The sequence below is a fragment of the Paenibacillus sp. Lou8.1 genome (genome assembly GCF_024213565.1).
In the GTDB taxonomy this organism is placed as follows: Bacteria; Bacillota; Bacilli; order Paenibacillales; family Paenibacillaceae; genus Paenibacillus; species Paenibacillus polymyxa_B.
In genome coordinates this window covers 1-230,686 of record NZ_JANAVN010000006.1, presented here as the reverse complement: position 1 = coordinate 230,686, position 230,686 = coordinate 1, and the positions used below count along the sequence as shown (strand labels likewise).

The following is a 230,686-nucleotide window of genomic DNA, read 5'->3' as shown; positions in this document are numbered from 1 at the left end:
CAACATGGGCAGACACTTTAAGATTTTTAAGAAAACTCGATGGAGATAAATTTACATTAGTCTTTTTTGAGGTATCAGACACAGATTCAGCATTAGTTGGAGGCGGACCTGAATATTTCATAGCGTCTATTACAATTGATGGTAATATATATACTCTTATGAACAATAAACAGGTAAACAGAGAAATTCTTCTGGTTGTTGGTGGTCAGTTAGGAAATTATTGCGATAACATTTGTATAGAATTAATTCCTATGCTTGAAGTAATAAAGTATTACTATGAAACTAGAAAACTACTCGAAACACATAAATGGAAACAAGAATAATAATTACTTTGAACGCAACTCGAAGAAGTAGGTTGCATCATCTAACATCGAATTAAACGCATCGGAGCAGGACAAGCTCTACGCTTGGTCTGGAAGAGGCATTTCGGAGGAGCGGATTCACCGGACACATTCGACCTGTTAAGTCTGACGAGTATTCCCGATGGTCACCTTAAATTGCTTGAACTTCGAGAATACCCAAACGCTATGTGAAATCAACGAAATTAGTTAAGAGGTAAACATGGGTGTGACCGTTTGGCGCTTTTCTTACTCCACGTGCAAGTTGCAATAAAATGAACATGAAGTAGACGGAGCTAGTGTCTACTTCATGTTCGCTTAAATTTTTAAAAACTGAATTACAGATGGATCAATGGATCTTTGGAGGTTCAGAATTCATCATATCGTTAAGCTGGGTCACAAAAACACCTTCGTTCGGGCCAGGGTTATTTCGAAACATTTTCGCTTCTTCCACCAGAACTTCGTCTGTATCCGTGCCAAGTATCTTTATTGTTGCATCAATGAATGAATCAAGTGGCATCGCACGCGGTTCATCGTTGTTGCTTTGAACCCATGGGGGTACAATTTCTATTACTTTTACCGATGTGTCTTTAAGCATGTACCTTTGGGACAGCGTATAGGTATGAAGTGCTGCCTTCGTCGCGGAGTATACAGCAGTTGTCGCTAATGGTACAAATCCAAGTATCGAAGTCGTGTTGATGACAACCGCTTCTTCTTTGGATTTCAAATGCTCGATGAATGCAGAAGTCAACCGAATGGGACCTAGCAAGTTTGTAGTGACAGTCGAAATCAAAACATCCTCATCGATCACGCCCGCCGCGTCATCGGGCTGTATGATGCCGGCGTTGTTAATCAAGACATTAACATCCGGGTATTCTTCGATTAACTGCTTGGTGGTCGCTTCTATGCTGGCAGGATCTTGTACATTCAATTCCACTGCGGACATGCCGGGATTCGCCTTGATTGTCTCCTCCAGACGCTCTTTACGTCGACCGGAGATAATAACTTTATTTCCAAGATTGTGGAGAGCTTCTGCTAACGCACGTCCAATTCCCGAACCGCCGCCTGTAATAAAAATCGTGTTTCCTGTAAGTTTCAATTTTTAAACCCTCCTAATTCAATGTAAATTAAATTATCCAAACATTGTAAAACAATAGATTTCATGATTACAGCTCCTCTAAAATTGAACATATGTTGAATCATCAACATAAATTTTATAAAGTAAATGTATCAGAGCGGTATATGGGGTTCAATGGTTAAAACAAGCGTGGTTGTTGATTTTTCAACAGAGGACTTCGAAATGTTCATTTTTTCGGATGGTGCAAAGGGGAGAAGGATATGGACAGGCGTATTCAAAAATCGAGGCAAGCCATTATTGATGCTTTTATGAGGCTGATGTCAGAAAAGGAATTCGAGAGAATTACGATCAATCAAATTGCGGAGGAAGCGAATGTCAATCGCGGAACGGTTTATTTGCATTTCTCTGACAAGTATGATCTGCGCGATCAATGCATGGAAGCTCAAATTAACGAGTTACTACGCAATTGTATGTCTGAAGATAACTTCTTTCATCTCCCTTCCAAAACCGCACTACTGCGCACGTTTGAATATTTGGAGCAGCATGCTTCATTCTACTCTAGAATGCTAACGAACAAGGGAAGTACGGTTTTTCGGAACCAAATGGAGACCATGTTTCGGCAAAGTCTGAGCGAGCATCTGGATTCGATCAACCTCGATCAGGAAATGAACAGGGACATTACGGTGCAATTTTTAATTTCAGCGGCAGTGGGGGTATTGGAATGGTGGATTACCCGTTCGATGCCATATCCGGCATCGGTCATGGTTGAACAATTTTGGAATTTGCTGAACTGTGGTGTCGAGGGACATGAACGAACATCGTCCATATGAGCCTCTAATTTAGAGGCTTTATACACAAACGTTATCAGAAATTCTTGAATTACTAAAACATAATAATAAGTTCTCAAAAGTACTAAAAGCTATAGTATAAAGAACGCAAAAGATCTGGAGGTCATTTTATGGATATACTCTTTGCCAAGTATGGGATTAATATAATCCGAAGAGATGGGGGAATATTCATTAGTTTTGATGCTGGTGGAATAGTGGTTCAAATGATAGAAATAGAAATAACAGAAGAAGAGTCACTAAAAGCTCAGAAAAGTGAAAGAGATGCATATGAACTAATAATCAAACTACAAAATGAAAAAAGACCATATAAGAAAATTCGCTGATAAAAAAATTTGCAGATTCATTTTGAATGCATAGTGAAGAAGTTAGGTAACTTCTGATAACATAATATTCAAGCATCGAATCTTCACGGAGCTTTGGCCTGTTGGGATGGAGTTCGAGGAGGGGTTTCAGCAGACAACCCCAGAAAAAATAAAAAGACAATGGAGGTATGTTTGGTGCTGACATTAGAAAAAGCTAGAAAAAATGATGCACAAAAACTTGCTGAAATACAAAAGGCCAGTTTTGAGGATGGATCAAAGCATTTTAAGAATAACGAAACCGTTGGGCCAATAGGATATGACTCCATAAGTTGGCAAGAAGAGATGATGCAAAATTGCGAATATTTCAAGGTACTCTTTAATGGAGAAATAATCGGGGGAGCAATGATATTCGTAGAATGTAATCAAGTGCATAATCTAGGAAGAATCTTTATTGATCCAAATTTTAAAAATCAAGGAATCGGAACGAAGGTGATGGAGAAAATTGAAAGTAAATTTCCAGACAGCACTGAATGGTGGCTGGATACTCCTAGCTGGAGTGTGAAGAATCATCACTTCTATTCAAAGTGTGGGTTTACTAAAGTTAGAGAAGAAGGTGACTTATACATTTTTGAAAAGACTTTATAAACTTATGTAATGTACAAACGTTATGAGACATCAGTGCTAAGTGTTACCAAGAAGATATTTAATGAAAAGAGTGAAAGGGAGGATTTACAATGAAGATTGATTTTGCGATTGAATCAGATTATGAGTATATCTCGTTAAGAGACAAGCACATACATAAGACACTGATAAGACCAAAAATAAAAGAAAATGAAATTCTAATAATTAGAGAATCCAATCAAGAAATAGGTTGGATGAGATACGGATTTTTTTGGGACAACACACCATTTATGAATATGATATGGATAGATGAGGAGTATAGAGGAACAGGTATTGGTAAAAAAGTTGTCCACTATTGGGAAGAATTGATGAAACAAAAAGGATTTGAAATGGTCATGACCTCAACACTTTCAAATGAAGGAGCCCAACATTTTTATAGAAATCTTGGATATAGAGATGCTGGATGTTTAATGCTTGAGAATGAACCTCTGGAAATAATACTGACAAAGGATTTAAACAAAAATTGACGTTGAGTAAATCAAGGCAGGTACTGACATCTGACAACATAATATTCAAGCTGCGTCTCCAATGGAGCCTAGGTCTGGTTGGATTTCGAAGAGGGTTTTTGCAGACAACCCCTGCCGGAGCTCATGAATACAAGCGTTATAGAAAAGGGACGCAAACCAAAAAAAGAAGGTGTTTAAGTTGTTTGGTTTATTTAAGAAGAAGAAAATAATATTTGAAGATCAACTAAACAAACTTTCTGAATTGGGCATCTTCATGAGTGCAGAATTAAAGAAAGAATTACTTTTGGAAGAATTTTCGAGAAATGAATATGAAGAAGATCCCTACAACTTGCTACTACTTACTTTAGGTGGAGAAGTTGAAGTGAATGGTGAATTTATAAATGTATCTGAGGAAATTTGGTATTTAGATACTGAATGTATTGAGGACCATGGAGACTATGCAAGAATAATAATACGATTAGAGAATATGACAAAACTTAATTTAAATAATATAACGGATTACGTAGATATTCAGAATGGTACTGCATGGGTCTCTTTTGAATATATGAATGAACTTATCAGATGGGAAATGAAAGTAGATGATGATTGGTTGGATATGGAGATATTCAAGAAATTTAACGAACTAATAAAGACTGAACAATCCATGAAATTGTATATTTCAATTTTAGATCAAGGGTGCCTAATGGGCTATTTTAATAAAGAACAAGTAATTGAAATAAATAAATTAACAAAATATAAATTTGAAGAATATTAGTAAGTATATCAGTAGGCGTCCCTATCCTATAACAACATATTCAACGTTGTGTGGCTATGACTTCTTGGTCCGGACCGAAGTTTAAAGTAGCGGTTTCGAAGAAGTAGATTCATTAGCAGGAGAGTATATTCAGCCGGATAACCTTTTACTGCCTAACTGCGTCGCAGCCGCTCCTTTCGGTTGGTTGAGGCAGTGAAGGCTCGTGAATACATGACGTTATATGACAGTATGATGAATAACTCTCAAGGAGATGCTTCATAGATGATAAACAATGATTATAAAATTCAAGTCGAAAAAGAACATGGGAAAATACTTAAAGAAATAATGTATTTTGAAAGTAGTCCAAAGTACCGTCATATAACATCATATTCAAACAGCGGCTCCGCTACAGCCTTGGTCTACGAGAAGGATTTTGGAGAGGTGTTTTCAGCAGACAACCCCTTTGGGGTTCATGAATGCGGAAACGTTATGAGAAATTGCGAAGGACATTAAATACGGTATGGAAGTGAATTGTATGGAGAGACCAATCATAACTTGTATAAGTATAGGCGTTTATGCTCATGCACTTACAAGGGGCAATAAATACATCGTAAAAAAAGAAGATGGGGACAAGTATAGAATTATTGGAAACCATGGAAAAGCAGTTTGGATATCAAAAGCTCATTTTATTGAAGGAAATATAGAAGTGCCTTTTTTAGAAAGATGGAAGTTTGATGATGATCCAAAGGAGTTTGATTTGGTGGAGGTGACCCTTACTTTTTCGGATGGAAGTGAACGATGGAGTTTGGTGACAACCCCTCAAAAATTAGTAAATCACTTTAAAAAAGAAATGGAACCACCAGGATTTAATATTAAACATCTTATTATAACGAAAACAATGGACCACGACGATATTGAAAAAACATTAAAATATTTAGAGGCAAATGATGAATTAACAGAAGCAAGCCAAGCTTTGGAATGTAGATTTGGAGAGGATGGAGGAATTGCATAACATAATATTCAAGCTACGGCTCTTATGGAAAATATAGAAACGTTATGTGAAACCTTTGAGAATCTAGAAATGAGGTAACTTCAATGATGCAATACAGAATCCGACCAATAATAAAAGATGATGTGTTTTTTTTATGGGAGATGTTATATGAATCATTATTTGTCCCAGAAGGTCAAGAGCCATTCGATAAAGCGATAATAAAAGACCCTTATATATCAAAGTATATTGAAGGTTGGGGAAGAGATGGGGATTTTGGATTTATAGCAATGAACCATGAGGGTGAACCCGTCGGATCAATAACAGTTCGATATTTTAACGAGGATAATAAGGGATTTGGATTTATTGATAATGATGTACCCGAACTAGGAATGGCTTTGTTAAAAGAATACAGGGGAAGAAAAATCGGAATGGCCTTAATGGATGAATTATTTAAAGAAGCTAGGAAAAGGAATATAAAAAAATTATCCCTCAGTGTTGATCCGAGCAATGCAGCGGCAATGAAGCTCTACGAGAGATTCGGATTTAAAGAAGTTGGGAAAGTTGATTCATCAATCACGATGGTTGTCGATTTGAGAAGTTAAAATACAGTAGTAATAGGGATTATTTTAAGGAACTCAAAAGAGATCAAGGGTATCGTCTAACATCATATTCAAGCAGCGGCTCCTTACGGAGTCTGGGTCTGCGAGGTGGATTTCGGAGAGGAATTTCAGCAGACAACCCCTTAGGGGTTCATGAATAAAAGAACGTTAGCTGAAATATGACTAAAGAAACAAAAAGGGGCAAAACAATGAGTGAATTGACTTCAGGATGCTTATCACTATTGAAATATAAAGAAGCAATTCTTGAGCATGATCCTATATACGCGGAGGATTTAAATGACAAATGGTTTGTTTTCGTAACCAAAGATACAGAAGAAAGTGAAGAAATTCCAGAAAGTCTATTTCAAATTTCAGAAAAAATCCCAGTGTTATATTTTTATAATTTTGAAGATCACTGTTGGGGATACCGTGTAGTTTACAATTCACAAGAGATAGCAAGTCTTCATATATCATACGTGTTATTAGATACTTCAATTATTAAGCTTGCAGAAGAAAGATATCCAGAGGAAGATCACATTGAATTTTTATATGTCGACCCTAGAGGGGACAAAATCAGAACTGAATTAATTGAAGAAGTTCTGAGATCTAATGAATACAATGAGAAAATAGCAAAACAGTTTACAAATTGCAATCTAAAAACATTTAGATTTTTTGAACTAGATAATGAGCGAATAAAACAATTAGACGATATTTTGAATAATAATTACTATACACAACTGGAATCTGAGCATCAGTTAGTAGAAGAGTTTAAAGAATTATTAAACATTGAGGAAATGAGCTGGATACGAGCAGATAGAATGAATGAAGAAGGGTTTAAATGATCGGTAAAAGTAATTCAGGCAAAGGCTAAATAAACGTATCAGAGGCGATAATTATTAAGAGAAAACAATAAAATGATAGGACACATTTATTTTAATCAAACCGTATCGTTTGAGTTTTTAACATGGGAAATAGGATACATATTCAACCCAAGATACTATGGAAATGGATATGCTACTGAGGCAAGTAGAAGAGTATTGCAATATGGATTTGAAGAGTTAAAGGCTCATCGGATTATTGCGATGTGTAATCCAGAAAACGCTTCATCGTTTGGAGCGCTTGTTGATGCGAAAAGAAGGTCACCATATCAAGAAAGCATTTTTCTATAAAACGGAAGAAGGACAACCCATTTGGCATAATGCATATCAATATGCGATTTTGGCAGATGAATGGCAAAGGAGCAATGAATAATTTGAAAAAAGGAGCGTGAAACCATGAATGAGAAGTCGAGGTTACTAGAGGAGTTCAAAGAATGGATCCGTTTTGTTTCTGAGATTCGTGACATGGATTGGCAAATAACGATTGCTGAAGGTAAATGGTCAGTTCAGGATATCGTAAGTCATATACTGCTGTGGGATAAATACTTTTTTGAAGCAGCAATAAATCCGATATTAAACAATAAACCTTTGACATTAACACATATGGATTTTGAACAATTTAATCAGGATGCTATTGAATATGGAAAAACAAAAACGAAAGAAGAATTAATTAAAATGACTATTCAGTATCGTAACATGATATTGGAGAGTATAGAGAGTTTTGAAGACGATAAGTTTACTAAAGAATATGCTGACGGGAAGTTTACTGTAATATCATATTTAAGAGATTTTATCTGGCATGATCAACATCATATCAGACAGATTGATGAGCTTAAAAGAAGAGCTATGTGAGTATATAGGCGGGTGAATCATATGGGGGATTATTGGAACAAAAGATTTACTGAAGAAGGGGTGATTTGGGGTTGTGAACCAAGTCAAACTGTAACCCAAGCTATAGATTTGTTCAAAAAGAATCATGTATATGATATTTTGGTTCCTGGTGCTGGATATGGAAGAAATACGAAGGCGTTCTCTTCTTATTTTCAGGTTGATGGAATTGAGATATCTAGTTCAGCTATAAATCTAGCAAAAGAATGGGATTTAAAAACGAATTTTATTCAAGAATCGGTATTAGAGTTTACTACAAGCCAAAGGTATGATGGAATATATTGTTATGATTTATTGCATTTATTTTTGTTAGAAGACCGAAAAAAACTGATACAGAACTGCGTGAATCATTTGAAGAAATTGGGAGTAATGTATTTCACATGTTTTTCTAATTGTGATTTTAATAATAGTGTGGGTAGGGAAATTGAAGAAGGAACATATGAATACAAGGAAGGGAAATATGCTCACTTCTTTACTGAAGAAGATTTAATAGAACATTTTAATGATTTGAATATATTAGAAACGGGTTCCATAAGAGAAACTCTGATATATGCAGAAAAACAACAGAAAAAATATGAATTAAGATATATATTTGTTCAAAAGATTAGATAGCTATTCAAAAAAGCAAGCAACTTCAACTACATCGTTTTATTTCTTCACTCAGCTCAAGTTGTTTTTTTAAACAAAGACAAATACACTGCCGTAAGCCTAATCGCTAGGACAGTGTATTTGTCTTTAGAACCTGTATATCCGTTGAAAACTTTTTATTCCTCTCCGGTCGCCACCGGATTCTCCTCATAACTGATCCAGTCGCTCCAGCTTCCCGGATATAAACGGACCTTACTAAATCCAGCTTCATTCAGGGCCAGTACATTGGGACAGGCGGATACGCCGGAACCGCAATACACGATAATTTCTGCATGTGGGTCAAGGTCGGCAAAGTGCTGCTGCAATTGTTCCGCATTTTTAAAGCTGCCTTGTTCGTCCAATACTTCTTTCCAAAAGAAATTCACCGCACCAGGGATATGCCCCGCTGCTTGATCAATGGGCTCCTCCAGCCCCAGGTAGCGAGGCCGCTCTCTCGAATCAATCAATATGGAAGAGCCACCAGAAAGCGAATCTTTGGATACACGGTGCACCTCTTGCATACTTGTGAGCATTTGCGGCTGTACATTCGGTGTGAATGTACTTGGAATGCGAATTGGCTGGTCTGACGTCACCGGGAACTTCGCTTCTTTCCAAGCGCTGTAGCCTTCTTCCAACACATATACCTGCTCATGCCCGAGATAGCGCAGGAGCCACCAGAAGCGGGAAGCCATCATACCGCCTTGATCATCATAAGCGACGATGCGTGAAGATGCGTTGATCCCGGCACGACTTAGACGTGCGGCAAGTGTATTCACATCAGGTAAGGGATGGCGACCACCATGCTCACCAAGAGGAGCGGTAAGGTCTTCTTCCAAATCGAAGTGAACTGCCCCTGGAATATGGTCTTCATTAAATTGAGTCCGTCCAGCCCCGGCTTGTCCGAGCAGGGAACGGCAGTCGGCAATGATGATGTCCGGCTCATACAATCGGGCCAGCAGCCAGCGTTTGGATACGATGGATTTCATAGAGGATTCCGCCTTCCTTTATTTAACAGTAAATTTAATCCATTGAGTATGGTTTATGAAAATGGGGTAAATAAGTTATGAGCTGGCCTTCAGGGGGTGCTCAGTGTCGGGCAACTCACTTTGATGGATGACTTTCTTTTTAAAATCCGCTCCGTATCGGATAAAAATCCATACCCCGAATAGGATAAAAAAGCCTGCACCAAATTGTAAGGCAGACAGCCTTTCCCCGAGCAGCACCCAAGCTAGCAGGGAAGAAATAACAGGTTCGCCGAGTACCGCCATCGATACCGCAGTGGCGTTAATGTATTTGAGCAGCCAGTTAAACAGGTAATGTCCGAACAGCGTAGGCACAATGGCAAGCAGCAGGAACAGTCCCCATTCCCGTGGAGCATATCCCGTAAAAGGAATGGCATTGACCATATTATACAGCGCAAGTGATGTGGCTGCGATGGCGAAAACCCAAAAATTATAGACAAACGCGCTCAAATGCTCGCGTAGATGCTTACCCATCAGCATATGGATGGACACGGCTACCATACCCAAGAAGGACAGTGCGTCCCCGAGCAGGGCTTGTCCCGAGACATGAAAGTCTCCAGCTCCGATGGCCAGTGAGCCGATAAAAGCTATACCCATTCCGATGAGCATAGCGCGATTCGTGCCCGTCCGGAAAAACAAAAAAGAACCGAGCATGACAAGGATCGGCTCCAATGTCATAATAACGGTAGAGCTTGCAACGGTGGTCAGTCGCAGTGAGCCCATCCAGAGCAAGAAATGCAGCCCCAGCGCAATACCGGACCAGAGGATCAGCATCCACTGCTTGCGGGTCAGGCTAAACAGCTCGGTGCGGTATTTCCAGACCAAAGGCAGCATGATCAGATTGGTTAGGTACAAACGGTACATAGCGATGACGGACACCTCGGCTTCAGACCATCTTACGAAGATCGAGGAGAACGAAATAGCGATAATACCTATGATGTACAATAATTCAAAGGAAAACGACGGTTTATGTGCTTGATTCATGTGGCAGCTCCATCCGTATGGAGGAAAATAAATACGTTGATGTTCCTTCCAAGCGGTATCTCGAAAATTGGGTTTAATACAGCCCATTATACCGTACCTGACATTCCCGTGGTATTAGGATTTTGCAAAATCCTGAGAATATAATAAACGGGAGCAGGAGGTAGGGTTTTAAGTGAGATGCTGCGTAGAACTTTTGCTGCACAAGCTCGTCTATCATAGTGGAGGTGGATTTTATGAAAAAACAAAACACATTTTCAATCATACTACTGACTGTAGTGGCAGTGCTGGCTCTGTCAGCCTGTGGAACGAAACCGCAAACCAATAACACCGCACCTCAAGGGTCAGACCAACCGCAAACGCAACAGCAGCCGCAAGTTAAACCGGAGCCAATCGCTGAGCCGGAGGTTAAAAAAGGCACAGGTGTATACAATGGAGCTGCTGACCCGCATACGGTAGAGATTGAAACCAATGGCGAAGCCCAATCCTTCCAATTGGGGGAGGGACTGGACACGGTAATAGCTGGACTTAAAGAAGGCGATACAGTAGCGTTTGAATACAACGAAAAAGCAGTAGAGGGCGACGCGACGGCGAAGCAACTGACTTTAACGAAAATACAAAAAACAGAAGCTGCAACAGATGGCAATCAAAACGGAAGTTCTGGTCAAGCAGTAGGCGGAGAACGCTCGAAAACTCAAACTTTTGAGCTTACCCTTGAAGGGAAAAAGGAAAAGCAGACAGCAACATTGGCAAAAGGAGAGGGATATTCACTGTATGTGTTTGATCCGATGTCCCTGTTTCCCGATCAAAACCGTGTTGCCTTGGCTGTAGATGATAACTATTATGCTGAAATTACGAAGCTGCCCTCCGACTTTAATCTGGATGAGCTTCAAAAAGAAGGCGAAAAGGACCTAGCTTCCATCGGCAAGGTGCAAAAGCTGGACAAAGCAGCCGTACCTCAAGCGCTGTCCAGTAGCCGTCTGTTCTTACAAGCGAGCGGTTCGAAGATGACACAGCAATATATTGTTGTAGAAAATAAAACAGGTGGTTTCATCGTGAAAGTGAACATTCCACAAGGTGAACCTGCTGAAGGATTCGAATCCTTCATTTATACATCGCTGGAGAGCCTGCAAGCTAATAAATAACCCTACTTTGATGTGGGATGGTCGGCGGCTTACAATTATGAATTTAAGGCAGTCATGCCGCTGGAAATTGTTATTTTAAGGGTTAGGTTAGAGCTATAAGGGTCTAATCTATAATTGCGAGACCTGCACTTTTGTGCTATAAAGGATGAGAGAATAAGATCATTCCGGCTTGCGAAGTCGTATGAAGCGATGAAGGAGTTGTTAGATTTACTATGTCCATCGAAATGAATACACAAGAAGTCATCAACGTGATTAAAAACAGCAAGAAAAAGACGCCTGTTAAAGTATATGTAAAAGGAGCTTTGGCTTCCGCATCTTTTGGCGAGAATGTTCAAGCTTTTATTTCTGGAGACAGTGGTGTTGTATTTGGGGATTGGGCTGATATCAAGCCTGTACTGGATAGCGCAAACGCTAAAGAAGAAGACTATGTGGTGGAAAATGACCGCCGTAACTCTGCTGTTCCTATGCTCGATCTGAAAGGCATCAATGCCCGCATTGAGCCAGGCGCATATATTCGTGATATGGTTGGCATCGGTAACAACGCAGTCATCATGATGGGTGCAGTGATTAACATCGGCGTTACGATTGGTGAAGGCACGATGATTGATATGAATGCTGTGCTGGGCGGTCGTGTGAAAGTAGGTAACATGTGTCACATCGGTGCAGGCGTTGTCCTGGCGGGTGTCATTGAACCACCATCTGCACAGCCAGTTGTAGTAGAAGACGATGTATTGATCGGTGCAAACTCGGTTGTATTGGAAGGCGTGCGAATTGGTAAAGGTGCAGTTGTTGCAGCCGGAGCTGTCGTAACTGAAGATGTGCCTGAATACTCCGTAGTGGCGGGTACACCTGCACGTGTGATCAAACAGGTCGACGATAAGACCAAATCTAAAACTGAGATTTTGAAAGAACTGCGCGTTCTGTAAGAAGGCAAAAGTTTTTTAATGTACCAAAGGTGAACGATTCCTTGTCAGAAGCATGATGCACTGACAGCATAACTTAGGGACGAAGCACAACGGACAAGGCTCGGCGGCTGCGCCGGGCTTTTGTTCTTTTGCCAGATAAGAGCTGATGAGCTATAAAGAGGAGGCGTAGCAGCAATGAGTACGGTCGACTATCGTTCTTTTGTCCAAATACGAAGGGATTTACACCAAATTCCCGAACCGGGTTTTGAGGAATACAAAACACAACAATATTTGCTGGATTATTTGGAAACGCTCCCTCAGGAGCGGTTGGACATTCGTACATGGCGTACGGGCGTGTTAGTGTTCATTCATGGAACAGCTCCTGAACGCCGCTATGGATATCGTTGTGATATGGACGGTTTGCCGATTGAAGAAGAGACAGGGTACGATTTCCGTTCGACCCATCCCGGCTATATGCATGCTTGTGGACACGATTTACATATGACGATTGGATTGGGAATTGTTACTCACTTTGCAAGCCATCCGATTAAGGATGACCTGGTTGTGCTGTTTCAACCGGCTGAGGAAGGGCCGGGCGGAGCCTTGCCTATGCGGGACAGCACGGAGCTGGCAGACTGGATACCCGATGAAATTGTCGCACTGCATGTTGCGCCCGAATATCCTGTTGGCACAATTGCGACTCGCCCGGGCATCCTATTTGCCAATACGTCGGAGCTTTTCATCGACCTGAAGGGTATGGGTGGGCATGCTGCGTATCCACACAAGGCGAATGATATGGTAGTGGCTGCTTGTCAGCTGGTGGGACAATTACAGACGGTTGTAGCCCGTAATGTGAATCCACTCGATGCAGCGGTCATTACCGTGGGTAAGGTTAGCGGAGGCACGAAGCAAAATATTATCGCGGAAACCGCCCGTTTGGAGGGTACGATCCGAACGTTGTCAGCCGATACGATGAAGCTGGTTAAATCACGGATTGAAGCACTAGTGCGCGGTGTGGAGACTGGATTTGAATGTCATGCCGAGATTCATTATGGCTCCAATTATTTGCAAGTGTACAATGAAGCTCAGGTAACCCAGGAATTCATGAACTGGGTCCGTAATCGGCAAGATGTGCAGCTTATTGAATGCGGAGAAGCGATGACCGGAGAAGACTTCGGGTATTTTCTGGAGCGAATTCCCGGTCTGATGTTCTGGCTTGGTGTTGATACGCCTTATGGTTTGCATCATGCCAAGCTGGAGCCTGCGGAGGAAGCGATTGGTGTAGCCATTCGTGTGCTGACAGACTATTTTACATGGAAGTCTCAAGGGTAAATGATACGCCCTGAATAAATAGGTTTAATGAAAAGAATGAAATGGAATGAAGTCGAATTTTTTGAAGGAGGGTGTTATGGGAGAGCAAACCATCATCCGATTTGAACGGGTGACCAAGCAATATGACAACGATCCCCCAGTGCTGGCGGACGTCAGCTTTGAGATTGAGCGTGGTAAATTTTACACACTGCTGGGGCCTTCCGGCTGTGGTAAAACGACGATTCTGCGTATGATTGCAGGTTTTGCGGAGCCGACAGAAGGCTCTATTTATTTAAATGGAAAACTCATTAATCGTGTTCCAGCCAATGAGCGGCAGGTCAATACGGTTTTTCAGGATTATGCGCTATTTCCGCATCTGAATGTGTTTGAAAATGTAGCTTTCGGCCTGCGAATCAAAAAGATGAACAAAAAGGACATTCAGGAGAAGGTGACACAGGCGTTGTCCTTTGTCAATCTGGAAGGCTACGGCGAGCGGGAAATTTCTGAGATGTCCGGTGGACAGCGTCAGCGTGTAGCCATCGCACGGGCTATCGTCAATGAACCTGATGTTCTCTTGTTGGATGAGCCATTGTCTGCACTGGATTTAAAGCTGCGTACTGAAATGCAGTACATTTTGCGCGAAATGCAGCAGCGCCTTGGAATTACTTTTATTTTCGTTACGCATGATCAGGAGGAAGCGCTGGCCATGTCGGACGAAATTTTTGTTATGAACAAAGGTAAGATTGAGCAGAGTGGTACGCCTAATGATATTTATGATGAGCCGATCAATCGGTTTGTTGCTGATTTCATCGGCGAATCTAACATTGTCCCAGGACGGATGATTGCGGATTATCAAGTGGAATTTAACGGTCGACAGTTTGAATGTGTCGACGGAGGATTACGTCCGAACGAACCCATTGAAATTGTGATCCGGCCAGAGGACTTGGAGATTACGAATGTAATTGAAGGCAAGCTGCGTGTGAAGGTAGATACCCAATTGTTCCGTGGTGTTCACTATGAAATAAGCTGCTATGATGATTCGGGTCAGGAGTGGCTCGTGCATTCTACCAAAAAGGCGGAGCTGGGCAGTGAAATCGGTCTGCGATTTGATCCGGAAGCGATCCATGTGATGCGGTTTGGGGAAACAGAGGAAGAGTTTGATCGGCGCCTGGAAGCCTATGAAGAGGTGGATCAGCATGTCCGGTAATACAAGAGCAGCGTATCTGCTGCCTTACTATTTATGGATTGTGCTGTTCGTGGCAGCTCCGGTTGTACTTGTGTTTTACTATTCACTATTTGATGTGGATGGTCATCTCACATTCAGCAACTATGCTCAGTTTCTGACACCCGTTTATTTGAGCATGACGCTCAGCTCGTTTTGGTATGCATTTCTGATCACTGTATTTTCACTATTAGTTGCTTACCCGGCAGCATATTTGCTTACACGTACCAAACATAAGCAGCTGTGGCTGCTGCTCATTATTTTGCCGACCTGGATTAACTTGCTGCTCAAAACGTATGCTTTTATCGGGATATTTGGTACCTATGGCCCGGTGAATGCGGTGTTAGGTATGGTTGGGTTGGGAGGTCAGCAATTATTGTTTACCAGCTCCAGCTTTGTGTTTGTATCGGTTTATATTTTTGTGCCTTTTATGATTTTGCCCATCTATAACGCGCTGGAAGGGTTAAACCCTTCATTGCTGGACGCTGCCCGAGATTTGGGAGCCTCCAAGTGGACCGCGTTTCGTAGGGTTATTTTCCCGTTAACGCTTGCGGGTGTGCGATCCGGTTGCATGGCTGTGTTTATTCCAGCGTTGTCGCTGTTTATGATTACCCGCCTGATTGCAGGTAACCGTGTGATTACACTGGGGACGGCGATAGAGCAGCATTTTCTGGTTACTCAGGATTGGGGGATGGGCTCTACGGTTGCCGTGTTCCTGATTTTGGCGATGGGGATCATTATGCTGCTCACCTCGGGAACGAAACGGAGGGTGCGGCATGGTAAATAAAAACCGGTTCGGAAATATTTATTTGGTGATTGTTTTTCTCGTGTTGTACGCACCTATTTTGTATTTGATGTACTATTCCTTCAACAGCGGCGGGACGATGCATGAGTTTGAAGGTTTTACACTCCAATATTACAAAGAGGTGTTTGCAGACACTCGCTTGATCATTATTGTCATTAACACCTTGGTGATTGCTTTGCTGTCGTCTGCGTTGGCTACGATTATTGGCATCATGGGTGCGCTGGCTATTCATCAGATGCAAAACCGTCGAGTCAAAAATACGCTGCTATCGCTCAATAATGTATTGATCGTGAACCCGGACGTCATTATTGGCGCTTCCTTCCTCATTTTGTTCACGATGGTCGGGATTAAGCTGGGTTTCTACTCCGTTTTATTATCCCATATTGCATTTAGTGTGCCGATTGCGGTCATTATGATTTTGCCGCGGTTGCAGGAAATGAGTCCATCTCTGGTCGATGCCGCGCGTGATTTGGGTGCCAGTCGAATGGATGTGCTGACCAAGGTGATTCTACCCTTTATCAAGCCAGGGATTTATGCGGGCTTCTTTATGGCGTTAACGTACTCGCTGGATGATTTTGCGGTGACCTTTTTTGTGACAGGCAGTGGCTATTCGACCTTATCGGTGGAAATATACTCACGTGCCCGTCAAGGGGTTTCCTTGTCCATCAATGCGCTATCCACGCTCATTTTCCTGTTTACTGTGCTGCTGGTGGTGGGTTACTACTTTATTATGCGCAAGGCGAATCGTAATGGTAAAAAAGAGCCTGCGGCAGAAATGGGGGTGCCTAGATGAAGTCACTTGTGCGCGTGTTTCTGTCGATTTTCATCATCTCGTTTGGGCTGATGGGGGTGGCCGCATGGTTGAATTCCAGTCAAGGCTACTCTGGTGGCAACACACTGACGGTGTACAACTGGGGAGACTACATTGATCCTGAGCTGCTGGAACGGTTTCAGAAGGAGACAGGGATTACTGTCATTTATCAGACATTTGATTCCAATGAGGCGATGCTGACGAAAATCGAACAGGGAGGAACTTCGTTTGATGTAGCGGTTCCCTCGGAATATGCTTTGGCTAAAATGAAGCAGGAGCACTTGTTGCTCCCGTTGGACCACAGCAAGCTGCCGAATTTGAAGCATGTGGATTCTCATTTTCTAAACCTTTCGTTTGACCCAAATAACCAATACTCGGTCCCGTATTTTTGGGGTACGGTCGGGATTGTGTTTAACCCGGAGCTGACGAAAGGCATTGATTTTCATAGCTGGAACGGTCTGTGGAATCCAAAGCTGCGTAATAACCTACTGTTGGTTGATGGTGCGAGGGAAGTCGTAGGGATGTCACTGAACAGCCTTCACTATTCCTTGAACGATACGAATGAGGCACATTTGCAGCAGGCTTTGACGAAGTTGGAGAAATTAGCGCCCAATGTCAAAGCGGTTGTCGGTGACGAGATTAAAATGCTGCTGGCAAACGAGGAAGCCGCTGCCGGGGTTGTATGGTCCGGTGATGCTTCTGAAATCATGGATGAGAACGAGGAGCTCGATTACATCGTACCAGATGAAGGCTCCAACTTGTGGTTTGATAATATGGTTATTCCAAAAACCGCTACCCATGTGGATGCGGCCCATAAGTTCATCAATTTCATGATGCAGCCCGATGTAGCCGCTCAAAATGCCGAATTTGTAGGATACTCCACACCCAACGAGGATGGAAAGAAGTTGTTGCCTGAAGATATCTCTGGTGACGAGCGTTTTTACCCTCCGTCCGAAATTACAGACAAGCTGGAAGTATACAACAATCTAGGCAAGCGCATGCTCGCTCATTACAATGAATTGTTCCTGCAATTCAAAATGCATTTAAAGTAGGGGAGTGGCGTGAGGATTAGGGGGTGGTGCTTTAAAGGTCGCTGCGGTGGCGGATGGTGCTTACCATCGCTGTTAAATTCCGATTTTTTTGATTAAATACTTAAAGGTTAAAATCGGAATTTAAAGGCGACCGCTTTGCTTGTCCAGCACCATTCCGCCCCCTCCGCTGCGCCGTGCTTAAAGCTAGTCACCCATGAATCCCACACCCAGGTGAGGGAGTAGAGGAAGAACGAACAGGCCCTTGAACCACCCGTGTAGGTGGTTCAAGGGCCTGTTTTGTTTATTCACCGTGTAAAGCAGTGAGTATTGTACTTCTTTTCCCCATGCTTCACACACGTTAGAGAATCGTGGGACTTTGAGGCGTGCAGTGAGCGAAGCGGGCCATTTGAATCTGGAGAAGCGGTAGCGTTCGCCTTTGCTGAGGGATTCTTACCTATAAATGTTTTATCCAATCCAAGAATCCCCCAGCAACAGCGATCGGAAGATCAAATGGACTGCGTAGCGCCTCTCCCGCCTTAACTCCTCACAATTCCCCTAACAAACCTCTCTATTTTATCCAACCCTTGCTCCAGCACATCCTGTCCGTAAGCATAGGACAAGCGAATGTATCCTTCGCCATAGGAAGAAAAAGCATCTCCAGGTACGACAGCCACTCCATGCTCTTCCAGCAGCTTCAAGGTAAAATCCATCGAGCTTAATCCAAAATGGGCGATGGAAGGGAAAAGGTAAAAGGCTCCCTCGGGTTTCTCCAGCGGGATGCCCATGTCTGTCAGCCTACCATGTACATAATCACGACGCTTGCGGTATTCCTCACGCATCGGGAGTGCATCATCGACACCAACAGTCAAGGCTTCCAGGGCAGCATATTGGCTAATCGAGCTAGCACAGGTTACGTTGTACTGATGGACTTTGACCATGTGCTGTGTAATTTCAGCGGGTGCAAGTGTAAAACCAATGCGCCATCCCGTCATGGAATGTGATTTGGACAGACCGTTAATGACGATGGTGCGCTCCCGCATACCTGGTAGAGCTGCAATGGACACGTGGGGTGTTTCGTAAATAAGTTCACTGTATATTTCATCCGAAATGATAAACAGATCGCGCTCCTTCAGTAAATCCGCGACCGCTTCCAATTCTTCGCGACTCATTACTCGTCCGGTTGGATTCGAAGGATATCCGAGAATGACTGCTTTTGTCTGTTCGGTCAGATAAGGCTCCAGCACCTCGGCCGTGAGCTTGAAGCCGCTGTTGCGGGTGTCAGCAAACACTGGAATGCCGCCTGACAAGCGGATCAATGGCTCGTACCCTGGGTAGATCGGCACTGGCAGGATGACTTCATCGCCCGGTGACAAAATCGTGCGTAAGGTAATATCCAGCGCTTCACTGGCTCCGTTCGTTACGATCACCTCATCCTGTCCAAGGTAATTCAGGCCGTATTTACGAGCTACAAACGCCGCTGCGGCTTCTCGTAATTCCGGCAGTCCCGGATTAGGTGTATAGGAGGTGCGTCCTTCGTTAATCGCCCGATGGGCAGCTTCCATAATATGCGCAGGGGTAGGGAAATCCGGTTGTCCGATCGTTAATGACAGGGTTCCGGGTAATGCGGCAACTTTGTTGGCGATTTTGCGGATGCCGCTGATTTGAATGTTTTTAACCTGATCGTTAAGCAAATGCTCCATAGCGTATGTGCCACCTTTTTCTGTATTAGAACAAGTTTACAATAATTTGATCTGAATATGCTACGGCAAGAAGAATTCATTTTACATAATTCAGGTACTAAATTGACTAATTTATGGTATCTTAAAAGATGAATATATTTGTAAGCGTAATCATAGTAAAAATGGGGAGGGGAGTATCTTTTGATGAAACAAGAATACATAGAAAAAATATTACCTACGAAATTAAAAAGGTTCGGGATCACATGGCTCAGTGCTATACTGCTGCTTTCAGCTGGAGGGCCGGCAGGGTTGTCCAGTGGAAAAGCTTCGGCAGAGCCTGCATCTTTTGCAGGAAAAGAGGTGCAACCTTCACCCGTAACTGTAGGGGCAAGTGTATATGCAGATGTCTATTTTCCTAAAAAGCTTCGCATCCACGATGTACAGGGGGCAGCACACCGTTCTCCATATGAAGGACAAAAAGTAGCGGATATTGAAGGCGTTGTCACGATGGTGAAGGGGAGCAGTTTCTATATCCAAGAGTTGGATGCTCAAGTGGATCAGGATGAAAAAACATCCGAGGCCATTTTAGTGTACAAGCCTAGTCACGGTGCACAGGTAGGGGATGAGGTAAGGGTTAGCGGTTCGGTAAAGGAATACACGGAAAGAACATATGCAAGCAAGCCAATCGACTTGACGACCACAGAAATTGTGGCTTCTTCGGTTAAGGTAATTGCCAATGACCGTCCATTGCCAGCTCCAATTTTGCTAGGTGAACAGGGACGTGTGATGCCGACATCTGTTGTGGATCATGACGGAATGACGGTGTTTGATCCACAGGAGGATGGCTTGGACTTTTTCGAAAGCCTGGAAGGCATGCGTGTAGAGTTGAAGGATGCCACTGTGATTGGTCCCTATGGCTATGAAATTCCAGTCCGAATTGTTAACGGTCCAAACACAGGTGAGGTTGTAACGGAGGCAGGCGGACTCATGCTGACAGAAAGAAGTCTGAACCCGCAACGGATTCTGATTGATGCGAAGCCTTCGACACCGTTGAAAACAGGCGATCGTTTTGCGGGTTCTATCACAGGTGTGGTGAGCTATAGCTTTAGCAATTATAAGCTGCTGCCAGAGCGTATGCCGGATGTTGTACCTGGCGGCCTCCAGCCAGCCAATACGCGTTTGATAGGGGATGATCGTAAGCTGACAGTAGCTTCTTTTAATGTGGAAAACTTTGATCCCGGTGATGGAAAACGGATAGATCAGCTGGGGCAGACTATCGCTGTAAATTTGAATCATCCGGATATCATAGGATTGCTGGAAGTACAGGATAATAACGGTGAGAAAGATGATGGCACCACAGACGCTTCCGAAAGCTTCCGTGTGCTCATAGAGGCGATTCGTGCTCATGGAGGCCCGGAATACAATTTTACAGATATTGGCCCTGAAAATAATAAGGATGGCGGTGCCCCCGGTGGCAACATCCGTGTTGGCTTCTTGTACAATCCGCAACGTGTTACGCTGACCGACAAGCCCAAGGGGGATTCAGTTACGTCTGTCACTTATGGAGTGCAGGGACTTTCCCTCAACCCGGGTCGGATTGATCCCCTGAATGCGTCATTTGAAGACTCGCGCAAGCCGTTGGCCGCTGAATTTGAGTTTGAAGGCCAGCAGGTGATTGTGGTCGCTAACCATTTTAATTCCAAAGGGGGCGATCAAGCGCCATTTGGTGGAATTCAGCCACCTGTGCGAAGCAGCGAAATACAGCGTGCGAAGATTGCAGCGATTGTGAATGGCTTTGTAAAGTCGGTACTGCAAGTAAACCCTAAGGCCAATATGGTGGTGCTCGGTGACCTGAATGATTTTCAATTTTCGGAAACGCTGGCTTTGCTACGGGGGCAGGAATTGACCAATCTGATTGACCATTTGGATGAAAAGGAACGGTACTCCTATATTTATGAAGGTAACTCGCAAACATTGGATCATATGCTGGTCAGCCCGTCACTGAGCAAAACATCCGTGCTGGATATCGTTCATATGAATGCAGACTTTAGTGCGGCGGATGGGCGGGTCAGCGATCATGATCCGTTGGTTGCACAAATAGATTTGCCGCGCAAAGCGGAAGAACCACCAACAGATAGTGGGAGTGGCCGAAATGACGATGATGAGGAGGATCAGCAGGATAACGAGGGAAACGCCAACGCTGGAAATGGCAGTAGCGGTAACGCGAATGGAACGGTAAATGGGCAGGGTCAGACCGCCAGTGGTGAACCCAATGGAAGCAGCCTGTCTGGTACAAATGTGGTGCAAGTCAGGTCTGTAGTGACCGGAGTGGAGCAAAATGGCTTGAAAAAGGCAGTCGCTCAAGTAACGACTGCTGAAATACAAAAGGCCATTCAAAATGGTGTGAAGGGTACGCTTGTGATTCGTGCAGGGGAGCAAGTAGAAGCGGGGACGTACGAGGTTCATTTAAACGGGGAAGCTTTGGGAGCCGTCTTGAACGACCGTATTCGTACCCTTCGAGTGGAAACGCCACAGGGTGGATATGAAGTAACAACAAGTCGCTTGTCTCTTCAGAAACTGGCTGATACCTGGCAGGTGCCTGTAAAACAAATTTCTTTGAATTTTTCCATCGCTTCGAACGAAGAGCTGGCTAAACGCTTGGATGTTCCAACAGGGCGTACACTGTTACAGGCTTTGGATATCGCCGCTGAGCTGAGAAGCGAGGATGGACGGAAACAGCTTTTGGTAGGTAACGGAGACTCTGGTAGAGGGTATGAACGTTATCTGTTACGTGTTCCTGCAATGGTCGATACAGACCAGCTTGCTGTAGTGAAGGTATCATCGACCAACCAAGTCGGACAGCTGTCCTATCAACCCGTTCCTTTTCACACTTCGAGTGAGGAAATAACCGTGTATGGACGTTCGGGAGGGACTTACGCTGTGCTTGATGGCGGGTCTTCTGGTGAAGTCAGATCGTTCATGGATATATCCGGCCATTGGGCGCAGCAGGACATTACACGGCTGGCAACTCGCCTGCTTGTGACGGGGACCCATTCAACAGCGTCTACAGCTACTGCGACTCGTGAAAGGGACTTAGCGAACGTGCATTTTGAGCCTGAAGGCCAGGTACGACGCTCTGAACTGGTAGCGATGCTGGTTCGTGTGCTTGGACTGGAGCGTACTGATCGCACGCTGACGAGCTTTGACGACGTTCAACCCGAATCGTGGTATGCGGATTCCGTACGTACCGCAGCAGCAGCTGGGCTGATCAACGGCTATACTGACGGAAGCTTCCGTCCTGATACCCCGGTATCGAGGGAGGAACTGGCTGTGATCATAGAGAGAGCCTTGCGCTTCGCTGGGAACACAGAAGAAAATACAAGAGAAGTGAGTGAAAGTATATCCGTATCATTGTCGGATGCGCAGGAGATTTCTACATGGGCAGCTCCGGCTGTGAAGACTTTGTCTGGACTAGGTATTCTGAGGGGAGACGAGAAAGGCCGTTTTGGCCCGGCTACATCCGTGACGAGGGCAGAAGCTGCGGCTGTATTATCTCGCACGCTGGATAAGCTACATTGGGAATAGGAGATTTCCCTATACAAATGTCAGATTGATTGACTTTATACGATAGTTAAGTTATCTTTTGTGGAGAGGTAGTATGATAAATTAGAATGAATGACAAATGAAGAGGTGAAATGTCGTGGGAGTAAAAGCTAAACAAATTTTTGTGAATTTGCCAGTTAAAAATCTGCAACAGTCCATTGATTTTTTCACTACCATCGGATTTGAATTCAGTGCTCAGTTCACTGATGAACATGCAACCTGTATGGTTGTTAGTGAGCATATTTTTGTCATGTTATTGGTTGAAGAACGTTTTAAAGCGTTCACGACAAAGGAAATTTCAGATGCCACAAAAAGCACAGAAGCAATTGTTGCCTTATCGGTGGAGAGTCGAGAAAAGGTAGACGAGATCGTCCACAAGGCTTTGGAAGCGGGCGGCAAGCCCTCAAACGAACCTCAAGATCATGGTTTTATGTATGGATGGAGCTTTCAGGATTTGGATGGTCATCTGTGGGAGTTCTTTTATATGGCAGAGCAGTAATGGAAATGAGAATGATGAAGTAAGCGAAGTATTATGGAAAGTAAACTATCCTAAAAAGATAGTTTGCTTTCTTTATTGTATATTATCGAACCCATCGGGAGGAATCACAATGTCTAACGAAATGAGAGTCTACCCTGTTCAAGCTCTGGATGAAGCCCTGGTAGATTCGCTAAGTCGACTGTTAATCGACGTGGTTGCAGACGGTGCATCTATAGGTTTCTTACCCCCATTAGGTTATCAGGAAGCAGCAACTTATTGGAACAATGTACTTGAGGACGGCGTAGTTCTGTGGATTGCCGAGAAGGACGGAGTACCTGTAGGGACGGTCCAGCTTCATTTGGCTCAAAAAGCTAACGCTATTCATCGTGCGGAAATTGCAAAGCTTATGGTACATCCGTCCGGTCGCAGACTGGGGATCGCACGACAGTTAATGAAGGCAGCGGAAGAAGAGGCACTAAGTCAGGATAGAACGTTACTGGTGCTAGATACGCGGGTGGGTGATCCCTCCAATGGACTATACGAGGCGATCGGGTTTGTAGAAGCTGGTGTTATTCCGGGTTATGCTCAATCAGCCGATGGTCAGCTTCATGCCACTCGATATTATTATAAGTCATTAAATCCGTATTCAAGTCATAGCTGAGCATTTACCGAATAAGTGTGGTATATAGGGGTAATCATAACTTGTCATAGGATTACATAGCTTTTTCCGCGTTTATTCAACTGGAAAAGCACGGGAATAGAAACGTATAATGAAGAGGGGATCAGAGAAGGTCTTTTTATGTCAATTTGGCTGTACTGAATTGAAGAAACGTAGCAAACACAGCGGAGGAATCAGAGAATATGAGGTTGGAGCATGATTTTTTAGGTACCAAGGAAGTGCCATCAGATGCCTATTATGGTGTACAAACGCTGAGGGCAAAAGAAAATTTTCCAATTACAGGCCAAAGACTGCACCCTGAGTTGATTAAAGCCATGGCGATCGTGAAAAAGGGAGCAGCGACGGTGAATATGGAACTAACCCGTTTACACCGCCCCAAAGCAGAGGCCATTATTCAGGCTGCTGATGAGATTATACAAGGACAGTTGCATGATCATTTCATCGTCGATCCGATTCAGGGCGGCGCAGGCACGTCCATTAATATGAATACAAATGAAGTGATTGCGAACCGCGCGTTGGAGCTGATTGGCAAGCAACGCGGAGATTACCAGGAGATCAGTCCTAATAATCATGTTAATATGGCGCAATCGACGAATGATGCTTTTCCTACAGCCGTACACTTGGCTGTATTAAGTATGATTGATAAGCTGTTAGCTACCATGAGTGAGCTTCAGGAAGCATTTTCCCGCAAGGCAAATGAGTTTGATAGTGTGATTAAAATGGGGCGAACTCACTTGCAGGATGCAGTGCCGATTCGATTAGGGCAGGAGTTTCAGGCTTATGCGCGTGTGTTGGGTCGTGATATCGGACGCGTCCGTGCGACCAAGCAGCACCTGCTAACGATTAATATGGGCGCAACTGCGGTGGGTACTGGCCTGAACGCAGACCGTCGTTATATTCAGCGTGTCGCAGAGGTGCTGGCAGACGTCAGTGGCTTCCCTGTGGAAGCTGACGAAAATCTTGTAGATGCTACACAAAATACGGATGCTTATACTGAAGTGTCTGCTGCCTTGAAAATTTGTATGATGAATATGTCTAAGGTGGCAAATGACATCCGTTTGATGGCTTCTGGACCACGTGCGGGTCTGGGGGAACTGAGTCTGCCTGCCCGCCAGCCAGGGTCATCCATTATGCCGGGCAAGGTAAATCCGGTGATGTGTGAGGTCATTAACCAAATTGCTTTTCAGGTCATTGGTAATGATCATACAATCTGCTTGGCTTCAGAGGCTGGTCAGCTCGAGCTGAATGTAATGGAACCCGTACTGGTGTACAACCTACTGCAATCGCTGGAAATTATGAAGCAGGGCTTCCACGTCTTCCGCATTCATTGTGTGGAAGGAATTGAAGCGAATGTGGAGCGTTGTCGTGAATATGTAGAGAACAGTGTAGGCATTATTACAGCGCTTAATCCGCACCTTGGATATGAGGTGGTATCACGCATTGCTCGCGAAGCAATTACGACTGGGAAATCGGTGCGCGAGCTGTGCTTGCTGTACAATGTACTGACCGAGGAGGAGCTGGACATTATATTGGACCCGTACCAAATGACTCAGCCTGGTATTGCCGGAGAATCTTTGCTGAATCGCGAATAATGATGCGGAGTATGGAGTTTAGACAGCTTTGAGGCAAGACGAAGATAGCCCCGTCGAATCTGGCGGGGCTATTGTTATGTGATAAAGAGAGATGTAATACGGGAGCCAGCGTGCATAGAAAAGTTCCCTGTTAAGGATGATACGGCTACGCTTATGGTAGAAAAGGGAGAGTTGGATGTTGCTAGAGAAATTATTGGCATACAAGGAATTAGGAATAGGACTCATTGTACTTTTAGTGTTGTTTGCGCTCATCATCAGAGGATTGATACGTGGTCGCAGAAATCGGATTTTACGTGATCTGGACCCGCGCAAAATTGGAATTCAGGATATAGATCGTATGGAGGATGGGTCGGAATTTGAGCTTTATTTGCAGCGGCTATTATCCGCGCTTGGCTATAAGGATATCTATAAAACAACCAGTAGCCGGGATTTTGGAGCGGATCTGGTTTTTACAGACCGTGAAGGCGTCAGAGTTGTCATACAGGCCAAACGTTATGGGGTACAACATCCGGTAGGTTTGGGAGCAGTGCAGGAGATCTATACCTCTATGCGTTATTATGCGGCCGACAAGTCTGTCGTCATCACCTCCGGCCGTTATACGGAATCCTGTAAAACACTTGCTGCTGTCAACGGGGTTAAATTATTAGACCGCAATGATTTGATGGATATGATTGACCTGTTCAAAGCCAAACGTCGTGAGGAGGTCATGGAACGAATAGAAAGTAAAACTGACGTGGTTGCTTCCAAATGGAGTAAAACCAAATAGGAGTACACGGGGAGTGAAACGGGGATTAGGGACAGGTGTTCCTGTCCCTTTTCTAATACTCTTAACTATATGGCTAGATACATATAAATAAATGGGTTTGAATGGTGTGGACAACAAAGAGAGGAGGGGATCAAGTAATGTGCTTAGAATTAGAAAGCTTTAAGCTATATATTTATAAGAATGAAAATTGATATAAATGTATTTTGTTCTTAATAAATTCAAAAGATATAATAATGTGCAAAATTCACTTTTCATTCCTTAGGCATAGGGTTATATATTTTTGTTTGTATATAAATTATATACAAATTTTACAGAAGTTTAGGTTATGGTTTTTACATAAGTAACTAGCAGTTGATAGCCTAAACAAGCATAAAAGTAAATATGTATATGAGAATATTCCAACAGATGACGATCAGTTGGGATATTGTTCATATAAATTAACTTCTAAGAGATAGCAGAAAGAAATCATTAGTGATAATCATCACATCTATGAAAACAAGTTGAACGAGAGGAGGAAAATGACATGGCAAACGATGCTTTTGATTTGGATGTACAAGTGAATAAGTCTAAGGGATCTGTTGAACCACAAGTTCTTACAAGCATAGCGGCGTGTTCTGCTGTTGCATGCGGGGGGCAGCGCACGGAGAATTGTGGTAAAACCTACGGGAATTGTGTATCAAACATTGGAGATTGGTGCTGAGATATTATATCTTTGGGATGCATTCATCATTCAGAGTATTTGGTTGACTGCGGAACAGAAAAATGGAAGGAAAAGGGGCTTTTAAGTCCCTTTTTTCTTCTATTGTAAGGTGAATTATCCTTTGAAAGTGCATATATACAAGATAGTCCGGGGGCGAGGAATAATGAAGCGTCAGCGATATGCATACAAAGCACTCGATTTTTTTTTACTGCGAACTCCTGTAATTTCTTTTGATAGGTATAAGTCTTTTTTTCCTGAAAAATGTGAAAACAAGGAATATCTCAAATCATACACTGTGCAACGTATGATTGAGTTATCCAACGATCCCGCAATCAAGGAAGCAATTGCCGTTTCCAGTCCGAGCTTACACGAATCCTTATTTCGTCTGCAAGATGTAGATGATCCGCGCAAGCAAGAGCAGGTACTTAAAGGGTTCATGCGGTATTTACTAAGAATGATGACCCGTCCGACGCCATTTGGTTTATTCTCAGGCGTTTCCGTGGGACACTTCGGTGAGTCTTCTCAATTGTATCTCAAGAATACGCATGCTCATCGCAAACGCGCGAGACCCGATATGGAATGGACTTTAAAAATTATTGAAAAGATAGAAAGCATTCCAGAAGTGTTATGCCAGCTTCGTCTCCAGAGCAATCCTTTAATCTATCGGCAAGGAAACCGGGCAAAAATTCCTTACACTACCAGATACGGAAAATTAGTAAACGGGGAGAACGATAGCGTATCTGTGAAGGCATCCGCTGTATTTGATTATATTATGGAGGTCTGCGCACAACCGGTATTATTTTCAACATTGGTTAAGCTTGTTATGCAGCGTTTTTCGGAAGCGGGTGAAGAAAGAGTTGATCCCTATATTCGGCAGCTTTTTGAGCAAGAGTTTCTTATTTCAGAGCTACGACCCTCGACTATAAAATCAGATCCTTTTGTCCAAATTTTGGCGATTATCAATCCGTTATACGGTATGGAGGATCTAAAGTTGCAGTTGCAAAGTATTCACCAGGATATCCGTCTGTACAATGAGCTTCCTATTGGGGAAGGTGAGGAGCGCCTAAAGCTGCTGCGACAAGTGATGAGTGAAGTTTCGGACATTGAAATGTCCACTTTACAGGTCGATTTATCGGTGGAGGACCATTCTATCGTTCTGAATGAATATATCCGTAAGGATGTTGAACGGGTGGCCGAATTATTTTCCCAGCTCACTTCCCAAACGGATGCTCATCTCAAGGAATATACTGACGAGTTTTTAGAAAAGTATGGATATGGCCGGGAGGTACCGTTGCTTGAACTGTTAGATGAAGAAATGGGTTTAGGTGCGCCTGCGACCTACCGTCATCCGCAGAGCCGACGCAGATCCTTAAAAACAGGGAAAATTGCCAAAACGCAAGCCAATCGGGAACAGCTTCTTTTTCAATGGTTTGTATCCTCCATACATAAAGGCAATTATGAAATGAATCTTACGGATGAAATGATTGGGCAGCTTACACATACTGAGGACTCCATAACCCGTCCGACATTGCCTTCTATGGAATTATACTTCTTATTGAATACCCGCGACCAGCAGGCGCTTGATCGAGGAGAATACACATTGCTCCTCGGACCAAACCCTGGTTCGAATGGTGCGGGAAAAACGTTTGGACGTTTTATGGATTTGCTCGGTACACCGTTTAAAAAGGAATTCCAAGCTATTCATCTGGAGGAGCAAAGTCTGTACCCTGAGAAAATTTGGGCTGAAGTATCCTATTTACCCAGCTCTGGAAGAACAACGAATGTTATTCTTGTTGAAAATTTTCGAGACTATGAGATTGCGATCGGGACCAATCAGGCTCTGCCGGATGATCGGCAAATTCAAGTATCGGATTTAGTTGTGGGGCTACGTGGCGATCATTTCTACTTAAAATCACGCAAGCACAATCGAGAAGTCATACCGACAACCGGACATATGCTCAACTACCACCAAGCTCCTAATGTATACCGGTTCTTGATTGAGGTCGGTCTAGCTGGATTCGGACAATGGAACACAGTAAACTGGGGAATCATGACGCAGGCTCCGTTTACCCCTCGTTTGCGGTACAATAATATCATTTTTGCTCCGGCGACATGGAGAATGTGGTTTCGTCAGGACAAAGACAAACCACTAGGTACGGAAGCCCTGAAAAAAGCGGTTACCCAATTCTGTTTAGAATGGAAGGTACCTCGGCACGTCTACCTGATTCAATCTGATCATCGTATTTTGTTAGATTTGGAGCACCCCTTACACATCGAAGAGCTATGTAAAGAATTAAAATCTGGCAACTCAATTGTACTTATTGAACTTACTGGTGGATTTGAACAATTACCTATTTATTGTAGTGAAGGTAGACTGACAGCGGAATTCGTATTTCCTCTGGTTCGACGGCCAGTTACTTCTTCGGGTACTCTGCAGGAGGTTGCGGCAGCTTCAGAAGATGTAGGATCAGCTACTTCTATGCAGACAGTAAGTTTGGCTCAACGTGTACATTTTCCAGGTGGTGTATGGTTCTATGCAAAGCTGTACGGAATGGAAAGCAGACAAAATGAGTTTATTGGTTTGTATTGGGATGAGTGTATTCGGCAAGCAAAGGAGACGGGTATAGTTGAATATGGCTATTATATTCGTTATGCGGATCCAGAATCCCATATTCGTGTAAGATTCAAAATGTCTAGTGAGAAATTTGTTCCTGATTTTTTTACCATGTTTCATGATTGGGCAAAAGTATGGATACGAGAAGGATTGATGACTAAATTTGTTATTGATACCTATGAACCGGAAATTGAGCGCTATGGAGGGCCAGAATTAATGGGGTTAGCGGAGTCCATGTTCGCTGATGATAGCGAGATTGCCGCTAGACTTATTCGTTTGAACCGTTTTAAACAAAATAAATTAGATTTAGATATTGTAGCTGTTTTGAGTGTAATCCATTTGTTGCGTCAATTAGGTTTTAACGAAGCCGAAAGTTACGACGTTCTCAATCAAAAATATAACGTAAAGGAGTTTCTAAGTGAATTTCGCAAAGAACGAAGGCTTTATTTGCAGTTTTTGGATAAAACATTTACACAAGAGGAAGGTCAATCTCAGAATCAAATCAATGATATTCTAGATTTATTTAAAATCAGGGAATCAACAGCTTTTTGTTATCAACAAAAAATTTTAGAACAAGAGAAGCAGAGTTCTTTAATGAATACTAAAGATGATATTTTATTTAGTATCATTCACATGCATTTGAATCGCTTACTTGGAATTGATCGATATAGAGAACGGAAAATCATGATCATGGCTCGTCATGCAATGAATAGCCTCGTTCACTATCACAGGAAAGTAAAATGAAAGATATGGTTAATAAAAATAATGGATTGCACTCTGCTTGGAAATCAGTGAAGAGTGGTCTTAAGCTGCTTCGGCTAATTTCTAGTGCTAATAAACGTTATCTCGTTCTTAGTATTATGTTCTATTTTATTCAAGGGATTACGCCGATTTTCACCCTGGCTGTTATGCAGAATGTACTAAACAAAGTTTCAGTTGCTTTGCAACAAGGAGCTGGTTTAGTAATCGTACCGTTTGGATGGTTTGTGCTGGTTTATGTTGTGAAAAATATAGTAAATGCCGCACAGGGTTATGTGGAAGGAACTTTGGAAGCTGTACTTTCCAAATCATTAAATATTATGATTTGTGAAAAATCAACTCGCTTGGGATTAGCTGATTATGAAAATGCGACTATTAATGACCAGTTGAAACGTGCCTCTCAAGAGGCTTCTTATCGTCCGTATCAACTTTACACTCAAATGGCGGGAATTGTATCAAGCCTCATTACTATGATATCCTCTGCAATTTGGTTGATTTTATGGAAATGGTGGATTGTTCTTATTCTATTAATTGTATCAGTGGTATCTTTATATTCCTTATTCAAAATTAATCGTGAACAGTTCCAAATATACATGGAGCGGACTCCACAGTATCGACAATCTTGGTATATGACTTATTTATTAACGAATGATCGTGCGGTAAAAGAAGTGAAAATTTTTCAATTAGGCCCATATCTATTGGAACGTTACTCCAACTTACTGGAAAGTTTTTTTAAGGTCGACCGTCGAATGTTAGGTAGGCTTACCCGGTTTACTTTGATGTATAACTTGCTTGAGCTTGGAGTAATGTTATGGTTTGTATGGCTGGCAATGAAGGAAACCCTGCTTACTAACATAATGATTGGTAGCTTATACGGGTATATTCAAGCCATAATGTTAACGCAGAGCCAAATTCAGATGATGATGCGTGGTATTTTACAATTTTCGCAGAATAATCTTTATATTGAACAACTGTTTTTATTTTTGAAATTACCCACCTCAGATCCTGTATATCACCAAAAAAAACTAAATTACATGCAACCTTCAGGAGCAGGACATGATTTCCGTATTGAACAGATTTCATTTGAAGGGGTTTCTTTCAAGTATCCAGGACAGTCCAGATATGCATTACACAATGTTAGATTGTCATTGTCCAAAGGTGAGACAGTTGCAATTGTAGGCAAAAACGGATCTGGTAAGACGACTTTAATGAAAATCTTGATGCAATTGTATGCAGATTACAGCGGAACGATTAGTGTAAATGGTTGTAATATTAAGGACTATGAACTAGCGGACATTCAACGAAAAATAGGAGCAGTATTTCAGGATTTTATGCAGTATGAAATGTCTGCTCGCCATAATATAGGTTTTGGAGATTTGGAACAACTTGAGGATGATAGGACATTAATGGATGCCGCGAGGTATGTTGCTATGGATGATGTGATCCAAAAGCTATCGCATGGTCTAAATACTCAACTAGGTAAATGGTTTGAAGAAGGACATCAGCTTTCAGGGGGGCAATGGCAGCGGCTGGCAATAGCGCGTGCTTTTGTTAGGAAGGCGGATGTGTATATCTTGGACGAGCCGAGCTCTTTTTTGGATCCTGTAGCCGAACGTGATTTGCTTGAACTCTTTTTGGATTTAATGAAGGAGAGAATTGGAATTTTTATTACACATCGTATTTCGTCTGCAAGACTTGCTCATCACATTGTTGTTATGGAGGATGGCCAAATCATAGAGCAGGGAACCCATGAGTACCTTGTTAGATTAGGTGGTGTCTATTCAGAAATGTATCAGGTACAAGCCAGTTCATTTGCTGCTGGTACTGTGACGAACAAAGGAGGTGTCTTTCAGTCATGACATCTGCTCAATTGCCATTTAGTTCATGGCGTCCCTTGTCAGGTGAAATAAGAGAACGAGTGGTCAAGGTACTAGATTCCATCGGAGAGCGGTACAAAAATCCGGAAGAGGTTTGTTTACGTTCTAAAAGCATGCCTATACTAGAAGTGGATGGATTTGAAATAGAAAGATGGAATGATGGGACTTTAAGTAATGGTTATCCAGGAATTTGTTTATTATTGGCGCAGTTGGATCTGTTATATCCGGAGAATGGATGGGATCGGATAGGGCATATGTATTTAGAAAAGCTTCAAAAACAGATGGAAGAAATGGGGATGTATGATCTATCCCTATATAGTGGATTAGCAGGTGTGCTAATAGGTATTCGGGCGTTATCACGGGATGGAACACGATACCAGTCTATGTTGAATCAAGTGGCCTCATGGTTTGAAGAATTAGCAGCTGAAAGAATACCATTATATATGAAACAATGGCATTCGGGGTACCTGAAAATGAGTGATTATGATACAATTTTAGGCTTTACAGGTATCGGTCGTATTGTTCTTCTTTTTTACGAACGGCCAAAAATGAAAGAGCTATGGGAGCAAATTGTTGTATGGTTTCAGCTTTTTTGCGGAGATAAAAATTGGGAGGGACAATGTATTCCCGCTTGGCATATTCGTGCAGAGAATCAGTTTTTACAGGATGAGAAGAGGCAATATCCTAAAGGTAATTTTAATCTAAGCTTATCCCATGGTATAGCAGGACCACTAGCATTAATGAGTATATCCGTCTTACAGGGGATTACAACTGAACAAGTAAAAAAGGAAATAGCCACGTTGGCGGAATGGCTCGCTAAATGGCAGTTTGAAAGTCAGGTAGGAACGATATGGCCTGGAAAGGTATCCTTTGAAGAATGGGAACAATCTGAATTATCCGTTGAAAACACTGAATATCAAAGGGATTCTTGGTGCTATGGTGCTCCGGGAATTGCGCGCTCAATTTGGTTAGCTGGACAGGCTTTACAGAATGATGAATGGATATCCTTGGGATTGAAGGCTTATCTGGACATCGAAAATCGAATAGAGCGAAATGGTGGGATGGTTTCTGCTACGGTATGCCACGGTATTGGAGGCTTGCTCCATCTTCTTCAACGAATGTACTCCGATACAGGCAACGAACGGCTAGGAGCACTGCGTGATTTGCTTGTGGAGCGAGTATTGGATTTATTTGAGCCATCTTCCCTATTTGGTTATTACGATATAAATTTTCTGAATGGAGATTATAGAAACATAGATGAAGCGGGTTTTTTAACTGGGACTGCAGGTGTTGCTCTTGTCCTCGCCTCATTAATTAGCGATAGAAGTCCAGAATGGGATGCTGTATTAATGATTCGTTAACTATTATTATTTAGGTAAACTGACACGAAAAACGTGTCAGTCAGGCTGTCGAGAAACCCCCTGTTTTTTTGCAGGGGGTTTAAAACTGTCTTAGTGGTCTAAAAACTAGGGTCCTCAGATCGTTTTAAATCGATTTTTGTTTTAAAAGATGCGTCTCCCCATATAAAAATAGAATTGTCGAAAAGTCCTCTGGACTTTCTCGACACTCTGACTGACACGAAAAACGTGTCAGTTTTTTTGATTTCTGCATAGTGAAAGAGAGACAAAAGAATGATGGGCACACTGTTTCTTTCCCGCGTCTTCTCTTCCTTTTACAATGAATTTACAGAAACTCTTATGAAAAAATATGCTTCTATAACCGATATAAAGATGTTGGGGATTTCCAAATTATGCTGAGGTGATATGTCATGAAGAAGCGAGCTGTATTATTAAATTTTAGGTGGATTCCCATTGTCACAATCTTTGCATTATTGCTAAGTGCATGTGGGCAATCGGCAGCACAAACCAAGGCTCAGCCCATTAAGGTGGGAATCGTACTGTCAGATATTGGTCTGGGTGACCAATCTTACAGCGACGCTGCTTTCCGAGGTTTGGTCAAAGCACGGGATGAGGGGAAAATTGTTTTTGAATACCGAGAAATAACGGAGACCAAGACGTATGATGCGGCTTTTGAACAGCTTGCTCAAGAAAAGGCTGATTTAATCATTGGGCTGGGTTACATGGTGAAGGACAGTTTGGAATCCATTGCTAAAAAATATCCAGACCGTAAATTTTTAATCGTGGATGAGAAATCAGATTTACCGAATGTGGCCTCTATTAGCTTCAAAGCAGAAGAGGGCAGTTTTATGGCTGGAGTCGTTGCGGGTTTGACGAGTCGCACCGAACAGGTGGGTTTTCTCGGAGGTGCGGAATCTCCTCTGTTGAAAAAATTTGAAATTGGGTATCGCGCAGGAGTGCAATCAGTCAAGCCTAATGCCAAAGTTACTGCAACGTATGCAGGAGATTTTGGAAAGCCGGAACTGGGTACGGAAATTGCAGATGACATGATTAATCAGGATCAGATTGATGTCATCTTTGCAGCCGCAGGTCTTACGGGCGTAGGTGCGCTGCAGGAAGCGCAAAAGCAGCATAAATTCGCCATCGGGGTCGATAGCGACCAGTTTTTTATTGCGGAAAAAGCGGTAGTGACCTCGATGTTTAAAAATGTAGACATTGCAATTTATACAGCAGTCAAAGGATTTGCAGATCATCAAAGAAAATTTACGGAGAAGGATATGGTGTTTGGTCTTGCGGAAGATGGTGTAGGTTTGGCGCCTATTCGTGTCGTGACACTGAGTCCGGATCAGCAAAAGTTGTTGGATGATTTAAAGGAAAAAATCAAATCCGGCACACTGACTGTTCCCACCCAATAAATTTTCGCAAACGGAGGATGAAAGCTGATGAAACTGCAAGGTAAACTGGTGCTGAACGCGATGATTTCCTTGATTGCTTGCCTAGCTTTAGTGGCTTATATCATTTTTGAATTAATTCGTATTAACTCGCAAAGTAGTAATCTGGTTCCGGCTATGTTGAATGTACAGCAGCTCAATGCCTATTTGATTCAGTCAGGGCAGGCACTGCAAAATTATTCAGCTTCCATGACGGAGAGCAACAAAGCCGATGTGCAAAATCAACTGACTCAGTCTGAAAAGACGATTGCTTTGCTTTCACAGGGCATGATGCAAACCGAAGCGCAGCAAAAGCGACTGAATACGATTAAAACAAAATTCAGCCAATTGAAAGTAGCAACGGAGAAAGCCATGAGTACCCAAAACAGCCCGGAGTCCAAGCGGGAGGCCATGCGTGCCCAAGGGATTCAGAACGATGTATTTATGCTGGATCTGCTGACCAAGGCACGTTATGACCAATACACAGAAGATTTGACCAAGAGCATTCGTTTTACATGGCAATTGGCCTTGGCAGGTGCAGTTATACTTCTGGTGGCGGTTGGGCTATATAATACATATACATCCAGGCAGCTTGCCCTTAGAACACGCAAATTAACGGATGCCGCAAAGCAAATTGCTGAGGGAAATCTGACAGTGCAGCTTGCCCAAACCAAGGGACGCGATGAGCTGGACGAGCTCAATGAATCTTTCCGGGTGATGATCGGGAACTTGCGCAGCATTGTACTCTCCATTGATCAGGCGGGTAATCGTGTCGATCTGATGGCTCGGGATATTGATCAGCATAATGAGGCCATGAAGGAAATTGTGACACAAGTCAGCACGTCAACAGAGGAACTGGCAATAGGCAGTCAGAAAATTGCTGAGGATCTGTCGTCGACAGTTGGCGTTGTGGACGAGATGCAGCAGAAGTTTGAATCGAATCTACTGGAGACCACACAATCGACCGCGTATAGTGAGGATGCTTTGCGTGTCATTGAGCAGGGTACGCGGGTCATGAGCGATCAACTGCGTATTGTTGCAGAAAATCGTTCAGCCATGTCCGAAGTGGAGCAGACGGTCAAGGAGCTGGAGGCGAATGCAGCCGAGATTACAACCATGACTGGATACGTATCCGAAATTGCCAGCCAAACATCGCTGTTGTCCTTGAATGCTTCTATTGAGGCTGCACGTGCAGGTGAAGCAGGAAAAGGTTTTGCTGTTGTTGCCAATGAAGTGAAAAAGCTGGCGAATCAGTCAGAGTCTGCTGTAAAGAAAATTTATACTGCTGTTGACAGTATCACGCAGGCTATGGATAAGGTGAAGACTTCTGTGGCGCAAAGTCAGGAGCTGTTCCGTGAGCAGGAGAAGGTAACCTCCTCGACTGGAGAATCGTTTACAGAGATTAGTGGCAAAGTGCAGCAAATTGCCAGCCAAGTCAGCAAGCTATCAACGGACATGAATGTATCGCGAGAACTGAGCGTACAGGTGCAGCAAGCTATTGAAAATATCAGCGCAATCACTCAGCAGTCCGCCGCAGGCAGTGAAGAGATTACAGCTTCCACGGTGGAGCAGAAGCGTTCATTTGAGGAATCGGCTGAGAAGGTAAAAGAGCTTCGTCAGATTCGCGAAGAGATGCAGCGGGAGCTGGATCGTTTTCAGGTGGAATAGACAAGCTAAAACCTGTGCAGCGAGTATCTGTTTTTGCTGAATAATGATACAAGCAGTGCCAAAGAAGGAGTTCTACCTTGTACAGTACAGGGAGGCTTCTTCTTTTTTATATGAATCCTTATATTAAGTTTGATATACATAGGCAGGGAATTCCAACTCTTACGTCAAATAGATTTAGGGAGAATATGTCACCACATATATTGGCAAGAGGAAGATGGACAACCAAGTCCGGAAGGATGAAGTTACGGGAATGTTGCGACTTAAGCTTCGATTGATACTGAAAAATAAACAGACAAGATTGATTCTACTGCTCACTCTGTGCGTGTCGCTTGTAATTAGCATGATCGGCTTGCTATCGTATTCACGATACCGTGAAGGTTTGGATACCGAGCTGAACACACCCAATATAGAATTGCTGCAAATCAATCTGGATGTGACCAATCGGGCTTTTCGTGAGTCTGATAACAAGGCGCTGGACGCAGCATATCATCCAGACGTAGAGGCCTTTGTACGTGTCCAAACAGATGGGGAATCGCTGGAAGACAAGGCCTCCGTCATAGATCGGCTTCACAAATACTTGAAAACCCTTTCTTCGCACGAAGAAATTTACTCGGTTGAAGTTATTTCTTTGGACAATCATGCTCTCGTATCCAGCAATTATGGTTACAGGCCTGATTGGAAACAGGCACCGGATACCACATGGGTTCCCTGGATTCAGGACATTGAAAAAAAGCCGTTGTTGATTAAGCGGAGATGGTACGGCACCGATCATGAGCAGGGGGCGGTAGAGCTGCTTTCGCTGGCCAGGCCCATAGTAGAGAATGGTCAGGTCATGGGTGCGGTGCTAATCAATCTGGATTATGACCGTTTTTTCTCCAAACTCTATATTCATTTATCCAACTCGCAATACGTGTATGATCTGGAGGGCGAGTTGATCTATCCCAAGCTGAGATCGTCCTTACCCTTAAATGATATGGGCAGGATTTTAAAAGAACTGGATGTGAGTCCCTATGCTTATGTAGAGATAGGGGACATGGAATATATGGCGAACCAAACCTTTTCTGATGTAACGGGCTGGCGTCTAGTATCGCTCGTTCCGATGGACAAGCTGCTGAAAAATGTAAAGCTGGCGCGCAATATGATGCTGTGGCTGGCCTTTGTCTCCATACTGGCTGGGTGCTCAGCAGTTTACTATTATAATTATGCAGCTTTTCGTCCCATGAAAAAAATTAATAGCCTATTGAATTCGGGCAATAAGGGAACGCGCCAAGGAGGATTGTATGACCTGGAACCTGTAATTAGAAAACTGGTTGGAGAGTTTCACCGCAAATCATTGGTGGTAGAGCGAAGCCTGCCGGAGCTGCGTTCCAAATATATGGAAGATGTCATCCAGCGTAGAATGGGCATACAGGAAATGCGTATGAAATGGGAACAGTATTTTTCCGATTGGGACGGCCATTCTTTGTTTGTCATGATCGTGTCCATTGACCGGTATTCTGCGTGGGCCGCAAGCTTTCCAGAAGAAGATAAAATGCTGCTCAAGTATGCTCTGAACAATATTTTGCTAGAGATGCTCGAACCTCACTGGAAAGCAGTATGCTCGCCGGAGGAGGAAAGTGGTTTTATTGTGCTGCTACAGTTCAGCGAGAGTTCGAATGAAGTTGGTACAGAGACTGACCTCCAAGAGAGCATTTTGCTTCAAAAAAGCGTGGATAGGCTTATTCAGGTTGTCGGTGAGTATCTTCCTTTGACTATTTCTATAGGGATTGGTCATATGGTCACGGATATTCGAGAGGTACGGGCGTCTTTTATAAAAGGAAAAGAGGCCCTTAATTTGCGTTTGTATGAGGGGTATGGACGTTCATATACGAATATAGACAGCAGTATAAGTGTGAAAAAGGATAATACGGTGGATAAACAGTCAAAGGAGCAGATTCAGGATTCAACATTGCTGGACAATCGGCGTGTGGAAATGATCCGTGCCCTGGAGTCACAGGAACCTGGTGCAAGTGTAAAGCTAATCAGCCACTGGGTAGAAGAACTTCGACTCCACAGAACATCCCCAGCTCAGGTCTACTTGTTTGTTCATGAATTGCTGGAAGATTTGCTAAAATGGTGTGCCACTCAGAGTGTGACGCCGCCGGATCAGCTTGCTGATTACCACTGGAATCAGATTCTGACGCTAGACCTTCAAGACATGGAGGTATTGCTGGTCATTATGTTGACTGATATTGAAGAAAAATGGAATGGACGCATCCAGTCCAAAGATTTTGTGCGTGTACAAGAGATGATCGAGTATATGGAACATCATTTACATTTGAACATCGGGCTTCAGGAAATTGCGGATCATGTTCACATGAGCGTGTCCTCGGTGAGTAGCATGTTCAAGGAAGAAACGGGGACCACCGTTTACGATTATTTGACTGGATTACGCGTAAAAAAGGCATGCACATTACTATGTGAAACCCATTTGAAAATCGGTGAAATTGCAGAACAGGTCGGATACCGAAATGAGAACAGCTTTATCCGGGTATTCCGCAAGCACAAACAAGTGACCCCAGGGAAATTCAGACAAATCAGCAAATCTTCCAATGAATATGCAGATCGGTCAAAAGGTCGATACTTTGGCGAAATAGAAGATAAATACGAAGATTAAGCGATAGCTGTAGCCCTCCACGTTGCGGTACATTGACTTCATGTAAACGTAAACAACAAGACCGAAAACGTTGGAGGTGAAAACGGGCGCATGACGGGCCCAGTTCATTTTTGGAGAAGAGGAAACGTAATGAAGAAAAAGCCATGGCAAAAATATGTGCTGGTTGCGGCGGGAGTAGCTATGCTTTCTGCCTTGAGTATCAGTGAATATGTGGATCACCGCACCCTGCAGGATCACAGCCGTATATTTCCTACGAAGCCAATAACACTCGTCGTTCCTTACGCAGCCGGAGGCGGTACAGATATTACCGCTAGAGCGTTGGCGAAAGCCGCCGAAAAGCATCTCGGTCAGCCGATCATCGTCGTTAATCGAACGGGAGGAGGCGGTTCTGTCGGGCTAATGGAAGGGGCTGAGGCGCAGGCGGATGGTTATACCGTAACGTATCTGGTCGCTGAGCTGACTACGTTGCCTCATTTGGGACTGCTACCGCTCACCTATGAGCGATTTAAGCCGCTGCTTCAAACCAATATGGACCCTTCCGCCATTACGGTCCGGGCGGATGCACCATGGAAGACAGCGGAGGCATTTCTGGAGGATGCTGGCGCCCATCCCGGCAAGCTTAAAATGGGGAATGCAGGCACAGGGAGCATATGGCACCTTGCTGCCGCGATGCTGGAGCAGAAAAGCGGAGTTCGCTTTACCCATATCCCTTATGAGGGAGCAGGCCCAGCCGTCTCCGCTTTAATGAGCGGATTTGTGGATGCTGTACCCGTCAGTCCCGCAGAAGTGAAGAAATACGTGGACGAAGGGAAACTTCGCATACTGGCGATCCAGGCAGACACTATTTCGGAAGCGTTTCCAAAAGTGCCGACACTACAGCAATCCACTGGGCTGCGTGTACATTTTATCGGCACTTGGAGAGGGCTGGCTGTACCCAAGGATACACCGGATGAAGTTGCTCAAACGCTGACGGATGCACTGATCAAGGGGACGAAAGACGAGGAATTCAGGGAGGAAATGCGTAAGCATGGGTTGGGATTGCGTGTACAGGATGCAGAGGCATTCGCGCGGCAACTGAAGGAGAGTCACGATACCTTCGCGAGACTGATTCCCGAGCTCGGCTTGAGCCGCAAGTAACACGGCCTTGTTTTTGCATTGGCAAAAACGAAAGGGTTGAACGAAGTTATGAAAATCAAACAAAACATTGATAAAATTCCAGGGGGCATTATGCTGGTGCCGCTGTTTATTGGCGCACTTTTTCATACATTTACTCCATGGGCAGGCGACTATTTTGGATCTTTTACCAAGGGGCTGATGACAGGTACGGTACCCATCTTGGCAGTGTGGTTTTTTTGTATGGGTGCTTCTATAGATGTGCGAGCGACGGGTACTGTATTGCGTAAATCAGGAACGCTCGTATTGACTAAAATCGCGGTCGCGTGGGTAGTGGCGATCATTGCATCCAGATTGCTGCCTGTTGGTGGTATAGAAAGTGGGCTATTTGCAGGTTTGTCGGTGCTTGCGCTGATCTCGGCTATGGATATGACGAACGGCGGGTTATATGCCTCTATTATGCAGCAGTATGGCTCCAAGGAAGAGGCAGGAGCATTTGTACTGATGTCACTGGAATCGGGTCCGTTGGTGACCATGATTATTTTGGGTAGCACCGGGCTGGCCGTTTTTGAACCGCAAACATTTGTGGGAGCGGTATTACCATTTTTGGTCGGATTTATGTTGGGCAATCTGGATCATGATTTCCGAAAATATTTTGGGAACGCAACGCAAGCTTTGATTCCATTTTTCGGTTTTGCACTTGGTTGTTCCATTGACCTGAGTGTCATTGTCCAGACAGGCATGCTTGGTATTTTATTGGGCATTTTTGTCATTATCGTTACAGGTATTCCGCTGATTTTGGCTGATAAATATATCGGTGGTGGCAACGGTACAGCAGGGATTGCAGCCTCCAGTACAGCAGGTGCAGCAGTAGCCAATCCAGTCATTGTCGCCAACATCAAGCCTGAGTTTCTGCCTGTAGCGCAATCTGCAACGGCCTTAGTTGCTGCTTCGGTCATTGTGACCTCGATTTTAGTACCTATTCTGACGGCATACTGGGCCAATTATATGAAACGTAAGGGAAAATCCCAAGGAGCAGGACCTGTAAAACCAGGGGTGAATGTGCCTAAATAAAGTTTGGATGATGATGGCTCAAACTCATGGAACTTTCCATTACCCGGGAAATGCTTTTGCAGTTGTACCTTTAATCCTAACATCACAAAACTTGTCCTAAAACGCTTCTGCAAACATACATATGTAAGCAGAGGAGCGTGATGGGATTGGAAAACAAGGTGCGTCGCTACTACCAGTTAAAGCAAAAGCAAAAAGAAATTGAAGGTGAACTGACTGATTTGCGTAATGACATTACCGCACATTGTGCACAGCAGGAAGTATCAGATTGGGAAATTGGCAACTTCCGAGTCAAGATTATACAGCAGCACCGCAAGGAATATGATCATACAAAGCTGTATGATTCACTGCCTGATCCGCAGCTATGGCGCTTGTTTTCCAAGCCGGATACGTCGAAGATTGCCAGTTTGCTTAAGCTCAAGGTCATCGCAGAGGAGCAAATAAAAGATGCCGTTTCTCTTAAAACGGTGACGCTATTACAGGTGGATAAAAAATAAATAAAAAGAGCTGTCCCCGTTTTCGGAGCCAGCTCTTTTTATTGTCTGTTGTTACTAGTCTTCCATCTTCACGCTCTATGAGCTATTTATCAGACAAACTTTTTCCCACTCCTTTGAGAAAATGAATGCCAAATCCCATTGCCCGGTTTACATCTGGATCATTCATCGCCTTCATAAGATCGCGCAGACGAGTCTTTTTATTCTGCTTTAGATGTTTATCGGCTTCGTTCAGGCCATTAGTAACACTGTTTGCCAGCTTTTTCATCAGCTCGGGGTCTACCTCAGACAGCATCCCTGCTGCTCCCATGAGATTATTGATGATGTTCGTCACAGGCTTACGCGTTGCTTGTCCTACAGCGATTTTGGCGATGCTTTCTTTAGCCTTTAGCATAGACTGAGCTGCTTCGAGAAGACCACTATCGTGCAGTTCACGTACGATTTCAAGTGTCTTCTGCAATGCCGCCCCATTGTCCGCCAGATCAGCAGTAAGCTGATCCAGCGATTGTTTTTGCCGTTCTTCTTCTGTCAAAATGCGTTTTCTCACAATTGAAATAGGCTTAGCCACGGCTTGACCTCCTTATTTTTGATCCACTAAATCGACGTAACCAGGACGATTCCACTTACGGTCCACTTCAACCCCATTTTGCGGATGACGCTTTTTGTAACGCGGATTGATACGTGGTAGTGGATTTTGACCGTCTACCTCCAAAATTTGCATCCGTACTTTGGCTTGTTTATAGGCCGGTGTACGGGTGACCACATCGAACGCTCCACCAGTTAACAGATTGACCGCACCATCATGGCTGGTAGAGTGCATCGGCACATAAATTTCAGTTCCCTGCACCCGGTCTGTAACCAGAACGCGTAGCTTGACCGCACCATAAGGGGATTCCAATCGAACCAGCGATCCATTATGGATTCCGCGTTCTTCAGCCAATTCAGGGGACACTTCTACAAATACTTTTGGAAGTTTCAGCTGAATGCCTGCCGATTTGGTCGTCATATTTCCTTCATGAAACTGTTCGAGCAGTCGACCATTATTTAAGGTCAGATCGAATTCAACAGGGTACTCTTTCGGTGGCACATATTCGAAAAGTCCCAAACGCGCTTTTTTATCCGGAAAGTTAAAGCCGTTGGTGTGCAGTAGCGGTGTATTGCTACCATCCGGCGATCCCCAGTGGAAGCTGTTCCAGCCTTCCAATACGTCATAATTACATTGGGAGAAAAATGGAGTGAGCGACGCCATTTCCTCAAAAATTTCACTTGGATGGCTGTAATCCCAATCAAATCCCATGTACTTGGCAAATTGGCTGAAAATCCACCAATCCGGCTTACTGTCTCCCATAGGGAGGAGAGCTTCATATAAACGCTGGACACGACGTTCGGTGTTCGTAAAGGTTCCGTCTTTTTCGAGTGAAGGTACGGCTGGCAAAATAACGTCAGCGAATTCAGCTGTTTTGCTCAGAAATACATCCTGAACGACAAGGAAATCCAAGTTCGCCAGCATTTCTTGGGTATGGTTGGAGTCGGCATCCACCCATGCCATCTCTTCTCCAGCGATATACATCGCTTTGAGCTTACCTGTTTCAATGGCTTCCAGCATCTGAATGTTGTCTAGTCCGCGTTGACCTGGAATTTGTACGCCGTAGGCCGCTTCGAACTTGGCACGAACGATATCGTTCGTCACGGGCTGATAGCCCGGGAAAATATCCGGCATTGTACCCATATCGGCAGCACCCTGAACATTGTTATGTCCGCGAAGCGGATATGCGCCTGCACCCGGACGCATAAAGTTTCCAGTCACCAGCAGTAGGTTGGCAATTGCAATCGAAGTGTAAGAGCCTGCGATGTTTTGCGTCACACCCATGCCCCAGCAAATGGCAGTGCCGTCGGCTTCGTGAATCATAGTCGCTACCTGAATCAGTGTCTCTTTGGAAATACCAGTTTCCTGTTCGGCAAATTCCAGGGTGAAACGATCTAGCAACTTCAAATATTCAGGATAGAAGTTTACATGCTCTTCAATGAATTTTGCATCATGCCAGTTTTGCTCAATGATGTATTTGGCTACAGCGGATAACCATACATAATCCGTACCTTGCTTCGGACGAATGAACAGATCTGCGCGTTCTGCCATTTCATGCTTGCGCAGGTCGACCGAGATCAACTTTTGACCGTGCAGCTTATGCGCACGTTTGATACGAGTAGCCAGCACTGGATGTCCTTCTCCCGGCGCGCAACCGACCAGCATGACCAAACCTGCTTTGGCAATGTCTTTAATTGTACCGCTGTCCCCACCGATGCCTCCGGTGTATTGCAGCCCCCATGACGCAGGAGATTGGCAATACCGTGAGCAATTATCGACGTTATTCGTTTGGAAGACCTGACGAGCCAACTTCTGCATCAAATAGTTTTCTTCATTGGTAAATTTGGACGAAGAAATAAAGCCGAGTGCCTCACCGCCGTAAGTTTCTTGAATAGCTCCCATTTTGCTGGCCATCAGGCTCAAGGCTTCTTCCCAGGTAGCTTCCACAAATTCGTCACCTTGACGAATTAAAGGGGAGGTCAAACGCTGATCGCTGTTCACAAAATCCCAGCCAAATTTCCCTTTTACGCATGTCGAGATACCGTTAACAGGTCCCTCAGAGGTAGGTTGTACCTTCAAAATTTTGCGGCCTTTGGTCCAAACCTCAAAGCTGCAACCTACACCGCAAAACGTACAGACGGTTTTCGTTTTTTTCGTACGGGTTTCACGCATTGCTGCTTCGACTTCGGAAATAGCAAAAATCCCACTATAGCCCGGCTCCACTTCCTTTATTAAATCTACCATCGGATTTAATAAATCCTTCTTCATGCCACTCATGAAGCCTGCTTCTCCCAGCATGGATTTCTCCATCAAGGCATTGCATGGGCAGACGGTTACACACTGACCGCAGCTGACGCAGGAAGAATCGTTAATTGCAACCCTGTCATCCCATATGACGCGAGGGCGTTCCGCTTCCCAGTCGAGGGACAGCGTTTCATTGACCTGAAGGTTTTGGCATACCTCTACGCATTGGCCGCATGCAATACATTGATTGGGGTCATATCGATAGAAGGGATGAGACATATCTACTTCTGTCGGGTCAACTTTCGGTTGATACGGATATTTTTGATGTTCAATCTCCATAAGCTCTGCTGTATTATGCAAAGTACAATTACCGTTGTTGTTATCGCACACTGTGCAGTAGAGGAGATGATTTTCTAGCAATCGGTCCATAGCCTCGGTTTGAGCTGCTTTCGCGCGATCCGAGTGTAAATGAATATTCATTCCATCCGAAGCCAGTGTTGAGCAGGAACGCATAAGTTTTCCGTCCACTTCCACGATACATGTGTCACAGGTGCGGATCGGATCGACTTCGGGAACGTAACACAGCTGGGGATGGGCGATGTTGTTTTCGTTAATCACTTCAAGAATCGTTGCGCTGTTCTTCGTTTTCAGTTCCTGTCCGTTTAATGTAATTTTGATCGTACTATCAGTCACGGTTCAGGCTCCTTTCAGATTTTAAATTTAAAAATTAGGAATAAAAAAACTCCACCATAAACACAAGTGCTCGTGTTCCAGCACTTGTGTTTATGGTGGAGTAGTGACCAAGCTCTAGGTCCTGGAGGCCAATCCGCCATTTGAATATGTATTAATAACAAACAGTACGCACCGTCTGTATATCAATAACTTCTGAATAACTTAGATATGTCATTTTCTGCATGTCATCTCGTGTAACTATAACGTAAAATTTAAGATAGTTCAACGGTACATTATTAATTTTTTAATTAATAATGATTATCGTTTGAGAAATCGAAAAATCATTGACAAACGTTCCAGGATTGCTAACAATAGGAATGTAATCTATTTCAGAGCAATCGTAAATGGAGTGTGCGTGGGAACCGCGTATATTTTATTTGTCGCAGCGCTTGTTAGTTTGATTTTTCTATATCACATGAAGTGGGATTCGTAAAATCCTGATGTAGATAAATTAACCGGCATTTAGCAGATTCTTCGATATTCATAAGCGAAGAAGTTGTTGTGATGCCGGTTTTTTGGTTCAGTATAAAATGAATGGAAATACCGTTCCAATTTAGAGTGTAAAGAGTTTTATTAATAAAGACGGATTGAGGTGAACAGGATGGCGAACCGGAGCGACGATCAATGGAATCGTCCGTTACGGGACTTAAGAATATCCGTCATAGACCGATGTAATTTTCGGTGCCGATATTGTATGCCGGAAGAAATATTTGGCCAGGACTATCCGTTTTTGCCAAAAGAAAAAATATTGACCTTTGAGGAAATTACGCGCCTTTCCCGTATTTTTGTCTCGCTGGGCGTTACGAAGTTGCGTATTACTGGTGGTGAGCCGTTGCTGAGGAAAAATTTGTCCTTGCTTATTCATTCGTTAACTCAACTCGATGGCGTTGAAGATATTGCAATGACGACAAACGGCGTATTTTTGCCTAAATATGCTGTAGCACTGCGAGAGGCGGGACTGAAAAGAGTGACGGTTAGTCTGGATTCGCTCGATGATGATCGGTTCCGCCAAATGAACGGGGGCAGAAGCAGTGTAAAGGCGGTGCTGGATGGTATTGAGGCTGCCGCTCAAGCAGGGATGCAGGTGAAAATAAATATGGTCGTGCAAAAGGGCTTTAACGATCAGGATATTGTTCCCATGGCTGACTATTTCCAAAAGAAAAAGCATATTTTACGTTTTGTTGAGTTTATGGATGTAGGCAACACCAATGGCTGGAAATTGGATCAGGTCGTTTCCAAGCAGCAGATCATCGAAGCCATTCATGAGCATATGCCGTTAGAGCCTGTTCTACCCCAGTACAAAGGTGAGGTGGCGACGCGCTACAGGTATCAGGACAAAGACGGGGAAATCGGTATTATTTCGTCTGTTACGGACGCCTTCTGCTCCACATGTACACGAGCGAGAATTTCTGCTGAAGGCTCCTTGTACACGTGCCTGTTTGCCTCTCAAGGGTACAAGCTTCGCGCGATGCTGCGTTCCGAACAGTCCGATGACGAGATTAGAGCTTACATTGAGCGTGTTTGGAGAGAACGTACCGACCGCTATTCAGAGGAACGACTGAATCATACACAGCAACAAGCAACGTCTAAAATTGAAATGTCACACATCGGCGGGTGAGCCGAAGAGCCCGCCTGTCAGAAACAAGGGAGTGGAGCACATGGAAAAGCCAGCTGAGGTAAAACGTGAGATTCTACGTTATCGTGACGGTCAGATCAAGCGTTTTGAAGACACTGTGGTGACGGAGCATCCGGTGACCATCAAAATCAATCAGCAGGAATTTGCTACCATGGTTTGTACACCAGAGTATGTGGAGGATATGGCAGTAGGTTTTTTGGCCTCTGAAGGCGTCATCCAACGGTACGATGATATTGAAGATATTTGGGTTCAGGAAAAAGAAGGTTTTGTTCATATTAAAACCCGTCGAATGAATGAGTTTTATCAAAACTTTCATTCCAAACGGTACATTACCTCCTGCTGCGGAAAAAGCAGACAGGGCTTTTATTTTATGAATGATGCCAAAGTGGCAAAAAGAATGAATGATACCCATGTTACGCTGTCTTTTGACGATTGTTTCCGCTTGATGGATTTAATGCAAAGCTCGGCACTTACGTTCCAAGAGACCGGTGGTGTTCATAATGCAGCGTTGTGCGATAAAGACGGGATGATCCTGTCCAGAATAGATATCGGCCGACACAATGCGCTGGATAAAATCTATGGGCATTGCCTAAAACATGATATTGTATTACAAGACAAAATCATAGTATTCAGCGGACGCATTTCGTCTGAAATTTTGTTGAAGGTTGCAAAGATTGGCTGTGAAGTTGTGTTGTCCAAGTCAGCTCCCACAGAGCTTGCACTTGAGTTGGCTGAGGATCTGGGAATTACAACCGTCGGCTTTATACGCAGTCATTCTCTGAATGTATATACGCATACCGAGCGGATTGATGAACTGGTTGAATCTAAAATATAATATACAAATCCTCATTGTACACCGTCATAGTTAACCAGCATGGAATAAAACCTTTCGGGGTATTCATTCATGTTGGTTTTTCTTGGTACATATGTGGTGGACAGTCACTGTACTGAAAAGGAGGGGATGTTAAATGAACTATCATATTCAAGTATTTGCCGGACTTGCGGAACAGATGGGAGGGCCTATAATCACGGTGCCTACTGATCAAGAAACGATGAGCGTTGCCGCGTTAAAAGACTTGCTATCCGAGTGTTTCCCTGAAGCAGCAGCCCAGTTGCAGGGTTCTTTTGTTGCCAGAAATCAAGCCTACGCCGCTCCTGAGGACCTCGTAAGTATCCATGATGAGATTGCGATTATTCCTCCGGTTTCAGGAGGGTAAATTCTATTAATAGAATAAATGAATTCGATAGAATAGGTGCAAGGGGGCAGATCATATGCAATACCGTATTCAGCTATTCGCAGGTATGGCGGAGCAACTTGGTAATGTGATCACGGTAGAACTTTCACAGGAAGCGGTGACCATTGCAGACATTCGAAAAAGGCTGAATGAGCTGTACCCGGAAGTAACTTCACAACTGCCAGGTTCTTTTTTTACCCATCATAAAAAGTTGGCTTCTCCAGATGAACTTGTGCTTCCATCAGATACAATTGCTCTTCATCAGTCAGCACCCGGGATGGAGACGGTCGTTTCAAAATGTGGCTTATTTGCCATTACGTACGACCCGATTGATGCCGATGAAGTAACCTCAAAGGTGCTCGACCCTTCTCATGGCGCCTCGCTGACTTTCAATGGTACGACTCGGGAATTTACGCAAGGTCAACGAACGGTGCTGCTTGAATATGAGGCGTATGTCCCGATGGCCATGAACACAATGAAGCAGATTGGTGACGAAATTGCAGAGCGTTGGCCTTCTACACGTACTGCGATTACACATCGGCTTGGTACGGTAAGAATTGGAGAGACGAGTGTGGTGATTGCTGTCTCTGCTGCACACCGCGATACTTGCTACGAAGCCAGCCGCCATGCCATTGAACGGTTAAAGCAAATCGTACCGATTTGGAAAAAGGAAGTGTGGGAGGACGGCTCAGAATGGAAGGGGCATCAGCTGGGTGGCTGGAACCCTCAAAATACTCCAAAGCTTTCGAATAAGGGCGAGGACATTTGAACTTTTAGCTTGTCTGATCAACTTGTAGCTATCAATGGATAAGTATGGGGGTGTAAATCAACGATGTCAGAAATGGACAAAAATCAGAAAAAAGAAGTTGATGCACAAGCACATGCGCATAAGTCTCATGCCCGTTATTCTAGACAGGAATTATTCTCGAAAATTGGACCGACAGGCCAGCAAAATATCCGTAGTAAGCACGTGCTGATGGTGGGGGCCGGCGCACTGGGCACTGCCAATGCTGACATGCTGGTGCGAGCGGGCATCGGACGGCTGACGTTGGTAGACCGTGATTATGTAGATTGGAGCAATTTGCAGCGTCAACAGCTCTATGACGAAGCGGATGCCCGTGGTCAGATCCCCAAGGCAGTGGCCGCGCAGAAGCGATTGCAGCAAATCAATTCGGACGTGGACATTCGTGCGCTAGTCCGGGACGTCTCGCTGGAGGAAATCGACGATATCGCAGCAGGAGTAGATCTTATCGTAGATGCCACCGATAATTTCGATACACGTCTGCTTATGAACGATTATGCGGTCAAGCACCGAATTCCTTGGATTTACGGGGCGTGTGTGGGCAGCTATGGGACAACCTTTACCATCGTGCCAGGGCAGACACCGTGCCTGCATTGCCTGCTCGGGACCGTACCGCTTGGCGGTGCGACCTGTGATACGGTCGGTGTGATTAGCCCGGCTGTACAGATGGTGGCCTCTTATCAAAGCGCCGAAGCATTGAAGCTGCTCACCGGGGACGATTCGGCTTTGCAAAATAAGCTGATATCTTTCGACTTGTGGAACAATCAGCATCAGGCGATTCAAATCAGCGCCATGAAGAAAGCCGATTGCCCAACGTGTGGTGAGCACCCAGTGTATCCTTTTTTACAATCGGAGCATCAGGCTAAAACGGCTGTCTTGTGCGGACGAGATACGGTTCAAATCCGCCCTGCCCTGGGTACTGTACGTGATCTGAATGAAGCGGCACGTTTGTTATCCCGTCAGGGGGGCAAGGTGGAGCATAATCCATACCTGGTATCCGTTGTTATCGGAACGCATCGAATTGTTCTTTTTCAGGATGGACGCGTCTTAATTCATGGCACGAAGGACATCGCCGAGGCGAGATCGATTTATCACAAATATTTGGGTTGACCCAATAGATTCGACCGGTTATGAGATGTACAATGTTTCCTTATTTTCGCTATCACACTTCGTCATCTCATTTTGGAATTTATAGGATAGGGGAAAAACAAGTTGAAAAAGAAATTTGGGTACATATTCACGTTCGTTGGATTGTTGGCATGGGTTCTGGCGGGGTGCTCGTCTCCGGCTGCTGTACAATCGGCACAGTCCGCACCCAAGACAGAACTAGTCGTATCAGCCGCTGCAAGTCTTCAAGATAGTCTGAATACGCTCAAAGGCCAGTATGAGAAACAGCACCCAGATATCAAACTTACCTTTAACTACGCTTCATCTGGTACATTACAAAAACAGATTGAGCAAGGCGCACCCGCTGACGTATTTATTTCGGCAGGCATGAAGCAAATGAAGGCATTAACCGATGCTTCATTAGTGGAAAAGGATAACGTGCTGCTTCAAAATAAACTGGTTGTGGTTATTCCGCAAGATAAGGCGAAAAGCACAGATAACAAAAGCATTACGCTCAATGACTTGATGGGTCCTTCTTTCCTGAAAGTGGCTGTTGGGGAGCCTACTACCGTTCCCGCCGGACAGTATTCCAAAGAATCGTTAACGAAGGCTGGACTATGGGACAAGCTGGAACCTAAGATGGTATTCGCCAAGGACGTAAGACAGGTATTAAATTATGTTGAAACAGGCAACGCCGATGCAGGACTCGTCTATCTAACGGATGCCAAATCATCCGATAAAACGGTCATAGCACTGGAAGTGCCCGAGAAATTGCATGCACCCATCCTGTATCCTGAAGGCATTGTAAAAGCAACCAAACATAGCCAGGAAGCAGGCGAGTTTCTTGATTTTCTACGGACAGATGAAGCAATGAGTGTGTTCAGTAAAGATGGATTTTCAGCCCCTACAGAAATGACGGGAAAATAGAATTTACAGATAAAGGAGGGGGTCCCGTTGGATTGGTCAGCTTTTCTTCCTCCGGTTATCGTATCTGTTAAAGTCGCTATCGTCGCCAGCATCATCGTCTTTTTATTAGCTACTGTGGTAGCGCGAATGATGGCGAACTGCACGCCGCGGAGGGGAACCAGCGTGATCGAGACCGTCCTACTTCTTCCGCTCGTTTTGCCTCCCACTGTTGTCGGCTTTATTTTGCTCATCTTGCTGGGAAGGAAAAGCTGGATCGGCACTGCCTTCGAAAACCTGTTCCAGCAGACGATTGTATTTACGTGGGGAGCTGCAGTGGTGGCGGCCGTAGTTGTTGCTTTTCCACTGGCTTACCGTACGATTAAAGCAGGATTTGAAGCTGTAGACCCGGAGGTAGAGCAGGCTGCACGTGCGCAAGGTGCCAACGAATGGCAAGTGTTTCGCCACATTACGATGCCCCTTGCCTATCGACCGCTCATTTCAGGATACATTCTCGGATTTGCCCGAGGGTTAGGGGAATTTGGCGCTACGCTGATGCTTGCAGGTAATATTCCTGAACAGACCCAAACTCTGCCTACAGCAATTTACACTGCGTCCGAGGTCGGAAATATGACACTCTCCTGGAGCTGGGTAGCCGTCATCATTTTATTCTCTTTTATCATGTTGATGCTTTCTAATCGACTGGTAAAGGATTAGTCCGTCTGGAGTAAGAACATGCGCAGTCTGACGATAGGGCAGCTGCGGCAACGTTATAGAGCAGCTTAGATCACCAAGAAACCCTGCGATTACTAAAACGCAGGGTTTCTTGTTCCTTTCGACAGCGATTACGGTGACCTCCCGGTCCTTGGTATCGCGCATTAGGTTGCACTAATGGCCGATGCCATAGAACAGATTTAGTAGAATTATGGTACAATTTACAAGAAAAACAAAGGGGGATGAGGAACATGAAGAAATTCGGGCAAATGTTTCTGGTAGGTTTAGCCATGGCTTTCGGGCTTGGTCTGGTGGCCGGAAATGTGCAACCTCCCGCCGCTTCCGCGGCCGGTACAGAATATTATGTGGCCACGAGCGGCAGCGACTCCAACGCCGGAACGAACGATGCGCCGTGGAAGACGTTGCAGCACGCGGCCGACGTGGCTCCTGCGGGCAGCACGGTTTACGTCCGAGGCGGCGTGTACAAGCAGAAATTAAAGATTACCCGCTCTGGCTCCGCTTCCCAGGGTCCCATTGTGTTCACCAACTATGGGACAGAGACCGCCATTATTGATGGCAGCGGACTTTCGGTTAGCGGGAACGAAGGGCTGATCGAACTGGCCGATGTCAATTACGTTACTGTTCAGGGGTTTGAAATTCGCAATTTTACCACTGCTTCCAAGAACGTGGTGCCTGTAGGTATTTATGTCCACGGTTCGGGCGGCTTCATTAATCTGTCCAACAACAAAATCCATGACATCAAAAACACGGTCACTCCGACCGGCAAAGATCGATTGGGTCGGGACGCTCACGGTATCGCTGTTTACGGCACGAAAGCTCCGGCTTCGATTCACGACCTTACGATCAGCGGCAATGAGCTGTACAATCTCGTGCTGGGCTCCAGCGAATCGCTCGTTTTAAACGGCAACGTGGATGGCTTTGTGGCGACCAACAACCTTATTCACGATAATGACAACATCGGGATTGATTTGATCGGCTTTGAGGGCACCGCGCCGAATACGACTTACGATCAGGCGCGGAACGGGTTGGTGAAGGGCAATCGGGTGTATAATAATTCAGTTCAAAATAACCCATCTTACAAGAGCGATGACAACTCGGCCGGCGGCATTTATGTAGATGGAGGCAAGGACAGCATTATTGAGCAGAACTACAGCTACAACAACGATATCGGCGTCGAAATTGCTTCTGAGCACGCCGGTAAAGCAACCAGTAATATTACGGTTCGCAGCAACGTGATATATAACAACCGACTGACCGGCATTGCCATGGGCGGTTACAATGAGGAGCGTGGCTCCACGGTAAACTGCAAGATCGTGAACAATACACTATACAAGAACGATACGTTTGACGACGGAAGCGGTCAGCTTTTGGTTCAATATGATACGCGAAACAACGTGATCAAAAACAATATTTTCGTGGCCAGCTCCACGGATGTGCTGATATCCAATGGATACACCAAAAATTCCGGCAATGTTGTGGATTATAATTTATATTTTGCTCCAGGCGGCAGCTCGGAAGCCAATTGGACTTGGAAAAATAAAGAGTATACGGGATTCTCCGCGTACAAATCGGGGACCGGCAACGATACGCATTCTCTATTTGCCGATCCTAAATTCGTGAATGCCGCGAACAACGACTTCCATTTGCAGTCTTCGTCACCTGCGATCGATGCCGGGAACACGGACCGTGCCATCATTGGAACACTGGATATCGACGGGAAGCCAAGAGTACAGGGAGCCGCTGTGAACATCGGTGCCTACGAGTAAGTCCTATATTTTATGACAAACAGTGCATGGCGAAAGTGTTTGGGGCCACTGTTTGTACATTTTTACAATGTTCCTTGTAATTAAAACACCTTCAAAGTGAAACCCCATGTCGTAAGATATGGAGATAACCTTGAAGGTGTTTTTGCGTTGGCAACAAGATTAAGCTATCCTCGGAAAGTAAAAATGGAAGTCATACAAATGAGATTAGAAAGTTGTTCCTGTTCGATAGGCTACGATTAACATAGTTGTTGCACACCTTTTAACCATACGGATTTGATCGACAAAGTATCCGAGATGTTGGCTGTCGGATCACCGTTTACTAGTATAAGGTCAGCGAGCGAACCTTCGGCAATACAGCCGCGATCGTTAAGCCCAAAGCAACGGGCCGGTTTCGCGGTAGCCGACTGAAGCGCTTCTATGGGAGTAAATCCGGCCTCAACCAGCAATTGCATTTCATGATGAACGCTGGCTCCATGAGCGAGGCCGCCAAGATTGGGAACAGGAACGGGGGCGACATCCGTCCCGACCAGAATATCCACACCGGCACGGTGAAGATCCATCACATTTTTAAAGCTATTCTCCAAATTGCCTTGCGGGAAAGTATGGAAGCTTGAGTTCAAAATATCGATCCATTCCGGACTTAATTTGGAATAAACACGTGAATCATTCGCCAATTCTGATGCCGGATTCCCCAGAATGGATGAGTTCAATACCAAGCACGGTATAACAAACGCGCGTGAATCCGCTATGGATTTCACCAACTCGGATGTGAATTCGGGCCTGTCGAGAAACAAGTGACCCAATCCGTCGACTCCCATATCGATGGCGGTTTGCGAAGAATGAGCCGTCAAGACGTGAGCTATGACTATTTTATCGAATTTATGGGCTTCTGCCACGGCTGCTTTTAAAATCTCGTCGCTTAAAATAGGCAGTCCAGGGGCACCCAAGACCGTCCCTTCTTCAATCATGATTTTAATATAGTCGGCGCCACTCTCCACTTGGGTATGCACATGTTTGATCGCTTCTTCCACTGTCGTCACTTGGGGCACTTTTTCGTGATCGTGAGCGTAGGCGGCTAGCATAGCTTCCCGGTCTTCCTTGGGTAACTTCTCCAATTCCTTTAATACGAACTCAGGAATTTCATCCTCATCCTGCAATAATTCATCCGGATGACCACCTGGAGCAGTGATCGCTGTGCCGGCGGAACGGACTTCAGCGGCGTCATTCACGTTTTTCAACTGGATCTTGCGCCCTCTTTCTGTAAAACTGCCGTTCATTTCGAGTTCTGTCGTGACGCCGAATTTTAAAGCATCTCGTAACCCACCGATTGAAGTGTGGACATGCGCATCAATCAGGCCAGGCAATAATGTCGCATTTTCCCCATCGATGATCGTTGCATGCGTCGGAAGGTCTCCGCCTACCGAAATAATGGTTTCCCCCTGGATGACAACATTTCTGGGCTCAATAACTTTTTCTCCATCGAAAATACGTACATTCGTAATCGCTGTAACTTTTTCTACCGTAGAGCTTTGAGTTACATTCTTCATGTCGTTCCTCCTTAGTGTTCAGTTTTAAACACTTAGAATTCTAACTATTAGTTTTATAACTGTCAATAAACTGATTTTCATTTGACAAACAGTTTAGAGATTTATATAGTTTATTTACTGACAATTAGACTTCTAATAATTTGAGGAGGTATGATTATGGAAACCCAAAAGGATACGGTTTTTCTGGATTTGTTTCAGGTTATCGGTCTTAAGTTAAAGAAAAGAGCGGACGAGAGCATAAAAGAGTTGGGATTAAATGCTCAACAAGGAAAAATGATTAGATATATCTACGAGAATCAAGAAAATAATTTAATTCAGAAGGATCTGGCCGATCGGTTTCATCTGCGCGGAGCCAGCATTACAAGCATACTTCAAGGTCTTGAGCAAAAAGGATTCATCGAGCGCAAAATCCCGGCCAATAATGAGCGGCAAAAAAATATTTATGTTTTACCAAAAGCCATTGAATTGATTGAAGCTTTTAGTGACTCTTTTCAAAAGGTGGAGGACGAAATTGTTCAAGCCCTGACCGAAGAGGAGAAGCAAATCTTAGAGGAAATGTTAAACAAAATTAATGAACGTTTATAATTTTAGATAAAATCATGTTCCAAAAATCACTTTCGCTAGTCTCTGTTTTATAGGAGAGGAATCGGTTATGATGGATATAGTAATAGGGATTTTAGTAGATTTTAGGAGAGCGGTGCGATATGAGAAGGGAAACGGGTTTTAACGAAATTATTCGAAAAGTACGTAAAGAGCTGTTTGGGAAAGGCCCGGAGCGCATACATACAACCTTTGTAGATAATATGGCCATCACGATGCTGTATGGAAATTTAACCCCATCCGAAAAGTTTCTGGCACAAGAAGAATCTGGGAAAGAGATGGTGCATGCAGCTCGAACCAAAATGGTTCAAAAAATATATCCCACACACTTCAATAAAGAACTGGAGGATTACATGGGTTCGCGGCTGCTGCACCTCTTTTCAGATATTAAAGTGGAGGAAGATATAGCCATCTCTGTTTTTGTATTTGAAGATAATATTACCGCAAAATAAAAAGAAGGCGGAACCGATATAGCATCCATATTGTTGGAGAGTTCGGCTACACCCTCGATTTAATTAACGATGTCCTAATTGAAATGGAATGAATAGAGAGTTTTTTCTGTTTACACGTTTTTTCTTCTTCGATATTGATATTGGGACCATTGGTAGAGAACAAAACATCCTATGCAAAAACCAAGGATAGCCACCAAGGCCGCCACTAGGACCATGGCCGAAAATACATAAGCGACAATACTCCACTGGAGCATAAATCCTACCCAAGCGACCAGCAGAAAAAAGACGGCAAGAAGCTGATTAAACCTTTGCTGTTCTCGGTTCTCCTGCACATATGAGGAGGGGCTTTTCTTCAAGAAAAGCTTGGCTATCCGCATTACTGGATTGAAGTTAAAAAGGACGCCGAGCACTCCCGCGATAAGAGGAATAACTAGCACCCCATATCCCCCTGTAATCCAAGTAAAAACTACAGATAAAACAATTACCCATTGATTAGCCCTGACTAACGGGCGCGGAATGGATGGATTTTGGCTCAAATATATCATCCTTTTCATATCGGAATAAATTCAAAGATGGAAATATTATAGCCTAACATTTGGGGAATAGATACCAAAAAACCAAAGACTCTGCAAGCCCATCTGCTAAGGTTTTTTGTCTTGCTTAATTCCTAGCAATGCATAATCCAATTTGTTACAATTCTTATATACGCCTATTGGGGAAGATAGACATTGTTGTACTCTATGCGCAAACCACGGATCAGGAAAGGAACCTACATAGTTTATGAAAAAAAATGATTTTGGAAATAGGATGAAGGAATATGAAAATGCCTATAGATTAAGCCTACCACGCCGTTTACCCGTAATTATCAGAATTGATGGTGCGCATTTTCATACCTTTACACGTGGGATGACGAAACCTTTTGATGAGAAACTAATTTTTGCATTATGGGAGACGTGTAAATACTTGGCCTATAACATTATGGGATGTAAATTGGTGTATCATCAGAGCGATGAAATTTCACTGCTTCTTACGAATTATGACAAATTAACGACGCAATCCTGGTTTGAAAATAATCTTCAAAAGATGGTGTCCATATCTGCCTCGCTGGCTACAGCCAAATTTAATGAGGAAATCCAAAAGGTTTACCCAGGTCAGCCTTTAGCCACTTTTGATGCGAGAGCATGGGTTTTGCCCCAGGATGAGGTTACAAACTACTTCCTATGGAGACAACAAGATGCTACTAAAAATAGCATTTCTATGGTAGCTCAAGCCCATTTCAGGCATTCAGAACTAGAAGGATTGAACGGAAATCAGCTACAAGACAAGCTTTTTGTGGAAAAAGAGCTAAACTGGAACGATCTTCCGGTCTGGCAAAAGCGGGGAATTTGCATTACCAAACAACAGTACAACAAAGGCGAAGCCGTTAGAAGCAAGTGGGATGTTGATCATGAGACACCGATTTTTTCACAGAATAGAGATTATATTAACCAATATGTATACTTGGACAAGGATGTGTAGATTTGGAGTGTGTCATTTTTATAGGAATTCAGGCTTCGGGCAAGTCGACATTTTATAAAGAACATTTCTTCAAAACACATATGCGAATAAACCTTGATATGCTTAAAACACGGAATAGGGAAAATATTTATCTACAAGCCTCCATCGAAACCATGCAGCGCTTTGTTGTAGACAATACAAATGCTACTGTTATAGAACGGAAGAAATATATAGATGCTTGTAAAAATAAGGGATTTAAAATTATTGGCTACTATTTTGAGCCCGATTTTGCAGAATCTATTAAGCGTAATGAGCAGCGTACAGGCAAAGAGTATATTCCTGAAATCGGTATTAAAAGTGTAATGAGTAAACTAGAGGTTCCAAGCTACGAAGAAGGATTTGATGAACTCTATAGCGTGATTTCCATTGAAGGAACGTTTCAGATCAGAAGACTGCCGGAAAACCATACAATATAGGGGGGACTATCATGAACATACCTGAGAGATTCATCAAACGTTTTCCAGCATACGAGGACGTATTTGCCAGCGATCTTGAACATCATCGCAAGCACTTTCTGCCGATTTGCTCGATTAATCTTCAGTTCTTATTCCCGGAGCAGGACGAGTGGCTGCATTTTGTTTCATGAACTCACCCGTGATTTTGAGGAAAAGCAATCCAGCGGTTGGGGGCTGAGTTTCCCTGAAGTTAACGGAATTTTGGATGATATCGCTTTTCAGTCTGATAAGGCTCAAAGCTACATCAAGGAATATGGGGAATCATTGGAAGAAATGCTCCAGTTTGAGCAAACCAATTTGCTCCAGTTTGAGCAAAACCAATTTGCTCCATGTGCCTAAGCGTCCCAATGGTGAGACTTTTACCTATATCGGTTCCATTACCGGATATTATTTTCAAGCGTGCGGGGCGGATACCGTCTATTTATTTTACGACCAACAATTAAGCAAAGCGGTAATTTGCTTCGAATATTCATAAGTATATAAAAAACTCCCATCAAGGGAGTTTTAATATTTATTTCTTATTCATCTCCACATTATGCTCTTTGGCAAGTGTGTTGACCTGTTCACCAAAATCTCTGAATAGTTTTCTACCTTCGCTGAGCTTAGTGTTACTTTCATTGATTAAGTTCAGATCCTGTTTATCCAACGCATCGAGCATCTTAATGAAGGCTTCCTTTTGAGTACTAGCGGCCTTGATGTAGGTTTCGTGGACGGCTCTTACCTCAGGAGTTTCTGTCTTTACAGCTTCTAACTTATCAACAAATTTGGTGTATTCCGGGATGATATCGTCTTTTAAAGCATTATATAGTGTAACATCATCTGTAAAGTTATCTCCGGTCACAGCTTCATACTTATCAGTAATTGCTTTTTCATCTTGTGCCAATGGAAGCATTCCATCATTTACATACGTGATTAAATCTTTTTTTATCGGATCGGTAGAGCAAGCTGCCAAAATGGAGAAGCAACATAATACTAATATAAATACGCTGAGCTTTTTCATCTGTATTCCCCTTTTTTGTATATGTTATGGGTAATTCGATTCATTTAATAGTCAGAAAGAACTATCCATATTATTTGATTATATCGTATAAATAAGAGAATGGTAGGAATTTTATGGTAAAATAGTGTCAAAATTAAGTTGATTAACCTAAAGCTATTCATTCGTATTACAAATAAGAATATTTTAAGAAGTATATTCCACTTGAACCAATAATGTATTATGATAGAGCCATACAGCCTAGAAATCGCCCTGGTTTATCCGGGGATAGCGGGAATTCCTTAAACCATTTGAGAGGGGATTTCAGTATGAAGAGGTTCAAAAAGGCTATTGCAGTGATGTTAAGCATGATGCTCCTGTTTGCTTTCGGAATGACTGCGAATGCGAGTGAAAGTACGGAGGTTGCATCGGATCAAGCGATTAAAGCAGAATCCGAGATTCAGCTAACAACTGACAAGGAAGACGTCATTAAGCGTTTGACACGGGCAGACAAGCCAGACAGCGTTACGTCTTCGGTTTATGTCATGCAAGAAAATCTCAACTTCAAGACACCAGAGACAACCTCATTGAAAAGGGAACCCGTTACTTCGCTGAAAGCAAGCCCAATGGCTGCTTCAGCCACAGCTTCTTCTGCTACGTATTCAGGTACGATTACGCAAGAGGGAGGCACACAATTTTTATATCCGATCTATTTGCAGCCAGGTGAATTGTTGCAGTCTCAGTTGGATGGTCCATTTTCAGCTCAGCTTGACTATGACTTATACTTATATGAGTTTGATATGACGACAGGTGACATTAATCCTAATGCCATTGACGCATCCACCTATGGTACTTATTTTAACAATTATGAACAGGGTGCTGCCTCACTTCCTGAAAACGTAGGAACCCGCAACACTGCCGGATATGAAAAGGCATATGCGATTGCTGTCCATGCCAAAAAGGGTTCCAGCATCAATGATCCTTTCTATCTAACGGTCGATACAAGTTCCAGCTACGATGCATATGAACCAGATGAGAGTGCTTTCCATGCCTATAACTTTACCTTTAGTACGGGGGGTTCGTCGCTTAATTCACGCTCCATTCATTCAGGCATTGATAACGACTGGTACCAAGTTACGATCCCTGCCAGCCGCAATTATGACGCTTTGAACGTAAAGCTTGACAGTGTATCGGACGGCTACGGCTACAAAGCGGAAGTCTACGGAGCCCTTACCGGAAACCAAATGGTACTTTTGCCACAAACGAATCACAATGTTAGCCTAAATACAGGAACCTACTATGTGCGAGTGTACACAACAAATCAGTTTTCAGCTGACCATTCATATGCACTCACACTTAAACCGGTGCTTCGGGCTGGGAAAGTTGTAATTACCGGTTATGATTCTTCTAAAAATGGGCCTAATGACTACCCAACCTATTCTTATGGGCGCCATTATCGAGTTAATGGAAGTAGTAGTTTTACTGTGAAGGGTGTAGTTACTACAACTGACAATTATCCAGTTGCAAATGCTCCTGTTGACGTAACATGGTTGAATCAAAACTGGAGCGAAAGCAGCGGAAATCGCACTCGCACAGGTACTGCATATACGGATCAGAATGGAGTTTTTAGTGTTACTGTTTCCCTGCCACCTTCAACTGGAAGTATTGCAGAATATCTGTCTGGAGCTATCAGTTTCACACACTATTTTGATCTTTCGGGGGTAGCTGCTCAGGTGAGAGGTACTTCGAATATAGCCACAGATGTTGTATATCACTTTGCTTACAGTATTTATGGAGGGTGATAGATGGGGTTATAAAGCAATCACTTAAGGTGAATTGTTGCTTGAATGAAATAAAAGTAGTTTGTTTCAATTTTTGTTCATTATTGGGACAAAGCGTATATTCATTCCATATATGCTTTGTCCGATATATATAGAAACAGGGTCACATTACACTATACATACGCCTTAGATTGCCTGTTACAAACATGACAGGAGGAAATAGAATGAATTTTGGATCTCTTAGAGCACAGCAAGCGATTCTTAATGCAAGTAGTTTACGGATCAATCCGACAAGCAAGCAAGCTCCACCACCCCAGCTTCATAAAGAACAGGTCTCCAGAATGGTAGTTCAAGACTCCGTGGAGATCAGTGAAGCTGGTAGACAGTTGGCCGAAGGGGCTATTGTATCAAAGGCTGCCAAGTATTTCGGTACAACACAGATTAATGATTCATTAAACCTGGTTTTGGAAGGTCAGCCAGAAGAAGTGTCTAATGCAGTGTACAGTATGATTCAATCTAATTTTATCGTCGACGGAACAGTAACGGATGAGAGTCAGCGAGCTGTGCTGCTGGAGATGGGAGTTACTCAATCCAAGTATATTGCTGATCATTATATGGAAGGCGACAAGGCCAAAGAATTTCTCGAAACCATGAACCAGATTGCTAGTATTGCTTTGACACGATCCACTGATCCAGAGACCGGAGATATTAGCTACACGACTCCAATAGATCGTCCGTCAGGTGCTCCTGAGGATTATGTCAAGCTATCGGAAGTGATGAAGCAGGTCGATCCTCAAAAATATACGGCGTACATGAATGATATTAAAGGTGGAGGAAATGGGCTGAGCCAACTGTTAAATTTTGCGCAAAATGTTCCTCAACATCCCGATTGGATTGAGAAATACAAGGAACGCACGGGACAGAACGCAGAGTTGCTAAATAACACACCGCTAAACAATCGGTTTGACAAAGCTGATACGACATCAGCTTCTGCTTTTTTGAACAGTATGCAAAATCTTCTTAAGGAATCTTCCGCTACTCAGGATTCTTACATGCAGAATATACGAGGATTTTTTCGGAACTTGGGCGTTCAGATTCATTAATATCCTCAAATAATTTGTCAGTTCTGTTTACATCCTGCTTGGAACGAAGTATAATAGCTTCAAAACATACTCGTGATATAGAGGAAGCACCTCAAACCTAGGCATACGCCTTCGTTTGAGGTGCTTTTTCTATTTACCCGAAGCGAGTTTGTAAAACTCTTTGAAAATAAAATAAAGTAAGGAGAAGTGTATGTATCGAAAAAATAAGCGAAAGGTAAGGAAGTATAGGAAATGGGTGTATGGATTTTTGGCTGTATTCCTACTATTAACGATGATTCCCATATTTCCGGAAAGGGTATCAGCTGCTGCTCAGGAGATCATGGGGGGCCCTTTTTGCCAAAACAATTTGCCGGGTGGAGGCGATAGTTGGGGTTCTTGGTCAGGAAATGGGATAGGAGCAACGGAAGTATATACTGGCATGGGTTCGGCCAGGTATAAATGTGATGGTACTACGCAGCCGACAAATCGTTTTATTGATATTGGAAGATCCATTAAGACTTCGGATTACAGGATTTTTGTTTACATTGAAGGGTCTTATCATACTGATATATATGCATCTAATAACGCAGCAGGCGACAGTTGGAGGCCTAATGGAACGAACTTATATACATGGACTAATGTAACGAAATTCTATGCGGATAGATATTATCAGGGAAAATGGTTAGATATCACCGACTCTATTACATTAAGAGATGTTCGATATTTCAGAGCGGTGGGAGATAGCCAACAGACAAGTGCTGAAATATCCAAGTTTGGAATCCGTGTTATTCCCAAATCGGACCTAATGCCTAAACCACCTCAGATCCATGCAGGTACAGAGGGACAAGCGATCACAGGATGGACCAAAGAACCTGTAACCGTGTGGATAAATGGGGACGTGGCTCCTGAAGGACTAAAATACTATGAATATAGCCTGAATGGAGGAGCATTTCAGCAATACACCGGGCCTTTCACTGTCTATGACCATGGTGTAAATACAATTTATGCCCGGACAGTGGACGTAAATAATCAGTATAGTGGTCTTTCTTCTGGGAATGTCCGAATAGACAAGATGCCTCCAACTCCACCCACCCTAAGCGCAACGGGAAATAGTAATGACTACGCCATTTCATTACAGCCGGGAACAGACGATTATTCTGGACTAGCCCATACTCAATTTCGTTTGACAGGCGTTGTGAATCAAGATTGGCAGGACTATGTTGGAGTGTTTCATGTGAATAAAGATGGCAAAAGCACGGTTTATGCACGCTCCATTGACAGCGTCGGTAATGTGAGCCAAGAGGTTAGCAAAGAAATCACGATTGATAAAAAGGGACCGACTGCTCCTGTCATCCGGGCTAGTGAAACAGGTCCAACGAACCGTGATGTAAATGTTACCATTGATTCAGGAAGTGATTCTGCAAATGGAATTAAGATGACACAGTATCGCTTGGGTCCATTAGGGGAGTGGCGGACATACAATGGCACTTTTACATTAAACGCAGAAGGGACTTACGAATTAGCAGCACGGACGATCAATAATCTCGACGTGTCTAGTCCAATCGTGACTCAATCGGTTATGATTGATCGAACCCAGCCAACGCCTCCAAAAGTTACGTTTTCCGAGGTGACGACACCTACTCGATATACCAATAAGCCAGTGGAGTTTGCTCTATCGGGTGCGACGGATACTACAGCAGTACATTATGAATATCAATTGGATTCTGGCGCCTATGTGCCTGGTTCGTTGGGAATATTAAAGGATTCGGGTATCATAAAAGTGACTGCTCAAGCTGTAGATGCAGCTGGGAATCGAAGCGATCCGGTGTCCGCAATGTCTTATATTGATTTGGAACCACCGACGATCCAACTGACGCCGGATTCGCGTGAATGGAAAGATTCCCATATTCATGTGAGGATACGATATGCCGATCAGCATTCGGGGGTTGAGTTATCCACAATGCAGTATAAAATCACGAACAGCCCTGATTCACCCGAAAACTGGGATGCTGCAGCCGATACAACAATCCAGAAGGATCTTTCAGATGAAGGTGAATGGTATGTTCATGCCAAGGTCAAAGACAGGGTGGGTAATATTTATGAAACGGTCAGCAGTGCACTTCGCATTCAAAAGCAGCCCCAGTCGGTTGTGCTCTCTGCGACATCCGTACGAAATACAGAAGCTGATTTGCAGTGGACTCTCCCGTCGGGCCTTGTTGATGGTTACGTTTATACAGTCCGAAATCTAACAACTAATGAGGTTTGGGATGTTACGCATCCGGCAAATTCTTTTACAGATAGAGGGCTACAAGGAGGGCGGCAATACGAATATGAAGTGCGTTCTAGTAATCATGTAGGAGGCAATGCGTATTCCAATCGAGTCCATGTATTAACGTTACCTGATGCTCCTGATCATATCCAGTTACGACCTGTCTCTCGTCATTCTACAGAAATCTTGGCTGATTTTACGCCAGTTTCATCAGCTAACAAATATAATATTACAGTAGCAGACGTAAGTACGGGAGAAACCACATTTAAGGATACGGTTACACAGGATGTGTATAATCCAATTACGGGAATAAAGCCTGGTCAATATTACGATGTTTCTGTATCAGCTATTAATGACACTGGAGAGGGTACAGCAAAGCATGTATCTTTTCTAAGCCTACCAGACAGCCCGAACGGATTCCGGAATGTAACTGTAAGAGAAGATGGAATCGATTTGAAGTGGAATTCTGTAATCACTGCCACCTACTACGCCCTAGAACGTGACGAAGTCTCGGTTTATAACGATGTGTATACAGAATTTACCGATACTGATCTTCAAGCAGGAACAGAGTATGGTTATAACGTTTCCGCTGAAAATGCAACAGGATTCGGAGACTATGCCCATCTAGGAGTCATCACTTTACCTGATCGAGTAACTACAATATCAAGTGTGACGAAGGATGTGTATGCTATCGGTGTTGCGTGGCAGGATGTGCAGGGGGCTGAAGGATACATCTTGAATGTTAACGATGAACCGAAGGTGCGGGTTGCACGTGGTATCCATTCATATACTTTTGAGGGATTGCCTGCGGGTAGATCTGCCAATATTAAAATACGAGCCTACAATCGAAGTGGTACAGGTAAAGATACATCTATCAACGCATTAACACTACCTGATTCAGCTGTGCAACTTGCAGCTGAAGATGTTCGCGAGCACGATGCCACGTTGATATGGGCCCCGGTTGATGGGGCAACTCAATATAAGGTAACGATCAACGGTCAAGATTATTATAGTACGGAACCACGTGTGGTTGTATCTGGTTTAACAGGTGGGAGAAACTATGATTTTCAAGTGAGCAGTGGGAACAGTAGTGGTTTCAGCCAGCCAGCGTTGGGTAAGCTGCTGACACTTCCTCCTCAAGCACAAAATGTTAATGTTACAGAACTTGAGGATGGCCAGATTTCGCTGAGCTGGGATGAAATCAAGAGCGCTTATCAATATACTGTAACCCGTAAAGATACGGGGGAAGTTTTTAACACCAGAGATACTCATATTAAGCTTTCAGATATCCAGCCTGGTATGATTTACTCGTTTGGTATACAGGCCGTGAATACAACGGGGAGAGGTAATATAACTCCCTTTACGCATCGCGCTTTGCCAGGTCAAATACCAGACAATAGATTGACTGTGAAAGAAGTAACAGATACCGATTTGGTTGTTACGTGGAAAGAAGCTCCGGGTGCAGATGCTTACAATGTCTACCAAAACGGGGGGCTTATCGGTCATACGACCTCCCATGAATTTAAAGTAGATGGATTGGATAGTTCTACATTGTACTGTATTACCGTCAAGCCATTGAACACAAGTGGTGAAGGTAAGCAGACAGAAGGTCAGGTCGAGACGCTGCCGTCTCCAGCGTTTGCATTTTCGAAGACAGAAACAACGAATAGTGAGTTTATCATCCATTGGGAGTCAGACCATGAGAATGATATTTTCGTCCTCGCCAGTGAAGGAGTAGAACTATATCGTGGTAAGGAACGAAGCTATATCTGGAGAGAACTTAAAGAGAAGCAATTGTATAAAGTTCAACTATGGGCAGAAAATAGTCAAGGAAAACGCACAGAGGCAAAACAAGTGAATGGAAAAACAACGGGTAATACTGTGGACGCAGGGGGTGGAGCAGGAGGGGCGGAGAGTGTAAAACTGATTCAGCCTGTTGTAAAGGAATCGTTAGAAGCAGAGTATATTCAAGATTCAACCGTTGAGAAGAAGCCAAATCATTTTAGCGACATTGAACGGGTATTTAATAAAGAAAAAATAAATGTGCTTGCCGATTTGGGTGTAGTAAAGGGAACAACTCACATGCTATTTGAGCCGAACAGACCTGTGACGCGTATGGAGTTCACTTCTATGCTGGTCCGTTCCTTGAAATTACCGCTCGAAACGGATGTGACTTTAGGCTTCGAGGATATCAATCCATCGGCGTGGTACGTTGATCTGCTCAAAACGGCGATTAAAGATCAGGTCGCTCGTGGGTTTAGTAATAGAGAATTTGGCCCAGATCGGATCATTAACCGTGAGCAGGCGGCTAAAATGGTGAATAACATTATCAAAGCTACTCCACAGCAAGAAAGCAGTGCATACTCGGATTCCTCTCAAATTGTAGAGTGGGCCAGAAAGGATGTACTTGGCCTAACCGAGATTAATTTAGTACAAGGATATCCAGATGGTAGCTTCCGTGCCAAGCAGGAGGTCACACGGGCGGAAGCGGCAGAGATGATTTATAACATGCTTCAAATGAAATAGAATAAATCAAGGGGCGGCATTGGCCAGCCCCTTTTTTGTGTGTAGTAACTTATTCCGCAATAGCGGGGTTTATATTGGATGCTCTGTAGGCAGGAACGCCATTAATGAGTGCGGTTTTAAGCTGAATATATCGTATACCATAATAGGAGGTTGTACTACTCAAGCCGGATGAAAGTACAGTTATTTTATAATATGAAAAAGGAATCTCATTACTAAATTGATAAGTTGTTTTTGCAGTGGTTGGCAAAGTTTCAACTTCACCTAACCTAAACCAATTTTCTCCGTCAATAGAGCCGTGAAAAGAAAATGAAAGTATAAAAGCTCGAGAAGATGGCTGAGCTAAAAGAATATCATTGATCGTCTTGCCTGTATCTAATTTGAAGATGATTTCTCCACCTCTACCGCTTAAACTGCTCTCCCAATAGAGATTATTATCGACTAAAACATTTTTCGGAAAAGTATTTTTAGAATCCCCGTTGGTTGAAACATTTTCCTCTGCTATAACAACAGGATCTACAGAAAAAGTATAGTTGTCTGGATTTTGGCTGAATTTTGCCATGTTGAAATTCCTCCTTAAGTTTAATTTTTGAATGTGGTGAAAAGGTTGATTTATATCATTTATATGGAACTCTCTATGAATATATTCCTTGATGATAGAATGCATACTAGTGTTTAAGCGGTCCAACATCATAATAGCAAGCTCATTTGCGGGCGGGGAGTTGCATGTTTAGAATATAAATAACTAATTGAGGTGCGAGAATGGAAATGGATAGAATATGAAAATATACACTTATTATTTGGGAGACGGCATATTCCCTTTGGATTGGGAAGTTTGTTTTAGTACTGTTGAGGAATATAAAAGAAAATTATTTGAGAAGTACACGGCTTCCCAAGAATATAATGATTTTGTAATAGGTGGATTTAATGTGCTTACCGACAAAATAGATGTGATTCTGAATTGAGGCGATGAAAGTAATGGTGCTGAGTTTGCTATTGTTTTAAAACGAGATGAAGATGGAGATACAATGGTCTATTCCCCACTCCCATTGTCATATTTAGAAAGAAGTTAATACTCTGCTGAAAGAAAAGGAGGAAACCAAGTGATGAATAATGTAAAGCTATCCCGGGTTTCCCTCTGGCTATATGGAGTGCGTTGATTTGTGTCGAAGAGATCTCTACGTTTCGAATTAAGTATCGGAGGTTGCTCCAGAAGGTATCTGGCAAATTGTTACGGAGCAGTTTTCGGAGTACAGGCACGGATGGGCACCTGCCTACATACAATAAACAGACCGCAAGCCCGGTAAGTAACAAAGGCCGGTAAGTTCGCAACTACCTCAGGAGGTGTCATCCGTGCCCGGACTATTTAGCGCTATCGCTCTGTTCATCAAGGAATTGACGCTGCTCGTTTCCTACGTGAAAAACAACGCCTTTCCGCAGCCATTGACTGAGAAAGAGGAAGCTCGACACCTAAAGCTGTTTGCCGAAGGCAACGCACACTCCCGTAACACACTCATTGAACATAACCTACGGCTGGTGGCCCATATTGTGAAAAAATTCGATAACACCGGCGAAGATTTGGAGGATCTTATATCCATCGGTACCATCGGACTGATCAAGGCCATTGAAAGCTTTCAGACTGGGAAAGGCACCAAGCTGGCAACATTTGCAGCCCGTTGTATAGAAAATGAAATTCTGATGCATTTACGATCCCTAAAAAAAACACGCAAAGACGTATCTCTCCACGATCCTATAGGGACTGATAAGGAAGGCAACGAGATTACTTTGATTGATATCCTCGGCACCGAGGCGGATGATATTGTAGATAAAGTACAGCTCAAAATTGAGAAAAGTAAAATCTATCGCAACCTGGATATTTTAGATGAGCGTGAAAAAGAAGTGGTGATCGGCCGCTTCGGCCTGGAAGCCGGAGGAGAAGAACGAACACAGCGGGAAATTGCACGAGAACTGGGAATTTCGCGCTCGTACGTGTCACGAATCGAAAAGCGCGCGCTGATGAAGTTGTACCATGAGTTTTACAAGCAGAAGGGGTAATGGATAAGGAGATATATGAAGCCGCTTGAGGCCCTTAACAGGGCCTTTTTAGGTCTTTTTCATAATTCGATTACTTGCTTCTTTTCAGAGGCGTGTTTAAATTGCATCCCCCTCTACCCATCCAATATTCTTATCTAAGGCTATTTTATAAAAACAACTGCTCCTTTTCGCTTAAATAATAACTATTTTGCTATGTGTTTTTATTTAAAACGCAAATAAAAGCCTGTAGTGGTTTTCTACACTACAGGCTAAAAAATGCTTGATATTATTGGGTGTTTATACTTTGTCAGGACAAGCTCCTTCGCTAGTTGGCTCTCTTGGATTGAATTTATTTTCCTACATACTCATCCCAAAAGCGATCTACTCTTTTGAAATACTCAGTGGGGTAATGGTTGATGGCATCGATGTGCTCCGTATTTTGAGGGTACCATACTTCTGCTTTTGGGTTATCTTTTAAGGACTCGTAAATAATTTCTGTATTTTTATAACTAATTTGCTGATCTCCAGTACCATGAATGAGCATAACTGGCTTGTCTTGCATCTTTTTTACCGCATCCATAGGTGATATGGAATCAAGATCAACCTTAAAGGCCCAATTTGCCATCCATGTCGATGTATAACTAAATGGAAACGCAGGTAAACCTGAAAAGAAGGGCAAACCCTCTCTCAGAAATAGACCAGCATTACGAAAAGGACTATCCGCAATTACGGCTTTGATGTCATCACTTTCACTTGCGGCTAGCAAAGAAGTAGCAGCACCCATCGAAAAGCCGATAACTCCAATCTTATCACCCGTATGGTCTCTGGATTTTAAATAGCTTACAGCTCCTAGCAAATCGTATTTTTCATTGAAGCCCAGTGTAATCAAATCACCATCGGATTTACCTTGTGAGCTGAGGTCAAATCCCAATACATTGTAGCCTTTCGGAACGAAATGCTCTACTAACTTTTGGGTCCGCCCTTTGACTAAACGATTGCTCGTATATCCATGGACGACAATAATTGTCTTATTACTTGCTTTACCAGAAAGACCACTTGCAGGAAAGAAGGAACCTCTAATCGTATTATCATTTTTCAAACTCTTGAACTCGACCTCTTCGTAGGGAGTTTTATCGATATTCAATCCGTAGCTGACATTAGTGTCTCTAGGATGGTGCAACAAGGTGTCTACTACTTTATAAGATATAAAAAATACAAGAGCCATTACAAGCAAAAGCACGATCCCTAGGCTCCATAAAATTTTCTTTCGTTTTTTCACACGAACGTTAAATGTCAGCTCGGGTTGTAATGATGCCTGACTCATTCAGACTCCTCCAGTTTTTCTTTAGGTTGTATGGGGGCGAACAAATAAAAGGCATGCCCCTTCAGATTTTCCCACTCGCGATGATGAATAATACTTTCTCCAAGGGTTAAGCCCACTCCATTTAAGAAAGAGATATAGGCACGAGAGATCATTGCTGGAGAAAAGCTTTTGTTGAATTCTCCCATTAACTGTCCCTTGGCATAGACGCATTCGATCGCATCTGTCATTACCTTTATACTTTCAAGGACCTTCTGTGTAAGTTCAGGGAATCTTATTCGTTGTCCTAAGACAGATTGAACAAGCCGCAATTCATTTATATAGAAGTAGATATGGTTGAATTGTTCTGCCACCATGTTCTTAATCAATACACCTGGCGTCCCCTCTTGTTGTAGACAAGCAAGCGATTTCACCTGAATATCAGCAAGCGGCTCAAGGACAGCGGCGTAGTATAAAGCTTCTTTGCTGGGGAAATATTGAAAAATGGTTCCAGGAGTCACTCCCACACTCTGCGCAATGATAGCCGTTGTGGTATTAGAATATCCACTTTCTGCGAACAGGACAACAGCTTCTTCTAGGATACGTTTACGCCGCTCCAGTCTTTTTTCTTCATTGATGGGTCTTGCCAAATGTATTCCCCTCTCTTTAAACTAAACTTTTATTAATTAAATGATTGATTATTTAATTAATAATATATCTTAAATTATGACTTATAGCAAGAGTGAATTTATCTTACTACGAGCAGGATGAACCTTAACAAATAAAAAACCAATATGCGCCTCCGGCTTGTTTTTATCAGGTTATTTTGGATGAATACATTGAAAGCTTTCGGACCGGGAAAGGCACCAAGCTGGCAACATTTGCAGCCCGTTGTATAGAAAATGAGATCCTGATGCATTTACGTTCCCTGAAAAAAACACGCAAAGACGTATCTCTCCGCGATCCTATAGGGACTGATAAGGAAGTCACGAATTGAAAAGCGCGATCATGATTACGATTATGTCATCAGCTGGAAGAATATCCTTACGGAATGCGGACGTAGTGGTGAGTCAAAATTTTCGTACGATGACTCTATTAGAAAATTTGTTTATACTTTAACTACTTAATAGTGAATGCAATGGATATGAGGTGGAACTAATGATTCTGGTAAGTTCGTGTTTAGCGGGCATGAAGGTACGATATAACGGGACGGATAGCCTGGATGTACATATTCAGAAGTTGGTAGAGGAAAAGAAAGCTGTGACGATCTGTCCTGAGCTTTTGGGGGGCTTTGTGACTCCGAGAGAGCCTGCTGAGATTGTTGGAGGGACAGGCGAGGATGTGCTGAACGGCACAGCTAAGGTGGTCGAGTTCTCAGGCAACGATGTTAGCGATATGTACATTAGAGGTGCGTATGAAGCCTTGAATATAGCCAGAGAGGTTAACGCAACACTTGTTGTTTTAAAAGAAAACAGCCCGTCCTGCGGATCAGCAGCAATATATAATGGGTCATTCGAAAATCGTAAAATAGCAGGTAACGGGGTAACCTCGGCTTTGTTAAAAAAGGAAGGCTTTAAGGTCATATCGGAAGAACAAATATCAGATATTTTCTTGGATTAGAATGTGTAAGGGTAGATCAAGCGCCTTGCTAGCTTACAGGCTTATACCTGCGAGCGCAAGACGCTGGTTTGTGCTATGTGCCGCTATACGATTAGACATCACATTATTTAAGCTTTAATGCAAGAATTCCTAAGTATTCCTTGAGGGCTGTTCCGGTTGTAGACATGGCCCCAGCAGACGGCGAGAGCTTGCCAGCATACAGTGACAGCTTTTCACTTGCCAGATAGTCGGTAGGATAAGCTATGACCTGCATGCCTGCACGCTGAAATTCCAGTGCAGCACGTGGCATATGGAAAGCGGAGGTCACCAGAACAGGTCTAGTGAGTTGATGTTTTTTTAAAATTTGCGATGTATATACGGCATTTTGCTGTGTGTTCAAAGAACGGTTTTCGATCAGGATGTCTTTTGCCGGAATACCGAGTCCTAGTAGCTGCCTTTGCGCAATATTCGCTTCATTACCACTGTCTCCAAACACTTGCCCGCCGGAGAAAAGAATGGGTAAGCCTGTTGCTTCGTGCAGTCGGGCCGCAGTGAGCAGTCGATTAGCCGCAGATCCTAGCAGATTGCCTTGTCCATTGATGTCGGGGGTTCCCTGTGTGGCTCCGCCCCCAAGTACGACAATGACATCGCCTTGAACGGTACGGGGTTGTGGGTACTGTTTTTCCAGGCTACTTATTAACAAATCTCCAGCCAGATTGGTCGAGGAAATATACAGCAGCAATGTGACAAGAAGCAGTACGACCGCAGGTATACGTGCCCTTTTCCATAGCCAGATCACGAGCCCTGCCATCACGAGGATGAACAAACCGGGAGGGAGCACAAAGCTGTACAAAAATTTGATGATATAAATCAAGTGCAGACAACCTCCTATCCTTATAAGCTTTATAAGTCTTTTTGGTATATTGTAACATAGGCAAATGACTGGATTCCTCTGTCCGAAGACATACCTCGATGAACAAGCGGGCATGAAAGGTGGAGCTTTCCAATACATATTTTTTGTTTGATAAAGTTGTTCTGCAGGCGTAGTATATAAAGTCTAGTGATTTTTTTCATAGAGGAGCGATAGCGTCATGGGAGAGTTAACGACAGCCAAGCGGATGATGATGATCGCGCTACTGGTTGTATTGTGGGGCATTTCTTGGCCCATTTATAAAGTGGCATTGGAATTCACACCTCCATTGTTGTTTGCAGGGCTACGTACACTGCTGGGCGGTCTGCTATTAGGAGCAATTTTAGTACCGAGATGGAATCGCATTCGTTGGAAAGAAAATTGGCGGGTGTACGCTATTTCAGGTATTTTTAACGTGGTACTGTTTTATGGCCTGCAAACAGTGGGACTGATGTACGTCCCCTCCGGCTTGTTTTCTGTGCTGGTATATCTTCAGCCTGTGCTGGTCGGTATTTTTGCATGGATGTGGCTGGGAGAAGCGATGTCCAGACTCAAGGTGATTGGATTGATCATCGGATTTTTGGGCGTTGCAGCTGTCAGTGTGGGCGGATTTTCAGGGCATGTGGCTGTGGCAGGTGTAATCATCGCCATTATTACTGCCGTGAGCTGGGCATTGGGAACGGTATATGTGAAAAAGGTAAACCAGCGTGTCGATTCGCTGTGGCTGGTTGCATTTCAATGTACACTGGGAGGCATCGTGCTGACGGGAGCTGGAACGGTGACGGAAAGCTGGTCAGATATCGTATGGAATGTCCCGTATGTGTCAGGGCTGATATTCGGCACGGTGCTGGGAATTTCACTTTCCTGGTTGCTGTATTTCACGCTGGTCAATTCGGGGGATGCCAGTAAGGTCGCTTCCTATACGTTTTTGGTGCCTGTGATTTCAGTATTTGTCAGCTCGTTGGTGCTGGGCGAAGCGATTACGGCTTTCCTGCTTATCGGGTTGATCTTAATCGGGCTTAGCATTTATTTGGTTAATCGCAGAGTGAAAGTAGTACGACAAGCTTGAGCGTAGTAGTTGAAACAAAGAAATTGAAAGATAGAACTTGAAACATAGAATTTGAAACAAAGTAACAACAAGGGACTCTTGCACAATAGCAGGGTCCCTTTTTATATGCCAACAGGAGACACAGTTAAGTGGGTTATGACATACCGAATTCGAGAGTTTAAGGGGTTTCCTCCCTGGGGAGTTGGTTAAAATTATGATATGGATGACAGCATACAACCAAGCTAAGAAGGGAGATGCGGGCGATGGCACGAAAATTATTGATTACAGGTGCGGCAGGTACAATTGGAAAAGTATTGTATGAAGGGCTACAAGCGGAAGGTAAATATGAAATAACCGCTGCTGATGTGAAGAACGATGAAGAGGCAGGGATTGTGGAAATGGATATACATGATGCTGCACGACTGGATGAGCTCACGCGTGGAGTGGATACGGTACTGCATTTTGCATGGATCAAGGATGAAGGGGATTTTCTCGGCAAAGTGCTGTCTGGCAATGTTAGCGGAGCCTACAAGTTGTATGAAGCTGCGGTGAAAAATGGGGTAAAGCGCATTGTTTTTGCCAGTTCCAATCATGCCACAGGGTTTTATAAAGTAGGCGAAAGTATAGATGTAGAAGATCCCTACCGACCAGACAGTTTTTATGGATTGAGTAAGTGCTACATTGAACTGTTGGGACGACTGTATGCCGATCAGGGCAAAATATCTTCAATGAATATCCGGATCGGAAATTTTCCTGGGGATGATTGGCCCCATTCGGAGCGCGCCGCTCATATTTGGATCTCCGAGCGCGATATGATCCGTCTGACCGTCTGCTGTATTGAAGCTCGTCCAGAGATGAGTTATCTTAATTTGTACGGTACGTCAGCCAATACGGATAATTATTATGACATTGGCTACTTGGAAGAACTAATCGGATATAAGCCGCAGGATAATGCCGCTGAGCTGCTGGAGCAGGCCAAGAAAATCGGATTTCGGGTGAAACAGGATGAAACCACTTTTCAGGGTGGACAAAAGGAATAGAGTAGATCGTTCAAATATGCTTTGTGATTGGGCTCAAGGCGTCGATCAGGCGCCTCATATTACATAAAACTTCACAAATATCCGAATTGTTCACTCCTCCGGACACTCCTTTGTTCATGAAGCATGAGAGGCTTCACTTTTTATTTTGAATGCGCTTACATAAAATACAGTTATACGGCGGCGGTGCTACAAACCTTGCTGTCGACAACGTATACAGAGGGGGAGTGACTCACATTGAATCAGCCTATGCCCAAAAATTCTGCAATGCTTGCAACGGATTCCCGCCTTAACGGTAAGAGGCTGGGAACGGGGAGAAAACACGGTTTTTTCTATGAACTGTTCCGCAATCGGGTATTATTTCTGATGTTGTTGCCCACTTTAATTTTTTTCTTCATTAACTCCTACATTCCTATGGTGGGTATTTATTATGCATTTACCCAGTTCGACTTCAATACCAGCCTGTTTGATGCCAAGTTCGTCGGACTCCAAAATTTTCGCTTTCTATGGCAATCCGGCACGCTGACAAAACTGACATTGAATACGGTCGGATACAACGCAGCGTTTATTTTACTCGGTAACGTGTTAGCAATTGTTCTCGCTATTTTGCTGAATGAACTGCGAGGCCGCTACTTTAAAAAGATCGCTCAATCCGTGATGTTCCTGCCTTATTTTGTTTCTTTCGTTATTCTAAGTGTCATCGTGTATAACATATTTAATTATGATAATGGTTTTCTGAATACGCTGTTGCTGCAACTTGGTGGTGAACGCGTGGACGTATACAACAAACCGTGGGTATGGATTTTCCTGATTATCCTGTTCTATTTATGGAAAAATCTCGGCTACAGTATGGTGATCTATCTGGCAGCAATTACAGGGATCAGTGACGAATATTATGAGGCAGCTAAAATGGATGGAGCCAACATTTTTCAACGAATCTGGTACATTACCGTTCCGATGCTTAAATCGACATTCGTTGTGCTGCTGTTGTTTGCGCTTGGTAGTATTATGAAAGGACAATTTGATCTTTTCTATCAATTAATCGGCAACAATGGGGTGCTGTACAATACGACGGATATTTTGGACACTTATGTGTACCGTTCCTTGAAAGTGACTTTTGATGTGGGTATGGCTTCGGCAGCAGGCGTGTACCAATCCTTGTTCGGTTTTGTACTGATCATGACCGTGAACTACATCATCCGCAAGTTGAACGACGAATATGCCTTATTCTAGAAAGGAGGACCCAAACGGATGGCGATCAAAGAGGATGTATACACTCGAATTTTTAAAATCATCTCTTATGTGATTATCATTATTGCTTCCATTGCTTGTTTACTCCCGTTCCTACTTATTATTTCGGCTTCACTGACCAGTAATGAATCGATTATCAGGGATGGATATCACTTTATACCACAGCAATTCTCACTGGAAGGTTACCGGACGGTGTTCACCTTTCCTGAAGAGGTGTTAAGGGCGTACGGGGTGACGATTTTTACCACGCTTGTAGGCACGACGTTGGGCCTGTTCCTGATGACGATGGCAGGATATGTGCTGGCACGCAAAGATTTTAAATACCGCAATGCGTTTTCATTCTATATTTACTTTACGACGTTGTTCGGAGGCGGGTTGGTACCTTGGTACATTATGCTGACGAAGTATTTAGGATTGCTTGATACGTATACAGTGCTTATTTTCCCGGGATTGATGACTCCGTTTCTGATCATTTTGATGAAAAACTTCATTCGTTCTTCCATGCCGGAAGAACTGTTCGAGTCCGCTAAAATTGACGGTGCGGGTGATTTTAAAATTTACTATCGAATTGTGCTGCCTTTATCTACACCGGGTATTGCCACTGTGGGGCTGTTTCTGGCCTTGGCTTACTGGAATGACTGGTTCTCCTCCTCACTCTTTATTAACGATCCGCATAAATACCAGTTGCAATATTATTTGTATAATGTAATTAACTCCATGCAATTTATCGCTCAAATGGGTGCAGGTACTGGTGTGTCTCTTTCCAATGATATGCCGACAGAATCGACCAAAATGGCAATGGCGATCGTGGTTACTGGACCCATTTTGCTGCTGTACCCGTTCATTCAGCGTTACTTTGTCAAGGGACTGACCATAGGCGCGGTAAAAGGCTGAAGCGGCACTAAAGGGCTTTGATGGCATAACGTGCTGACGGTATGCCATCAAAGCAGTACTTTTTGTAAGCGTTTTAATAAACAGACTACCATTTCAAAGGGAGGATTCACATGACATTCACAAAGAAAAGAAAACAACGCATGTCCATCCTGATTGCAGTAATGGTCATCATGGCGCTATTAGCCGGATGTGGAGGCGGTAGCGGAAACAGCGCACAAAAAGCAAATGGAGAGGATGATAAATCCCAAAAAGTTCAGCTGCAATTTTATATGCTGGGGGATGCTCCTAAGGATCTGTCTACCATTGAGGCAGAGATTAATAAATTGGCGGAAAAGGATCTGAATGCCACCGTCAAATTTAACTATACGACGTGGACAGACTGGGATCAAAAATATAAGCTGTTATTGTCTTCGGGTCAGCCTATCGATCTGATATTCACTGCAGATTGGACGCAGTATCAGGCCTATGCTAAGAAGGGCGCATTCCTGCCGCTAGACGATCTGCTGCCTAAGGCTGCACCTGCTTTGCAAAAATTTGTACCTCAGGACATGTGGGATGGAGTTAAAATCGGAGGCAAAATTTATACCGTGCCTGGCACGTATAAAGAGTATGTCACTAACGGTTTTGTATGGCGTGAGGATTTACGAGAGAAGTACAATTTGCCTAAACCGACAGATATCAAAAGTTACGAGGCTTATATGGATGGGATACGTCAGCATGAGCCAAATATGAAAACCGTATCTCTGAACAGCGATATCAAGGGAAACCTGCATGACCGATATACCGAATTAGTAACGAAGAGTGTGGGTGCCTTGCCTTATGGCATTGGTATTAAATATGAAAAACCAACAGAGGTTTATAAATATTGGGGCTCGGATGAACAAAAGGAAGAGCTGAACACTTACAAACGCTGGGCCGATAAAGGATTCATTCCCAAAAATGTATTAAACGTAAAAGATACGCTTCAGGATCAAGTGACTTCTGGTAAAGCGGCGAGTATTTTCGGTGATAATCCAACCCGGTTTAATGATATGGTCATTAAGCTCAAAGCATCTCACCCGGACTGGAAGCTCGAGTATTACCCATTCCCTTTGACGACAGGTTATGCAACTCCAGTGCATCCGATTCACAACGGCTTTGCAATTCCAAAAAGCAGCCCAAATCCGGCGCGCGCATTAGCTTTTTATGAAAAGCTTGTGACGGACAAACGCTATAACTTGCTCACGCAATATGGTATTGAAGGCAAAAATTACGAAGTCAAAGATGGTTACTATCATATGATTGGTAGCGGCAGTTCTAATGGATTTTCACGCGAAGGTATGAACAGTTGGGCTTGGCGTAACCCGGAATATATGCTGTTTGATTCAGGCTTTGACCGTGTGAAGAAGATATTTGCTGAGCTGGATAAAATCCAGAAGCCTGACCTGTTTACCGGGTTTGCAGAGGACTACACAACCTACCAAGCTGAAAAAGCGGCTCTAGAACAGGTTGAGAAGCAATATCTGTATCCGCTCCAAGCTGGGCTGATCGACAATGTAGATCAAGGCTTGCAGACCTTCTTGCAAAAGGCAAACCAAGCTGGTTTGGAAAAAATTCAAACCGAATATACAAAACAATGGGAAGCTTACGTAAAGGAGAAGGGTATTAAATAAAACATAAAGATTTATGATAAAGAAGAAAAGCAAGTCTCCAGAAAGTTGGAGGCTTGCTTTTTTAATGTCAGTTTATGTTTTTAGGAGCAATGTTCCGTTCTCAGAGCTGTCGTGTAGAGCAGTCTACTTATTGCGCATTTGCTTTAGAACGACGAAAATCTGTCGGTGTTACGCCCAAGCTACGCTTGAACATGCGATGGAAATAAGAGCTGCTCGCAAATCCGGTTTGTTCTGCTACGTCAGCTACAGACCAGTCGGTCTGTTCCAGCAGCTCACAGGCCTTGCGAATACGGAGTTGTTGGATGACGTCCACGATGGTAGACATGGTCTGCTGCTTATATAGTCTGCTGACATAGATCGGCGACATATCCAGCTCTTCCGCAATCTGATTGAGACAAAAATTGGGATCCGTATAGGTTTGCTCTATTCGTTCATTAATTTGCCGCACCAATCGTTCCTGCTTCGTGTTTCGTTTTTCCGATAGACTGGAGCGAATATGATCAAAGACCAATTGATAATGATCAATAAGATTCTCAGCGGTCTCTAACCGATCTGCGGATGGTAATTCAGGTTTAGTTTCTATAGCAAATCCATTGAGCTCACTGATATGCCGAACAGCATTATTCACACTCATGATGAGCCGGGATATTGCCACTTGAACAGAGGAAAATGGATATTTTTCCATATGCATCAACAATTCTTTGAACATACTGTGTGCATCCTCCGTATGACCAGACAGCAGCGTATCCAGCATTTTTTTCTCTTTATCGGCTGGATATACGTAAGTATTTTGGATATCCTCGTCTGTAGTGTTTTGCGCATTAATAATGCAGCCATGCCCCTGAAAAAATCGGTGCATAGATGCGTCTTGTACCTGGCGGTACAGCAAATGCAGCCGTTCTGGTTGACTCGTGATGGCACTGTAAGTCAGTGAAACGCTCAGCTTCAAATATTCAAAGCAAGCTTCACGTATTTGGCGTAATAAGGTTTCTAGCAGTACAGTGTCTGTATGCTCTGCGGGATCGAGAATGTTAAGCATCAGCAGTACACTGTCCTCATCCATATCAACGGTCTCCACCCGGTACGTTTGTCCGCATATTTCAGAAGCAATGTTCATGATTGCAAACTTATAGGGTAGCAGATCAGGTCCACGTTCGCTTTGCCATCGGGTATATTCATCTATGCGCAGCAGCACAAGGCGGTAGTCTTTGTCGAACTGGAACGTAATCCCAAGCTCGCGTAATCGTTCCGGTTCTTCACCGGCAGGAAGATTTTGGATTCCTCGGATCACATTCCGTAAAATGTTTTGCCGGATTGTGTACATGCTGTTTCGTTTCTCCGATTCCAGTGAATTCATATGCATAACAATTTGGCCAATAGGCGTATACAGCATTTTGGATAGCAGCCACGAAGCCACGAATCCTGCCAATGCAATGATGGCGGCTATCAGTAACATCGCATTACGAATAACACTCGCCATTTTGATAACGCTTTCATATGGGGTGACACTAATATACTGCCAACCTAGTCCGTCCGGGGAGGTGTAGGAAATGAGTGATCTTTTACCATGAAAGTCTTCTACAAAATAGCCTGTTTCTTGTTTTTTGACTCTCGTGTGCAACCATAGCTGCTCTTTTTCGTTCAAAGTTTCGTCTGTCAATGTTGTACCAGACAACAGTCTGCCCTGATCGTCTAAAATATAAGCGGTCCCGCCTGAGATTGGATTCGCCGCCATTTCCTTGTTCATCCAGGCCGCCGACACATTCACAATCACAGCCGAATTTATCGCTTCGTTCGAGTTAATTGCGTCATAACATAAATACGTATAGGCTGCGATATCTGGGCTTGCTTGCTCTACTCCAGTTCCGGAGTCTGAGGCCGACAGCAGCGGATACGTGCGTGGAATAGGCGTAAAGGGTTTATAGTCCTGATAATGATCCAGCACGCGAATGATATCTGTATCAGCCAGTTCATGTTTGCTGAATAACCCGTTTTGACCTTGCGATGACGCAATGTAGAAGGTGCCGCTTTTAGGGTTAAACACGTAGATGGATTCGATATACGGCATGGAGTTAAGATAATTGTTCAATTCGGTCATGGCAGCGGTTACATCATATACATTAGGTTTTGGATAATACAACAACTTGGACAGGGTACTGCTGCGATACATTTGGAATGCCAAAGATTGAGCAATAGATGTCATGTTAATAACTTCTTTGCTTCTCAACGTCAAGCTGTTGTGATTGGCCTCGAATGCCTGCTCCTTTTCCACGCGAATATAGTAAAAATAATACACAGTGGTGGATACCAGCAACGTTAGCGTAATACATAACGTAATGCTGACCAGCAATTTGCTGTGAAGCTTGTGATGCTTTTTGAAATTGCTCATATGAACAGGCCTCCTGTCTGTGTGCACGTAGCTGTAAAGTACACCCTATTTATGTATTCATTATACGTGTGATCTTGTGAACAGGACAGTGAACAAACCGATTCTTTGTGAAAAATAATGATTTTTTCGTAAAAAGGCCAGGAACACTTATACGCATTGGATTGCGTCGGTTCCCGGCCGGGTTTGTGTATTCAAATAAAAGAAGGAAAGATGACGGTACTGCAACTAGTCAGGAAATTGAACGTTACCATTAACGATATAGGCTCCGCCTGTACCATTTTCCGCTAGAGCTGGGATTGTATCGTTTAGCACGACACCACGAATGTCCGTAATCCGTATTTTCAGAGGTTGTTTTCCTAAGTTAGTACCTAGAAAGTGGTTGTAATCCTGTTTTTCGAGATTGAGCCATTGTCCGTTTTGTTGGACTTCCATCTTCAAGACCGGATATTTATGATTGCGTACTTGAATGGCTGCCCACCATTGGCTGCTGCCTTCTTTAATGCGGTAGGAGACATTGCCGTTAACCGGAGCTTTGACAACTTTCCACGAAATATTAATTTTTCCGTCTATTTGATTGCCAATCAGGTTGAACGCGTTTGGGGACAGATCGAGTGCGCCACTTGGACCTTCAGGGTAAAGATCAGTTACATATACGGTTGTTTTCCCTTTGGGACCTTGAACTTCCAAATAGGCTCCAGCTAATGCAGCTTTGATTCCGTTATAATTCAGTTGTGTGCGATTAAGCGCTGTAATTTTGGCATCCGAAGGGATGGGATCAAGCAGTAATGCCCCTCCAGAGTAACCTGATCCTGTATATGTGGCGTACCCCGTGTATGTATCATTCCAATCAGCAGAAGCGGGAAGGGCGAATAATACAAGACTTAGCAACGATGTTAGACCGATGGTTTTGAACTTTCGGAACGTCGATATTTTTTGCATAACATTTCCTCCTTATTCATTTAATAGATTCATATAGTAAATATAAACACTATATTACCTAATATTTCAAATTGTACAATAGGACTTTGAGGCAAAAAGAAAATATTGAAGATGTTTGTCAACATACTCATAGGCCATATGGCGTGTTTTTTAAGAAATGGTTGTACAGATAAAGAACAAGGGGAGGATTAAGTAATGAGGACGAAAATAGGACTTTTGGATGAAGTCTTTTAAATAGAATAAGCGAACTATTGTTCTCCTTTTGTTTGTCGTATACAATCGAATCATGCTGATTCAAATGGAGTGATGTTGAACTCTGTTGTATGCTACAACGAAAGGATGTTTTGCACCATGATGGGAAGAGCCCATTTGATTATTGGAACCGGGGTCTCCCTGTCGGTATTAGCTTTAAGTGGATACGAAGTGACCCCGGCTGCCGTGGCAGCTGCTGTGGTCGGTTCACTGTTGCCGGATATTGATGAGCCTAACTCCATGCTCGTGAGCCGTGCGCTGCCAACCAAAATGCTTAGGCTTATACAGCTTCTAATGATTGGGGCTGCTGGTTGGGTATTTTTCACCCGTTTGGCTCCACCGCCATGGAATCTTGTTTTGGCTTTGCTGATGATCAGTGCTTCTTTTATGCCTTCACGATCCATGCGCAAGGTTATTATCTTTCTAATTGGTATCGGCCTAGCCTGGTATGGAGAATCATATGCACCGTGGAATTATATCGCCGGGTGTCTGCTGATCATTTGTACGTTAGTCCCACACCGGGGGTTGACACATACGGTATACGGGACAGTCGCATGGACTGCGTTGCTTTATGGTACGACACGTTTGCACGGTGACAGCATATGGCTGGCTGGAGGTCTAGCGTACTTGCTGCATTTACTGGCAGATTCCTTGACGAATAATGGAATCAAACCTTTGCCGCCGTTCAAATGGAAGCTGCGATTTAAATTGATGAGTACCGGAACCCGGAAGGGAGCTAAGATAGAAAACGTCTGTATTGCTTTAACTACTGTACTTGTAGTGATTGCTTTGCTTCGTTATAAGCATTTGATTTGATATATTCTATCTTTTGTTTCTATTAAATTAAAAAAACAGTCAATGCACGTTGTACGTGTCTTGACTGTTTTTTTATAGATTGCGATTCTCTGTTACAACTTAGGCTCGTTCAATAATGGTATTCAACGTTGTACGATCCAGATTTTGAACTAGCTTGATGATCAGCTCTTTGGCTGCATCATAATCATCAGTGTGAATAATGGACGAGGAAGTATGGATGTATCGTCCACAGATGCCTATGACAGTGGATGGCACGCCAATTCCGCTCAAGTGCACTTGACCTGCATCGGTTCCCCCTGTGGAGATGAAATATTGATACTTGATTTTGTGAGTTTCCGCCATGTCTTGCACGTACTCCACAATCCCGCGATGTGTAATCATACCTGGATCAAATACCCGCAGCAGTGCGCCTTTACCGAGGTGCCCGTAAGCATTCGGGTCGCCGCCCATATCGTTGGCTGCACTGCAATCCAGTGCAAAGAATATATCCGGCTGAATCAGATTGGCCGCTGTGCGTGCACCACGCAGTCCCACTTCTTCTTGAACAGTGGCCCCTGCATACAATGTATTGGGAAGCTTGTCTTTTTCTTTATGTAATGCTTCAAGCAGTTCAATAGCCAAGCCTACACCGTAGCGGTTATCCCATGCTTTAGCCATGATTTTTTTAGGATTTGCCAGTGGAGTGAAATCACAGATCGGCGCAATGGCCGTTCCTGGTACGATCCCCAGATCTTGCGCTTCTTGTCTGCTGTCTACGCCGATATCCAGATACATATGCTTGATGTCCATAGGTTTGCTGCGTTGCGATTCATCCAGCAAATGAGGCGAGACAGAGCCAACTACACCAATAACTGGGCCTTTTGGAGTCAATACTTGAAGACGTTGTGACATAATGGCTTGGCTCCACCAGCCTCCAACCGGCTGAAAACGAATCATTCCAGTTTCCGTAATACCATTCACGATAAAACCGACTTCATCCAGATGGCCTGCCACCATCACACGTGGTCCACTCTCTTGACCGCGTAGCACCCCAAAAAGACTGCCCAGTCGATCTTGCACGATTTCATCGGTATAGCCGGATATCCGTTCCTTAACCCATGCCCGCAACTCACGCTCATGTCCAGGAATGGAAGGAAACTCCGTTAAGGTTTTAAACAATTCCAATGTTTTTGATTCCATGATGTATACCTCACTCCTTATTAATTAACCAGTGGTCGTCATGTATTCAGTATGAATGGATTTGTATCGAATGTCCACGATATCATTTTCCTGACATAACATTTCTCCAAAAAGCTCATAATGAAAAAGAGCCAAGCAATTCGAACCGCCAAGCGCGAAAACTTACAGATAAGGGGTGGTGAATGATGCCAGCTAAATCCGGGCAGCGCGGTTTTCGTACCAATACGTCGCCGCTGTCCATAAATGAGAAGGACTATCAGAATATTTCACAAAAGCATGAACCCTCGAGAAAAGTATTTGCCAATTGTGTGCGCGCTTTTCTGGTTGGAGGCGGGATATGTGTGATTGGACAGGCGATTCAAGAGGCTTTTATGGCAGGAATGCACATATCAGCCAAGGAGGCCGCCCCGCCGACCTCATCGATGATGATCTTGCTGGCGGTCATATTAACCTGTATCGGGGTTTACGATAAGGTTGCTCAATGGGCAGGAGCAGGAACCGCTGTGCCCATTACAGGCTTTGCTAACTCGATGTGTTCGGCTGCATTGGAATATCGTTCTGAGGGACTGGTGCTCGGAGTGGGCGCCAATATGTTCAAACTTGCAGGCTCGGTTGTCGTATTCGGGGTGGTGGCTGCATTTATTGTAGGCGTTATATATGCCATCCTTGGTGTGGGAGGCAATCACTTATGAGAAGACAGGGCGGACAAACCTGGAAGTTTGAATCGAGACCGCGCATTATTGGAAGTGCCACTGTTGTGGGTCCGGATGAAGGAGAAGGGCCGTTGTCCACAGATTTTGATTATATTTATGACAATATAGAAATTAACGAGAAAACGTGGGAAAAAGCGGAACGTAGATTGATTGAGCATTCTACAGAGCTGGCGCTAATTAATGCCAATTTGAACAAAGAAGAAGTGCAGTTTTTTATTAGTGGTGATCTGATGAATCAGATTATCAGTAGCTCCTTCTCTGCTAGCAAGCTGGCCATTCCCTATTTGGGAGTTTTTGGAGCCTGCTCAACATCAATGGAAAGCTTAGCCTTAGCCGCACTTATTGTGGACTCAGAGGCCGGTGACTACGTGATGGCGGGTACGACCAGTCATAACTGTACTGTAGAAAAACAATTCCGCTATCCTAATGAATACGGATCACAGAAGCCCCCTACGGCTCAGTATACTGTTACCGGTTCCGGCGCCGCAATTGTAGGACATGCCAAGTCAGGAACGGTGGTGGATTGTGCTACCATTGGACGTGTAATGGACATGGGCATTAAAGACCCTTTTAATATGGGTGGAGCCATGGCTCCCGCGGCTGCGGATACGCTGTTGTCTCATTTTCGAGACACTGGCCGTGACCCTGGTTACTATGATCTCATTGTAACGGGCGATTTAGCCTCAGTGGGGCTACCAATTGCCAAGGAGCTGCTCAAAAAAGATGGGTTCGATATGAATCAGACGGAATTTAATGATTGCGGTTTGCTGATTTACGACATCAATAAGCAAAAGAAAGTCATTGCAGGAGGCAGTGGTTGTGGCTGCTCGGCTGTTGTAACCTACGGGCATTTGTTGAAGCGGATCGAAAAAGGAGAGCTGCAAAAGGTACTGGTCGTGGCGACCGGAGCGTTATTATCTCCTTTGACTACACAGCAGGGTGAAAGCATTCCATGTGTTGCACATGCTGTAGCTTTTGAAGCGGGAGGAACAGTATGATATTTCTATGGGCTTTTTTAGTGGGTGGTGCCATTTGTGTCGTGGGTCAGTTGATGATGGATGTGTTCAAAATGACGCCGGCACATACGATGAGTACGTTGGTGGTTGCAGGTGCAATTGCTGATGCTGTTGGGATATACGATCCGCTTATTAAATTTGCAGGGGCGGGTGCGACCATTCCAATTACCAGTTTTGGTAACTCACTTGTACACGGCGCATTAACCGAATTGGAGAAGGACGGATGGCTGGGTGTCATTACAGGGATCTTTAGTCTGACAAGTGCAGGAATTTCCTCTGCGATTATTTTCTCTTTTCTGGCATGCTTGTTTGTTCGTCCAAAAGGAAGCATATAAAAGCAGCGTACTTTAGATTTGACATAAAAATAAATGATTATATACATGTGCCCTTCGGATCTAATGACCGAAGGGTTTTTAATTGTTCTGTACATGAAAGATCGAAAGAAGGATAGAGTTTGAATCATACGGGCAGGGGGTTAAGTGTACTCTGTGCCCGCCTTCATGTACAATAATAGGAAACATGTTGCTATCTAGGAGGTTTACAGAGCTATGCCCGTACGTCAAGAATCTGTGCAGATTGTATCTGCAATCCGTTCTAATCTGGAATCATGTATATTAGGTAAATCCTTTGAAATAAAATTACTGCTTACGGCTATGCTGGCGGGTGGACACATTCTGATCGAGGACGTTCCGGGTACGGGAAAAACGCAAATGATCAAGGCTCTTGCCAAATCCATGCGCGGTGATTACCGCCGTGTTCAATGTAATCCTGATATTCTCCCGAGTGATATTACAGGGGTATCCATATTCCATCCACGGGACGAGCGTTTTTATTTCCGTCCGGGTCCTGTGATGACTAATATTTTGCTGGCGGACGAAATTAACCGAGCGACGACGAAAACCCAGTCGGCTCTGCTGGAGGTTATGGAGGAACGCAGTGTGACAGTGGATGGGGACACTCATATGTTGCCTCATCCTTTTATGCTGTGTGCGACACAAAATCCGATTGATTTTGAAGGCACTTATATGCTGCCGGAAGCACAATTAGATCGTTTTATGCTCAAAATCAGCTTGGGTTATCCTGACATGGAGACGGAGCGAAACATGCTGCTTCATCATCAGGCAGGCCAGCCAGCAGACCGCCTGGAGGCTGTAGCTCATATGGAGCAGATTGCTGACATCCAGCAGGAGATTAGAGGGATTTATATGGACGAAGCAGTGACGTCCTATTTACTTGATATCGTTCGTGCGACAAGAGAACATCCATCCGTGCTGCTGGGAGCTAGCCCTCGGGCGGCGCTTGCTTTTGTAATGGCTGCGAAGGCATACGCTTTTCTAGACAACCGTGACTATGTGCTGCCTGATGATGTGAAGGCGCTGGCACCTTATGTGCTAACGCATCGTTTGTTGCTGCGTCCCGAGGCGCGTCTGGACAGTTCCAGTGCCCAGTCCGTGCTGCAGGCTGTCCTTCGGCAGGTTCATGTACCCGTACGAATGGAGCGCCCTTAGGGAATGGATATGGTCAAAAGGAAGCGCAGGCTTCCACGGCTGTCAGGCCGCATCTGGCTTCTGGTGGTCATATGGGTGGTGTGCCTGCTATATTTGTTGTTTCAGGGCGGCAAGACGTCGGTCATGCTGTTGTCTATGGTTACGCTGTTAATCGTTTATTTATGGATCGTTGGTCTGAGCGGAGTTCGCCGTGTGCAAGGCTCCCGGCAGCTTTCGCAAGGCTCGCAGTTTGGAGAACTGCTGCATGCGGGAGATCAGGTGCATGTAAAGCTGAGCCTCAGTATACCTGGTTTTCTTCCGTTACCCTATGTCATTGTCCGTGAGGTCCTCAAGCGACATACAGGTGAATCCTGGTCGTTTGAGGACAGTGTCATTCCCAGTCTAAAAGGGGGCGGTCAGCTTACATTTCAGACTCCTGCTTTAGAGCGAGGAAGCTATCACTTTGAGGATACGGAATGTGTGAGTGAGGACATCTTCGGTCTGTTGGAGCACAAAGGCAGCTTGAACGCACGCGGTGAATTTCGGGTGCTGCCCCGAACGGTATTCATTCCGTATTGGCAGATGAATGACCGTCGCTCAAGGATGTCTGGACCGCAGACCGTTCAAACTCGAACGCGGCGTGAAACGACACAAATTAACGGTGTACGGGATTATGTATATGGAGATCGGTTTTCGCGCATCCACTGGAATGCGACGGCGCGTACAGGTAGCTGGAAATCCAAGGAATTTGAGCATGAGACCGTTCCTAAAACGATGCTTGTGCTGGACGTACACATGAAGCATTATGTAAACGCCGAACAGTTTGAGCTAGCTGTATCCTCTACCGCTTCATTGCTGGAATATGGTGGACGGGAGCGAATGGGGGTTGGATTGTGCACAGCTGGAGAGAAAGGTACCGTCTTTCAGCCAAGTGAGCAGACAATGGAACGACAACGAATGATGCATCACTTGGTAGACATACACACAACTTCACAAGGTAGCTTGAAATCCGCTGTAGAAAGCAGTGTACGCCAGTTTCCGCAAGGCTGTTATTTTATATTGATTAGTCCGCTGAAGGATTATCAGGCGATGGAGCTTCTTCGCTGGGCCGATACCCGGGGGATGACTCCGTGCCACGTCTATATCGGAGAAGGTTCTGCTGAGGGAGAAGCTGAAGAATGGATGAGCATGCTTCGTGCAAGAGGAATCAAGGGCTACGATGTTGAGAGCCTTGAGGAGCTCCCGGCTGTAATGGGGGGAGGAACACTATGAAGAGCTGGTTACAATCGTTAAAGGGTTCCTGGGCCCCCGCTTTTACATTTTTATGGATTATTATTATTGCCATGCAATGGGTTTCTTTTGCTTCCGAATTATGGCTGGAAGAGACAAGAGCACTTGTACTGATGACCATTACGATGCTGGCTCTGGTGAAGATTGTACTACCATTTCGTCCTTGGATTGAATTTATTGTTAAGGCGGCGGCGCTGTTTTTTATTTTGTATCGGACATTGGTGTCTTACTCCATCATTATCCCCTTCGGAGGGGTAGCCAATCGCCTGGACCAATTTATATCCAATATGTCTCCTTATATTTGGTTTTCCCTTATCGCTTGGCTAGTTATTGAAATGGTGCCGCTCATCGTTACAACGAAGCAACGGATTCTTGTTTTTGTGGGTATTAATATTGCCGCGCTGGCAGTGCTTGATTCCTTCACGCCAACTGTGCTGTGGGAGGAGGTTGCTTGGATCGTCTTTGCTGGTATGGGTTGGCTGGTGACACAGCATCTGCAGTATTTTCGGCAGCATTATCCTCAAGGATGGAAGCATATTCGGCGCTATCCATATAAAATAGCAGCCAATATTGCGGTCATTTTTGCGCTCATTATTATGGCTGGTGTTAATATGCCTGAGGTACAGCCAGCTTTGACGGATCCCTATACAGCGTGGACCCAGAGAGATAGCTCAACCACCGCTGGGATCAGCAATGGATCTGGGGCACTGAATCAGCGGATGAACACCGCATCGGGTTATAGTCGCCAGGATAATCGGTTGGGTGGAGGTTTTAATTTTGATTATTCTCCTGTCATGACCATCACGACCACTCAGCGAAGCTATTGGCGGGGGGAAACGAAACGAACCTATTCCGGTACAGGCTGGAGTGACGGGGACAACGATGATCAAACGCTAAATGATGTGCCGATGACCGCTGAACTTGAAAACACACAAGAAACGCGGCATTCGACTGAGCAGGTCGTTCAAACCATTACGATGCAAAACGACCAGAGCTATCCTGTTCTGTTTGGCGCTTATTCGGTGCAGCGTGTTCAATCGGTGGACAGAGATTCACGGGCAGATGGGTTACGTTGGAACCCGGAACAGGCAGAACTGCTTTGGAATCCATCCTCCCGAAGAACTGCTTATCCTAAAACGTATACTCTGGTATCGCATGTCCCTGTGATCCCTGAGAAAGAGCTACGCACAAAAACTTTTAATGAGTTGTACGGAAAAAACAAACAGGAAGCCTATCTACAAATTCCAGATGAGTTGCCACAGCGGGTTCGTGATTTGGCTCAGAACGTAACGTCAACAGCGAAAACGCCGTATGAAAAAGTCGGATTACTACAGCAATATTTGCAGCAAAATTATGCATATACGAACAATCCGGACCTCTCACGGAAAAGAAGCAGAGATTTTGTGGATGCCTTTCTGTTTGAGATTCGGGAGGGCTATTGCGATTATTATTCCACCTCATTAGTCATGATGGCTCGCTCTGTTGGGGTTCCAGCCCGCTGGGTTAAAGGGTATGCACCTGGTCAGCAGACATTTTCAGATGATGCAACAACGGGCGAAAGTGACGAAAATATGTCCTCTTACTCCGTGACAAATGCGGATGCTCATTCCTGGGCGGAAGTATATTTAGGTGAATACGGTTGGGTTCCTGTAGAAGCTACGCCTGGCTTTGATATGCCGCTGCTTACGGAACAGGAGGATTCAAAGACTCCAGAAGTCCCTGAGGTTAAAGATCAGCCTGAACCAGAACAGCCTGAACAAACCCCGCAGACTAATCCAGAAGTAGGTTCAAAGATTCATCCTGTAATCATAGGTTCTGCTGCTGTAATTCTGCTGCTGTGGGCTGCTTATATCGTCTGGCGTAATCGCGCAGACATTCACTTTTACCTGCTGCGGTTACGCAGAGGTAAGCCGCTGACCCCGGATGAAAAGGTGGTCGTCGAAACTGAGCACTGGTTAAGGTACATGCGAAGAAAGGGATTTGTCCGCGCCAGTCACGAGACGCTGAGGGAATCAGTTGATAGATGGTCGCTAGAAGTACCGGAACACGCTTCAATTTTACATCAGCTGCTTGGCCGATTTGAACAAGCGCGTTATAGTCCCTCATCTGTAACCGCAGAAGATTGGCATATGGTTCGCCAGCAGGCATCTCTGTTACACAAAGAAGGATGGATAAAACGATGGGCTGGACGAAAAGCTGAGTCGGATCAGAAGGATCAAGACTAGTCTATTTTTGATTAGGTTCAAACGCCGTCTATTTTAATCTTTAGCTATATATTTAGTGAAAAAGCTGTCCGTTTGTTGCGGATAGCTTTTTACTAAGCCATAGTAATATGGTATAGTTTGTCGTATGAAACTGAGGTGACCGACGTTGTTTGAAATGCTGATGCCCAAATTACGGGTGAATACCGTCTTTGATATTGATCTTGAAGGCTTGTATGCTCAAGGATATCGCGGCATTATTACGGATCTAGATAACACGCTGGTCGGTGCAAAAGCGCCGAATGCGACTCCCGAGCTGGTGGCCTGGTTTGAGAAGGTCAAACAGGCGGGTTTTAAGCTTGTCATCGTGTCTAACAACAATATGGACCGTGTATCCGTGTTTGCTACGCCTTTGGACATTGAATTTATACATGCCGCACGGAAGCCCTCCAACTCGTCTTTTCGTAGAGCCATCCGTATGATGGGGCTGACTCCGGAAGAGACTATTATGGTCGGGGACCAAATGTTGACGGACGTATTGGGAGGCAACCGACTAGGATTGCATACGGTGTTGGTGCTACCGATATCCATTCATGATGAAGGGGTCATGACCCGATTTAATCGGCGGTTGGAGCGAATCGCGCTCACAAGGTTACGTAAGAAAGGCTTATGGCTTGAGGAGGAAAAGAAGAATGACTGAAAGACCTGACGGCGGCACTGCCGTCAAATGTAGTGGTTGCGGTATCACCGTGCAGACCACTAGCCCGGAGCTTCCGGGATATATTCCTGAAAAATTGCTTACTCGCGAACCTGTCATCTGTCAGCGTTGCTTCCGGATCAAAAACTATAATGAGACGTCTTCAGTTACGGTGGATCAAGATGAGTTCTTGAAGCTGCTCAGCCAGATTGGCGACAAGGATGCGCTCGTCATCCACATTGTAGATATTTTTGATTTTGAAGGTAGCTTGATTTCCGGTTTGCAGCGCTTTGTAGGCTCCAATCCAGTTATACTGGCTGTGAACAAGACCGATTTGCTGCCTAAGGTAACGAATTGGAACAAGGTACGTAACTGGGTACAAAAGCAAGCGAAGGAGCAAGGACTTCGCACAGAAGAAATTGTACTGTGCTCAGCTAAAAAAAATCAGGGCTTTGACCGTCTGTTGGATGTGGTATCTGAGCTCCGTGGTAACCGCGATGTATATGTAGTGGGAGCGACAAATGTGGGTAAATCCACACTTATTAACCGCTTGATTCGTGATTATAGCGATATGGAGCAGGAACTCACAACGTCCCGTTACCCGGGGACTACACTCGATATGGTGAATATTCCGCTCGACGACGGCAAGCACATTATTGATACTCCGGGTATTGTATACCCTTGGCGATTCAGTGAAATCGTCTCCCGTCAGGACTTGAGCGCTATTATGCCGGACAAGCCGCTGAAGCCTGCTGCATATCAGCTTGATGCTGGACAAACATTGTTTTTCGGCGGTATGGCCCGATTTGATTTTGTGGAGGGTCAGCACCAATCATTTACCTGCTACATTAACGGTGGTCTTAAGATACATCGCACGAAGCTGGAGCGAGCTGATCAGTTGTTCGCTGATCATGCCGGGGAATTGTTATCTCCGCCAACACGCGATCAATTGGCAGAGATGCCGGAATGGACAAGACATGAGTTCCGCGTTCCACGCAAATCTCCATCGGACATCTACATTTCCGGTTTGGGATGGATCAGGGTAAATAGCGAGAACGGAGCTCTGATTGCGGTTCATGCTCCTCGGGGAGTCCGTGTGCTTTTGCGGCCTGCGTTGATATAACGTTGCTGTAACCATGTTATAGGGCGGCAAGGAACAGGTACTGGTTCCTGCCGCCATTCATGTATTTGTGCGGCCTAATATTTTGCAATATGGGGGAGAGCAACGATGAACAGCGGGGAGTCTGAAGCGACCGAACAAGGTCTTGTACTATTGGGCGTATTGGGTGATCCGATCAAGCACTCCAAATCGCCTCTTATGCATAAAATAGCTTTACAGGCAGCGGGGATTGAAGGAGATTTTGTACCTCTTCATGTCAAACCGGATCAGCTGGAAGATGCCATGAAGGGGATTCGCGCTTTGCATTTCCGCGGAGTCAATGTGACGATTCCCCATAAAGTTGAGGTTATGAAATATCTGGATGAGATTGATGAAGGGGCCAGACTCATTGGCGCTGTCAATACGATAGTGAATGACAATGGACGTCTTAAGGGCTATAACACGGACGGAATTGGCTACGTACGTTCCCTCAAAGAAGAGACTTCTGTCGAGTTGAAGGGCGCAAGAATTGCTGTTCTTGGAGCCGGAGGGGCTGCTCGTGGTGTAATTCATGCTCTGTTGGAGGAGCAACCGGAATCGGTTATTATTTTGAACCGAACACGTGACAAAGCTGAGCAACTGGCATTAGAGTGGACGACGGAAGCGATCCCAGTGAGGGGTTATTCCAACGAAGATGCCAAGAGCGTGCTCGCCACAGTGAATGTATTGATTAACACAACCTCGGTGGGAATGTCTCCTTTATCGGATGAACTTCCACTGGAAACGAGCTTGATTCCGGAGGGAATCATTGTGAGTGATTTGATCTACAACCCGCTGGAAACGAGACTTTTACAGGAAAGCCGTGAACAGCGCGGCTGCACTGTACATGGGGGTTTGGGCATGTTCGTGTACCAGGGGGCTGTGGCTTTTGAGTATTTTACAGGGGTTGTCCCTGCTGTAGAGCAAATGAGAGCGGCTGTGCTGAGTAGCCTGTCGTAAGTAAGATTGTACATTAAAATTATGGAAATGCTGCATTGCATATGTGGCGACGAAGGGGTTAAATATACATGTTAACAGGTAAACAAAAAAGATATTTGCGTTCAATGGCGCATCATTTGGATCCGGTTTTTCAAGTAGGAAAAAACGGTACGAATGAGCATCTTATGCGTCACATCAACGATGCGATTGAAAAGCGTGAGCTGATGAAAGTGCAAATTTTGAACAACTGTTTGGACGACAAGCATGAAATTGCGGAAGAACTGGCCGCGGAGACAGGTTCTGAGCTTGTTCAGATCATCGGGAGCACTATTATTTTGTACAAAGAATCCCGTGATCATAAGGAAATTGAGTTGCCTAGAGGATAACACGCGGGGAGAAAATTATGAAAATCGGTATTATGGGTGGTACATTTGACCCGATTCATATTGGACATCTGCTGGCTGGAGAAGCGGCAAGAGATGCCTATGGGCTGGATCAAGTATGGTTTATGCCTTCTCATATTCCTCCGCACAAGCATCAGGCGGGGGCGAGCGGTAAGGAGCGTCTGGAGATGACGAGTGAAGCGGTAGCGGGTCATCCTGCTTTTGAAGTGCTGGATATTGAAGTGCTTCGCGGGGGAGTATCCTATACCATTGACACGATCAAGGAGCTTCAGGAGTTGCACTCTGCTGTGGATTTTTATTTTATTATTGGTGCGGATATGGTGAACTACTTGCCTCATTGGCAGGGAATTGAGGAGCTGGTGCAGCGAATTTGTTTTATTGGTGTTCGGCGCCCAGGGTTCCAGCTTGCGTTGGATGAGTTGCCGCATTTTTTGCAGGACAAGGTACTGCTGGCGGATATGCCGGTGGTGGACATTTCGTCGACGGATATTCGAGAGCGTGCTGCGGAAGGGCGCACTATCCGTTATCTTGTGCCAGATCGTGTGCATGACTATATTACAAGGGGCGGTTTGTATGAAGTACAGCCGTGAGCAATTAATGGAAGCCGTATCTGGTCAAATGCCTGAAAAGCGCTGGAAGCACACACTAGGTGTTATGCATACCTCAGTGGAGCTTGCGAAGCGCTATGGAGCAGATCCGGAAAAGGCCGAACTGGCGGCTATTTTGCATGATGTAGCGAAGTATTGGCCTGTTCAGCAGATGGAAGAGGTGATTCGCAGTCATCCCGAATGTGATCAGGAGCTTTTGGAACATGACAAGCAGCTCTGGCATTCAGAGGTAGGATACTGCGTTGCAGCAAGAGATTACGGAGTGGATGATCCGGAAATAAGGAATGCGATTCGCTGGCATACGTCAGGACGCGTAGGTATGAGCCTGCTGGATAAAGTCGTGTGTCTCGCTGATTACATCGAACCGGGACGGGATTTTCCGGGGGTTGAGCATATCCGTAAACAGGCAAAGAAAAGCTTGGAGCAGGGCCTTATCGCTGGATTCGACTCCACGATTTCATTGTTGCTGGAAAAGAAAAAGGTTATTTTTCCACTAACAGTCTTGTCGCGTAATGACTTGATTCAACAACTAAAACAGAGAAAAACGGAGGTTCATGAATGACCCTAACTAATGAGCAATTAATGCAAACAGCGGTTGATGCTGCAAATGATAAAAAGGCAATGAATGTTGTCGCACTGGATTTGCGGGGAATATCACTAGTAGCTGATTATTTTGTCATCTGCCATGGTAATTCGGATACACAGGTACAGGCGATTGCAACAGAAATTCGCAAACGCGCTCATGATGAAGGTGTAACCATCAAAGGAATCGAAGGAATGGATTCAGCCCGTTGGGTTCTAATGGATTTGGGGGATGTCGTAGTGCATGTCTTCCATCGCGACGAGCGCGAATACTATAACATTGAACGACTCTGGTCGGATGCTAAGGTTGTGGAAAAGGTATGAGTTTGATCGCCGGTACTTATGTCACCATTATGGTGGATCGTGAAGTATCTCCTTTCGGCTACTTTCTCACTGTTGGTGAGCAGGATGTGCTACTGCATTATACGGAGCTGACACGTGAAATTGAAGTTGGTGAACGGTTGGAGGTATTTATTTTTCACGATACAGAGGACCGCTTGGCCGCAACCATGAAAAAGCCGTTCTTGTCGTTGGGCGAAATGGCAAAGCTTGAGGTGGCCGATGTGCATCCGCGTTTGGGTTGTTTCCTAGAGATGGGATTGGGCCGTCAGCTTTTGCTGCCGATTCGTGAGTTGCCAGAAAACCGAGATTTACATCCTCAGGTGGGCGACTACGTATATGCCATTATGGAGCATGACAAGCAAGGCAGACTGCGGGCTAAGCTGGCAGGGGAACAGGAGCTTGCTCCGTTGTGCTTCCACGCCCCTGATTCGTGGCTGAATACGTGGGTGCAGGCGACGGTGTACAAGCCGCTTCAAATGGGCACATTTGTTCTGGTGGACGGAGGTGTGCTTGGTTTTGGTGCGATTGGGATGATTCACTCCTCGGAACGCAACCGGATGCTTCGCTTGGGCGAAGAGGTTAAGGTACGGGTCACACTTGTTCGCGAAGACGGTCGGGTCAATCTGGCGATGTCGCCACGCAAGGAAGTAGGCCGTGATGAGGATGCGGAGCGGTTGATTGCTTTTCTGAAGGAGCGTCCGGGTGGCGGCATGCCTTACTCCGACGCAACGCCGCCGGATATTATCAAGCAACGGTTTGGTATTAGTAAATCCGCCTTCAAGCGTGCGATGGGCAAGCTGATGAAGGAAGGAATGGTTACACAAAAGGAAAACTGGACCTACCTGGTGGAGAAAATGCCGAAACCGAAGGACGGGAATGGGGAATAAAAATGGCTTCTTACCGGAAGTTTGCCTATGTGTATGATGAGCTGATGCAGGACATGCCGTACCCGGACTGGTTACGCTTTGCACGGCAGGCTTGGGATCAGTACGGTATGCCGCATACGGTGGCTGAGCTGGGCTGTGGAACGGGTTCGATTACGATTCCCCTAGTTAACTCGGGCTTCGAAGTGTCTGGAATCGACTTATCCTCTGACATGCTGGCAGTAGCCCGTCGCAAAATGGAAACCACTCCCCAGGGACAGCGATTGTTTCGTGAGGGAAGCGTTCGCTGGATACAGCAGGATATGAGAGAATGGATTTTACCCGAGCCTGTGGATTCTGTAATTTCTTTTTGCGATTGTCTGAATTACTTGTTGGAGGAAGAAGATATAATTTCTACTTTTCGTAGAACTCATGCTGGTCTGAAGCCTGGCGGAACCTTCTTGTTCGATGTACATCATCCCCAGACGTTTTTACGTTATGATGAAGAGCAGCCATTCGTACTGGATGATCGCTCTATCTCATATATCTGGACATGTGCGTTGGACACTCCCCGTTGTGAAATTGAGCATCATCTTAGTATCTTTGCGAAAGCAGAACATGAAGGACGCGATCTATACCAGCGTTTCGAGGAAATACATGTACAGCGTGCCTATGACCCAGACTGGATGAAGGCAGAATTGTCCAAAGCAGGTTTTCGTGATGTGAAGGTATATGCGGATTTTGAATGGGTAGAAGCAGAAGGTGACGCGGCGAGACTGTTTTATGTTGCTGTAAAATAGTGAAGACTCATTGAGCAAATTTAGGAAAAGAAAGACGCTTTTCATGATGACATGAAGGGCGTCTTTTTGCACTCATATATTCACTTTATAGTTCAACTGAAGCTCATCACCCGGTACACCCCGAATACCCCAGTTCTGTTTGGGCGTTTCAAATATAGTAATCTCAAGATCCTGTGGAGCAATGCCAAAATGGTCCGTAATTCGTTGGAATAACAGCTGGATGAGCTGCTTCTTAGCTTCTGTCGTTCTGCCTTCAAAGATACTGATTTCAATAATGGTGTACGCCTCAGAGCGACCATCGGCATATATAAAGTCTTCCTGATCCATAGGGAAAAAACGATGAAACCTCTTGTCTGGAGGATATTTGAACGCATCCACCACAGCAGAATGAATCACCTCTGAAAGCTGCTTTTTGATTGGATTTAGAGCTTCTTTTATTCCGAAAATTTTAATCTGTGCCATGTCTCAGCTCACCTTTCTTATCTCAACTCAACTCAATTTTCATCAATTTAATTCGAAGTTATTATAAAACATTCGTATGCATGTGTCATGAACAATTAGTATGAAGAGGGTCTTTAACACCAAAGCTAGTCCTTATTTGACTTTTTTCGCGGTTTTCAATATAATAGTGCCATTATTAACGGTTAAACAATCGCTGATGAGGAATAGTAGCTTTGTCTGGACATATAGAGAGCCGGCGGGTGGTGCAAGCCGGTTGACAGCGCAAAGTGAACTCGCCTCGGAGATATGCGTCCAACGCAGGAACGCCTTTACAGGTGCTTGTATCCTGTTATTAACCCGCATCGGATCACCTCCGTTATCAGGTGCAAAGGGAGTAGAACGCGAAGAACGCTTTCTGCTAACTAGGGTGGTACCACGGGAATATAACCTCTCGTCCCTAGCGCTGACACGCTACGGGATGCAGAGGTTTTTTTGTTGCATACCGTTTGAGGAGGAAAAGACAATGACAGACACACAGCCGAAGCACGGCTATCAACCGCAAAGTATTGAACCAAAATGGCAGAAATATTGGGATGAGAACAAGACGTTCCGCACCGGGGAAGAGCCGGGCAAACCGAAGTTTTATGCTTTGGATATGTTTCCGTACCCATCTGGAGCCGGCCTGCATGTAGGCCACCCAGAGGGCTACACAGCTACGGATATTGTTTCACGTTATAAAAGAATGCGCGGCTACAACGTATTGCATCCGATGGGTTGGGACGCCTTCGGTCTGCCTGCCGAGCAGCATGCGCTGGATACAGGGGAGCACCCACGCGAAATTACGGTGAAAAACGTAAATAACTTCCGCCGTCAAATCAAATCGCTCGGCTTCTCCTACGACTGGGATCGTGAAATCAGCACGACGGACCCTGATTACTACAAATGGACACAGTGGATCTTCATCCAGCTGTACAAGCGCGGCCTTGCATATGTAGCTGAAGTACCCGTGAACTGGTGCCCAGCGCTGGGAACAGTGCTGGCGAATGAAGAAGTTATTGACGGCAAGAGTGAGCGTGGCGGTCATCCGGTCGTCCGTAAACCAATGCGTCAATGGATGCTGAAAATTACGGAATACGCGGATCGTCTGCTGGATGATCTGGAGGAACTGGATTGGTCTGAGAGTATTAAGGATATGCAGCGGAACTGGATCGGTAAGTCTACCGGGGCAGAGGTTCGTTTTCCAATTGAAGGCTATGACGAGCAACTCACAGTATTTACAACCCGCCCAGATACACTGTTCGGCGCAAGCTACTGTGTGCTGGCACCAGAGCAGGAATTAGTAGATATTATCACTACGCCTAAGCAAAAGGATGCTGTACAACAGTACCGTGAACAAGCTGCTCGTAAAAGCGATCTGGAGCGTACGGATCTGGCCAAGGATAAAACAGGCGTATTCACAGGAGCTTATGCAGTGAACCCGGTGAACGGCGAAAAGCTGCCGATCTGGATAGCTGACTATGTACTGGCAGGCTACGGAACTGGAGCGATTATGGCTGTACCTGCTCACGATACGCGTGACTGGGAATTTGCCAAGCAATTCGGATTGAATATCATTGAGGTTGTCCAAGGTGGAGATGTGGCTAATGAGCCATATACTGAGGATGGACCGCACGTCAATTCAGGCCCGCTGAATGGACTTACCAATGAGGAAGCGATTCCGAAGATGATTGAATGGCTGGAAGCCGAGGGCAAAGGACACGGCAAAGTCACCTACCGCCTGCGTGACTGGCTGTTCAGCCGTCAACGCTATTGGGGCGAGCCGATTCCGGTAATTCATCTGGAGGATGGAACGATCAAAACGGTTCCTGAGGACCAACTTCCGCTCGTACTGCCGGAGATGGACAATATTAAGCCTTCAGGTACAGGTGAATCCCCGCTGGCGAACGCAACAGATTGGGTGGAAACCATTGATCCTGAGACAGGTATGAAAGCACGTCGCGAGACGAATACAATGCCGCAATGGGCAGGAAGTTGCTGGTATTACCTGCGCTTTATTGATCCGAAAAATGACAAAGAGCTTGTATCCAAAGAGAAACAACGTGAATGGATGCCTGTTGATTTGTATATTGGCGGAGCGGAACATGCGGTTCTTCACTTGCTGTATGCCCGTTTCTGGCATAAGGTACTGTATGATATCGGCGTAGTGGAAACGAAAGAGCCTTTTTATAAGCTGGTCAACCAGGGTATGATTTTGGGCAACAACAATGAAAAAATGAGTAAATCACGCGGTAATGTCATTAATCCTGATGATATTGTCAATACATTTGGCGCCGATACGCTGCGTATTTATGAGATGTTTATGGGGCCGCTGGAAGCGACCAAGCCATGGAATGAGAATGGGGTAGAGGGAGCACATCGTTTTCTGTCCCGCGTATGGCGCCTGTTTGTTTCGGAGGATGGTAGCCTGAATGATAAAATTACAAATGACGGCGGTAGTGATGAGTTCAATCGTACTTGGCATAAAACGCTGAAAAAAGTAACCGAAGATCTGGATGCGCTGCGCTTCAATACAGCGATCAGCCAGCTGATGATCTTCACCAACGATGCATACAAAGCAGACCTTCTGCCGCGTGCAGCAATGGAAAACTTCGTGCAAATGCTGTCGCCGCTTGCACCCCATCTGGCTGAGGAATTGTGGCAGCTGCTGGGGCACAATGATAGCATTACCTACGCGGCTTGGCCTGCTTATGATGAAGCATGGACGGTGGACGCCGAAGTGGAAATTGTTGTGCAAGTAAATGGTAAAATCGTACAGCGTGCAACGATTGCCAAGGACCTTGATGCTAAAGCGATGGAGGCATTCGCTGTGTCGTTGGACAATGTTCAGCAGGCACTGGCCGGCAAAACGATCCGCAAGGTAATTGCTGTTCCAGGTAAGCTGGTTAATATTGTTGCCGGTTAATCGGCTTTAAGCCGAAGGAGACATCTACCTTTTGCATATCCTCTTCATATTTGTTGTGCGTGGCCTGTATCAGCTCGGGAAAGACGCTATGCAGGCTGATGTCCAACAATGCGAGAGCTTCGGCGGTAATACCTCCGGGAACCGCCACTCTGGCCTGTAACTCGGCTGGTGTCATCCCGCCTTCCGTGAGCAGCTTTCCAGTGCCGATGATCATTTCACCGGCCAGGGCGCATAGCTCCGTACGGTCTATACCTGTAGCTTGAACTGCGGCTTGAATCCACTGGTCCATAAAAAAGGCCAAGAAAGCAGGACCACAACTCGAAAAATCCGACGTGATCCGAGTATAAGATTCTTTAACCCGAATCGGCCTGCTGATGTGGGACATAAGCTCTTCCAGAAGGGTGCGATCCTCCTCTGTAATCCGGCTTCCATGGATGCACAGTGAGGCTCCGCTGCCCACTTGGTGGGTGATACTTGGAATAATTTTGGACACTTTGGCTTTCAGTGCATGTTCCAAAATACGAATCTGCACCGGGCTTGTGATAGATACGACGATTTGCTCTTCTGTAATGACGTTGCGTATTTCATCCGTTACGGCTTTTGATTCCAGCGGCTTCACACAGATAAACAGAACATCGCTTTCCGCTGCCGTTTCACGGTTGCTTTGGGCTGCATGCAAACCTGGATAGCGACGGGCTAGCTCGGTTACCTTGGAATGCGTTCGATTGCTTGCTGATATTTGCTGCGGCTTGAGTGCGTTAGAATTAATAAAAGACTCAATTAGCAGACTTCCCATGCTGCCAGTCCCGATAAATCCAACTTTCATTGTTCAACGTCCTCCTTTCATACTTTGCGGTATAGACGCTGTGCTGTCAGCTGTCATTCTTCTTAGTGTATGCGCCTGGTCTTGGCCGACATGACGAATTTTATGTCTGAGCATGTTAGATCGTCCCCGGGGTCGTACCACTTTTTTGTGAAAATGCTCACAGCGAGACCGTATGGAGGTTGTTTGCACCCTCCGGTTTAACGGGAATTGGACAGACTTGCTCTGTTTGATTGAGACGGTGTTTTCAGTCGGCTCAATTTCCCGAAATCCATGTGGAGTAGGGGACGATACGGAAATGAAACGTGTATGGACAGGAACAGCGATAACGCTTGCTGTAATCGGGAGCGGACTTATTTTATTTGCCGGAGGACAGCGCTCTGAGCCGCAAGAAGAGTGGACTTTACTTAACCATAAGGTGGAGCAGGCTGTGGCGATGGAGGCAGAGCCAAATGAGTCGCAGCGCAGCAGTGACTACGCCCAAAAAAAGCCTGGTGTAAAAGAACCTTCAGACAAAGCTGAGCGCAGTAGGAATGCCGAAGCCGCTGACAATGTGAAACGTGATACTGTGCAGATTTCTACTGGTGTATCTGCTGCTGTGAGCGAAAACTCTATTGCGGGAAATTCAAGTACCGTAAAGCAGTCAGGTGTTGCGAATCCGAGCTCAGGCACAGGTATTGTTAGTTCGAGTGGTGCAACGACGAGTAGGACCAATAGGGCAAGTGATTCGGTTACTACACCCGATTCCGGCGAAAAAAAGGTAAACATCAACACGGCGACTGCTGCTGAGTTAATGGAATTACCAGGGGTTGGGGCTAAAAAAGCCGAGGCTATACTGAACTACCGTAATCAGCACGGGGCGTTCAAACGTGTGAACGATTTGGATCATGTAAAGGGAATCGGAGCTAAAATGTTGGCTAAAATGAAGCCGTATGTCAGTTTGTAACTTATATAAGATTATAATGTACAGGTCCTGAGAACGGCGGTAGCGGATATGGTTTACGTTTTAACTTGTTTATACGGGAGAGATGGAAATGAGTGCAGATGTACGCAAGGACTGGGACACCTATTTCATGGATATCGCTTATATGGTATCCACCCGTTCGCGCTGTGCGCGGCGTCATGTTGGAGCCGTACTTGTACAAGGTAAAAAGCTTTTGGGGACGGCCTATAATGGAGCACCATCCGGGGTACCTGACTGTTCTGAGGCAGGCTGCATGATCTCAGAGGAGTATGAGGTCGTTCACCGTGATGGGCGTGAGGAAATGGTTAAGAAGCAGCGTTGTATTCGCACTATTCATGCGGAGCAGAACCTGCTGCTGTTTACTGACCGAATTGATCGTGAAGGCTCTTCAGTATATGTCACCGACCAGCCATGCTGGACGTGTGCCAATATGTTGGCGAACAGCGGTATTGTGGAGATTGTATACCACCGACCTTATCCCAAAGATGCCGACAAGGTTCGTGCTATGATGGAGGAAAAGGGAATCGCCTTTCGTATGCTGAAAACCTATCATCCACCAAAAGAAACGCTGATGGATGTAATGAATTAAAAAAGTAAACGAGGAAGAACCTCTGACGAATGCTATTTTGTCAGAGGTTCTTTTTGTTTTGTGTTTTTTGGACAGAAAGCAATGTTTGCTACCGGAAGGTGATTGTATTCAGGCTAAGCTTGTGTTAACTAGACCTATATTGACCCTTACTGTTTGTTGGATTACAGGAAGTGCGGGAGCATGTCTGTATTCTGGACATATGCTTTTGTTCCTCTGGGCGGGGGTTACCCTGATCTTTCCGCTTATAGCTTTATGGATGAAAATGCCCATCCGGCATATGGTATTACTTTGGCTTGCATTCAGCGGTGGTGGATTTCATTGGTTTTGGCATGATACGCATAATGTTAGCAGTATTCCCGATGCTCTTCATGTATCGTCTTCTATGGTGGAAGACATGCCTGTTCAAGTAGCAGGGCTTATCGCTTCTAAAGTACAGGTAGATGGTGATCGAACACAGTTTGAGATGAGAGTCACCTCAATCAATCACTACGGAAGTCATTCGAAAAAGGACGAGAATCGTGCACTAATTTCTGAACAGGTCATTGTTCATATCAAGTTGGCTGCCAAGCAGGAACAGCAACTTGCGGCAGCGTGGCAACGTGGAGATGCAGTCGTACTGCGTGGCACCTTAAAGGCTCCTACAAAAGCGGGGAACTTTGGTAGCTTTGATTACAGTGAATACCTGCACACACAGGAAATCCACTGGCTTTTCAAAGGCGATGGGGCAGCTTCGTTACAGAAGCAGGAGGCTTCACTATGGAACCGCTACACTTTGTTCAGATGGAATGATCAGCTAAGGGAGCAACTAGGGCAGAGAATGGAATCGGCATTTACATCACTTCATCACGCAGGATATATGAAAGGACTGGTGCTTGGGGTAACAGATGAGTTGGACCCAGCAACGTATAACGAGTTTACGAAGCTTGGTTTAACGCATATTTTAGCAATATCGGGCATGCATGTGGCGGTATATGCAGCTACACTATTATATTTACTCAAGCTACTAAGAGTTAGCCGCGAGACATCTCTTACAGTCGTTTTGATACTCATTCCGGCTTATGTCCTGCTGACAGGTGCTTCTCCCTCTGTTGTGAGGGCGGGAATTATGGCGATGATCGGCTTGTTTGCAGCCCGACGAGGTGTGCTCAAAGACGGACTTAATATTTTAAGTATATCCGCGTTGCTCATGCTGATTTGGAATCCATATTATCTACTTAGCGTCAGCTTTCAGCTTTCCTTTTTGGTGACAGGTGGGTTGCTCATTTATATGCCGCTTATGAAGCCGTTTTTCGCCAAATGGCCTTTCCTAATCGGAGGTGAGGTTGCGATTACAATTACGGCACAGCTTGTTTCGTTTCCAATGACGGTATTCTACTTTAATCAATTTTCGCTGTTATCACTTGCGGCCAATTTTGTGCTAGTACCCCTTATTACATATATCGTGCTTCCATTAGGTACAGTGGCGATGGGGATTGCCTTTTTGTGGGAGGATGGGGCTCGTATTCTTGCGTGGCCGGCAGAGCAATTGAACGATTTGACCTTTTTACTAGTGAAATGGCTGAATGTGGATGATGCTTATGTGAGTATTTGGCCGTCTTCCTCCATCCTGTGGGTCATGGCGTATTACGCGGCTCTGTATAGTGTTCTGTACTGGCTCAAAACGTGGCTGACATCTCGCAGGCAAACAGACGATAATTCTGTTTTGAATTCCACTCCCATATCATCACCGGTGTATACGGGATTAGCAGCTTCTGCCGAATGGGCTGCTGTTTTGAATACGGCTCATGAACCTGAGGGGGCAGGGAAATTTGCGCGTCGACAGTGGAATGGTTATCGTCATTTGGCACTGGCTCTAAGTGTTATCGCCTGGCTTGGCATATTGTATACAGGTTATCAATCTCCTGGTGGAGGAAATACGGGAACTGTTCAATATCTGGATGTGGGCCAAGGTGACAGCATTTTAATTACCACGCCGGGCGGGAAACATATTTTGGTGGATGGCGGGGGTACAATGGACTTTGCTACAGGGAAAAATGCTTGGCGCAAACGCGCAGATCCCTACGAGGTAGGTGAAGATACGATTGTACCCTTGCTAAAGCAACGAGGTGTACATCGGCTGGACGCTGTCATTTTAACACACGGAGATCATGATCATGCAGGAGGACTACAGGCTGTGCTTGACCAGATTCCCGTATCTACCTTGTTTTTTAATGGTACCCTGACAGATAAAGCCCCATTCCGTAAGCTGTTGAACACGGCTTTAGACAAGCAGATTAAGCTGTACGGTGCACATCATAGTATGGAATGGGAGCCAGACCAGGCTACGAAAATCCGCTTTCTCTATCCGTTTACGCTACCGGAGGACGAATCTGAGCAGTTGCCTGTTATGAAGGAGCAAAATCATTACTCTGTTGCCATGATATTAGAGATGGAGGGAGCCTCGTTTTTGTTCACAGGAGATATGGATGATGCAGCAGAGTCGTCGTTGCTCTCTGAATTAACTCGTTTTTCATCAAGTGTGAAAGATAAGGGAGTAACGGGGGCTGTGGGGAAAGCTGTAGATGTCATGAAAATAGCACATCACGGTAGCAAGTATTCCACCTCGGAAGAGTGGTTATCCTACTGGCGACCGAAAGTATCCGTTATTTCGGTCGGTGCGACCAATACTTACGGACATCCGAATGAAGCGGTATTGGAACGTTTATCGGCAGTTGATTCTGCTATATATCGAACAGATACGATGGGAGAGATACAGATTCGAGCACAGCAAGGAAAACTGAGTGTGCGCTACCAACGCAAACAGTACAAAACAGATACTAATACAACAACATACTAAAACGGGTGCTCACTCTCAGGAGTGGGCTGTTTGCTTTGAATCCAATCTGCATGGACAGTAGCTGTAAGCTTTGATAGAATCATATGAGTAATGAAAATGAGAATCATTATTAACGGGAGGAATATTGTGAGTTATTTTAAATTTAGAGCATCAGCTTGTTTGTTCATCATTTCGTTAATGCTGGTATTGAGTGCATGCGCTACAAGTGGGGGTGGGACTGTAACAGAAAGCGGTCAATCGACTGCTTCCAAGACCACATCAATTGGAGATGAGGCTGCCACACGTACATATGAAAGTGATAAAGGTACAATTACTCTTCCTGAGCATCCCCAGCGTGTCGTAGTAGCAGTCGGTGATTATGTAGGTGATGGGCTAGCACTTGGTATTACACCTGTAGGGGCTCCAGATACCGTATTTAATGCTCCATATTATAAAAAATACTTGAATGGTGTTGAAAATATCGGTGACAGCTCCGCATTGTCCCTTGAAAAGGTAATCACCCTAAAGCCGGATCTGATCATTACCTATGATGAGAAAGCATATGAAAATCTGAAAAAAATAGCGCCTACAGTGTTTATCCCATATGGTAAATATCAATATAAGGACCGTCTGATGGAGCTGGGCAAAGTGTTAAACAAGGAGCAGGAAGCGAAGAATTGCCTGGCTGATTTTGCAACCAAGATTGCTGAGAAGAAACAGGCTTTGTCTGACGTCATTGATTCGGGTAAAAAAATCGCTATTTTTGAGATTACAGGAAAAGAATTATATCTATATGGAAAATCTTATGGACGTGGAGGAGCCATACTTTATGATGAGCTGGGACTTCATGCTCCTGAGAAGGTAGAAAAGGCAGCGTTCGAGAAGGGGTGGGCCAGCATTTCAATAGAGGCTTTACCGGAGATGCTGGCCGATGCCGATTTTTTAATGTTGGGTATTCGAGGCGACGGAGCAGACCAAGGAAAAGATATTTTATCTAAAAGTGTGTGGAAGAACCTTTCTGCCGTTAAATCAGGTAAAGTATATCAATACTCAATCGACGATTTTTATTTTCAAGATCCGATTGCTCTGACTTATCAATTAGAACTCATATCTGATTTTTTGGTTTCCAAGAAGTAACAATATGATCCTGCAGCTCGATAGGCTAGCATTTAGATGTATGTAGGAGCTAGGGGAAGGTGACTACCTTCCCTTTTTCTGTTATTCTAAGGGAGGATATGCTGGGGATTCTGGGCTTTTTGGTATAATTTTTTTTGTTAAAAAAATAAAATTAGTGTCAGACGTCTATCCTGCAACAATTTGCAAAATGGATACGTCTGTAATATTGCAGGGAGAGGGGGATCCTTTGTGGTAGAGCAGGGACTCATTCGAGCCGCTCAATCGGGCGATCGCGACGCTCTCATTACCCTATTAAGAGAGATAGAACAGCATGTGTACCGTACGGCATATTACATTCTAAACAATGAGCAGGACGCCATGGATGCTTCACAAGAAGCCCTCATACGGATCTATTCCAAAATTAACTCTTATGAGGAAAAAGCGCAGTTTAAAACCTGGGTCCAACGCATTGTAACGAATATATGCATCGACAAATTCAGAAGAACGAAGCCCTCGGTTTCCATTGACGAGCACGACATGATATTCAACGATCCCCAAAATGTGGAGGTCGAGGTGTTGACCTCTTACATGGCACAGGATGTTCGTGAGGCTATACAACAGCTTCCGGAGCACCACCGGACGGTAATTGTCTTAAGATATTTGCAGGACTTCTCCTATAACGAGATTGCAGATTCTCTGGATTTGCCGCTAAATACGGTCAAGTCATACTTATATCGTGCAAGACAGCAATTGCAAGGGCTACTTCAGGAATATCAGAAAGGTGGTGTATCAGGATGAAGTGTGGGGAAGAGGTGATGGATTGGATGCAGCGTTATGTGGATCATGAGCTGGGCGAAGAAGAAACGTCCCAATTAATGAACCATATTGCGACTTGCCCGGACTGTGCGGAAAAATTTCTTATTCTTCAGACACTCTCTCGCGAGCTGGAGGAATTGCCTGCGGTTTCCCCGGCGTTCAGCCTGGTGGATTCCATCATGCCTCAGCTTGATGCCATTGACCGCGCACGTGAAGAGCAGGGAAGTGCGCTTCAGGAAATGCAGCCTGTGGCTGTAGAGCCTGGACCAGTGCCTAGACAGCGTACCCAGCCTACACCTTGGTGGAATCGAATGGCTGGGCGCGCTGCTATGGGCGTGGCTGCCGCTGCTGTTGTGCTGGGTATTGTAGTATTTAACTTCGAGCCTAAAACAGTGCAGGATGCGGAAGGCATACTTACAACCCAGTCGCCCGAAGTGACGAATCCGCAAAATCAGACGGAAATTACAGATACAGCCAATGGCAGTGGAGGCCGTGATGCAGCCATTGGTTCGGATTCTACACAGCAGCCATCAGAGCAGGGGCAAGGAACGGATGCATCTCAGCCACCTGCGGATAAAGAACCTGACCTGAGCAAACAAGGTGCGACCAATGCAGACGATGAAAAGAACTCTTCCAAACGGGATGCTGGGAAACGTGACGATCAGCGAGCTGGGGAGGAAGATTCGACGAAGTCTGCACCAGCTGAACGTTCTTCTCGTCAGGAGGAAGGGCAGGGACAGCTACGTACGGATCGTCAGATGACAAAGGAAAATCCGTCTGCTGCAGATGCTTCTAAATCTGAGGACAAACAGTTAAGTCAGGAAAAATCTGATCAACCTACGATTGCATCTGATGAACAGTTAGAACCGAAAATGGAAAAAGCGCCCCTAGCGGGTACGGGTACGGCTCAGGACGGTAATAACGATAGCACGAGTACGAATGATTCATCTTCGTCGCTTAGTCAGGAATTGAAGGTGCAGGAGCGGATTGCGTCAAACGAAACGTCGAAAGACACGACTTCCAAAAGCATCACTAAGGATTCGGGGAATACCTTGGGAACGGATAGCAGCAATGCAGCTTCTAATGATCAGCAATCATCCGTGTCACAAGACCCCGTTCGTAAAGAAGGCTTTGTATCTAATTCACTGGTCTCTCCAGACAACGATAATGCTTCCAGCTATAGTGCCCAATCCGCATCTACAGATCAGCTCAACTCGCCTGATGGTAGCTATGCGGTGGCTATTGAGGGCAAAAAGCTGAAAGTGTATAAGCTTTCCGATAACGGTGTAGACCGAACAACCCTGGAAGTCCGTACTTTAAAAGGTGCCTGGGTCAAAGGAAGCTGGTCAGAAGATAGCCAGACCTTTATGTATGAGACGGAGCAGGATGGGACAGCAAGTAAATATACGTACACCGTCCCGCGCAGCACTGGAAAATAGTTTCCGTAAGTTGACACACTTTTAAAAACAGAGAATAAACTATATGAACCGACGTCGTATCCCGACGGCCGAAAGTTTCTAGAGCTTTCTGCTGCCGTGTTGATATAGATGGTGGTGAAGGGATCCTGCCTATAGGCAGGGTCCCTTCGTTTGTATCATGACTTGCCTTCCGTTCGGATGTCGGGTACGATCAGTGGGTGGGGGGAACGGAAAATGGATGTAAAAACAGCCTCTAAGGCTATTCGCAAAGGCGACATTTCGCCAGTGTATTTGCTATACGGCAGTGAAAAATATCAAATGAAGCAGTTTGTTGAGATGCTTAAAGAGAAAGTGGTGGAAGAGGAGCACCGTGACTTCGCCATCATTCCTTATGATTTAACCGAAACGCCCATTGAGGTGGTCGTGGAGGAGGCAGAAACAGCGCCTTTTCTGGTACCAAAGAAGCTGATTATTGTACGGGATACCAGTGTATTTGCAGCAGGCAAAGATAGCGGTAAGATAGAGCACCGGCTTGAGACGCTGTTGACTTATATGGATAACCCGACTGACTATAGCGTCATCGTTTTTACGGTTCAGGCTGAAAAGTTGGATGAACGGAAAAAGATTGTCAAAAAACTGAAAAGTGATGCTTCGGTTATTGCTTTTGCTCCAATGGGTGGAGATGATCTTGTGGCTTGGATTCATAAGCGTGCAGGAGAAAGAGAAGTGCAATTGGCTGCAGGAGCTGCTGAAAGCCTCATTCAATTCACAGGTACCGGGCTGCAATCCTTGGCTGCTGAGATAGACAAGCTCTGCTTGTACGCAGGAGCACAGGGAACCATCTCATCTGCTGATATAGAATCCCTGGTGCCTCGTAACACAGAGCAAAACGTATTTGCGATGGTTGAGGATCTGGCTAATTTGCGGCTGGATAAGGCACTCAGTATTTTCTATGAGTTGCTTAAGCAAAAAGAGGAACCGATCAAGATTGCCGCTTTGATCACGCGCCAGTTCCGTATTATGTTGCAGGTCAAAGAGCTGGCAGGTCAAAGCTATTCCCAGCAACAAATTGCGAGTCAGCTTAGTTTGCATCCTTATGGGGTGAAAGTTGCAGGAGACCAAGCCCGGAGGTTTCGCCCTGAGCAGCTGCGTCAGCTTCTCTACGAATTGGGCGAGCTGGATTATCATATGAAAACAGGTGTCGTTGACAAGGTACTGGGATTGGAGCTGTTTTTGATGAAAATGGGTGCGGGGGCTTCAATCTAATTCCCCCCATGTGCTGTTATAGAGTCAGCTAATGTATCGTGAAAAGCTGACTCTATAAATTAATAAAAGTTATAAACTAAAAAAACCTGATCAGCCAAGGCTGGTCAGGTTTTTTTCATTAACGTATGAAAGTAGCTCTTGCTTACGCTTGAGCTGTAAGAGCGTTAAGTTTTTTCGCCAAGCGGGATTTCTTGCGAGCAGCTGCATTTTTGTGGATCAGACCTTTAGTTACAGCCTTGTCCAGCTTTTGGGAAGCTACTTTGAAAGCAGCAGCAGCAGTTTCAGCTTCGTTACCTACCAACGCTGTATCGGCAGCTTTTACTGCTGTACGAAGCGCAGATTTTTGGGAAGCGTTCAACGCACGGCGTTTGTCGCTAGTTTTAACGCGTTTGATAGCGGATTTGATGTTTGGCATTACATTCACCTCCTGTAAAGGCATTACTTATGAACACAAACGTTTCACAACTTAAAATATTTTAGCATGCCACACCTCAAATTGCAATAAGAAAACATTCTGAGGCGATGCGAATTACAGGATGAAAATGGATGTGCATAAACCTGTTGGGTGTCTCGCACACTATAGTCAAAGATGGTATCCAAGGAGGCTTAAAAGATGGATCTGGATTTGCAGAAGTATGCGGTACGCACGGATTTGGCATTAGAGGCAAGAGAACTGGCCGAACGGGATCAGCCTATACCTCTGGCGGGCATAAGTGAGAACGTGGAGGAAGATAACGGAATCAAAATCACACGGCTGGATGTACTGAATGAAGAAGGAGCCAACCGTATTGGGCGGGTACAAGGACATTACGTCACGCTAGAAGTACCCGGCTTGCGTGAAGGCGACACGGGGCTCCAGCAACGTGTCGCTATTGCATTTGCAAAAGAAATGGAGCATTTTATACAAAAAATAGGAATCTCTAATACGGCAAAGGTACTGGTGGTAGGTCTGGGCAACTGGAACGTCACTCCCGATTCGCTGGGTCCGCTTGTCGTTGAAAATTTAATGGTGACTCGTCAATTTTTTGAACTAACACCTGATCAAATCAACCCGGGCTATCGAGATGTGAGCGCAATTGCACCCGGCGTCCTGGGTATTACGGGGATCGAGTCCAGTGAAATTGTTCAAGGCATCGTGGATCGCACAAAGCCAGAACTGATTATTGCCATTGACGCTCTGGCGTCACGTTCACTGGAGCGCGTCAACACGACCATTCAGGTGGCCGATATCGGGATACATCCAGGTTCAGGTATTGGCAACAAGCGGCGCGGTATCACCAAGGATATTATGGGCGTTCCGTGTATCGCTATCGGCGTACCAACAGTATGCTACGCTTCGACCATTGTCAATAACGTAATTGAACTGATGAAAACACATTTTACCAAAGAAAAGGCTTCTACAAAAGCAATCCTGGGGATGTTGGACGATATTTCAGAACCTGAGAGACTTGGGCTGGTGAGAGAGGTCCTACAACCGCTGGGGCATGATCTGATTGTGACTCCTAAAGAGATCGATGAATTTATTGAAGATATCGCGAACATCATTGCTACTGGATTGAACGCTGCTCTGCACGAAGCTGTTGATCCTGGCAATGTCGCCGCCTATACGCATTAATCAAGGGTTGGTAAAATCGTATTTCATACACAATAGTCTCTATTTAACAGGAATCTAATCTCTTTCAAAAAGGGAGGTGATATACCTGTAGTAGAGATTTTTTGTGTTCTAGCAATTGTTCTCCGTTCATAGAGTTGAAGTATAAGAGATTTCCGCAGCAGATAGGAACCCTATGTTCCTAAATAAAGCGGGTTTCGACGGGACGAAGGAGGACAAGGCCCACATGAAAAAAATTCAGACCTGGAACGTCGGAAGATGGAGAAGAAAAGGTATCGAAATTTTGGCGATGGGACATACGCTTGTGCTGCTGATCATGGGCTCGGCGCTTTTATTTGTCGTTTTGGGGCTAGGGGGATTGGCAGAAAATCGTCTACAAACCTCTCCTGTTTCTTCCATGAAAGGATTGGCAGGTTCGGTGTCCAGCGGTTTTTTCGCGGATATGCTAGGTATGGAAGTACCTCATTTGGCACAAAAGAAGCAGCAATCTTCGTTGTCGGGTGAACAATGGTCGCCTTTTGTTTTTCAGATGCTTACAGGTATTAATCCGCAGGATCCCAAAAGTCTCATTTCTCGTGAGATTCCTGGCATGTCTGCAGGAGCACCTGTCTTGCTGCGCAAGGGTTCGGGGAACACCAAGGTAGAGGGTCCTACGGATTATCAGCCCGATCAGGGGACGACGGATGCCCCTGGTGGCTCAGATACATCTGAGAATCCACCAACTACTACGCCGGATATTCCGACAACACCGGAAACAGACCCGGTACGTGAGGATCATCCAGGTGATACAGCCAAAGGGGACAAGCGTATATTAATCTACCATTCTCATCCCAGAGAAGCATATAACCCACTACTCAGCAAAACCAGTTCCAATCCTAATTCAGGTTCTAAATCAGCTAATGTGTCAAGGGTAGGGGACTTTGTAAAGAAGAGACTGGAAAAGCAAGGGATATCCACGTTGCATGTAAACAAGGATTATGCCACTACAGTTCAAAATTACAATTGGAACTACTCCTATAAATATTCACGCGAAACAGTCAAGGAAGCTTTAGCTGGAAATAAAGGTTTAACTTATCTGCTTGATATCCATCGAGATTCACAACGTCACGGAAAAACAACAGCAACCATTAATGGGCTTTCCTATGCCAAGGTATATTTTATTATCGGGCATGACAACAAAAATTGGCGCGAGAATGAAGCTTTTGCTGCTCGTATTCATGAAAAGCTGGAAAAATCGTATCACGGCGTATCACGTGGTGTATGGGGGAAAGATGGTGGCAAAGGCAACAACGGTGAGTACAATCAAAGCTTGTCTTCCCACAGTATTTTGATCGAAATCGGGGGTATTGACAACACCGAGGAGGAGTTAAAACGTACCTCGGACGTTTTGGCGGACATGATCGGTGAAGTGTATTGGGAAGATCAGAAAGCTCAGAAAGCGGGCACTAACGTATCGGATACAAAAAAGAGCAACAGCGGCAATTAAATGAGGTAGCGGTAAGGGGGAAGGGTAATGTCTGGACATTTTCGTAAGAAAGCACTTGGATTTGTACTGCTCATGGGGGCAGGTATTCTACTCGGTATGCAACTGGCAGGATCTGGCCTGCGTTCAGTGTATGGACCGGAATGGAACGGGGATACGATTCAATCGGTAAATCAACAGAAAGTCGGATATGAACAGACGGTTATTGAGGATACACCCGCAGCTAACACTCGTGCATATAGCGGTACGTATAGCACAAGTGGAAATGTTAAGGTTGAGCCGACAACGGGAGCGGGTATAAACGAAGCTAGTGGAAGGGAAGAAAAAGAGGAACAGACGGAGCACGGGGCATCCAGGTGGTATTCGACGACTGCGCAGCATGTCAATACTCAGGGCCTGGAGACACCGCGTGAACTGCTGGCCGTCAAGGAACAGCAAGCCTCGGTGGATACCATGGCAGACAAAACAGCTGGGTTGCTTCAAAACCTGTCGAGACAGGGCATTCGATGGGTCGTATCTGTATTTGATGGAGTAACAGAATAGAAATATTGCTGCCCCCCCTTACAACTGCTATAATAAGCTGATTGACACTAGGCATTGTGTGGGGGTAAGGCATGACTGACATTTTGGCAAGACAACGTAAAATTCGGAACTTTAGTATCATTGCACATATAGACCATGGTAAATCCACGCTGGCTGACCGGATTTTAGAATATACCGGTGCACTCACTTCTCGTGAAATGCAGGAGCAAGTGCTTGACCAGATGGAACTGGAACGGGAGCGCGGAATTACGATCAAGCTCCAGGCAGTGCGACTCACTTATAAGGCCGATGACGGCGAAGAGTACATTTTGAATTTGATTGATACACCGGGACACGTCGATTTTACGTATGAGGTATCCCGTAGTTTGGCAGCCTGTGAAGGTGCTTTGCTGGTAGTAGACGCAGCGCAGGGAATCGAGGCACAGACGTTGGCTAACGTATATTTGGCGTTGGATAACAATCTGGAGATTTTGCCGGTGCTTAACAAGATTGATTTGCCAAGTGCTGATCCTGAGCGGGTAAAACAGGAAATCGAGGATGTTATCGGCTTGGATACAAGCGAGACCGTACATGCTTCAGCCAAAGCTGGAATCGGTATCAAGGAAATTTTGGAGCAGGTAGTCAGAAGTGTACCTGCTCCGCAAGGTAATCCGGATAACCCGCTCAAGGCACTCATTTTCGATTCGCACTATGATCCTTATAAAGGCGTTATCGTATATGTTCGCGTCGTGGATGGTAGTATCCGAGCCGGTTCGAAAATTAAAATGATGGCGACTGACAAAACGTTTGAGGTTATTGAAGTTGGTGCTTTTATGCCGCGTATGAACATCGTGGACGAGCTGAATATCGGTGATGTTGGCTTTATCGTTGCCGGAATTAAGCATGTAGGCGATACGCGTGTCGGGGATACCGTGACAGATGCAAAAAATCCAACATTAGAACCGATGCCAGGTTATCGCAAAATAAATCCGATGGTATATTGTGGTCTGTATCCAATCGAAACATCGGAGTATAACGATCTGCGTGAGGCACTTGAAAAGCTACAGTTGAACGATGCTTCGCTCAGTTTTGAGCCGGAAACATCAAGCGCGTTGGGCTTTGGCTTCCGTTGCGGATTCCTTGGTCTGCTTCATATGGACGTCATCCAGGAGCGGATTGAACGTGAATTTAACATTCCGCTGATTACAACAGCACCAAGCGTTATTTACCGCATAAAGTTGACGAATGGGGAAACGATCCAGATCGACAACCCATCGAATTATCCGGAAATCGGACGGATTGAACATGTGGAAGAGCCTTATGTTAAAGCAGGCATTATCGTCCCTAATGATTACGTAGGTACGGTGATGGAGCTTTGTCAAACCAAGCGTGGGGAATACGTAAATATGGAATACCTGGATACGACACGGGTAACCATTACGTATCAAATTCCGCTGTCTGAAATCGTATATGATTTCTTCGATCAGCTTAAATCAAGTACCAAAGGCTATGCTTCCTTTGATTATGAGATTTCAGGCTATCGCCAGTCCAACCTGGTGAAAATGGATATTTTGTTGAATGGCGAGCAGGTCGATGCGCTGTCGTTCATCGTGCATAGAGATCGGGCTTATCATCGCGGACGTATTATCTGTGAGAAGCTGCGCGAGCTAATCCCGCGTCAAATGTTCGAGGTGCCGATCCAGGCATCTGTGGGAACAAAGGTTGTGGCGCGTGAAACCGTTAAGGCGATGCGTAAAAACGTCTTGGCCAAATGCTACGGCGGCGATATTTCTCGTAAACGGAAGCTGCTTGAAAAGCAAAAAGAGGGCAAGAAGCGTATGAAGCAGGTCGGTAACGTAGAAGTACCACAGGAAGCATTTATGGCGGTACTGAAAATAGATGAGTAAAGCTGCTTGAAGTATTCGTCCATTCTTTCATGGGGCATTTGCCGTGCATGGAGAATGGACGTTATTTATTTGAGCAAGCTATCCAGAGATGGAGTGTTTGTTATCTCAGTTGCAAAAATAGTATATCAACAGCATCTTTAGCGTATTTCTAAAGATGCTTTACTCTTACTGCAACACCTACACCACAAAAAAATGACCGATGGTGGTAGGCAGCAGCGGAGTGGATGGAATCGTTCTGAAGAAGCGTTAGCGTTCGCCTTTATCCCCGGATTTTACCCTATTAAGTTTATTTAGAAAGAAAAAATCCGGGGGTAACAGCGATCGGAAGAATGATCCATCCACGGAGCGTTCTCCCCCTCTTCGCCATTTTTTTCAATCACCACACTCTGAATTGACAAGGAGGATCGGTATGACCGCATCCATACAAAAACATGAACATTCATCCGCGCCTCAAGCGGTTTACCTGCATATACCTTTTTGCACGAATAAATGCTTTTACTGTGATTTCAACTCTTATGTGCTCAAGGATCAACCTGTTATGGAATATCTGTATGCACTGGAACGAGAAATGGAACATACAGTCAAGCTTCACCCGCCAGGAGAGATTAAAACCATTTTTGTCGGGGGTGGAACACCAACAACCCTAAACCCGAAGGAAATGGAATATTTTCTGAAGAGTGTCCGAACCTATTTCCCACATTGGGCGGAAGATATTGAGTTTTCCATGGAAGCCAATCCAGGCACCACTGATTTTGAAAAACTCTCTGTGATGAAAGAAGGCGGCGTCAATCGACTGAGCTTTGGTGTACAGGCTTTTCAGAATGAGCTACTCACAGGCATAGGACGCATTCACAGTACAGATGACGTATATCGTAGTTTGGAAAACGCCCGTAAGGTCGGCTTGGACAACCTGTCGATTGACCTGATGTTTGGTTTGCCGAATCAAACGGTGGACATGCTGCATGAAAGCGTGAGTAGAGCACTAGAGCTGGAGCTTCCTCATTACTCTATCTACAGCTTGAAGGTTGAAGAAAACACGCTCTTCCACACGTTGTATCAGAAAAATCAGCTACCGCTTCCACACGAGGATGATGAATTGGAAATGTATTTACTTCTCATGCGTCGCATGAAAGAAGCGGGTTATGAGCAGTATGAGATTAGCAATTTCGCAAAACCAGGTTTGGGGAGCAAGCACAACATGACCTATTGGCGAAATGAAGACTATTACGGTCTTGGCGCAGGGGCACATGGATATGTTGGCAGAGAGCGTCATATGAACATTAAGGGTATTAACCCTTATGTGGAGGCTAGTCGTAATGGTTTGCCACGTCTGGATAGCTTTGAGGTGCCAGCGGCGGAAGCTATGGAGGATTTTCTTATGGTCGGTTTGAGAATGCTAGAGGGCGTTTCTAAGTCCCGCTTTGAAGCTCAATTCGGTCAGGCGTTGGAGGATACATTTACTGCTCCTCTCGGAAAAATGCTCAATGCCGGGTTAATCGAATCCATTGAGGACGGTTATCGTTTGAGTGAACGCGGCATTTTATTCGGAAATGATGTATTTGCAGAGTTCATCGGTTCTATCACGGTAAATTCATAAGTCGTAGGCTTCAGTACAGTACGTTTCAACTTTATAAGCTGGGATGATCATTTTATAACACCATTCTGTCATAGCAGGGTAAATGGAGTATTGCGATTCTATGCGTTATGTTGTATATTTATTCATTATATGCGGCAAGCGGCAGGAGGAGAGCAAGATGGCTTCAGTGTGTAAAGATGTATTGTGCAGAAGTGCGGTTCCTGAGGATGTGGAGCCTTTATATCAAATGATTAGCGGCTATGCAGAGCGGGGGATTATGCTGCCACGTTCGAGGGAAGTGCTTACGCGCCAACTGGAGCTGTTTATTGTTGCAGAGGTGGACGGCGAAGTTGTTGGTTGTGGTTCTTTATGCAAATTGGGCGCTGATCTGGTAGAGATTCGCTCCCTTGGCATCTCTGAGGGACACAAAGGTATGGGTATTGGCTCCAAGCTCGTGGAGGGCCTTATTATAGAAGCACGGCGGCAACGTATTCCTAAAATTATGGCATTGACCTACGAGGTCTCCTTTTTTATAAAAAACGGTTTTGATGTAGTAAGCAAAGAGATTTTCCCTGAAAAGGTATGGACCGACTGCATTCACTGTAGTAAACAAAACAATTGTGATGAAATCGCAGTGTTGAAAGTACTGAACTGACCTGTCAATAATGAGGTCAGTTCTTTTTTCCTCAGGACCTAATCATGCGTATATTATACAGCCTACATTGTTTAATCCTGATTCATTTCTCATATGTTTGTGAGCAACCACCAAATGAATTGATGATGAGGATCCAGTTCGGAAGGTATTCCATTCAGGCTTCTTATGGGATGGTCCTTATGATAATCAGTATCATTATAAAAGTATGCAGTGCCGTCTAATGGAACTCGGTGTTTATATTTATACAAGGCGACAACATATCTTTCAGACGCTCCGCTTCTGCTTGGACTATATGTATATCCTCCCCAATCGGCTAGTGTTAAATCATCGTAATGTTGTATTGCCGATATACTGTATTTTATTTGCTTGGGAATACTTGGACTGAATTCTTGAGGGTAAAACAAAATGGTATTCCATATGCTTAAAAGTATTGTAGGAACCAAGATTAAGGTACAACACAGGGGGCTTAATTTACGAATTAAATGGATGACTGAAATAATAAGGGCTGCATTCAGGATGAATACCAATGGCAAAGCAACTATTCTTCCTAGTCCTGTATACGGAAACAACTCAATTAAAATCTGAAACATACAAATTGTAGGTAAAAGTGCGATCGATGCGTATAAAAGATTGCGGCGATTAGTTTTCAAATTTAATTCCTCCTCAAGGACAAAGAAGCTATAATGGTATGGAGACATAGTCTCGAATTTTTCTATTTTCTGTGTCACTATACATAAATACGGTTTTTATGCGCTGGATATTGAGATTTTTCGTGAAAAAGTGTAAACGTTGTGGATTCATTCCAGTAAACTAAACTGTTGTGATAAATCTTGTTTATTGAAAATACTGAACTGACTTGACAATGATCAGGTCGGTTTGGTATTTTTGTATTAACGGTTAGCACTCATCGCGAACGAGTGCTAATGATTCCATTTAACAATCATGCTATTATGGATAAACAACAAGGGGGGATTCGCTTGTTAACCGAACGTCAGAGACTCATTCTGAATGCGATTATTGATGACTACATTCGTTCGGCTGAGCCAGTGGGTTCCCGCAGCATATCCAAAAGGCAGGATGTCGGATTCAGCCCGGCCACGATCCGTAATGAAATGTCGGATTTGGAGGAACAGGGCTATCTGGAGCAACCCCATACTTCTGCGGGACGCATCCCGTCTCATAAAGGTTATCGTTATTATGTGGACCATCTGGTGCCACTGAATACACTGAAGCCTATGGAAATGCGGGAACTGAAAGCCTTTTACGCCGAAAAGCTGAATGTAATGGAGCAAGTGATCCAGCATGCGTCAGGCATTTTGTCCCATATGACCAATTATACTTCCATCCTGCTTGGGCCGGAGGTTTTTCATACTTCATTGCGTCATTTTCAGCTGCTGCCGCTCAACGAAACGACGGCTGTGGCGATAATCGTGACCAATACCGGTCAGGTGGAGAATAAAACGGTAGATATTCCACCGGGAATTTCGATTTCTGAGATGGAGAAGGTTGTGAATTTACTGAACAGCAAGCTGGTCGGTGTGCCGATTTATCAGCTTAAATCACGCCTTTACACCGCACTTGGTCAGGAGATGGAGAAGCATGTGTCTCATTTTGAGGATGCTATGAAGGTGCTGGATAAAGCACTGGATAATGAATCGGATCAGCGCTTGTATTTGAGCGGTGCGACGAACATGCTCAATCAACCTGAATTTAAAGATGTAGAAAAGGTTAAACATATTCTCGATCTGCTGGAGGAAACACCAACGCTACTTAAACTAATGACACCTGTTGCCGGAGCACCTGAAATTCAAGTCCGCATCGGCACTGAAAATGATCATGAGGCGTTTGCCAACTGCAGCCTGATTACTGCCACGTATGCAGTAGACGGAGAAGCGTTGGGCACTATAGGCATACTGGGTCCGACACGGATGGAATATGCGAGAGTTATTAATATTTTGGGTATCCTGTCTAAGGATTTGACCGCAATGCTAACGCAGCGGTTTAAATAGAACAAGACCGCATAGGTTGCGGTACTACATGTTCCGCGCCGGGATACGGTTTGTATCCTGCGCGGGTGCATTGTTGCGTGTTTTTGTAAAGGTAGTTATGACTTGAAGGAGGTGAAACATTTTGAAGGAAGAACAAGCGTTCCAAGAAGAAAAACAACAAAATGTAAGCACAGAGGAAGCCGCCGAAACGAGCCAGCAGGAAGAGCCGGTTAATGAAGCGGCGACACTGGAAGACCAAGAAAGCGAAACAGAGCTGACTAAGCTTCGCGCTCAGGCGGAAGAGCATCAGCAACGGTTTTTACGCGCTCAGGCGGATTTTGATAATTTTCGCCGTCGTACGCTGAAAGAAAAAGAAGACCTTGCCAAATATGCATCTATGAAGCTGGTTACCGAGTTGGTGCCTGTTTTGGATAACTTCGAGCGTGCGCTGGCAACAGCACCGCAAGGAGCGGAGTCTGAGTCATTCAGCAAAGGCGTGGAAATGATTTTCCGCCAGTTTGAGAGTGTGCTTCAGGCAGAGGGAGTAACGGCCATGAATTCAGTGGGACAACCGTTTAATCCTGATTTCCATCAGGCTATTATGCAGGTAGAGAGCGAAGAGCATGAGGAAGGCATCGTCGTTGAAGAGGTACAAAAAGGATACATGCTGAAGGACAAGGTGCTTCGTCCAGCGATGGTAAAAGTGAGCATGTAGCTTTTTCAATATACATTAGAAATACATCATTTTGATTCAACCATTCTGGCCTGCGGGCCTCGTATATACAGAAGGAGGAATTGTCCGATGAGCAAAGTAATCGGTATTGACTTAGGTACAACCAACTCTTGTGTGGCTGTTATGGAGGGCGGCGAAGCGGTCGTTATTCCAAATCCGGAAGGCGCACGCACAACCCCTTCCGTTGTTGGTTTCAAAAAAGATGGAGAACGTACTGTAGGGGAAACGGCAAAACGCCAAGCAATTACGAACCCAGATCGTACAATCATGTCCATCAAGCGTCACATGGGTACAAATCATAAAGAAAGCATTGACGGCAAGGAATATTCCGCACAGGAAATTTCCGCTATGATTTTGCAAAAGCTGAAATCCGATGCTGAAGCTTACCTGGGACAAACGGTTTCTCAAGCTGTTATCACTGTTCCAGCTTACTTCAATGACGGTCAACGTCAAGCAACCAAGGATGCAGGTAAAATTGCCGGTCTGGAAGTTCTGCGGATTGTCAATGAGCCAACAGCAGCTGCATTGGCATACGGTATGGAAAAATCCGAAGACCAAACGATCCTCGTGTATGACCTGGGTGGTGGTACATTCGACGTATCCATTCTGGAACTGGGCGACGGTTTCTTCGAAGTTAAAGCAACAAGCGGCGATAACAAGCTGGGTGGCGATGACTTTGACCAAGTGATTATTGATTACCTCGTAAATGAGTTCAAAAAAGATCAAGGCATTGACCTGAGCAAAGATAAAGCTGCTGTACAACGTCTGAAAGATGCAGCGGAAAAAGCGAAAAAAGAACTGTCTGGCGTACTGACAACGACAATTTCTTTGCCGTTTATCACAGTAGCTGATGGCGTTCCACAGCATTTGGAGTTAAACTTGACTCGTGCGAAATTTGAAGAATTGTCTGAAGGTCTGGTAGAACGTACTTTGGGACCTACTCGTCAAGCGATGAAAGATGCAGGCATGAGTGCCAGCGACATCGACAAAATCGTTCTGGTCGGTGGTTCCACACGTATTCCGGCTGTACAAGAAGCAATCAAAAAGCTGACAGGTAAAGAGCCTCACAAAGGCGTAAACCCTGATGAAGTGGTAGCTTTGGGCGCGGCAGTTCAAGCGGGTGTACTGACTGGTGATGTGAAAGACGTCGTTCTCCTTGATGTAACTCCACTGTCCCTCGGTATTGAAACCGCAGGTGGCGTATTTACTAAAATGATTGATCGTAACACGACGATCCCTACGAGCAAATCGCAGGTGTTCTCGACGTATGCCGACAATCAGCCTAGCGTAGAAATTCACGTGTTGCAAGGTGAACGTGAAATGGCAGCAGGCAACAAAACGTTGGGTCGTTTCCAATTAGGAGATATCCCTCCAGCACCACGTGGTGTACCACAAATCGAAGTTACCTTTGATCTGGATGCGAACGGTATCGTGAACGTATCCGCTACAGATAAAGGCACAGGTAAAAGCCAAAAAATTACGATCACATCTTCCAGCGGCTTGAGCGATGAGGAAGTAGAACGTATGATGAAGGATGCCGAGTTGCATGCGGAAGAAGATAAAAAACGCAAAGATTTGGTAGAAGCGAAAAACGCTGCGGATCAACTGATCTACTCTGTAGACAAAACGATTAAAGATCTGGGCGAAAAAGCGGATGCAGGCGAAGTCGAAAAAGCAAATGCAGCTAAAGAAAATCTGCAAAAAACGCTGGAAACCGACAACCTGGAAGACATCAAAAAAGCTACTGAAGAACTGACTGAAATCGTTCAGCAATTGTCTGTGAAGCTGTATGAGCAAGCTGCTCAAGAAGCACAGGCTCAACAAGCTCAAGATGGCGCAGCAGACAGCAAAGGCCGCGACAACGTGGTTGACGCGGACTATGAAGTTGTTGACGAAGACCAGAAGAAAGACTAAGCTACGGATCGGGTAGTGGTAGCTTTACGGTACACCGATGCATTATGATATACTGAATAGTAATTGCAGCGTAGCTGCCTTGATAAATAACAATTAGCCGAAGGGTAACAGTTATTTCCAAGATAAATAAGCATATTACGGGTTGTACTGCCTTGAAATGATGGGAAGGTCAAAGCCGGGTCATCCCGTGCCTTTGGCTTTCCTTTTATATGTAGTGCAGACACGTTGTAGGCATGGGGGTGGAACATTGGCTGATAAGCGTGATTATTATGAGGTGCTGGGCGTCGCGAAGGGCGCTTCGGATGAAGAAGTCAAAAAGGCTTACCGTAAGCTTGCGCGTCAGTATCATCCGGACGTGAACAAGGCTGCGGACGCGGAAACTAAATTTAAAGAAGTGAAAGAAGCTTACGATGTTCTCAGCGATGGTCAGAAGCGGGCAAGATACGACCAGTATGGTCATGTAGACCCGAACCAGGGCATGGGAGGCGGCTTTGGTGGTGGTGCCGACTTCGGTGGCGGGTTTGGCGATATTTTTGATATGTTCTTTGGTGGCGGCGGCAACGGTCGACGCGATCCGAATGCACCGCAGCGTGGGAACGATCTTCAATATACGATGACGATTGAATTCAAGGAAGCGGTGTTCGGTAAAGAAACCGACATTCATATTGAACGTACGGAAACATGTGATACGTGTCACGGTACGGGAGCCAAAGCGGGTACTCAACCACAAACCTGCTCCGTCTGCCACGGTAGCGGACAGGAAGAAGTGGTGCAGAATACACCGTTTGGTCGTATGGTTAATCGACGCGCCTGCTCCAATTGCAGCGGTTCCGGTAAAATCATTAAAGAAAAATGTACGACTTGTAGCGGTTCGGGTCGGGTACGCAAGCAACGTAAAATTCATATCCGTATTCCAGCGGGTGTGGATGACGGCGCACAAATGCGTATTAACGGTGAAGGCGAAGGCGGTGTCAACGGAGGACCGGCAGGTGACTTGTACGTCGTGTTCCGCGTGAAATCGCACGACTTCTTTGAGCGTGAGGGAGACGATATCTACTGTGAAATTCCGCTGACGTTCTCACAGGCAGCATTGGGAGATGAAGTCGAGATCCCAACGTTGACCGAGAAAGTGAAGCTGAAAGTTCCAGCAGGTACACAAACAGGTACTTACTTCCGTCTTAAAGGAAAAGGTGTGCCAAAACTGCGCGGCGTAGGTCAGGGTGACCAGCATATTAAGGTCGTTGTGGTAACGCCTAGTAAACTGAGTGAGGAACAAAAGGATTTGCTGCGTCAGTTCTCTTCGCTTAGCGGAGAGCAGACACATGAGAATGAGCAGTCTTTTTTTGACCGTGTGAAGCGCGCCTTCCGAGGCGACTAAGCCCAATTAGGAATCGCGGAGCTTCAACCATGAATCAAAGGAAACTATTCCGCAATTGCGGGATAGTTCCTTTTTTTATATTCACGTAAACACATACATAACCATTTTTGTATAGGCATGTTGAACTGTCGAGACTTAATATCAAGTAGAAAGGGGTGAGTTCCATCGGAAATGTACAGCTCAAGCTGCGTCGGGGTAAACCGCTATTAAAGCTCAGAGGCCTAATTACACTGCTAGTATGTCTAGTTATGGCACTTGTGCTTCTGCCTGTAACCCTGTTATTTGCTGAGAGAGTGGAGCATGAAACTGAGAAGGGACTGGAAGAAAAGGCAATGTCCATCGCGCGTACACTCGCCCATACGCCGCTTATTGTCGAGCAATTGCAAGGGACGGGTTCGTCTCCTTCCATGCAGGAGTATGTGAAGAGGGTTTCAGCAGCAAATCACATCCAGTTTATCGTGGCAATGGATATGAAGGGAATTCGTAAAACGCACCCGGATGCTAGGATGATCGGCAAAGCCTTTGTCGGCGGAGACGAGTCTACTGCACTTCATGGCCATGAGAGCGTGTCCGTTGCGAAGGGAACATTGGGCTTGTCCATGCGAGCCTTTTCCCCCGTGTTCAGTTTAACGGGGAAGCAGGTAGGGGCGATTGTTGTGGGTATATCCATGCAAGATGTACAGATGGCTCAGGAAGGCAACAACCGCCTTATTGCGATAGCCATTGGCACTGGAATGTTGATTGGCACTGGAGGTGCGGTTGTGCTGGCTCGTAAAATCAAAAATATGCTAGTCGGTCTCGAGCCGCCGGAAATCGCACGCTTGCTGGAGGAACGCAGCGCTATGTTGCAATCCATCAAGGAAGGAGTTATTGCGGTAGATGAATTCGGTTGCGTCATGCTGATGAATGCAGAAGCGATACGTCTGCTTAGACAAGCCGGGATTGAAGATTTCTCATTCTCCGGACAGGAGATTACCGTTTATCTATCCGCTTTTCGATTGCAAGAGGTCTTGGAAGCGAGTACTCCACAAATGGATGAGGAAATGGAGCTGGGTGGAATAACTTTGCTGACCACCAGTGTTCCGATACGGGTCAAAGGGGAAATTGTGGGGGCAATTGTAACCTTTCGGGATAAAACGGAGATGAACCAGCTTGCGGAACGTTTGACAGGAGTGTCCCTGTACACAGAAGCACTGCGTGCGCAGGCTCATGAATTTATGAACAAGCTGCATGTCATTATGGGGATGGTACACTTACGAATGTATGATAAACTGGAGCATTACATTATGGATGCCGTCGAGCATCATCAAGTGGAGATTGGCTCCATCACCCGGCAGATCAGGGACCCAGTTATGGCAGGGTTTGTGTTGGGGAAATTAAGCCGGGCCAGAGAAGTAGGGGCGAATTTTGAACTGACTCCAGGTAGTTACTTGCCCGAATCCAGTCAAACTCAAACGACGCATGAACTGATTACTATTCTTGGCAATCTGTTTGATAATGCGGTGGAGGCGATGGAATCTTTGGAGCTCAAGCGGATTACCCTTTCACTTTATTATGAGGAAAGCCAGAAGAACGGTTATCTGACCTGTATCATGTGCGACAATGGTCCGGGTATACCGGAAGGGCTTGTACAGGCTATATTTGAAAAAGGTTTTTCGACCAAGGGAGAGTCACGAGGAATGGGCCTTTATCTGGTGACGCAAAGCGTGAAGAGATTACAGGGAAGTATAAAATTGATCCCAGCCGAGCAAGGGTGCTGTTTTCAGATTACGATTCCATACATGATAGCGGGGAATGATGAACATGATTAATGTCCTGATTGTAGAAGATGATCCGATGGTTGCGGAATTTAACCGCAAATATATGGAGCAGGTGGAAGGTTTTCGATGTGGGGGTTGGGCTTCTTCTGTGGAAGAGGCGAAGAAATATATAGCTGAACAGGCCATTGATCTGATACTGCTAGATGTGTATATGCAGGAAAGCAATGGCCTCGATTTACTGTCATTCATACGGGAGACAGGTGTAAATATAGATGTCATTGTCATCTCGGCTGCAAGTGACATGAACAGTGTCAAAAAAGCGATGAACTTCGGCGCGGTGGATTACTTGATTAAGCCGTTCCACTTTAACCGTTTTTTGGAGGCCCTCACGGGGTACCGAGAGCACATTAGCATCGTGCGTGAGCACAGTCTACTTTCTCAGGAGGAACTGGACCGACTGATTTATCATAAAAGCTTGACTAAAGACTTGGCACGGTTGCCCAAAGGCATAACTAAATCCACGCTGGCTATGATATGGAATTGTATCCAGCGGCATAATAAGGTGCTATTTTCCACCGAGGATATTGCGGAGAGCGCAGGGATATCCAGGGTGTCTATGCGCAAGTACCTGGCTTTTATGACAGAGATTGAGGCTCTTTCCATGGAAACCATATACGGTACCATAGGACGCCCTGTTTACCAATACCGAATATTGCCACAGGCAGAAGGCATCATGAATAGTTTTATTTAAATCTTCTTACTGATTACTTTAATTAAAAAAGTGAATGATTAGTTATAAAACCAAATAAAGCGTTTTCCAAGGTGTAGAATGGAAACATGATCATCATTCTTCACTTTAGGGAGGGAGATTTATGGAAAATGCTACGAATCAGCCTGTCATTCAAAAGGGGCAAAGATGGAGTAAAAATTTTGTGGATGGCACCAGAATGCTGGGTAGGGTAAAGTTGGGGGTTATTCCTCTTCCACTCTATGCCGTGATTGCGCTGATTGTTTATGCAGCTGCAGTTACTGAAAGACTTCCAAACGATCTGTTGGGCGGGTTTGCCGTCATCATGATTTTAGGTATACTGCTCAGTGATCTAGGGGCCAAACTTCCGTTGCTTAAGCATATTGGCGGGCCGGCCATTTTATCACTTATGGTTCCATCGTTAATGGTATTTTGGAATATGTTTAGTCCATCTGCGTTGGGTGCGGTACACACGCTGATGAAAACCTCGAATTTTCTTTACTTCTACATCGCATGTCTAGTAACGGGAAGTATTCTTGGCATGGATCGCAAAATGCTGATGAACGGAATTGTTAAAATTTTTGCCCCCATTATTATAGGATCTATTGCAGCTGTTGGCGTGGGAATGGTGGTGGGTATGGCTTTTGGCTATAGCGCCTATCATACATTTTTTTTCATTATCATTCCAATTATCTCCGGTGGGATTGGGGAAGGCATTTTACCGTTGTCCATTTCGTATGGGTTGGTGCTGGGTAAGGATTCGGCAGTATTCGTATCCCAGTTTATCCCGGCTGCAATTATCGGGAACATTGTTGCAATCATAGGTGCGGGTGTTCTGAAGAGATTAGCAGAGAAAGATCCAAAAACTTCAGGTAACGGAAGGTTATTGAAACTCGAGAAAGATGCAGACAAGTTAGCTTCGGCAAGTCTGGAACAATCGATTTCTTTTCCATTGATGGGAGGAGGTCTGCTGTTGGCCTGTACTTTCTTTATTGTGGGAAAGCTGCTGGAGCCGTATCTCCATATTCCAGGTCCGATCCTCATGATTCTAGCGGCGGCATTAATTAAGTGTATTCAGATCATGCCGAACACATTGGAGCAGGGAGCTTTTCACTTGTACAAATGTATAACGGCAAGTCTGACGTGGCCCTTGATGGTGGGATTGGGTATTTTGTATGTACCTTTAGATAGTGTAGTTGGGATTTTAACGGTTCCTTATGCCATTACCTGCGCATCTGTTGTAGTTGCATTGATTGTTACCGGATACTTCACAGGAAAATGGATTCATATGTATCCCGTAGAAGCTGCTTTGGTGACTAGCTGTCGCGGTGGATTAGGGGGCACGGGAGATGTAGCCATTCTGTCTGCGTCCAATCGGATGGAACTGATGCCTTTTGCACAAATTGCAACACGTATTGGCGGGGCAGGCACGGTCATTTTAGCAACTTTGTTGCTCCAATTTTGGAGCTGATGAGTTTTATACACAGGACTGAGTTTCATATCCAAATAGAGACATGAAAGGACGGAGAAAAATATGAGCAGTTTAATAGACGAAATTAGAGAATTACATGCAGGTGGCAAAATGGAGACCTTACCAAAGAAGCGAATAGAAACGATGGAGGGGTTGTCCAAAGTGTATACGCCGGGTGTAGCTGAAATTTGTATGGAAATCGCCAATGACCCAGCCAAAGCGTATCAATTAACGATCAAAAAGAATACAGTAGCAGTCGTTTCAGACGGAACAGCAGTACTTGGATTAGGAGATATCGGACCGGAGGCCGCTATGCCTGTAATGGAGGGTAAAGCAGTGTTGTTCAAACAATTTGCAGGTGTCGACGCCTTCCCAATCTGTCTCAACACGAAGGACGCTGATGAAATTGTTCAAATTGTCAAAATGATTGCTCCTGCCTTTGGCGGCATTAATTTGGAAGATATATCTTCGCCACGCTGTTTTGAAATCGAGAGACGGTTGAAGCTGGAACTAGACATTCCAGTATTTCATGATGATCAGCATGGTACGGCAGTTGTTGTATTAGCGGGTCTGGTCAATGCATTAAAGGTATGTGGCAAAAAAATGGAGGATGTCAAAGTTGTATTTGCAGGGATTGGTGCGGCGGGTATGGCCTGCTCCCGTATGCTGCTTAAGGCAGGTGTGCGCAATCTGATTGGCGTTGATAGACAGGGAGCTATTCATCGTGACGTGGAGTACAGTAACCCGCATTGGACAGAGTATGCGAACATGACTAATCCGCACAATTTAAGTGGAAGTTTATCCGATGTGATTGTGGGAGCTGATGTATTCATCGGTGTTTCAGGCCCAAATATACTGACTGTAGAGGATATACAGAGCATGGCAACTGATCCTATCGTGTTCGCCATGGCGAATCCGAAGCCGGAAATTGATCCGGCTGTAGCCGCACCTCATGTACGTGTACTTGCTACCGGTCGCTCCGATTTTCCAAATCAGATTAACAATGTGCTGTGCTTCCCGGGAATTTTTCGGGGTGCTCTAGATTGCCATGCTACGACGATTAATGAGGAAATGAAACTAGCTGCCGGACTTGCCATCGCTGATGCGATCTGTCCTGAAGAGCTAAGTGAAACTTATATCATACCGAATGTTTTTAATCCGAAGGTGGTTCAAAAGGTACGGGATGCTGTTATTCGTGCTGCATGGGAGACAGGAGTAGCCAAGTCAGGTGAAGCTCCGGCAGCTACTTTACACCCGTAAAAGTTATATTCTTCACAAACTATAGTTCACTGTCTAGGCCCACTGTTTCCATTATCGTCTGCATCCGTCTAGTCTTCGTAGGGAATATAAAATCGTGCCAATGAGCAGGATATAACAAAGCGTAACGCTCTATGCTTTTGAAGATCAGTTACGCTCAATACTACACAGGGAGATTTTGAGATGGGCGAAAAAAATATTTTGGCGTATTTCAAAAGTCCTGAGGAAGCACAGGGAGCCGCTAGAAAACTGGAAGCACTCCGGGTAGCCGATGTGTCGATAGACCGATTTAGCCGGTATCCGCGGCAGTCTACTGGCAACGCCGGATTGCCTGTATTTTCAGGACAGATTAGCAGCTTGTCCTCACTGACACAGGGCGTGGACTTTACAGATGCAACTCCAGCAATACTGGCTGCGGCTGATCCGTCCGCCAGTGGCATGAGTGATGGAGGACAGGGCGGACCGACAGGCCGCGATATTTTGTTGACCGCTGTGGTGGATGAATCCATACATCATCAGGCGATGTCCATCGTGGAACAGGCGGGTGGAATGCTGTGAAAAGTTTGGAGGGAGCAGTGACCGATGTCCAAAAACAAACGGTTTGATAAAGTGCTGACCAAAACCGAAAAAATCAAACGCATGCAATCTGCTAAAAATGAAGATGTTGAGTTCTCGGCAGATCAGGCAGATGCTGAGGATCTAGAAGCGATCCGGCGTAGCGAAGTAGCTGACCGTCGTCAGCAGCGTATCATAAACGACAATGAGTAGAATTTAATAAAACGGGTTATCCCCATCAACAATGATGATTTTGGGATAACCCGTCTTATTTGTGTTCTTTCCTCTTCCTATTCATTATCCGCTATATGCTGTTGCACTAAAAACAAGAGGACCGGAGACAAATGCAGTCGTCGCAGGCGTCTGATTTTCAATAATCAGTTGGTAGTTTTGCACGCCCAGAGGCGCAACGTCTACCGTTTCGACATTAAGAATAATATTGTTATCGAAGACATTGGATTCCAGTCCGTAATAAATTTCTTTGCCAGCTCTCCAAATCCGTACAAGTACTCTAATATTACCGGCACCGACAAAACGTAGTCCAATCGAGGCTTTTAACTCTACTCGGTTGTTGACAGCTCCAGGAATAGCAGGATCAATAAATACAGACGTCGTAGCAATTCCAAGTCCGGCTGGAGAAATCGGAACAGGAAGATTTATACCATTAGTGATAGGTGTAATAACACTGGCATTATAATCTAACACCGTCTTTGCCATACTAAATCACTCCTTTTCTAGTATATTGTATTGTATGTACTAGAGTTAAGGGTGCTTGGACTAAAAGAGAGGACAACAAATACAAGCTCTACAAAAAATATTTTGTACACGGATAATATCAGCTTTTTTGAACTCCTGTGCATGTATATAGTACAATGTAATGTATGCATGTGAAATGAGGAGGAAATGAAAACCATGTTGTGGAATGAAATTACAATACATACAACCGAAGAAGCCATCGAAATGATTTCGAATTTTCTGCACGAAGCAGGTGCAGGAGGGGTTTCCATTGAAGAATCTGGTTCGCTCAACAAGCCACGGGATACGTCCTATGGACAGTGGTATGATCGGCCTTTGAACGACATACCTGAAGGACAAGCGATCATCAAAGGCTATTTTGCCGAAGAAGTGGACATGGATAGTATTCGTTCGCAGATTGAGCCGCGCGTCGAAGAATTGAGAACTTTCGATATTGACCCAGGTGAGGTTCAGTATGAGCTGAAAACAGTTGATGAGGATGACTGGGCAAATGCTTGGAAGCAATATTTCAAGCCTTTGCGTGTATCGGACCGTCTGACGATTAAACCTACTTGGGAGGAATATGAGCCTGCGAGTGAAGAGGAAAAAATCATTGAGCTGGACCCTGGTATGGCCTTTGGGACCGGAACGCATCCTACGACATCCCTTTGTCTGAGAACGCTGGAATCTGTGATTAAGGGTGGAGAAGAAGTTATTGATGTCGGCACGGGTTCCGGTATTTTGGCCATTGGAGCTGTAAAGCTGGGAGCGAAGCATGTACTTGCCTTGGATTTGGACCCGGTGGCAGTATCCAGTGCGCGGGAAAATACACGTTTGAACGGACTGGAGGAACGCATCACCATTAAAGAAAGTGATTTGCTATCTGTGCTTAATGCAAGCGATCCAACGCTGGGTATCCAGTTACCGGTCAAGCTGGTGGTAGCTAATATATTGGCAGAGATTATTCTGCTGTTCATTGATGATGTATATAAAGCTCTGGAACCAGGTGGTATTTATATTGCTTCAGGGATTTGGAAGAACAAAGAAGAAGTTGTCGAAACTGCTTTGAAAGTTGCTGGCTTTGAGATTGCCGAAATAAGCCGGGATGAAGATTGGCTGGCGTTTGTGGCGAGAAAGAGGTAAGTATGGATTTTCTACAAAATATTTTTCGTGTAAATTTAAATGTTCTTCCCTTTTATTTACTGGCTGTGATCATATCGTTCACGGTTCATGAGTTTGCACATGCGTATTATGCCAATAAATTTGGTGACCCTACGGCCAAGCTACTTGGGCGCGTGACTTTAAATCCGGCAGTGCATATTGACCTGCTGGGTACGCTGCTGCTGTTGATCGGAGGCTTTGGCTGGGCCAAGCCAGTTCCGGTTAATCGTGACAATTTTAGCCGTCCGCGCCTCATGGGCATTATCGTATCGGCTGCGGGTCCGCTGAGCAATCTGCTGCTTGCATTTGTTACTACTTTGATCTATGCCGTGCTCCTTCATTTTCAAGTATTGCCGGGGATGGAGAACCAACGGGTAGCTCAAGCAATCTATTTGTTTATCAATGCTCTGATCAATTTAAATCTATTTTTGTTTATCTTTAATTTGATCCCACTGCCTCCACTGGATGGATACCGGATTGTGGAAGATGTGGCCCCCACTCCTGTGCGCCGCAAACTCCAGCAGTTTGAACAGTGGTCGATCTTTATTTTTCTGCTTATACTGGTCATTCCGCAGGTTCGAGCTGTAACAATTGAACCTCTTTACACGCTGGCCCAGATGATTTATATACAGTTTTTGCAGTTCTCTTTTTATATCACTGGATTGTTTGGAGCCTAAGGGCTCCTTTTTTTACGAGAATAGGTAGGTATAACCTGAATAGAAGAGGGAACAGACTGGTCATACAGGCGCAAAAGATGATATGATGTTGCTTGGTGATTTATTCGGATTTTGTACGGAACGTTAGTGGACAACAGTTATTTTTAGAATGAGGATTTTGCAAAATCCAGGAATAGGTGTGAGAGAGAATGCAGCGTTATTTTATTCCGGCAGAGCAATTTCTAGAAGATCACGTGATTGTCGCGGGTGAGGACGCGCGGCATATCGCTAAAGTCATGCGGGGCCGTAGTGGTGACAAAATTATAGTTAGTGACGGGGTATCTAAAGAAGCGCTGGTTGCTTTGGATACGATTGAGCAGGATCATGTTACGGCGACGATTATTGAGCCGCTGAAGATGACCTCTGAACCACATGTGCAGGTCACCATCGCTCAGAGTCTTCCTAAAGGAGACAAGATGGAGACGGTGATGCAAAAATGTACAGAAATCGGAGCAACCGGGTTTGTACCGTTTTTGTCCGAGCGTACGGTCGTGCAGTATGATGCCAAAAAAGAAGGCAAGCGACTGGAGCGTTGGCGCAAGATTGTGAAGGAAGCGGCTGAACAAAGCCACCGTAACCGGATTCCAGAAATTAGTGCGCCCATGACGTGGAAAGAACTTCTGGCTTCTTTTGCTGGGTATGATTTGATATGTTATTGTTATGAAAAAGAGCAGGGTAAACAGCTACGGGATCTAATCCAGCCTTTGGCAGGACAATGGGCGTCGACGGACATGCCGCGTGTTCTGCTGGTGGTAGGCCCGGAAGGTGGCTTTACTGAAGCGGAAAGTCTGGAGGCCGAGCAGGCTGGAGCCCAGTCTACAGGACTGGGAAGACGTATTTTACGTGCTGAGACCGCAGGAATGGCTGCATTGGCATGCATTTTATATGAGACAGGAGAAATGGGAGGGGTTTAATATGCCGTCAGTGGCATTTTACACATTGGGCTGTAAAGTAAACTTTTATGATACAGAAGCGATCTGGCAGCTGTTTAAAAATGAAGGTTATGAACAGGTGGACTTTGATGAGCAGACTGCTGATGTCTATCTTATTAATACATGTACCGTTACGAATACCGGTGATAAAAAGAGTCGTCAGATTATTCGCCGCGCGATTCGCCGGAATCCAGATGCCATTGTGGCAGTGACGGGCTGTTACGCCCAAACTTCTCCTGCCGAAATTATGGATATTCCTGGCGTTGATCTCGTTATCGGGACTCAGGACCGGGATAAAATTATTCCGTTCGTGCAGGAAATTCAAGGGACGCGTCAACCGGTGAACGCCGTGCGCAATATTATGAAAACGCGTGTATTTGAGGAAATGGATGTACCTGATTTTGCTAATCATACTCGGGCATTTTTGAAAATTCAGGATGGGTGCAATAACTTCTGTACTTTCTGCATCATTCCGTGGTCGCGGGGTCTATCCCGCAGTCGTGACGCTGCGAGCATTATTGCACAGGCGCATCAACTGGTACACGCAGGCTACAAGGAAATAGTACTCACTGGTATCCATACAGGCGGTTATGGTGACGACATGGATAATTATGACCTATCTGATCTGCTGTGGGATCTGGAGAAGGTGGAAGGGCTGGAGCGTATCCGTATCAGTTCGATTGAAGCCAGCCAGATTGATGAAAAAATGCTTGATGTACTGAACCGTTCTACCAAGCTGGTTCGTCATTTTCACATACCGCTTCAGGCGGGGGATGACACTGTATTGAAACGGATGCGTCGCAAGTACACGACAGAAGAGTTTTATAACAAAATGCTTATGATTCGCAAAGCAATGCCAGATGTAGCGATTACAACGGACGTGATTGTCGGCTTCCCTGGGGAGACGGATGAAATGTTCCGCAATGGCTATGAGCTGATGAAAAAAATCGGTTTTTCGGAAATGCACGTGTTCCCGTACTCCAAGCGCAGTGGAACTCCTGCGGCGCGTATGGAGGATCAGGTGGACGAAGACGTGAAAAATGCACGAGTGCATGAGCTGATACAACTGTCAGAGCAAATGCAACTGGCGTATGCTGAGAAGTTTGTAGGTCAGGTGCTGGAGGTCATTCCGGAAGTTGCGCCGAAAGGGACCGAAGATAGCGGCATACTCCATGGATATAGTGACAATTATATTCAACTGGCGTTTGAAGGTACTGAGGATCTGGTTGGCAAGGTATGCCGCGTGAAGCTGACGAAGGCAGGCATTAATGAAAGTGAAGGCCAATTGGTCCGCGTACTAGAGAATGGGCTGCAAACAGCTCTGTAAGAACAAAAAAAGCCTGAACAGGCAATAGAGATGGCAGACAAGGATTTCGCCTTTCCTTACAGAGAGGACGGAATCCTTGTTGCGCAAGGAAGGGAGATTACAGGATGGCAGCAAAAAAGGAAATTTCCGCAGGCGGCGTTGTGTTTCGCAAACAGGGGGAGCAGCTTGAAATTCAGCTCATTACTGACCGATATGGTAAGGTATCCTTGGCTAAAGGGAAAATGGAGTTGGGAGAAACAATCGAACAGACGGCTTTACGTGAAATTCGCGAGGAAACAGGGTTGAACGGGCGGATTATCCAGCATGTAGATATGATTGCTTATACGTATCAGCATCCAGAATTTGGGGAAGTAGATAAAGAAGTACATTATTATCTCGTAGAGGCACTGGATGGGGATTTACAGGCACAGATCGAAGAAATTAAAGGAGTTGCGTGGCATACGCCTGAGGAAGCATGGCGTCTCCAGCGCCAGGGTGGATATGACAATAATGATGTCATTTTAAGCAAGGCGCTGTCTATGCTAGGAATTAATGTTTGATTCTGTGGGGAGATATACGATCCTCTAAACGCGTCCATACAGGTAGATAGCAGAGAGGCAAGACCAGCAGAGAGCTAATAACGTTAAACAGAGTTTGGGCATGGGCTACCTTGGCTCCGGGCTCGGCAGATATCCAGGCAGCGGCCATCTCCAGACCAGGGATCAACGGCATAAAGAGCAAGGCTCCGCCTACGTTCAGCAGCACGTGGGACCAGGCTACAAATTTGCCGGACACGCTTCCGCCAACAGCGGCAATCAGGGCGGTTACGCAGGTGCCTACATTGGAGCCGATGACGATGGCGATCCCCACATCGGCTGGCAAGGCTCCCGCAGCGGCAAGGCTAATCGCCATGCCAATGACGGCTGCGCTACTGTGAACCAGCGCGGTCAGGCAGGCTCCAGCAGCGAAGGCCCACCACATGTTGGCTGCAGCGTGATCAAGAAACCAACGGAATAGTCCGGCCTGCTCAATCCAGGGTCCGACCGACTGCATCACGCGAATACCCGCCAGAATCAGCGAAAATCCAGCAAAGACGAGGCTGATATATTGTACAGCCTGCGGACGGCTGAGCCCATTGGAGCCGGATGAAGCTCCGGCAGACACATACTGGCGGCTGGGGACAGCTTCACTCCACAGGACGGCAGTGCTCCAGCAGAGCAGTGAGCCGCAGAGCAGCGGAACAGCCAGCTTGCCGAGCTGGAGCCCCATCAGCTCGGTGGTCAGACAGGTGCCGATATTGGTGCCGAGAATGATGCCGAGCGTGCGGCCGTAGGTCAACAGCCCGGCGTTGACCAGTCCGATCGTTAGCACCGTTACGGCGGTGCTGCTTTGCAGCAGGGCGGTAATGCCTGAGCTGAACAGCATGCCCCGCCAAGGGGAAACGGTGGCGCGGTTCAACCAGCGGGTGAGGAAGGGGCCGGCCAAATGCCGGAGGGCTGCTTCCATCAGCTTCATCCCGCCCAAAAAAATAAACAGCCCACCGCACAGCGGGAGTATAACATGTATAAACACGGGCATAGCCCCCTTTTCTAGGTGAAAATACTTATGTAACAGCCTATGATCTGTCGGGGACAGCCATGACAAGCATGGCCGAGCTGTTTTTTTATAGAACGATAATTTTTGTAGTATCTTCACAAGCTTTAAAAGCGTGACGTCGATATACAGGCGGGCAGTAGCGGAGCGGTTCATTTGAATCTGGAGAAGCGCCAGCGTTCGCCTTTGCAACGGGATTCTTACCTTTAAATGTGTTACCTAATTCCAAGAATCCCGTTGCAACAGCGATCGTAAGATCAAATGATCCGCGGAGCCGCGCCCCTATCGAACAAAACGTTTTAACACTTTGAGTAATTCAAGAATGGGAGTGAAGGATTTTGCCTTCAGTAATATTAGAACGCAGCCGTAAAAAAAGGCTGGAGCACGCACACCCTTGGGTGTTTAAAAACGAAATAGCCAAGATCGAAGGGAACCCAGAGGCAGGCGATTTGGTCAGTATCGTTAACCATCAGGGGCGTTATTTGGCGACAGGTTACTATAATCCGGCTTCACAAATTACAGTACGTGTGATGTCCTATGAGCCGCTGGAAGCAATGGATCAAAACTTTTTTGCCCAACGCTTTCGCAAATGTCTGGAGCACCGCGAACGTTTTGTGACCGGGGGAGACGCTTATCGGTTGGTGTACGGCGAGGCTGATTTTTTGCCTGGACTGATTGTAGATCGATTTGGTGATGTGTTGGTCGTGCAGTTGTTAACGCTTGGCATGGATCGGCGCAGGGAAGAAATCAGGGATGCGCTCGTTGAAGTATTGGGTCCTGTTGGTATATATGAGCGCAGTGATGTATCCATCCGAGAGCTGGAAGGATTGGAACAAACAAAGGGTCCTTTGTACGGTGATTGCCCGCGTCATGTGGTGGTGACGGAAAATGGGCTGCACATCAAGGTTGATATCGTAGAGGGCCAGAAGACGGGTTATTTTTTTGACCAGCGTGAAAATAGAGCGGCCATAGCACCGTTGATGACAGGTTGGGGAGCACGTAGTGGAATTACGCTACAAGAAGTTGCTACAGACTCAGGGGACGCTGGCACAACGGTCATGAAGCCAGTGAATAAAAGCGGTAAGGTTGTTGAATTTCCATTCTGGGACGGCGCAACCGTATTGGAATGTTTTTCACATACGGGAAGCTTTACGCTCAATGCATGTAAACATGGTGCTAAAAAAGTAACTTGTCTTGATATTTCTGAGCATGCGATTGAAAGTGCGCGGGATAATGTCAAGCTGAACGGTTTTGAGGAACGCGTCGAGTTTGTCGTCGACGATGCTTTTCAATATTTGCGCAATCAAGTGAAAGGTGTAGAGGAACGCAATGCACGAGCCGGGGGCAAAGGAGATACATCCAAGCCGCTGACAGCAGGTGGCGGACGCACCTTTGATGTGGTCATTCTCGATCCGCCAGCCTTTGCCAAAACAAAGAACGCTGTCAAAGGAGCTACACGTGGATACAAAGATATCAACCTGCATGGGATGAAGCTTGTCAATGAGGGCGGCTATCTGGTGACAGCGAGCTGTTCGTTCCATATGCGGCCAGATCTGTTTTTGGACACCATTAAGGAAGCGGCGGCAGATGCCGGCAAAATCCTTCGTCTGGTAGACTGGAGAGCGGCTGGTAAGGACCATCCTCAAATTTTGGGTGTGGAGGAAGGCCATTACTTGAAATTCGCCATCTTTGAGGTGCGCAGCCGGACACAGCTTTAGGTTTCATACAAAGTCAAAGTCAATCGCCTTTTTGGTGATTAAATAGGTAAAATAGACTCATTTTAGGTATAAATCAGTCCTGTAGAGAAGGCATGCACCAAGCCAACCTGCGGGACTGATTTATTTTTAGGGGGGGGGTGAATTGCTACAACATGGCAAACGTACGTTCTTTTCTCCCTTGCCTGATATGCTATACTGTTTAATAGAATGTTGTTCGTTGGAAAGGAGGCCGCATCATGTCGGTCCGCTTGTTGATTGGCCGCTCTGGTAGTGGTAAAAGTACGTTAATCCGCAATGAAATGACGTCTATGTTACGCGAGGAGCCGCTAGGTAAGCCTATGCTGTTACTTGTACCGGAGCAATCGTCATTTGCTTCCGAGCATGCGTTACTTACAGAAGCCGGAAACGGTATTCAGGGGTCGGTGCGCGCCCAAGTGATGGGATTTCATCGTCTTGCCTATTTAGTTATGCAGGAAACCGGGGGTTCAGCACTGGTGCCTGTAACGGAAGAAGGCAAGAAGATGCTTTTATATAAAATTATTCGTCGTCGCAAGGATGAACTGAGCTTGTTTAAGGATTCGGGAGACCAGCTCGGCTTTGTGGATCGGTTGAATACATTGTTTACGGAGCTAAAGCAGTATGGAAATGATACTCGGTCTGTACCCGAGCAACTGGAGCGAATGAACGCTGTGGGAGAGTCAACTCCGATTTTGCGCGGCAAGCTCAAAGATATCAGTCTAATCTATGAGGATTTTGAACGAGAGCTGACGCTTAAATATATAGACGGTGAAGATACGCTGCGCATGCTGGCAGAACAGATTGCGGAGTCTTCCCTTGTGCGTGGAGCAGACATTTGGATGGATGGCTACCGTAGGTTTACACCACATGAATACAAGGTGGTGGAGCAACTTATGCTGCATGCCTCTTCGTTGACGGTGGCGCTGACTTGCAACCGCAGCTACGAGAGCGGACAGCTTCCGCATGAGCTGGATTTGTTTCATCCTTCGGCGGCTACGTATGTAAGACTCAAAGGAATGGCAGACGAGCTGATGATAGAGACGCAGACACAATTACTGCGCCCTGATCCGTTGCCGAGATTTAAGGAGCGTCCAGCGTTGGCATATTTGGAGGCTAACTTTGAACATCGTACAGGGTTACGGAATCAGGAACAACGGATGCGGCTGCAGCAGCTACGAGAGCAGTGGACAGAAGAACAGCCGGAGGGCATAAAACTGTACGCTGCGGCGAATCGCCGTGTAGAGCTGGAAGGGGCTGTACGCGAAATGCGCCGTCTGGCCCGAGATGAAGGCGCGCGTTACCGGGAGATGGCTCTGTTTGTACGTCATATTGAAGATTATGAGCCATGGGTGGAACCGATATTCAAACAGTATGAGGTTCCAGTATTTCTGGATCAGCGAAGAAGTGTATTACATCATCCTTTGGTGGAATTGATTCGGGCTTCGCTGGATATCGTGCAGCGGCGTTGGCGATATGAGGATGTATTCCGTGCGGTCAAAACAGACCTTCTACTGCCGCTGGACGGTCGGGTGAGCCGCGAGGAGATGGACCGTTTGGAAAACTATGTTCTAGCCTGCGGAATACAAGGCAGCCGTTGGACAGATGGTCGGCCGTGGCAGGCTGTGCCCAGCTTGTCACTGGAGCTGGAGGAGCAGGAACGGAACCGTAGGCGGGATGAAACGTTGGATTTGATGGAGCTATGCCGGGATGTGATCGTGACGCCTTTACGTGCGTTTGAGAAACGTGTGGGCAAGGCACGAACTGCACTTGAGAAGTGTGAAGCGGTATATCTGTTACTGGAGGATGCAGAAATCGGCCACAAGCTGGACGCCTTCATTCATCAGGCAGAGGAAGCAGGAAAACCTGAGCAGGCGAAGGAGCATCGTCAGGTATGGGATGCAGTGCTTGAACTACTGGATCAAATCGTCGAAATGATGGGTGATGAGAGGCTGGATACCTCTTTGTTTGCGGGTGTGCTGGAAACGGGATTGGCCGAGTTCCGTATGGGACTTGTTCCGCCAGCTCTGGATCAGGTTCTGGTCGGAAACACGGACCGTACACGTGTGTCCGGTATTCAACATGCCTTTGTGCTAGGTATGAACGAAGGTGTGATGCCGGCTGTATTCCATGAGGACGGTGTGCTGAATGAGCAGGAGCGTATGGCATTAAACGAACGAGGCGTAGAGCTGGCGCCGGATATGACAAGACGTCTGTTGGACGAACGTTTTCTCGCTTATACGGCCCTTACCTCAGCCGGTAAAAGCCTGTGGATGAGCTATGCAGTTACTGATGAAGAAGGCAAGTCATTGTTGCCGTCTGAGTTAGTACGACATGTGCGGCACCTGTTTCCTAGTCTGGACGAACGTCCGTTGGCTGGATACCCTTTGCCTGGGGATGCTTGGACGACGCAATGGGAGTATGCTTCTCATCCGTCCGAGGCTTTGCCGCAGCTCATTGCGCAATTACGGCATTGGCGACGTGGCGGTGACATTTTATCTCCTTGGTGGGAGGTATATAACTGGTATGCAAGCCAGCAAGGGCGTGAGAAGGACAAGCTGCGTCAGCTGTTGACCTCACTTTTTTATGAGAACCATGCCGAAATGCAGAAGGAAACGAGCCGCCGTCTGTACGGTAGCAAGCTGCGTACCAGCGTATCTCGTATGGAACGTTTTGTGGCATGTCCATTTTCGCACTTTGCCTCTCACGGTCTTCGTTTGAAGGAACGTCAAATGTATCGCCTGAAGGCCCCGGATATCGGACAATTATTCCATGCAGCGCTTGGAGAGATGGCGATCAATCTGCGTAAACGCAATGTCAGCTGGGGCAGTCTCAGCACCGAGGAATGCCGACAAGAGGCGGAAAGTACAGTGGAGCGTTTGGCTCCTCGTCTGCAAGGCGAGATTTTAATGAGCTCCAAGCGGTATGGCTACATTTTGCGCAAATTGAAAGACATCGTGAGCCGTGCTTCGTTGATTTTAGGTGAACATGCGCGAAGAGGTAGTTTTGAGCCGATTGGGCTGGAGTTGGACTTTGGACCGGGTCAGCAGCTTCCTCCGTTAAGCTTCCGGTTAGATAACGGCGTTGTGATGGAAATTGTTGGACGGATTGACCGTGTAGATGTGGCAGAGGGAGAAAAGGGGTTACTTTTGCGTGTCATCGATTACAAATCTAGCCAAAAGGATCTCAAGCTGCATGAAGTGTACTATGGCCTGTCCTTGCAAATGCTCACCTACCTGGATGTGCTGCTGAATGCGGCGGAGGAATGGTTGGGCGAGGCAGCTTATCCAGCGGGTACCCTGTATTTTCACGTCCACAATCCGATGTTGCAGTCGCCTAACGGTCTTAGCGCAGAACAGGCTCGTCAGGAGCTTTTGAAACGTTTTAAGATGAAGGGATTATTGCTTGCGGATCGGGATGTAGTTGGACAAATGGATACAGCATTGGACAAAGGATATTCCTCTATTTTACCTGTTGCGGTGAAAGCAGACGGCAGTTTTTATAGCAGTGCTTCGGTTGCTTCGCCGGAACAGTGGGACAGCTTGTTAGCCTCGGTGCGTAATAATATTCGGACGATTGGCACACGGATGACAGAGGGCGATGTGGCCATTGAACCTTATCGAATCCAGCAAGAGACGGCTTGTACCTTCTGTTCTTTTAAGCCTGTTTGTCAATTTGACGACAGTCTGGAGGGCAGTGGCTACAATCAATGGGGTAAACCCGGTAAGGATCAAATCTGGAATCTGTTGGGTCATACACAGGAAGGGAAAGGAGGAATGGACCAATGATAGGCACGTCAAACACTAAAGACATGCCGAAGCCGGAAGGCAGTATGTGGAGCGATGACCAGTGGCGTGCCATTTCGGAATCGGGTAACAACATGCTGGTCGCGGCAGCGGCAGGGTCTGGTAAAACAGCGGTGCTCGTAGAGCGTATTATTCGTAAAATTGTCGATCCTCAGCTTGGCTTCAGCGTGGATCGGTTGCTGGTAGCAACCTTTACGAAGGCTGCAGCCGCCGAAATGCGTCAACGGATACGCGAAGCGTTGGAACGTGTGTTGGAACAGGAACCGGAAAGTGAGCATGTACGCCGTCAGCTGTCGTTGCTGAATCGGGCCTCGATTACGACGCTTCACTCATTTTGTATGGAGGTCATCCGCAGGCATTATCAGGCCATTCCTCTTGACCCTGGTTTTCGGATTATGAATGAGCATGAGACAGAATTGCTGCGTCAGGAGCTTCTAGAAGAACTGTTTGAGGAGAAATATGAGGCTCATGATGAAGGCAGTACATTCCGCAGACTGGTCGACTGGTTTAGTGGAGAACGCACCGATGATGCAATGTACGTGCTTGTTCAGCGGTTGTATGATTTTTCTCAAAGTCATCCTTGGCCAGAACATTGGCTGCGGGAGACAGCGGCAGCATTTCGTGTACAGGATGTAGCCGCTTTGGGAGAGACTCCCTGGGTTCGCAGCATTTTGGCGGATGCCGTACTTTCTTTGCGCGGAGCAGCGAGCTTGCTTGAACAGGCGCATGAAACAGCTATGCAGCCCGGCGGTCCTGCACCTTATGCCGTAACGCTGCAAGAGGATGCGACGATGGTGAAGGGATTGCTGCAAGAGCTGGAGACACAGCCGTGGGCATCTCTATATGATCATTTTCAGGCAGCTGCCTTCGGTAAGCTCAAGCCGGTCAAAAAAGATCAGACTGAGCCTGCATTGCAGGAACGGGTTAAGACGCTACGCGAAGCAGCCAAAAAAATGATTACAGATATGAAGGCTTCCCTGTTTGGCAGGAGAGCAGAAGCCTATTGGGAGGAGCTACACGCCGCGGCTCCGCTGATGGACGAATTGGTAGAAACCGTGATTGTATTCGGGGAACGATTTCAACAGCACAAGCAGTCAAAAGGGTTAGTGGATTTCGGGGATTTGGAACATTATTGTCTGAAAATATTACGACATCCCGATTCTACTCCGTACAAGCTACTACCTTCCAACGCTGCACTCGAATACAAGGCACAATTTGACGAAGTGCTGTTGGATGAGTATCAGGATACGAATACCGTACAGGAAGATATCGTTAGGCTGGTATCACGGGAGGAACCGGGTAACCGTTTTATGGTGGGCGATGTGAAACAGAGTATTTATCGGTTTCGGCTGGCGGAGCCGGGTCTGTTTTTGAATAAGTATCAACGGTACGGCATGCAGGAGCAGGAAGATGGCTTTTTAATTGATCTGGCGCGTAATTTCCGCAGTCGGGAGGAAGTTGTCGATGCGGTCAATTTGGTGTTCCGCCAGATTATGAGTGTGGATGTGGCGGAAATTGAGTACGATGAACGAGCCTGGCTGGTACACGGCGCATCCTATCCCGACCCGTCGGATCAAGACACCGCATCTGTATACGCACCTGAGCTGCTCTTAGTTGATAAGGGTGGACAGGGTCTTTCCGAGGCTTCGGAGCTGTCCGAAACGGGGGACGAATCTGCTCTACAGGAAAGTGAGCTGGCTGAGCTTGCGGAGCTAGAAACGGCACAGTTAGAGGCTCGTGCGATCGCGAAACGGATTAAAGAACTGACCGGAGACACTGGACAACCACTGTTGATTTACGACAGAGGATTAAAAGCGATGCGCCCGGCAGTCTACGGCGATATCGTCATTTTGCTTCGTTCGGCAAGCGTGTGGGCCCCCCTAATTGTGGAGGAACTGCGGCTTGAGGGCATTCCGGCTTCAGGGGAGCAGACGACAGGCTTTTTTAAAGCAACGGAAGTTGAGGTGATGTTGTCTCTGCTGCACATTATTGATAATCCGCAGCAGGACATCCCGCTTGCATCCGTGCTTCGTTCGCCGATTGTTGGCTTGACCGAAGATGAACTTGCACAAATTCGGTTGGAGAAGCCGGATGGATTATTTTATGACGCACTGCTGGCGGCGGCAGAAGCTGACCCACTGGAAGAAAGTGAAAAAGGGATCGCAGCTGACATCATGGAGTTGGATCTTTTCCCTAAGGACTCTTTATCTTCATCTGACTTTGGTAATAGAAATGACGGGAATACGTTATCTGCCCGACTACGTTCATTTTTGCGTAATTTGAAAGCCTGGCGGCAGGAAGCCCGACAAGGAAGCTTAAGTGCATTGATTTGGAATGTGCTGGAGGAAACAGGGTATCTGGATTGGGTCGGTGGACTGCCTGGCGGCTCACAGCGTCAAAGCAATTTGCGGGCGCTATATGACCGAGCGAGACAGTATGAGACTTCTACGTCCAACCGAGGATTGTTCCGATTTCTGACTTTCATTTCCCGTCTACGGGAGCGAGGCGGTGATTTAGGATCCATTAGCGGGGGGACTGAACCCGATCAGGCTGTCCGTATTATGACCATTCATAAAAGTAAAGGACTTGAATTCCCTATCGTGTTTATTGCTGGGACAGCAAAAATGTTCAATCAGCAGGACCTCAATGCGCCGTTTCTTATGCACAAGGAGTTGGGGTTTGGTCCTAAATATGTGGAGGAACAAAATCGTGTCAGCTACCCTACGCTGCCTAATTTAGCGATCCGCCGACGCTCACAACTGGAGCTATTGGCTGAGGAAATGCGGGTGTTATACGTGGCGCTTACGCGTCCGCGTGAAAAGCTGATTATGACCGGAACCGTGAAGGATCTCGCTTCGCGCGCAGCGGGTTGGGCACGTGCCAAAGAACATACGGAAACGGTCTTACCAGACTATATGCTGGCGGCAGGCCGCAGTTATCTGGACTGGGTAGGTCCTGCTTTGATTCGGCATCCTTCTGCTACTTTGTTGAGGGAAGCGGCAGGCGATCAGGATGGGTACTATCACAGGCTGGAACATATGCCGGGAACAGACTGGTTATTTAAAATCGTCGCCTCGGAAACACTTTCCGGCTCTCGTGTGAACTCAGATCATGAGGAAGAGCTGTCGGGCGAAGAGCGCCAAAAGAAGACAGAAGCACTGAGAGATGCGGAGCTAATCGACTTGAACGAAGAGAGTGAAACGGATATTGAAGCTGCTCTTTCCTGGATCTATCCGTATGAACGGGCTGGCAAGACGGCAGCCAATACATCGGTTACTGAGATGAAAAGATGGCTGGAAATGCAGGAAATGGGTTCGGACGATTGGCTGAATCTATCTAACTCTCTACTAGCAGAGTCACCGGAGGATCGGGAGGATTCTCACACTGGGGGAAGTCAATTACACTTGCGCAGACCTAAGTTTATGGGGAATCAGCGACTGACTCCAACGGAACGAGGAACAGTCTATCATACGTTGATGCTGCATTTGCCATTAGATGGGGAGATGAGCGCCGAAGTTATTGAGGAAACCAAGGCTCGTTTGCTCAATCAGCGTATGTTACTGGATGTTCATGCAAAGGCGCTAGATACGGATAAAATATTACGCTTTTTCACTAGTGAGCTGGGTAGCAGAATGCTGGGGGCATCCCATGTTCAAAGAGAGCTTCCGTTTACTTATACCATGCGGGCAATCGATTACTGGAACCACAGCTTACCATCGATGTCACCAGGACAAGAAACAAGTTCGGAAGCTGGACAGGACGGCGATAAAGTGCTGATGAACGGGATTATTGACTGTCTATTTGAAACTCCCGAAGGACTCGTGCTGGTGGATTATAAAACAGATCGGATATCTGAATATCGTACACTGTCCCATTTAACAGACCAATATCGTTTTCAATTGGAGCTGTATGCCCGTGTGATCGAAGAGATTACAAGCAAAAAGGTTGCTGAGAAGTGGCTGTATTTTTTAGAAGCTGGAGAGAGTGTACAGCTGTAGTTATATAGATAGGGAGAGGAGGAATAGCATGCGGATTTTGCATACAGGTGATTGGCATTTGGGCCGCACGTTGGAAGGACGCAGCCGTTTGAAGGAGCAGGAGGCGTTTTTGGAAGAGTTGGCGAAAATGGCTGACGATCAGCAGGCCGATTTGATTATGATGGCTGGAGACGTATATGACTCAGTCAATCCTTCGGCCGCAGCCGAGCAATTGTTTTATGAAACGTCTGCCCGTCTTACGGCTGGAGGAAGACCACTAGTCGTCATTGCGGGCAACCATGATCAGCCGGAGAGGGTATCCTCGGTCACACCGCTGGTGAGCGGGCGTGGAATTACATTGCTGGGACTGCCCCATGGGGAAGCGGTACGCGTTCGTACACCGCGAACGGGTGAAATGGCATGCATTGCAGCCTTGCCATATCCGTCCGAGTCTCGTCTGAACGAGCTATTGTCTGAAGACGGAGATGAAACAATATTGCGCGAGGCATACAGCCGCCGTGTGGGCTTGCTGATGTCACAGCTGGGTACAGCATTTCGGCCTGACACCGTTAATTTGTCGATGAGCCATATTTATGTGCTCGGCGGGCTGGAGTCGGACTCGGAACGCCCGATTCAGGTCGGGGGAGCGTATACCGTAGATCCGTCTGCTTTGAGCATTGGGGCACAGTATACAGCTCTAGGACATTTGCATCGTCCCCAATATGTGAAAGGAGACGGGCTGATGCGTTACAGTGGCTCGCCGCTGGCTTATAGCTTTTCCGAAGCCGGACAAGCCAAATCGGTTACGTTAATTGACGTGGTTGCTGGCAAGCCTGCTCTGGTCGAGGAACTGTATATCACCAGTGGACGCCCATTAGTGAGGTGGCGCGCACGGGGAGGTCTGGAGGAAGTATATCGCTGGCTGGACGAAGGACTGGATGCTGATGCCTTTATTGATCTGGAAATTACGCTGGATGAAGCGATGTCGATGGGAGATATCCAGCGGCTGCGCAAAAGCCGTGAAGGCATCATTCATATTCGTCCCATGTATCCAGAAATGGCTGCCGCACAGCTGGAGCACCAACGATCAGAACTGCCAGTGCATGAGTTGTTCCGGGCATTCTATCAGCGGCAGACAGGTGGAGCACAGCCAGATGACGGATTAGTACAGTTGTTTCTGGAACTGGTGGAACAGGATGATGCAAGAGACCACGCTGAGGAGGATGACGCATGAAACCAATCCTTCTAAAACTGGCGGGGTTGCAAAGCTACCGGGAGTCACAGGAAATTCACTTTGACGATTTGACCGAAACTGGGCTCTTCGGAATTTTTGGCCCAACAGGTAGTGGAAAATCAACGCTGCTGGATGCCATTACGTTGGCTATGTACGGTAAAGTGGAGCGGGCAGTGAATGGTACACAAGGCATTATGAATCATGCTGAGGATACATTGTCTGTTGCATTTACGTTTGAATTAATGTCAGCTCAAGGACCTCGTCGTTACCGTGTAGAACGACGTTTCAAACGTGCTGGAGGCGTATCGGTTAATAATACGCTTAGCCGTTTTATTGCGTTAACAGAGGATGGCGAGGAAGTGCTTGCCGATAAGGTGCAGGATGTGACGCGCTGTGTGGAGGAGTATATCGGCCTGAAAATGGACGATTTTACACGAGCTGTCGTATTGCCGCAGGGAAAGTTTGCGGAATTCTTGTCCTTAAAGGGTAGTGAACGCAGACAGATGCTACAGCGTTTGTTCCATCTGGAGAAGTATGGAGACCAACTTGCACAGAAGCTAAGCCGTCGTGTGAAAGATAACGATACCGCACTGAAAGCGTTAGAGGCAGAGCAGCAAGGGCTGGGGGATGCCAGTGCTGAAGCGCTTGAACATGTAGAGTTGCGTCTCAAAGAGGCGATTGCCAATGCAGAAGCTTCGCGTCGTGAGCTAGAGCGTGTCTCACGTGAATGGGAGGCGCTAAACAAAACCCGCGAGCTAGTTGTCGAGCTCAGCCAAAGATCGAACGAGCTGGAGCAGTTGGCAGCACAGGAGCCAGGCATTGCTTTGCTGGAGCACAAGCTTCGACAAGCATCTGCAGCCGAGGCATTGTTGCCTGCGCTGACGGATTGGAAGGAAGCCATTGCTGAAGCGGAAAAACGGCAAAAGAGTGCCGAAGAAATGGAAGTCTTGGCCACTACCGCGCAGGAGGCTGCGCTTGTGTCTGCGCAAGCAGATGAGCAGGCCCGGCAAGCACTCAGTGCCGAAGAACCGAAGCTATTGCTTCGGATCGACCAACTAGAGCAGGCACTTCAACTGGAGCGTGATACGGAAGCATTGCGTATTGAACGGGAACGTCTGGCGGCCGAGCTTGTGCAAAGCGAACAAACCCTTGCTGAACATGCAGAAGGACTCGCAAAGGAACAAGAGCTACAGACGCGAGGCTTGAAGCGACAGCAGGAGCTTCAACAAGAGCTAAAGCAAAATGAAGTGCGGGCAGATGAGCGGCGTATGCTGCAAGAGGCTGTGCAACGGTTGCAACAGCTGGAAATCGCGAATGAGCAATTGCGTGAAGCTGAACTGGAGTACACCGCTCAGGAGAAACGGCTTGCGCAAGCTGACGAACGTCTAAAGCTGACGGACCAGGAGACACAGGAGACAGAGGCACGGCGTTCTGCCCTTGCTGCACAGGCAGCTGAGGGTATTGAGGCATTGCTGACGTTGGAGGCAGAGATCACCGCCGATATGTCGTCACTGGCCTCCGAGGAAGAACAACTGCGCCACGAGCTCCGTGCGGAGGAGCTGGGGCGTCTCGCACAGCATCTCGCTGCCGAGTTGCGCGAAGGCGAGCCGTGCGCAGTGTGCGGCTCGCTGCATCATCCCGCGCCTGCCGTCGTTGCGGCGCATAGCGCGGATGCCGCTGCGCCAGATGAGCTGCACCGCCTGCGGCTTGGTTTGCAGGAGCTGCGCCTCACACTGCGCCAGCAGTTGCACGAGCAGCGCAGCTTGCTGGCGCAGCCCGCCACCGCAGACAGCGGCGCTGCCGCCACGGGCGAGCCTTTCACGCCTGCGGCAGCGCCAGCAGAGCCGCGCGGTGCCGCCGCTTGGGCGGAGCGCTGCACGGCGCTGGAGCGTGCTGCGGCAGAGCTAGCCGCACGTGCGCATGCACTGCCTGCCGAGGCACAGGCGCTGCGCGAGGCAGACGCCGCCGGACAGCAGCGGCGTATCCGTGCTGCCGCCGAGCAGGAGGCAGCAGCAGCAGCGCTGACGCAGGCACGCAGCAAGCGCGAGGCATGCACCACGCGCAGCGAGGGGCTGCGCGGCGAATGGGCGGCGCAGCTGCCGGATGTCGCTCCGAGCGAAGCTGCGGAGCGTTACCGTGCCATGCAGGAGCGCGACGGGCGTGCGGAAGAGCTGCGTTCCCGGCTGGAGACGAGTGTGACCTTCCTCGAAGGAAAGGCGGCGCGTGTTCAACAGATACAGCAGAGTATCATCGAGGAGGACAAAATCATTATTGCCCGTCGTACAGGGCTCCAAAGCAAAGATGATTCGCTTCGTGAAAAGCTAGCACAGCTCCGAAAATGGGTTGGAGATGGCCAAGCGGCTTCATTGCTGGAAGAAGCGACCTCGCGACTGTTGGGACTGAAAAACGGAGCCGAAGCCGCGGCACGCCGCCGTACCGAAGCGGAAGAACGCAAGCAGCAAGCCGTTCATGCTTCACTGATTGCCCGGCAGGCCTCCGACTCGGCAGAAGAAAGACGTCAGATGGCAGAGTCCCGTTGGGGCAACCGTCTGGAAGTCTCCTCCTTCGCTACGGAAGCAGAAGTGATGGAATGCTGCCTGGGACCGGAAGAAGCCGCACGCTATGAGCGTGAAGCGAGTTTGCATCGAGAACAGGAAAAAGAGCTGTCTTCCCGCTTAAAACATGTCGAAGAGCAGCTGAATGGAGCAACGGTAACAGAGGAACAGTGGGAAACGGCCACTGCACAGCTACGTGATTGCCGTGCACGCGACGAAGAGGCGCTTCAGAATCGCGCCAAGGCTGAGCGTGATTTAGAGGACTTGCAGCATCGACACGTCCGCTGGATGAAGCTGGAGTCCAATCGTATACATTTACGTAGCGAAGCGGAAAAAATGTCCAAGCTCCAGTCTGTTTTTCGTGGCAATGCCTTTGTTGAATATATTGCCGAGGAGCAGCTCATGCAGGTCAGCCAGTCAGCTTCACGCCGCCTGCGTTTTCTGACCAAGCAACGTTACGCGCTAGAGGTAGATTCCAGCGGTGGTTTTGTCATTAGTGACGATGCCAACGGTGGGGTCAAACGTCCAGTATCGACCTTGTCCGGTGGCGAAACATTCCTGACCTCCTTGTCGCTTGCGCTTGCGCTGTCGGCTCAAATTCAATTGCGGGGCCAATACCCTCTGCAATTTTTCTTTCTGGATGAAGGCTTTGGAACGTTGGACCCTGAGCTGCTTGACACAGTGATCACTTCACTGGAAAAGCTGCACCACGATCAATTGTCTGTTGGTGTGATTAGTCATGTGCCTGAACTACGGGCCCGTCTGCCGCGCAAGCTAGTTGTTCTTCCAGCAGAGCAGGCTGGAGGCGGCTCACGTGTGGTTATGGAAACTTTTTGAAGTAATGTGATACAGGTCACAGATACAGTTTCAAACTATTGTTATAATACAGCCAAGCCGACAAGTTAATCATACAGCACCCCGGCGGACGTATGCTGCGGAAGAAATCTTCCCGTCATACGTCCGTTCAGAGGGGCTCTGCCAAGAGCTCCCGGGGTGCTTCTTTTTTTTTGCAAGCCGGAATTCGCCCAATTTGATGTAGCAAATAGCCCGTTTTTGAATAACATACGGTATACATGCAAGAGCCTAGGAGGAAACAACCATGGAAAAAAGCATGACAACCGAAAAAGTTACAGCACCGGAACAGACGGATGTTAAAACACTATGTCAAAAACATATGCATCGTTATGTATGCGTATGGGTGAAGGACGGGACAATGTATGATGGCATTGTAGAGCATGTGGATGATGAAAAGATATACTTAGCCGTTCCTATGGGTGGAGACGAGATGGAGAAAGTCAATGTTAATCTCCCATATCCACCTAACAATTGTGGCTGCGGCTCCCGTGCTTATGGTGGTTATGCGTCTTATCCTCCGTATCCGTATCCGTACCCGTACCCAGTACCCGCTTATGCATATGGGTTCCCATACGGACGCCGTCGCTTTAATCGTTTGATTCTGCCACTTGCAGCGTTGACAGCGATTAGCTTGCTGCCTTATTACTAATCCTAATTCCTTAGTCGCCAGATATAGTGAATTCTCTGCTCTCTCCCGCCTACAGTTCTTGTACAGTACAAGTGACTTTAAGGCGCATCCATACATCATCACCATGCAAGGCTGTTTCTTCCATTATGAAGAAACAGCCTCTTTTTCACGTAAACCATCCCAAATATGATCCAATAATTAAAACTGTATCAGTACAGTTCAATGAAATGAAGTATCTTGTTTATCCATAAACCATGGTAACATCTAGCGTGTAAAGAAACATAAGACGGAATAAGCATGTAATGAAATGAGCATGTAATGAGTATGTAAAGAGCAGGTGGGAGGATATTGTGAAAAAATACGTTTCAATTTTATTGGATATAGAACTTAAAATTCGCGAGGGACAATATAAATCAGGTTACAAGCTGCCGTCGGTCCGTGAGGCTTCTGAATTATACAGGTGCAGCAAAAGCACGATTTTGCGGGCATACGCTGAACTTGAAAAGAAACACGCCATCTATTCCATACCGCAAAGTGGATACTATGTAGTGGAAAATTCGGGCGATTTACACCATAGCCATATGCAAGACTTCGTTGATTTTGCTTCGGCCTCCCCGGATTTAAATGTATTCCCTTATCTGGATTTCCAACATTGTTTGAATCAGGCTATTGACACCTACAAATATCATCTGTTCACTTATGGCGATTCGCAAGGACTGGAAACACTGCGTCATACGTTGGTTTCCCATTTGGCTGATACTCAGGTGTTTGCAAAAATGGATCGGATTATCGTTACTTCGGGTGTTCAGCAGGCATTGGAGATACTCGCTAAAATGCCGTTTCCCAATGGCAAAGAAAAGGTTTTGGTCGAGCAGCCAAGTTACGATATATATTTGCGTTTTCTGGAGGAAGAGAACATACCCGTCAGTACCATCGTCCGGACAGCGGAAGGTATGGATTTTCACGAATTGGAGAATCAATTTAAGAACGAGAGCATCAAGTTTTTTTATACCATGTCAAGATATCATAATCCATTAGGAGTCTCTTACAACACAGAGGAGCGAAAAGCGATAGCTGCCTTAGCCGCCAAATATGATGTGTACATTGTAGAAGATGACTATATGGCAGATTTGGGGGCCGATCATCTTTTTGATCCCATTTATGCATACGACCAGACGGACCATGTTATTTATTTGAAAAGCTTCTCGAAAATCATTTTCCCCGGCTTACGATTAGGAGTTGCGGTATTGCCAGAAGCCCTATTAAAGACGTTTAATACCTATAAAAGATATGTCGACACATCTATTTTGTCTCAGGCGGCGCTTGATATTTATATTAAAAATGGAATGTATGAACGCCACAAGCACACGATATGCAACCTGTATTCGGAGCGCGTTCGTGCTCTTAACAAGGCTGTGGAACGATACAATCAGGCCGGATACGTTCAGACTTCAGCTGTAACCTCAGGAGTTTATATGCAGTTTAAACTGCCTCGGACGGTGAATTTGGGACGTTTGGTACAGTGTCTTTCCGCGAGGAACATCCAGGTTGTAGCTGGCAAAGGCTTTTATTTATCAGGCTATAGGGAACAAGAGAAGTTTTTGCGCATAAGTATTTCGCGCGCGCAGTTGGATCAAATTGATGCAGGGGTGAAAGCTATTATAGAGGAAGTTAGTAAGGGAAACTGGTATTAAGACCCTTTTTCCGTTATGATACATATAGAAACATAAGTATAACCAAACATGGCTGTATATGTTTCTATTCAGTGTGGGAAATACATAACTTTGAATGCCGAGAGCAAGGGCTGTTTATGCCTATTTACTTACGATCGGCTCACTGCCAAAGGAGGGTTTTGAATGGACGATCTGTTTTTGAAAATTGTGGATGGAACCATCCCCAGCAAAAAGGTGTTGGAAACCGACAATGTGCTCGCATTTCATGACATCCAGCCTGCGGCGCCAGTACACGTGCTCATTATTCCCAAAAAATATATTCCTTCGATGAACGCTGTGACGGAGGAGGATCTTCCTCTTATCGCGGAGATTCATCGTGTTGCGGTTGAGGTTGCGAAAAAGTTAGGAATCGCTGAGTCTGGCTATCGGTTGATTAACAACTGTGGCCCGGATAGTGGACAAGCGGTGGGGCATCTGCATTATCACTTACTGGGCGGCGCCAAATTGGGTGCCTTGACAGGTATTTCGGACTCACATTCTTAAAAAATGACAGAGCTTGCCTTTTCAGTAATACGGAAGTGAATGGAGAAAAATGGCCCTTTATGTATTCATTTTTTCTTATAGGTTGACACCTGGTTTCCGTTTCACCTATAATAAAATTTGATGAACCGTGTTATTGCTCTTGGACGGTCTGGTCGGAGGGAGGGAAAACTGGTGTCTGAAACTAAAGTTCGCAAAAACGAGACAATTGATGCTGCACTTCGTCGCTTTAAACGTTCCATTGCTAAGGATGGCGTATTGGCTGAGGTGAAGAAACGCAAGCATTATGAAAAGCCAAGCGTAAAGCGCAAGAAAAAGTCCGAGGCTGCTCGTAAGAGAAAGTTCTAGGAGGATCTAAGCAATCATGAATTTGAGCGAACGATTGAACGAAGATATGAAGCAAGCAATGAAGAGTAAGGACAAGTTCAAACTCTCCACCATTCGAATGGTTCGTTCTACGATTAAAAATCTTGAAATAGATTTGAAACGGGATTTGGACGACAACGAAGTGCTTGATATTCTGAGTCGTGAGATCAAACAGCGAAAAGATGCCCTCCATGAATTTGAAAAAGCCGGTCGTGATGAACTTGCGACAAGCACTAAAGCAGAAATAGAGATCATCGCTCAGTACCTTCCCGAACAACTTTCTGAGGAAGAAATTAAAGTTATTGTACAGCAGACCATCCAGGAAACCGGTGCTTCTTCGAAAGCCGAGATGGGGAAAGTAATGACGGCCTTGATGCCTAAGGTAAAAGGCCGCGCTGACGGTAAGCTCGTGAACCAAGCGGTTCAGCAATTTCTGCAATAAACCTGCGACAAACAGGAAAACACAACACCCTCTGTTTACAGAGGGTGTTATTTCTATATAAGCGATGCCTACCATAGAATGTAATGATGAAAGATTCTTATATGTAAGCGTTATCGTTAATTGTGTGAAACGTGATGTCCATTGGGTGCGTAAAGTATCTGACAGCCGTCAGGATTAGCAATATACCCAATAATTTCACATTAAATCCTGAAAACTGTATAGTTTGTCTAACAAAGTTTGGTATGCTGTAACATAGAAAGATCGAAAGGGGGGAGAGAAATGCATAGAGAACATCACCACTCCAGTCGCAAATTGATCTTTTTAACGTTGTGGATTATGGTATCCGTTTTGCTGTTACCCTTAGTTCATTCCGAATCAGCGGCGGCCCAAACTAAAGGTGGAGCTGTGTTTGTTATACCAGTTGATCAGGAAATTGAGCAAGGTCTGGGCAAATTTATGGAACGTGGATTTGCAGAAGCAGCAGATTTCAAAGCAGGTCTGATTTTACTGGATATTAACACTCCCGGTGGACGGGTAGATACAGCGGAGAAGCTGGGCAAACTGATTAAAGACAGTCCAATTCCGACCGTAGCCTATATAAGGGGCGAAGCGGCCTCAGCGGGTAGCTATATTGCGTTGAGCGCAAACAAGATTGTTATGAAACCGGGGAGTATTATCGGAGCAGCAGCGTTAGTAGACGGCAGGGGGCAGGCTATCACAGATCCAAAAACGATAGCTTGGTGGAAGAGTAGCATGGCATCTGCCGCAGAAGCTGGAGGACGTAATCCGGATATTGCCAGAGGTATGGTTGACTCTAAAACGACCATATCTATTCCAGAGATGAACTTTAATAAGGAAAATGGTCAGATCATTTCTTTAACCAGTGAGGAAGCGCTGAAGTTGGGTTATGCGGATCACATCGCGTCTTCCGAACAAGAAGTTATCCAGTGGATGGGTTACAGCATGGATGATGTTATTCATGTGGAGCGAACATGGGCTGAAAAAGCAGCCGAGATATTGACCAACCCAATTGTGCAGACGTTGCTTTTATTTATCGGTATCGCGGGTATCGTTATTGAGCTGCTCGTACCTGGTTTTGGTGTACCGGGAATTTTGGGCATACTCGGATTTGGGTTGTATTTTTTCGGCAATTATATCGCTGGTTTTGCAGGTTCGGAGACGTGGTTGTTGTTTATTATCGGTCTGGCTCTGCTTATCCTTGAAATGTTCATCCCAAGCTTTGGTGTTTTGGGCATTTTAGGTTCAGTCAGTCTTGTCGCCGGAGTTGTTCGCGCAGCATACAACATGCAGCACGCGTTTATATCTTTGGGCATTGCCTTTGCAGCTGCGGTTGCCGTGGTGGCGATCATTGCGGTTGTATTCAAGGACCGAGGGATATGGAACCGTTTTATACTTAAAGAAAGTTTAACGGCTGACCAAGGTTTTTCTTCAGTTGTGAACCGGGAAATGCTATTAGGTCAACGGGGTGTCAGTCTGACACCACTTCGTCCAGCCGGAACGGTGCTGATCGCTGATGAGCGAGTCGATGTTGTAACGAACGGCGAGTTTATTGCTACAGATATGCCGATTATAGTATCCAAAGTAGAAGGTGGGCGTATTGTGGTCAAGGCAGACACTAGCGTCTAAATAAGTAAACAACAAAGAATTAGATTAATGGAGGATGATGCGAGTGTTCGAATCAGGTATTGTCAGCGTTTTGCTGATTGCCGTTGTAGTGATTATTGTATTGAGCGTATTTTTCAGTTTCTTCCCGGTGATGCTGTGGATTTCAGCATTGGCTTCGGGTGTGCGCATTGGTATCATTACGCTGGTAGCTATGCGGTTACGACGCGTCACGCCAAGCCGAATTGTCAATCCGCTCATTAAGGCAACCAAGGCGGGTCTGGGCTTGAACATCAACCAGCTGGAAAGCCATTTTCTCGCAGGAGGGAATGTAGACCGAGTGATCAATGCGTTGATTGCTGCGCAGCGAGCTAACATTCCGCTTGAGTTTGAACGTGCGGCAGCGATTGACCTTGCGGGACGGGATGTTCTGCAAGCGGTCCAAATGAGCGTTAATCCGCGTGTTATTGAGACACCTATTGTGGCTGCGGTAGCCAAGGATGGTATCGAAGTAAAGGTTAAAGCTCGTGTTACGGTGCGTGCCAACATTGATCGACTTGTTGGGGGTGCCGGAGAAGAAACGATTATTGCACGGGTCGGTGAAGGTATTGTTACAACCGTAGGTTCCAGTAACTCGCATAAGGACGTATTGGAGAATCCAGATTCAATTTCAAGAACTGTATTGTCCAAAGGTTTGGATGCCGGGACAGCATTTGAAATCCTGTCCATTGATATTGCGGACGTTGATGTAGGTAAAAATATCGGTGCTTTTCTACAAACAGAGCAGGCGGAAGCGGACAAACGTATTGCGCAGGCAAAAGCGGAAGAGCGGCGTGCGATGGCTGTAGCGCAGGAGCAGGAAATGAAGGCACGTGTTGTAGAAATGAGAGCACGCGTGGTGGAATCCGAGTCCGAAGTGCCGCTGGCAATGGCTGAAGCGCTGCGTGGCGGGAAGCTTGGCGTCATGGACTATATGAATTTGAAAAATATTGAGGCAGATACGCAAATGCGTGGCTCCTTGGGCAAACCGAATGAGAACTCGGGGAATGACAACAAGAACCGGGATTAATAACGGGACATAGCCGATGAATTACGGCAGCTAGGTGGTGAGTAATGAACTTTATCAGCTGGATCTTTGAACATTTGTATATCCTGATCGTGATTGGCTTTGCTTTGGTGTCCTTCTTGGGGAAAAGCATCCAAGGTACAGGGCGGAAATCACCGCCGCGAAAAGGTATGCCTACCTTTGGGGGTGATCATGGTTCTCGCGGGCCCTCGACGTCATCCAGACCCTTCACAACGGAACATGGGCAAGAGCAGCGCCAGCAGGATGTTGCTGGTGAGTTGCAACGTCAATTTCCTAATGAACGACGGGCGGTTATGGAAGCTCGTCGTATAGAAGAAGTGGGCGATCGGTCGGAAACGGAAGAACGGATGGACCGGGATTCATTAGATAACGGTTCGACTCTAGAGGATCGGATCCGTGCTATGGAAGAAGAACGCAGATTGGTTTTAGCCCGTCTCGATCGTATATCCAACGCGAGGGAGTCAGGGGAAATTACAGATGCGCCAGAGATAGCTTCGCAAGACCGTAATACGGTGGATACGGCTGATCTGCGCAGAGGTGTGATTTGGGCAGAAATATTAGGTCCTCCGCGTTCCAAGCGCTACATGGGTGGAGGAAGACGTTAAAATGATAGTGGATCCGTCACGGCTTTGGCTGTGGCGGGTCTTTTTTTGTGATGCTTTAGGAATACATAAGCATGCTCAGAATAAAAAGTGAATTAACGACAAATCTCTAATTACCTGACAACGGATGTGATAATCTCTTGTGTGCCCTAGGTTTCTAACATTTGCTGTCATCTAAAATGGTGGCATTTTGTCTAATTTAGGGCCTCATTTATGAAAATATATTCGTGAAAAATGATCAAATGTAACAATATGAATGAGGCTTTCCGAAAGCAGTTTTCATTTTTTCTTTTTTATATATAATGTTCTCAATGATAGATACTTATGAAAATTTACTCCATATTTAGCTAAAATTTGATTTAAATTGAGGTGATAAACAAGATTATAAAAATGAAAAATTAATTTTTAGGAGGATGGAATGGATGGGGAATAGCTTGTTCAGAAAGAAGAACATTGATCAGTTGATTGCTGCTACGCGGGGGGAAAAAGCACTCAAAAGGGAACTGGGTGCGTTTGATTTAACGATGCTTGGAATCGGAGCCATTATTGGGACGGGGATTTTTGTGTTGACAGGTACGGGAGCAGTTACAGCTGGTCCAGGCTTGGTTCTTTCTTTTGTGATTGCGGGACTCGCCTGTTTATTCGCAGCATTGGCTTATGCGGAGTTTGCATCCACCGTTCCAGTATCCGGTTCTGTTTACACTTTTACATATGCAACGATGGGGGAACTATTGGCCTTTATTATTGGATGGGATTTAATTTTGGAATACATGCTGGCAGCCAGCGCCGTTTCCGCAGGTTGGTCGGGTTACTTTGTATCATTTTTGAATGGAATTGGCCTTCACATTCCGCTTGAATTTACTGCTGCACCTGGGGCTTTAAAAGACCAAATGACTTATTTTAATCTCCCAGCTTTTTTAATTTTGATGGGTATCACGTTCTTGCTTTATTTTGGGATAAAAGAATCAAAACGGATAAACAACATCATGGTAATCATAAAAATTGTTGTTATTTTATTGTTTATCATCGTTGCTTTTAAATATGTGAAGCCAGATAACTGGACACCGTTTATACCGTTTGGGTTCAATGGTGTGTTTGGAGCCGCAGCTCTTGTGTTTTTTGCTTTTATTGGTTTTGATGCTGTTTCATCAGCAGCTGAAGAAACCAAAAATCCCGCTCGTGATTTACCGCGGGGTATTATATTCTCACTTGTTGTTTGTACATTTTTGTATGTCGTTGTTAGCGCGATTATGACTGGTATAGTACCGTTTATGCAATTTGAAGGTATCTCTCACCCTGTGTCATTGGTATTGCAGGTTGCGGGCCAGAACTGGGTTGCAGGTATTATAGATATAGGAGCTATCTTAGGAATGACAACGGTCATGCTGGTTATGCTCTATGGTCAAACTCGCATTATGTTTGCTATGTCACGTGACGGCTTAGTCCCCAAAGTATTATCCAAGGTTCATTCCAAATATAAAACGCCCTACATTAACACGTTGTTTTTCGGTACTTTATCTGCATTAATGGGTGGGCTGATCCCGCTAGATGAGTTAGCTAGTTTGGTGAACATTGGAACCCTGTCAGCATTTATTCTGATTTCGATCGCCGTCATCGTTATGAGAAAAACACAACCTGATTTGCCAAGGGCCTTCCGATGTCCTGGAGTTCCGTATATTCCAATCCTGGCTATCGTTTCATGTGGGGTGCTCATTCTTAATTTGAATGGTCAGACATTTATTCGCTTTATTATTTGGCTTGTCATTGGTATGGCTGTTTACTTCTTATACTCTAGAAAAAACTCTCTTTTGAATCGAGATACCGAGAAATAACCGTGTCATATAATGAAAATCAAAAAAGCCAACCTTGTTTTCGATATGAAAACGAGGTTGGCTTTTTTGATTGTGAATTTTGAAAGAACCCATCTTTTGCCTCTGCAATATAGTAGCAGCTACGAATTGTAAGTTTAGCCTCATAAATGCGGGGACTGGATCATAAAATGTACAGAACAGATATCTGTGGCGCTGGTGTAATGGTGTTCACTGATAATAAGAATATACGATGAAAAGCCAGCAGCGTAGCTGCCATGAAACATCTATGGGCCGAATGGCAATAACAGAAGATGAAAAAATAGCAGCGTGCTGTCATCAAAACAACTATGAGCCGATGGATAACAGATGTTTTGATGACGGGAAAGGAGATTTCGCCGTATGAGCAGGATGAGCCGCAAACTGCGAAAGTGGGCCAGCGAGACGCTGGAGCTTCCGCAGGACATTCTATTTGACTTGCCGCGGTTAACCCTCATCGGCAGCCGCCAGCTTTATGTGGAGAATCACCGGGGCGTGGTGGATTTCACGCCGGATCAGCTCGTACTTGCACTTGCGCAAGGCAGGCTGAGGGTGTCCGGCCATGATCTAGTCATTACGTCTATTCTGCCAGAGCAGGTAAGTGTGGAGGGACATATAACGGATATCCAAATGGAAGGAACGGAGGAAGGCTCGTGAAACATCCTGCTTTAGCAAAGCTGCATGGCACGGTTACCCTTGCTGTCAAGGGCGAAAGTGTGGAAGATTTCATTAATTTACTCACCGATCAACATATACCTGTTTGGAACGTGCGGCCGATGGGTACTAGACATGCAGAAATGAACCTTCTGCTGCCGCACGTCTTCCTCCTACGCCCGCTTTTGAGAAGGACAGGCTGTAAAATGCATGTTCTGAAGCGGCAAGGGCTTCCCTTTACTGTTATACGACTTGCCAAACGTAAATTTTTTCTGGCTGGATTGGCTTTGTTCTGGGTAGGTCTCCTGCTGATGTCTTCGCTTATCTGGGACATTGAAGTGAAGGGGAATGATAAGCTCTCGACGGAATCCGTTCTCAAAGCCGCCCGACAGGAGGGGCTGTATCCGTTTCAATGGAGCTTTCGTCTTTCCAGTCAAGACAAGCTTTCCCGTGCGCTCATGCAGAAGCTTCCAGAGGCATCCTGGATCGGTGTGGAAAAACAGGGTACTTTGGTGACGATTCAGGTTGTTGAAGCTTCACAGCCTACCCCTGCGCCGCTCTACAGCCCACGTCATATCATCAGTAAGGCAGACGCGGTAGTCACTGAAATTTTTGCCGAGCAGGGTCGTCCTGTCGTGCATAAAAATACGCGTGTCAAAAAAGGAGCCATTCTCATCTCGGGAACGCTTGGAGATGAGGAGAATCAGCAGCAGGTCGTAGCCAAAGGAGAGGTTAAGGGTCTTGTATGGCATGAATACGAAATTAGCAGTCCCACGGTGCAACGCAGCAGCACGTATACAGGTACCAGTCACGACCGCTTGTATCTGGTGTTAGGCAACCGTGCGATACAATTATGGGGATATGGGAAAATACCTTATTCTACACATAAAACAACAGTTGAACATGATCCGCTAACATGGCGTTCCTACAAACTTCCGATGGGTTGGATGACCGAAAGTGTGAGGGAGACAAAGATACAAGAGCAGAAGCTTACGGAAGCAGAAGCGAAAATGTCAGGAATAGAAGGCGCGCGAGCTGATATTTTAGCTAAATACGGCAAAGGAACGAAAATAATAAGCCAAAAAATTTTGCATGAGAAGAGAGAGAATGGTAAAGTTTATATGAAAGTGCTTTTTGAAGTGGAGCAGGATATTGCGGAAGAACTTCCGTTAGTTCATAACCAAGGAGAATGAGGCTATTTGGCAGAACAACAACGCAGCATACAAATTGCATTGAACAATGCGGGAGAAGGACAGGCGTTATTTGGCCCGCAGGATTCCTTTTTAAAATTAATCGAAGCCGCTATTCCAGCAAAAATAGCATCTCGTGAGGCAGAAGTTAATGTTTTTGGTAATGCACACGAGGTGGAAGTGCTCGAACAATTGTTCGATGTATTACTCCAGTTAATTCGCAATGGGTATATACTGACCGAAAGGGACGTCCATTATGCGATTGAATTGGCCAAAGATTTGCGCGCTGATCAGCTGCTCGATTTGTTCAAGGGTGAAATTACGACGACGTTTCGGGGTAAACCGATTCGCGTCAAAACGATTGGACAAAAGCACTATGTAACCACGATTAAGAAACGCGATATTGTATTTGGAATTGGGCCGGCGGGTACTGGTAAAACCTATCTGGCTGTAGTGCTGGCCGTAGCTGCCCTGAAGGAAGGTTCAGTCAAGCGCATTGTACTGACTCGCCCTGCGGTGGAAGCAGGTGAAAATTTAGGTTTTTTACCAGGGGATTTACAGGAAAAGGTTGATCCGTATTTACGCCCATTGTATGATGCCCTATACGATGTGATGGGCCCAGAGCAGACTGCAAAGGCACTGGAGCGCGGGTTAATAGAAATTGCACCTTTGGCTTATATGCGGGGACGTACGCTGGATGATTCATTTATTATTTTGGACGAAGCGCAAAACACCACACCCGAGCAAATGAAAATGTTTTTGACTCGACTTGGCTTCGGCTCCAAAATGGTAATTACCGGCGATGTCACGCAAATTGATTTGCCTCGTGGCAAAAAATCCGGTCTGATTGAAGCGAATGCGATTTTACAAGGGATTGAGGAAATAGGCTTTGTCCAGTTTGCAGAAGAGGATGTTGTCCGTCATTCCCTTGTTCAAAAAATCATTGTTGCTTATGACCGTGTTGCCGAGAATCAAGGATAGCCATTCAAGTATGAGTATGGTGTGTACGATCAGAAAAAGTAATAAAATAAGCAGTGTAGCTGCCTTAGAAAAAGATGATGGAGAGGGATTGTTTTAGATGACCTCGAAGGAATTATCTAAAGGGAAAACGTTCCAGCATAGAATGAATGGATGGAAGTATAGCGTGGCGACACGCTATCTTCTGTTTTTATTTTTGGTGGTTCTTTTTTATGTAGGCTTTGCGTCCAAGCTCCTTCCCGAGCGTTATGATATTCGGGTAAATCAACCGAGTGAAAAGGAAATTGTCGCCCCGATGCAGCTTCCTAACAGTAAGGCGACTTTGAAGGCTCAAGAGGAATCAGCTGAACGTGTGCAGCCCATGTATACCATTGTGCCCGTTCGCAACGATAACCTGATTACTGGTATTTTGGATCGAATTGAACGGCTCAATCAGGATGATCAGGTTTCCAGAGCAGATAAGATTTCGATTTATAAGGATGAGATTCCGCAACGTGCACGGGAATTTGTGCAAAATTTTGTGAATAACAGCCGTAATGCAGATGCCTACCCAGATAAGCTGCTGGATGAAGTGCTGGAAAAAACGAAAGAGCAAACGTACCGAATTCCAGAGGAGACATTCATTAAAATTCCGCGCCTTACATCTGAGGATATTGCTGAAATGCGGCCTGTTGCCCGTGAGATTGTGACAGGGTTGATGAATGATCAAATTACGGATGCTCAGACAGCCCGAGCGAAAGTAGCTGAGCGGGTTAGTACAAGCTCGCTTACTAAGCGTACTTCACGGGAGGTTGTTCAGGAACTTGCAAGGCTTGTGATTACCGCCAACAAGTTTTATGATGATACAGCTACGAAGGACGCCAAGGTACAGGCTCGTGAAGATACACCGACAGTTTACATTAAACAGGGTGAAGTACTCGTCAAGAAGGGTGAGATTATTACCCAGGAAATCTATACACTGCTTGATGAAAATGAATTGCTCAAGGATAAAATCAATTATTGGCCACAATTTGGCCTACTGATGTTGTCTATGATGCTGGCATTGGGCCTGTTTATGTATATTCGTCAATTTCAATCACGAACACGAAACTTCAAGTATAATAATGCGCAGTTGCTCATGCTAGTATTAATCTTTGTGATTACAGTAGGAGCAATGATGTTAATTTCCATACTGCAGAACAGTGAACGTTCCTATCTCGGCTATCTGGCGCCTATCGCGCTTGGAGCTATGCTCGTAACGCTGTTGCTTGATATGTCGTTGGCTTTTGTATGTGCCGTTATATTCAGTATATTGGCAAGTGTTATTTTGAATGTCCGTCAGGGACAAATTTTTGACTTTAATTTTGGATTTTTTGCTATTGTGGTCTGTCTGGCAGCGATTTTCTCTACCCATCGAGCCAGCCAGCGTTCAACACTGTTCAAAGGGGCGATTATGGTATGCCTGTTCGGTGCCCTGTCTGTTTTTTCTCTGGCACTGATTGACCAAGGGAATTGGACTCAAACGACGACGCTCTATGGGGTAGCTTTTGCTTTTGCAGGCGGTCTGATAACAGCAATACTTGTTATTGGGCTAATGCCATTTTTTGAGTCTACTTTTGGTATCTTGTCGGCACTGAAGCTTGTTGAGCTGTCGAATCCCAACCATCCATTGCTCCGCAAGCTGCTTACGGAGACACCGGGAACGTATCATCATAGTGTAATGGTGGGTAATCTGTCAGAGGCCGCAGCGGAGGCTATAGGAGCAAACGGCTTGTTGTGCCGGGTTGGTTCGTATTATCATGATATTGGTAAAACCAAGAGGCCTTCGTACTTCATTGAAAATCAAAATGGGTTGGAAAATCCACATGATTCAATAGAGCCCAAGCTTAGCAAATCCATCATTATCGCCCATGCTCGTGACGGCGTGGAAATGCAATTGGATTACAAGCTACCCAAGCCAATTCGCGATATTGCCGAGCAGCACCACGGAACGACATTCTTACACTATTTTTATCACAAGGCGTTGCGTGAGGCTGAAGAGCGGGGGGTGGAGCCTGACTTCACGGAGGATGATTTCCGTTATCCGGGACCGAAGGCTCAGTCTAAAGAGTCTGCTGTGGTGGGAATTGCTGATAGTGTGGAGGCAGCAGTTCGTTCCTTACGGAAGCCGACGGTGGAACAGGTTGAATCCATGATTGAGAAAATTATTAAGAGCCGTCTTGATGATCACCAATTTAACGACTGCGAGCTGACCATGCGGGAGCTTGATATCGTGGCTCAAACCCTCAAGGAAACAGTAATGGGGATTTTCCATTCCCGTATTGAGTATCCAGAGGAAAGGCCCAAGTCTGAAAACGGAAAAGCTTAATATAACTTGTGCATGAAGCACGGGTAGAGCACTAGAATTAAAAGGAGCGGTTGGCATGGGCCTTCAATTAGCTTGGAATAATGAACAAAACGATATGGTAATTAACGAATCTTTAATTACGCTGCTGAACACCTTATTAGAGGAGGCAGGCAGAGTGGAAGGAGTCACAGACGGTGAGGTAGCCCTTACCTTCGTTAATGATGAGCAAATTCATGAGTTGAACAGGGACTATCGGGGAATTGATCGTCCCACCGATGTGTTGTCTTTTGCTATGAAGGAGACACTGGATGAAGAGCTTGAAATTATTTACGAACCGAATGAAGAAAATTCATTGAATGATGTACCGGATGTTCTGGGGGATATTATAATCTCTGTACAGACAGCGCAAGCTCAGAGCGAAGAATACGGACATTCCATTGAGCGTGAAATCGGTTTTTTGTTTGTTCACGGCTTTCTGCATCTGTTAGGCTATGATCATCAGGATGATGTGAGTGAAGCTGAAATGATGGGCAAACAGGAAGCTGTACTGGCTCAAGCGGGGTTGACAAGGTAATGAGACGTCAGCCTTGGAGAATGACCTTTCGCTATGCTGCAGAAGGCGTGATGTATGCTCTGCGTACGCAAGTCAATATGCGGATACATGTGGCCGTGGCGTTCCTTGTCATTGTAGCAGGCTTAACTCTGCACATCTCCCGGCTCGACTGGTTATTCGTCTGCGTGGCTATCGCTATAGTCATTGTAGCCGAACTGTTCAACACCGCTGTTGAAGCAGCGGTGGATCTCATCTCACCTGATATTCATCCGCTGGCCAAAGCGGCTAAAGACACCGCCGCCGGAGCCGTGCTCCTGGCAGCGGTTTTTGCTGTAATTATTGGTATATTTGTGTTTTATAGGCCTATGTTGACGTTAATTAGTTCGCTGTTTTAATGGAAAAACCAAAATAAAATAGGTGCTTAATCGCGCTGGAGGAAATGAAATGGCTAAGAAACACTTTAAATCAGGCTTTGTCGCAATTGTTGGCAGACCCAATGTCGGAAAATCAACTCTGATGAACCACGTCATTGGGCAGAAGATCGCCATAATGTCGGACAAGCCACAAACTACACGCAACAAAATTCACGGCGTATTTACTACAGAGGAAACGCAAATTGTATTTTTGGATACACCCGGGATTCATAAGCGCCAGTCAAAATTAGGCGATTACATGAATCAGACTGCCTTTAATACGTTAGGTGAAGTGGAAGCGGTGCTTTTTCTTATTGACGCTGCTGAAGGTCTAGGTGGTGGCGACCGTTTTATTGCTGAACAGCTTAAACAAGTAAAAACGCCAGTTATCTTGGTGCTGAATAAAATTGATCGCATTGAGCCGGAAGCGTTGTTGCCCCTGATTGAGCAGTATCGCAAGTTGTACGACTTTGCAGAAATCGTACCGATCTCGGCCAAAATGGGCAACAATGTAAAGACCCTGCTGGAGCAGGTGCAAAAATACTTGCCAGAAGGTCCGCAATATTATCCGGATGATCAAATTACCGACCATCCTGAACAGTTTGTTATTGCCGAGCTGGTACGGGAAAAAATTCTGCATATGACACGTGAGGAAGTACCCCATTCTATTGCCGTTATGATTGAAGACATGAAAGTGCAGGATAATGGTGTAGTGCATATTATGGCTGTTATTTTTGTAGAGCGTGACTCCCAGAAGGGGATCATTATCGGCAAACAGGGAGCAATGCTCAAAGAGGTGGGCAAACAGGCCCGCCAGGATATCCAAAACCTGCTAGGCTCCAAGATTTTCCTGGAACTTTGGGTTAAGGTAAAAAAAGACTGGCGCAACCAGGAACGCGTCCTTCGTGACCTTGGCTTCCATCGCGACGCTTAAAAACAGAATTCGATACTACGTCACTTTAGTTCAAGGATTTATTGAGGCTAAAAAAATGGATATTAAATAAATATGTATAGTTGTTGTAAGCATCATAAAAAAGCCGTCCGATCTCTATGACTGAGATAAGTAACAGTCTTCTGGTCATTCAAAGCGCCGCACATATGCGGCGCTTAACTCTTGCTCTTTTTTACCCTTTTCGTCCAGTGATGAAATAAGGAGCATTTTTAACGCAATCCATTTATTTCATCGCATACTTCTCCTCTCTTCGCATCATCCTATTTTTGAGATGCAAACGTCATTTCCGAAGAAAGGATGAATACAATTGCGAGATTTTTCGTGGAAGTATTTTGCGATGACTGGAGATGTCGGTGCGTATCTGTTATATCGGGAGAGCGCCGTGACAAGGGAGCAAGACACGGATGAGGGAGAGTCGGACGAGCATGAAGAAGCCCGTGAATAGTACAAGCCACTGGCTTCTTCGCGAATGTTTGGGGGAAGAGGCATGCTTTACAGGGTGGAAGGAATCGTCATCCGCAGCATGGATTACGGTGAGGGGAACAAAATTATTACGCTTTGCACCGAAAGCGGAGGCAAAGCAGGCGTGCTGGTCAGAGGTGCAAAAAAGTCCAAAAGCCGTCACGCTGCTTTAACGCAGCCGTTTACGTACGGTGAATTCGTTTTTTTTCGAAACACAGGCTTAGGCACGTTGAATGCCGGTGAAATCATCCAATCCCACCATACATTACGCGAGGATATTACTAAGGCTGCTTACGCTTCTTATGCTTGTGAATTGCTCGATCGGGTGTTACAGGATGAGGAAACAGGTGCGTTCTGGTTTAAGCAGCTAAAAGCATGTTTGGAGGCGCTGGAGAGTGGCAAAGATCCGCTGATCGTCATGAGTATTTATGAATTTAAAATATTGCAGGCGGCCGGATATGCTCCTCAGCTTGATGCATGTATTTCAAGTGGTCAACAATGTGCTGATGAAGATATGTTTGTCAGTCCGAGGCTAGGCGGAGTTTTGTGTCGGAGCTACAAGCATTTTGATCCAGCTGCATTGAGCGTGACTCCACGTACATTGAAGTTGCTGCGCTTGTTCGCCAGAATGGATTTGAATCGGCTCGGCAACATTGACGTGAAGGACTCCACTAAGCTGGAGATCAAACATGTCATGCGTCAGTTCATGGATATGCAGTTGGAGGTCAAGCTGAAATCCCGCAATTTCTTGGATCAGCTCGACAAGTACGATATGTGAAACGCCCTATTCTCTTGACTGTATTGCTGAAAACGTGTAATATCCTACTATATATCTCCTTCGGGAGCAGATGCATTGAACGAGAAAGTAGCGGGATGTATTCTCTGTAATTAGCGAGTTGGGGACGGTGTAAGCCCAGCGGGAATTCTTCGTGAACAAGGCACTCGGGAGCATCTGAATGGACACGGAAAAGAGGATTACGATCTGATTGGTGATGTAGGATCGCAATCAAGTAGGGTGGAACCGCGGGAGTCAGCTCTCGTCCCTACGTCTGTACAGGCGTAGAGGCGGGGGCTTTTTGCTGTCTCTAGCAAGGCTTTTGGGATAAAATAGCCCTGTACATACGAGCTTAATGAGAAGAAATCACCAACATTTGAGGGAAGTAGAAAGGGAGCGTGTACCAATGAATTTTCAGCAGATGATTTTAACGCTGCAACAATTTTGGGCTGAACACAACTGTATTATTGTACAGCCGTATGACACGGAAAAAGGGGCAGGCACGATGAACCCAATGACGTATTTACGTTCGATCGGACCTGAGCCGTGGAATGTAGCTTATGTTGAGCCTTCTCGTCGTCCGTCAGACGGACGTTATGGTGAGAACCCGAATCGCCTGTATCAGCATCATCAGTTCCAAGTAGTTTTGAAGCCTTCACCGGATAACATTCAGGAATTGTATTTGGAGAGTTTGAGCCGTTTGGGCATTAACCCTCTGGAGCATGATATTCGTTTCGTTGAAGACAACTGGGAAGCACCGACGCTGGGAGCGTGGGGCTTAGGTTGGGAAGTATGGCTGGACGGTATGGAAATTACTCAATTCACGTATTTCCAGCAAGTGGGCGGTATTGATGCCAGTCCGGTTGCCGTAGAAATCACGTACGGTATGGAGCGTCTTGCTTCCTACATCCAGGACAAGGAGAATGTGTTCGATTTAGAGTGGGTCAATGGAATCACGTACGGTGATGTTTTCCACCAGCCTGAATTTGAGCATTCCAAGTATACGTTCGAAGTATCTGACGTCAAAATGCTCTTTACTCTTTTTAATATGTATGAAGAAGAGGCAAATAAAGCGATGGCGCAGCACCTTGTATTTCCAGCTTATGATTATGTGCTGAAATGTTCTCATGCGTTCAACTTGCTGGACGCTCGCGGAGCGATCAGCGTGACGGAACGGACTGGGTTTATTATACGAGTACGTAATTTGGCGCGTCAGGTGGCTGCCACCTATCTGGAGGAGCGCGAGAAGCTGGGCTTCCCGCTGTTGAAGAAAGGAGGTGCGGCAAATGTCTAAGGATTTATTGTTTGAGATCGGGTTGGAAGAAGTCCCTGCACGTTTTATCCCGAATGCGATTCAGCAGTTGAAGCAGCGTATGACGGCGTGGCTTGACAGCTCGCGTATTGCTTATGGTGCTGTAGAGGCTTATGCTACACCTCGCCGTTTGGCGGTACTTGTCAAGGAAGTAGCGGAGAAGCAAGAAGATATTAACGAAGAAGTTAAAGGTCCTTCCCGCAAAATCGCACTCGACGAAGCTGGTAACTGGAGCAAGGCTGCACTAGGCTTTGCTCGCAGCCAAGGTGTTGATCCTGAACAGTTCACATTCAAGGAGCTTGGAGGCGTGGAATATATTTACGCCACTAAGAGCAGCATAGGTGTACCAACAGCGGATGTACTGTCCGAAGGTTTATTGCACATTTTACATGCCATGACATTCCCTAAATTCATGCGCTGGGCAAGTTATGACTTTAAATTTGTTCGTCCGATCCGCTGGTTGATTGCCTTATTTGGTAACGATATTGTTAATTTGGAGATTGCCGGCGTGCAGTCAGGAAATGTGACAAGAGGGCATCGTTTCCTGGGACAGGATGCCGTTGTAGCAAGTCCAGCTGACTATGTTGAAGTACTTCGCAAGCAGCATGTCATTGTGGACATTGAGGAACGTCAAACGCTTATTGTAAAGCAAATTGAAGCGCTGGCTGCCGAAAAAGATTGGACGATTGCGGTCAAGGATGATCTGCTGGAAGAAGTGCTGTATTTGGTGGAAACCCCAACAGTACTGTTCGGAGGTTTTGATCCTGCGTTCCTGAACATTCCGAAGGATGTACTCATTACTTCCATGCGTGAACATCAACGCTATTTCCCAGTGCTGGATCGCACAGGAGAGCTACTGCCATACTTTGTTACGGTACGTAACGGAGGAAGTCAATCGCTGGAAGTCATTGCTAAAGGGAATGAAAAAGTATTGCGTGCGCGGCTGTCTGATGCCAAATTCTTTTATGAAGAAGATCAGAAGCTGGAAATTAAAGATGCACTCTCCAAACTGGAAAGTATCGTTTTCCACGAAGAGCTGGGAACGGTTGGAGACAAAGTGCGCCGGATTCGTCGTATTGCTGATGCTCTGGCAGAGAAACTTCACGTTTCCTCAGATACACAGGAATCGGTTAGTCGAGCAGCGGATATTTGTAAATTTGACCTGGTAACACAAATGGTATATGAGTTCCCTGAACTGCAAGGTGTGATGGGTGAGGATTATGCTCGTAAGGCTGGAGAGAAGGAAGAAGTGGCGAGAGCGGTGTTTGAGCATTACCAACCGCGTTATGCAGGAGAAACGGTTCCTTCAACGAATGCTGGAGCGATTGTAAGTATCGCAGACAAGATAGATACCATTACAGGATGCTTCTCCATCGGTATTATTCCAACAGGTTCACAGGACCCTTACGCGCTTCGTCGTCAGGCAGCAGGTATTGTGCAAATCTTGTTGGATCGTAAGCTTTCGGCTACGTTGTCTGATGTGTTCAATATCGCGCTCGATGTGCACGGCAACCTTGGAAATATGAAACGTTCCGCGGATGAAATACGTAAAGAATTACATGAGTTTTTCGGATTACGGGTGAAGAAACTATTGTCTGAGACACTTCGCTATGACGTTGTGGATGCTGTGCTTGCAGCTGGATATGACGATGTTGCTTCCGTTGTTAACCGCGGAACTGCATTAATGACTGCCGTACAAACAGGTGAGGTATTCAAACCAACAGTTGAATCCTTTAATCGTGTAGGCAATCTGGCTGCTAAAGCAGTGCATAAGTTAGTTAATACGAGTGAGTTTACGGAGCAAGGCGAAAAAACGCTTTACGAAGCATGGTCTAGCGCTTATGAATCTTATAGCGTAGCTTTACAGGAAGGTGATGCGACACGAGCGTTAGCGCTTGCTTCATCCATTACCCCTGCGGTGACGGCATTCTTTGATTCCGTTATGGTTATGGCTGAGGATGATGCTGTTCGTAATAATCGTTTGGCATTGCTGGCTGCTATTGACTCAGAACTGAAGCGTTTTGCCGATTTTTCCAAGCTTGTAGTTTAAACGTTAGTTGTGATAGTATGAACAACTTGAAAAAATGGGTATAAATATACGGAACGGTGTGAGAGTAATCTTGCAGCCGTTCCGTATTTTACTCGAATGCGGATGGAGATGGGGGATGCTCATGGAGGGAACCGGAACTTTACTGGATGTGCGGATCGTTGTTGACGGGGACGCTTGTCCTGTTAAAAGTGAAATTGCGGAGATAGCTTCCCTTTTTCATATTGAGGTTATTATGGTATCTTCATATGATCATCTCATTCAGGGCAGCAAAGGCGTAAGCGTCGTTAAAGTAGACCGAAGCGACCAAAGTGCCGATCTCTATATTGCCAATCATATCCGCCGCGGTGATATTGTAACCACCAATGATTATGGTCTTGCTGCACTTGCCTTGGCAAAAGGTTGTGAAGTGATGTCTTTTCGCGGAGCTATGTATCGAAACGATTCGATTGATTTCATGCTTGATCGACGCCATACTTCTGCCAAAGAACGGAAAAAAGGACGTTATGGAAAAGGTCCTAAACCGTTTACATTAGAGGATCGTGAAGTTTTTCAACATAAACTGACAAAACTTTTACTTCGCTTGCAGGAGAATGAGTAACGGTATCGAATTATATTTACGTGCTAAAGAGATGAAGGTGGTTAATATGAGTGCCGGACAAGGCAACATACCGGACGATATCATTGAGTCGGTTTTACAACATCATGATATTGTAGATACGGTAAGCAAGTACGTGCATTTGACCAAGCAGGGGAAATATATGAAAGGCCTCTGTCCTTTTCATTCCGAAAAAACCCCTTCATTCACCGTGACACCGGATCGTCAGATTTTTTACTGCTACGGCTGCGGCGCGGGAGGCAATGCCATCAAATTTATGATGGAAATCGAAGGACTATCCTTTCCCGAAGCTGTCAGGACAATGGCAGAAGAAAGTCATATCCCGCTCGGCGAATGGCAGGGACGTGATTCATCGCATCAGCATCCTGAGTTGGACAGGCTGTTGCAAGCGTATGAGTTAACTTCTAAGATGTACCATTTTTTGCTTAAAAATACGGAGCACGGCAAACCAGCCATGGAATACTTGCGCTCACGGGGATTCAGTGACAAGATCATTGATCAATTTCAAATTGGCTATGCACCCAACCGATGGGATACGATCGTTCAGTTTCTGGAGAAGCGTTCTTTTGATCCCGTGGAGATGGAAAAGGGAGGGCTCATTTCTCCCCGGCATGAGGGTGATGGATATGTGGATCGATTCAGGGATCGTATCATGTTTCCCATTTGGAATCGCAACGGAAAAGTTATTGCCTTTGCAGGCCGTATACTTGGTGAGGGACAGCCGAAGTATTTGAATTCACCGGAGACCAAGCTATTCAACAAGAGCCGAACGCTGTACAATCTCCATCATGCTAAAACCTCAATTCGCAAGCTACGCCAAAGTGTTCTTTTTGAAGGCTATGGTGATGTTATCTCGGCGTGGGAAGCTGGCGTACAAAATGGGGTGGCCGCCATGGGCACTGCTCTAACGGAGCACCATGCTACGATGTTAAAAGGACTGTGCGACGAGGTTATTATTTGTTATGATGGTGACCGGGCAGGACAAGCTGCTGCGCTTAAAAATTTTCCGCTGTTGGAAAATGCGGGGCTTCACGTGAAAGTAGCGCTGGTCAGTGACGGTATGGACCCGGATGATTTTATCCGGCAATACGGCGGCGAACGATTCCAGCGCCAAATTATCGAAAGTGCTGTTTCAACGGTGAAATTTAAGCTTATATATCTGAAAAAAAACCATATACTGCAAGAGGAAGAAGGAAGAATCGCGTATTCCCGCGAAGCATTAAATGTCATTGCACCTCTGTCATCCCCGACCGAGCGGGAAGTGTATCTGCGCGAAGTATCATCCGAAGTCAAGGTGGATTTTGAAACCTTGAAGCAAGAATGCAATTTACTCCGTCAATCCCTGCAAAAAAAACAGAACTTTGGGGATAATAACGAAAATGGGTGGAATAATGGTAGGCATAAAAAAGGGCAGGTCTCCACACCTAATCTGTTGCCAGCTTACCATGTGGCTGAACGCAGGCTGCTTCACTGGATGATGCAGGATTTGGAAGCTGCAGAGTATGTAGAAAAGCATCTGGGCGACGCCTTTAATATTGAGGATCATGCAGCAATTGCTGCTTATCTATATGCCTATTACGCGCAAGGGAAGTTACCGGATACAAGCCGTTTTATTTCATCTTTGCAAGACGACCGACTGGAGAAGAACGTAAGTTCGATCATGATGATGGATGCTCCAGGCGTATGGGCACCGCACATTTTGGATGATTATATTCATCAAGTGCGAAAATTTCCATTGCAGGAGCAACTGGATTTGAAAAGGGAAGAAATGAGAGCCGCTGAGCGCTTAGGTGACTTTTTGCGCGCAGCACAAATTGCAAGTGAGATTATAGCCCTAGAGAGACAATGAACACACAGAGGTCGGATGTTTCTAGGGAGGAGGGAGTCGAAAGATGGCGAATGATCAGCATACTGAACTGGAGACGGAACTAACACTGGATCAGGTTAAAGATCAACTGATTGAGTTGGGTAAAAAAAGTTCCTCTCTGAACTACAAAGATATCATGGAAAAACTGTCGCCGTTTGATCAGGACCCCGAGCAAATGGATGAGTTTTATGAGCAGCTGGGTGACTTGGGGATTGAGGTTGTGAATGACAACGACGAAGAAGTTACCAGATTGCGTCAAAATGACGACCCGGAAAACAATGATGGGGATGATTTTAATTTCGATGACGATCTGAGCCTGCCTCCCGGTATTAAAATTAATGACCCGGTCCGGATGTACTTGAAGGAAATCGGTCGTGTACCGTTGCTTTCTGCTGATGATGAGGTGGAGCTTGCCAAACGGATCAATAACGGCGATGAAGAAGCTAAGCGTCGGTTGGCAGAAGCGAACTTGCGTCTGGTTGTAAGTATTGCCAAACGTTATGTTGGTCGCGGAATGCTTTTCCTGGATCTGATTCAGGAAGGTAATATGGGTTTGATTAAGGCAGTAGAAAAATTTGATTACGAAAAAGGCTTTAAATTCAGTACGTATGCAACCTGGTGGATTCGTCAGGCCATTACGCGCGCAATAGCCGATCAGGCGAGAACGATCCGTATTCCGGTGCATATGGTGGAAACGATCAACAAGCTGATTCGCGTATCGCGTCAACTGTTGCAAGAGCTGGGGCGCGAACCTACGCCGGAAGAAGTGGCTGCTGAGATGGAGCTGAGCGTGGAAAAAGTACGGGAGATTATGAAAATTGCCCAAGAACCGGTTTCATTGGAAACACCAATTGGTGAAGAGGATGACTCACATCTGGGGGATTTCATTGAGGATCAGGAAGCATTGGCGCCTGCAGATGCGGCTGCCTATGAACTTCTGAAGGAACAGCTTGAGGATGTACTGGATACGTTGACCGAACGGGAAGAGAATGTTTTGCGTCTCCGCTTTGGTTTGGATGACGGAAGAACCAGAACTCTTGAAGAAGTGGGTAAAGTGTTCGGTGTTACACGTGAACGTATTCGTCAGATTGAGGCCAAAGCGCTGCGTAAGTTGCGCCATCCAAGCCGCAGTAAGCGACTGAAGGATTTCCTCGAATAGAAGCGTAACATTGCGGACCTTCTGCGGCTTGAAGCGCGCAGGGGGTCTTTTTTTATCTCATGGCAGCCTTGGTGGAGGGGAAGAAGCTTGGACCAGGAGAAAAAACGGGCAATACTGTTACATGAAATTGAGCATTGGCGGCGAAGTCGGCTGCTCCCTGAGCAATATTGCGATTTTTTGTCTAACCTGTATCAGGAGGACGAAGAGCCGTCGCAGAGCCAGAACCGTAACAACACCGGGCTGCTTACATATCTTAGACACGGGCATGGGATCGCCTGGCTTCTTGGTTTTGTCATTATTTCCTGCATTTGTTTGATCGGTTTTTATTTTACCGCTTTTCCGTTGGCAATGCAAATATTCTCGGCAAGTGCAGTTACTACGATTTGCTATGGAGTGGCCGCATTTTGGCGGTCTTCCGAAAAGAGTATGAGTGCGATGTTGAGCACTTTAGGCAGTGCGATTATGCTGGGTTCGGGTGTGTGGATCATTCAGCTCCATCAAGGTGAAGCTAAGGTTTGGTTTCTTTTTCTCGTAGGCCTATGCGGTGTAGTATGGTGTCTTGTGGGATTAACTTTGCGGATCAGCTTACTTCATTACTGTGGTCTTGCTGGACTGCTTTTAGTGTACGCGGTCCTTATAGGCCGCTACTGGCCTACAGCAACTTTAGTGATGCTTGAGGCATTTTGGATTTTGCACGCAGTATTGTTGATCTGGTTAAGCTGGTGGGTACATCGCCGCTTTCCGCGTCTCGCTTTGGTTTATTTCGCTATAGGCATGACACTAGCATTCATGGCTGAAGCAGACATGATTATCCTGCGCCATCAAGCAGCGGGAGATGTGGTGTTTTACAGCATACTGAAGTTGGCATTTGTTGTAGGGATTTTATTTTGGACTCGAAAAAAATGGATTACGTGGGTGACGTCATGAAACTTTCTCAACGATTACAATATATTATGGAACAAATTCCTGCCGGGAGCAGACTTGCGGATATTGGCTCGGATCATGGACTGCTCCCTGTGGCTGCAGTGCGTAGTGGCAGAGTACCGCAAGCCGTGGCGGGTGAAGTCAACGATGGGCCGTTGCGTGCGGCTCAAAAGCAAGTGGCCGAAGCAGGTCTTACTGATCGCATTGCGGTTAGAAAGGGAGATGGCTTGGCTGTAATTAAGGCCAATGAGGTTGATGTTATTACAATAGCCGGCATGGGTGGTGCCTTGATCGCTTCCATTCTAGAGCAAGGGAAAGACAAGCTTGTTTCAGTAAAACAACTTGTTCTACAGCCTAACGTAGGCGAGGATATTTTACGCCGATGGCTCATCGAACATCAATGGGTACTAACAAGTGAACATATTATGGAAGAAGACGGAAAAATATATGAGATTCTGACGGCAGTACCTGATTCGGTAAGCCCACTGAAACAGGATGAGCTGTATCAACCATGGAAACTTCCCGATAGTTCGCTGGTACTGACACAGGATTTGTTAATGAAACTCGGGCCGCTATTGGTTAAAGCACCGAATGAAATCTTTTTTTATAAATGGAAATTGGAGATTCGCAAGCTTCAGGATGTGCTGGCACAAGTGGCACGGTCAGATCAGGAATCCGCACAGCATAAGCGGGAACAATTGCGCAAGCAAATTGAACAGCTAGAGGAGGTACTTGCATGTTTGCCAAAGGACAGACAGTAATTAGCTACATGGAGCAGCTGGCTCCAAAATACTTGGCAGTTCCAGACGATAGAATCGGGCTTCAGCTGGGTAGTCTGCAAAAGGAAATCAAAAGCATATTAGTAGCCCTGGATGTTAATGATGAGGTTGTCGAAGAGGCAATCCGCATAAAAGCAGACCTCATTATTGCGCATCATGCGATTATATTCCGCCCACTTAAAGCTTTGAACACGGATCAGCCTGCGGGCAGATTGTATGAAAAGCTGATCAAGAATGATATTGCTGTCTACATCAGTCATACGAATCTGGATACGGCTGAGGACGGCATGAATGACTGGATGGCGGAAGCACTGGGTATTCAAAGTGAAGGTACGCTGGAGGATGTTCACACCGAGCAATTGTTCAAGCTTGTTGTTTTCGTACCCAAAACACATCATCAACGGGTACTGGATGCCGTACTGGGGGCGGGAGCTGGACATATTGGCAACTACAGCCATTGCAGCTTTAACATTGACGGCTACGGAACTTTTGTGCCGGGTGAAGGCACACAGCCGTTTTTGGGTGAGCCGGGTAAAATGGAACGTAGTGAAGAGGTTCGTATTGAGACCATTGTATTGCAGGGTGTACGCAATAAAGTTGTTCAAGCGATGCTGAAGGCTCATCCTTATGAAGAGGTGGCTTATGACCTGTACCATATGGATTTGCAAGGCCGTAGCTTTGGTTTGGGGCGGGTGGGCAAGCTTAAGGAAGCCTGTACGTTACGGGAGTTTGTCGATGTTGTGAAAAACGGTCTCAACGTCGAGCATGTACGTGTGGTGGGCGACTTAGATCGTACGATCAAAAAGGCAGCCGTGCTTGGGGGCTCTGGCAGCCGTTATGTGAACAAGTCGCTTTTTAAGGGGGCTGATGTATTAGTCACGGGGGATATTGACTATCACACGGCTCAGGATGCCCTTATGGCGGGGATTGCTATTATTGACCCTGGACATAACGCTGAAAAGATTATGAAACCTAAAACTGCAGAGTGGATGTGTAAACGCTTGGCAGAAGGTCGATACTCAACGGAAGTACATGTATCTCAGGTGGAAACCGAACCTTTTCAATTTTTGTAAAACCTCAACGTCTATGAGAAAATAAAGGTACTTTCTACTTTTTACAATATTTTCAGGGTTGTAACGTGCGCGCGTTCCCTGTATACTATGTAATGTTGTTCGGAAAGTTTGACAGACAATCGCTGGCGGCGTAAGCCGCGAGAGGAAAGTCCGGGCTCCATAGGGCAGGATGCTGGATAACGTCCAGTCAGCGCGAGTTGAAGGATAGTGCCACAGAAATGGACCGCCGATGGCCGCTTGCGGCACAGGCAAGGATGGAACCGAGGTGTAAGAGACCCCGAGGAACGCTGGTGACTTCGTTCCTGGTAAACCCCATCTGGAGCAAGACCTAATGGGACACAGCTTCTTCGCGAAGCAGCCTTAGCCCGAGGCGTGTCTAGGTTGGTCGCTGGAGCTGAATAGCAATGTTCGGCCTAGATAGATGATTGTCGCTTGTAGTGGGAGGGTAGTTCCCGTCTGTACCACGAATAGCACAGAACCCGGCTTACGGAAAACTTTCCCCACTGCAACACCTTAAAATGTATGAATTTAACTTTTGTAAATGACCTGTTTGCATGAAAGCCTTTAATCCAAATGTATTTATTGAATTAAAAAGGGTGTGTCATATTCCTGTGGGAATCATGACACACCCTTTTTAACATACCGTATTTGCGCAGAAATAGTGCATTTTTAGAATGAAGCCCCCAAGCATAATTACTGGAGGCTTTCATTTTAATTTTTACTCCCTCTACCGTAAAAACGTGCGAGGAAGAAGCACGTAGTCAGCGTAGCAACGCATTTGAATCTGTAGAAGCGAGGCGTGCGGCTTTTGTCCCAGATTCCACCACTATTCAAAATCCAAACGAATCAGGGATAACAGCGATCGTAAAAACAACGTGAAGCGGGCCTCACGTACGTGTTCTGCCAACTCCATCAGCGTACGCTTTTTACCACACTTTCCTCTGTGTACATCTTCAGTGCTCGATCCAATCGGTCAACTGCTTTTGGAAGCAGGGAAGGATCGGTATGCGTGAAGTTGATTCGCATATGGTTGCTGCCGCTCAGGTCAGCATAGAAGACTTGTCCAGGCACAAATGCGACTCCTTCCTGAATTGCGAATTGCAGCAACCGGTCAGAACGGAAGCCCTCAGGTAGGGTAACCCACATAAACATACCGCCAAGTGCATCATCCCATGTGATTCCTTCCCATTGGCGTTCTTTCATCAGCGATGTGAGACGTAGCATACGAGTGTGGTACTCGGCGGACACGGTACGAATATGTCCGTCCAAGTCAAAAAAGTCCAATAACTCATTCAAAGCACGTTGATCAATACTGCTGGAGTGCAGATCGGCAGATTGTTTGGCATTCGCGACTTTAACGACGATAGCTTGATCGGCTACCAACCATCCAGAGCGAACACCTGGAGCGACAGTTTTAGAGAATGTAGAAGTGTACATTACATGACTGTCTCCACCTAACTGTTGATCAATTGAGAAAAGGGATGGAAAGTTAAGGTTTTCGTCAAATTTAAGACGTCCGTAAGGATCATCTTCAAAAATCAAAGTGCCGTATTTACGGCATAGTTCAACAACGCCTGTTCTGCGTTCCATACTCCAAACACTTCCTGCCGGGTTGGAGAAGGTGGGGATGACATACACGAATTTAGGCTGATGTTTTTTGATCTTGGCTTCAAGATCATCTAATTGCATACCGTTAGAGTCTGTATCTACACTTACAATGTTGGCACCATAGGAATTGAATACCTGAAGAGCGGCCAAATAAGTAGGGGACTCCACCAATACAGTATCCTGCGGATCGAGCAACACACGCGAAACCAGATCAATGGTCTGCTGTGAGCCTGTCGTCATAATGATATTATCTCTGGTGACGGAGATGCCTTGGGATGACATGATTGCTGCAAGACGTTCCCGTAGAGGAATGTAGCCCTCGGTTAGGCCGTATTGAAGAGCGGTAGTACCGCCGAGGCGAAATACCCGCTCATAGGCTTTAGCAACAGCTTCGATGGGAAAAAAGGCATCGGCAGGAAGGCCGCCTGCCAGAGATAACACATCTGTTCCCTGTGTCAGCTTTAAAATGTCCCTTACCATGGACGAGCCCTGAGTACGAGCCATACCCGAAAATTTGTGTTCCAATCCAATCATCTCCTGTGTTCTATACTGTACTATGAAATTTGTTGTATTATATCGATAATGAAGTATAACAGTAAACGTCTAAATGTAACAGTTGATTTTTGGAGGGGACAGTTCCGATGCATATTGATCTCAGCCGCAATAGCAGTGTCAAATTATATTTACAGATTGCCAAAACATTAGCAGATCGCATCCAGTCTGGATTGCTGCCTCAGGGCACAAAGCTTCCGTCTGTCCGTCATCTGTCCAGCCTACTTGCGGTAAGTCCCGTAACTGTAAGCAAGGCGTATGCTGAGCTGGAGTCTATTCATTTGGTTACCTGTACACAGGGAAAAGGTTGCTATGTAGCAGAGCCTTCGGTAGCTGTTCAACGAGATGGAGCGCAGGATTTGTCATGGCAAATGTCGCTGATCGATTATTTGCCGCGCGCACAGCTATGGAGAAACTTTAACCATAGCAGACAGGTTCCCTATTCTTTTCATATAGCAGCAATTCAACCGGAGCTTCTTCCTACACGCGAAATCATTGCTGATACTCAACGTCTATCCTCTGGAAATCCCGATGCAATGGCAGCATATGGGACTTTTGAAGGTGATTTAGCGCTGAGGGAAGTGTTTGTAGACCACTTGAACGAACGCGGTATATGCACAGTGGCAGAACAGCTACTCGTAACCAGTGGTGCCCAACAAGGGATTGACTTGGTGGCACGTACTTTTGTTGGTTCTGGAGATGTTGTCTACATGGAGGCTCCTACATATACGGGGGCCATTGATGTGTTTACCAGTCGTGGTGCCAAAGTAATTATGATTCCGATGGATGAGCAGGGCATGCGGATCGATATCCTCACACGTCTTTGCGACACTCATCCCCCAAAACTGATCTACACGATACCCACTTTTCATAATCCTACCGGAGTAACTTTAACGATGGCCAGACGCACACAATTACTGGATCTAGCTCAAAGTTATCATTGTCTCATTGTTGAAGATGATCCATTTTCCGACCTTTATTATAAAACAAAGCCGCCACTCTCTATCAAGGCGCATGATCAGTCCGGACATGTGATATATATCAAAAGCTTTAGCAAAACCGTTGCTCCCGGCTGCCGTATAGCTTGTGTAGCGGCCACGGGCAGTGTAATGGATCGTTTGGTGGCTGCCAAGTCTACTACAGATTTGGGGAGCCCTCTATTAACGCAAAAAGCGCTACTGCCCTTTATCAAGAACCGACTTGATCAGCACCTTGTTTGGTTGCGGGAACAAATGCGGGATCGGTTGACAGTCGCATTGCACACGCTCCAGCGCTATGCTCCGCCAGAGGTCAGCTGGTATGCTCCCGAAGGCGGCCTAAATGTGTGGATTAAGCTTCCTCCTAATGTTGATATTCCAGAATTGGAGCGGCTGGCTGACCGAGAAGGCGTTTCCTTTTTACCTGGGGCAGTATGCTATGCAGGTGGTATGGACAGTAATCATATCCGTATTTCTTTTTCGTATGCGGACAAGGAAACACTTAAAACAGGTCTTCACAAACTGTGCCGTTTGTTGGGTGAACTGCTTGATCGTTCGGTCATTGTTGAACGGAAGCCTATTTTATAAGGGATATTTGTATTAGGGGGTAAACATCCAAGCACAGCACCTGCCTTCTTAATATGCTGTACTAATTCACCGAAAGGAGTTGCACATTATGAGTCATTGCCCTTACGACCCGATCGTGTGCCCACCGATCCAATTTGTAAATCATCAATTTTTCCCACAAGTCGTGCCTGTGGTTCATCCGATTGAAATTGTAAATCAGACGCACATTGTACCTGTGCCTCATCACGTATTTCCGGTGAGTATAAAGGATCCTGGAGAACCTTGCTGTCATACTCGCAGCCATGGCAAGCGTCCTGTTCGCAGCAGTTCCAAGCGTTAATAAAGCCCAAAAAAGCAGCCATGGAGCAACATGGCTGCTTTTTTCCAATAAGGAATCTTACGTTTCCAGTTTCTTTAATATAGATTTTAACTTGTCACTTAAATGCTGTGGATAGAATTGCAAAGGAACATATGGACGTTGTGCTGCTTTCAACGCTTTATACACGTCAATTTGACCATACCCGAAATATTTGTCATGCCCTGGTGTGCCCAAGTCAATTACGCTGCTTCTCATTAATTCCATTACCTCTTTGTTGGTCAGATCGGGGTTAATGGATCGAATCAGTGCAGCAAGTGCTGATACATGGGGACTGGCCATTGAAGTGCCCGACAGTGCAGCATATTGATTCCCTGGGTACGTACTGGCGATACTTGCACCTGGAGCCATGACGTCTACATAATCTCCATAGTTAGAAAAGGATGCACGGTGCATAGAAGAATCTGTAGCGGAAACGGCAAATACTTCTGGATACGCTGCTGGATAGCCAGGTCGTTCCGTATTGTCATTACCTGTGGCTGCAACTAATACGACATCTTTATCATAGGCGTATTTGATCGCATCATGCAAAAATTCAGCTTGTGCGTAATTGCCCAGACTCAAATTGATGACCTTGGCCCCATGATCAGCTGCCCATATAATACCTTCTGCAACCGAGTAAGTCGTACCGGAGCCAGATTGGTCAAGTACCTTAATCGGCATGACTTTGTTGTACCATGTCATGCCAGCGACCCCCTCAGCATTATTCACGAGGGCAGAAATGATGCCGGCGACGTGCGTTCCGTGACCGACGTCATCATAAGGTTTTTCAGACGGGTTTACCACGTTATGCCCTGAAAGGATTTGACCTTTTAGGTCGGGGTGATCCAAATCTACTCCCGTATCTACGACAGCGACAATTACATCCTTGCTGCCTTTGCTTAATTTCCAACCCCGGTTGGTTTCCGTAGCCGGCAGATTCCATTGATAGCGGGAAAAGAGCAAATCATTGGGGATAGAGCTGTCCGCTTGGATAGGTGTTTTCTCATTGGTTAGATACATATAGTGAGGCTCAATATAAAGCGGGTTCCACTTTCTTGAAAAATATTGCTTTAGCTCCTTGAAGTTCATCTTATCTGAATGAAATACATAGGTATAACCAAGCTTGCGGCCTGGCGCACAGTGTAAATCTGCTGCAATTTCCTGCAGTTGTCGTGAATCAGGATTGTGACGGAAGCGAACGACAATTTCGTTTTCAAAATAATGACTTGCATTTTCGTTGTCGTGGCCCGTCTTGACAGTAATATCGTGCAATGTGTCGGGATGTACGGATTCGATTTTGTAGCTGCCTTCTTTTGGATAGGGAATCAACCGCAAATTCTTCCGCTGATGCTTCTCCACGTCTCGCAATACTTGCTGACTGACCAGGGCAGCAACGCCACATGTTCCGTCAGCAGATGGTTCTGCCATGACAAAATATTTACCGCCTTCAGCCTGAAATGCAGCAGATTCATAGGATTTATTTTGCATGACGGAACGACGAGCGGCGGCCAAACTGCTTTTAATTTGAGGATGACTCAGCAGACGAATTTGTGATTTACTGCCCGTATAGGTGTTCGTGTTCCCGTCGCGTGTGTGAATCCACTGTAACGTATGAAGATGACTGTGTGATTGCTGGAGCGTGCGAGTAAACTGCCTTTTCTGATCAGCAGTTTTACCATCAAGCTCCCGCATCACGTATTGAATATCCTGCCTTGCATCCATGCGTGTGAGGGTATCCGTAGCGGACAGGTCCAAAGCCAACATTCCTTTTTTGAGCTGCTTCTCTTGCTGTGGCACCATCTTAGCCGTATATTCGGGCTGCGGTGTATGGCGGTGATCACGGGAAGGCAGCATCAGTGTGATGAGAAGCACCCCGGCAGCTGCTCCGAGCAGGGGTTTTAACCATTTTCGCCGAGACATGGGACCGTCCTCCTTGAGTATTCATAAATTTATGGTTTAGCGTGAGGAGGTTGGCATGTTTTTATACCTTTCAATGCTCATTTGTGGTAGGATAAATACTGAAAATTACAGCTCTTTCGGTTAGAAGGGACTATTTTCGGGTAACCAATTGATGAACAAGCAACAAATAAGGGGGAGCTGCCTTGATGTCAGCAGTCAACGTACAAAAATTATGTGAGTCGGCGCAGGAGAGACTGAAAACTGCCGTGAAACGGGTGGAAACATTCCTCAATGAGCATGCTCTGCCGCAACTTGCTGCAGATGGCAATGAGGAGTCCGTACTTTTTTACAAAGGCCTTTTGTCGGATCTCCGTCATGTCCTTGTTTTTTCCGAAGTATCTTATGAAAAGCTGGGTGTGGCTTTACGCCGTGCCAATTTTGACGTCGATTTTGCGGAAAAGGCATTGTATAACGTTTACCATGACTGCGTGAACAGCTTTTTTTATCCCAAAAATGAATCTTACGCAGAGGATGGACGCTATGCGTATACGGGACAAGATGCTATTCGCTTCCGTAAAACGCCAGTGCCAGCCGCTCGCGAAGTGATCATGGACATTACGAAAAATTTTGAAGAATTGCGTGATGATCTGACTTATTATGAAAGTGACTATTTGACTCAGCGCCGGATGCAGACTCGACGTACTCATGCCTAAAGCATTCAATGGGGAAGATCATTTCTAATCAAAAACTAAAACAAGACAAGCAAGCCGTTTTCTACTTGCTTCCTGCCATTTTGGAGGAGGTGAAGGAAGCGGCTTTTTTCGTATGTCACCAACTGCCATATACCATGAACGCATAGGTGCAGGGTAGCGGGGGGACAATGAATCCGAGGTGATAATCATGAGCCAAGAGGCCAAGCCAATCGTTAAGTGTAGCGTAGCCAATTGCCATTATTGGGGAGAAAACAACTTTTGCAAGGCAGATTTGATCATGATTGAAGTTGATGGTCATGCCGGTAAGAAATTTAAAGAAGAATATGCGGGAGAAAGCTTCAGTTCAGAAGAACGTGATAAGGCTGCCACGTCAGCCGCAACCTGTTGCCACACTTTTAAGCCGAAGTCCGTGTAAATTTTATTGCGCGATTCATTTCGCATTTGGAGGTGCAGTTTATTATGGAAGATCATGAAAATGACAAGCATCAGAGTAAAGAGCATGTTAGCCGCGAACGTGTAGATTACCCCCGTCACATTCATGAACGATCTGCCAAGCGCCGTAATGATCGTGAGGAATATGCAGCAGAGGTTGCTCCCGGCTCAGCTGTGACTCGACATGAGGTTAAGGGTGAAGAGCAGGTTATAAACAATAGTGGCCGTATTTCTGGCTATATTGGTCTGGCTGCAGGAATTGCCTCATTGTTTATGTGGTCAATTGTGCTGGGACCTATTGCTGCAGTTTTAGGTTTTTTTGCTTATGTGAATGGCAGCAAAACGACCGGCATTTGGTCGATTGGTCTTGGGGCGCTGGCGACATTGAGTTATTTTGCTTTTATCCCGTTTGTTCGTTGACCTTACTGGAGAACAAGCTCAGTTTTCTTTTGTATATCCGAGAAAAATCATCTTAGTGATATAATTACATTAAAGCTGATTTATAAAGCTCCGCTGTCTTTTCGACAGAAACGGAGCTTTTTTTCATTAAAAGGTATGGAAGTACATAGTAAAAAGTTGTATCATAGCAGTAATGACAAGCTATTTGGGATATAACAACTATAGAAAGTTGGGAACACCACATGCAAATTGATCCGCGCGTGTCCAAGTCCATGTTAGACATGCAGCTGTTAAATAATATGAGTGCTACAACTGAGACGGGTACAACGGACGCTTTTTCCGGATTACTGGAACAAGTAGGTCAGTTGGAAACAGATGGTGCTGTGACACGAGAAAATTCAAGTGATGTTACTAGAGACGAAAACGGTTTGCTATGGCTTCAATTGGGACCTTCGAGGGGAACGGCTTCGTCATTGTACCGCGCTCCTTCCAGCACAGCAACAGACGGACCCACAACACCTACAGCATATGATGATTTGATTAACGAGGCTAGCCAGAAATACGGCGTTCCAGTAGCGTTGATTAAAGCGGTTATTGATACGGAATCTTCGTTTAATCCGTCGGTCACTTCTTCGGCCGGAGCCAAAGGGCTTATGCAGCTTATGGATGCTACGGCTCAAGGCCTGGGGGTCAGCGACCCATACGATCCTGTTCAAAATATTGATGCCGGTGTTCGTTATTTGTCCTACCAGATTAAACGATTTAACGGACAAGAAAATATGGCGCTGGCTGCATATAATGCAGGTCCCGGACGGGTGCAGCGGCTTGGTGTAAATAGTGATGAACAGTTAATGGCTGTACTGGACAAGCTTCCGGTGGAAACGCAAAGATATATTACCAAAATTCAAAATGCACGTGAAAAATATACGATCTAAGCCCTATAGCTTACAACGAAAAAAGTGCGTAATTTCAATTAGATTAGGTCCGCAGACAGGATCAATATGGGGAAAGGGTGTCGCTATAATGTAGCGGCCTTTCCCTGTTTTGGTCTTTTTTTGTTGCAGCAGCTATAGAGCGGAAAAGGGGAGTGCAATGAAATATTTTGATTATGCCGCGACAACTCCGCCTTTTGAAGAGGTGATTACAACAGTTGCCGAGGTCATGAGACGCCACTACGGGAATCCATCCTCGATGCATCGATATGGAGAGGATGCAGATAAGTTGCTTAAGCGTTCGCGCGAAGTATGTGCTGCGGCTTTGGAAGTGCATCCATCAGAGATTGTCTTCACATCTGGGGCAACGGAAAGCAACAATCTTGCTATCAAGGGAGCAGCTTTGCAGTATCAGACCAGAGGCAAGCATATTGTTACTGTATCGACAGAGCACCCGTCTGTGTATGAAGCTTGCAGACAACTGACAAATCTGGGCTTTGAGGTTACATTTTTACCTGTCGATGCAGAAGGGCATGTGAGCGCCGAACAGGTTTGTGCCGCTGTCCGTAAAGATACGATTTTAGTCAGTATCATGCATGTCAATAATGAGACGGGAAGGGTGCAACCGTTGCATGATATCGGAGTTGCGCTGAAGAAACAGTTCCCTCGTGTACTATTTCATATTGACGGTGTACAGGGGTTTGGAAAGCTACAGGTTGATATCCGGGGATGGCAGGCTGATCTGTACAGCCTCTCTGCGCATAAGTTGCGTGGACCCAAAGGTGCTGGACTACTATTCGTTCGGGAAGGTGTAGAGCTTTTCCCACTGCATAGTGGCGGCTCTCAAGAGCAGGGTTTTCGTGCAGGTACGGAAAATGTACCGCTGCTTGTCGGTATGTCTAAGGCGATACGGTTGGCGGGCGAACGGCAAGTAGAGACAGCACGCCGTATGACCGAGTGGAGAGAACGGGTGGTCGCAGAAGTGAAGACACTCCCTCAACTGCGGCTGAACAGCGGGGAAGAAGCGCCGCATATTATCCACTTTTCGTATCCAGGCATGAAAGCCGAGGTAATGCTGCATACGCTGGAGCAACTGGGTGTGGTAGTATCCACCAAATCAGCTTGCTCTTCGAAATTGGCTGAACCCAGTCGGGTGCTGCTGGCGATGGGATGCAATGAAGCGGAAGCGTCTGGCGGCATTCGTATTAGCTTCGGTGATGAACATACGGAACAGGATATCGATGAGCTTATACTTGCACTGCGAAAGGCTGTAGCCAAGCTGGAATCCCTTGAAAGGTGGAAACGTTAAAATGCACTATGATATGCTGTTACTTCGCTTCGGTGAATTTACATTAAAAGGGAAGAATCGGACTCGTTTTGAAAAGGCAGTACTGAATCACGTGAAGCTGCTGCTCAAACCGTTTCCCGGTGCTTCTTTGCGGAAGGAATTTGGACGGATTTATGTGGTTCTTGGAGGAGAGCCTTATGAACAGATCATTCAGGTGTTACAAAAAGTGTTTGGCATCACGACAATAAGTCCTGTCAAAATGGCTCCTGTCGAGCTGGGTGCTATCATTGAGACCGCTGTAGCTTTGATGCGTGAGCTGAATGTGACCGAGGGAACGACGTTCAAGGTAAATGCCCGCAGAGTATGGAAGGAGTTTGCTCATTCCTCACAAGAGATGAATCATTTAATTGGTTCTCCTATATTGCGAGAGTTTCAAGCGTTGAGGGTCGATGTACATCAGCCAGATATTGAGTTACGTGTGGAGGTTAGAGAGCAGGCGGCCTATATATTCAGCGATGTTATTATGGCTGTAGGGGGCTTTCCGTTAGGAACGAACGGTAAAGCTATGCTGCTGCTGTCTGGTGGAATTGACAGCCCGGTAGCAGGATGGTCTTCCATGCGTAGAGGATTGGAAATCGAATGTGTACATTTTTATAGCTATCCATTTACAAGTGAACGTGCGAAAGAAAAGGTTATTGATTTGGCAAGGGTATTAGCAGGCTATGCGGGTCGGATCAAAATCCACCTTGTACCGTTTACAGAGGTGCAGACGGCCTTTACGCGCACTGGACAGGATAATCTGATTATTACGCTAATGAGACGGTCTATGCTGCGAATTGCCACGATGCTGGCTGAGCGTGAAGGAGCACTGGCACTCGTGACAGGCGACAGTCTGGGGCAAGTCGCTAGTCAAACGTTATCCAGCATGAATGTGATTGGCCGTTCGACAGAATTACCATTGCTGCGACCTCTCGTAATGATGGATAAACAGGAGATCACAGAAATCGCAAAGCAGATTGGCACCTACGATCTATCGATACTCCCCTATGAGGATTGCTGCACATTGTTTGTTCCTAAATCCCCAACGACCAATCCAAATTTGTGGGTTGTTCAAAAGATTGAAGCCTCTATTCGGGATTTAAATGTGTTGATTGAACAGGCTGTGACTACAACGGAGACGCTTGTCCTGGAGGCAGGCGGAGCTATAGAGGGGCGCAAAGAGGAAGTTATACAGGAAGATTGGTTTTAAACAAAAAGGCAGACCCGCCAGCTATTTTGGGTCTGCCTTTTTATTTTAGTTAAAACAGTTTTTGAATCATTTTAGACGGCTTTTTCTCGATTGGACACTGCTCTGCGATTTTGAAGATATCCTGTGAGCAAAATACCTGCCATGACTGCGGCAATAAACAAGATACGCAGCGCAGGGTGCTCAGTAAAGTAGGGTTCCAGCTTACGTTCTTCAGTAATCATATTAGAGGCTGTATAACCAAGCACAGCTGATCCTAAATAGATAATCCAAGGGAATTTATTGATCAACTTGATAAAAAGAGTGCTTCCCCATACAACGATCGGTACGCTGATTAATAGTCCCAGCACTACAAGGAGCAAATGCTGCTGGGCCGCGCCAGCAACAGCAATCACGTTGTCCAGACCCATAGCCGCATCGGCTACAACAATCGTGCGGATAGCACCCCATAACGTTGTTCCCGCTTTGACTTCGGTATGGTCCTCCTGGTCTACGAGCAACTTATACGCGATCCAGACTAACATGACACCCCCGATGAGTAACAACCATGGTACTTGAAGCAGCCAGAGTACCACAATGGTGGCTGCTATGCGAATGAGAAGGGCACCACCGGTACCGTACAGTATCGCTTTTTTTTGCGTTGCAGGAGGCAGCTTTCTGGCGGCAAGTCCAATTACAATCGCATTATCTCCTGCGAGCAGAAGGTCAATAAATATCACATTAAGCAGTAGCCAAAAGAACTGAAGTCCGGACATATCAATCGTTCTCATCTCCCTGATTAAACATCCTAAAATCATTGTATGTTGTTTATTTTAATACCCGTTTTTCGGAAATACGATTCATTATATTGCTGTTTGTTATTGATTTCAAGGTCTTTGCTCAATAAATTTGACATCAATTTTTAATAAATGATGACTTATTTGACAAGGCTTATAAGCATAGCCTCGTCCTATTTCGCATACAAGTAGGATGGGGGTGTTTGTACACATGGAGCATATCATTTTGCTGTTGAAAATATTAATGATTAATTTGGTGTTAAGCGGTGATAATGCAGTTGTTATAGCCATGGCGAGCAAAAACTTGCCTGCAAGGCAGCGGAGTCAAGCTATATGGTGGGGGGCAGTCGGCGCAGTCCTCCTGCGCTGTGTTTTGACTTTTGTAGCTGTCATTTTGCTGGGCATACCCTTTATTCAGGCGGCAGGCGGTCTACTTCTGTTATGGATTGCGTTTAAACTGCTTTATGAGAATGAGGATCATGTGGGAGTAAGAGCAGAAACAACCATATGGAAGGCTATACAGGTGATTCTGGTAGCGGACTTTGTGATGAGTCTAGATAACGTATTAGCTATTGCAGCCCTAGCAGATGGGGATATCGCCATTATTGTCATTGGGATTGCGATTAGTATTCCGATTGTCGTCTGGGGCAGCAACGTGATTGCGATCTGGCTTCACCGGTTCCCTGTACTTGTTTTGCTCGGATCTGCAATCCTGGCTTTTACGGCAGGAGAAATGCTACTGCGTGATCCCCGATTGGGTGTATGGTTAGCAGGTACGGGAGAGCTTATACATGCATGGTTACCGGGACTCTTGGCAACAGCAGTTGTCGTTGCAGGTATATATCGTCAGTTACGATCTCGCCATATTTGAACGTAGTTTTTTTGGAAAACATCGGCTAAAATAGACATAGAGTTTTTGCGAATGCCAGGTTTACTCGGGTTTTGTAAAGGCTCTATATTCACAAAAATATACTTAAAAACAATCACATTAAGAGACCTAAAAACAAATTCAGCAAACAAAGGAGACCACGATGAATTCCGGAAAAGAGCGTATGATCGGAGTGGGCATTGTTGCCGTAGGACTGATTATTTTGTTGGGGAAACTGGGGGCGTTCTCCTTTTTGGGACGAAACTTTTGGCCTTTGCTGTTTTTAATACCTGGAATCGTACTGCATGCAATGTACATGAAGCGTAAAGTTTCACCCTTTATGTTGCTGCCGGCAGGGATTTTGTCGGTTTATGGCTTCTTATTTTTGCTCTGCAATATTTGGGGCTGGCATTTAATGGCCTATTTATGGCCTTTGTTACTTCTAGGTGTGGCGATTGGATTATGGGAGTACGCCATTAATGATATTTCGCTTTCTCGCAATGTATATACAGGGGGCGTAATATTGGGCTTGGTATCGGTGCTTTTATTGGTTATTACCTCCCTAAGAACGGGTATCATATATGTTATTGCAGTTTTACTGATTGGCGCTGGAATCTGGTTGGTCCTAAACAACCGTGGCAAACGCAAAAGGTAAACGACAAGCTGTGAGATTTTATGGCGGTAAATTACGGAACAGGCAATAATGTCTTGCTTTATGACATATTTCAACTATAATATAATGGATATGATAAGAGCGTCGGAATGATTTCTGACGCTTATTTTAAGGTTTTCACGCGAATCGGAGAGAGAAGCTGTCTGTACAAAGCCTGAAACTTATAGAAGGCTGGCAGGGAGTGGGCCTAAAGAACGATTGTTAGCCTTGAATCAGCACTGCTTCAGGATAGAGACACTATTTTGATATACGGAAAGGATATGGATACAAACCATGCATGCTAGAGAAAACATTCGCAATATTGCGATTATTGCCCACGTCGACCACGGAAAAACGACGCTTGTCGACAAGCTGCTTCAACAGTCCGGAACATTTAGAGAACACGAGGCTGTTCAGGAGCGCGCCATGGACTCCAACGATCTGGAGCGTGAACGCGGTATTACGATTTTGGCTAAAAATACAGCTATCACTTACAAAGATTATCTGATTAACATTGTAGATACACCGGGACACGCCGACTTTGGTGGCGAAGTGGAACGGATTATGAAAATGGTTGACGGTGTTTTGCTCGTCGTTGATGCTTACGAAGGTTGCATGCCGCAAACGAAATTCGTACTGCGTAAAGCGCTGGAGCAAAATCTGACGCCAATCGTTGTAGTAAACAAAATTGACCGTCCGGCAGCTCGTCCGGCAGAAGTTATTGACGAAGTACTGGATCTGTTCATCGAGTTGGGTGCGAATGACGAGCAATTGGAATTCCCTGTTGTGTACGCTTCGGCGCTGAACGGAACATCCAGCATGGATGCTGAAAAGCAAGACGATAACATGCAAGCATTGTACGAAACAGTTGTAGAGCACATTCCGGCTCCAACTGAGAAAGTAGATGAGCCTCTTCAATTCCTCGTAACACTGATGGACTATAACGAATACCTTGGCCGAATTGCAGTAGGTCGTGTAAACCGCGGTATCATCAAGCAGGGGCAAGCAGTCACAGTTATGCAGCGTGATGGTAGCAGTAAATCAGCGCGTATTGAGAAGCTGTTCGGCTTCCAAGGTCTGAAACGTATTGAAACTGACCAAGCGGGCGCTGGTGACATTGTGGCGATTGCGGGAATTAAAGATATCAACATTGGTGAAACCATTGCTGATCCAAATCATCCTGAAGCATTGCCTGTACTGAAGATTGATGAACCAACTCTGCAAATGACCTTCCTGGTTAACAACAGCCCATTCGCAGGTCGTGATGGTAAGTGGGTAACATCCCGTAAATTGCGTGAGCGTCTTCTGAAAGAACTCGAAACGGATGTCAGCTTACGTGTTGATGAAACAGATAGCCCGGACGCCTTTATTGTATCCGGACGTGGTGAGTTGCATCTGGGTATCCTGATTGAAAACATGCGTCGTGAAGGTTACGAACTGCAAGTGTCCAAACCGGAAGTTATCGTCAAGGAAATTGACGGTAAGAAAATGGAGCCAATCGAACGCCTCCTTATTGATATTCCGGAAGAAAGCATGGGCGCGGTAATGGAAAGTTTGGGCTCCCGTAAAGCCGAAATGGTTAACATGATTAATAACGGAACCGGACAGGTTCGCTTGGAATTCTTGATCCCTGCACGTGGTCTGATCGGCTACACTACAAACTTCCTGACTTTGACTCGTGGTTATGGCGTAATGAACCATGCGTTTGACAGCTATGGACCATTTGTTGGCGGTCAAGTAGGTGGACGTCATCAGGGTGTACTCGTGTCAACGGAAAACGGCAGCTCTACTTTTTATGGTATGCTGGGCGTGGAAGACCGCGGTATTTTGTTCCTGGAGCCAGGTACTGAAATCTATGAGGGTATGATCGTTGGGGAGCACACACGTGATAACGACATTGTCGTTAACATTTGTAAAGAAAAACAACTGACAAACGTTCGTTCAGCAACAAAAGACGATACAGTTAAACTGAAAACACCTGTTATTTTCTCTTTGGAGCAGGCGCTCGAATATCTGAATGATGATGAGTATTGCGAAATTACACCTAACGCTATCCGTTTGCGTAAAAAGATCTTGAACAAAGGTGAACGCGAGCGTGCGGAGAAACAACGTAAAACAGCACAAGCAAATATGTAATTGATTAGATTGGTCTTTGGCCACAGCGGCGACGCCCGGGAACGGGATGCGCCGCTGTGTGTGTTTTAGGATTGTAAACTTGGAGAAAGCTATATTTCTCAAAACGCAGGAAAAGGTGTTGAAGCATGAGTAATCTTTCGAACGGATTGCCTCCCCGGACACAAAGCGGGAAAAAATCCGCCAAACCGAAAAAAACGAAAAAGAAAAAAAGCTTTTTCAGATCGTTTATGAAGTTTGTCTTGTTTCTGCTTATTATAGGTATTTTGGCAGCAGGTGGTTATACCTACTATATTTACAATCAGGTAGAGGAAGTTTTGGATACGGGGATCAACAAGGAAGTACCCAAAACACAATTGGCAGAAGCTAAGCCTTTGACTATCTTATTGCTAGGAACCGATTACCGCCCTGATCATCCGACTTATTTGTCCGACGTTATTATGGTAGCTACATTGAACCCCAATACTAAATCGTCTACCATCGTGTCCTTACCGCGCGATACGCGTCTAGAAATGGATGGATATAAACCTCGCAAGTTGAATGAGTATTATCCGGTGTTTAAGGCTAGAGAGAAAGAATCTGGCGAAGTTGCTGAAGAACAAATGAAGAAGATGATTGGCAAATATTTAAACATTGATATTGATTATGTGACGGTTATTAACTTCCAGGGCTTTAGAGATGTAGTAGATAATTTGGGTGGCGTAGATGTGACGGTTGATAAAAACATGTGTTATCGTGACCGTGCAGATGGTACCGATATTAACCTGACAGTTGGAGCCAAGCATTTGAACGGTGATCAGGCTCTTGATTTTGTTCGCTACCGCAAATCGAATTGCCGTCCGAGAACAGCTGAATCTGACGATTTTGATCGTAATCGTCGACAAAATCAGGTGCTTCATTCCCTAATTGACCAAATGCAATCCTTTAACGCTTTGACCAAGTTTAGTGCAATTATTAAATCGGTTGATAAGAATATGATGACAGATATCGAGTCACAGCAAATGAAAAATATCGTACAAACCTATTGGAATATTTCCAAGCAAAATGTGAAATACAATCCGGTAGCAGGAACGTGGCGTAGCCCGTATGTGTACATTGATGAGCAACAGCTCGATTTGGCCAAGCAAGCGCTACAAGAGGAATTAGCTAAAAAAGCAAGCGACAATACCGCAGCTTCTTCCAATTCCTGAGTATGTATCTTTCTTCCCACTTATGTTATACTCGCAGCGAGTAAAGCTCTTATATAACATAAGGGGGTTGAGGTATGTCTAAAGTTATAGTGAACCAAGTCTAGGTCCAGTGAGCAATCACTGGGCCTTTTGTGTCTAATTTCAAAAATGGACAGGCTCAGAGGCTATCTTCACTTACAACTTTTCGTTGTTTTATGCTGCTTTGGGGTTCTTTTTTCAGGGAATCAGCAAGTATTAGGTACCCGGTGAATAGGTATAGGTATGAAACACGAGATTGTCCACGCCGCTTTGGAGGGGATTTAATGAAGAAAATTTTTGTGCTGGATACGAATGTGCTGCTGCATGATCCGAAAGCCATTTTTACCTTCAAAGAACATGAAGTTGTTATTCCAGCTGTAGTTCTGGAAGAAATCGACTCCAAAAAACGCAACGCGGATGAGATTGGACGGAATGCCCGCAATGTATCGCGATTGTTGGACGGGTTGAGAGAAGTGGGTCATCTGCATAGTGGCGTTCCACTTCCCCAAGGTGGAAGGCTTAAGGTTGAGTTAAACCACCGAAGTTTTTTAAAAGTTCAGGAGATGTTCGGGGAGGTTTCGAACGATAACCGGATTTTGGCGGTTGCCTTGAATTACCATCTGGAAGAGCAAGAGCAGCCTGAACCACGTTCGGTCGTTTTGGTCAGTAAAGATGTGCTGGTCAGGATCAAGGCAGATGTATTGGGACTGCTGACCGAAGACTACCTATCCGATAGAACAGGCGATCTAAGTGAGCTATATCCCGGATACTCGGCAATACAGGTGCACCCGTCCATCATAGATGAATTTTACTCTAACCGTTTTTTACCAATCAAGCCACTGGAACTACCTTATACGCTGTATCCACATGAATTTGTCATTCTGAAAGATGAAATGGGAACTGGAAAATCAGCTTTGCTGAAAGTAAATCAGGAGGCAGAGCGATTAGAGCCGCTGTACTTAAGTAACGAATCGGTGTGGGGAATCAGCGCGCGTAATGCTCAACAGCGGATGGCATTGGAGCTTTTGCTTAATGACGATATCCCCCTCGTGACCATTACAGGAAAAGCGGGTACGGGCAAAACGCTGCTGGCGCTGGCGGCAGGTTTGCTTAAGGTAGAGGATGAACATCGCTTCAAGAAACTGCTGATTGCTCGGCCTGTTGTTCCTATGGGTAAGGATATTGGTTATTTACCGGGAGAAAAGGATGAAAAACTTCGCCCGTGGATGCAACCAATCTACGACAATCTAGAGTATCTGTTTGATGCCAAAAAATCAGGTGATATCGACAAAATTTTGATGGGCTTGGGCAGTATTCAGGTGGAGGCACTTACTTATATTCGCGGGCGTTCGATACCTGGGCAATTTATTATAGTCGATGAGGCGCAAAACTTATCCCGACATGAGATCAAAACGATTGTGTCCCGGGTGGGTGAGGGAAGCAAGATTATTTTGATGGGAGATCCGGAGCAGATTGATCACCCTTATCTGGATGCAGCCAGTAACGGTCTAACCTATGTGGTGGAGCGGTTTAAGCAAGAAGGGATTAGTGGGCATATTATGTTGGAAAAAGGAGAACGCTCCAAGCTCGCGCAGTTGGCAGCCGATCTGCTATAAAATCCCTATCGTTATGACAATAATAAAGACCTCGGGAATATCCCGGGGTCTCTTGTTTTGTATACGTAAAAATTCAGAACAATGAAAGTGAGCAAAAGCTTATTTAAAGTTTAATTCGAGCTTAACTTCAAGCATTCCTGCTAAAGTGCGTACTTCTGTGGCTTTGACATAGGAAATAAGCTGCTGTGGGTAGAAACCCAGATCAAAATCCTTTTCCAGCTTGTTGCGGGTCGTATCAGGTAGTTCCAGACCATTAAATACTAATCGGTCCACATGAAATAAAATTGCATTTTTCGGTTCATTCTCTACCGTGTAGTGACCTTCTACCCTTAATTTCATCGTTCCTTGTTGGCCTTCTACCATAATTTGATCCTGCGCAAATGTAAAGTTGAAGTGATTAAACAAATCATTTTCTGACTTTAAAAAACGGTTAAAGTCCTCTTCACGAATGCTTATCGTAATGACTTTTCCATTTGTAACCATGGCACCTTGTTGTTGTTGAATGAATTGCGGTAAATCCTGCATAGCTTGAGCTAATGCTTTAAAGTGCTTATTTACCTCGTAGACACCTACATTCTCCCAATAAGCTGTCATTTCGCCAATAAGCTTGCGTAGGGTATCCGGGTCATTACTGGCGTTAACGCCGTCATTTACACGCGACTGAAGCAGGATAATGCGTTTGCGTTGTGCCAGTAAGTTTGTTTTGACTGTCTCCAATTCCATTGAGGCTTGGGTGACTTGTTGTTCTGTTTTTCGCATAGATTGATAATTGGATTCGTATTCTTGAAGCACATCCTGATCGTGACTAATCAATAATAAGTAGTAATCGTACAGAGAGAGAAGCTGCCTTATACTTTTCGCCCCTAGCACTACACTCAACAGCTTGTCCCTTTCTCCCATATAATACGATCGCAGCACAGAACCTGCACGCTTCCGTTGTATGGTCATTTGCTCTTGCTGAACGGTGAGATTACTTCGCAATTCCCGCTGACGCTGCAAAAGAGTCTGCTGCTCTTGACTGATTCGCTCAATTTCATGGTCTATCTCTACAATCGACAGGCTATCTTGTAAAATCTGATTTTCTTCATGGGAGGGAGCGGCCAGAGTAGGACGTACATATATGAAAGTTAGCATCATAATAGTGGTCAGCAGGGTGCTGATTGTGATTTTTACTCGTTTATTCATTTGGTTTCCCCTTTTATGTATTCCCGAAAAAAACTAATAGTAATGTATATGATCCTTTCCGTTTCTTTAACCATTCATTTTATTGTACAGCAGTCTGAGCATGCTTGAAACCCGAAACTGTTTACGTTCACGTATGAGTTCTTGCAGAAATGGAAATACAATTTAGTATCAAATAGATTCTATGAACTCTACGAGAGGCATAGGAATGAATAAACAGCTTTTATACCCTATTCAAATACCGGCAAGATCGGTTCATGAAGACGGTTATTTCAGGATGTTGTTAGGAGGGCTAGAGGCATGACTGCAATAAGACAAGATGCATGGAGTGTGGAAGATGACTTGATATTGGCGGAGGTGACATTGCGGCATATCCGTGAAGGTGGGACGCAGCTCGCTGCGTTTGAGGAGGTTGGTCAAAAAATCGGAAGAACCTCTGCAGCATGCGGCTTTCGTTGGAACAGCTGCGTGCGCAAACGTTATGATGAAGCGATTAGCATTGCCAAAGCACAGCGCCAGAAGCGTAGTTATATCCGTAAGCAGAACCCGGTAGGTGTATCACAGGTTGCGGCTTTTGCCTCGCTTGATACAGTCGAAGGTGGGTACAGAACGGATGGTACGAGTGAGGATACGTTATCTATTGATGCAGTAATTCGCTTCTTGCGTCAATGGAAGGGATCTGTCCAGGAAACGAATCGGCAGATTAAGATGCTGGAGAAAGATTTACGGGAAAAGGAAGAAGAATTGAATCAGCTTCGCTCCATTAATGACCGGCTGTCCAAAGAAGTGAATGAGGTGCAAACCGACTATCGTGTTGTGAATGATGATTATAAAGCTCTGATTCAGATTATGGACCGGGCTCGGCGCTTAGCTTTAATCACTGATGATGAGGAAGAGCTTAAATCCAGATTCAAAATGGACGCCAATGGGAATCTGGAGCGCATTGAGTAACAAGATTACTTCTGCAATATTGAAATAAAACGTCAACTAGCGCTTTGCTGTAGTTGGCGTTTTTTGTATTTCTCTAGAGTGCATATGATATAGTAGAAAAAAAGATGGAAGCGAGACGATACAAAGGTGATTGATATTATTGGAGCGGGTTCGCTGGGATTGTTGTTTGCCGGGAGGTTGTCTGCCTCAGGTACAAAAGTAAGGCTGTGGACGCGTACACTTGAGCAGGCACGCTTCATTGCTCGTGAAGGGATTACTGTGTTTGATAAGGAGGGACAGACGGCAGTACATGTGTCCGGGAATAAATTGAAGGTAGCGCCATTGGCAGATTGGCAACGGTTAAATTCACAGGCTCCGGCACGATGGATAATGCTTATGACCAAACAGGGGGCGATTGAGGAAGTATTAGAACAGATCCAGCCTGCAGCTCAAATGGATAGAAATACAGGAATTGTTTGCTTGCAGAATGGAATCGGCCATATAGAACGCATTAGAAAGGCTTGGCCTAAAGCTGTAGTATACCCTGCTGTGACGACTGAAGGAGCCAAGAGGCAGGGGGTAGCATCTATTGTACATGCAGGATCGGGTGTTACTGAAATAGGATGTTCGGAGGAAGAGGAGGAGTCGAAGAACAATAATTTTAATCAATGTGTGCTAAATCGGCTGGTTGCAGCAGGATTTGACGCTTGCTTGTCGAAAGAAATCGAGAACGGTATGTATCGCAAGTTGTTGATCAATGCTGTGATCAATCCGCTGACGGCGTTATGGCGAGTTCGTAATGGCGAGCTGCTTTCGGACCCTATTCGAATACATATGATGCGCAGGCTGTACGATGAAGGCATTCAAGTGTATGAAGCTCATGGTATCCACTGGGAAAACGCATGGTGGGAGCAAATTATGAATGTATGCCGGGCAACGGCAGAGAATCACTCGTCCATGCTAGCTGATGTACTTGCACAGTCCATGACGGAAGTTGCTTCGATTAACGGACAACTGGTGCAGATGGCAGATCGGGCTGGAGTTACTGCACCAACTCATGAGTTATTGTGGCAATTAATTGAAGGCATGCGGCTAAAAGAGGGGTGATCAGTTGAGTCTTATACAAGGTGCTATTATCACTTTCAGTATTCTTCCCTTTTTTCCGTTTTTGATCGTGTTTGCGGTTTGTCGCTACATTCTTAAAATGGAAAAAAAGAAATCGTTACTTACTTCTATGGATATTACCACGTTTTTTCTGATATTTTCCGTCGCAGCACTCTTTAACGTCATTTTTACATCTCGATTCGGTTTTTATTTGATTCTACTGCTCCTATTACTGGCTTTGGGTTTAATTGGAGGAGCTCAAAATCGAATAAAAGGGAAGGTTGATGGTAAAAGATTATGTAGAGCGGTCTGGAGATTAACTTTTATGGCGATGACATTGGCGTATATTTTGTTGACTGTAGTTGGTATATTTAAGAATATATTCAACGCCATGTGATATAAGGTGACATGAAAAGGTGAAAAAATATGAATTAATCATGTTTTTTTGAAAAAAAAGCTCAATTTGAAGAAATGTAATGTAGATTTTTTTGACCGCTGGTTGTATAATCTATAAACATATACCACTTTAGAACTAGGGGGAAAACGCTAGATGAAAAGGAAAAGCTTTTTAGTCCTTTTGACACTCATTCTTGCAGTTGGCGCACTGCTCGCAGGTTGCGGCGGCAAGAACGATACCAATGGTAAGGGCGCACAAGAAAACACCTCGACTACGCCGGCTGCGGCCGACAAGCAAATTTTGCGCATTAACCTTGCATCCGAGCCGCCAACGTTCGATCCGGCACAGGCTCAAGATACTCAAGCAAACACTGTTTTAAAAACAATGTATGAAGGTCTTGTTCGCATGGGCCCTGATGGTAAAGAAATTCCTGGCGTAGCTGAATCTTGGAAAATTTCCGATGACGGCAAAACCTATACGTTCAAGCTTCGCGATACTGCAAAATGGAGTAATGGCGACCCAGTCAAAGCAAGCGACTTCGTATTTGCTTGGCAACGGGTATTGGATCCTTCCACGGCTCCTGCACCTCCATATGCTTACCAATTGTACTATATCAAAAATGCTGAGGGTTACAACCTGAGCACTTCCAAATCTTTTAAAGGTACTAAAGTTACGGACTTCAAAGATGTAGGTGTCAAAGCAGTTGACGACCATACATTGCAGGTAGAACTGGAACATGCAACACCTTACTTCCTGGGATTGACTTCTTTCTACACCTATTACCCGGTGCATCCGTCTGTTCAAGGAAATGATAAATGGGCGACTAAAAAAGAAAGCATGATCACTAACGGGCCTTTCACATTGTCGACTTGGGAGACAGGTCAAAAGATCGAGGTTTCCAAAAGCGAGAATTATTGGGGTAAGGACGAAATTAAACTGAAGAAAATTACAATGTCCCTTGTAAACAGCGGTGCAACAGAACTCGCTTCTTACAGAAGTGGACAACTTGATTATGCAGGTAAACCTAATGGCGAAATTCCTGCAGACCAAATGATGGCTGTGAAAAATGAAATGCCTAACGAATTCCAGGCTAAAGGTATAGCAAGCACCTATTACTATTTGTTTAACGTCACCGAAAAACCGTTCAATAATCTTAAAATTCGTAAAGCATTTGCAATGTCGATTCAACGTCAGCCGATTGTTGATAGAGTAACGATGGGTGGAGAAATTCCTGCTTACGGCTTTGTACCTCCGGGTATTAAAGGTTTATCTCAGGAATACCGTAATGAACATAAAGATGATTATTTCAAAGAAGATGTAGCTGAAGCGAAGAAATTGCTTCAAGAAGGTATGAAGGAAGAAGGGGTAACTTCACTCCCTCCAATCACTCTACTCTACAATTCTACTGAAGGACACCAAAAAATTGCTTTGGCAGTTGCAGATATGTGGAAGAAAAGCCTGGGAATCGACGTGAAAACGCAAAACCAGGAGTGGGGCGTATTTATCCAAACACGTAACAAGTTGAATTTCCAAATTGCACGTGGTGGATGGTCTGCTGACTTTAATGATCCGATGACTTTCCTGGATATCTGGACAACTGGTAATGGCAACAATAATTCTGGATATTCTAATCCTGAATATGATGGTTTGATTAAAGCGGCTAGAACAGAAACTGATCCAGGAAAACGCATGGAAATATTTGCGAAAGCAGAGAAGCTTCTTGTTCAGGATGATATGGTTTTACTGCCGATTTATTACTACTCTAATACTTCTTTGACGAAACCAAATGTAAAAGGCGTTGCCTTGGATTTTAGTGGTGCAATTGATTTTACAAGAGCTTATATAACACAGTAAGTAGCTGATACTTGATTCTGAAGTTGAGGAGTTACTTCGGGATATATATGTGGGTACTGCCATATATATCCCGTTTTTTTTGTGTGTGAGGGTTCTTCTTAAAATGATTAAATTAACCATGCATATAAGTAGATTGGACAACCCAACTCTATTTCTATAGAATCGAATGGTGTCGAAAAATATGGGAGGTGTAAACGGGCGATGGCGCGTTATTTGATCAGTAAATTTATATTTATGCTTATTTCTTTGCTCATTCTGATCTCTGCGACGTTCTTTCTGATGAAGGCAATTCCAGGTAACCCTTTCATGAGCGAAAGAGCGACGTCTCCTGAGATTCAAGCCCGATTAATGGAACAGTATGGGTTGGATAAGCCTGTATATGTACAATATTTTAAATACTTAGGTGATATTGTTACGGGTGATTTTGGTATTTCTATGAAAAAATTGAATCAAAGTGTGAGCGACATTATTGGACAGACCTTCATGGTATCACTAAAATTAGGTCTGGTCGCAATTATTGTTTCCATTATTGTCGGTATTTTACTAGGTATGCTGGCGGCTTTATACCATCGTAGACTCATTGATACCGTAGCGATGATATTGGCAATTCTGGGTATTGCGGTTCCCAGCTTCGTTCTGGCATCATTAATTCAGTTCTTTTTTGCCCAAAAGTTGGAATTGTTTAATGTTATGGGCTTCGAGGGCCCAATGGACTACGTTCTGCCTGTGGCGGCTTTGTCCGCTCAACCAATTGCATTTATTGCACGATTGACGCGTTCCAGTATGATAGAAGTACTGCATGCAGATTATATCAAAACGGCCAAAGCTAAAGGCTTGAAATCCATTACGATCATGTTCAAACACGTTGTGCGGAATGCTATTTTGCCAGTTGTTACCTACGTTGGTCCAATGACAGCGAATATTATTACCGGATCTGTGGTTATTGAACGGATTTTCGGGATTGGCGGTATTGGTAAAGTGTTTGTGGAAAGTATCACAAGCCGTGATTACACCATGATTATGGGCATAACGATTTTTTACGGTGTTTTGCTTATGTTAGCGCGTTTTATTACAGATGTCGCGTATGGGTTTATTGATCCTCGGATTAAGCTGTCCGGCGGGAAGGAGGGGTAACTTTATGTCTGTGAAAGACAATGCTGTGAATTTGGATAAACTTCAGGTAAAACCGGAAGATTTCCGAAAAATAGGGGTCGATGAAAAGCAGTCTGAAGTTATTCAGCGAGAAAGCTTATCTGCTTGGCGCGATGCTTGGGAACGACTTCGTAAAAACAAGGTTGCAATGACTAGCTTGATTGTTTTAGTTCTGATTGTGCTTTTTTCTTTAATCGGTCCGATATTGTCACCCTATAATTATTACTCTAATGATTTACTGAGCACGAATCTGCCACCTTCTGCGGAGCATTGGTTCGGTACGGATGATCTTGGACGTGATATGTTTGTCCGTACATGGATGGGAGCACGGATTTCCTTGACGATAGGTCTGGCTGCAGCTTTGATTGATTTGCTGATTGGTGTTATTTATGGTGGAATTATGGGTTACTTTGGTGGCCGCGTTGATGAAATCATGAATAAATTTTCTGAAATCTTGTACTCCATTCCTTACTTGCTTGTTACGATCCTGTTGCTGGTTGTACTGGAGCCAAGTATCACTACAATTATTATTGCGCTCTGTGTAACGGGGTGGATTAACATGTCGTGGATTGTACGTGGTGAAATGATGCAACTCAAAAACAGAGAGTTTGTACTTGCTTCCCGTTCCATGGGTGCTGGAGCAGGTCGTTTGCTTTTCCGCCACCTCTTGCCTAATGCAGTAGGTCCGATCATCGTTACATTGACGTTGAGCGTTCCAACCGCTATTTTTTCCGAAGCTTTCTTGAGCTTCCTCGGTTTAGGGGTACCGAATCCGGAGGCATCGCTGGGTTCAATGATTGAATCAGCTCTGACCGGGTGGATGTATTACCCGTGGCGGATGCTTTTCCCAGCAGGTTTGATCAGTTTGATTATGCTTGCGTTCAACCTTTTTGGCGACGGCTTGCGTGATGCGCTTGATCCGAAGTTGAAGAAATAGGAGGTGAGATCATGGTGAGTAGCAACAATTTAATTGAGGTTGAAGGTCTTAAAAAGTATTTTAATGTTGGCAAAAACCGTGTGCTCAAAGCGGTGGACAACCTGAATTTCTATATTCGCGAGGGTGAAACGCTGGGTATGGTTGGCGAATCCGGCTGTGGTAAGTCTACAGCGGGTCGTACGATTTTGCGCTTGTATGAACCTACAGCAGGTAGCGTACGTTTTAACGGTACGGATATTTACAAATTATCACCAAGTAAAATGAAAGCAATGCGCCGTGATATGCAGATGATCTTTCAAGATCCGTATGCATCATTGAACCCGCGTTTTACCGTTTCTGATATTATTGGGGAGGCACTGGATATTCACAATATGGCGGGTAGCCGTGCAGAACGCAAGAAACGGATTGAAGAGTTACTTGATCTGGTTGGTTTGAACCCTGACCATGCAACACGCTATCCGCATGAGTTTTCTGGTGGTCAACGTCAACGGATCGGTATTGCACGTGCACTGGCTGTTAATCCTAAATTCATCATTTGTGATGAGCCGATTTCAGCTCTTGACGTATCTATTCAGGCTCAGGTTGTCAACCTGTTAAAAGAGCTTCAAGAACGTTTGGGTCTGACATACCTATTCATTGCGCATGATCTGTCGATGGTCAAGCACATCAGTGATCGGGTAGCTGTAATGTATATGGGTAGAATGGTTGAGCTTGCAGAAAGTGCTGAGTTGTATGCAAATCCGATCCATCCTTATACGAAAATGCTTTTGTCGGCGATCCCACTTCCTGATCCAGAAGTAGAAGCCAACAAAAAACGGATTATTATGCCAGGCGACCAAGCAGGCCCGATTCATGATGCATCTGGCAGTAAGACAGGGGCTTATAACCTGGAAAATGCCACGCTCATTGAAGTGTCTAAAGGACATTTTGTAGCTGAGCCTTACGCCTGATCTTGTTTTATGCACCAACCGCCGAGTTATTCGGCGGTTTTTTTTGTAGGAAGCTTTGACGTGGACATAGGCTTTCGGTACAATCAAGCAGTAAGGTTTTGGTGGAGACAGGAGGCAGACCCATGAAAATAATTCCGGAAACGCTTCGCGGAGGGTCGGCTTTGGCAGAAGATTATATACAGGGTACAGGACGCGCAAGCGACTTGTATGAATATAATGTGCTGCACGCCGATGCTTATGCCCAACGGGCGAAGTGGCTGGATAAGACGGAGCATCTGCGATTAAACCGTAAGGATGTCGTAGCATGTCTTCGTATATACAATGAGAAATACAATTCGTATGAGGCGGTTCGTGCTTCATTGGACCGTCTGGAAAGTCCAGATGCCTTAGTAGTAGCTGGTGGGCAGCAAAGCGGACTGTTCACAGGTCCGATGCTGGTCATTTACAAAGCTGCTACCCTAATTAAGGCGGCGAGAGAAGCTGAGGAACGTCTTGGACGTCCGGTTATTCCCATCTTCTGGATTGCTGGCGAAGATCATGACTGGGACGAGGTCAATCATACATACGTAATGGCAAATGACCCACAAGCCGTCAAAATCAAGCTGAATAAGCAACCTGAACGCCGTTCTTCGGTTAGTGCCATTAAAGTTGACGCTTTTGAATGGAAGCAAGCGATAGCGGATATAGAGCAAAGCTTGCCAGATTCAGAACATAAGGCTGATATAATGCGCATGATTGAGAACGGGATAACGAATTCATATGGACTGAGTGAAGCCTTTGCCAAGTTGCTGGGCCTTTTGTTCGGCACCTATGGATTAGTACTCTTGGATTCAGCAGATCCTTCGCTACGCAAGCTGGAAGCATCCGTTTTTAAGCGGCTGGTTCAGCACAATGATGAGTTGGAGCAGGCTTATCGGACGGCTGCCACACGGATCGTAGATTATGGATATCATTTACAAGCCGATGTGCATGAAGGTGGCGCGAATCTCTTTTATATCCATGAAGATGAACGCCTGTTGCTTTTCAAAAAAGCTGGACTATTCACGGATCGACACGGTCTGGTGGCGTTTACTGTGGATGAACTGCTCGAAGAGATAGATAGACATCCCGAACGTTTTAGTAACAATGTGCTAACTCGTCCTCTAATGCAGGATTCACTGTTTCCGGTGCTGGCATCTGTGCTGGGTCTAGGAGAGATTGCTTACTGGGCGATTACACGGGATGCTTTCGGGGTGTTGGAGATGCAGATGCCGATACTGCTGCCACGAATGTCTTTTACGTTGGTAGAGCCAGGTGTAGAGAAGCATATGCTTAAGTATGAATTAAGTTTTGGTCAAGTTAGAGACGGACTTGAGGAACGGAAAAAGCAATGGATTGCCACTCAAGATCAGCTTGGAATGCAGGATCAGTTTTCCGGGGCTAAGGAAGCTTTTGTCCGCATGTACGAACCACTTGTGCAGCAGACAGGTTTGATTGAAAAAGGTTTGCTACAGCTCGGAGAAACCAACCGCGAGAAAATTCTGGCACAGATCGCCTATCTGGAGGCAAAAGTTCAGGAAGCGTTGCTTCGGCAAAATGAAACAGCACTTCGCCAGTGGGATCGTATTGAATGGTCGCTTTTTCCATTTGGACAGCCGCAGGAGCGGGCGTATACGATCTATCATTTTCTAAACCGTCATGGTCTCAGCTTGATTGATACGATTATGAATGTACCATTGGATCTGACAGGTACGCATCGTGTTATTTATGTATGATTGTTATTTTATATAGGATTTATCATGGTGCAAATTCAACCAATATGAAGGAGGAAACAAAGTATGACTTCCCATTCTCTACAAAATAGCATAGTTCACGATCTTAAATTGGCCCCTGAAGGTCATTTGAAAATTGATTGGGTAGAAGCCCATATGCCGGTATTGAACCGTATTCGTCAACAATTCGAGCAAGAGCAACCTTTTGCTGGTCTGAAGGTAACCATCTGTCTACATTTGGAGGCCAAAACGGCTTACCTAGCTAAAGTGGTACAAGCAGGTGGAGCGCAGGTAACTATTACGGGGAGTAATCCATTGTCTACACAAGATGATGTTTGTGCCGCATTAGTTGAAGATGGCGTTACGGTATTAGCTAAATACAATCCAGACCCAGAAGAATTCAAGAATTTGCAAATTAAGGCACTGGAAACAAAGCCGGATCTCATTATAGATGATGGTGGTGACTTGGTTACTCTGTTGCAATCCGAACGGCCTGATCTGATTTCTACGATCCGTGGGGGAGCAGAGGAGACAACTACTGGCATTATTCGTTTGAAGGCTTTGGAAAAAGAAGGGCAACTTCACTTTCCGATGGTCGCTGTTAATGATGCTTACTGCAAATATTTGTTTGATAACCGCTATGGTACAGGACAGTCAGCTTTCGACGGCATTATTCGTACGACTAATCTGGTTGTAGCAGGAAGTACAGTGGTTGTGGTAGGTTATGGCTGGTGTGGCAAAGGAGTTGCAATGCGTGCGAAAGGGCTGGGAGCCAACGTTGTTGTAACCGAAGTTGATCCGATCAAGGCAGTAGAAGCCCATATGGATGGTTTCCATGTCTTGCCGATGGTAGAGGCTGCCAAACTGGGCGACTTCTTTATTACAGTAACTGGAAACAAGGCTGTAATTACAGGAGAACACTTTGATGTGATGAAGGATGGAGCTGTGCTGTGTAACGCAGGGCATTTTGATGTGGAGGTTAGTAAGCCTGAGCTTGCTAAACGTTCCGAATCCATTCGTACGGTGCGTCGCAATATCGAGGAATATCGTTTTAAAGATGGACGTAAAATGTATTTGCTGGCAGAAGGACGCCTCGTGAATCTGGCTGCTGCTGATGGACATCCTGCGGAAATTATGGATACGACATTTGCGCTTCAGGCGCTTGGCTTGAAATATGTGAATGATCGTTACAATGAGCTAGGCAAAGCCGTTATTAATGTACCTTATGAAATTGATGAGCAGGTAGCTCGATTCAAGCTTGATAGTCTGGGAATCCAAATTGACACGTTAACTGAAGAACAAAAGATCTATTTGGACAGCTGGAACGCGTAATCGGATTTTCTCATCACGATTTTCGCTGCAAAGTGTTGCGTTTTTAATGCAAGTATTTGTTTGGGTTGACATAATGGACAGAGAGTAAGCCCTTTATTCCGTGTTGTTTCGAAACCTGATGCATATTGTCGGGGGACGGCTTCATGGGATAAGGGCTTTTTTGCATCTTGTGACGCGGGGCTACAATAACAGACATAATGGTATGGATCCGGCTTCTATCACTTTTTGGTAATGAAAAAGAGGTCTTTGATTTTTTAAAGCGAATCTATTATGCTTAGGTGGTGGAAAGTGGGCCAAAGTGGGAGAATGGGGTAAGGGGTGACGAAACCAATGTTTATGGGGGAGTTCCAACATAGCATTGATGAGAAGGGTCGGCTTACTGTACCGGCCAAGTTTCGTGAACTTCTCGGTGCCTCGTTCGTGGTTACCCGCGGGTTGGACCAATGCCTCTTCGTGTATCCCATGGATGAGTGGGCTGTCATGGAGAAAAAACTTAAAGCACTGCCTCTGATGAAGGCCGATGCGCGGGCGTTTACCCGTTTTTTTTTCTCGGGGGCGACTGAATGCGAATTGGACAAACAGGGCAGGGTAAATTTACCGGGGAATTTGTGCGAATACGCCAAGCTCACTAAAGAGTGCGTCGTATTGGGAGTGTCCACCCGTGTAGAGATTTGGAGCAAGCACACTTGGGAGCAATATTTCAACCAATCAGAAGAAGCATTTAACGACATTGCTGAGAAATTGGTTGATTTCAACTTTGAATTGTAATTTAGGAGGTCAGCCGTTTGTTTCACCACATTACCGTACTCAAAGAAGAAGCAACACAGGCACTAAACATCAGGCAGGACGGGATTTATGTGGACTGCACGTTGGGAGGGGCAGGACACAGTTCCGTCATTGCATCACAGCTTGGCCCTGAGGGAAGGCTCATTGCCTTTGATCAGGACGACTGGGCATTGAACAATGCGCGAGAGAAGCTGTCAGCCTATGAAGGCAAGATTTCATTAGTGAAATCCAACTTCCGCCACTTGCAGGACAAGCTGACCGAATTGGGATTGCCCGAGAAAGACGGCGTCCCGCAGGTCCAGGGTATTTTGTTCGATCTGGGTGTGTCCTCGCCCCAGTTCGATGAGGGGGAACGGGGATTTAGCTACAATCATGATGCGCCGCTTGATATGCGGATGGATCAGAGTAGCTCGCTTACGGCTTACGAAATTGTCAATAAATGGTCGGAAGCAGAGATTGCGCGTATTTTGTTTCATTACGGAGAAGAGAAGTTTTCACGGCGGATCGCAAAGATCATGATTGAACGTCGATTGAACAAGCCTATTCACACAACTGGGGAACTTGTCGATATTATCAAAGAAGGAATTCCGGCTGCGGCACGCAGAACCGGGGGACATCCGGCTAAACGCAGTTTCCAGGCTTTGCGGATTGCTGTGAATGATGAGTTGGGTGCACTGGAAGATACTTTGCATCAGGCAGTAAGATGTCTGGCTCCAGGAGGCAGAATTTCGGTCATTACATTCCATTCTCTGGAGGATCGGATATGCAAGCATATTTTCAAGGAGTATTTGGCGAAAAGCATCTATCCATCTGATTTGCCTATTTTGGAGGACAAAATGGAAGGCGATCTGAAGCTGGTGAACCGTAAGCCGATTGTGGCGTCAGAGCAGGAACTGGAGCTTAATCCTCGGTCCCGGTCAGCGAAGCTGAGAGTTGCCGAGAAATTGTAAATTTAATGGAGAAGGAGAGGCGACATGGCTTATACACGCGGTAATTTGGCTGTAAAAGAAAGAGCCCGTCAGGAACAGGTTCAGCAACAACGGTATCGTGAGACCACCAAAGTCGTTACACGCCGCAGAGAGCTGCCGATTCGAGAAAAGCTGCTGTATCTATTGACACTTGTAGCGTGCATTGTCATTGCTGGTATGTTGATTAGCAGGTACGCTCACATTTATCAAATCAATTATTCGATTAATACGGCAAGCAAGGACATTTCCAAATTACAGACCAATATCGCCCAACTGAAGATGCAAAAGGAGCGTCTGGAAAATCAGATCGTGCCGACTGCAAAGCAACAGGGATATATCGAACCAACAAGAGAGCCCATTCGTGTGGAAAAGCAGGCTGCCAAATAGTTAAGGGCATAGCATCAAGCTATGCTCTGACGTACATTTTTTTGCAGAGAGGTTTGAGCTATGGTCAAAAGAATAAAGCTTCGCACACTGCTAATAGGGGGATGTATTACCCTCTTTTTTCTTGTTCTGCTACTTAAGGTATTTTGGATTCAAGTTGTGAGCGGGGAGTACTGGCATAACCTGGTAGTTAATCAAGTAGAAAGAGATCAGGTCATTCAGCCCAAGCGTGGAACCATTACGGACCGTAAAGGAAACGTATTGGCTACGGATGCACCGGCTTATACGGTAGTTGTCAATCCTAGCATCATTCAGGAGTATGATTTGGAGAATGAGGTTGTAGCTAAGCTGCACCAGTTACTCAAAACGCCTGAGGATGAGCTGAGAGGACATCTTTCTGCAAAGGATAAAAAGGGGAACTACTTAAAAAATCGCGAGATTCGTAATGGGGGCTGGAAGGTAGACCCTGAGATCAAGGCACAAGTGGATACGTTCAAAGAGTATTTGAAGGATAAGTATGAAGTAATTGGAGCTGTGGACACTGTTCAAGAATCCAAACGCTATTATCCGGAAAATAAGCTGGCTTCCCATGTTCTTGGCTATCAAAGAAAAGATGGCACAGCAGGTATGGGATTGGAAGCTTATTATAATAAAGAGCTCTCGGGGACGGCTGGAAAGCTTCTGTATCAGCGGGATCGGAAGGGAGTTCCTCTTCAAGGATCGGAAAGTGTCTATGAGCCGGCACAAAATGGTAAAAATTTAAAGCTGACGATTGACGATACGATTCAGTATTATATAGAGGATGCCATGCAGGAAGCTATTGCAAAATACAACCCGAAAACGATGACTGTAGTAGCTGCTGATCCCCAGACGATGGATGTTCTTGGTATGGCAACTTATCCAAATTTTAATCCCAATACATATGGGAGTACACCCTTGGAATATTTCCGTAATAATGCTACTCAATCTATCTACGAGCCTGGCTCCACGTTTAAGATTGTAACCTTGGCAGCTGCGGTTCAAGAAAAGGTGTTCAATCCAAATGAATCTTACCAATCTGGTATGATTCGGGTCGGAGGCTGGGATATTCGTGATGTAAGCCGCAACTGGGGAACGTTAACCTATCTTCAGGGAGTCAAGCGCTCAAGTAACGTTGGTTTCGTCCATCTGGGTTTGGATAAGTTGGGTGGCGAGAGACTGAAGAAATATATTAATAACTTTGGATTCGGCGTGAAAACGGGCATTGATCTTCCAAGTGAGTCTACCGGGGCTATTACGTTCCATACCCAGTACAAATCCGAGGTCGCAACCGCTTCATATGGACACGGACGTGTTCAGGTGACGCCAATCCAGCAGGTAGCTGCCATCTCGGCAATTGCTAACGGGGGGAAGCTGATGCAGCCTCATCTGGTGAAGGAAATCATCAACCCAGATACAGGCGAAGTTCAGACGATTCAACCGAAGGAAGTCCGTCAAGTGATTACTCGGGAATCGGCAGTCCAGACAAGCAGCTATCTAGAGCAGGTCGTATCTGACCAAGAAATTGGTACGGGACGCCTTGCTTATATTGACGGATATCGTGTAGCTGGTAAAACAGGTACAGCGACGAAGGTCGTCGGAAAAGTATATGACCATTCGAAGGATGTCGTGTCCTTTATAGGTTTTGCACCGGTAAATGATCCGAAAATAGCTGTTTTGGTTGTTATGGACGAACCTAACAAATCGGTAGGCGGCGGTACAGCAGCAGCACCTGTATTTAAAAAAATTGTATCCCAATCGTTGCAATATATGGGGGTTCCAAAAACGGGAACTAAAACGAATAAATCAGGTGCCACTGTTGTAAAAACAGTGAATTTGCCAACGGTACCAACATTAACTGGTCAGGTGAAGAAGGATGCGCAAAATGCATTGCTCAAACAGGGAATTGCCTATGAAACGGTAGGCAAAGGCTCCAAAATTGTTCGCCAGTATCCTGAAGCAGGCGTCAAAATGAAACCCGGACAACGCATTTACTTGCTGACTGAGGATAGTGCCAACATGACTATTCCTGATTTTACAGGTGTTTCGTTGCGTGACACACTTCAAGTTCTGACCCTTATGAAGGTTGGTGTGCAGGTAAGTGGCGAAGGTTATGTTGTCTCTCAAAAGGCGCAAATGGTAAATGGAAAGCGGATCGTCAGCGTGACGCTTCAGCCGGCCAAAGAAACGGTGACCGGAGTGAAACCGGAGGAAACACAGGACTCGACCAATGGAGTTGCAGCTAACCAGACCGGCAGCGCAACAAAAACGGAGGTCGATACTAAAACCGATTCCGGTACTACTGCTGATGCTGGAACAGACTCGGAAGCTCCTAAGGGAGGAATATCTGCTGTTGCAGATGAGGAAAGTGCTGCTGCGATTAAAGGCGAGGATAACTGATAGCTTGTTCTAATGTCCGTTCTTTTGAATATTCATGAGGTAAGACATGTCATGAGTATTTGAGGAACGGAGGGAGCGCGTTTGAAAAAATCTAACGTGACCATGCGGCGGAGGCTAGTATGGGGGCTAATGGGATTATTTGTACTGTTTGCAGCCTTGTCGATCCGGCTCGCCTATGTTCAATTGGGTAAAGGAGGCGAGCTCTCGGCCAAGGCTGAGGATTCGTGGCGCCGCAATATTCCATTTTCCGCCAAGCGTGGCGAAATTTTGGATAGGCAGGGTACGGCGCTCACCTATAATGTCAGTTCGCCGACAGTCATGGCGATACCAGTACAAATTAAGAAGCCGGAAGAAACGGCACGCAGGCTAGCGCCCTTGCTGGATATGAGTGAGGATAAAGTACTCAAGCTGATTACCAAACGAACAGCAAGCCAAAAACTTCAGCCCGGCGGACGAAAAATTACGATGGAGAAAGCGCAGCAAATTCGTGATTTGAAGCTGCCGGGTATCGTTGTTGCTGAAGACAACAAACGTTATTATCCTTATGGTGATCTAGCGGCTCATATTCTTGGGTTTACAGGAATTGATAATCAAGGGCTGACAGGCGTAGAGAAGCAGCAAAACAGTAAGCTTCGGGGAATAGACGGAAGCATTGCGTATTTATCGGATGCAGGTGGTCGTCTAATGCCTGGTTCTTCTGAAAAATACATTGAACCGAAGGATGGACTGAATTTACAATTAACCATTGATAAGTCTGTGCAGTCCATTATGGAACGGGAGCTTGACCAAGCCATGGTCAAATTTCAGGCGAAGTCCGCATTGTCTATAGCTATGAACCCTAAGACGGGTGAAATATTAGGCATGGCTGGACGACCAAGCTATGAGCCAGCGCAATACAAGCAATATGCGCCTGAAATCTATAATCGAAATCTGCCTATCTGGATGACATATGAACCTGGGTCTACTTTCAAAATTATTACACTGGCGGCTGCCTTGGAAGAAAAGAAGGTCAATCTCAAAAATGACCGTTTTTTTGATCCGGGATATATTGAAGTCGGTGGAGCACGACTGCGTTGCTGGAAGAAAGGCGGACATGGAAGCCAAACTTTCCTTCAAGTGGTGGAGAATTCTTGCAACCCCGGTTTTGTAACATTAGGGCAGCGATTAGGTAAAGAAACACTGTTCAAATACATTCGCAATTTTGGCTTTGGCAGCAAAACGGGGATCGACATGATTGGTGAGGGCAACGGTATTTTGTTCAAACTACCTCAGGTCGGTCCTGTAGAGCTGGCGACAACCGCTTTTGGTCAAGGGGTGTCTGTTACTCCGATCCAGCAGGTTACGGCTGTATCAGCGGCAATTAATGGCGGTAATCTTTATAAGCCTCACATTACAAAAGGTTGGGTTCAGCCGGGAACCGGAAAAGTGCTGGAAAAAGTAGAGCCAGAACTGGTACGTAGGGTTATTTCAGAGGAAACCTCCCGACAGGTAAGGGAAGCGCTGGAAAGCGTCGTTGCTAAAGGTACAGGTCGTCCTGCTTTCATTGAAGGCTACCGGGTGGGAGGTAAAACGGGGACAGCACAAAAGGTGATTAACGGGCGTTATTCTTCCTCGGAGCATATTGTATCCTTTATTGGTTTTGCACCGGCGGATGATCCGCAAATCGTCGTCTATACCGCTGTCGATAACCCGAAGGGCATTCAATTCGGCGGGGTGGTTGCTGCGCCAATCGTGCAAAATATTTTAAAGGACGCACTGATTGCCTTGAAAATACCGCCTCGCACCAATCAAATTGCCAAAGAGTACAAGTATGGAGAAAATCCGATCGAAACGGTACCTGATCTGGTAGGTGCTACTGCAGCTGATTTGTACGAAGATATGAATATGAACTTTATGCTCGTGAAATCTGGGTCAGGCAAGACGGTCGTGAGTCAGGCGCCGAAGCCGGGCTCCAGATTGGAGCGGGGATCAACGATCCGTATTTACATGGGGGATTGATAGGTTCATTTTATACCATACTATGAATAACGAGAGAGCAATGGAGGAATGAAAGATGCAGCTTCAACAATTGGCTTCACTGCTGGCCGTCTCCCGTGTGGTGGGTGACGGTACAGTGGATTGCCGAGGAATCGGGGCGGATTCACGTCGAGTGCAACAGGGAGATTTATTTCTATGTTTGCCAGGTTTTACAGTAGACGGACATGACTATGCTGAGCAGGCAATTGCGTCCGGGGCGGCAGCTTTGGTCGTTGAACGGGAACTGGATGTACCTGTTCCGCAGCTTGTAGTTAAGGATGCACGACATGCCATGGCGGTTTTGGCGGATTATATGTTTGATTCACCGAGCCGACGCATGCGCATGATCGGCATAACCGGAACCAACGGTAAAACAACGATAACTTATCTGATTGAAAAGATCATGAAGGATGCCGGGGTGAATACCGGACTGATTGGTACGATTCAAATGCGTTACGGAGGTCAGTCTTACCCAATGTCTGGCACTACGCCCGAAGCGGTGGAACTGCAACGTTATCTCGGAAATATGGCAGAGCAGGGGGTTCAATGCTGTGTCATGGAAGTATCCTCACATGCGTTGGAGCAGGGCCGCGTCAAAGGAACTGATTTTCGCACCGCTATATTTACAAACCTGACGCAGGACCACCTGGACTACCACAACACAATGGAGGAGTACCGTGCTGCAAAAGGACTTTTGTTCTCTAGGTTGGGAAATGCTTTCTCGCGGGATGCATCAGATAGCAAATATGCTGTTCTGAATGCAGACGATCCGGCATCTTCCTATTTGCAGGCTCAAACTGCGGCCCAAGTGATTACATACGGCGTAGAAAAGGAGTCTGATGTGAAGGCATCTCGTATCACTATAGGTTCCAAGGGAACCTCCTTCCATGTGTCTACTTTTAAAGGAGATACCGATATTGAGCTTCGAATGGTGGGCAAGTTCAATGTGTACAACGCACTGGCGGCCATTACCGCTGCTTTACTGGAAGGAATCTCGCTAGTGGATATCAAGCGCAGTCTAGAGTCTATCGCAGGCGTAGATGGGCGGGTAGAGCCTGTAGATGCGGGTCAGCCCTTTGCTGTTATTGTAGATTATGCCCATACACCGGACGGATTGGAAAATGTCCTTCGCACCGTAAAGGAATTTGCGGTCGGTAAAGTATGGTGTGTATTTGGATGCGGCGGTGACCGGGATCGTACAAAACGTCCGTTGATGGGGAAAATTGCTGCGCGTTACAGCGATCATTCGTTTATTACTTCCGATAATCCGCGAACAGAGGACCCAAAAGTGATTTTGAAAGACATCGAACAAGGGTTGATTGACGAAGGTGTACCCGCAGAACGATACGAATTGATCGTGGATCGCAGAACTGCAATTCATAAAGCTGTTGAAATGGCAAGCCCTGACGATGTAGTATTGATTGCGGGAAAAGGTCATGAGACTTACCAGTTGATCGGAAAAACGGTGCATGAATTCGATGACCGCATCGTAGCCAAAGAAGCGATAAGGGGTTTATCCAAGTGATGAAAAGAACAATCGGTCAGATTGCATCTATGTGTGGAGGAACACTTCACGGAGAAGCGGACGCCGAACAGATGGTCGAAGGCGTTTTTACAGATTCTCGCAGGCTGCAGAGCCAAGGATTGTTTGTTCCACTCGTGGGCGAACGGTTTGATGGACATAATTATGTGCGGCAGATCGTAAGCGAGGCAGGTGCAGCTGCATTTTTATGGCAAAAGGATCATGGAGCACCTCCGGCTGAGAACGCTATTGAGGTAGAGGATACGTTAGAAGCCCTTCAGCATCTAGCAGCTGCATACTTACGCGAAATTGGCGTTTCTGTCGTTGGGATCACGGGAAGCAACGGCAAGACGACAACGAAAGACATCGTAAACGCTCTGCTGGGCACGACTTTTAAAGTACACAAAACCGAAGGAAATTATAACAATCATATCGGTTTGCCTTTAACTGTACTTTCCATGCCGCAGGATACAGATATTCTCATTCTGGAGATGGGCATGAGTGGGCGTGGAGAGATTCGTCTGCTGGCTAATATCGCTCAACCAGATGTAGCTATCATAACGAACATAGGCGAATCGCACTTGCTGCAGCTTGGTTCTCGAACGGAAATCGCTCGTGCAAAGTTGGAGATTACAAGTGGCCTTAAGCCTGGTGGTTTGCTGATCTACAATGGGGATGAACCACTGCTTTCACAAGTGTTGGCGGAGTCTGAAACGGTCAAGCCTGAAGGTTTAAAATTGTTTACGTTCGGGCTAGCTACAGGCAACGATGACTATCCGACTGAAATCACTTCGGATGGAGAAGGTAGCTTATTCATAACAGCACAATCTGGCAAAGAGGCTTTCCGGCTTCCCTTGCTTGGACAGCACAATGTTGTAAATGGTTTGGCAGCACTGGCGGTAGCGCGTCATTTCAATGTCGATGCAGACCATATACGTAAAGGGTTGTCGTCTTTAAAACTGACGGGCATGCGCATTGAGGTCGTGAACTGTCCTAATGGACTTACCGTGCTAAACGACGCTTATAATGCCAGTCCGGCTTCAATGAAGGCCGCAATTCAGACGTTGTCTGCGTATAAAACGGACGGACGTAAAGTCGCCGTACTTGGTGACATGCTGGAGCTGGGACCTGAGGAAAAGCAATTCCATGAGGAGATTGGAATTTTCGCGGCAAAGCACGACGTAGAGGTACTGTTTACCTACGGTGCGTTAGGCACTTCGATTGCGCAGGGTGCGCAAGGGTTGATGCCAACTGCTAACGTGCACCCTTATACAGATAAGCAAGAGCTGATCCAGCATTTGCAGGTTCATCTCCACGCCAATGATATTGTGCTGGTTAAGGCATCCAGAGGGATGCGACTAGAAGAAATTGTGGATACGCTGAAAAACGGTCCGCTACAGAACTGATGTTGACGAGAGGGAGACTCCCATGGATATTCAATTATTACTGCTGACGATCGTCGTATCGTTTATACTGGCGGTCATTGCCGCTCCACTGCTCATTCCGCTGCTGCGGCGAATGAAATTCGGCCAGCAGGTCCGGGATGACGGGCCACAAAGCCATCTTAAAAAGATAGGTACGCCTACAATGGGCGGTATCGTGATTCTGGTGGCTTTTACGCTGACCTTTCTTAAGTTTTCAGCTATCAAAAATACGGACTTTTACGTTCTGTTGGTTGCTACGCTCGGTTTTGGGCTGATCGGCTTTTTGGACGACTATATCAAAATTGTATTCAAACGCTCGTTAGGTCTGACGGCGCGTCAAAAGCTGTTTGGGCAATTATTGTTTGGCGCGATCATGTGCTGGCTTCTGCTTAGCAATGATCATAGTACTGCGATCGGCATCCCTGGAACGTCATGGTCATTTGATTGGGGCGGCTGGTTTTATTATCCGTTCATCATTATCATGATGCTGGCGATTAGCAATGCTGTCAATTTCACGGATGGGCTGGACGGGCTGCTATCCGGTACAAGTGCCATTGCCTTTGCTGCTTATGCCATTGTCGCGATTCAGGCAACCTCGCTTCCGGCAGCAGTATGCTCAGCGGCTATGATTGGCGCTGTACTCGGATTTCTCGTATATAATGCTCATCCTGCCAAGGTGTTTATGGGTGATACAGGCTCGCTGGGAATCGGCGGCGCCATAGGTGCCATTGCCATCGTTACGAAAAGCGAAATTTTGTTCCTCATTATCGGTGGTGTATTCGTAATTGAAATGCTGTCCGTAGTCTTGCAAGTAGCTTCCTTTAAAACACGTGGCAAGCGTATTTTCAAAATGAGCCCGATTCATCATCATTTCGAGCTGTCCGGCTGGTCCGAATGGCGCGTAGTCATTACATTCTGGGCTGTAGGACTGCTGTTGGCAGGACTCGGACTTTATCTCAACAAGGGGTTGTAGACAAATGAACCATCCAGACGCATACAGAGATCAGGAAGTCGTCATTATCGGTCTGGCTAAAAGCGGCGTGCAAGTTGCCAAGGTGCTGCACCAGGCCGGAGCCAAGCTGACAGTCAATGATAAAAAAGATAGGGAACAATGTCCCGAAGCTTCTGAATTAGAGGCTTTGGGAATTTCCGTTTTATGCGGGGGTCACCCAGAGGGGCTAATTCATCCTGGAGTGAAGCTGGTTGTCAAAAATCCAGGGATTCCTTATACGGCCCCTCCCGTACAGAAAGCTGTCGAGCTCGGCATTGAGGTCGTGACCGAGGTTGAGGTCGCCTACCATCTATGTAAAGCTCCGATCATCGGAATTACTGGCTCCAACGGAAAGACGACCACGACCACTTGGGTAGGCAAGCTGTTGGAAGCATCCGGCATGAATCCAATCGTGGCTGGTAATATCGGTACGCCCGTATGTGAGGCGGCTGTGGATGCCAAGTCGGACGAGTGGATGGTTGTGGAGCTGAGCAGCTTTCAGTTAAAAGGAACAAAAGATTTCAAGCCCACTGTGGCCTGCCTGCTCAATGTAGCTGAGACCCATTTGGACTACCACGGAGGCATGGAGGACTACGTTGCATCCAAGGCGCGTCTATTTGCCAATCAAACGGCAGCGGATACTGCGGTGGTGAACTGGGATGACCCCGTCTGCCGGGAGCTCGTACCCTATATAAAAGCGAAGCTGCTTCCGTTCTCTATGACAGAACGTTTGCAGGAAGGGTTGTTCGCTGACCCGCCATACATACCGGATGTGACGGATGATATTGAACGTAGCATCGTATACCGCGATGGAAATGGTGTGCTGCATCCCATTATAGGCGTAGCTGAGATTGGACTTCCGGGTCGTTTTAACGTAGAAAATGCTCTTGCTGCTTGCGCAATCGCCATTGCTGCAGGCGCAGAACCAGCGAATTTGGCGGAACCATTAAGTACTTTTCGCGGCGTCGAACATCGGCTCGAATATGTTTTAGAACACGCTGGTGTAGCTTATTACAATAATTCCAAAGCAACCAATTCGAAAGCAACAATGATGGCCTTATCTTCCTTTAAGCAACCGATTGTACTCATTGCCGGAGGATTGGATCGCGGCTCTGATTATACAGAGCTCGTACCTTCCTTGCAGGAAGGTGTAAAAGCCGTTGTGCTCTTGGGTGAGACACGGCATAAGCTGGCTGAGCGGGCCCAGCAGGCCGGAATAGAGCATGTCAAGGTCGTCGATAATGGGGAGGATGCCGCCGCTACGCTCGTGGAGGCTGTGAACAAGGCTGCTGAATTTGCTGAGATGGGAGATGTAGTATTACTCTCACCCGCCTGTGCAAGCTGGGATATGTTCCGATCCTATGAAGAGCGTGGACGTATTTTTAAAGAGGCGGCGCATAAATTGTAAGTAGGGGGGTTGGATAAGCCCCTACTTTTATGCAAGGGGTGGCCTCCTGATGAAGCAATCTCGTCCAGCGCCGGATCTATGGCTTTTCGTTTGTATTGTAAGCTTATTAGCCATCGGCATGGTTATGGTATACAGTGCGGGCGCCGTCCTCGCTTTTCACGAGTACGGGGACTCCTACTATTTTGTAAAGCGGCAATTGCTGTTTGCAGGGCTCGGCCTTGTAGCGATGTACTTTACTGCCAGAACGGACTACCGGATCTGGCAGAAATATGCCAAGGTCGTGTTGTTGATCTGTCTAGCGCTACTGGTTGCCGTATTAATTCCCGGCATTGGTGTAGTAAGAGGCGGGGCACGAAGCTGGCTCGGTATTAGCTCTTTCGGCATTCAGCCTTCCGAGTTTATGAAGCTAGGTATGATTCTTTTTCTCGCTCGTTGGCTCAGTCGTCCTGACTATGATATTAGCTCTTTTACGCGCGGCCTGTTGCCCCCGCTTGGACTCATGGGACTGGCTTTTGGGCTTATTATGCTCCAGCCCGATTTGGGCACAGGCACGGTAATGATGGGAGCGTCCATGCTCATCGTATTTACGGCAGGCGCGCGTATGAAGCATCTCGGTCTGCTGGCTCTGTCGGGAGCAGCAGGGTTTGCTGCACTGATTGCAGCTGCGCCTTATCGACTCCAGCGCATCACCGCTTTTCTGGACCCTTGGTCCGATCCGCTTGGCGCAGGCTATCAAATTATTCAATCGCTATATGCGATTGGTCCTGGCGGGCTGGCGGGCTTGGGACTCGGCATGAGTCGACAAAAATATAGCTACGTTCCTGAGCCGCAAACTGATTTTATTTTTTCCATTTTGGCGGAGGAGCTTGGCTTTATCGGTGGAATGACGGTGCTGGGGCTCTTTTTGGTTCTCGTATGGAGAGGAATGCGTGTCGCTATAACCATTCCCGATACCTATGGCAGTTTGCTTGCGGTGGGTATTGTCGCAATGGTCGCCGTACAGGTCGTCATTAATATTGGTGTCGTTATCGGTTTAATGCCGGTGACAGGAATAACACTGCCCTTAATCAGCTATGGAGGTTCTTCTCTGACCTTAATGCTAACAGCTCTGGGCATTTTACTAAATTTATCACGTTATGCGAGGTGAACGTTTATGCGCGTCGTGTTGAGCGGCGGCGGCACCGGAGGGCATATTTATCCAGCGCTGGCCGTAGCCAGACAGTGCGAAGAGATTGATCCGGACGCTGAATTTTTATATATTGGCGGTCAACGAGGACTCGAAAGCAAGTTGGTTCCTCAGGAAAAAATTCCATTTGAGGCTATTGATATCACAGGATTTCGTCGCAGCTTGTCTGTGGAAAATATAAAGACGATCATGCGCTTTTTCAAAGGGGTTCGCAGATCCAAAGCATTATTAAAGAAATTTAAGCCAGATGTCGTTATTGGCACGGGGGGATATGTATGCGGACCCGTCGTTTATGCAGCTTCCAAGTTGGGAATTCCCAGCATTATTCATGAGCAAAATGCAATTCCAGGATTGACTAATACATTTCTGAGTCGCTATGTGGATACAGTGGCTGTTAGCTTTGAAGGCTCAGAAGGAGCTTTCCCCAAAGCTAAAAATGTACTGTACACTGGGAACCCGCGTGCTACAACAGTTCGTTTGGCTAACCGGGATCGGGGATTTGCTACAATTGGGGTTCCGATGAACAGTTCGGTCGTCCTTGTGGTCGGTGGCAGCAGGGGAGCGAAGGCCATTAATGACGCCATGATTGCAATGGCTCCGCAACTTTCGCAACTGAAAGACGTCCATTTTGTATATGTAACCGGTGAATCTTATTATGAGCAAACGCTGGATAGCATACGGAATCAGATCGGCTCATTGCCCAATCATCTACATGTGCTTCCCTATATTCACAATATGCCAGAGGTGCTGGCTTGTACCTCATTAATTGTTAATCGCGCAGGTGCGTCCTTCTTGGCAGAGATCACATCTTTGGGCATTCCGTCCATTCTGATCCCATCACCTAATGTGACGAATAACCATCAGGAGGCTAATGCTCGTACACTTGAAAAGGCAGGCGCATCCGTCATGATTGTAGAAAAGGAACTGAGTGGCCCGGCCCTGTTTCAATCTATAGCGGGAATTATGAAGGATGAGGCACGGCGAAGTCGCATGGCAGAGTCGGCGTCTGCGCTCGGCAAGCCTGACTCAGCAGATATTTTAGTAAAAGAAATGGAACGTCTTGCCCATAAAAGGTAGTCTGCAGCGCAGAATTGGGCGGTTGTCACACACCGGATGGTATTTACATAGGATACCCTATAGATTGTGACCATCACTCAGGCTGCCGGTTGTCAGGTGAGAGCCTTACAACCATGCGGGGCAAGCAACAAGGAGGTTTCAGTACAATGCAGCAATGGATGCCATTATTAGCGGAGCATGATATCGGAAAAGTGCTGGAGCATGAGCCGCTGTCCAAATATACGACATGGAAGATTGGAGGCCCTGCGGATGCACTTGTCATCCCGGATACCAAAGAGCAGCTGGCAAGAGTTTTGAAGCTGGCTAGCGAGCACGGAATTCCCTGGATGCAGTTGGGGCGGGGCTCCAACATGCTCGTCTCTGACAAAGGGATACGGGGACTTGTGATCAAGCTGGGGCCAGGATTTGATTATGTTCATTTTGAGAATGAACAGATCGTTGCTGGAGGAGGCGTTTCACTGGTCAAACTGTGCGTTATGGCCAGCAAGCAGGGCCTGTCCGGTCTTGAATTTGCTGGTGGTATCCCAGGATCAGTCGGTGGGGCTGTCTACATGAACGCCGGTGCCCATGGGTCTGATGTGTCACAAATATTCCAGTCCGCTGAGATTGTGCTGGATACAGGGGAATTGGCTGTGTACGATGCTGACAATATGCATTTCAGCTATCGTCACTCCGTGTTACATGAGCAACGTGGAATGGTGACAGAGGCAGTGTTTCGGATGAAGCGGGGCGATCGCGAGGAAATTTCATCAGCGCTTGCGGCTTTTAAAGACCGCCGCCGGCTGACCCAGCCGCTACAGTTAGCTTGTGCAGGAAGCGTGTTCCGTAATCCTCCAGGAGACTATGCTGCTCGTCTTATTGAGAGCGCAGGTCTCAAGGGCTTGAAGGCGGGAGGCGCTGAGGTATCTGTACAGCATGCCAATTTCATTGTAAATACCGGTCAAGCGACAGCAGAGGACGTGCTTACCCTAATGAAGCATATTCAAAGTACAATATCATCTCAAACCGGCATCAAGCTAGTTCCGGAGGTTTTCGTAGTGGGTGAGCGGTAAACTCGGAGGTGATACATTGGACAAATTGGTGATTGAGGGAGGCCGTCCCCTGTCAGGCACCATACGTATCCATGGGGCAAAAAATGCGGCACTACCTATTCTTGCAGCGAGCTTACTTGCACAAGGTAAGGTAGAAATTCGGAATGTGCCCCATCTTTTAGACATTAAGGTCATGCTGCACATCCTTGAAAGACTCGGCTGTACATGCCGACATGAAGAGGAAACGGTATACGTGGATACGTCGTCCGTCCGAACGTTCCAAATTCCGGAAGATTTGATGAAGCAAATGCGCTCATCTATCTTTCTGATGGGACCGCTGCTCGCCAGATATGGAGAAGTTTCCATTTACCAGCCCGGAGGCTGCGCCATAGGCGAGCGCAAAATTGATCTTCACCTAGAGGGCTTAAAAGCTCTTGGCGCAGAGATAGAGGAAAAAGACGAGCAAATTACGTTTCGAGCCCACAAGCTAATCGGCTCGGACATCCACATGGATTTCCCGAGTGTAGGTGCAACGGAAAATATTATGATGGCCGCTGCGTTGGCTGAAGGACGAACAACGATCACCAATGCAGCGAGGGAACCGGAGATTCAGGATCTACAAAACTTCTTGAATGCCATGGGAGCCCGCATTATTGGTGCTGGAACCGACACGATTACAATCACGGGGGTCAGTCGCCTCAATCCGTGTACGTATGAGGTCATTCCTGACCGCATAGTAGCTGGAACGGTTATGATTGCAGCTGCAGCTACACGAGGAAGTGTGTCGCTGACCCACTGCAATCCATCCCACTTGTCTGCTCTGATTCACGTCCTCAGGCGGGCTGGTGTTCAAATCGGCATCTTGAATGATATAATGACCGTAAGTTGTATGAGTCGTCCCAAAGCAGTGGAGAGGATCGTTACCTCCCCTTACCCGTCTTTTCCGACAGATTTGCAATCTCAGGTCATGGTTCTGCTTTCTTTGGCGGACGGATTTAGTGTCATGAAAGAGACCGTCTTCGAAAGCCGATTCAAACATGTGGATGAACTAAATGTAATGGGTGCTGATATTACGATTGATGCAAATGCTGCTTTTATAAGAGGAGTTTCTCGTCTGTACGGGGCTACGGTAGAGGCTACCGATCTGCGGGCAGGGGCAGCGCTGGTCATAGCGGGTCTAGCGGCTCAAGGACGTACTATTGTCGAGCAGGTTCATCATATTGACAGAGGGTATGACCGGATCGAACGTCTTTTCCAGGGACTGGGTGCCCGAATGAGCCGTCAGTCTCCGGTGCCGGAGCACCTGGATTTCGTAAATTAATGCCTGTAATGTCCCTCCGTTAACGGGGGGACAAAAGGCTTTTGTGGAGAGAAGCTATGCCAAATGCTCAAATACCTGTTCTTAAAAAGAACAGAACGAAAAAAAGAACAAGCCGGAAGATTGCTATTCTTCTCATTTTGTTGTTTATCGTACTGCTCGCTGTTCTCTTTTTCCGTTCTTCGTTGAGTCGGGTTTCTGAAATTCGTTTTGATGGTAATGTATTTTCGACCCGAGATCAGCTTCTTAATCGAAGCGGTCTGGCTGTTGGAGACCAGTATTTCGGAGTCAGTTCATCCGACATCTCTGAGAAGCTGCGGGAAATTCAATCGATACAGCAAGTCACAGTGGACAAGCAGTTTCCGGGTATTATTGCTATTCACATTAAAGAGTTTGCTACGGTCGCTTACGAGTTGCAGAGTGATGGGAGCCTTCGTGCTATTCTAGCGAATGGGACAAGCGTGAGCGTGGGAAGTAGCGGAATAGCTGTTGAGAAGCCTATTTTGACTAAATGGAAATCTGATGATCCGTACAAAGCGAAGCTGTGTGATGCTTTATCGCGCATTCCGGGGGAATGGACAGCCGATATTTCGGAAATCATTCCCGCACCGATTCCTTCTTTTCCGGATCGCATCAAAATGTACACACGTTCCCAGTTTGAGGTTATTACAACTGTTTCTCTACTGAATTCTAAAATCAGCTATTTGAACCAGGTGCTAGAAACAGAAGATCCAGGTTTGATCACCATGTTGGAGGCGGATTCCTACGTTCCGTTCAAACCGGATACGAGTGAAGAGGGCCAAGAAAAAGATACTACTCAGTGATGTGAAAAAATGCTAGAATTGATTTTATGGGTAATAGACTTGCCTCCTTCTTTTTTCTTCAAATTTTTATGTGACTGCAACCATAAATTGGCTTCTAAAAAATTTGTAGAAAAAAGAGGGAAAGCATGGAGTTTGTTGAATATGTACAGAGTGTGTTTAAAGAACGAAATTCATTTTGGAGTCAGGAGGTGCCACAGACTTGAGCAACAATGACATCATTGTTAGTTTGGACATCGGTACATCCAAAGTTCGGGCTATTATTGGGGAAATGAATAATGGAACCTTTAATATTATTGGAGTTGGATCTGCCGACTCGGAAGGGATTCGCAAAGGTGCAATTGTAGACATTGATCAAACCGTGCAATCAATCCGTAACGCCGTGGATCACGCAGAACGCATGGTTGGTATTCAAATAACAGAAGTGTATGTGGGGATTTCAGGCAATCATATTGGCCTGCAAAATAGTCATGGCGTAGTAGCCGTGTCCAACGAGGACCGTGAAATCGGTGAGGAGGACATTGAGCGTGTACTGAAGGCAGCTGAGGTTATTGCCGTACCACCGGAGAGAGAAATTATTGACGTGGTAGCCAAGCAGTATGTCGTGGATGGCCTTGAAGGCATTCAGGACCCTCGCGGTATGATTGGAGTTCGTCTCGAAGTAGAGGCTACGATTGTTACTGGAGGCAAGACCCCGATACATAATCTGTTGCGCTGCGTTGAGAAAGCCGGCTTGAGGATTAAAGATCTGGTCTTGCTGCCTCTTGGAGCCGGACAATTGTCTCTTTCGAAGGATGAAAAGGTGATGGGTTCAGTGCTGGTGGATATTGGTGCAGGATCTACGAATGTTGCCATTTTCCAGGAAGGAACGATTGTTGCCACATCAACACTTCCGATTGGTGGAGAATTTGTAACCAATGATATTGCCTACGGACTGAGAACCCTTACCGATCAAGCCGAAAAAGTAAAGCTTAAATACGGCTGCGCATGGTATGATGATGCGGCAGCCGATGTCGTCTTTAAAGTGACGCGTATCGGCAGTAATGTGGATAAGGAATTCAACCAGCAGGATTTGGCTGCTATTATTGAGCCGAGAGTGCAGGAAATTTTTCAACTCATTCAGGCGGAAGTTAAGCGCTTGGGTTACACAGAGCTTCCGGGAGGTTATATACTTACCGGAGGCACCGTCTCCATGCCTGGTGTACTTCAGGTGGCACAAAGCGAACTGGCCGCTTCCGTAAGGATCGCCGTACCTGATTTTATCGGTGTAAGGGATCCGGGCTACACGAGCGGAGTTGGAATCTTGCATAATGCTATTCGTTACTATCGCGGAAGATCGACTAGCGTTAGCAACAGTGGCGGAAGTACCAAGAAGCCGACTAACCGAACCAAAAGCAGTAGTCCCGCCACGGAAGGCGAGCAAAAGCAGGGGTTGATTGAACGCTTAAAAAATATGTTCAGTGAATTTATATAACGTTCATTGCTAATTATGCCAATCATGGACGGGCCATCCATGCACATTGAGGGGGAGATGGAATAGTATGTTGGAATTTGATTTTGAAATGGAGAGCTTGGCTCAAATTAAAGTGATCGGCGTCGGAGGCGGCGGCAGCAATGCGGTTAACCGAATGATCGAAAATGGTGTTCAGGGTGTGGAGTTCATTACAGTCAATACAGATGCCCAGGCACTTCATTTAGCAAAGTCTGAGCATAAGCTTCAAATTGGGGATAAGCTGACCCGCGGACTGGGTGCCGGCGCTAACCCCGATGTGGGTAAAAAAGCGGCTGAAGAGTCGCGTGAGCTCATTATGAATACGCTCAAAGGTGCGGATATGGTATTCGTAACGGCGGGAATGGGTGGCGGTACTGGAACCGGAGCGGCTCCTGTCATTGCTGAAATTGCCAAGGAATGCGGCGCGCTGACTGTAGGCGTGGTAACCCGCCCATTCACGTTTGAAGGGCGTAAGCGTTCCAATCAAGCTGAACTTGGTATTGAAGGATTAAAAGAAAAAGTAGACACTTTGATTGTAATCCCGAATGACCGTTTGCTTGAAATTGTGGACAAGAAAACCCCAATGTTGGAAGCATTCCGTGAAGCAGACAATGTTCTGCGTCAGGCGGTTCAAGGTATTTCAGATTTGATCGCTGTACCGGGTCTAATCAACCTCGACTTTGCTGACGTTAAGACGATCATGACGGAGCGTGGCTCCGCTTTGATGGGGATTGGCGAAGCAACTGGTGAAAATCGTGCGGCTGAAGCAGCACGCAAGGCTATCATGAGCCCGTTGTTGGAGACATCCATTGAAGGTGCTCGTGGTGTGATTATGAACATCACTGGCGGCAACAACCTGTCCTTGTATGAGGTTAATGAGGCAGCTGAAATTGTAACATCGGCTTCCGATCCGGAAGTAAACATGATTTTCGGTGCTATCATTGACGAAGAGTTGAAAGAAGAAATCAAGGTTACCGTCATTGCCACCGGCTTTGAAGGCAAGCCAAGTCAACCGGCACCGGGACGTAAACCGGCAGCCAACCCGGCTACTTCCGAATCGGCGGAGAAAGGCTCTCCTAACTTGCGTCCATTTGGTAATACTCAAAGCAGTGACCAATTAGACATTCCTACATTCTTACGTAACCGTTCGCGCAATAATAATAACGATAACTAGTTTCAATTCGGATTGCCCGCATTCTCCCTGGAGATGCGGGCTTCTTTCTGTTTTCCGTGTCCTGCAGTTCAGGCGCTTCTCCTCTTTCCGACAAAATTAGTCGGTCACCGTCCCCACCGTTAGACAGACTTTGAACAGCATGACTACTATACTTAATCCTATCCTGCAAACGCTGGGCGGGTGAAGCCTTGGTTGTTTATATCGACTTGATTTTTTTGGCCAATTTGTTCATTGATGCTGTGTTGCTGATGGTCACCGCTTGGATGAGAAAAATCCGTCCAGTGTGGTGGAGGTTGATGACTTCAGCTGGAATCGGCGCAATGTATGTCGTCATGATGTTTGTGCCGGAACTGTCCTTTTTATTTACGTTCCTGATTAAACTGGCATTATCGGTCATAATGCTGCTGGTGGCTTTTGGATTTGGCAGCATGCAAAAGTATCTTCGTACAATGGGTGCTTTTTACATGATCAACTTTGTAGCTGCAGGTGGCATTTTGGGGATGCATTATTTTCTTCAAAATACGGGAGAATTGTTTAACGGCATCTGGTACACCGCTTCGGGCGGAATGTCCTTTGAACTCAAAATCGCATTCTGGTTTATTTTATGCGCATTTGGCGGAGTGATGCTTTTCTTTCGTATTGTGCAGTCCTCAAAGCAGCGCACAGAAAGGATGAGTGGGTTTTTGGGACAAGTGCAGGTATGGATTGGGCAGGATCATATTGAGTGTACAGGCTTGTTGGATACAGGTAATCAGCTCTATGATCCTTTGACCCGAACCCCGGTGATGGTCATGGAGGCGGCCTTGTGGGAATCGCATTTGCCCGCCTCCTGGCTCCGAAAATGTTCTGAGGGTAATGCTGACCAACTGGTGATGGAACTGGGGGACGAACCGTTTAGCTGGCAGGATCGTGTTCGCCTCGTCCCCTATCGTGGAATTAACCGCAATCATTCCTTTATGTTGGCCCTTAAACCAGACCGGGTAGAGGTGGTGATGAATGGGGTTCATTTTGTACATCATCGAGTGTTGATTGGCTTGGACGGAGGGACATTGTCGGCAGAGGGTAAGTATCGCGCCATCATCCACCCGGATGTGACGGCACAAGAAGGGGGCAGTGCTGATACCAACCAGAAACAAGAAGCACATATTGGTGAGCATTTTACAGAATCAGGATGACGGAGCATAAACACAAAATGATGTTTGAAGGCGACGAGAAATATCCAATGGTGAAATGGACGGAGCACAGCTGGAATAGCACTCTTTTTAAGAGGGGGAGAATGATATGCGGGAACAGATGAAATTGAAGATGAGAATTAGGTTAGCATTGCAATTGCAATATTATCGTATTTTATTTTTATTTGGGCTGAAAAGTGAAGAAATTTATTATATTGGCGGCAGCGAGGCGCTCCCCCCACCGCTGACGAGAGACGAAGAAGAATATTTGCTGGGAAAACTTTCTTCTGGAGATGCGGCAGTACGGTCGATGCTAATCGAAAGAAATTTGCGGTTAGTCGTATATATTGCTCGTAAATTTGAGAATACGGGCATCAACATTGAGGATCTCGTATCCATCGGTGCTATTGGACTAATCAAAGCGGTTAACACTTTTGATCCAGAGAAGAAAATCAAACTTGCCACATACGCCTCTCGATGCATTGAGAATGAGATTCTGATGTATCTGCGTCGCAATAGTAAAACAAGAACGGAAGTTTCTTTTGATGAGCCTCTGAATATAGATTGGGATGGTAATGAGTTGTTGCTTTCTGATGTGATGGGCACGGAAAATGATACCATTTACCGTAATATTGAGGAGCAGGTGGACCGTAAATTATTGCATAAGGCACTGGATAAATTGACGGATCGAGAGCGTTTGATTATGGAGTTGCGCTTCGGCTTACAAGACGGAGAGGAGAAGACACAGAAGGATGTTGCTGACCTGTTGGGTATCTCGCAATCGTATATTTCGCGTCTGGAAAAGCGGATTATAAAGCGCTTACGAAAAGAATTTAATAAAATGGTATAGTGCATGGGTATATCCGGAAGCGATGGAAACGGCGAATAAAAAAATGCCCTCAGGAGATAATGTACATTAATGTTGCTCCTTGGGAGGTAAGACACGATGACCCGAAACAAAGTGGAAATTTGCGGTGTGGATACCGCCAAACTGCCGGTATTAACCAATGCAGAAATGCGCGAGTTGTTCACATCACTTCAGCAAAATAATGAACGATCAGCCAGAGAAAAATTGGTCAATGGCAATCTCCGGCTCGTCCTGAGTGTGATTCAACGATTTAACAATCGGGGAGAGTTTGTGGACGATTTGTTTCAGGTAGGATGTATCGGCCTAATGAAGGCGATTGATAATTTTGACCTTTCGCAAAACGTAAAGTTCTCCACTTATGCGGTGCCGATGATTATCGGAGAGATCCGCCGTTATTTGCGGGATAACAATCCGATCCGTGTGTCTCGTTCGTTACGGGATATTGCATATAAGGCGCTTCAGGTGCGGGACAGTCTGACGAATCTGAACTCGCGGGAACCAACGATTTTTGAAATTTCAGAGGCACTGAATGTGCCTAAAGAAGACGTTGTGTTCGCGTTGGATGCGATTCAGGATCCGGTTTCGCTGTTCGAGCCGATATATCACGACGGGGGCGACCCAATCTATGTGATGGATCAGATCAGTGATGACAGAAATAAAGACGTCTCATGGATTGAGGAAATCGCTCTGCGGGAAGCGATGCATCGCCTGGGCCAGCGTGAAAAGATGATATTGTCTATGCGTTTTTATGAAGGAAAGACGCAAATGGAGGTTGCCGACGAAATCGGTATCTCTCAAGCCCAGGTTTCAAGATTAGAGAAGTCGGCTATACAGCAAATGCAAAAACATGTAAAGTCCTAATGAAATGAATGCTTGAATGATCCAGCGATAAAAACGATCCTACTCGGATCGTCAGATTGTCGAGAAACCCCGTCTTTTGAGACGTGGGTTTCTTTTTCTTTACATCATAAGGCTCTGGTCTCTGG

General features: G+C 45.7%; 201 protein-coding genes, 1 other RNA gene, 3 pseudogenes and 1 other annotated feature (1 of these 206 cut by a window edge). Of the genes and pseudogenes, 179 read left to right on the top strand and 26 right to left on the bottom strand.

Annotation, left to right across the window (positions count from 1 at the left end; translation table 11 throughout):
- On the top strand, nucleotides 1-323 hold the 3' portion of the coding sequence (locus NLX78_RS10845) for a hypothetical protein (protein WP_254350362.1). It extends 67 nt beyond the left edge of the window; only the last 323 of its 390 coding nucleotides appear in the window; its start codon lies beyond the left edge, outside the window; it ends in the stop codon at nucleotides 321-323.
- 364 nt (nucleotides 324-687) lie between these two features.
- Here NLX78_RS10845 and NLX78_RS10840 read toward each other — a convergent pair whose 3' ends face one another.
- The gene (locus NLX78_RS10840; protein ID WP_254350361.1) at nucleotides 688-1,437 is read right to left on the bottom strand and encodes an SDR family oxidoreductase; all 750 of its coding nucleotides are present in this window, start codon (nucleotides 1,435-1,437) and stop codon (nucleotides 688-690) included.
- Between the two features lie 239 nt (nucleotides 1,438-1,676).
- Between NLX78_RS10840 and NLX78_RS10835 the strand changes: the two genes are divergently transcribed.
- The 12 genes and pseudogenes from NLX78_RS10835 to NLX78_RS10780 all read left to right on the top strand — a co-directional run bounded on the left by NLX78_RS10835 (nucleotide 1,677) and on the right by NLX78_RS10780 (nucleotide 8,415).
- A complete protein-coding gene (locus NLX78_RS10835; protein ID WP_061829675.1) occupies nucleotides 1,677-2,246 on the top strand; it encodes a TetR/AcrR family transcriptional regulator in 570 nt (189 codons plus the stop codon).
- A gap of 128 nt (nucleotides 2,247-2,374) precedes the next feature.
- Entirely contained in the window at nucleotides 2,375-2,587 is a 213-nt protein-coding gene (locus tag NLX78_RS10830) for a hypothetical protein (protein WP_104497136.1), read from the top strand.
- Between the two features lie 174 nt (nucleotides 2,588-2,761).
- Nucleotides 2,762-3,211 (top strand): GNAT family N-acetyltransferase, encoded by a 450-nt coding sequence (locus NLX78_RS10825; RefSeq protein ID WP_254350360.1) that lies wholly within the window; start codon nucleotides 2,762-2,764, stop codon nucleotides 3,209-3,211.
- Nucleotides 3,212-3,300: 89 nt separating this feature from the next.
- Nucleotides 3,301-3,714 carry a GNAT family N-acetyltransferase gene (locus NLX78_RS10820; RefSeq protein ID WP_254350359.1) on the top strand — a complete coding sequence of 138 codons (414 nt, stop codon included), beginning with the start codon at nucleotides 3,301-3,303 and terminating at the stop codon, nucleotides 3,712-3,714.
- A gap of 169 nt (nucleotides 3,715-3,883) precedes the next feature.
- On the top strand, nucleotides 3,884-4,468 hold the full coding sequence (locus tag NLX78_RS10815; RefSeq protein WP_254350358.1) for a hypothetical protein: 585 nt from the start codon (nucleotides 3,884-3,886) through the stop codon (nucleotides 4,466-4,468).
- 261 nt (nucleotides 4,469-4,729) lie between these two features.
- A complete protein-coding gene (locus NLX78_RS10810) occupies nucleotides 4,730-4,960 on the top strand; it encodes a hypothetical protein (RefSeq protein WP_254350357.1) in 231 nt (76 codons plus the stop codon).
- A 22-nt stretch (nucleotides 4,961-4,982) separates the two neighbouring features.
- Complete coding sequence (locus tag NLX78_RS10805; RefSeq protein WP_254350356.1) at nucleotides 4,983-5,459, top strand: hypothetical protein; 477 nt, start codon at nucleotides 4,983-4,985, stop codon at nucleotides 5,457-5,459.
- 83 nt (nucleotides 5,460-5,542) lie between these two features.
- Nucleotides 5,543-6,040, top strand: a complete 498-nt coding sequence (locus NLX78_RS10800) for a GNAT family N-acetyltransferase (protein ID WP_235309193.1) — start codon at nucleotides 5,543-5,545, stop codon at nucleotides 6,038-6,040.
- Between the two features lie 176 nt (nucleotides 6,041-6,216).
- The gene (locus NLX78_RS10795; RefSeq protein ID WP_254350355.1) at nucleotides 6,217-6,879 is read left to right on the top strand and encodes a hypothetical protein; all 663 of its coding nucleotides are present in this window, start codon (nucleotides 6,217-6,219) and stop codon (nucleotides 6,877-6,879) included.
- Between the two features lie 69 nt (nucleotides 6,880-6,948).
- Nucleotides 6,949-7,206 (top strand): annotated as a pseudogene (locus NLX78_RS10790) (GNAT family N-acetyltransferase); the annotation flags it as partial.
- A 105-nt stretch (nucleotides 7,207-7,311) separates the two neighbouring features.
- Entirely contained in the window at nucleotides 7,312-7,767 is a 456-nt protein-coding gene (locus NLX78_RS10785; RefSeq protein ID WP_254350354.1) for a DinB family protein, read from the top strand.
- Between the two features lie 21 nt (nucleotides 7,768-7,788).
- Nucleotides 7,789-8,415 carry a class I SAM-dependent methyltransferase gene (locus NLX78_RS10780; protein WP_254350353.1) on the top strand — a complete coding sequence of 209 codons (627 nt, stop codon included), beginning with the start codon at nucleotides 7,789-7,791 and terminating at the stop codon, nucleotides 8,413-8,415.
- Between the two features lie 152 nt (nucleotides 8,416-8,567).
- Here NLX78_RS10780 and NLX78_RS10775 read toward each other — a convergent pair whose 3' ends face one another.
- Nucleotides 8,568-9,416, bottom strand: a complete 849-nt coding sequence (locus tag NLX78_RS10775; RefSeq protein WP_254350352.1) for a sulfurtransferase — start codon at nucleotides 9,414-9,416, stop codon at nucleotides 8,568-8,570.
- A gap of 75 nt (nucleotides 9,417-9,491) precedes the next feature.
- Nucleotides 9,492-10,436, bottom strand: coding sequence for a DMT family transporter (locus tag NLX78_RS10770; RefSeq protein WP_254350351.1), 945 nt, complete (start codon nucleotides 10,434-10,436; stop codon nucleotides 9,492-9,494).
- Between the two features lie 233 nt (nucleotides 10,437-10,669).
- On the opposite strand from NLX78_RS10770, the gene NLX78_RS10765 reads away from it, so the two are divergent.
- The 7 genes from NLX78_RS10765 to NLX78_RS10735 all read left to right on the top strand — a co-directional run bounded on the left by NLX78_RS10765 (nucleotide 10,670) and on the right by NLX78_RS10735 (nucleotide 17,684).
- Nucleotides 10,670-11,578: a hypothetical protein gene (locus tag NLX78_RS10765; protein WP_250260834.1), complete on the top strand. Its 909-nt coding sequence runs from the start codon at nucleotides 10,670-10,672 to the stop codon at nucleotides 11,576-11,578.
- A 212-nt stretch (nucleotides 11,579-11,790) separates the two neighbouring features.
- Complete coding sequence (gene dapD / locus NLX78_RS10760; protein ID WP_013311259.1) at nucleotides 11,791-12,504, top strand: 2,3,4,5-tetrahydropyridine-2,6-dicarboxylate N-acetyltransferase; 714 nt, start codon at nucleotides 11,791-11,793, stop codon at nucleotides 12,502-12,504.
- 174 nt (nucleotides 12,505-12,678) lie between these two features.
- A complete protein-coding gene (locus NLX78_RS10755; RefSeq protein ID WP_254350350.1) occupies nucleotides 12,679-13,815 on the top strand; it encodes an N-acetyldiaminopimelate deacetylase in 1,137 nt (378 codons plus the stop codon).
- 76 nt (nucleotides 13,816-13,891) lie between these two features.
- The gene (locus tag NLX78_RS10750) at nucleotides 13,892-15,001 is read left to right on the top strand and encodes an ABC transporter ATP-binding protein (protein WP_254350448.1); all 1,110 of its coding nucleotides are present in this window, start codon (nucleotides 13,892-13,894) and stop codon (nucleotides 14,999-15,001) included.
- A complete protein-coding gene (locus tag NLX78_RS10745) occupies nucleotides 14,991-15,803 on the top strand; it encodes an ABC transporter permease (RefSeq protein WP_254325202.1) in 813 nt (270 codons plus the stop codon). The genes NLX78_RS10750 and NLX78_RS10745 overlap by 11 nt, the downstream gene beginning before the upstream one ends.
- Nucleotides 15,793-16,614: an ABC transporter permease gene (locus tag NLX78_RS10740; protein ID WP_013311255.1), complete on the top strand. Its 822-nt coding sequence runs from the start codon at nucleotides 15,793-15,795 to the stop codon at nucleotides 16,612-16,614. Before NLX78_RS10745 ends, NLX78_RS10740 begins: the two co-directional genes overlap by 11 nt.
- Nucleotides 16,611-17,684 carry an ABC transporter substrate-binding protein gene (locus NLX78_RS10735; RefSeq protein WP_254350349.1) on the top strand — a complete coding sequence of 358 codons (1,074 nt, stop codon included), beginning with the start codon at nucleotides 16,611-16,613 and terminating at the stop codon, nucleotides 17,682-17,684. The genes NLX78_RS10740 and NLX78_RS10735 overlap by 4 nt, the downstream gene beginning before the upstream one ends.
- 515 nt (nucleotides 17,685-18,199) lie before the next feature.
- On the opposite strand, the gene NLX78_RS10730 is transcribed toward NLX78_RS10735, so the two are convergent.
- On the bottom strand, nucleotides 18,200-19,363 hold the full coding sequence (locus tag NLX78_RS10730) for an aminotransferase A (protein ID WP_254350348.1): 1,164 nt from the start codon (nucleotides 19,361-19,363) through the stop codon (nucleotides 18,200-18,202).
- Between the two features lie 183 nt (nucleotides 19,364-19,546).
- Here NLX78_RS10730 and NLX78_RS10725 point away from each other — a divergent pair, with 183 nt between their 5' ends.
- The 15 genes from NLX78_RS10725 (at nucleotide 19,547) to NLX78_RS10655 (ending at nucleotide 42,203) form a co-directional block, all read left to right on the top strand.
- The gene (locus NLX78_RS10725) at nucleotides 19,547-22,927 is read left to right on the top strand and encodes an S-layer homology domain-containing protein (protein ID WP_254350447.1); all 3,381 of its coding nucleotides are present in this window, start codon (nucleotides 19,547-19,549) and stop codon (nucleotides 22,925-22,927) included.
- A gap of 115 nt (nucleotides 22,928-23,042) precedes the next feature.
- A complete protein-coding gene (locus NLX78_RS10720; RefSeq protein ID WP_061829696.1) occupies nucleotides 23,043-23,444 on the top strand; it encodes a VOC family protein in 402 nt (133 codons plus the stop codon).
- Between the two features lie 109 nt (nucleotides 23,445-23,553).
- Entirely contained in the window at nucleotides 23,554-24,084 is a 531-nt protein-coding gene (locus tag NLX78_RS10715) for a GNAT family N-acetyltransferase (protein ID WP_069290057.1), read from the top strand.
- Between the two features lie 200 nt (nucleotides 24,085-24,284).
- Entirely contained in the window at nucleotides 24,285-25,694 is a 1,410-nt protein-coding gene (aspA, locus tag NLX78_RS10710) for an aspartate ammonia-lyase (protein ID WP_254350347.1), read from the top strand.
- Between the two features lie 175 nt (nucleotides 25,695-25,869).
- Complete coding sequence (locus NLX78_RS10705; RefSeq protein WP_254350346.1) at nucleotides 25,870-26,460, top strand: restriction endonuclease; 591 nt, start codon at nucleotides 25,870-25,872, stop codon at nucleotides 26,458-26,460.
- Between the two features lie 523 nt (nucleotides 26,461-26,983).
- Nucleotides 26,984-27,160, top strand: coding sequence for an FDLD family class I lanthipeptide (locus NLX78_RS10700; protein ID WP_254350345.1), 177 nt, complete (start codon nucleotides 26,984-26,986; stop codon nucleotides 27,158-27,160).
- Nucleotides 27,161-27,464: 304 nt separating this feature from the next.
- Nucleotides 27,465-30,518 (top strand): lantibiotic dehydratase, encoded by a 3,054-nt coding sequence (locus NLX78_RS10695; protein ID WP_254350446.1) that lies wholly within the window; start codon nucleotides 27,465-27,467, stop codon nucleotides 30,516-30,518.
- Entirely contained in the window at nucleotides 30,515-32,392 is a 1,878-nt protein-coding gene (locus NLX78_RS10690) for an ABC transporter ATP-binding protein (protein ID WP_254350344.1), read from the top strand. The genes NLX78_RS10695 and NLX78_RS10690 overlap by 4 nt, the downstream gene beginning before the upstream one ends.
- Entirely contained in the window at nucleotides 32,389-33,771 is a 1,383-nt protein-coding gene (locus NLX78_RS10685) for a lanthionine synthetase C family protein (protein ID WP_254350343.1), read from the top strand. The genes NLX78_RS10690 and NLX78_RS10685 overlap by 4 nt, the downstream gene beginning before the upstream one ends.
- A 407-nt stretch (nucleotides 33,772-34,178) precedes the next feature.
- A complete protein-coding gene (locus NLX78_RS10680) occupies nucleotides 34,179-35,183 on the top strand; it encodes a BMP family lipoprotein (protein ID WP_061829702.1) in 1,005 nt (334 codons plus the stop codon).
- Between the two features lie 27 nt (nucleotides 35,184-35,210).
- Nucleotides 35,211-36,866 (top strand): methyl-accepting chemotaxis protein, encoded by a 1,656-nt coding sequence (locus tag NLX78_RS10675; RefSeq protein ID WP_254350342.1) that lies wholly within the window; start codon nucleotides 35,211-35,213, stop codon nucleotides 36,864-36,866.
- A gap of 214 nt (nucleotides 36,867-37,080) precedes the next feature.
- Nucleotides 37,081-39,522 (top strand): AraC family transcriptional regulator, encoded by a 2,442-nt coding sequence (locus NLX78_RS10670; protein ID WP_254350341.1) that lies wholly within the window; start codon nucleotides 37,081-37,083, stop codon nucleotides 39,520-39,522.
- A 129-nt stretch (nucleotides 39,523-39,651) separates the two neighbouring features.
- Nucleotides 39,652-40,659 carry a tripartite tricarboxylate transporter substrate binding protein gene (locus NLX78_RS10665; protein WP_069290055.1) on the top strand — a complete coding sequence of 336 codons (1,008 nt, stop codon included), beginning with the start codon at nucleotides 39,652-39,654 and terminating at the stop codon, nucleotides 40,657-40,659.
- A gap of 48 nt (nucleotides 40,660-40,707) precedes the next feature.
- Nucleotides 40,708-41,709: a 2-keto-3-deoxygluconate transporter gene (gene kdgT, locus NLX78_RS10660; protein WP_254350445.1), complete on the top strand. Its 1,002-nt coding sequence runs from the start codon at nucleotides 40,708-40,710 to the stop codon at nucleotides 41,707-41,709.
- A gap of 140 nt (nucleotides 41,710-41,849) precedes the next feature.
- Nucleotides 41,850-42,203, top strand: coding sequence for a hypothetical protein (locus NLX78_RS10655; RefSeq protein WP_254350444.1), 354 nt, complete (start codon nucleotides 41,850-41,852; stop codon nucleotides 42,201-42,203).
- An 82-nt stretch (nucleotides 42,204-42,285) separates the two neighbouring features.
- On the opposite strand, the gene NLX78_RS10650 is transcribed toward NLX78_RS10655, so the two are convergent.
- Together NLX78_RS10650 and fdhF are read right to left on the bottom strand one after the other, a co-directional pair.
- Nucleotides 42,286-42,768 (bottom strand): helical membrane plugin domain-containing protein, encoded by a 483-nt coding sequence (locus tag NLX78_RS10650; RefSeq protein ID WP_061829711.1) that lies wholly within the window; start codon nucleotides 42,766-42,768, stop codon nucleotides 42,286-42,288.
- A 12-nt stretch (nucleotides 42,769-42,780) separates the two neighbouring features.
- Nucleotides 42,781-45,723: a formate dehydrogenase subunit alpha gene (gene fdhF, locus NLX78_RS10645; RefSeq protein ID WP_254350340.1), complete on the bottom strand. Its 2,943-nt coding sequence runs from the start codon at nucleotides 45,721-45,723 to the stop codon at nucleotides 42,781-42,783.
- A 640-nt stretch (nucleotides 45,724-46,363) separates the two neighbouring features.
- Here fdhF and moaA point away from each other — a divergent pair.
- From moaA to NLX78_RS10605, 8 genes are all read left to right on the top strand, one after another.
- Entirely contained in the window at nucleotides 46,364-47,380 is a 1,017-nt protein-coding gene (moaA, locus tag NLX78_RS10640; RefSeq protein WP_254350339.1) for a GTP 3',8-cyclase MoaA, read from the top strand.
- Between the two features lie 40 nt (nucleotides 47,381-47,420).
- Nucleotides 47,421-48,233 (top strand): formate dehydrogenase accessory sulfurtransferase FdhD, encoded by an 813-nt coding sequence (fdhD, locus tag NLX78_RS10635; protein WP_250268884.1) that lies wholly within the window; start codon nucleotides 47,421-47,423, stop codon nucleotides 48,231-48,233.
- 133 nt (nucleotides 48,234-48,366) lie between these two features.
- On the top strand, nucleotides 48,367-48,615 hold the full coding sequence (locus NLX78_RS10630; protein WP_061829719.1) for a MoaD/ThiS family protein: 249 nt from the start codon (nucleotides 48,367-48,369) through the stop codon (nucleotides 48,613-48,615).
- A 55-nt stretch (nucleotides 48,616-48,670) separates the two neighbouring features.
- Complete coding sequence (locus NLX78_RS10625) at nucleotides 48,671-49,402, top strand: molybdenum cofactor biosynthesis protein (RefSeq protein ID WP_302057337.1); 732 nt, start codon at nucleotides 48,671-48,673, stop codon at nucleotides 49,400-49,402.
- 63 nt (nucleotides 49,403-49,465) lie between these two features.
- Nucleotides 49,466-50,545, top strand: coding sequence for a thiazole biosynthesis adenylyltransferase ThiF (locus tag NLX78_RS10620; RefSeq protein WP_302057336.1), 1,080 nt, complete (start codon nucleotides 49,466-49,468; stop codon nucleotides 50,543-50,545).
- Nucleotides 50,546-50,647: 102 nt separating this feature from the next.
- The gene (gene modA, locus NLX78_RS10615) at nucleotides 50,648-51,469 is read left to right on the top strand and encodes a molybdate ABC transporter substrate-binding protein (RefSeq protein WP_254350338.1); all 822 of its coding nucleotides are present in this window, start codon (nucleotides 50,648-50,650) and stop codon (nucleotides 51,467-51,469) included.
- Between the two features lie 27 nt (nucleotides 51,470-51,496).
- Nucleotides 51,497-52,162, top strand: a complete 666-nt coding sequence (gene modB, locus NLX78_RS10610) for a molybdate ABC transporter permease subunit (RefSeq protein WP_254350337.1) — start codon at nucleotides 51,497-51,499, stop codon at nucleotides 52,160-52,162.
- A gap of 248 nt (nucleotides 52,163-52,410) precedes the next feature.
- Nucleotides 52,411-53,946 carry a choice-of-anchor Q domain-containing protein gene (locus NLX78_RS10605; protein ID WP_254350442.1) on the top strand — a complete coding sequence of 512 codons (1,536 nt, stop codon included), beginning with the start codon at nucleotides 52,411-52,413 and terminating at the stop codon, nucleotides 53,944-53,946.
- Nucleotides 53,947-54,182: 236 nt separating this feature from the next.
- Here NLX78_RS10605 and NLX78_RS10600 read toward each other — a convergent pair whose 3' ends face one another.
- Nucleotides 54,183-55,493 (bottom strand): amidohydrolase family protein, encoded by a 1,311-nt coding sequence (locus NLX78_RS10600; RefSeq protein ID WP_254350336.1) that lies wholly within the window; start codon nucleotides 55,491-55,493, stop codon nucleotides 54,183-54,185.
- Between the two features lie 150 nt (nucleotides 55,494-55,643).
- Here NLX78_RS10600 and NLX78_RS10595 point away from each other — a divergent pair, with 150 nt between their 5' ends.
- Together NLX78_RS10595 and NLX78_RS10590 are read left to right on the top strand one after the other, a co-directional pair.
- A complete protein-coding gene (locus tag NLX78_RS10595; protein ID WP_419538109.1) occupies nucleotides 55,644-56,078 on the top strand; it encodes a MarR family winged helix-turn-helix transcriptional regulator in 435 nt (144 codons plus the stop codon).
- Nucleotides 56,079-56,197: 119 nt separating this feature from the next.
- Nucleotides 56,198-56,545 carry a Na-translocating system protein MpsC family protein gene (locus NLX78_RS10590; protein ID WP_134903409.1) on the top strand — a complete coding sequence of 116 codons (348 nt, stop codon included), beginning with the start codon at nucleotides 56,198-56,200 and terminating at the stop codon, nucleotides 56,543-56,545.
- Between the two features lie 110 nt (nucleotides 56,546-56,655).
- Here the strand turns inward: NLX78_RS10590 and NLX78_RS10585 are convergent, their stop codons facing one another.
- The gene (locus NLX78_RS10585) at nucleotides 56,656-57,090 is read right to left on the bottom strand and encodes a DUF4395 domain-containing protein (RefSeq protein WP_483311649.1); all 435 of its coding nucleotides are present in this window, start codon (nucleotides 57,088-57,090) and stop codon (nucleotides 56,656-56,658) included.
- 235 nt (nucleotides 57,091-57,325) lie between these two features.
- Between NLX78_RS10585 and NLX78_RS10580 the strand changes: the two genes are divergently transcribed.
- The 3 genes and pseudogenes from NLX78_RS10580 to NLX78_RS10570 all read left to right on the top strand — a co-directional run bounded on the left by NLX78_RS10580 (nucleotide 57,326) and on the right by NLX78_RS10570 (nucleotide 59,032).
- The gene (locus NLX78_RS10580) at nucleotides 57,326-58,063 is read left to right on the top strand and encodes a tRNA(His) guanylyltransferase Thg1 family protein (RefSeq protein ID WP_061830403.1); all 738 of its coding nucleotides are present in this window, start codon (nucleotides 57,326-57,328) and stop codon (nucleotides 58,061-58,063) included.
- A gap of 2 nt (nucleotides 58,064-58,065) precedes the next feature.
- Nucleotides 58,066-58,518: an AAA family ATPase gene (locus NLX78_RS10575; RefSeq protein ID WP_250260860.1), complete on the top strand. Its 453-nt coding sequence runs from the start codon at nucleotides 58,066-58,068 to the stop codon at nucleotides 58,516-58,518.
- An 11-nt stretch (nucleotides 58,519-58,529) separates the two neighbouring features.
- Nucleotides 58,530-59,032, top strand: a pseudogene (locus NLX78_RS10570) (hypothetical protein).
- 36 nt (nucleotides 59,033-59,068) lie between these two features.
- Here NLX78_RS10570 and NLX78_RS10565 read toward each other — a convergent pair.
- Nucleotides 59,069-59,557 (bottom strand): hypothetical protein, encoded by a 489-nt coding sequence (locus tag NLX78_RS10565; RefSeq protein ID WP_254350335.1) that lies wholly within the window; start codon nucleotides 59,555-59,557, stop codon nucleotides 59,069-59,071.
- Between the two features lie 305 nt (nucleotides 59,558-59,862).
- Here NLX78_RS10565 and NLX78_RS10560 point away from each other — a divergent pair, with 305 nt between their 5' ends.
- The 3 genes from NLX78_RS10560 to NLX78_RS10550 all read left to right on the top strand — a co-directional run bounded on the left by NLX78_RS10560 (nucleotide 59,863) and on the right by NLX78_RS10550 (nucleotide 67,191).
- Nucleotides 59,863-61,335, top strand: a complete 1,473-nt coding sequence (locus tag NLX78_RS10560) for an Ig-like domain-containing protein (RefSeq protein WP_254350334.1) — start codon at nucleotides 59,863-59,865, stop codon at nucleotides 61,333-61,335.
- A 203-nt stretch (nucleotides 61,336-61,538) separates the two neighbouring features.
- Nucleotides 61,539-62,417, top strand: a complete 879-nt coding sequence (locus NLX78_RS10555) for a hypothetical protein (protein ID WP_254350333.1) — start codon at nucleotides 61,539-61,541, stop codon at nucleotides 62,415-62,417.
- 190 nt (nucleotides 62,418-62,607) lie between these two features.
- Nucleotides 62,608-67,191, top strand: a complete 4,584-nt coding sequence (locus NLX78_RS10550; protein ID WP_254350332.1) for a fibronectin type III domain-containing protein — start codon at nucleotides 62,608-62,610, stop codon at nucleotides 67,189-67,191.
- 49 nt (nucleotides 67,192-67,240) lie between these two features.
- On the opposite strand, the gene NLX78_RS10545 is transcribed toward NLX78_RS10550, so the two are convergent.
- Nucleotides 67,241-67,750, bottom strand: coding sequence for a discoidin domain-containing protein (locus tag NLX78_RS10545; protein ID WP_061830396.1), 510 nt, complete (start codon nucleotides 67,748-67,750; stop codon nucleotides 67,241-67,243).
- A 791-nt stretch (nucleotides 67,751-68,541) separates the two neighbouring features.
- On the opposite strand from NLX78_RS10545, the gene sigK reads away from it, so the two are divergent.
- Entirely contained in the window at nucleotides 68,542-69,243 is a 702-nt protein-coding gene (gene sigK, locus NLX78_RS10540) for an RNA polymerase sporulation sigma factor SigK (RefSeq protein WP_013311218.1), read from the top strand.
- A 328-nt stretch (nucleotides 69,244-69,571) separates the two neighbouring features.
- On the opposite strand, the gene NLX78_RS10535 is transcribed toward sigK, so the two are convergent.
- Entirely contained in the window at nucleotides 69,572-70,546 is a 975-nt protein-coding gene (locus NLX78_RS10535; protein ID WP_254350331.1) for an alpha/beta hydrolase, read from the bottom strand.
- Nucleotides 70,543-71,172 carry a TetR/AcrR family transcriptional regulator gene (locus NLX78_RS10530; protein ID WP_254350330.1) on the bottom strand — a complete coding sequence of 210 codons (630 nt, stop codon included), beginning with the start codon at nucleotides 71,170-71,172 and terminating at the stop codon, nucleotides 70,543-70,545. The genes NLX78_RS10535 and NLX78_RS10530 overlap by 4 nt, the downstream gene beginning before the upstream one ends.
- Nucleotides 71,173-71,360: 188 nt before the next feature.
- Between NLX78_RS10530 and NLX78_RS26500 the strand changes: the two are divergent.
- Both NLX78_RS26500 and NLX78_RS10525 read left to right on the top strand, forming a co-directional pair.
- Nucleotides 71,361-71,507: pseudogene (locus NLX78_RS26500) on the top strand (sigma factor); the annotation flags it as partial.
- Between the two features lie 173 nt (nucleotides 71,508-71,680).
- Nucleotides 71,681-72,142, top strand: coding sequence for a 2-thiouracil desulfurase family protein (locus tag NLX78_RS10525; protein WP_061830393.1), 462 nt, complete (start codon nucleotides 71,681-71,683; stop codon nucleotides 72,140-72,142).
- Between the two features lie 103 nt (nucleotides 72,143-72,245).
- Here the strand turns inward: NLX78_RS10525 and NLX78_RS10520 are convergent, their stop codons facing one another.
- Entirely contained in the window at nucleotides 72,246-72,995 is a 750-nt protein-coding gene (locus NLX78_RS10520) for a YdcF family protein (protein WP_254350329.1), read from the bottom strand.
- A gap of 217 nt (nucleotides 72,996-73,212) precedes the next feature.
- Between NLX78_RS10520 and NLX78_RS10515 the strand changes: the two genes are divergently transcribed.
- The 5 genes from NLX78_RS10515 to NLX78_RS10495 all read left to right on the top strand — a co-directional run bounded on the left by NLX78_RS10515 (nucleotide 73,213) and on the right by NLX78_RS10495 (nucleotide 78,913).
- The gene (locus NLX78_RS10515; RefSeq protein WP_250268868.1) at nucleotides 73,213-74,100 is read left to right on the top strand and encodes a DMT family transporter; all 888 of its coding nucleotides are present in this window, start codon (nucleotides 73,213-73,215) and stop codon (nucleotides 74,098-74,100) included.
- 242 nt (nucleotides 74,101-74,342) lie between these two features.
- A complete protein-coding gene (locus NLX78_RS10510; RefSeq protein WP_254350328.1) occupies nucleotides 74,343-75,119 on the top strand; it encodes an NAD-dependent epimerase/dehydratase family protein in 777 nt (258 codons plus the stop codon).
- 234 nt (nucleotides 75,120-75,353) lie between these two features.
- Nucleotides 75,354-76,349 (top strand): ABC transporter permease, encoded by a 996-nt coding sequence (locus NLX78_RS10505; protein WP_069290040.1) that lies wholly within the window; start codon nucleotides 75,354-75,356, stop codon nucleotides 76,347-76,349.
- A gap of 18 nt (nucleotides 76,350-76,367) precedes the next feature.
- The gene (locus NLX78_RS10500) at nucleotides 76,368-77,261 is read left to right on the top strand and encodes a carbohydrate ABC transporter permease (RefSeq protein WP_254350327.1); all 894 of its coding nucleotides are present in this window, start codon (nucleotides 76,368-76,370) and stop codon (nucleotides 77,259-77,261) included.
- 110 nt (nucleotides 77,262-77,371) lie between these two features.
- Nucleotides 77,372-78,913, top strand: a complete 1,542-nt coding sequence (locus NLX78_RS10495; protein ID WP_103049571.1) for an extracellular solute-binding protein — start codon at nucleotides 77,372-77,374, stop codon at nucleotides 78,911-78,913.
- Between the two features lie 127 nt (nucleotides 78,914-79,040).
- Here NLX78_RS10495 and NLX78_RS10490 read toward each other — a convergent pair whose 3' ends face one another.
- Both NLX78_RS10490 and exlX read right to left on the bottom strand, forming a co-directional pair.
- A complete protein-coding gene (locus NLX78_RS10490) occupies nucleotides 79,041-81,302 on the bottom strand; it encodes an AraC family transcriptional regulator (RefSeq protein WP_254350326.1) in 2,262 nt (753 codons plus the stop codon).
- 225 nt (nucleotides 81,303-81,527) lie between these two features.
- Nucleotides 81,528-82,241 carry an expansin ExlX gene (gene exlX, locus NLX78_RS10485; RefSeq protein ID WP_254350325.1) on the bottom strand — a complete coding sequence of 238 codons (714 nt, stop codon included), beginning with the start codon at nucleotides 82,239-82,241 and terminating at the stop codon, nucleotides 81,528-81,530.
- A 351-nt stretch (nucleotides 82,242-82,592) separates the two neighbouring features.
- Between exlX and NLX78_RS10480 the strand changes: the two genes are divergently transcribed.
- Entirely contained in the window at nucleotides 82,593-83,309 is a 717-nt protein-coding gene (locus tag NLX78_RS10480) for a metal-dependent hydrolase (protein ID WP_061830385.1), read from the top strand.
- A gap of 99 nt (nucleotides 83,310-83,408) precedes the next feature.
- Here NLX78_RS10480 and NLX78_RS10475 read toward each other — a convergent pair whose 3' ends face one another.
- On the bottom strand, nucleotides 83,409-84,488 hold the full coding sequence (locus tag NLX78_RS10475) for a M42 family metallopeptidase (protein WP_061830384.1): 1,080 nt from the start codon (nucleotides 84,486-84,488) through the stop codon (nucleotides 83,409-83,411).
- 185 nt (nucleotides 84,489-84,673) lie between these two features.
- On the opposite strand from NLX78_RS10475, the gene spoVAC reads away from it, so the two are divergent.
- The 15 genes from spoVAC (at nucleotide 84,674) to NLX78_RS10400 (ending at nucleotide 97,568) form a co-directional block, all read left to right on the top strand.
- Complete coding sequence (spoVAC, locus tag NLX78_RS10470) at nucleotides 84,674-85,180, top strand: stage V sporulation protein AC (RefSeq protein ID WP_025723396.1); 507 nt, start codon at nucleotides 84,674-84,676, stop codon at nucleotides 85,178-85,180.
- Nucleotides 85,177-86,199, top strand: coding sequence for a stage V sporulation protein AD (spoVAD, locus tag NLX78_RS10465; protein WP_023989537.1), 1,023 nt, complete (start codon nucleotides 85,177-85,179; stop codon nucleotides 86,197-86,199). Before spoVAC ends, spoVAD begins: the two co-directional genes overlap by 4 nt.
- Complete coding sequence (spoVAE, locus tag NLX78_RS10460; RefSeq protein ID WP_013311204.1) at nucleotides 86,196-86,552, top strand: stage V sporulation protein AE; 357 nt, start codon at nucleotides 86,196-86,198, stop codon at nucleotides 86,550-86,552. The genes spoVAD and spoVAE overlap by 4 nt, the downstream gene beginning before the upstream one ends.
- Nucleotides 86,553-86,765: 213 nt before the next feature.
- Nucleotides 86,766-87,725: an AAA family ATPase gene (locus NLX78_RS10455; protein WP_103049576.1), complete on the top strand. Its 960-nt coding sequence runs from the start codon at nucleotides 86,766-86,768 to the stop codon at nucleotides 87,723-87,725.
- Between the two features lie 3 nt (nucleotides 87,726-87,728).
- Entirely contained in the window at nucleotides 87,729-88,976 is a 1,248-nt protein-coding gene (locus tag NLX78_RS10450; RefSeq protein WP_254350324.1) for a DUF58 domain-containing protein, read from the top strand.
- Nucleotides 88,973-91,219, top strand: coding sequence for a transglutaminase TgpA family protein (locus NLX78_RS10445; protein ID WP_254350323.1), 2,247 nt, complete (start codon nucleotides 88,973-88,975; stop codon nucleotides 91,217-91,219). Before NLX78_RS10450 ends, NLX78_RS10445 begins: the two co-directional genes overlap by 4 nt.
- Nucleotides 91,220-91,364: 145 nt before the next feature.
- Entirely contained in the window at nucleotides 91,365-91,895 is a 531-nt protein-coding gene (locus NLX78_RS10440) for a YqeG family HAD IIIA-type phosphatase (protein ID WP_013311200.1), read from the top strand.
- Complete coding sequence (gene yqeH, locus NLX78_RS10435; RefSeq protein ID WP_039272319.1) at nucleotides 91,888-93,015, top strand: ribosome biogenesis GTPase YqeH; 1,128 nt, start codon at nucleotides 91,888-91,890, stop codon at nucleotides 93,013-93,015. Before NLX78_RS10440 ends, yqeH begins: the two co-directional genes overlap by 8 nt.
- A gap of 105 nt (nucleotides 93,016-93,120) precedes the next feature.
- On the top strand, nucleotides 93,121-93,990 hold the full coding sequence (aroE, locus tag NLX78_RS10430) for a shikimate dehydrogenase (RefSeq protein WP_103049579.1): 870 nt from the start codon (nucleotides 93,121-93,123) through the stop codon (nucleotides 93,988-93,990).
- A 68-nt stretch (nucleotides 93,991-94,058) separates the two neighbouring features.
- Entirely contained in the window at nucleotides 94,059-94,355 is a 297-nt protein-coding gene (gene yhbY / locus NLX78_RS10425) for a ribosome assembly RNA-binding protein YhbY (RefSeq protein WP_013311197.1), read from the top strand.
- A gap of 17 nt (nucleotides 94,356-94,372) precedes the next feature.
- A complete protein-coding gene (gene nadD / locus NLX78_RS10420; RefSeq protein ID WP_254350322.1) occupies nucleotides 94,373-94,963 on the top strand; it encodes a nicotinate-nucleotide adenylyltransferase in 591 nt (196 codons plus the stop codon).
- The gene (gene yqeK / locus NLX78_RS10415) at nucleotides 94,947-95,543 is read left to right on the top strand and encodes a bis(5'-nucleosyl)-tetraphosphatase (symmetrical) YqeK (protein ID WP_254350321.1); all 597 of its coding nucleotides are present in this window, start codon (nucleotides 94,947-94,949) and stop codon (nucleotides 95,541-95,543) included. Before nadD ends, yqeK begins: the two co-directional genes overlap by 17 nt.
- Nucleotides 95,540-95,887 carry a ribosome silencing factor gene (gene rsfS / locus NLX78_RS10410; RefSeq protein ID WP_025723405.1) on the top strand — a complete coding sequence of 116 codons (348 nt, stop codon included), beginning with the start codon at nucleotides 95,540-95,542 and terminating at the stop codon, nucleotides 95,885-95,887. Before yqeK ends, rsfS begins: the two co-directional genes overlap by 4 nt.
- Entirely contained in the window at nucleotides 95,884-96,792 is a 909-nt protein-coding gene (locus NLX78_RS10405; protein WP_235309301.1) for a CvfB family protein, read from the top strand. Before rsfS ends, NLX78_RS10405 begins: the two co-directional genes overlap by 4 nt.
- A 2-nt stretch (nucleotides 96,793-96,794) precedes the next feature.
- On the top strand, nucleotides 96,795-97,568 hold the full coding sequence (locus NLX78_RS10400; RefSeq protein WP_039272314.1) for a class I SAM-dependent DNA methyltransferase: 774 nt from the start codon (nucleotides 96,795-96,797) through the stop codon (nucleotides 97,566-97,568).
- A 72-nt stretch (nucleotides 97,569-97,640) separates the two neighbouring features.
- On the opposite strand, the gene NLX78_RS10395 is transcribed toward NLX78_RS10400, so the two are convergent.
- Complete coding sequence (locus NLX78_RS10395; protein ID WP_069290032.1) at nucleotides 97,641-98,030, bottom strand: tautomerase family protein; 390 nt, start codon at nucleotides 98,028-98,030, stop codon at nucleotides 97,641-97,643.
- A gap of 184 nt (nucleotides 98,031-98,214) precedes the next feature.
- Nucleotides 98,215-98,471 (top strand) — a binding site (T-box leader).
- 61 nt (nucleotides 98,472-98,532) lie between these two features.
- Here NLX78_RS10395 and leuS point away from each other — a divergent pair.
- Complete coding sequence (gene leuS, locus NLX78_RS10390; protein WP_254350320.1) at nucleotides 98,533-100,971, top strand: leucine--tRNA ligase; 2,439 nt, start codon at nucleotides 98,533-98,535, stop codon at nucleotides 100,969-100,971.
- Here the strand turns inward: leuS and comER are convergent.
- Nucleotides 100,952-101,797, bottom strand: a complete 846-nt coding sequence (gene comER, locus NLX78_RS10385; protein ID WP_028540440.1) for a late competence protein ComER — start codon at nucleotides 101,795-101,797, stop codon at nucleotides 100,952-100,954. The two genes, leuS and comER, sit on opposite strands and share 20 nt — an antisense overlap.
- Nucleotides 101,798-102,092: 295 nt before the next feature.
- Between comER and NLX78_RS10380 the strand changes: the two genes are divergently transcribed.
- The 7 genes from NLX78_RS10380 to holA all read left to right on the top strand — a co-directional run bounded on the left by NLX78_RS10380 (nucleotide 102,093) and on the right by holA (nucleotide 110,778).
- Nucleotides 102,093-102,740, top strand: coding sequence for a ComEA family DNA-binding protein (locus NLX78_RS10380; RefSeq protein ID WP_254350319.1), 648 nt, complete (start codon nucleotides 102,093-102,095; stop codon nucleotides 102,738-102,740).
- A gap of 88 nt (nucleotides 102,741-102,828) precedes the next feature.
- Nucleotides 102,829-103,347 (top strand): deoxycytidylate deaminase, encoded by a 519-nt coding sequence (locus tag NLX78_RS10375; RefSeq protein ID WP_025723414.1) that lies wholly within the window; start codon nucleotides 102,829-102,831, stop codon nucleotides 103,345-103,347.
- 256 nt (nucleotides 103,348-103,603) lie between these two features.
- Nucleotides 103,604-106,183 carry a ComEC/Rec2 family competence protein gene (locus NLX78_RS10370; RefSeq protein WP_254350318.1) on the top strand — a complete coding sequence of 860 codons (2,580 nt, stop codon included), beginning with the start codon at nucleotides 103,604-103,606 and terminating at the stop codon, nucleotides 106,181-106,183.
- A gap of 126 nt (nucleotides 106,184-106,309) precedes the next feature.
- Nucleotides 106,310-107,299, top strand: a complete 990-nt coding sequence (locus NLX78_RS10365) for an iron-hydroxamate ABC transporter substrate-binding protein (protein ID WP_254350317.1) — start codon at nucleotides 106,310-106,312, stop codon at nucleotides 107,297-107,299.
- Nucleotides 107,300-107,527: 228 nt separating this feature from the next.
- Nucleotides 107,528-108,076 (top strand): RNA polymerase sigma factor, encoded by a 549-nt coding sequence (locus tag NLX78_RS10360; RefSeq protein WP_013311184.1) that lies wholly within the window; start codon nucleotides 107,528-107,530, stop codon nucleotides 108,074-108,076.
- The gene (locus NLX78_RS10355; protein ID WP_254350316.1) at nucleotides 108,073-109,533 is read left to right on the top strand and encodes a zf-HC2 domain-containing protein; all 1,461 of its coding nucleotides are present in this window, start codon (nucleotides 108,073-108,075) and stop codon (nucleotides 109,531-109,533) included. Before NLX78_RS10360 ends, NLX78_RS10355 begins: the two co-directional genes overlap by 4 nt.
- Before the next feature lie 213 nt (nucleotides 109,534-109,746).
- Nucleotides 109,747-110,778, top strand: a complete 1,032-nt coding sequence (gene holA / locus NLX78_RS10350) for a DNA polymerase III subunit delta (RefSeq protein ID WP_029515366.1) — start codon at nucleotides 109,747-109,749, stop codon at nucleotides 110,776-110,778.
- Nucleotides 110,779-110,920: 142 nt separating this feature from the next.
- Here holA and rpsT read toward each other — a convergent pair whose 3' ends face one another.
- A complete protein-coding gene (gene rpsT / locus NLX78_RS10345; protein WP_013311181.1) occupies nucleotides 110,921-111,193 on the bottom strand; it encodes a 30S ribosomal protein S20 in 273 nt (90 codons plus the stop codon).
- 198 nt (nucleotides 111,194-111,391) lie between these two features.
- On the opposite strand from rpsT, the gene gpr reads away from it, so the two are divergent.
- The 6 genes from gpr (at nucleotide 111,392) to NLX78_RS10315 (ending at nucleotide 118,533) form a co-directional block, all read left to right on the top strand.
- Nucleotides 111,392-112,393, top strand: a complete 1,002-nt coding sequence (gene gpr, locus NLX78_RS10340; protein WP_254350315.1) for a GPR endopeptidase — start codon at nucleotides 111,392-111,394, stop codon at nucleotides 112,391-112,393.
- 223 nt (nucleotides 112,394-112,616) lie between these two features.
- Nucleotides 112,617-113,876: a stage II sporulation protein P gene (locus NLX78_RS10335; RefSeq protein WP_069290028.1), complete on the top strand. Its 1,260-nt coding sequence runs from the start codon at nucleotides 112,617-112,619 to the stop codon at nucleotides 113,874-113,876.
- A gap of 27 nt (nucleotides 113,877-113,903) precedes the next feature.
- Nucleotides 113,904-114,416, top strand: a complete 513-nt coding sequence (locus tag NLX78_RS10330; protein WP_254350314.1) for a hypothetical protein — start codon at nucleotides 113,904-113,906, stop codon at nucleotides 114,414-114,416.
- A gap of 71 nt (nucleotides 114,417-114,487) precedes the next feature.
- The gene (gene lepA / locus NLX78_RS10325; protein WP_029515362.1) at nucleotides 114,488-116,302 is read left to right on the top strand and encodes a translation elongation factor 4; all 1,815 of its coding nucleotides are present in this window, start codon (nucleotides 114,488-114,490) and stop codon (nucleotides 116,300-116,302) included.
- Between the two features lie 409 nt (nucleotides 116,303-116,711).
- The gene (hemW, locus tag NLX78_RS10320) at nucleotides 116,712-117,899 is read left to right on the top strand and encodes a radical SAM family heme chaperone HemW (protein ID WP_039272303.1); all 1,188 of its coding nucleotides are present in this window, start codon (nucleotides 116,712-116,714) and stop codon (nucleotides 117,897-117,899) included.
- A 157-nt stretch (nucleotides 117,900-118,056) separates the two neighbouring features.
- Nucleotides 118,057-118,533 carry an N-acetyltransferase gene (locus tag NLX78_RS10315; protein ID WP_013311174.1) on the top strand — a complete coding sequence of 159 codons (477 nt, stop codon included), beginning with the start codon at nucleotides 118,057-118,059 and terminating at the stop codon, nucleotides 118,531-118,533.
- Nucleotides 118,534-118,622: 89 nt separating this feature from the next.
- On the opposite strand, the gene NLX78_RS10310 is transcribed toward NLX78_RS10315, so the two are convergent.
- On the bottom strand, nucleotides 118,623-119,183 hold the full coding sequence (locus tag NLX78_RS10310; protein ID WP_254350313.1) for a hypothetical protein: 561 nt from the start codon (nucleotides 119,181-119,183) through the stop codon (nucleotides 118,623-118,625).
- 327 nt (nucleotides 119,184-119,510) lie between these two features.
- On the opposite strand from NLX78_RS10310, the gene hrcA reads away from it, so the two are divergent.
- The 10 genes from hrcA to NLX78_RS10260 all read left to right on the top strand — a co-directional run bounded on the left by hrcA (nucleotide 119,511) and on the right by NLX78_RS10260 (nucleotide 130,550).
- Nucleotides 119,511-120,542, top strand: coding sequence for a heat-inducible transcriptional repressor HrcA (gene hrcA, locus NLX78_RS10305; protein WP_013372178.1), 1,032 nt, complete (start codon nucleotides 119,511-119,513; stop codon nucleotides 120,540-120,542).
- Between the two features lie 121 nt (nucleotides 120,543-120,663).
- Entirely contained in the window at nucleotides 120,664-121,236 is a 573-nt protein-coding gene (gene grpE / locus NLX78_RS10300; RefSeq protein WP_254350312.1) for a nucleotide exchange factor GrpE, read from the top strand.
- Between the two features lie 87 nt (nucleotides 121,237-121,323).
- Nucleotides 121,324-123,168, top strand: coding sequence for a molecular chaperone DnaK (gene dnaK, locus NLX78_RS10295; protein ID WP_013311171.1), 1,845 nt, complete (start codon nucleotides 121,324-121,326; stop codon nucleotides 123,166-123,168).
- A 247-nt stretch (nucleotides 123,169-123,415) separates the two neighbouring features.
- Nucleotides 123,416-124,546 (top strand): molecular chaperone DnaJ, encoded by a 1,131-nt coding sequence (dnaJ, locus tag NLX78_RS10290; RefSeq protein WP_069290025.1) that lies wholly within the window; start codon nucleotides 123,416-123,418, stop codon nucleotides 124,544-124,546.
- Nucleotides 124,547-124,701: 155 nt separating this feature from the next.
- Nucleotides 124,702-126,357, top strand: coding sequence for a DcuS/MalK family sensor histidine kinase (dcuS, locus tag NLX78_RS10285; RefSeq protein ID WP_254350311.1), 1,656 nt, complete (start codon nucleotides 124,702-124,704; stop codon nucleotides 126,355-126,357).
- On the top strand, nucleotides 126,350-127,057 hold the full coding sequence (gene dcuR / locus NLX78_RS10280; RefSeq protein ID WP_069290023.1) for a two-component system response regulator DcuR: 708 nt from the start codon (nucleotides 126,350-126,352) through the stop codon (nucleotides 127,055-127,057). Before dcuS ends, dcuR begins: the two co-directional genes overlap by 8 nt.
- 121 nt (nucleotides 127,058-127,178) lie before the next feature.
- Nucleotides 127,179-128,525, top strand: coding sequence for a 2-hydroxycarboxylate transporter family protein (locus NLX78_RS10275; protein ID WP_254350310.1), 1,347 nt, complete (start codon nucleotides 127,179-127,181; stop codon nucleotides 128,523-128,525).
- A gap of 63 nt (nucleotides 128,526-128,588) precedes the next feature.
- Nucleotides 128,589-129,785 carry an NAD(P)-dependent malic enzyme gene (locus tag NLX78_RS10270; RefSeq protein ID WP_165178423.1) on the top strand — a complete coding sequence of 399 codons (1,197 nt, stop codon included), beginning with the start codon at nucleotides 128,589-128,591 and terminating at the stop codon, nucleotides 129,783-129,785.
- A gap of 180 nt (nucleotides 129,786-129,965) precedes the next feature.
- The gene (locus NLX78_RS10265) at nucleotides 129,966-130,340 is read left to right on the top strand and encodes a hypothetical protein (protein WP_013311164.1); all 375 of its coding nucleotides are present in this window, start codon (nucleotides 129,966-129,968) and stop codon (nucleotides 130,338-130,340) included.
- 24 nt (nucleotides 130,341-130,364) lie between these two features.
- Complete coding sequence (locus tag NLX78_RS10260; protein WP_069290020.1) at nucleotides 130,365-130,550, top strand: YfhD family protein; 186 nt, start codon at nucleotides 130,365-130,367, stop codon at nucleotides 130,548-130,550.
- Nucleotides 130,551-130,634: 84 nt separating this feature from the next.
- Here the strand turns inward: NLX78_RS10260 and NLX78_RS10255 are convergent, their stop codons facing one another.
- Complete coding sequence (locus NLX78_RS10255) at nucleotides 130,635-131,054, bottom strand: hypothetical protein (RefSeq protein ID WP_039272296.1); 420 nt, start codon at nucleotides 131,052-131,054, stop codon at nucleotides 130,635-130,637.
- Between the two features lie 195 nt (nucleotides 131,055-131,249).
- Between NLX78_RS10255 and prmA the strand changes: the two genes are divergently transcribed.
- From prmA to NLX78_RS10230, 5 genes are all read left to right on the top strand, one after another.
- Nucleotides 131,250-132,215: a 50S ribosomal protein L11 methyltransferase gene (prmA, locus tag NLX78_RS10250; protein ID WP_254350309.1), complete on the top strand. Its 966-nt coding sequence runs from the start codon at nucleotides 131,250-131,252 to the stop codon at nucleotides 132,213-132,215.
- 2 nt (nucleotides 132,216-132,217) lie between these two features.
- Nucleotides 132,218-132,910: a site-2 protease family protein gene (locus NLX78_RS10245; RefSeq protein ID WP_023989504.1), complete on the top strand. Its 693-nt coding sequence runs from the start codon at nucleotides 132,218-132,220 to the stop codon at nucleotides 132,908-132,910.
- A gap of 188 nt (nucleotides 132,911-133,098) precedes the next feature.
- Nucleotides 133,099-133,863, top strand: a complete 765-nt coding sequence (locus NLX78_RS10240; RefSeq protein WP_254350308.1) for a 16S rRNA (uracil(1498)-N(3))-methyltransferase — start codon at nucleotides 133,099-133,101, stop codon at nucleotides 133,861-133,863.
- 1 nt (nucleotide 133,864) lies between these two features.
- Nucleotides 133,865-135,208 (top strand): tRNA (N(6)-L-threonylcarbamoyladenosine(37)-C(2))-methylthiotransferase MtaB, encoded by a 1,344-nt coding sequence (gene mtaB, locus NLX78_RS10235; protein WP_254350307.1) that lies wholly within the window; start codon nucleotides 133,865-133,867, stop codon nucleotides 135,206-135,208.
- Nucleotides 135,209-135,312: 104 nt separating this feature from the next.
- Nucleotides 135,313-135,747 carry an NUDIX hydrolase gene (locus NLX78_RS10230; RefSeq protein WP_013311157.1) on the top strand — a complete coding sequence of 145 codons (435 nt, stop codon included), beginning with the start codon at nucleotides 135,313-135,315 and terminating at the stop codon, nucleotides 135,745-135,747.
- Here the strand turns inward: NLX78_RS10230 and NLX78_RS10225 are convergent.
- Entirely contained in the window at nucleotides 135,737-136,759 is a 1,023-nt protein-coding gene (locus NLX78_RS10225) for a Na/Pi cotransporter family protein (protein WP_254350441.1), read from the bottom strand. The two genes, NLX78_RS10230 and NLX78_RS10225, sit on opposite strands and share 11 nt — an antisense overlap.
- A 359-nt stretch (nucleotides 136,760-137,118) precedes the next feature.
- Between NLX78_RS10225 and NLX78_RS10220 the strand changes: the two genes are divergently transcribed.
- The 33 genes from NLX78_RS10220 to rnpB all read left to right on the top strand — a co-directional run bounded on the left by NLX78_RS10220 (nucleotide 137,119) and on the right by rnpB (nucleotide 178,333).
- On the top strand, nucleotides 137,119-138,498 hold the full coding sequence (locus NLX78_RS10220) for a class I SAM-dependent rRNA methyltransferase (protein ID WP_254350306.1): 1,380 nt from the start codon (nucleotides 137,119-137,121) through the stop codon (nucleotides 138,496-138,498).
- A 236-nt stretch (nucleotides 138,499-138,734) separates the two neighbouring features.
- Nucleotides 138,735-142,301: a helicase-exonuclease AddAB subunit AddB gene (gene addB, locus NLX78_RS10215; RefSeq protein WP_254350305.1), complete on the top strand. Its 3,567-nt coding sequence runs from the start codon at nucleotides 138,735-138,737 to the stop codon at nucleotides 142,299-142,301.
- Nucleotides 142,298-146,317: a helicase-exonuclease AddAB subunit AddA gene (gene addA / locus NLX78_RS10210; protein ID WP_254350304.1), complete on the top strand. Its 4,020-nt coding sequence runs from the start codon at nucleotides 142,298-142,300 to the stop codon at nucleotides 146,315-146,317. Before addB ends, addA begins: the two co-directional genes overlap by 4 nt.
- 28 nt (nucleotides 146,318-146,345) lie before the next feature.
- Complete coding sequence (locus NLX78_RS10205) at nucleotides 146,346-147,530, top strand: exonuclease SbcCD subunit D (RefSeq protein WP_254350303.1); 1,185 nt, start codon at nucleotides 146,346-146,348, stop codon at nucleotides 147,528-147,530.
- The gene (locus NLX78_RS10200; protein WP_254350302.1) at nucleotides 147,527-150,922 is read left to right on the top strand and encodes an AAA family ATPase; all 3,396 of its coding nucleotides are present in this window, start codon (nucleotides 147,527-147,529) and stop codon (nucleotides 150,920-150,922) included. The genes NLX78_RS10205 and NLX78_RS10200 overlap by 4 nt, the downstream gene beginning before the upstream one ends.
- Before the next feature lie 262 nt (nucleotides 150,923-151,184).
- The gene (locus NLX78_RS10195; protein WP_254350301.1) at nucleotides 151,185-151,589 is read left to right on the top strand and encodes a hypothetical protein; all 405 of its coding nucleotides are present in this window, start codon (nucleotides 151,185-151,187) and stop codon (nucleotides 151,587-151,589) included.
- Nucleotides 151,590-151,918: 329 nt separating this feature from the next.
- The gene (locus tag NLX78_RS10190) at nucleotides 151,919-153,262 is read left to right on the top strand and encodes an aminotransferase-like domain-containing protein (protein WP_061828548.1); all 1,344 of its coding nucleotides are present in this window, start codon (nucleotides 151,919-151,921) and stop codon (nucleotides 153,260-153,262) included.
- 162 nt (nucleotides 153,263-153,424) lie between these two features.
- Nucleotides 153,425-153,784: a histidine triad nucleotide-binding protein gene (locus NLX78_RS10185; RefSeq protein ID WP_025722131.1), complete on the top strand. Its 360-nt coding sequence runs from the start codon at nucleotides 153,425-153,427 to the stop codon at nucleotides 153,782-153,784.
- Nucleotides 153,785-153,955: 171 nt separating this feature from the next.
- On the top strand, nucleotides 153,956-154,129 hold the full coding sequence (gene rpsU, locus NLX78_RS10180; RefSeq protein ID WP_005547957.1) for a 30S ribosomal protein S21: 174 nt from the start codon (nucleotides 153,956-153,958) through the stop codon (nucleotides 154,127-154,129).
- Between the two features lie 16 nt (nucleotides 154,130-154,145).
- A complete protein-coding gene (locus NLX78_RS10175; RefSeq protein WP_013311146.1) occupies nucleotides 154,146-154,589 on the top strand; it encodes a GatB/YqeY domain-containing protein in 444 nt (147 codons plus the stop codon).
- A gap of 279 nt (nucleotides 154,590-154,868) precedes the next feature.
- Nucleotides 154,869-156,236 carry an NfeD family protein gene (locus tag NLX78_RS10170; RefSeq protein WP_039272283.1) on the top strand — a complete coding sequence of 456 codons (1,368 nt, stop codon included), beginning with the start codon at nucleotides 154,869-154,871 and terminating at the stop codon, nucleotides 156,234-156,236.
- Nucleotides 156,237-156,279: 43 nt separating this feature from the next.
- Complete coding sequence (gene floA / locus NLX78_RS10165; RefSeq protein ID WP_029517799.1) at nucleotides 156,280-157,281, top strand: flotillin-like protein FloA; 1,002 nt, start codon at nucleotides 156,280-156,282, stop codon at nucleotides 157,279-157,281.
- A gap of 44 nt (nucleotides 157,282-157,325) precedes the next feature.
- Nucleotides 157,326-157,904 (top strand): hypothetical protein, encoded by a 579-nt coding sequence (locus NLX78_RS10160; RefSeq protein ID WP_069290008.1) that lies wholly within the window; start codon nucleotides 157,326-157,328, stop codon nucleotides 157,902-157,904.
- Between the two features lie 419 nt (nucleotides 157,905-158,323).
- The gene (gene bcaP / locus NLX78_RS10155; protein ID WP_254350300.1) at nucleotides 158,324-159,733 is read left to right on the top strand and encodes a branched-chain amino acid transporter BcaP; all 1,410 of its coding nucleotides are present in this window, start codon (nucleotides 158,324-158,326) and stop codon (nucleotides 159,731-159,733) included.
- A gap of 229 nt (nucleotides 159,734-159,962) precedes the next feature.
- Nucleotides 159,963-160,115, top strand: a complete 153-nt coding sequence (locus tag NLX78_RS10150; RefSeq protein ID WP_254350299.1) for a hypothetical protein — start codon at nucleotides 159,963-159,965, stop codon at nucleotides 160,113-160,115.
- A complete protein-coding gene (gene yqfC, locus NLX78_RS10145) occupies nucleotides 160,112-160,405 on the top strand; it encodes a sporulation protein YqfC (protein ID WP_029517796.1) in 294 nt (97 codons plus the stop codon). The genes NLX78_RS10150 and yqfC overlap by 4 nt, the downstream gene beginning before the upstream one ends.
- The gene (gene yqfD, locus NLX78_RS10140; protein WP_254350298.1) at nucleotides 160,402-161,595 is read left to right on the top strand and encodes a sporulation protein YqfD; all 1,194 of its coding nucleotides are present in this window, start codon (nucleotides 160,402-160,404) and stop codon (nucleotides 161,593-161,595) included. The genes yqfC and yqfD overlap by 4 nt, the downstream gene beginning before the upstream one ends.
- Before the next feature lie 6 nt (nucleotides 161,596-161,601).
- Nucleotides 161,602-162,573 carry a PhoH family protein gene (locus tag NLX78_RS10135; protein WP_029517794.1) on the top strand — a complete coding sequence of 324 codons (972 nt, stop codon included), beginning with the start codon at nucleotides 161,602-161,604 and terminating at the stop codon, nucleotides 162,571-162,573.
- 97 nt (nucleotides 162,574-162,670) lie between these two features.
- On the top strand, nucleotides 162,671-164,917 hold the full coding sequence (locus NLX78_RS10130; RefSeq protein ID WP_039272278.1) for an HD family phosphohydrolase: 2,247 nt from the start codon (nucleotides 162,671-162,673) through the stop codon (nucleotides 164,915-164,917).
- 55 nt (nucleotides 164,918-164,972) lie between these two features.
- Complete coding sequence (ybeY, locus tag NLX78_RS10125; protein WP_025722123.1) at nucleotides 164,973-165,470, top strand: rRNA maturation RNase YbeY; 498 nt, start codon at nucleotides 164,973-164,975, stop codon at nucleotides 165,468-165,470.
- The gene (locus NLX78_RS10120) at nucleotides 165,470-165,844 is read left to right on the top strand and encodes a diacylglycerol kinase family protein (RefSeq protein ID WP_039272277.1); all 375 of its coding nucleotides are present in this window, start codon (nucleotides 165,470-165,472) and stop codon (nucleotides 165,842-165,844) included. Before ybeY ends, NLX78_RS10120 begins: the two co-directional genes overlap by 1 nt.
- A gap of 49 nt (nucleotides 165,845-165,893) precedes the next feature.
- Nucleotides 165,894-166,796 (top strand): GTPase Era, encoded by a 903-nt coding sequence (gene era / locus NLX78_RS10115; protein WP_254350297.1) that lies wholly within the window; start codon nucleotides 165,894-165,896, stop codon nucleotides 166,794-166,796.
- A 325-nt stretch (nucleotides 166,797-167,121) separates the two neighbouring features.
- Entirely contained in the window at nucleotides 167,122-167,259 is a 138-nt protein-coding gene (locus NLX78_RS10110; RefSeq protein ID WP_013372137.1) for a YqzL family protein, read from the top strand.
- Nucleotides 167,260-167,301: 42 nt separating this feature from the next.
- Nucleotides 167,302-168,054: a DNA repair protein RecO gene (gene recO / locus NLX78_RS10105; RefSeq protein WP_013311133.1), complete on the top strand. Its 753-nt coding sequence runs from the start codon at nucleotides 167,302-167,304 to the stop codon at nucleotides 168,052-168,054.
- Between the two features lie 403 nt (nucleotides 168,055-168,457).
- Entirely contained in the window at nucleotides 168,458-169,345 is an 888-nt protein-coding gene (glyQ, locus tag NLX78_RS10100) for a glycine--tRNA ligase subunit alpha (RefSeq protein WP_023989480.1), read from the top strand.
- A complete protein-coding gene (gene glyS / locus NLX78_RS10095; protein ID WP_254350296.1) occupies nucleotides 169,338-171,413 on the top strand; it encodes a glycine--tRNA ligase subunit beta in 2,076 nt (691 codons plus the stop codon). Before glyQ ends, glyS begins: the two co-directional genes overlap by 8 nt.
- A gap of 121 nt (nucleotides 171,414-171,534) precedes the next feature.
- Nucleotides 171,535-172,011 (top strand): YaiI/YqxD family protein, encoded by a 477-nt coding sequence (locus NLX78_RS10090; protein WP_250268942.1) that lies wholly within the window; start codon nucleotides 171,535-171,537, stop codon nucleotides 172,009-172,011.
- Nucleotides 172,004-173,878, top strand: a complete 1,875-nt coding sequence (gene dnaG / locus NLX78_RS10085; RefSeq protein ID WP_180984627.1) for a DNA primase — start codon at nucleotides 172,004-172,006, stop codon at nucleotides 173,876-173,878. Before NLX78_RS10090 ends, dnaG begins: the two co-directional genes overlap by 8 nt.
- Nucleotides 173,879-173,921: 43 nt before the next feature.
- Nucleotides 173,922-175,055, top strand: coding sequence for an RNA polymerase sigma factor RpoD (rpoD, locus tag NLX78_RS10080; protein WP_007431230.1), 1,134 nt, complete (start codon nucleotides 173,922-173,924; stop codon nucleotides 175,053-175,055).
- Between the two features lie 87 nt (nucleotides 175,056-175,142).
- Nucleotides 175,143-175,982: a hypothetical protein gene (locus tag NLX78_RS10075; protein WP_254350295.1), complete on the top strand. Its 840-nt coding sequence runs from the start codon at nucleotides 175,143-175,145 to the stop codon at nucleotides 175,980-175,982.
- On the top strand, nucleotides 175,979-176,740 hold the full coding sequence (locus NLX78_RS10070) for a tRNA (adenine(22)-N(1))-methyltransferase (RefSeq protein WP_254350294.1): 762 nt from the start codon (nucleotides 175,979-175,981) through the stop codon (nucleotides 176,738-176,740). Before NLX78_RS10075 ends, NLX78_RS10070 begins: the two co-directional genes overlap by 4 nt.
- Nucleotides 176,716-177,831, top strand: a complete 1,116-nt coding sequence (locus NLX78_RS10065; protein ID WP_254350293.1) for a Nif3-like dinuclear metal center hexameric protein — start codon at nucleotides 176,716-176,718, stop codon at nucleotides 177,829-177,831. Before NLX78_RS10070 ends, NLX78_RS10065 begins: the two co-directional genes overlap by 25 nt.
- Before the next feature lie 103 nt (nucleotides 177,832-177,934).
- Nucleotides 177,935-178,333, top strand: an RNA gene (rnpB, locus tag NLX78_RS10060) — RNase P RNA component class A.
- Between the two features lie 410 nt (nucleotides 178,334-178,743).
- Here the strand turns inward: rnpB and NLX78_RS10055 are convergent.
- Nucleotides 178,744-179,964: an aminotransferase-like domain-containing protein gene (locus tag NLX78_RS10055; protein WP_254350292.1), complete on the bottom strand. Its 1,221-nt coding sequence runs from the start codon at nucleotides 179,962-179,964 to the stop codon at nucleotides 178,744-178,746.
- A 116-nt stretch (nucleotides 179,965-180,080) separates the two neighbouring features.
- On the opposite strand from NLX78_RS10055, the gene pdxR reads away from it, so the two are divergent.
- Nucleotides 180,081-181,556 carry a MocR-like pyridoxine biosynthesis transcription factor PdxR gene (pdxR, locus tag NLX78_RS10050; RefSeq protein WP_254350291.1) on the top strand — a complete coding sequence of 492 codons (1,476 nt, stop codon included), beginning with the start codon at nucleotides 180,081-180,083 and terminating at the stop codon, nucleotides 181,554-181,556.
- An 88-nt stretch (nucleotides 181,557-181,644) separates the two neighbouring features.
- Nucleotides 181,645-181,875: a hypothetical protein gene (locus tag NLX78_RS10045; protein ID WP_071558470.1), complete on the top strand. Its 231-nt coding sequence runs from the start codon at nucleotides 181,645-181,647 to the stop codon at nucleotides 181,873-181,875.
- A gap of 57 nt (nucleotides 181,876-181,932) precedes the next feature.
- Here the strand turns inward: NLX78_RS10045 and NLX78_RS10040 are convergent, their stop codons facing one another.
- A complete protein-coding gene (locus NLX78_RS10040; protein WP_254350290.1) occupies nucleotides 181,933-183,813 on the bottom strand; it encodes a S8 family peptidase in 1,881 nt (626 codons plus the stop codon).
- 185 nt (nucleotides 183,814-183,998) lie between these two features.
- Here NLX78_RS10040 and NLX78_RS10035 point away from each other — a divergent pair, with 185 nt between their 5' ends.
- The 7 genes from NLX78_RS10035 to thiI all read left to right on the top strand — a co-directional run bounded on the left by NLX78_RS10035 (nucleotide 183,999) and on the right by thiI (nucleotide 188,805).
- Nucleotides 183,999-184,505 carry a YpuI family protein gene (locus NLX78_RS10035; protein ID WP_061828537.1) on the top strand — a complete coding sequence of 169 codons (507 nt, stop codon included), beginning with the start codon at nucleotides 183,999-184,001 and terminating at the stop codon, nucleotides 184,503-184,505.
- A gap of 8 nt (nucleotides 184,506-184,513) precedes the next feature.
- Nucleotides 184,514-184,651, top strand: coding sequence for a hypothetical protein (locus NLX78_RS10030; protein ID WP_254350289.1), 138 nt, complete (start codon nucleotides 184,514-184,516; stop codon nucleotides 184,649-184,651).
- A 41-nt stretch (nucleotides 184,652-184,692) separates the two neighbouring features.
- Entirely contained in the window at nucleotides 184,693-184,920 is a 228-nt protein-coding gene (locus NLX78_RS10025) for a DUF1540 domain-containing protein (protein ID WP_061828536.1), read from the top strand.
- Between the two features lie 44 nt (nucleotides 184,921-184,964).
- Complete coding sequence (locus NLX78_RS10020) at nucleotides 184,965-185,357, top strand: hypothetical protein (RefSeq protein WP_061828535.1); 393 nt, start codon at nucleotides 184,965-184,967, stop codon at nucleotides 185,355-185,357.
- A 221-nt stretch (nucleotides 185,358-185,578) separates the two neighbouring features.
- Complete coding sequence (locus NLX78_RS10015) at nucleotides 185,579-186,271, top strand: lytic transglycosylase domain-containing protein (RefSeq protein WP_254350288.1); 693 nt, start codon at nucleotides 185,579-185,581, stop codon at nucleotides 186,269-186,271.
- A gap of 157 nt (nucleotides 186,272-186,428) precedes the next feature.
- Nucleotides 186,429-187,577 carry a cysteine desulfurase family protein gene (locus NLX78_RS10010; protein ID WP_254350287.1) on the top strand — a complete coding sequence of 383 codons (1,149 nt, stop codon included), beginning with the start codon at nucleotides 186,429-186,431 and terminating at the stop codon, nucleotides 187,575-187,577.
- 1 nt (nucleotide 187,578) lies between these two features.
- Nucleotides 187,579-188,805, top strand: a complete 1,227-nt coding sequence (gene thiI / locus NLX78_RS10005) for a tRNA uracil 4-sulfurtransferase ThiI (RefSeq protein WP_254350286.1) — start codon at nucleotides 187,579-187,581, stop codon at nucleotides 188,803-188,805.
- 71 nt (nucleotides 188,806-188,876) lie between these two features.
- On the opposite strand, the gene NLX78_RS10000 is transcribed toward thiI, so the two are convergent.
- Entirely contained in the window at nucleotides 188,877-189,572 is a 696-nt protein-coding gene (locus NLX78_RS10000; protein ID WP_254350285.1) for a TerC family protein, read from the bottom strand.
- 217 nt (nucleotides 189,573-189,789) lie between these two features.
- Here NLX78_RS10000 and NLX78_RS09995 point away from each other — a divergent pair, with 217 nt between their 5' ends.
- From NLX78_RS09995 to NLX78_RS09975, 5 genes are all read left to right on the top strand, one after another.
- Entirely contained in the window at nucleotides 189,790-190,449 is a 660-nt protein-coding gene (locus NLX78_RS09995) for a TerC family protein (protein WP_254350284.1), read from the top strand.
- 160 nt (nucleotides 190,450-190,609) lie between these two features.
- Nucleotides 190,610-191,101, top strand: a complete 492-nt coding sequence (locus NLX78_RS09990) for a hypothetical protein (protein ID WP_103049630.1) — start codon at nucleotides 190,610-190,612, stop codon at nucleotides 191,099-191,101.
- Nucleotides 191,102-191,392: 291 nt separating this feature from the next.
- Nucleotides 191,393-193,234, top strand: a complete 1,842-nt coding sequence (gene typA, locus NLX78_RS09985; RefSeq protein ID WP_061828529.1) for a translational GTPase TypA — start codon at nucleotides 191,393-191,395, stop codon at nucleotides 193,232-193,234.
- Between the two features lie 125 nt (nucleotides 193,235-193,359).
- Nucleotides 193,360-194,421, top strand: a complete 1,062-nt coding sequence (locus NLX78_RS09980; protein ID WP_250268838.1) for an LCP family protein — start codon at nucleotides 193,360-193,362, stop codon at nucleotides 194,419-194,421.
- A 302-nt stretch (nucleotides 194,422-194,723) separates the two neighbouring features.
- Complete coding sequence (locus NLX78_RS09975; protein WP_023989462.1) at nucleotides 194,724-196,055, top strand: PhoH family protein; 1,332 nt, start codon at nucleotides 194,724-194,726, stop codon at nucleotides 196,053-196,055.
- A gap of 99 nt (nucleotides 196,056-196,154) precedes the next feature.
- Here NLX78_RS09975 and NLX78_RS09970 read toward each other — a convergent pair whose 3' ends face one another.
- The gene (locus NLX78_RS09970) at nucleotides 196,155-197,240 is read right to left on the bottom strand and encodes a hypothetical protein (RefSeq protein WP_254350283.1); all 1,086 of its coding nucleotides are present in this window, start codon (nucleotides 197,238-197,240) and stop codon (nucleotides 196,155-196,157) included.
- Between the two features lie 297 nt (nucleotides 197,241-197,537).
- Between NLX78_RS09970 and NLX78_RS09965 the strand changes: the two genes are divergently transcribed.
- From NLX78_RS09965 to sigG, 28 genes are all read left to right on the top strand, one after another.
- Entirely contained in the window at nucleotides 197,538-198,188 is a 651-nt protein-coding gene (locus tag NLX78_RS09965; RefSeq protein ID WP_254325272.1) for an RsfA family transcriptional regulator, read from the top strand.
- 126 nt (nucleotides 198,189-198,314) lie between these two features.
- Nucleotides 198,315-199,274 carry a ketopantoate reductase family protein gene (locus NLX78_RS09960; protein ID WP_254350282.1) on the top strand — a complete coding sequence of 320 codons (960 nt, stop codon included), beginning with the start codon at nucleotides 198,315-198,317 and terminating at the stop codon, nucleotides 199,272-199,274.
- 4 nt (nucleotides 199,275-199,278) lie between these two features.
- On the top strand, nucleotides 199,279-199,668 hold the full coding sequence (locus NLX78_RS09955; protein WP_254350281.1) for a DUF3397 domain-containing protein: 390 nt from the start codon (nucleotides 199,279-199,281) through the stop codon (nucleotides 199,666-199,668).
- Between the two features lie 153 nt (nucleotides 199,669-199,821).
- On the top strand, nucleotides 199,822-201,522 hold the full coding sequence (locus tag NLX78_RS09950; RefSeq protein ID WP_254350280.1) for a peptide ABC transporter substrate-binding protein: 1,701 nt from the start codon (nucleotides 199,822-199,824) through the stop codon (nucleotides 201,520-201,522).
- Nucleotides 201,523-201,723: 201 nt separating this feature from the next.
- On the top strand, nucleotides 201,724-202,656 hold the full coding sequence (locus tag NLX78_RS09945; protein ID WP_254350279.1) for an ABC transporter permease: 933 nt from the start codon (nucleotides 201,724-201,726) through the stop codon (nucleotides 202,654-202,656).
- Nucleotides 202,657-202,660: 4 nt separating this feature from the next.
- Nucleotides 202,661-203,611, top strand: a complete 951-nt coding sequence (locus NLX78_RS09940) for an ABC transporter permease (RefSeq protein WP_254330555.1) — start codon at nucleotides 202,661-202,663, stop codon at nucleotides 203,609-203,611.
- Between the two features lie 11 nt (nucleotides 203,612-203,622).
- Nucleotides 203,623-204,561: an ABC transporter ATP-binding protein gene (locus tag NLX78_RS09935; protein WP_013311102.1), complete on the top strand. Its 939-nt coding sequence runs from the start codon at nucleotides 203,623-203,625 to the stop codon at nucleotides 204,559-204,561.
- A gap of 122 nt (nucleotides 204,562-204,683) precedes the next feature.
- Nucleotides 204,684-206,315: a bacillithiol biosynthesis cysteine-adding enzyme BshC gene (bshC, locus tag NLX78_RS09930; RefSeq protein WP_254350278.1), complete on the top strand. Its 1,632-nt coding sequence runs from the start codon at nucleotides 204,684-204,686 to the stop codon at nucleotides 206,313-206,315.
- A gap of 63 nt (nucleotides 206,316-206,378) precedes the next feature.
- The gene (locus NLX78_RS09925; RefSeq protein WP_165178386.1) at nucleotides 206,379-207,644 is read left to right on the top strand and encodes an adenosylhomocysteinase; all 1,266 of its coding nucleotides are present in this window, start codon (nucleotides 206,379-206,381) and stop codon (nucleotides 207,642-207,644) included.
- Between the two features lie 330 nt (nucleotides 207,645-207,974).
- Nucleotides 207,975-208,412, top strand: coding sequence for a division/cell wall cluster transcriptional repressor MraZ (mraZ, locus tag NLX78_RS09920; RefSeq protein WP_013311099.1), 438 nt, complete (start codon nucleotides 207,975-207,977; stop codon nucleotides 208,410-208,412).
- Between the two features lie 17 nt (nucleotides 208,413-208,429).
- Complete coding sequence (gene rsmH / locus NLX78_RS09915) at nucleotides 208,430-209,380, top strand: 16S rRNA (cytosine(1402)-N(4))-methyltransferase RsmH (protein ID WP_254350277.1); 951 nt, start codon at nucleotides 208,430-208,432, stop codon at nucleotides 209,378-209,380.
- A gap of 24 nt (nucleotides 209,381-209,404) precedes the next feature.
- Nucleotides 209,405-209,785 (top strand): hypothetical protein, encoded by a 381-nt coding sequence (locus NLX78_RS09910; protein WP_061828519.1) that lies wholly within the window; start codon nucleotides 209,405-209,407, stop codon nucleotides 209,783-209,785.
- 60 nt (nucleotides 209,786-209,845) lie between these two features.
- On the top strand, nucleotides 209,846-212,200 hold the full coding sequence (locus tag NLX78_RS09905) for a penicillin-binding transpeptidase domain-containing protein (protein ID WP_254350276.1): 2,355 nt from the start codon (nucleotides 209,846-209,848) through the stop codon (nucleotides 212,198-212,200).
- 81 nt (nucleotides 212,201-212,281) lie between these two features.
- Complete coding sequence (locus tag NLX78_RS09900) at nucleotides 212,282-214,198, top strand: stage V sporulation protein D (RefSeq protein WP_254350275.1); 1,917 nt, start codon at nucleotides 212,282-212,284, stop codon at nucleotides 214,196-214,198.
- A gap of 55 nt (nucleotides 214,199-214,253) precedes the next feature.
- A complete protein-coding gene (locus NLX78_RS09895) occupies nucleotides 214,254-215,741 on the top strand; it encodes a UDP-N-acetylmuramoyl-L-alanyl-D-glutamate--2,6-diaminopimelate ligase (protein ID WP_254350274.1) in 1,488 nt (495 codons plus the stop codon).
- On the top strand, nucleotides 215,741-217,144 hold the full coding sequence (locus tag NLX78_RS09890; RefSeq protein ID WP_254350440.1) for a UDP-N-acetylmuramoyl-tripeptide--D-alanyl-D-alanine ligase: 1,404 nt from the start codon (nucleotides 215,741-215,743) through the stop codon (nucleotides 217,142-217,144). Before NLX78_RS09895 ends, NLX78_RS09890 begins: the two co-directional genes overlap by 1 nt.
- 22 nt (nucleotides 217,145-217,166) lie before the next feature.
- Nucleotides 217,167-218,135, top strand: coding sequence for a phospho-N-acetylmuramoyl-pentapeptide-transferase (mraY, locus tag NLX78_RS09885; protein WP_013311092.1), 969 nt, complete (start codon nucleotides 217,167-217,169; stop codon nucleotides 218,133-218,135).
- A 4-nt stretch (nucleotides 218,136-218,139) separates the two neighbouring features.
- Complete coding sequence (gene murD, locus NLX78_RS09880; protein WP_254350273.1) at nucleotides 218,140-219,561, top strand: UDP-N-acetylmuramoyl-L-alanine--D-glutamate ligase; 1,422 nt, start codon at nucleotides 218,140-218,142, stop codon at nucleotides 219,559-219,561.
- A gap of 49 nt (nucleotides 219,562-219,610) precedes the next feature.
- A complete protein-coding gene (spoVE, locus tag NLX78_RS09875; protein WP_061828513.1) occupies nucleotides 219,611-220,708 on the top strand; it encodes a stage V sporulation protein E in 1,098 nt (365 codons plus the stop codon).
- A gap of 6 nt (nucleotides 220,709-220,714) precedes the next feature.
- Complete coding sequence (murG, locus tag NLX78_RS09870; RefSeq protein WP_061828512.1) at nucleotides 220,715-221,824, top strand: undecaprenyldiphospho-muramoylpentapeptide beta-N-acetylglucosaminyltransferase; 1,110 nt, start codon at nucleotides 220,715-220,717, stop codon at nucleotides 221,822-221,824.
- 146 nt (nucleotides 221,825-221,970) lie between these two features.
- Nucleotides 221,971-222,876: a UDP-N-acetylmuramate dehydrogenase gene (murB, locus tag NLX78_RS09865; RefSeq protein ID WP_069289985.1), complete on the top strand. Its 906-nt coding sequence runs from the start codon at nucleotides 221,971-221,973 to the stop codon at nucleotides 222,874-222,876.
- Entirely contained in the window at nucleotides 222,866-224,176 is a 1,311-nt protein-coding gene (gene murA, locus NLX78_RS09860) for a UDP-N-acetylglucosamine 1-carboxyvinyltransferase (protein WP_254350272.1), read from the top strand. Before murB ends, murA begins: the two co-directional genes overlap by 11 nt.
- Before the next feature lie 56 nt (nucleotides 224,177-224,232).
- A complete protein-coding gene (locus NLX78_RS09855) occupies nucleotides 224,233-224,997 on the top strand; it encodes a cell division protein FtsQ/DivIB (protein ID WP_061828510.1) in 765 nt (254 codons plus the stop codon).
- Between the two features lie 199 nt (nucleotides 224,998-225,196).
- Entirely contained in the window at nucleotides 225,197-226,468 is a 1,272-nt protein-coding gene (gene ftsA, locus NLX78_RS09850; RefSeq protein ID WP_250268825.1) for a cell division protein FtsA, read from the top strand.
- A 67-nt stretch (nucleotides 226,469-226,535) separates the two neighbouring features.
- Complete coding sequence (gene ftsZ / locus NLX78_RS09845; RefSeq protein ID WP_013311084.1) at nucleotides 226,536-227,660, top strand: cell division protein FtsZ; 1,125 nt, start codon at nucleotides 226,536-226,538, stop codon at nucleotides 227,658-227,660.
- Between the two features lie 188 nt (nucleotides 227,661-227,848).
- Nucleotides 227,849-228,835 (top strand): sigma-E processing peptidase SpoIIGA, encoded by a 987-nt coding sequence (spoIIGA, locus tag NLX78_RS09840; protein WP_254350271.1) that lies wholly within the window; start codon nucleotides 227,849-227,851, stop codon nucleotides 228,833-228,835.
- 106 nt (nucleotides 228,836-228,941) lie between these two features.
- A complete protein-coding gene (gene sigE, locus NLX78_RS09835; protein ID WP_254350270.1) occupies nucleotides 228,942-229,682 on the top strand; it encodes an RNA polymerase sporulation sigma factor SigE in 741 nt (246 codons plus the stop codon).
- Between the two features lie 96 nt (nucleotides 229,683-229,778).
- On the top strand, nucleotides 229,779-230,561 hold the full coding sequence (gene sigG / locus NLX78_RS09830) for an RNA polymerase sporulation sigma factor SigG (RefSeq protein WP_007431182.1): 783 nt from the start codon (nucleotides 229,779-229,781) through the stop codon (nucleotides 230,559-230,561).
- Nucleotides 230,562-230,686 lie beyond the last annotated feature (125 nt).

What these genes read in the sequence shown, in the direction of transcription:
- NLX78_RS10835 (WP_061829675.1), top strand. Translation starts at nt 1,677, where the DNA reads ATGGACAGGCGTATTCAAAAATCGAGGCAAGCCATTATTGATGCTTTT.
- NLX78_RS10830 (WP_104497136.1), top strand. Translation starts at nt 2,375, where the DNA reads ATGGATATACTCTTTGCCAAGTATGGGATTAATATAATCCGAAGAGAT.
- NLX78_RS10820 (WP_254350359.1), top strand. Translation starts at nt 3,301, where the DNA reads ATGAAGATTGATTTTGCGATTGAATCAGATTATGAGTATATCTCGTTA.
- NLX78_RS10810 (WP_254350357.1), top strand. Translation starts at nt 4,730, where the DNA reads ATGATAAACAATGATTATAAAATTCAAGTCGAAAAAGAACATGGGAAA.
- NLX78_RS10805 (WP_254350356.1), top strand. Translation starts at nt 4,983, where the DNA reads ATGGAGAGACCAATCATAACTTGTATAAGTATAGGCGTTTATGCTCAT.
- NLX78_RS10800 (WP_235309193.1), top strand. Translation starts at nt 5,543, where the DNA reads ATGATGCAATACAGAATCCGACCAATAATAAAAGATGATGTGTTTTTT.
- NLX78_RS10795 (WP_254350355.1), top strand. Translation starts at nt 6,217, where the DNA reads ATGACTAAAGAAACAAAAAGGGGCAAAACAATGAGTGAATTGACTTCA.
- NLX78_RS10785 (WP_254350354.1), top strand. Translation starts at nt 7,312, where the DNA reads ATGAATGAGAAGTCGAGGTTACTAGAGGAGTTCAAAGAATGGATCCGT.
- NLX78_RS10780 (WP_254350353.1), top strand. Translation starts at nt 7,789, where the DNA reads ATGGGGGATTATTGGAACAAAAGATTTACTGAAGAAGGGGTGATTTGG.
- NLX78_RS10775 (WP_254350352.1), bottom strand. Translation starts at nt 9,416, where the DNA reads ATGAAATCCATCGTATCCAAACGCTGGCTGCTGGCCCGATTGTATGAG.
- NLX78_RS10770 (WP_254350351.1), bottom strand. Translation starts at nt 10,436, where the DNA reads ATGAATCAAGCACATAAACCGTCGTTTTCCTTTGAATTATTGTACATC.
- NLX78_RS10765 (WP_250260834.1), top strand. Translation starts at nt 10,670, where the DNA reads ATGAAAAAACAAAACACATTTTCAATCATACTACTGACTGTAGTGGCA.
- dapD (WP_013311259.1), top strand. Translation starts at nt 11,791, where the DNA reads ATGTCCATCGAAATGAATACACAAGAAGTCATCAACGTGATTAAAAAC.
- NLX78_RS10755 (WP_254350350.1), top strand. Translation starts at nt 12,679, where the DNA reads ATGAGTACGGTCGACTATCGTTCTTTTGTCCAAATACGAAGGGATTTA.
- NLX78_RS10750 (WP_254350448.1), top strand. Translation starts at nt 13,892, where the DNA reads ATGGGAGAGCAAACCATCATCCGATTTGAACGGGTGACCAAGCAATAT.
- NLX78_RS10745 (WP_254325202.1), top strand. Translation starts at nt 14,991, where the DNA reads ATGTCCGGTAATACAAGAGCAGCGTATCTGCTGCCTTACTATTTATGG.
- NLX78_RS10740 (WP_013311255.1), top strand. Translation starts at nt 15,793, where the DNA reads ATGGTAAATAAAAACCGGTTCGGAAATATTTATTTGGTGATTGTTTTT.
- NLX78_RS10735 (WP_254350349.1), top strand. Translation starts at nt 16,611, where the DNA reads ATGAAGTCACTTGTGCGCGTGTTTCTGTCGATTTTCATCATCTCGTTT.
- NLX78_RS10730 (WP_254350348.1), bottom strand. Translation starts at nt 19,363, where the DNA reads ATGGAGCATTTGCTTAACGATCAGGTTAAAAACATTCAAATCAGCGGC.
- NLX78_RS10725 (WP_254350447.1), top strand. Translation starts at nt 19,547, where the DNA reads ATGAAACAAGAATACATAGAAAAAATATTACCTACGAAATTAAAAAGG.
- NLX78_RS10715 (WP_069290057.1), top strand. Translation starts at nt 23,554, where the DNA reads ATGTCTAACGAAATGAGAGTCTACCCTGTTCAAGCTCTGGATGAAGCC.
- aspA (WP_254350347.1), top strand. Translation starts at nt 24,285, where the DNA reads ATGAGGTTGGAGCATGATTTTTTAGGTACCAAGGAAGTGCCATCAGAT.
- NLX78_RS10705 (WP_254350346.1), top strand. Translation starts at nt 25,870, where the DNA reads ATGTTGCTAGAGAAATTATTGGCATACAAGGAATTAGGAATAGGACTC.
- NLX78_RS10700 (WP_254350345.1), top strand. Translation starts at nt 26,984, where the DNA reads ATGGCAAACGATGCTTTTGATTTGGATGTACAAGTGAATAAGTCTAAG.
- NLX78_RS10695 (WP_254350446.1), top strand. Translation starts at nt 27,465, where the DNA reads ATGATTGAGTTATCCAACGATCCCGCAATCAAGGAAGCAATTGCCGTT.
- NLX78_RS10690 (WP_254350344.1), top strand. Translation starts at nt 30,515, where the DNA reads ATGAAAGATATGGTTAATAAAAATAATGGATTGCACTCTGCTTGGAAA.
- NLX78_RS10685 (WP_254350343.1), top strand. Translation starts at nt 32,389, where the DNA reads ATGACATCTGCTCAATTGCCATTTAGTTCATGGCGTCCCTTGTCAGGT.
- NLX78_RS10680 (WP_061829702.1), top strand. Translation starts at nt 34,179, where the DNA reads ATGAAGAAGCGAGCTGTATTATTAAATTTTAGGTGGATTCCCATTGTC.
- NLX78_RS10675 (WP_254350342.1), top strand. Translation starts at nt 35,211, where the DNA reads ATGAAACTGCAAGGTAAACTGGTGCTGAACGCGATGATTTCCTTGATT.
- NLX78_RS10670 (WP_254350341.1), top strand. Translation starts at nt 37,081, where the DNA reads ATGGACAACCAAGTCCGGAAGGATGAAGTTACGGGAATGTTGCGACTT.
- NLX78_RS10665 (WP_069290055.1), top strand. Translation starts at nt 39,652, where the DNA reads ATGAAGAAAAAGCCATGGCAAAAATATGTGCTGGTTGCGGCGGGAGTA.
- kdgT (WP_254350445.1), top strand. Translation starts at nt 40,708, where the DNA reads ATGAAAATCAAACAAAACATTGATAAAATTCCAGGGGGCATTATGCTG.
- NLX78_RS10655 (WP_254350444.1), top strand. Translation starts at nt 41,850, where the DNA reads ATGGGATTGGAAAACAAGGTGCGTCGCTACTACCAGTTAAAGCAAAAG.
- moaA (WP_254350339.1), top strand. Translation starts at nt 46,364, where the DNA reads ATGGCGAACCGGAGCGACGATCAATGGAATCGTCCGTTACGGGACTTA.
- fdhD (WP_250268884.1), top strand. Translation starts at nt 47,421, where the DNA reads ATGGAAAAGCCAGCTGAGGTAAAACGTGAGATTCTACGTTATCGTGAC.
- NLX78_RS10630 (WP_061829719.1), top strand. Translation starts at nt 48,367, where the DNA reads ATGAACTATCATATTCAAGTATTTGCCGGACTTGCGGAACAGATGGGA.
- NLX78_RS10625 (WP_302057337.1), top strand. Translation starts at nt 48,671, where the DNA reads ATGCAATACCGTATTCAGCTATTCGCAGGTATGGCGGAGCAACTTGGT.
- NLX78_RS10620 (WP_302057336.1), top strand. Translation starts at nt 49,466, where the DNA reads ATGTCAGAAATGGACAAAAATCAGAAAAAAGAAGTTGATGCACAAGCA.
- NLX78_RS10605 (WP_254350442.1), top strand. Translation starts at nt 52,411, where the DNA reads ATGAAGAAATTCGGGCAAATGTTTCTGGTAGGTTTAGCCATGGCTTTC.
- NLX78_RS10600 (WP_254350336.1), bottom strand. Translation starts at nt 55,493, where the DNA reads ATGAAGAATGTAACTCAAAGCTCTACGGTAGAAAAAGTTACAGCGATT.
- NLX78_RS10595 (WP_419538109.1), top strand. Translation starts at nt 55,644, where the DNA reads ATGATTATGGAAACCCAAAAGGATACGGTTTTTCTGGATTTGTTTCAG.
- NLX78_RS10590 (WP_134903409.1), top strand. Translation starts at nt 56,198, where the DNA reads ATGAGAAGGGAAACGGGTTTTAACGAAATTATTCGAAAAGTACGTAAA.
- NLX78_RS10585 (WP_483311649.1), bottom strand. Translation starts at nt 57,090, where the DNA reads ATGATATATTTGAGCCAAAATCCATCCATTCCGCGCCCGTTAGTCAGG.
- NLX78_RS10580 (WP_061830403.1), top strand. Translation starts at nt 57,326, where the DNA reads ATGAAAAAAAATGATTTTGGAAATAGGATGAAGGAATATGAAAATGCC.
- NLX78_RS10565 (WP_254350335.1), bottom strand. Translation starts at nt 59,557, where the DNA reads ATGAAAAAGCTCAGCGTATTTATATTAGTATTATGTTGCTTCTCCATT.
- NLX78_RS10560 (WP_254350334.1), top strand. Translation starts at nt 59,863, where the DNA reads ATGAAGAGGTTCAAAAAGGCTATTGCAGTGATGTTAAGCATGATGCTC.
- NLX78_RS10555 (WP_254350333.1), top strand. Translation starts at nt 61,539, where the DNA reads ATGAATTTTGGATCTCTTAGAGCACAGCAAGCGATTCTTAATGCAAGT.
- NLX78_RS10550 (WP_254350332.1), top strand. Translation starts at nt 62,608, where the DNA reads ATGTATCGAAAAAATAAGCGAAAGGTAAGGAAGTATAGGAAATGGGTG.
- NLX78_RS10545 (WP_061830396.1), bottom strand. Translation starts at nt 67,750, where the DNA reads ATGGCAAAATTCAGCCAAAATCCAGACAACTATACTTTTTCTGTAGAT.
- NLX78_RS10535 (WP_254350331.1), bottom strand. Translation starts at nt 70,546, where the DNA reads ATGAGTCAGGCATCATTACAACCCGAGCTGACATTTAACGTTCGTGTG.
- NLX78_RS10525 (WP_061830393.1), top strand. Translation starts at nt 71,681, where the DNA reads ATGATTCTGGTAAGTTCGTGTTTAGCGGGCATGAAGGTACGATATAAC.
- NLX78_RS10515 (WP_250268868.1), top strand. Translation starts at nt 73,213, where the DNA reads ATGGGAGAGTTAACGACAGCCAAGCGGATGATGATGATCGCGCTACTG.
- NLX78_RS10510 (WP_254350328.1), top strand. Translation starts at nt 74,343, where the DNA reads ATGGCACGAAAATTATTGATTACAGGTGCGGCAGGTACAATTGGAAAA.
- NLX78_RS10500 (WP_254350327.1), top strand. Translation starts at nt 76,368, where the DNA reads ATGGCGATCAAAGAGGATGTATACACTCGAATTTTTAAAATCATCTCT.
- NLX78_RS10495 (WP_103049571.1), top strand. Translation starts at nt 77,372, where the DNA reads ATGACATTCACAAAGAAAAGAAAACAACGCATGTCCATCCTGATTGCA.
- NLX78_RS10490 (WP_254350326.1), bottom strand. Translation starts at nt 81,302, where the DNA reads ATGAGCAATTTCAAAAAGCATCACAAGCTTCACAGCAAATTGCTGGTC.
- exlX (WP_254350325.1), bottom strand. Translation starts at nt 82,241, where the DNA reads ATGCAAAAAATATCGACGTTCCGAAAGTTCAAAACCATCGGTCTAACA.
- NLX78_RS10480 (WP_061830385.1), top strand. Translation starts at nt 82,593, where the DNA reads ATGATGGGAAGAGCCCATTTGATTATTGGAACCGGGGTCTCCCTGTCG.
- NLX78_RS10475 (WP_061830384.1), bottom strand. Translation starts at nt 84,488, where the DNA reads ATGGAATCAAAAACATTGGAATTGTTTAAAACCTTAACGGAGTTTCCT.
- spoVAC (WP_025723396.1), top strand. Translation starts at nt 84,674, where the DNA reads ATGCCAGCTAAATCCGGGCAGCGCGGTTTTCGTACCAATACGTCGCCG.
- spoVAD (WP_023989537.1), top strand. Translation starts at nt 85,177, where the DNA reads ATGAGAAGACAGGGCGGACAAACCTGGAAGTTTGAATCGAGACCGCGC.
- spoVAE (WP_013311204.1), top strand. Translation starts at nt 86,196, where the DNA reads ATGATATTTCTATGGGCTTTTTTAGTGGGTGGTGCCATTTGTGTCGTG.
- NLX78_RS10455 (WP_103049576.1), top strand. Translation starts at nt 86,766, where the DNA reads ATGCCCGTACGTCAAGAATCTGTGCAGATTGTATCTGCAATCCGTTCT.
- NLX78_RS10450 (WP_254350324.1), top strand. Translation starts at nt 87,729, where the DNA reads ATGGATATGGTCAAAAGGAAGCGCAGGCTTCCACGGCTGTCAGGCCGC.
- NLX78_RS10445 (WP_254350323.1), top strand. Translation starts at nt 88,973, where the DNA reads ATGAAGAGCTGGTTACAATCGTTAAAGGGTTCCTGGGCCCCCGCTTTT.
- yqeH (WP_039272319.1), top strand. Translation starts at nt 91,888, where the DNA reads ATGACTGAAAGACCTGACGGCGGCACTGCCGTCAAATGTAGTGGTTGC.
- aroE (WP_103049579.1), top strand. Translation starts at nt 93,121, where the DNA reads ATGAACAGCGGGGAGTCTGAAGCGACCGAACAAGGTCTTGTACTATTG.
- yhbY (WP_013311197.1), top strand. Translation starts at nt 94,059, where the DNA reads ATGTTAACAGGTAAACAAAAAAGATATTTGCGTTCAATGGCGCATCAT.
- nadD (WP_254350322.1), top strand. Translation starts at nt 94,373, where the DNA reads ATGAAAATCGGTATTATGGGTGGTACATTTGACCCGATTCATATTGGA.
- yqeK (WP_254350321.1), top strand. Translation starts at nt 94,947, where the DNA reads ATGAAGTACAGCCGTGAGCAATTAATGGAAGCCGTATCTGGTCAAATG.
- rsfS (WP_025723405.1), top strand. Translation starts at nt 95,540, where the DNA reads ATGACCCTAACTAATGAGCAATTAATGCAAACAGCGGTTGATGCTGCA.
- NLX78_RS10405 (WP_235309301.1), top strand. Translation starts at nt 95,884, where the DNA reads ATGAGTTTGATCGCCGGTACTTATGTCACCATTATGGTGGATCGTGAA.
- NLX78_RS10400 (WP_039272314.1), top strand. Translation starts at nt 96,795, where the DNA reads ATGGCTTCTTACCGGAAGTTTGCCTATGTGTATGATGAGCTGATGCAG.
- NLX78_RS10395 (WP_069290032.1), bottom strand. Translation starts at nt 98,030, where the DNA reads ATGGCACAGATTAAAATTTTCGGAATAAAAGAAGCTCTAAATCCAATC.
- leuS (WP_254350320.1), top strand. Translation starts at nt 98,533, where the DNA reads ATGACAGACACACAGCCGAAGCACGGCTATCAACCGCAAAGTATTGAA.
- comER (WP_028540440.1), bottom strand. Translation starts at nt 101,797, where the DNA reads ATGAAAGTTGGATTTATCGGGACTGGCAGCATGGGAAGTCTGCTAATT.
- NLX78_RS10380 (WP_254350319.1), top strand. Translation starts at nt 102,093, where the DNA reads ATGAAACGTGTATGGACAGGAACAGCGATAACGCTTGCTGTAATCGGG.
- NLX78_RS10375 (WP_025723414.1), top strand. Translation starts at nt 102,829, where the DNA reads ATGAGTGCAGATGTACGCAAGGACTGGGACACCTATTTCATGGATATC.
- NLX78_RS10370 (WP_254350318.1), top strand. Translation starts at nt 103,604, where the DNA reads ATGAAAATGCCCATCCGGCATATGGTATTACTTTGGCTTGCATTCAGC.
- NLX78_RS10355 (WP_254350316.1), top strand. Translation starts at nt 108,073, where the DNA reads ATGAAGTGTGGGGAAGAGGTGATGGATTGGATGCAGCGTTATGTGGAT.
- holA (WP_029515366.1), top strand. Translation starts at nt 109,747, where the DNA reads ATGGATGTAAAAACAGCCTCTAAGGCTATTCGCAAAGGCGACATTTCG.
- rpsT (WP_013311181.1), bottom strand. Translation starts at nt 111,193, where the DNA reads ATGCCAAACATCAAATCCGCTATCAAACGCGTTAAAACTAGCGACAAA.
- gpr (WP_254350315.1), top strand. Translation starts at nt 111,392, where the DNA reads ATGGATCTGGATTTGCAGAAGTATGCGGTACGCACGGATTTGGCATTA.
- NLX78_RS10335 (WP_069290028.1), top strand. Translation starts at nt 112,617, where the DNA reads ATGAAAAAAATTCAGACCTGGAACGTCGGAAGATGGAGAAGAAAAGGT.
- NLX78_RS10330 (WP_254350314.1), top strand. Translation starts at nt 113,904, where the DNA reads ATGTCTGGACATTTTCGTAAGAAAGCACTTGGATTTGTACTGCTCATG.
- lepA (WP_029515362.1), top strand. Translation starts at nt 114,488, where the DNA reads ATGACTGACATTTTGGCAAGACAACGTAAAATTCGGAACTTTAGTATC.
- hemW (WP_039272303.1), top strand. Translation starts at nt 116,712, where the DNA reads ATGACCGCATCCATACAAAAACATGAACATTCATCCGCGCCTCAAGCG.
- NLX78_RS10315 (WP_013311174.1), top strand. Translation starts at nt 118,057, where the DNA reads ATGGCTTCAGTGTGTAAAGATGTATTGTGCAGAAGTGCGGTTCCTGAG.
- dnaK (WP_013311171.1), top strand. Translation starts at nt 121,324, where the DNA reads ATGAGCAAAGTAATCGGTATTGACTTAGGTACAACCAACTCTTGTGTG.
- dcuR (WP_069290023.1), top strand. Translation starts at nt 126,350, where the DNA reads ATGATTAATGTCCTGATTGTAGAAGATGATCCGATGGTTGCGGAATTT.
- NLX78_RS10275 (WP_254350310.1), top strand. Translation starts at nt 127,179, where the DNA reads ATGGAAAATGCTACGAATCAGCCTGTCATTCAAAAGGGGCAAAGATGG.
- NLX78_RS10270 (WP_165178423.1), top strand. Translation starts at nt 128,589, where the DNA reads ATGAGCAGTTTAATAGACGAAATTAGAGAATTACATGCAGGTGGCAAA.
- NLX78_RS10265 (WP_013311164.1), top strand. Translation starts at nt 129,966, where the DNA reads ATGGGCGAAAAAAATATTTTGGCGTATTTCAAAAGTCCTGAGGAAGCA.
- NLX78_RS10260 (WP_069290020.1), top strand. Translation starts at nt 130,365, where the DNA reads ATGTCCAAAAACAAACGGTTTGATAAAGTGCTGACCAAAACCGAAAAA.
- NLX78_RS10255 (WP_039272296.1), bottom strand. Translation starts at nt 131,054, where the DNA reads ATGGCAAAGACGGTGTTAGATTATAATGCCAGTGTTATTACACCTATC.
- prmA (WP_254350309.1), top strand. Translation starts at nt 131,250, where the DNA reads ATGTTGTGGAATGAAATTACAATACATACAACCGAAGAAGCCATCGAA.
- NLX78_RS10245 (WP_023989504.1), top strand. Translation starts at nt 132,218, where the DNA reads ATGGATTTTCTACAAAATATTTTTCGTGTAAATTTAAATGTTCTTCCC.
- NLX78_RS10240 (WP_254350308.1), top strand. Translation starts at nt 133,099, where the DNA reads ATGCAGCGTTATTTTATTCCGGCAGAGCAATTTCTAGAAGATCACGTG.
- mtaB (WP_254350307.1), top strand. Translation starts at nt 133,865, where the DNA reads ATGCCGTCAGTGGCATTTTACACATTGGGCTGTAAAGTAAACTTTTAT.
- NLX78_RS10230 (WP_013311157.1), top strand. Translation starts at nt 135,313, where the DNA reads ATGGCAGCAAAAAAGGAAATTTCCGCAGGCGGCGTTGTGTTTCGCAAA.
- addB (WP_254350305.1), top strand. Translation starts at nt 138,735, where the DNA reads ATGTCGGTCCGCTTGTTGATTGGCCGCTCTGGTAGTGGTAAAAGTACG.
- addA (WP_254350304.1), top strand. Translation starts at nt 142,298, where the DNA reads ATGATAGGCACGTCAAACACTAAAGACATGCCGAAGCCGGAAGGCAGT.
- NLX78_RS10205 (WP_254350303.1), top strand. Translation starts at nt 146,346, where the DNA reads ATGCGGATTTTGCATACAGGTGATTGGCATTTGGGCCGCACGTTGGAA.
- NLX78_RS10200 (WP_254350302.1), top strand. Translation starts at nt 147,527, where the DNA reads ATGAAACCAATCCTTCTAAAACTGGCGGGGTTGCAAAGCTACCGGGAG.
- NLX78_RS10195 (WP_254350301.1), top strand. Translation starts at nt 151,185, where the DNA reads ATGGAAAAAAGCATGACAACCGAAAAAGTTACAGCACCGGAACAGACG.
- NLX78_RS10185 (WP_025722131.1), top strand. Translation starts at nt 153,425, where the DNA reads ATGGACGATCTGTTTTTGAAAATTGTGGATGGAACCATCCCCAGCAAA.
- NLX78_RS10175 (WP_013311146.1), top strand. Translation starts at nt 154,146, where the DNA reads ATGAATTTGAGCGAACGATTGAACGAAGATATGAAGCAAGCAATGAAG.
- NLX78_RS10170 (WP_039272283.1), top strand. Translation starts at nt 154,869, where the DNA reads ATGCATAGAGAACATCACCACTCCAGTCGCAAATTGATCTTTTTAACG.
- NLX78_RS10160 (WP_069290008.1), top strand. Translation starts at nt 157,326, where the DNA reads ATGAACTTTATCAGCTGGATCTTTGAACATTTGTATATCCTGATCGTG.
- bcaP (WP_254350300.1), top strand. Translation starts at nt 158,324, where the DNA reads ATGGGGAATAGCTTGTTCAGAAAGAAGAACATTGATCAGTTGATTGCT.
- NLX78_RS10150 (WP_254350299.1), top strand. Translation starts at nt 159,963, where the DNA reads ATGAAAAGCCAGCAGCGTAGCTGCCATGAAACATCTATGGGCCGAATG.
- yqfC (WP_029517796.1), top strand. Translation starts at nt 160,112, where the DNA reads ATGAGCAGGATGAGCCGCAAACTGCGAAAGTGGGCCAGCGAGACGCTG.
- NLX78_RS10130 (WP_039272278.1), top strand. Translation starts at nt 162,671, where the DNA reads ATGACCTCGAAGGAATTATCTAAAGGGAAAACGTTCCAGCATAGAATG.
- ybeY (WP_025722123.1), top strand. Translation starts at nt 164,973, where the DNA reads ATGGGCCTTCAATTAGCTTGGAATAATGAACAAAACGATATGGTAATT.
- NLX78_RS10120 (WP_039272277.1), top strand. Translation starts at nt 165,470, where the DNA reads ATGAGACGTCAGCCTTGGAGAATGACCTTTCGCTATGCTGCAGAAGGC.
- era (WP_254350297.1), top strand. Translation starts at nt 165,894, where the DNA reads ATGGCTAAGAAACACTTTAAATCAGGCTTTGTCGCAATTGTTGGCAGA.
- recO (WP_013311133.1), top strand. Translation starts at nt 167,302, where the DNA reads ATGCTTTACAGGGTGGAAGGAATCGTCATCCGCAGCATGGATTACGGT.
- glyQ (WP_023989480.1), top strand. Translation starts at nt 168,458, where the DNA reads ATGAATTTTCAGCAGATGATTTTAACGCTGCAACAATTTTGGGCTGAA.
- glyS (WP_254350296.1), top strand. Translation starts at nt 169,338, where the DNA reads ATGTCTAAGGATTTATTGTTTGAGATCGGGTTGGAAGAAGTCCCTGCA.
- NLX78_RS10090 (WP_250268942.1), top strand. Translation starts at nt 171,535, where the DNA reads ATGGAGGGAACCGGAACTTTACTGGATGTGCGGATCGTTGTTGACGGG.
- dnaG (WP_180984627.1), top strand. Translation starts at nt 172,004, where the DNA reads ATGAGTAACGGTATCGAATTATATTTACGTGCTAAAGAGATGAAGGTG.
- rpoD (WP_007431230.1), top strand. Translation starts at nt 173,922, where the DNA reads ATGGCGAATGATCAGCATACTGAACTGGAGACGGAACTAACACTGGAT.
- NLX78_RS10070 (WP_254350294.1), top strand. Translation starts at nt 175,979, where the DNA reads ATGAAACTTTCTCAACGATTACAATATATTATGGAACAAATTCCTGCC.
- NLX78_RS10065 (WP_254350293.1), top strand. Translation starts at nt 176,716, where the DNA reads ATGTTTGCCAAAGGACAGACAGTAATTAGCTACATGGAGCAGCTGGCT.
- pdxR (WP_254350291.1), top strand. Translation starts at nt 180,081, where the DNA reads ATGCATATTGATCTCAGCCGCAATAGCAGTGTCAAATTATATTTACAG.
- NLX78_RS10045 (WP_071558470.1), top strand. Translation starts at nt 181,645, where the DNA reads ATGAGTCATTGCCCTTACGACCCGATCGTGTGCCCACCGATCCAATTT.
- NLX78_RS10040 (WP_254350290.1), bottom strand. Translation starts at nt 183,813, where the DNA reads ATGTCTCGGCGAAAATGGTTAAAACCCCTGCTCGGAGCAGCTGCCGGG.
- NLX78_RS10035 (WP_061828537.1), top strand. Translation starts at nt 183,999, where the DNA reads ATGTCAGCAGTCAACGTACAAAAATTATGTGAGTCGGCGCAGGAGAGA.
- NLX78_RS10030 (WP_254350289.1), top strand. Translation starts at nt 184,514, where the DNA reads ATGGGGAAGATCATTTCTAATCAAAAACTAAAACAAGACAAGCAAGCC.
- NLX78_RS10025 (WP_061828536.1), top strand. Translation starts at nt 184,693, where the DNA reads ATGAGCCAAGAGGCCAAGCCAATCGTTAAGTGTAGCGTAGCCAATTGC.
- NLX78_RS10020 (WP_061828535.1), top strand. Translation starts at nt 184,965, where the DNA reads ATGGAAGATCATGAAAATGACAAGCATCAGAGTAAAGAGCATGTTAGC.
- NLX78_RS10015 (WP_254350288.1), top strand. Translation starts at nt 185,579, where the DNA reads ATGCAAATTGATCCGCGCGTGTCCAAGTCCATGTTAGACATGCAGCTG.
- NLX78_RS10010 (WP_254350287.1), top strand. Translation starts at nt 186,429, where the DNA reads ATGAAATATTTTGATTATGCCGCGACAACTCCGCCTTTTGAAGAGGTG.
- thiI (WP_254350286.1), top strand. Translation starts at nt 187,579, where the DNA reads ATGCACTATGATATGCTGTTACTTCGCTTCGGTGAATTTACATTAAAA.
- NLX78_RS10000 (WP_254350285.1), bottom strand. Translation starts at nt 189,572, where the DNA reads ATGAGAACGATTGATATGTCCGGACTTCAGTTCTTTTGGCTACTGCTT.
- NLX78_RS09995 (WP_254350284.1), top strand. Translation starts at nt 189,790, where the DNA reads ATGGAGCATATCATTTTGCTGTTGAAAATATTAATGATTAATTTGGTG.
- NLX78_RS09990 (WP_103049630.1), top strand. Translation starts at nt 190,610, where the DNA reads ATGAATTCCGGAAAAGAGCGTATGATCGGAGTGGGCATTGTTGCCGTA.
- typA (WP_061828529.1), top strand. Translation starts at nt 191,393, where the DNA reads ATGCATGCTAGAGAAAACATTCGCAATATTGCGATTATTGCCCACGTC.
- NLX78_RS09980 (WP_250268838.1), top strand. Translation starts at nt 193,360, where the DNA reads ATGAGTAATCTTTCGAACGGATTGCCTCCCCGGACACAAAGCGGGAAA.
- NLX78_RS09975 (WP_023989462.1), top strand. Translation starts at nt 194,724, where the DNA reads ATGAAGAAAATTTTTGTGCTGGATACGAATGTGCTGCTGCATGATCCG.
- NLX78_RS09970 (WP_254350283.1), bottom strand. Translation starts at nt 197,240, where the DNA reads ATGAATAAACGAGTAAAAATCACAATCAGCACCCTGCTGACCACTATT.
- NLX78_RS09965 (WP_254325272.1), top strand. Translation starts at nt 197,538, where the DNA reads ATGACTGCAATAAGACAAGATGCATGGAGTGTGGAAGATGACTTGATA.
- NLX78_RS09950 (WP_254350280.1), top strand. Translation starts at nt 199,822, where the DNA reads ATGAAAAGGAAAAGCTTTTTAGTCCTTTTGACACTCATTCTTGCAGTT.
- NLX78_RS09945 (WP_254350279.1), top strand. Translation starts at nt 201,724, where the DNA reads ATGGCGCGTTATTTGATCAGTAAATTTATATTTATGCTTATTTCTTTG.
- NLX78_RS09940 (WP_254330555.1), top strand. Translation starts at nt 202,661, where the DNA reads ATGTCTGTGAAAGACAATGCTGTGAATTTGGATAAACTTCAGGTAAAA.
- NLX78_RS09935 (WP_013311102.1), top strand. Translation starts at nt 203,623, where the DNA reads ATGGTGAGTAGCAACAATTTAATTGAGGTTGAAGGTCTTAAAAAGTAT.
- bshC (WP_254350278.1), top strand. Translation starts at nt 204,684, where the DNA reads ATGAAAATAATTCCGGAAACGCTTCGCGGAGGGTCGGCTTTGGCAGAA.
- NLX78_RS09925 (WP_165178386.1), top strand. Translation starts at nt 206,379, where the DNA reads ATGACTTCCCATTCTCTACAAAATAGCATAGTTCACGATCTTAAATTG.
- mraZ (WP_013311099.1), top strand. Translation starts at nt 207,975, where the DNA reads ATGTTTATGGGGGAGTTCCAACATAGCATTGATGAGAAGGGTCGGCTT.
- NLX78_RS09910 (WP_061828519.1), top strand. Translation starts at nt 209,405, where the DNA reads ATGGCTTATACACGCGGTAATTTGGCTGTAAAAGAAAGAGCCCGTCAG.
- NLX78_RS09905 (WP_254350276.1), top strand. Translation starts at nt 209,846, where the DNA reads ATGGTCAAAAGAATAAAGCTTCGCACACTGCTAATAGGGGGATGTATT.
- NLX78_RS09895 (WP_254350274.1), top strand. Translation starts at nt 214,254, where the DNA reads ATGCAGCTTCAACAATTGGCTTCACTGCTGGCCGTCTCCCGTGTGGTG.
- NLX78_RS09890 (WP_254350440.1), top strand. Translation starts at nt 215,741, where the DNA reads ATGAAAAGAACAATCGGTCAGATTGCATCTATGTGTGGAGGAACACTT.
- mraY (WP_013311092.1), top strand. Translation starts at nt 217,167, where the DNA reads ATGGATATTCAATTATTACTGCTGACGATCGTCGTATCGTTTATACTG.
- murD (WP_254350273.1), top strand. Translation starts at nt 218,140, where the DNA reads ATGAACCATCCAGACGCATACAGAGATCAGGAAGTCGTCATTATCGGT.
- spoVE (WP_061828513.1), top strand. Translation starts at nt 219,611, where the DNA reads ATGAAGCAATCTCGTCCAGCGCCGGATCTATGGCTTTTCGTTTGTATT.
- murG (WP_061828512.1), top strand. Translation starts at nt 220,715, where the DNA reads ATGCGCGTCGTGTTGAGCGGCGGCGGCACCGGAGGGCATATTTATCCA.
- murB (WP_069289985.1), top strand. Translation starts at nt 221,971, where the DNA reads ATGCAGCAATGGATGCCATTATTAGCGGAGCATGATATCGGAAAAGTG.
- NLX78_RS09855 (WP_061828510.1), top strand. Translation starts at nt 224,233, where the DNA reads ATGCCAAATGCTCAAATACCTGTTCTTAAAAAGAACAGAACGAAAAAA.
- ftsZ (WP_013311084.1), top strand. Translation starts at nt 226,536, where the DNA reads ATGTTGGAATTTGATTTTGAAATGGAGAGCTTGGCTCAAATTAAAGTG.
- sigE (WP_254350270.1), top strand. Translation starts at nt 228,942, where the DNA reads ATGCGGGAACAGATGAAATTGAAGATGAGAATTAGGTTAGCATTGCAA.
- sigG (WP_007431182.1), top strand. Translation starts at nt 229,779, where the DNA reads ATGACCCGAAACAAAGTGGAAATTTGCGGTGTGGATACCGCCAAACTG.